223 protein-coding genes, 1 tRNA gene and 2 pseudogenes (2 of these 226 cut by a window edge) are annotated in these 227,881 nt (G+C 56.9%); 106 read left to right on the forward strand and 120 right to left on the reverse strand.

Going from position 1 to position 227,881, the window contains the following annotated elements; translation table 11 throughout:
- Positions 1–1,957, reverse strand: the 5' portion of a protein-coding gene (locus PHA01_RS16920) for a primosomal protein N' (RefSeq protein ID WP_271897519.1). It extends 227 nt beyond the left edge of the window; the window shows 1,957 of its 2,184 coding nt (coding positions 1–1,957); it begins with the start codon at positions 1,955–1,957; the stop codon falls past the left edge of the window.
- A gap of 90 nt (positions 1,958–2,047) precedes the next feature.
- On the opposite strand from PHA01_RS16920, the gene fsa reads away from it, so the two are divergent.
- Positions 2,048–2,701: a fructose-6-phosphate aldolase gene (gene fsa / locus PHA01_RS16925; protein ID WP_112532174.1), complete on the forward strand. Its 654-nt coding sequence runs from the start codon at positions 2,048–2,050 to the stop codon at positions 2,699–2,701.
- A gap of 54 nt (positions 2,702–2,755) precedes the next feature.
- Here fsa and PHA01_RS16930 read toward each other — a convergent pair whose 3' ends face one another.
- The 7 genes from PHA01_RS16930 to leuS form a co-directional block, all read right to left on the reverse strand.
- Positions 2,756–3,550: an ATP-binding cassette domain-containing protein gene (locus PHA01_RS16930; protein WP_271897522.1), complete on the reverse strand. Its 795-nt coding sequence runs from the start codon at positions 3,548–3,550 to the stop codon at positions 2,756–2,758.
- A gap of 9 nt (positions 3,551–3,559) precedes the next feature.
- On the reverse strand, positions 3,560–4,339 hold the full coding sequence (locus tag PHA01_RS16935) for an ABC transporter permease subunit (protein WP_271897524.1): 780 nt from the start codon (positions 4,337–4,339) through the stop codon (positions 3,560–3,562).
- The gene (gene ssuD, locus PHA01_RS16940; RefSeq protein WP_271897526.1) at positions 4,336–5,499 is read right to left on the reverse strand and encodes an FMNH2-dependent alkanesulfonate monooxygenase; all 1,164 of its coding nucleotides are present in this window, start codon (positions 5,497–5,499) and stop codon (positions 4,336–4,338) included. The genes PHA01_RS16935 and ssuD overlap by 4 nt, the downstream gene beginning before the upstream one ends.
- A 20-nt stretch (positions 5,500–5,519) precedes the next feature.
- On the reverse strand, positions 5,520–6,476 hold the full coding sequence (locus PHA01_RS16945) for an aliphatic sulfonate ABC transporter substrate-binding protein (RefSeq protein WP_271897528.1): 957 nt from the start codon (positions 6,474–6,476) through the stop codon (positions 5,520–5,522).
- 174 nt (positions 6,477–6,650) lie between these two features.
- Positions 6,651–7,784 carry an AAA family ATPase gene (locus tag PHA01_RS16950; RefSeq protein WP_271897530.1) on the reverse strand — a complete coding sequence of 378 codons (1,134 nt, stop codon included), beginning with the start codon at positions 7,782–7,784 and terminating at the stop codon, positions 6,651–6,653.
- A 23-nt stretch (positions 7,785–7,807) separates the two neighbouring features.
- Positions 7,808–8,287, reverse strand: a complete 480-nt coding sequence (gene lptE / locus PHA01_RS16955) for an LPS assembly lipoprotein LptE (protein ID WP_271897532.1) — start codon at positions 8,285–8,287, stop codon at positions 7,808–7,810.
- An 85-nt stretch (positions 8,288–8,372) separates the two neighbouring features.
- Complete coding sequence (leuS, locus tag PHA01_RS16960; RefSeq protein WP_271897534.1) at positions 8,373–10,991, reverse strand: leucine--tRNA ligase; 2,619 nt, start codon at positions 10,989–10,991, stop codon at positions 8,373–8,375.
- Between the two features lie 132 nt (positions 10,992–11,123).
- On the opposite strand from leuS, the gene PHA01_RS16965 reads away from it, so the two are divergent.
- Entirely contained in the window at positions 11,124–11,786 is a 663-nt protein-coding gene (locus tag PHA01_RS16965; protein ID WP_271897536.1) for a YggS family pyridoxal phosphate-dependent enzyme, read from the forward strand.
- Positions 11,787–11,789: 3 nt separating this feature from the next.
- Here PHA01_RS16965 and PHA01_RS16970 read toward each other — a convergent pair whose 3' ends face one another.
- On the reverse strand, positions 11,790–12,326 hold the full coding sequence (locus PHA01_RS16970; protein WP_271897538.1) for a YcbK family protein: 537 nt from the start codon (positions 12,324–12,326) through the stop codon (positions 11,790–11,792).
- 293 nt (positions 12,327–12,619) lie between these two features.
- Here PHA01_RS16970 and acs point away from each other — a divergent pair, with 293 nt between their 5' ends.
- Positions 12,620–14,572 (forward strand): acetate--CoA ligase, encoded by a 1,953-nt coding sequence (acs, locus tag PHA01_RS16975; RefSeq protein ID WP_271897541.1) that lies wholly within the window; start codon positions 12,620–12,622, stop codon positions 14,570–14,572.
- Between the two features lie 147 nt (positions 14,573–14,719).
- On the opposite strand, the gene PHA01_RS16980 is transcribed toward acs, so the two are convergent.
- From PHA01_RS16980 to PHA01_RS16990, 3 genes are all read right to left on the reverse strand, one after another.
- Positions 14,720–15,985: an SAM-dependent methyltransferase gene (locus tag PHA01_RS16980; RefSeq protein WP_271897543.1), complete on the reverse strand. Its 1,266-nt coding sequence runs from the start codon at positions 15,983–15,985 to the stop codon at positions 14,720–14,722.
- Positions 15,986–16,338: 353 nt separating this feature from the next.
- Positions 16,339–16,626 (reverse strand): addiction module antidote protein, encoded by a 288-nt coding sequence (locus PHA01_RS16985; RefSeq protein WP_271897545.1) that lies wholly within the window; start codon positions 16,624–16,626, stop codon positions 16,339–16,341.
- Entirely contained in the window at positions 16,619–16,924 is a 306-nt protein-coding gene (locus tag PHA01_RS16990; protein WP_271897546.1) for a type II toxin-antitoxin system RelE/ParE family toxin, read from the reverse strand. Before PHA01_RS16990 ends, PHA01_RS16985 begins: the two co-directional genes overlap by 8 nt.
- A gap of 193 nt (positions 16,925–17,117) precedes the next feature.
- Here PHA01_RS16990 and PHA01_RS16995 point away from each other — a divergent pair, with 193 nt between their 5' ends.
- Complete coding sequence (locus PHA01_RS16995; RefSeq protein ID WP_271897548.1) at positions 17,118–18,512, forward strand: MATE family efflux transporter; 1,395 nt, start codon at positions 17,118–17,120, stop codon at positions 18,510–18,512.
- A 97-nt stretch (positions 18,513–18,609) separates the two neighbouring features.
- On the opposite strand, the gene PHA01_RS17000 is transcribed toward PHA01_RS16995, so the two are convergent.
- On the reverse strand, positions 18,610–18,861 hold the full coding sequence (locus tag PHA01_RS17000) for a DUF1674 domain-containing protein (protein WP_271897550.1): 252 nt from the start codon (positions 18,859–18,861) through the stop codon (positions 18,610–18,612).
- 113 nt (positions 18,862–18,974) lie between these two features.
- On the opposite strand from PHA01_RS17000, the gene htpX reads away from it, so the two are divergent.
- The 6 genes from htpX (at position 18,975) to purH (ending at position 27,394) form a co-directional block, all read left to right on the forward strand.
- Entirely contained in the window at positions 18,975–19,946 is a 972-nt protein-coding gene (htpX, locus tag PHA01_RS17005; protein ID WP_271897552.1) for a zinc metalloprotease HtpX, read from the forward strand.
- Positions 19,943–21,340 carry an RsmB/NOP family class I SAM-dependent RNA methyltransferase gene (locus PHA01_RS17010; protein ID WP_271897554.1) on the forward strand — a complete coding sequence of 466 codons (1,398 nt, stop codon included), beginning with the start codon at positions 19,943–19,945 and terminating at the stop codon, positions 21,338–21,340. The genes htpX and PHA01_RS17010 overlap by 4 nt, the downstream gene beginning before the upstream one ends.
- Positions 21,341–21,401: 61 nt before the next feature.
- Positions 21,402–23,111, forward strand: coding sequence for a heparinase II/III family protein (locus tag PHA01_RS17015; RefSeq protein ID WP_271897557.1), 1,710 nt, complete (start codon positions 21,402–21,404; stop codon positions 23,109–23,111).
- Between the two features lie 135 nt (positions 23,112–23,246).
- Positions 23,247–24,299, forward strand: coding sequence for an aldo/keto reductase (locus tag PHA01_RS17020; RefSeq protein WP_271897559.1), 1,053 nt, complete (start codon positions 23,247–23,249; stop codon positions 24,297–24,299).
- A 42-nt stretch (positions 24,300–24,341) separates the two neighbouring features.
- Entirely contained in the window at positions 24,342–25,568 is a 1,227-nt protein-coding gene (locus PHA01_RS17025; RefSeq protein WP_271897561.1) for an MFS transporter, read from the forward strand.
- 209 nt (positions 25,569–25,777) lie between these two features.
- Positions 25,778–27,394 (forward strand): bifunctional phosphoribosylaminoimidazolecarboxamide formyltransferase/IMP cyclohydrolase, encoded by a 1,617-nt coding sequence (gene purH / locus PHA01_RS17030; protein ID WP_271897563.1) that lies wholly within the window; start codon positions 25,778–25,780, stop codon positions 27,392–27,394.
- Here the strand turns inward: purH and PHA01_RS17035 are convergent.
- The 5 genes from PHA01_RS17035 to PHA01_RS17055 all read right to left on the reverse strand — a co-directional run bounded on the left by PHA01_RS17035 (position 27,384) and on the right by PHA01_RS17055 (position 35,789).
- Positions 27,384–28,742, reverse strand: a complete 1,359-nt coding sequence (locus PHA01_RS17035) for an MFS transporter (RefSeq protein ID WP_271897565.1) — start codon at positions 28,740–28,742, stop codon at positions 27,384–27,386. The two genes, purH and PHA01_RS17035, sit on opposite strands and share 11 nt — an antisense overlap.
- Before the next feature lie 32 nt (positions 28,743–28,774).
- Complete coding sequence (locus PHA01_RS17040) at positions 28,775–33,562, reverse strand: NAD-glutamate dehydrogenase (protein ID WP_271897567.1); 4,788 nt, start codon at positions 33,560–33,562, stop codon at positions 28,775–28,777.
- A 109-nt stretch (positions 33,563–33,671) separates the two neighbouring features.
- The gene (locus PHA01_RS17045; protein WP_271897569.1) at positions 33,672–34,310 is read right to left on the reverse strand and encodes a TPM domain-containing protein; all 639 of its coding nucleotides are present in this window, start codon (positions 34,308–34,310) and stop codon (positions 33,672–33,674) included.
- Between the two features lie 3 nt (positions 34,311–34,313).
- Positions 34,314–35,165, reverse strand: coding sequence for a TPM domain-containing protein (locus tag PHA01_RS17050; RefSeq protein WP_271897571.1), 852 nt, complete (start codon positions 35,163–35,165; stop codon positions 34,314–34,316).
- A 9-nt stretch (positions 35,166–35,174) separates the two neighbouring features.
- Positions 35,175–35,789, reverse strand: a complete 615-nt coding sequence (locus PHA01_RS17055) for a LemA family protein (RefSeq protein ID WP_183661828.1) — start codon at positions 35,787–35,789, stop codon at positions 35,175–35,177.
- A 127-nt stretch (positions 35,790–35,916) separates the two neighbouring features.
- Between PHA01_RS17055 and PHA01_RS17060 the strand changes: the two genes are divergently transcribed.
- The 4 genes from PHA01_RS17060 to PHA01_RS17075 are packed head-to-tail and all read left to right on the forward strand — an operon-like array spanning position 35,917 to position 38,235.
- On the forward strand, positions 35,917–36,165 hold the full coding sequence (locus tag PHA01_RS17060) for a hypothetical protein (protein WP_271897574.1): 249 nt from the start codon (positions 35,917–35,919) through the stop codon (positions 36,163–36,165).
- A 40-nt stretch (positions 36,166–36,205) separates the two neighbouring features.
- Positions 36,206–37,090, forward strand: coding sequence for a pyridoxal kinase PdxY (pdxY, locus tag PHA01_RS17065; RefSeq protein ID WP_271897576.1), 885 nt, complete (start codon positions 36,206–36,208; stop codon positions 37,088–37,090).
- A gap of 48 nt (positions 37,091–37,138) precedes the next feature.
- Positions 37,139–37,810: a carbonic anhydrase gene (locus PHA01_RS17070; protein ID WP_112525178.1), complete on the forward strand. Its 672-nt coding sequence runs from the start codon at positions 37,139–37,141 to the stop codon at positions 37,808–37,810.
- A gap of 14 nt (positions 37,811–37,824) precedes the next feature.
- A complete protein-coding gene (locus PHA01_RS17075; RefSeq protein WP_271897579.1) occupies positions 37,825–38,235 on the forward strand; it encodes a nuclear transport factor 2-like protein in 411 nt (136 codons plus the stop codon).
- Positions 38,236–38,286: 51 nt separating this feature from the next.
- Here the strand turns inward: PHA01_RS17075 and PHA01_RS17080 are convergent, their stop codons facing one another.
- Entirely contained in the window at positions 38,287–39,108 is an 822-nt protein-coding gene (locus tag PHA01_RS17080) for a lytic murein transglycosylase (protein ID WP_271897582.1), read from the reverse strand.
- A 343-nt stretch (positions 39,109–39,451) separates the two neighbouring features.
- On the opposite strand from PHA01_RS17080, the gene PHA01_RS17085 reads away from it, so the two are divergent.
- From PHA01_RS17085 to PHA01_RS17110, 6 genes are all read left to right on the forward strand, one after another.
- Complete coding sequence (locus PHA01_RS17085) at positions 39,452–39,727, forward strand: BrnT family toxin (RefSeq protein ID WP_271897584.1); 276 nt, start codon at positions 39,452–39,454, stop codon at positions 39,725–39,727.
- Positions 39,702–40,058, forward strand: coding sequence for a BrnA antitoxin family protein (locus PHA01_RS17090; RefSeq protein ID WP_271897585.1), 357 nt, complete (start codon positions 39,702–39,704; stop codon positions 40,056–40,058). Before PHA01_RS17085 ends, PHA01_RS17090 begins: the two co-directional genes overlap by 26 nt.
- A 381-nt stretch (positions 40,059–40,439) precedes the next feature.
- Complete coding sequence (gene ffh / locus PHA01_RS17095; protein WP_271897587.1) at positions 40,440–42,020, forward strand: signal recognition particle protein; 1,581 nt, start codon at positions 40,440–40,442, stop codon at positions 42,018–42,020.
- Positions 42,021–42,022: 2 nt separating this feature from the next.
- Positions 42,023–42,328, forward strand: a complete 306-nt coding sequence (locus tag PHA01_RS17100) for a chorismate mutase (RefSeq protein ID WP_112525166.1) — start codon at positions 42,023–42,025, stop codon at positions 42,326–42,328.
- Positions 42,329–42,351: 23 nt separating this feature from the next.
- Entirely contained in the window at positions 42,352–42,813 is a 462-nt protein-coding gene (rpsP, locus tag PHA01_RS17105; RefSeq protein ID WP_271897590.1) for a 30S ribosomal protein S16, read from the forward strand.
- 201 nt (positions 42,814–43,014) lie between these two features.
- Positions 43,015–44,592, forward strand: coding sequence for an alkaline phosphatase D family protein (locus PHA01_RS17110; protein ID WP_271897592.1), 1,578 nt, complete (start codon positions 43,015–43,017; stop codon positions 44,590–44,592).
- A gap of 119 nt (positions 44,593–44,711) precedes the next feature.
- On the opposite strand, the gene PHA01_RS17115 is transcribed toward PHA01_RS17110, so the two are convergent.
- The gene (locus PHA01_RS17115) at positions 44,712–45,317 is read right to left on the reverse strand and encodes a TetR/AcrR family transcriptional regulator (protein WP_271897594.1); all 606 of its coding nucleotides are present in this window, start codon (positions 45,315–45,317) and stop codon (positions 44,712–44,714) included.
- 99 nt (positions 45,318–45,416) lie between these two features.
- On the opposite strand from PHA01_RS17115, the gene PHA01_RS17120 reads away from it, so the two are divergent.
- Positions 45,417–46,157, forward strand: coding sequence for a 3-oxoacyl-ACP reductase family protein (locus PHA01_RS17120; protein WP_271897816.1), 741 nt, complete (start codon positions 45,417–45,419; stop codon positions 46,155–46,157).
- 24 nt (positions 46,158–46,181) lie between these two features.
- On the opposite strand, the gene PHA01_RS17125 is transcribed toward PHA01_RS17120, so the two are convergent.
- A complete protein-coding gene (locus tag PHA01_RS17125; RefSeq protein WP_334312033.1) occupies positions 46,182–46,535 on the reverse strand; it encodes a DUF983 domain-containing protein in 354 nt (117 codons plus the stop codon).
- 236 nt (positions 46,536–46,771) lie between these two features.
- Here PHA01_RS17125 and PHA01_RS17130 point away from each other — a divergent pair, with 236 nt between their 5' ends.
- Complete coding sequence (locus PHA01_RS17130; RefSeq protein WP_271897598.1) at positions 46,772–48,151, forward strand: aminotransferase-like domain-containing protein; 1,380 nt, start codon at positions 46,772–46,774, stop codon at positions 48,149–48,151.
- Positions 48,152–48,211: 60 nt separating this feature from the next.
- On the opposite strand, the gene PHA01_RS17135 is transcribed toward PHA01_RS17130, so the two are convergent.
- Both PHA01_RS17135 and PHA01_RS17140 read right to left on the reverse strand, forming a co-directional pair.
- Positions 48,212–48,778, reverse strand: coding sequence for a methylated-DNA--[protein]-cysteine S-methyltransferase (locus PHA01_RS17135; protein ID WP_271897817.1), 567 nt, complete (start codon positions 48,776–48,778; stop codon positions 48,212–48,214).
- A 59-nt stretch (positions 48,779–48,837) separates the two neighbouring features.
- On the reverse strand, positions 48,838–49,605 hold the full coding sequence (locus tag PHA01_RS17140; protein WP_271897600.1) for a DeoR/GlpR family DNA-binding transcription regulator: 768 nt from the start codon (positions 49,603–49,605) through the stop codon (positions 48,838–48,840).
- Positions 49,606–49,927: 322 nt separating this feature from the next.
- Here PHA01_RS17140 and PHA01_RS17145 point away from each other — a divergent pair, with 322 nt between their 5' ends.
- The 6 genes from PHA01_RS17145 to ppa all read left to right on the forward strand — a co-directional run bounded on the left by PHA01_RS17145 (position 49,928) and on the right by ppa (position 58,345).
- Complete coding sequence (locus PHA01_RS17145) at positions 49,928–50,839, forward strand: choline/ethanolamine kinase family protein (protein WP_271897602.1); 912 nt, start codon at positions 49,928–49,930, stop codon at positions 50,837–50,839.
- Complete coding sequence (locus PHA01_RS17150) at positions 50,836–53,277, forward strand: GcvT family protein (RefSeq protein WP_271897604.1); 2,442 nt, start codon at positions 50,836–50,838, stop codon at positions 53,275–53,277. Before PHA01_RS17145 ends, PHA01_RS17150 begins: the two co-directional genes overlap by 4 nt.
- Positions 53,278–53,658: 381 nt before the next feature.
- Positions 53,659–55,044: a magnesium transporter gene (gene mgtE, locus PHA01_RS17155; RefSeq protein ID WP_271897606.1), complete on the forward strand. Its 1,386-nt coding sequence runs from the start codon at positions 53,659–53,661 to the stop codon at positions 55,042–55,044.
- 138 nt (positions 55,045–55,182) lie between these two features.
- Complete coding sequence (typA, locus tag PHA01_RS17160) at positions 55,183–57,012, forward strand: translational GTPase TypA (RefSeq protein ID WP_112525232.1); 1,830 nt, start codon at positions 55,183–55,185, stop codon at positions 57,010–57,012.
- A gap of 120 nt (positions 57,013–57,132) precedes the next feature.
- On the forward strand, positions 57,133–57,639 hold the full coding sequence (locus PHA01_RS17165) for a GNAT family N-acetyltransferase (protein ID WP_271897609.1): 507 nt from the start codon (positions 57,133–57,135) through the stop codon (positions 57,637–57,639).
- A gap of 169 nt (positions 57,640–57,808) precedes the next feature.
- Positions 57,809–58,345, forward strand: a complete 537-nt coding sequence (gene ppa, locus PHA01_RS17170; protein WP_112525138.1) for an inorganic diphosphatase — start codon at positions 57,809–57,811, stop codon at positions 58,343–58,345.
- Positions 58,346–58,349: 4 nt separating this feature from the next.
- On the opposite strand, the gene PHA01_RS17175 is transcribed toward ppa, so the two are convergent.
- Together PHA01_RS17175 and PHA01_RS17180 are read right to left on the reverse strand one after the other, a co-directional pair.
- Positions 58,350–58,652: a DUF167 family protein gene (locus PHA01_RS17175; RefSeq protein ID WP_271897818.1), complete on the reverse strand. Its 303-nt coding sequence runs from the start codon at positions 58,650–58,652 to the stop codon at positions 58,350–58,352.
- 10 nt (positions 58,653–58,662) lie between these two features.
- Positions 58,663–58,953: a YggT family protein gene (locus tag PHA01_RS17180; RefSeq protein WP_112525134.1), complete on the reverse strand. Its 291-nt coding sequence runs from the start codon at positions 58,951–58,953 to the stop codon at positions 58,663–58,665.
- A 259-nt stretch (positions 58,954–59,212) separates the two neighbouring features.
- On the opposite strand from PHA01_RS17180, the gene aqpZ reads away from it, so the two are divergent.
- The gene (aqpZ, locus tag PHA01_RS17185; RefSeq protein WP_271897612.1) at positions 59,213–59,935 is read left to right on the forward strand and encodes an aquaporin Z; all 723 of its coding nucleotides are present in this window, start codon (positions 59,213–59,215) and stop codon (positions 59,933–59,935) included.
- A gap of 126 nt (positions 59,936–60,061) precedes the next feature.
- Positions 60,062–61,303, forward strand: a complete 1,242-nt coding sequence (locus PHA01_RS17190; protein WP_271897614.1) for an MFS transporter — start codon at positions 60,062–60,064, stop codon at positions 61,301–61,303.
- 5 nt (positions 61,304–61,308) lie between these two features.
- Here the strand turns inward: PHA01_RS17190 and PHA01_RS17195 are convergent, their stop codons facing one another.
- The 6 genes from PHA01_RS17195 to hemC form a co-directional block, all read right to left on the reverse strand.
- Positions 61,309–62,043, reverse strand: a complete 735-nt coding sequence (locus PHA01_RS17195) for a glutamine amidotransferase (protein WP_271897617.1) — start codon at positions 62,041–62,043, stop codon at positions 61,309–61,311.
- Positions 62,044–62,052: 9 nt separating this feature from the next.
- Positions 62,053–62,529: a tellurite resistance TerB family protein gene (locus PHA01_RS17200; RefSeq protein ID WP_112525128.1), complete on the reverse strand. Its 477-nt coding sequence runs from the start codon at positions 62,527–62,529 to the stop codon at positions 62,053–62,055.
- A 117-nt stretch (positions 62,530–62,646) separates the two neighbouring features.
- The gene (locus PHA01_RS17205) at positions 62,647–64,326 is read right to left on the reverse strand and encodes a heme biosynthesis protein HemY (protein WP_271897619.1); all 1,680 of its coding nucleotides are present in this window, start codon (positions 64,324–64,326) and stop codon (positions 62,647–62,649) included.
- Positions 64,327–64,336: 10 nt separating this feature from the next.
- On the reverse strand, positions 64,337–65,641 hold the full coding sequence (locus PHA01_RS17210) for a COG4223 family protein (protein ID WP_271897621.1): 1,305 nt from the start codon (positions 65,639–65,641) through the stop codon (positions 64,337–64,339).
- 110 nt (positions 65,642–65,751) lie between these two features.
- Positions 65,752–66,429 (reverse strand): uroporphyrinogen-III synthase, encoded by a 678-nt coding sequence (locus tag PHA01_RS17215; protein WP_271897624.1) that lies wholly within the window; start codon positions 66,427–66,429, stop codon positions 65,752–65,754.
- A gap of 58 nt (positions 66,430–66,487) precedes the next feature.
- Entirely contained in the window at positions 66,488–67,417 is a 930-nt protein-coding gene (gene hemC / locus PHA01_RS17220; RefSeq protein WP_271897626.1) for a hydroxymethylbilane synthase, read from the reverse strand.
- Positions 67,418–67,511: 94 nt separating this feature from the next.
- Here hemC and tsaD point away from each other — a divergent pair, with 94 nt between their 5' ends.
- The 5 genes from tsaD to PHA01_RS17245 are packed head-to-tail and all read left to right on the forward strand — an operon-like array spanning position 67,512 to position 70,998.
- Positions 67,512–68,591, forward strand: coding sequence for a tRNA (adenosine(37)-N6)-threonylcarbamoyltransferase complex transferase subunit TsaD (gene tsaD, locus PHA01_RS17225; RefSeq protein WP_271897628.1), 1,080 nt, complete (start codon positions 67,512–67,514; stop codon positions 68,589–68,591).
- A complete protein-coding gene (locus PHA01_RS17230) occupies positions 68,588–69,574 on the forward strand; it encodes an NAD(P)H-dependent glycerol-3-phosphate dehydrogenase (protein ID WP_271897630.1) in 987 nt (328 codons plus the stop codon). Before tsaD ends, PHA01_RS17230 begins: the two co-directional genes overlap by 4 nt.
- Positions 69,575–69,589: 15 nt before the next feature.
- Positions 69,590–69,880, forward strand: coding sequence for a YciI-like protein (locus tag PHA01_RS17235; RefSeq protein ID WP_271897632.1), 291 nt, complete (start codon positions 69,590–69,592; stop codon positions 69,878–69,880).
- Between the two features lie 8 nt (positions 69,881–69,888).
- Entirely contained in the window at positions 69,889–70,317 is a 429-nt protein-coding gene (locus PHA01_RS17240; RefSeq protein ID WP_271897634.1) for an EVE domain-containing protein, read from the forward strand.
- Positions 70,318–70,326: 9 nt separating this feature from the next.
- Positions 70,327–70,998: a class I SAM-dependent methyltransferase gene (locus tag PHA01_RS17245; protein ID WP_271897637.1), complete on the forward strand. Its 672-nt coding sequence runs from the start codon at positions 70,327–70,329 to the stop codon at positions 70,996–70,998.
- Here the strand turns inward: PHA01_RS17245 and PHA01_RS17250 are convergent.
- Complete coding sequence (locus tag PHA01_RS17250) at positions 70,995–71,528, reverse strand: L,D-transpeptidase family protein (RefSeq protein ID WP_271897639.1); 534 nt, start codon at positions 71,526–71,528, stop codon at positions 70,995–70,997. The genes PHA01_RS17245 and PHA01_RS17250 overlap by 4 nt on opposite strands.
- A 129-nt stretch (positions 71,529–71,657) precedes the next feature.
- Here PHA01_RS17250 and PHA01_RS17255 point away from each other — a divergent pair, with 129 nt between their 5' ends.
- Both PHA01_RS17255 and PHA01_RS17260 read left to right on the forward strand, forming a co-directional pair.
- Complete coding sequence (locus tag PHA01_RS17255; RefSeq protein ID WP_112525106.1) at positions 71,658–72,341, forward strand: response regulator transcription factor; 684 nt, start codon at positions 71,658–71,660, stop codon at positions 72,339–72,341.
- Between the two features lie 130 nt (positions 72,342–72,471).
- Positions 72,472–72,930, forward strand: a complete 459-nt coding sequence (locus PHA01_RS17260) for a cyclic nucleotide-binding domain-containing protein (RefSeq protein WP_271897640.1) — start codon at positions 72,472–72,474, stop codon at positions 72,928–72,930.
- 132 nt (positions 72,931–73,062) lie between these two features.
- On the opposite strand, the gene PHA01_RS17265 is transcribed toward PHA01_RS17260, so the two are convergent.
- The 5 genes from PHA01_RS17265 to PHA01_RS17285 all read right to left on the reverse strand — a co-directional run bounded on the left by PHA01_RS17265 (position 73,063) and on the right by PHA01_RS17285 (position 78,927).
- Entirely contained in the window at positions 73,063–73,869 is an 807-nt protein-coding gene (locus PHA01_RS17265; protein ID WP_271897641.1) for an exodeoxyribonuclease III, read from the reverse strand.
- A gap of 100 nt (positions 73,870–73,969) precedes the next feature.
- A complete protein-coding gene (locus PHA01_RS17270; RefSeq protein ID WP_271897642.1) occupies positions 73,970–74,644 on the reverse strand; it encodes an outer membrane lipoprotein carrier protein LolA in 675 nt (224 codons plus the stop codon).
- 358 nt (positions 74,645–75,002) lie between these two features.
- Positions 75,003–77,627, reverse strand: coding sequence for a DNA translocase FtsK (locus PHA01_RS17275; protein ID WP_271897643.1), 2,625 nt, complete (start codon positions 77,625–77,627; stop codon positions 75,003–75,005).
- Between the two features lie 175 nt (positions 77,628–77,802).
- Positions 77,803–78,186, reverse strand: a complete 384-nt coding sequence (locus PHA01_RS17280) for a hypothetical protein (RefSeq protein WP_271897644.1) — start codon at positions 78,184–78,186, stop codon at positions 77,803–77,805.
- A gap of 198 nt (positions 78,187–78,384) precedes the next feature.
- Positions 78,385–78,927, reverse strand: a complete 543-nt coding sequence (locus tag PHA01_RS17285; protein WP_271897645.1) for a TetR/AcrR family transcriptional regulator — start codon at positions 78,925–78,927, stop codon at positions 78,385–78,387.
- Positions 78,928–79,031: 104 nt separating this feature from the next.
- On the opposite strand from PHA01_RS17285, the gene PHA01_RS17290 reads away from it, so the two are divergent.
- Positions 79,032–79,832, forward strand: a complete 801-nt coding sequence (locus PHA01_RS17290) for an SDR family NAD(P)-dependent oxidoreductase (protein ID WP_271897646.1) — start codon at positions 79,032–79,034, stop codon at positions 79,830–79,832.
- A 79-nt stretch (positions 79,833–79,911) separates the two neighbouring features.
- Here the strand turns inward: PHA01_RS17290 and PHA01_RS17295 are convergent, their stop codons facing one another.
- The 3 genes from PHA01_RS17295 to tesB form a co-directional block, all read right to left on the reverse strand.
- Positions 79,912–81,336 carry an ammonium transporter gene (locus PHA01_RS17295; RefSeq protein WP_271897647.1) on the reverse strand — a complete coding sequence of 475 codons (1,425 nt, stop codon included), beginning with the start codon at positions 81,334–81,336 and terminating at the stop codon, positions 79,912–79,914.
- Between the two features lie 26 nt (positions 81,337–81,362).
- Complete coding sequence (locus tag PHA01_RS17300; RefSeq protein ID WP_100000921.1) at positions 81,363–81,701, reverse strand: P-II family nitrogen regulator; 339 nt, start codon at positions 81,699–81,701, stop codon at positions 81,363–81,365.
- 257 nt (positions 81,702–81,958) lie between these two features.
- A complete protein-coding gene (gene tesB / locus PHA01_RS17305; protein WP_271897648.1) occupies positions 81,959–82,828 on the reverse strand; it encodes an acyl-CoA thioesterase II in 870 nt (289 codons plus the stop codon).
- 90 nt (positions 82,829–82,918) lie between these two features.
- Between tesB and PHA01_RS17310 the strand changes: the two genes are divergently transcribed.
- Positions 82,919–84,157: a ubiquinone biosynthesis hydroxylase gene (locus tag PHA01_RS17310; RefSeq protein ID WP_271897649.1), complete on the forward strand. Its 1,239-nt coding sequence runs from the start codon at positions 82,919–82,921 to the stop codon at positions 84,155–84,157.
- An 18-nt stretch (positions 84,158–84,175) separates the two neighbouring features.
- Here the strand turns inward: PHA01_RS17310 and PHA01_RS17315 are convergent, their stop codons facing one another.
- From PHA01_RS17315 to PHA01_RS17330, 4 genes are all read right to left on the reverse strand, one after another.
- Positions 84,176–84,625 (reverse strand): PIN-like domain-containing protein, encoded by a 450-nt coding sequence (locus tag PHA01_RS17315; protein ID WP_271897650.1) that lies wholly within the window; start codon positions 84,623–84,625, stop codon positions 84,176–84,178.
- Positions 84,591–85,283, reverse strand: a complete 693-nt coding sequence (locus tag PHA01_RS17320; protein ID WP_271897651.1) for a hypothetical protein — start codon at positions 85,281–85,283, stop codon at positions 84,591–84,593. The genes PHA01_RS17315 and PHA01_RS17320 overlap by 35 nt, the downstream gene beginning before the upstream one ends.
- 120 nt (positions 85,284–85,403) lie before the next feature.
- On the reverse strand, positions 85,404–86,444 hold the full coding sequence (locus PHA01_RS17325) for an aldo/keto reductase (protein WP_271897652.1): 1,041 nt from the start codon (positions 86,442–86,444) through the stop codon (positions 85,404–85,406).
- Between the two features lie 28 nt (positions 86,445–86,472).
- A complete protein-coding gene (locus tag PHA01_RS17330; protein WP_271897653.1) occupies positions 86,473–86,997 on the reverse strand; it encodes a hypothetical protein in 525 nt (174 codons plus the stop codon).
- Positions 86,998–87,179: 182 nt separating this feature from the next.
- On the opposite strand from PHA01_RS17330, the gene PHA01_RS17335 reads away from it, so the two are divergent.
- On the forward strand, positions 87,180–87,608 hold the full coding sequence (locus tag PHA01_RS17335; protein ID WP_271897654.1) for an OsmC family protein: 429 nt from the start codon (positions 87,180–87,182) through the stop codon (positions 87,606–87,608).
- Between the two features lie 225 nt (positions 87,609–87,833).
- Here the strand turns inward: PHA01_RS17335 and PHA01_RS17340 are convergent, their stop codons facing one another.
- The 5 genes from PHA01_RS17340 to PHA01_RS17360 form a co-directional block, all read right to left on the reverse strand.
- The gene (locus PHA01_RS17340; protein WP_271897655.1) at positions 87,834–88,613 is read right to left on the reverse strand and encodes a succinate dehydrogenase iron-sulfur subunit; all 780 of its coding nucleotides are present in this window, start codon (positions 88,611–88,613) and stop codon (positions 87,834–87,836) included.
- A gap of 75 nt (positions 88,614–88,688) precedes the next feature.
- Positions 88,689–90,509 carry a succinate dehydrogenase flavoprotein subunit gene (sdhA, locus tag PHA01_RS17345; protein ID WP_271897656.1) on the reverse strand — a complete coding sequence of 607 codons (1,821 nt, stop codon included), beginning with the start codon at positions 90,507–90,509 and terminating at the stop codon, positions 88,689–88,691.
- Positions 90,510–90,517: 8 nt separating this feature from the next.
- Positions 90,518–90,901 carry a succinate dehydrogenase, hydrophobic membrane anchor protein gene (gene sdhD, locus PHA01_RS17350; protein ID WP_271897657.1) on the reverse strand — a complete coding sequence of 128 codons (384 nt, stop codon included), beginning with the start codon at positions 90,899–90,901 and terminating at the stop codon, positions 90,518–90,520.
- 10 nt (positions 90,902–90,911) lie between these two features.
- Entirely contained in the window at positions 90,912–91,310 is a 399-nt protein-coding gene (gene sdhC, locus PHA01_RS17355) for a succinate dehydrogenase, cytochrome b556 subunit (protein ID WP_262294896.1), read from the reverse strand.
- A gap of 360 nt (positions 91,311–91,670) precedes the next feature.
- Complete coding sequence (locus tag PHA01_RS17360; RefSeq protein WP_271897658.1) at positions 91,671–92,144, reverse strand: GNAT family N-acetyltransferase; 474 nt, start codon at positions 92,142–92,144, stop codon at positions 91,671–91,673.
- Positions 92,145–92,331: 187 nt separating this feature from the next.
- Here PHA01_RS17360 and PHA01_RS17365 point away from each other — a divergent pair, with 187 nt between their 5' ends.
- From PHA01_RS17365 to queF, 5 genes are all read left to right on the forward strand, one after another.
- Complete coding sequence (locus PHA01_RS17365; protein WP_271897659.1) at positions 92,332–92,745, forward strand: hypothetical protein; 414 nt, start codon at positions 92,332–92,334, stop codon at positions 92,743–92,745.
- 81 nt (positions 92,746–92,826) lie between these two features.
- Entirely contained in the window at positions 92,827–93,537 is a 711-nt protein-coding gene (gene queC, locus PHA01_RS17370) for a 7-cyano-7-deazaguanine synthase QueC (RefSeq protein ID WP_271897660.1), read from the forward strand.
- The gene (gene queE / locus PHA01_RS17375; RefSeq protein ID WP_271897661.1) at positions 93,534–94,187 is read left to right on the forward strand and encodes a 7-carboxy-7-deazaguanine synthase; all 654 of its coding nucleotides are present in this window, start codon (positions 93,534–93,536) and stop codon (positions 94,185–94,187) included. The genes queC and queE overlap by 4 nt, the downstream gene beginning before the upstream one ends.
- 106 nt (positions 94,188–94,293) lie before the next feature.
- Entirely contained in the window at positions 94,294–94,680 is a 387-nt protein-coding gene (locus PHA01_RS17380) for a 6-pyruvoyl trahydropterin synthase family protein (RefSeq protein ID WP_271897662.1), read from the forward strand.
- On the forward strand, positions 94,677–95,135 hold the full coding sequence (gene queF / locus PHA01_RS17385) for a preQ(1) synthase (protein WP_224507392.1): 459 nt from the start codon (positions 94,677–94,679) through the stop codon (positions 95,133–95,135). Before PHA01_RS17380 ends, queF begins: the two co-directional genes overlap by 4 nt.
- Before the next feature lie 192 nt (positions 95,136–95,327).
- On the opposite strand, the gene leuC is transcribed toward queF, so the two are convergent.
- The 6 genes from leuC to rimM form a co-directional block, all read right to left on the reverse strand.
- Positions 95,328–96,737 (reverse strand): 3-isopropylmalate dehydratase large subunit, encoded by a 1,410-nt coding sequence (gene leuC / locus PHA01_RS17390; RefSeq protein ID WP_271897663.1) that lies wholly within the window; start codon positions 96,735–96,737, stop codon positions 95,328–95,330.
- 117 nt (positions 96,738–96,854) lie between these two features.
- Positions 96,855–97,598 carry an amino acid ABC transporter permease gene (locus PHA01_RS17395; RefSeq protein WP_271897819.1) on the reverse strand — a complete coding sequence of 248 codons (744 nt, stop codon included), beginning with the start codon at positions 97,596–97,598 and terminating at the stop codon, positions 96,855–96,857.
- A gap of 80 nt (positions 97,599–97,678) precedes the next feature.
- The gene (locus PHA01_RS17400) at positions 97,679–98,473 is read right to left on the reverse strand and encodes a transporter substrate-binding domain-containing protein (protein WP_271897664.1); all 795 of its coding nucleotides are present in this window, start codon (positions 98,471–98,473) and stop codon (positions 97,679–97,681) included.
- Between the two features lie 173 nt (positions 98,474–98,646).
- Positions 98,647–99,099, reverse strand: a complete 453-nt coding sequence (rplS, locus tag PHA01_RS17405) for a 50S ribosomal protein L19 (protein WP_112525226.1) — start codon at positions 99,097–99,099, stop codon at positions 98,647–98,649.
- A 199-nt stretch (positions 99,100–99,298) separates the two neighbouring features.
- The gene (trmD, locus tag PHA01_RS17410; RefSeq protein WP_271897665.1) at positions 99,299–100,009 is read right to left on the reverse strand and encodes a tRNA (guanosine(37)-N1)-methyltransferase TrmD; all 711 of its coding nucleotides are present in this window, start codon (positions 100,007–100,009) and stop codon (positions 99,299–99,301) included.
- Positions 100,006–100,587, reverse strand: a complete 582-nt coding sequence (gene rimM, locus PHA01_RS17415) for a ribosome maturation factor RimM (protein ID WP_112525052.1) — start codon at positions 100,585–100,587, stop codon at positions 100,006–100,008. Before rimM ends, trmD begins: the two co-directional genes overlap by 4 nt.
- 124 nt (positions 100,588–100,711) lie before the next feature.
- On the opposite strand from rimM, the gene PHA01_RS17420 reads away from it, so the two are divergent.
- The 3 genes from PHA01_RS17420 (at position 100,712) to PHA01_RS17430 (ending at position 103,557) form a co-directional block, all read left to right on the forward strand.
- The gene (locus tag PHA01_RS17420) at positions 100,712–101,668 is read left to right on the forward strand and encodes a tyrosine recombinase XerC (protein WP_271897666.1); all 957 of its coding nucleotides are present in this window, start codon (positions 100,712–100,714) and stop codon (positions 101,666–101,668) included.
- 329 nt (positions 101,669–101,997) lie between these two features.
- Positions 101,998–103,065: a TraB/GumN family protein gene (locus PHA01_RS17425; protein ID WP_271897667.1), complete on the forward strand. Its 1,068-nt coding sequence runs from the start codon at positions 101,998–102,000 to the stop codon at positions 103,063–103,065.
- Positions 103,066–103,215: 150 nt separating this feature from the next.
- The gene (locus tag PHA01_RS17430; protein WP_271897668.1) at positions 103,216–103,557 is read left to right on the forward strand and encodes a hypothetical protein; all 342 of its coding nucleotides are present in this window, start codon (positions 103,216–103,218) and stop codon (positions 103,555–103,557) included.
- 68 nt (positions 103,558–103,625) lie between these two features.
- On the opposite strand, the gene lpdA is transcribed toward PHA01_RS17430, so the two are convergent.
- The 9 genes from lpdA to PHA01_RS17475 all read right to left on the reverse strand — a co-directional run bounded on the left by lpdA (position 103,626) and on the right by PHA01_RS17475 (position 115,351).
- Entirely contained in the window at positions 103,626–105,086 is a 1,461-nt protein-coding gene (gene lpdA / locus PHA01_RS17435; protein WP_271897669.1) for a dihydrolipoyl dehydrogenase, read from the reverse strand.
- A complete protein-coding gene (locus PHA01_RS17440) occupies positions 105,068–105,595 on the reverse strand; it encodes a hypothetical protein (RefSeq protein WP_271897670.1) in 528 nt (175 codons plus the stop codon). The genes lpdA and PHA01_RS17440 overlap by 19 nt, the downstream gene beginning before the upstream one ends.
- 83 nt (positions 105,596–105,678) lie before the next feature.
- Complete coding sequence (odhB, locus tag PHA01_RS17445) at positions 105,679–106,974, reverse strand: 2-oxoglutarate dehydrogenase complex dihydrolipoyllysine-residue succinyltransferase (protein ID WP_271897671.1); 1,296 nt, start codon at positions 106,972–106,974, stop codon at positions 105,679–105,681.
- 34 nt (positions 106,975–107,008) lie between these two features.
- Positions 107,009–110,029 (reverse strand): 2-oxoglutarate dehydrogenase E1 component, encoded by a 3,021-nt coding sequence (locus tag PHA01_RS17450; RefSeq protein WP_271897672.1) that lies wholly within the window; start codon positions 110,027–110,029, stop codon positions 107,009–107,011.
- Between the two features lie 88 nt (positions 110,030–110,117).
- A complete protein-coding gene (gene sucD / locus PHA01_RS17455; RefSeq protein WP_114429646.1) occupies positions 110,118–111,032 on the reverse strand; it encodes a succinate--CoA ligase subunit alpha in 915 nt (304 codons plus the stop codon).
- A 3-nt stretch (positions 111,033–111,035) separates the two neighbouring features.
- A complete protein-coding gene (gene sucC, locus PHA01_RS17460) occupies positions 111,036–112,232 on the reverse strand; it encodes an ADP-forming succinate--CoA ligase subunit beta (RefSeq protein ID WP_271897673.1) in 1,197 nt (398 codons plus the stop codon).
- A gap of 69 nt (positions 112,233–112,301) precedes the next feature.
- Positions 112,302–113,264 carry a malate dehydrogenase gene (gene mdh, locus PHA01_RS17465; RefSeq protein WP_112525031.1) on the reverse strand — a complete coding sequence of 321 codons (963 nt, stop codon included), beginning with the start codon at positions 113,262–113,264 and terminating at the stop codon, positions 112,302–112,304.
- 301 nt (positions 113,265–113,565) lie between these two features.
- Complete coding sequence (gene zapE / locus PHA01_RS17470; protein ID WP_271897674.1) at positions 113,566–114,756, reverse strand: cell division protein ZapE; 1,191 nt, start codon at positions 114,754–114,756, stop codon at positions 113,566–113,568.
- 58 nt (positions 114,757–114,814) lie between these two features.
- On the reverse strand, positions 114,815–115,351 hold the full coding sequence (locus tag PHA01_RS17475; protein WP_271897675.1) for a protease inhibitor Inh/omp19 family protein: 537 nt from the start codon (positions 115,349–115,351) through the stop codon (positions 114,815–114,817).
- 385 nt (positions 115,352–115,736) lie between these two features.
- Between PHA01_RS17475 and dapF the strand changes: the two genes are divergently transcribed.
- From dapF to PHA01_RS17500, 5 genes are all read left to right on the forward strand, one after another.
- Positions 115,737–116,630, forward strand: a complete 894-nt coding sequence (gene dapF, locus PHA01_RS17480) for a diaminopimelate epimerase (RefSeq protein ID WP_271897676.1) — start codon at positions 115,737–115,739, stop codon at positions 116,628–116,630.
- Positions 116,630–117,913 (forward strand): tRNA (N(6)-L-threonylcarbamoyladenosine(37)-C(2))-methylthiotransferase MtaB, encoded by a 1,284-nt coding sequence (gene mtaB, locus PHA01_RS17485; RefSeq protein ID WP_271897677.1) that lies wholly within the window; start codon positions 116,630–116,632, stop codon positions 117,911–117,913. The genes dapF and mtaB overlap by 1 nt, the downstream gene beginning before the upstream one ends.
- A 23-nt stretch (positions 117,914–117,936) precedes the next feature.
- Entirely contained in the window at positions 117,937–119,358 is a 1,422-nt protein-coding gene (gene ftsY, locus PHA01_RS17490; protein WP_271897678.1) for a signal recognition particle-docking protein FtsY, read from the forward strand.
- Positions 119,358–120,038: a septation protein A gene (locus PHA01_RS17495; RefSeq protein WP_271897820.1), complete on the forward strand. Its 681-nt coding sequence runs from the start codon at positions 119,358–119,360 to the stop codon at positions 120,036–120,038. Before ftsY ends, PHA01_RS17495 begins: the two co-directional genes overlap by 1 nt.
- Positions 120,039–120,158: 120 nt before the next feature.
- Positions 120,159–120,584, forward strand: a complete 426-nt coding sequence (locus PHA01_RS17500; protein ID WP_271897679.1) for a hypothetical protein — start codon at positions 120,159–120,161, stop codon at positions 120,582–120,584.
- Positions 120,585–120,589: 5 nt separating this feature from the next.
- Here the strand turns inward: PHA01_RS17500 and PHA01_RS17505 are convergent, their stop codons facing one another.
- The 5 genes from PHA01_RS17505 to ccmA are packed head-to-tail and all read right to left on the reverse strand — an operon-like array spanning position 120,590 to position 123,444.
- Complete coding sequence (locus PHA01_RS17505) at positions 120,590–121,189, reverse strand: DsbE family thiol:disulfide interchange protein (protein ID WP_271897680.1); 600 nt, start codon at positions 121,187–121,189, stop codon at positions 120,590–120,592.
- Complete coding sequence (gene ccmD / locus PHA01_RS17510) at positions 121,186–121,359, reverse strand: heme exporter protein CcmD (protein ID WP_271897681.1); 174 nt, start codon at positions 121,357–121,359, stop codon at positions 121,186–121,188. Before ccmD ends, PHA01_RS17505 begins: the two co-directional genes overlap by 4 nt.
- On the reverse strand, positions 121,356–122,126 hold the full coding sequence (locus PHA01_RS17515; protein ID WP_271897682.1) for a heme ABC transporter permease: 771 nt from the start codon (positions 122,124–122,126) through the stop codon (positions 121,356–121,358). The genes ccmD and PHA01_RS17515 overlap by 4 nt, the downstream gene beginning before the upstream one ends.
- 44 nt (positions 122,127–122,170) lie before the next feature.
- On the reverse strand, positions 122,171–122,836 hold the full coding sequence (ccmB, locus tag PHA01_RS17520; protein WP_271897683.1) for a heme exporter protein CcmB: 666 nt from the start codon (positions 122,834–122,836) through the stop codon (positions 122,171–122,173).
- Complete coding sequence (ccmA, locus tag PHA01_RS17525) at positions 122,836–123,444, reverse strand: heme ABC exporter ATP-binding protein CcmA (RefSeq protein ID WP_271897684.1); 609 nt, start codon at positions 123,442–123,444, stop codon at positions 122,836–122,838. The genes ccmB and ccmA overlap by 1 nt, the downstream gene beginning before the upstream one ends.
- 288 nt (positions 123,445–123,732) lie before the next feature.
- Here ccmA and acnA point away from each other — a divergent pair, with 288 nt between their 5' ends.
- From acnA to PHA01_RS17540, 3 genes and pseudogenes are all read left to right on the forward strand, one after another.
- The gene (gene acnA / locus PHA01_RS17530; protein ID WP_271897685.1) at positions 123,733–126,420 is read left to right on the forward strand and encodes an aconitate hydratase AcnA; all 2,688 of its coding nucleotides are present in this window, start codon (positions 123,733–123,735) and stop codon (positions 126,418–126,420) included.
- A 186-nt stretch (positions 126,421–126,606) separates the two neighbouring features.
- Positions 126,607–127,380 (forward strand): DUF1223 domain-containing protein, encoded by a 774-nt coding sequence (locus PHA01_RS17535; protein WP_246410964.1) that lies wholly within the window; start codon positions 126,607–126,609, stop codon positions 127,378–127,380.
- A 488-nt stretch (positions 127,381–127,868) separates the two neighbouring features.
- Positions 127,869–128,156: pseudogene (locus tag PHA01_RS17540) on the forward strand (DUF2794 domain-containing protein); the annotation flags it as partial.
- A gap of 3 nt (positions 128,157–128,159) precedes the next feature.
- On the opposite strand, the gene PHA01_RS17545 reads toward PHA01_RS17540, so the two are convergent.
- The 4 genes from PHA01_RS17545 to PHA01_RS17560 all read right to left on the reverse strand — a co-directional run bounded on the left by PHA01_RS17545 (position 128,160) and on the right by PHA01_RS17560 (position 133,106).
- Complete coding sequence (locus PHA01_RS17545) at positions 128,160–128,708, reverse strand: GNAT family N-acetyltransferase (RefSeq protein ID WP_271897687.1); 549 nt, start codon at positions 128,706–128,708, stop codon at positions 128,160–128,162.
- A 162-nt stretch (positions 128,709–128,870) separates the two neighbouring features.
- Positions 128,871–129,647 (reverse strand): Bax inhibitor-1/YccA family protein, encoded by a 777-nt coding sequence (locus PHA01_RS17550; protein WP_271897688.1) that lies wholly within the window; start codon positions 129,645–129,647, stop codon positions 128,871–128,873.
- 190 nt (positions 129,648–129,837) lie between these two features.
- Complete coding sequence (locus tag PHA01_RS17555; RefSeq protein ID WP_271897689.1) at positions 129,838–132,405, reverse strand: ABC transporter permease; 2,568 nt, start codon at positions 132,403–132,405, stop codon at positions 129,838–129,840.
- Positions 132,402–133,106 (reverse strand): ABC transporter ATP-binding protein, encoded by a 705-nt coding sequence (locus tag PHA01_RS17560; protein WP_271897690.1) that lies wholly within the window; start codon positions 133,104–133,106, stop codon positions 132,402–132,404. Before PHA01_RS17560 ends, PHA01_RS17555 begins: the two co-directional genes overlap by 4 nt.
- 68 nt (positions 133,107–133,174) lie before the next feature.
- Here PHA01_RS17560 and PHA01_RS17565 point away from each other — a divergent pair, with 68 nt between their 5' ends.
- A complete protein-coding gene (locus PHA01_RS17565; RefSeq protein ID WP_271897691.1) occupies positions 133,175–133,834 on the forward strand; it encodes an arylesterase in 660 nt (219 codons plus the stop codon).
- 163 nt (positions 133,835–133,997) lie between these two features.
- Positions 133,998–134,594 (forward strand): RNA 2',3'-cyclic phosphodiesterase, encoded by a 597-nt coding sequence (thpR, locus tag PHA01_RS17570; protein ID WP_224507452.1) that lies wholly within the window; start codon positions 133,998–134,000, stop codon positions 134,592–134,594.
- Here thpR and PHA01_RS17575 read toward each other — a convergent pair.
- Positions 134,543–135,016, reverse strand: a complete 474-nt coding sequence (locus tag PHA01_RS17575; RefSeq protein WP_271897692.1) for a low molecular weight protein-tyrosine-phosphatase — start codon at positions 135,014–135,016, stop codon at positions 134,543–134,545. The two genes, thpR and PHA01_RS17575, sit on opposite strands and share 52 nt — an antisense overlap.
- Before the next feature lie 119 nt (positions 135,017–135,135).
- Here PHA01_RS17575 and PHA01_RS17580 point away from each other — a divergent pair, with 119 nt between their 5' ends.
- The 4 genes from PHA01_RS17580 (at position 135,136) to PHA01_RS17595 (ending at position 138,071) form a co-directional block, all read left to right on the forward strand.
- Positions 135,136–135,528 (forward strand): YkvA family protein, encoded by a 393-nt coding sequence (locus tag PHA01_RS17580; protein WP_224507457.1) that lies wholly within the window; start codon positions 135,136–135,138, stop codon positions 135,526–135,528.
- 254 nt (positions 135,529–135,782) lie between these two features.
- Positions 135,783–136,286 (forward strand): invasion associated locus B family protein, encoded by a 504-nt coding sequence (locus tag PHA01_RS17585; RefSeq protein ID WP_114429668.1) that lies wholly within the window; start codon positions 135,783–135,785, stop codon positions 136,284–136,286.
- Positions 136,287–136,407: 121 nt separating this feature from the next.
- Positions 136,408–137,646: a dual-specificity RNA methyltransferase RlmN gene (gene rlmN, locus PHA01_RS17590; RefSeq protein ID WP_271897693.1), complete on the forward strand. Its 1,239-nt coding sequence runs from the start codon at positions 136,408–136,410 to the stop codon at positions 137,644–137,646.
- Positions 137,643–138,071 carry a hypothetical protein gene (locus PHA01_RS17595; RefSeq protein WP_271897694.1) on the forward strand — a complete coding sequence of 143 codons (429 nt, stop codon included), beginning with the start codon at positions 137,643–137,645 and terminating at the stop codon, positions 138,069–138,071. The genes rlmN and PHA01_RS17595 overlap by 4 nt, the downstream gene beginning before the upstream one ends.
- An 8-nt stretch (positions 138,072–138,079) precedes the next feature.
- On the opposite strand, the gene PHA01_RS17600 is transcribed toward PHA01_RS17595, so the two are convergent.
- Positions 138,080–138,721, reverse strand: a complete 642-nt coding sequence (locus tag PHA01_RS17600; RefSeq protein ID WP_209998885.1) for a LysE family translocator — start codon at positions 138,719–138,721, stop codon at positions 138,080–138,082.
- A gap of 249 nt (positions 138,722–138,970) precedes the next feature.
- Here PHA01_RS17600 and PHA01_RS17605 point away from each other — a divergent pair, with 249 nt between their 5' ends.
- Entirely contained in the window at positions 138,971–140,194 is a 1,224-nt protein-coding gene (locus PHA01_RS17605) for an argininosuccinate synthase (RefSeq protein ID WP_271897695.1), read from the forward strand.
- A 151-nt stretch (positions 140,195–140,345) separates the two neighbouring features.
- Positions 140,346–142,394: a M3 family metallopeptidase gene (locus tag PHA01_RS17610; RefSeq protein WP_271897696.1), complete on the forward strand. Its 2,049-nt coding sequence runs from the start codon at positions 140,346–140,348 to the stop codon at positions 142,392–142,394.
- 18 nt (positions 142,395–142,412) lie between these two features.
- On the opposite strand, the gene PHA01_RS17615 is transcribed toward PHA01_RS17610, so the two are convergent.
- A complete protein-coding gene (locus PHA01_RS17615; protein ID WP_271897697.1) occupies positions 142,413–143,234 on the reverse strand; it encodes an alpha/beta fold hydrolase in 822 nt (273 codons plus the stop codon).
- Positions 143,235–143,416: 182 nt separating this feature from the next.
- A complete protein-coding gene (locus PHA01_RS17620; protein ID WP_271897698.1) occupies positions 143,417–143,839 on the reverse strand; it encodes an organic hydroperoxide resistance protein in 423 nt (140 codons plus the stop codon).
- 148 nt (positions 143,840–143,987) lie between these two features.
- On the opposite strand from PHA01_RS17620, the gene PHA01_RS17625 reads away from it, so the two are divergent.
- Positions 143,988–144,458, forward strand: a complete 471-nt coding sequence (locus PHA01_RS17625) for a MarR family winged helix-turn-helix transcriptional regulator (RefSeq protein WP_271897699.1) — start codon at positions 143,988–143,990, stop codon at positions 144,456–144,458.
- A gap of 48 nt (positions 144,459–144,506) precedes the next feature.
- On the opposite strand, the gene PHA01_RS17630 is transcribed toward PHA01_RS17625, so the two are convergent.
- Together PHA01_RS17630 and PHA01_RS17635 are read right to left on the reverse strand one after the other, a co-directional pair.
- Positions 144,507–145,541, reverse strand: a complete 1,035-nt coding sequence (locus PHA01_RS17630; protein WP_271897700.1) for an aspartate-semialdehyde dehydrogenase — start codon at positions 145,539–145,541, stop codon at positions 144,507–144,509.
- A 101-nt stretch (positions 145,542–145,642) separates the two neighbouring features.
- A complete protein-coding gene (locus PHA01_RS17635; protein WP_271897701.1) occupies positions 145,643–145,774 on the reverse strand; it encodes a hypothetical protein in 132 nt (43 codons plus the stop codon).
- A gap of 336 nt (positions 145,775–146,110) precedes the next feature.
- On the opposite strand from PHA01_RS17635, the gene PHA01_RS17640 reads away from it, so the two are divergent.
- A complete protein-coding gene (locus PHA01_RS17640) occupies positions 146,111–147,997 on the forward strand; it encodes an MFS transporter (protein WP_271897702.1) in 1,887 nt (628 codons plus the stop codon).
- 64 nt (positions 147,998–148,061) lie between these two features.
- Here the strand turns inward: PHA01_RS17640 and leuB are convergent, their stop codons facing one another.
- Both leuB and leuD read right to left on the reverse strand, forming a co-directional pair.
- Positions 148,062–149,174, reverse strand: coding sequence for a 3-isopropylmalate dehydrogenase (leuB, locus tag PHA01_RS17645; protein WP_271897703.1), 1,113 nt, complete (start codon positions 149,172–149,174; stop codon positions 148,062–148,064).
- A gap of 67 nt (positions 149,175–149,241) precedes the next feature.
- A complete protein-coding gene (gene leuD / locus PHA01_RS17650; RefSeq protein WP_112524963.1) occupies positions 149,242–149,847 on the reverse strand; it encodes a 3-isopropylmalate dehydratase small subunit in 606 nt (201 codons plus the stop codon).
- Positions 149,848–150,005: 158 nt separating this feature from the next.
- On the opposite strand from leuD, the gene PHA01_RS17655 reads away from it, so the two are divergent.
- Positions 150,006–150,878, forward strand: a complete 873-nt coding sequence (locus PHA01_RS17655; RefSeq protein WP_271897704.1) for an HpcH/HpaI aldolase/citrate lyase family protein — start codon at positions 150,006–150,008, stop codon at positions 150,876–150,878.
- 47 nt (positions 150,879–150,925) lie between these two features.
- Positions 150,926–151,132, forward strand: coding sequence for a DUF1737 domain-containing protein (locus PHA01_RS17660; RefSeq protein ID WP_112524959.1), 207 nt, complete (start codon positions 150,926–150,928; stop codon positions 151,130–151,132).
- Between the two features lie 8 nt (positions 151,133–151,140).
- On the opposite strand, the gene PHA01_RS17665 is transcribed toward PHA01_RS17660, so the two are convergent.
- The 6 genes from PHA01_RS17665 to PHA01_RS17690 form a co-directional block, all read right to left on the reverse strand.
- Positions 151,141–151,563, reverse strand: coding sequence for a metallopeptidase family protein (locus PHA01_RS17665; protein WP_224507714.1), 423 nt, complete (start codon positions 151,561–151,563; stop codon positions 151,141–151,143).
- A 72-nt stretch (positions 151,564–151,635) separates the two neighbouring features.
- Positions 151,636–152,214 carry a TetR/AcrR family transcriptional regulator gene (locus PHA01_RS17670; protein WP_271897705.1) on the reverse strand — a complete coding sequence of 193 codons (579 nt, stop codon included), beginning with the start codon at positions 152,212–152,214 and terminating at the stop codon, positions 151,636–151,638.
- Positions 152,215–152,290: 76 nt separating this feature from the next.
- The gene (locus PHA01_RS17675) at positions 152,291–152,485 is read right to left on the reverse strand and encodes a Trm112 family protein (RefSeq protein ID WP_112524953.1); all 195 of its coding nucleotides are present in this window, start codon (positions 152,483–152,485) and stop codon (positions 152,291–152,293) included.
- 18 nt (positions 152,486–152,503) lie between these two features.
- Positions 152,504–153,166 (reverse strand): LON peptidase substrate-binding domain-containing protein, encoded by a 663-nt coding sequence (locus tag PHA01_RS17680; protein ID WP_271897706.1) that lies wholly within the window; start codon positions 153,164–153,166, stop codon positions 152,504–152,506.
- A gap of 53 nt (positions 153,167–153,219) precedes the next feature.
- Positions 153,220–154,200, reverse strand: coding sequence for a thioredoxin (trxA, locus tag PHA01_RS17685; RefSeq protein ID WP_271897707.1), 981 nt, complete (start codon positions 154,198–154,200; stop codon positions 153,220–153,222).
- A gap of 70 nt (positions 154,201–154,270) precedes the next feature.
- Positions 154,271–154,780, reverse strand: a complete 510-nt coding sequence (locus PHA01_RS17690; protein WP_271897708.1) for a prolyl-tRNA synthetase associated domain-containing protein — start codon at positions 154,778–154,780, stop codon at positions 154,271–154,273.
- A 201-nt stretch (positions 154,781–154,981) separates the two neighbouring features.
- On the opposite strand from PHA01_RS17690, the gene PHA01_RS17695 reads away from it, so the two are divergent.
- Together PHA01_RS17695 and holA are read left to right on the forward strand one after the other, a co-directional pair.
- Positions 154,982–155,056, forward strand: a tRNA-Gly gene (locus PHA01_RS17695).
- A 123-nt stretch (positions 155,057–155,179) separates the two neighbouring features.
- Positions 155,180–156,229 carry a DNA polymerase III subunit delta gene (gene holA / locus PHA01_RS17700; RefSeq protein WP_271897709.1) on the forward strand — a complete coding sequence of 350 codons (1,050 nt, stop codon included), beginning with the start codon at positions 155,180–155,182 and terminating at the stop codon, positions 156,227–156,229.
- A gap of 9 nt (positions 156,230–156,238) precedes the next feature.
- Here the strand turns inward: holA and PHA01_RS17705 are convergent, their stop codons facing one another.
- From PHA01_RS17705 to mnmE, 5 genes are all read right to left on the reverse strand, one after another.
- On the reverse strand, positions 156,239–157,147 hold the full coding sequence (locus tag PHA01_RS17705) for a ParB/RepB/Spo0J family partition protein (RefSeq protein ID WP_271897710.1): 909 nt from the start codon (positions 157,145–157,147) through the stop codon (positions 156,239–156,241).
- A 42-nt stretch (positions 157,148–157,189) separates the two neighbouring features.
- The gene (locus PHA01_RS17710; RefSeq protein ID WP_271897712.1) at positions 157,190–157,984 is read right to left on the reverse strand and encodes a ParA family protein; all 795 of its coding nucleotides are present in this window, start codon (positions 157,982–157,984) and stop codon (positions 157,190–157,192) included.
- 54 nt (positions 157,985–158,038) lie between these two features.
- Positions 158,039–158,623 (reverse strand): 16S rRNA (guanine(527)-N(7))-methyltransferase RsmG, encoded by a 585-nt coding sequence (gene rsmG / locus PHA01_RS17715; protein ID WP_271897821.1) that lies wholly within the window; start codon positions 158,621–158,623, stop codon positions 158,039–158,041.
- A 56-nt stretch (positions 158,624–158,679) separates the two neighbouring features.
- On the reverse strand, positions 158,680–160,545 hold the full coding sequence (mnmG, locus tag PHA01_RS17720) for a tRNA uridine-5-carboxymethylaminomethyl(34) synthesis enzyme MnmG (RefSeq protein WP_271897713.1): 1,866 nt from the start codon (positions 160,543–160,545) through the stop codon (positions 158,680–158,682).
- Positions 160,546–161,301: 756 nt separating this feature from the next.
- Positions 161,302–162,639, reverse strand: a complete 1,338-nt coding sequence (gene mnmE / locus PHA01_RS17725) for a tRNA uridine-5-carboxymethylaminomethyl(34) synthesis GTPase MnmE (protein WP_271897714.1) — start codon at positions 162,637–162,639, stop codon at positions 161,302–161,304.
- 73 nt (positions 162,640–162,712) lie between these two features.
- Here mnmE and PHA01_RS17730 point away from each other — a divergent pair.
- Positions 162,713–164,720, forward strand: a pseudogene (locus PHA01_RS17730) (thioredoxin domain-containing protein).
- A gap of 3 nt (positions 164,721–164,723) precedes the next feature.
- On the opposite strand, the gene rho reads toward PHA01_RS17730, so the two are convergent.
- The 3 genes from rho to hemE form a co-directional block, all read right to left on the reverse strand.
- A complete protein-coding gene (rho, locus tag PHA01_RS17735; RefSeq protein WP_106714794.1) occupies positions 164,724–165,989 on the reverse strand; it encodes a transcription termination factor Rho in 1,266 nt (421 codons plus the stop codon).
- A 197-nt stretch (positions 165,990–166,186) separates the two neighbouring features.
- The gene (hemJ, locus tag PHA01_RS17740) at positions 166,187–166,726 is read right to left on the reverse strand and encodes a protoporphyrinogen oxidase HemJ (protein ID WP_271897716.1); all 540 of its coding nucleotides are present in this window, start codon (positions 166,724–166,726) and stop codon (positions 166,187–166,189) included.
- Between the two features lie 21 nt (positions 166,727–166,747).
- The gene (gene hemE, locus PHA01_RS17745; protein ID WP_271897822.1) at positions 166,748–167,779 is read right to left on the reverse strand and encodes a uroporphyrinogen decarboxylase; all 1,032 of its coding nucleotides are present in this window, start codon (positions 167,777–167,779) and stop codon (positions 166,748–166,750) included.
- A 410-nt stretch (positions 167,780–168,189) separates the two neighbouring features.
- On the opposite strand from hemE, the gene PHA01_RS17750 reads away from it, so the two are divergent.
- From PHA01_RS17750 to dnaQ, 5 genes are all read left to right on the forward strand, one after another.
- Positions 168,190–169,011, forward strand: coding sequence for a pyruvate, water dikinase regulatory protein (locus PHA01_RS17750; RefSeq protein WP_262294832.1), 822 nt, complete (start codon positions 168,190–168,192; stop codon positions 169,009–169,011).
- Between the two features lie 28 nt (positions 169,012–169,039).
- Positions 169,040–169,633, forward strand: coding sequence for a Maf-like protein (locus PHA01_RS17755; protein WP_271897717.1), 594 nt, complete (start codon positions 169,040–169,042; stop codon positions 169,631–169,633).
- On the forward strand, positions 169,626–170,483 hold the full coding sequence (locus PHA01_RS17760; protein ID WP_271897718.1) for a shikimate dehydrogenase: 858 nt from the start codon (positions 169,626–169,628) through the stop codon (positions 170,481–170,483). The genes PHA01_RS17755 and PHA01_RS17760 overlap by 8 nt, the downstream gene beginning before the upstream one ends.
- Positions 170,480–171,061, forward strand: a complete 582-nt coding sequence (coaE, locus tag PHA01_RS17765; RefSeq protein ID WP_271897719.1) for a dephospho-CoA kinase — start codon at positions 170,480–170,482, stop codon at positions 171,059–171,061. The genes PHA01_RS17760 and coaE overlap by 4 nt, the downstream gene beginning before the upstream one ends.
- 69 nt (positions 171,062–171,130) lie before the next feature.
- The gene (gene dnaQ / locus PHA01_RS17770; protein WP_271897720.1) at positions 171,131–171,841 is read left to right on the forward strand and encodes a DNA polymerase III subunit epsilon; all 711 of its coding nucleotides are present in this window, start codon (positions 171,131–171,133) and stop codon (positions 171,839–171,841) included.
- 50 nt (positions 171,842–171,891) lie between these two features.
- Here the strand turns inward: dnaQ and secB are convergent, their stop codons facing one another.
- Together secB and PHA01_RS17780 are read right to left on the reverse strand one after the other, a co-directional pair.
- The gene (gene secB / locus PHA01_RS17775) at positions 171,892–172,398 is read right to left on the reverse strand and encodes a protein-export chaperone SecB (protein ID WP_209998845.1); all 507 of its coding nucleotides are present in this window, start codon (positions 172,396–172,398) and stop codon (positions 171,892–171,894) included.
- A gap of 128 nt (positions 172,399–172,526) precedes the next feature.
- Positions 172,527–173,009 carry an FxsA family protein gene (locus PHA01_RS17780; protein WP_271897721.1) on the reverse strand — a complete coding sequence of 161 codons (483 nt, stop codon included), beginning with the start codon at positions 173,007–173,009 and terminating at the stop codon, positions 172,527–172,529.
- Between the two features lie 178 nt (positions 173,010–173,187).
- On the opposite strand from PHA01_RS17780, the gene PHA01_RS17785 reads away from it, so the two are divergent.
- From PHA01_RS17785 to PHA01_RS17800, 4 genes are read left to right on the forward strand one after another with little or no spacing between them, the layout of a single operon-like run.
- A complete protein-coding gene (locus PHA01_RS17785; protein WP_112525212.1) occupies positions 173,188–173,883 on the forward strand; it encodes a Tim44/TimA family putative adaptor protein in 696 nt (231 codons plus the stop codon).
- Positions 173,884–173,885: 2 nt separating this feature from the next.
- On the forward strand, positions 173,886–174,986 hold the full coding sequence (gene mltA / locus PHA01_RS17790) for a murein transglycosylase A (protein ID WP_271897722.1): 1,101 nt from the start codon (positions 173,886–173,888) through the stop codon (positions 174,984–174,986).
- On the forward strand, positions 174,983–175,537 hold the full coding sequence (locus PHA01_RS17795; protein WP_271897723.1) for a Smr/MutS family protein: 555 nt from the start codon (positions 174,983–174,985) through the stop codon (positions 175,535–175,537). Before mltA ends, PHA01_RS17795 begins: the two co-directional genes overlap by 4 nt.
- Positions 175,534–175,905, forward strand: coding sequence for a helix-turn-helix domain-containing protein (locus PHA01_RS17800; RefSeq protein WP_271897724.1), 372 nt, complete (start codon positions 175,534–175,536; stop codon positions 175,903–175,905). The genes PHA01_RS17795 and PHA01_RS17800 overlap by 4 nt, the downstream gene beginning before the upstream one ends.
- Here the strand turns inward: PHA01_RS17800 and PHA01_RS17805 are convergent.
- The 5 genes from PHA01_RS17805 to hslV form a co-directional block, all read right to left on the reverse strand.
- Positions 175,902–176,870 carry a DUF1402 family protein gene (locus PHA01_RS17805; RefSeq protein ID WP_271897823.1) on the reverse strand — a complete coding sequence of 323 codons (969 nt, stop codon included), beginning with the start codon at positions 176,868–176,870 and terminating at the stop codon, positions 175,902–175,904. The genes PHA01_RS17800 and PHA01_RS17805 overlap by 4 nt on opposite strands.
- 86 nt (positions 176,871–176,956) lie before the next feature.
- Positions 176,957–177,376 (reverse strand): lysozyme inhibitor LprI family protein, encoded by a 420-nt coding sequence (locus PHA01_RS17810; protein ID WP_271897725.1) that lies wholly within the window; start codon positions 177,374–177,376, stop codon positions 176,957–176,959.
- Between the two features lie 106 nt (positions 177,377–177,482).
- A complete protein-coding gene (gene hslU, locus PHA01_RS17815; RefSeq protein WP_112524889.1) occupies positions 177,483–178,790 on the reverse strand; it encodes an ATP-dependent protease ATPase subunit HslU in 1,308 nt (435 codons plus the stop codon).
- On the reverse strand, positions 178,787–179,344 hold the full coding sequence (locus PHA01_RS17820; protein ID WP_271897726.1) for a GNAT family N-acetyltransferase: 558 nt from the start codon (positions 179,342–179,344) through the stop codon (positions 178,787–178,789). Before PHA01_RS17820 ends, hslU begins: the two co-directional genes overlap by 4 nt.
- Complete coding sequence (hslV, locus tag PHA01_RS17825) at positions 179,334–179,888, reverse strand: ATP-dependent protease subunit HslV (RefSeq protein ID WP_271897727.1); 555 nt, start codon at positions 179,886–179,888, stop codon at positions 179,334–179,336. The genes PHA01_RS17820 and hslV overlap by 11 nt, the downstream gene beginning before the upstream one ends.
- Positions 179,889–180,104: 216 nt before the next feature.
- On the opposite strand from hslV, the gene hisB reads away from it, so the two are divergent.
- From hisB to coaA, 7 genes are read left to right on the forward strand one after another with little or no spacing between them, the layout of a single operon-like run.
- Entirely contained in the window at positions 180,105–180,713 is a 609-nt protein-coding gene (hisB, locus tag PHA01_RS17830) for an imidazoleglycerol-phosphate dehydratase HisB (RefSeq protein ID WP_271897728.1), read from the forward strand.
- 3 nt (positions 180,714–180,716) lie between these two features.
- The gene (locus tag PHA01_RS17835; protein ID WP_271897729.1) at positions 180,717–181,199 is read left to right on the forward strand and encodes a DUF2628 domain-containing protein; all 483 of its coding nucleotides are present in this window, start codon (positions 180,717–180,719) and stop codon (positions 181,197–181,199) included.
- A 2-nt stretch (positions 181,200–181,201) separates the two neighbouring features.
- Entirely contained in the window at positions 181,202–181,852 is a 651-nt protein-coding gene (gene hisH / locus PHA01_RS17840) for an imidazole glycerol phosphate synthase subunit HisH (RefSeq protein WP_271897730.1), read from the forward strand.
- Positions 181,849–182,592, forward strand: coding sequence for a 1-(5-phosphoribosyl)-5-[(5-phosphoribosylamino)methylideneamino]imidazole-4-carboxamide isomerase (gene hisA, locus PHA01_RS17845; protein ID WP_271897731.1), 744 nt, complete (start codon positions 181,849–181,851; stop codon positions 182,590–182,592). Before hisH ends, hisA begins: the two co-directional genes overlap by 4 nt.
- Positions 182,589–183,374, forward strand: coding sequence for an imidazole glycerol phosphate synthase subunit HisF (gene hisF, locus PHA01_RS17850; RefSeq protein ID WP_271897732.1), 786 nt, complete (start codon positions 182,589–182,591; stop codon positions 183,372–183,374). Before hisA ends, hisF begins: the two co-directional genes overlap by 4 nt.
- Before the next feature lie 16 nt (positions 183,375–183,390).
- Positions 183,391–183,714, forward strand: a complete 324-nt coding sequence (locus tag PHA01_RS17855) for a phosphoribosyl-ATP diphosphatase (protein ID WP_271897733.1) — start codon at positions 183,391–183,393, stop codon at positions 183,712–183,714.
- Between the two features lie 2 nt (positions 183,715–183,716).
- Positions 183,717–184,718, forward strand: a complete 1,002-nt coding sequence (gene coaA, locus PHA01_RS17860; protein WP_181872395.1) for a type I pantothenate kinase — start codon at positions 183,717–183,719, stop codon at positions 184,716–184,718.
- On the opposite strand, the gene PHA01_RS17865 is transcribed toward coaA, so the two are convergent.
- The 4 genes from PHA01_RS17865 to PHA01_RS17880 all read right to left on the reverse strand — a co-directional run bounded on the left by PHA01_RS17865 (position 184,705) and on the right by PHA01_RS17880 (position 188,128).
- Positions 184,705–185,319 (reverse strand): alpha-ketoglutarate-dependent dioxygenase AlkB family protein, encoded by a 615-nt coding sequence (locus PHA01_RS17865; RefSeq protein ID WP_271897824.1) that lies wholly within the window; start codon positions 185,317–185,319, stop codon positions 184,705–184,707. The genes coaA and PHA01_RS17865 overlap by 14 nt on opposite strands.
- A 67-nt stretch (positions 185,320–185,386) precedes the next feature.
- Positions 185,387–185,845: a peptidoglycan-binding protein LysM gene (lysM, locus tag PHA01_RS17870; RefSeq protein WP_271897734.1), complete on the reverse strand. Its 459-nt coding sequence runs from the start codon at positions 185,843–185,845 to the stop codon at positions 185,387–185,389.
- Between the two features lie 116 nt (positions 185,846–185,961).
- Positions 185,962–186,399, reverse strand: coding sequence for an alternative ribosome rescue aminoacyl-tRNA hydrolase ArfB (arfB, locus tag PHA01_RS17875; RefSeq protein WP_271897735.1), 438 nt, complete (start codon positions 186,397–186,399; stop codon positions 185,962–185,964).
- Positions 186,400–186,514: 115 nt separating this feature from the next.
- Complete coding sequence (locus tag PHA01_RS17880; RefSeq protein ID WP_271897736.1) at positions 186,515–188,128, reverse strand: phosphoenolpyruvate carboxykinase; 1,614 nt, start codon at positions 188,126–188,128, stop codon at positions 186,515–186,517.
- Positions 188,129–188,435: 307 nt separating this feature from the next.
- On the opposite strand from PHA01_RS17880, the gene PHA01_RS17885 reads away from it, so the two are divergent.
- The 12 genes from PHA01_RS17885 (at position 188,436) to trxA (PHA01_RS17940) (ending at position 206,150) form a co-directional block, all read left to right on the forward strand.
- Positions 188,436–189,155, forward strand: a complete 720-nt coding sequence (locus tag PHA01_RS17885) for a response regulator transcription factor (protein WP_162701788.1) — start codon at positions 188,436–188,438, stop codon at positions 189,153–189,155.
- Between the two features lie 144 nt (positions 189,156–189,299).
- Positions 189,300–191,087 carry a sensor histidine kinase gene (locus PHA01_RS17890; protein WP_271897737.1) on the forward strand — a complete coding sequence of 596 codons (1,788 nt, stop codon included), beginning with the start codon at positions 189,300–189,302 and terminating at the stop codon, positions 191,085–191,087.
- Positions 191,087–191,545: an AAA family ATPase gene (locus PHA01_RS17895; protein ID WP_271897738.1), complete on the forward strand. Its 459-nt coding sequence runs from the start codon at positions 191,087–191,089 to the stop codon at positions 191,543–191,545. The genes PHA01_RS17890 and PHA01_RS17895 overlap by 1 nt, the downstream gene beginning before the upstream one ends.
- Positions 191,546–191,729: 184 nt before the next feature.
- Positions 191,730–192,131, forward strand: coding sequence for a PTS sugar transporter subunit IIA (locus tag PHA01_RS17900; protein ID WP_112524863.1), 402 nt, complete (start codon positions 191,730–191,732; stop codon positions 192,129–192,131).
- 24 nt (positions 192,132–192,155) lie between these two features.
- A complete protein-coding gene (locus PHA01_RS17905; protein ID WP_112524861.1) occupies positions 192,156–192,470 on the forward strand; it encodes an HPr family phosphocarrier protein in 315 nt (104 codons plus the stop codon).
- Positions 192,471–192,623: 153 nt separating this feature from the next.
- Positions 192,624–194,024 carry an adenosylhomocysteinase gene (gene ahcY / locus PHA01_RS17910; protein WP_271897825.1) on the forward strand — a complete coding sequence of 467 codons (1,401 nt, stop codon included), beginning with the start codon at positions 192,624–192,626 and terminating at the stop codon, positions 194,022–194,024.
- A 321-nt stretch (positions 194,025–194,345) separates the two neighbouring features.
- Entirely contained in the window at positions 194,346–196,763 is a 2,418-nt protein-coding gene (locus PHA01_RS17915; protein ID WP_271897739.1) for a sensor histidine kinase, read from the forward strand.
- Positions 196,764–196,770: 7 nt separating this feature from the next.
- Positions 196,771–198,279, forward strand: coding sequence for a tRNA (adenosine(37)-N6)-threonylcarbamoyltransferase complex ATPase subunit type 1 TsaE (gene tsaE / locus PHA01_RS17920; protein WP_271897740.1), 1,509 nt, complete (start codon positions 196,771–196,773; stop codon positions 198,277–198,279).
- A 3-nt stretch (positions 198,280–198,282) separates the two neighbouring features.
- Positions 198,283–199,008: a nucleotidyltransferase family protein gene (locus PHA01_RS17925; RefSeq protein ID WP_271897741.1), complete on the forward strand. Its 726-nt coding sequence runs from the start codon at positions 198,283–198,285 to the stop codon at positions 199,006–199,008.
- Complete coding sequence (gene addB, locus PHA01_RS17930) at positions 199,001–202,141, forward strand: double-strand break repair protein AddB (protein ID WP_271897742.1); 3,141 nt, start codon at positions 199,001–199,003, stop codon at positions 202,139–202,141. Before PHA01_RS17925 ends, addB begins: the two co-directional genes overlap by 8 nt.
- A complete protein-coding gene (addA, locus tag PHA01_RS17935; protein ID WP_271897743.1) occupies positions 202,138–205,635 on the forward strand; it encodes a double-strand break repair helicase AddA in 3,498 nt (1,165 codons plus the stop codon). Before addB ends, addA begins: the two co-directional genes overlap by 4 nt.
- A 191-nt stretch (positions 205,636–205,826) precedes the next feature.
- Positions 205,827–206,150: a thioredoxin gene (trxA, locus tag PHA01_RS17940; RefSeq protein WP_112524851.1), complete on the forward strand. Its 324-nt coding sequence runs from the start codon at positions 205,827–205,829 to the stop codon at positions 206,148–206,150.
- A gap of 129 nt (positions 206,151–206,279) precedes the next feature.
- On the opposite strand, the gene PHA01_RS17945 is transcribed toward trxA (PHA01_RS17940), so the two are convergent.
- From PHA01_RS17945 to PHA01_RS17990, 10 genes are all read right to left on the reverse strand, one after another.
- The gene (locus tag PHA01_RS17945) at positions 206,280–207,608 is read right to left on the reverse strand and encodes a bifunctional folylpolyglutamate synthase/dihydrofolate synthase (protein WP_271897744.1); all 1,329 of its coding nucleotides are present in this window, start codon (positions 207,606–207,608) and stop codon (positions 206,280–206,282) included.
- A 30-nt stretch (positions 207,609–207,638) separates the two neighbouring features.
- On the reverse strand, positions 207,639–208,559 hold the full coding sequence (gene accD / locus PHA01_RS17950; protein WP_271897745.1) for an acetyl-CoA carboxylase, carboxyltransferase subunit beta: 921 nt from the start codon (positions 208,557–208,559) through the stop codon (positions 207,639–207,641).
- A 41-nt stretch (positions 208,560–208,600) separates the two neighbouring features.
- Positions 208,601–209,440: a tryptophan synthase subunit alpha gene (trpA, locus tag PHA01_RS17955; RefSeq protein WP_271897746.1), complete on the reverse strand. Its 840-nt coding sequence runs from the start codon at positions 209,438–209,440 to the stop codon at positions 208,601–208,603.
- Positions 209,441–209,442: 2 nt separating this feature from the next.
- Positions 209,443–210,693: a tryptophan synthase subunit beta gene (gene trpB, locus PHA01_RS17960; protein ID WP_224507568.1), complete on the reverse strand. Its 1,251-nt coding sequence runs from the start codon at positions 210,691–210,693 to the stop codon at positions 209,443–209,445.
- 56 nt (positions 210,694–210,749) lie between these two features.
- On the reverse strand, positions 210,750–211,409 hold the full coding sequence (locus PHA01_RS17965) for a phosphoribosylanthranilate isomerase (RefSeq protein ID WP_271897747.1): 660 nt from the start codon (positions 211,407–211,409) through the stop codon (positions 210,750–210,752).
- Between the two features lie 59 nt (positions 211,410–211,468).
- The gene (locus PHA01_RS17970; protein ID WP_271897748.1) at positions 211,469–212,110 is read right to left on the reverse strand and encodes a YdcF family protein; all 642 of its coding nucleotides are present in this window, start codon (positions 212,108–212,110) and stop codon (positions 211,469–211,471) included.
- Positions 212,110–212,868 (reverse strand): M48 family metallopeptidase, encoded by a 759-nt coding sequence (locus PHA01_RS17975; RefSeq protein WP_271897749.1) that lies wholly within the window; start codon positions 212,866–212,868, stop codon positions 212,110–212,112. The genes PHA01_RS17970 and PHA01_RS17975 overlap by 1 nt, the downstream gene beginning before the upstream one ends.
- A gap of 104 nt (positions 212,869–212,972) precedes the next feature.
- The gene (locus PHA01_RS17980; protein ID WP_271897750.1) at positions 212,973–213,425 is read right to left on the reverse strand and encodes a DUF2852 domain-containing protein; all 453 of its coding nucleotides are present in this window, start codon (positions 213,423–213,425) and stop codon (positions 212,973–212,975) included.
- 107 nt (positions 213,426–213,532) lie between these two features.
- A complete protein-coding gene (locus PHA01_RS17985) occupies positions 213,533–214,687 on the reverse strand; it encodes a benzoate/H(+) symporter BenE family transporter (RefSeq protein ID WP_271897751.1) in 1,155 nt (384 codons plus the stop codon).
- A gap of 13 nt (positions 214,688–214,700) precedes the next feature.
- On the reverse strand, positions 214,701–215,492 hold the full coding sequence (locus PHA01_RS17990) for an alpha/beta hydrolase (protein ID WP_271897752.1): 792 nt from the start codon (positions 215,490–215,492) through the stop codon (positions 214,701–214,703).
- Positions 215,493–215,705: 213 nt separating this feature from the next.
- Here PHA01_RS17990 and infC point away from each other — a divergent pair, with 213 nt between their 5' ends.
- The 6 genes from infC to pheT all read left to right on the forward strand — a co-directional run bounded on the left by infC (position 215,706) and on the right by pheT (position 221,479).
- The gene (gene infC / locus PHA01_RS17995; RefSeq protein ID WP_112524829.1) at positions 215,706–216,242 is read left to right on the forward strand and encodes a translation initiation factor IF-3; all 537 of its coding nucleotides are present in this window, start codon (positions 215,706–215,708) and stop codon (positions 216,240–216,242) included.
- A gap of 80 nt (positions 216,243–216,322) precedes the next feature.
- The gene (locus PHA01_RS18000; protein ID WP_271897826.1) at positions 216,323–216,940 is read left to right on the forward strand and encodes a methyltransferase family protein; all 618 of its coding nucleotides are present in this window, start codon (positions 216,323–216,325) and stop codon (positions 216,938–216,940) included.
- 193 nt (positions 216,941–217,133) lie between these two features.
- Complete coding sequence (gene rpmI / locus PHA01_RS18005) at positions 217,134–217,334, forward strand: 50S ribosomal protein L35 (RefSeq protein WP_106713409.1); 201 nt, start codon at positions 217,134–217,136, stop codon at positions 217,332–217,334.
- A gap of 39 nt (positions 217,335–217,373) precedes the next feature.
- Positions 217,374–217,775, forward strand: coding sequence for a 50S ribosomal protein L20 (gene rplT, locus PHA01_RS18010; RefSeq protein WP_271897753.1), 402 nt, complete (start codon positions 217,374–217,376; stop codon positions 217,773–217,775).
- Between the two features lie 154 nt (positions 217,776–217,929).
- Positions 217,930–219,012 carry a phenylalanine--tRNA ligase subunit alpha gene (gene pheS, locus PHA01_RS18015; RefSeq protein ID WP_271897754.1) on the forward strand — a complete coding sequence of 361 codons (1,083 nt, stop codon included), beginning with the start codon at positions 217,930–217,932 and terminating at the stop codon, positions 219,010–219,012.
- A 52-nt stretch (positions 219,013–219,064) separates the two neighbouring features.
- Positions 219,065–221,479 (forward strand): phenylalanine--tRNA ligase subunit beta, encoded by a 2,415-nt coding sequence (pheT, locus tag PHA01_RS18020; RefSeq protein WP_271897755.1) that lies wholly within the window; start codon positions 219,065–219,067, stop codon positions 221,477–221,479.
- A 148-nt stretch (positions 221,480–221,627) separates the two neighbouring features.
- Here the strand turns inward: pheT and PHA01_RS18025 are convergent, their stop codons facing one another.
- From PHA01_RS18025 to PHA01_RS18035, 3 genes are read right to left on the reverse strand one after another with little or no spacing between them, the layout of a single operon-like run.
- Positions 221,628–222,632, reverse strand: coding sequence for a rhamnose ABC transporter substrate-binding protein (locus PHA01_RS18025; protein WP_271897756.1), 1,005 nt, complete (start codon positions 222,630–222,632; stop codon positions 221,628–221,630).
- A 57-nt stretch (positions 222,633–222,689) separates the two neighbouring features.
- On the reverse strand, positions 222,690–223,679 hold the full coding sequence (locus PHA01_RS18030) for an ABC transporter permease (protein ID WP_271897757.1): 990 nt from the start codon (positions 223,677–223,679) through the stop codon (positions 222,690–222,692).
- A gap of 5 nt (positions 223,680–223,684) precedes the next feature.
- Complete coding sequence (locus PHA01_RS18035) at positions 223,685–226,222, reverse strand: ATP-binding cassette domain-containing protein (RefSeq protein WP_271897758.1); 2,538 nt, start codon at positions 226,220–226,222, stop codon at positions 223,685–223,687.
- Positions 226,223–226,456: 234 nt separating this feature from the next.
- Between PHA01_RS18035 and PHA01_RS18040 the strand changes: the two genes are divergently transcribed.
- The gene (locus PHA01_RS18040) at positions 226,457–227,710 is read left to right on the forward strand and encodes an ROK family transcriptional regulator (RefSeq protein WP_271897759.1); all 1,254 of its coding nucleotides are present in this window, start codon (positions 226,457–226,459) and stop codon (positions 227,708–227,710) included.
- Here the strand turns inward: PHA01_RS18040 and PHA01_RS18045 are convergent.
- Positions 227,697–227,881: the 3' end of an aspartyl/asparaginyl beta-hydroxylase domain-containing protein gene (locus PHA01_RS18045; RefSeq protein ID WP_271897760.1), read on the reverse strand. It continues 628 nt past the right edge of the window; 185 of the gene's 813 nt are visible here — the last part of the coding sequence; the start codon falls outside the window, past its right edge — the gene reads right to left on this strand; its stop codon occupies positions 227,697–227,699. The two genes, PHA01_RS18040 and PHA01_RS18045, sit on opposite strands and share 14 nt — an antisense overlap.

Here is a 227,881-nt window from a genome sequence, read left to right on the forward strand (position 1 = left end):
CATGATTTTCTGCCTCTGGCCGAGTTGCTGCAGAGACAATCAATGCTGCCAGGCGGCCGAACGGCGGCAGCCCGGAGCGTTCTCGCTCCTCTATCTCGCGCTCATAAAAGGCCTGTGCATCGCCGGAAACGATAGCGCGCATGACGGGATGTTCCGGTTGATAGGTCTGCAACAGTCCGAGGCTCTTTTTGCCAGTGCGTCCCGCCCGCCCCGTTACCTGGTTGAGCAACTGAAACGTGCGTTCGGCAGCGCGCGGATCGCCATTGGCAAGCCCGAGATCCGCATCTACAACCCCGACGAGCGTCATGTTAGGGAAATTATGCCCCTTGGCGACGAGCTGCGTACCGATGATGATATCCGCCTCTCCGCGCGCGATGGCATCGAGTTCCAGCCGCAGACGCTTCACACCCATGAGGTCGGACGACAGGACGATGATGCGCGCATCGGGAAATGTCTTCTCCGTTTCCTCGGCGATGCGCTCGACACCCGGGCCGCAAGCGACCAGATGGTCGAGCGTGCCACAGGATGGACAGGCCTCGGGCCTGGCCTCGCGGTGCCCGCATTGATGACAGACGAGCTGACCACGAAAACGATGCTCCACGAGCCAGCTTGAACAGTCCGGGCACTGAAACCGATGACCGCATACCCGGCATAGAGTCAGCGGCGCATAGCCACGCCGATTGAGAAACAGCAGCGATTGCTCTTTGCGTTGTAAAGTCTGGTTGATGGCCTCAACCAGCGCTGGTGAAAGGAAGCCACCCGGTCGCGGCGGTGATTTGCGCATGTCGATCGATTTGAGATCGGGCATCGCCGCTTCCGCATAGCGGCCCGGCAGGCGAACGCGTGTATAGCGTCCTTGGCTGGCATTCACCTGGCTTTCGATCGATGGCGTTGCCGACGCCAGGACCACTGGAAAATTGCCGATGTGCCCGCGCACCACGGCCATGTCGCGCGCATTGTAAAAAACGCGATCTTCCTGCTTGTAGGCCGGATCATGCTCTTCATCGACAATGATCAATCCCAGATCCTTGAACGGCAAGAACAATGCCGAGCGCGCGCCTGCGACGACTCTGACCTGCCCCTCCATCACTTGCCGCCACACCCGCTCACGCGATCTTGGTGCAAGGTCCGAATGCCACTCCGCAGGTTTCGAACCGAACCGATCGTGGAACCGATCGAGAAATTGCTGAGTCAGCGCAATCTCCGGCAGCAGGATCAACACCTGTTTGCCTCGTTCGATAGCTTTGGCCACCGCCTCGAAATAGACTTCGGTCTTGCCCGAACCTGTGACGCCATCAAGCAAGGATACCGAAAAGCCATTCGTCGATACCGCTTCGACCAATTGATCTGCAGCTTGCGTTTGATCGGGAGACAAGGCTGCTTTCGCGTAATCCGGATCGGGAGCAGCTACGATTGGCCGCGCCGGGATCATCACCTGTTCGAATACACCCTGGGCGGCGAGACCATCGATGACACTCGCTGACACGCCGGCCGCATGAGCAAGTCCGGTTCGGGTCCACGCCATTCCGTCTTCCGCAAGTTCCAATACGCGGGCACGGGCGCCCGTCATCCTGTCGGGCTCGCGGCCCGAGAATCGCAGACCCGGAACCGGCGGCTCCGGGTCGAAGGCCGCAGGCACCCGCAATACCATCCGCGCCACCATGCCAGGCGGCGATATCGTATAATCAGCAGCCCAGCGCATGAACCGCATCATGCCATCGTCGACTGGAGGACAGTCAAAGAGTTCTGAAATCGGCCGCAGCTTTTTCGCATCGATCGAGTCTGTCGAGCCCTCCGTAACAATGCCCGCGACCTCGCGCGGTCCTAGTGGCACCCGAACGATTGAACCGGCCTGTACCTCCATGCCATCCGGCACGGCATAGCTATAGGGTCGCTCGGCCGGCATCGGCACAAGCACGGGAACAATTTTTTGCGGGATGAACGAATCCTGGCTCATATGGGCGTGACCTTGCCGCGGCTTTGGGCTAAAGAAAAGCCACTTTCCGGGAGAAATATCCCATCTATCATTTTTGGAAGGACTGCTCCGATGAAATTCTTTGCTGATACCGCCGATGTAAAGGAAATCCGCGAACTCAACGATCTTGGATTGCTTGATGGCGTGACAACCAACCCTTCATTGATTCTCAAATCCGGCGGCAGCATCTTCGAGGTCACCAAGGAAATCTGCAGCATCGTCAAGGGACCTGTTTCGGCCGAAGTGACCGCGGTGGAATATGAGCAGATGATGAAAGAGGCGGCGGTACTTGCCAAGATCGCCGACAATATCTGCATCAAGGTACCGCTTACTCTTGACGGCCTGAGGGCCTGCAAGGCGCTTCGCTCCGACGGACACCTCGTCAATGTCACACTTTGCTTCTCCGCCAATCAGGCGCTGCTGGCCGCTAAAGCGGGCGCAACATTCATCTCGCCTTTCATCGGCCGCATCGACGACATCGGCATCAATGGCCTCGAGTTGATTTCCGAAATTCGCACGATCTACGACAATTACGACTATCCAACGGAAATCCTTGCGGCCTCGATCCGTACCGTAAACCATGTGAAGGAAGCCGCACTCATCGGCGCGGACGTCGTAACCGCACCGCCAGCAACGCTGAAGGCGCTCGTCAAGCATCCGCTGACCGACAAGGGTCTCGAGACTTTCCTCGCTGACTGGGCAAAGACCGGCCAGAAGATCGCCTGATCTGAGTATTACTATCTGAATTCAACACCCGCTGACATCGTCGGCGGGTGTTTCTTATCGATTATACAACTGATCCAATATCTGCCGTTCAAAAAACGCTAGTTCGGGCGAAGCATGACGGCGCGGGCGTTCTACCGGGATCGCCAGGTCGAGTGCAATGCGTCCGCTATCGATGACGACGACCCTGTCGGCAAGCGAAACGGCCTCGGCGACATCATGTGTCACCAGAACCGCGGTGAATTTCTTCGCCAGCCAAATTCGTTCCAGCAGTTGTTGCATCTCGATCCGCGTCAGCGCATCCAATGCGCCCAGCGGCTCGTCGAGTGCCAATATGGATGGGTGCCCCACCAGCGCCCGCGCAAGTGCAACGCGCTGCCGCTGCCCGCCTGAAAGCACGGACGGCCACTCGCCGCCACGATCCGCCAGACCGACTTCAGCCAGAATCTCCAGGCTTTTCTTGCGCGCAGTCTCGCCTTTCTCGATACCCGTCAGCCCTACACCGACATTGGCGGCAACCCGCGCCCAAGGCAGGAGTCGCGGCTCCTGAAACATGATGCGGGTACGTTTCTGATCATCCTCTAGGACGCCTGTAACAATCTCGCCAGACGTCGGCTTGTCGAGTCCGGCTAGCAATCGCAATAGGGTACTCTTGCCGCAGCCGCTCTTGCCGATAACCGCAACGAATTGTCCCTCGTAGACATCAAGGTTGATGCCTTGCAGCACGGCCTTGCCGCCAAACTGCTTGGCAACATTGCGAAACGAGAACGAGACCTTGCCTTGGGGTGCCGGCGTATAGGCTGGCGCCGTCGTGGAGTAGGATTTGCGGGCTGTTACGGTCGCTGCGGTCATCTTGGTTCCTCAAACAGTCTGGAAGGCAGGGTGCCATTGCAGTGATATCCGCTCGAGAAACCGCGCCAGCGAATCTGCCAGCTTGCCAAGGAGCGCATAGATCAAAATCGATAGAACAACGACGTCGATCAGTAGGAATTCGCGCGCCTGCATCGCCATGTAGCCAAGACCCGAGGACGCGGAAATCGTTTCGGCGACGATCAATGTCAGCCACATGATACCAAGCGCATAGCGCAACCCGACAAAGATCGAGGGCAGCGCACCCGGCAGGATCACACGCACGAACAGCTGTGTGCGTGACATGCCATAGATGCGCCCCATCTCCACCAGCTGCGGATCGACACCCTGAATGCCAAGCAGTGTATTGACGTAGATTGGAAAGAACACGCCGAGCGCAACGAGAAACAGTTTCGCTTCCTCGTCTATCCCGAACCACAGGATTACCAGCGGGATCAGCGCGAGATGTGGAATGTTCCGGATCATCTGCAGCGTCGTGTCGGTTAGTTCGCGGCTAAGCGCCGATAGTCCATTGGCAAGGCCAAGCGCGAAACCGATGCTACCGCCGACAAGAAAGCCGCTGAGAGCGCGCAATGTCGAAATGCGGATGTTCTCGATGAGTTCACCCGACAGGAGCAATTTCCAGAACGCCTCTCCGACAGCGGACGGTGCTGGCAAGACGTTGGCCGGTATAAGCCCGGCTCGCGACGCGCCTTCCCATCCCGCAAGCAGCAAGGCAGGCAAAAGCCAGCCCAGCGTGCTGCGACCGATAGAACGGAGCGCCCTGCTCATGAGGCGGCCTGCAGGCGCTTGTCGCCATAAAAGCCAACGCCAAACTCGTTCTCGATCGAACGACGCGGGGCACGCGCTTTTGCGCCAAGACCAAGTTCCGGAAACAGAAGTTCCGCAACACGGTAGGCTTCTTCCAGATGCGGATAGCCCGAACCGATCACGGTATCGATGCCAACCGCCTGATATTCGCGAATCCGCGCCGCGATGCTTTGCGGCGATCCGACAAGGGCGGTACCTGCACCGCCACGTACGAGGCCAACGCCCGCCCAAAGGTTGGGACCGACAACGAGTTTGTCGCGGCGTCCGCCATGCAGTTCCGCCATGCGGCGCTGTCCGACAGAATCCATTTCCTTGAGGAACCGCGCCTGTGCGACTTCAATCTGCTCATCGGTGATCCTGCTGACCAGCCGGTCCGCCGCCGCCCAGGCTTCATCTTCAGTTTCGCGAACGATGAAATGCAGGCGAATGCCAAAGCGCAGCTTGCGGCCTTTGCGAGCCGCCTTTGCGCGGGCACGCTCGATCTTTTCGGCTACCTGCGCCACCGGCTCGCCCCACGTCAGGTACATGTCGACCTGTTCCGCCGCAAGATCCTGTCCCGCATCGGATGAACCACCGAAATAGAGCGGCGCGCGTTCCTGTACCGGCAGGAGGTCAAGCCTGCCCCCTTCTACCCGATAATGTTTGCCGTCAAAGTCGACCGTTTTGCCGGAGACAAGATCGCGCCAGATCTTCAGGAATTCCGCAGCCTGTTCATAGCGCTGGTCATGAGGCAGGAAGACGCCGTCGCCTGCAAGTTCCTTGGGATTGCCGCCAACGACCACGTTCAGCAGCAGGCGCCCGTTGCTCAGGCGGTCAAGTGCTGCCGTCTGCCGCGCAGCGAAAACCGGCGACGTCACACCCGGGCGCAGTGCCACCAAAAACTTCAACCGCTCCGTATGTGCGGCGAGCCCCGCTGCTGTGATCCAGGAATCTTCGCAACTCTGCCCCGTTGGAAGTAACACACCCGGGAAACCCAGCCGATCGACCGCCTGCGCGATCTCACGGAGATAGTCGTGCTCCGGCGGCCGTTGCTGTCGCTCCGAACCAAGATAACTGCCATCGCCGTGTGTCGGGATGAACCAGAAGAAATCAAGCGGGGTGTTATTTACTGGCTGCGTCATATCGCGACTCCGGTCCATAGTCAGTTGGTTGGGGCCGCCCAAACGGCATCGGAAACCTTGATGGCATTGGGGATGAGCTTAAGCTTGAAGAAACGGTCTGCGGTTTCCTGCTGATGCGCAATTATTGCCGGTGTAATCGGTTCGACGCTGAAAACAGAGCGGTTCGCGGCAAGGGTCTGCGCGTCGAGAGGCACGCCGGTCACTTCGTGCAGGGCTTCGGCCACCTTGTCCTTGTTGGCGTTGGCCCAATCGGCCGCGACCTTCAGCGCGCCGATTGTCTCCGTCACGACTTCCGGATGTGCCTTGGCAAAATCGCGATTGGCAATGAGATAGGTGTTGACGTTGAGAACATCGCTTGTGCGGACTAAAATGCGCGGATTGTAGCGCGTCTCGGCAATAGCGAAGAATGGATCCCAGATTGCCCAGGCATCGATTTTATCGCTGGCAAACGCCGCGGCGGCATCGGCCGGACTCAGGAAAACCGGCGTGATCTCATCGTAGCCCACCTTGGCTTTCGCCAATGCCGCGATGAGAAGATTGTGCGCGCTTGTTCCTTTGCCAACGCCCACTTTCTTGCCCTTGAGGTCGGCAAGCGACTGGATGGACGAACCGGGCTTGACGATGATGGCCTCGCCTTTGCCATTGGGCGCAAGAGCAGCGGCATAGGCAATCGCGGAACCTGCGGATTGTCCGAAAATCGGCGGCGCATCGCCGACCCAGCCGACATCGACGCTGCCGACATTCAGAGCTTCGACGAGCGGTGGACCTGCGGTGAACTCAACCCATTTAACCGCAATACCCTTCGGCTCAAGTGCTTTTTCGATCACCTGCTGCTGGCGGGCGATTACAGGCAGACCTGTTTTCTGATACCCGATTTTCAGCTCTTTTAGAGGCTCAGCGGCCTGGGCGAATGTGGTGGCAAATACAGCCGCAGCCAAAAGGGCCGCACCAAATGCTTTACGTGTCAATCTGGACATTGGTCCCTCTTGGATGCGGGCTTTATTGACAAAAAGCCTTCCCGCCCGACCGGGAATTGATCCAATGCTAGTTAACTCGACCAATCTAATAGAGAAAAGAAATTCTGTAGAATGTGGCGCGATGGGATTAGTTTTCTGGTAAGTTCGAGAGAGCGCGCAAAGGCGAGAGCATTATCATAATAGATCGTCATCGCCGAAATGGCCGTCTAGCCTCAATCCCTCGATGGATGTTGCGCCGTCCTGGCGGACTACGGTCATGGCACGCACACCGGTCCGGGCAGAAATTTCATCCGCCAGCGCGCGCGAATGGGTGACAATCCACAACTGCGTGCGCTCCGCCGCCTGGCTGATCATGTCGGCAAGAGCCGGCAGCATCGACGGATGCAGGCTGGTCTCCGGCTCATTCAGCGCAATCAGCCGCGGCAGCCGATAAGAAAGAAGCGCACCCGCGAGCGCCAGAAACCGTATCTGGCCATCCGACAGTTCTTCCGGACGAAACAGGCGCTGTGGAAATTCGGGAAGGCGCAGACCGAAAGTTGCCGTCTCCCCCGGAACCGGCACATCGAGGGTGGCATCTCCTAGCGCTTCGGCGATGCAGCGATCGAGATCAACCGTATCTTCTCGGATATGCACCAGTGTCGCAAAGACCGCAGCAAGATTGCCGCCGTCTTCGTCCAGCATGGGGGCGGTGATCGCCAACGTCGGCCGTCGAACGGGTGAATCGCGGTCGGTGCGAAAGCCGTGATAGAAACGCCAACCAAGTAGCGTGGCACGCAGATCGCCGATCTCGGGGTACCGCCCCGAGCTACCGAGAATCGCCAGCCCCGTCTCGGAATCGAGAAGTTTGACTGGGTGCTCGACGCGCCTGCCAGAATCATCCCTTGCAAACACCGCCGGTCCCTTGCGGCCCATCATCTCGACAGGTCTGCGGCCACTGTCGATGCTCAGCGTTTCTTCCTTAATCTGCGGCTCGAAGGCAAAACCCGCGGCTGCGGGCGGACGCAAACCGATCTCGACGGTATAATCCCCCCGAGTAGTCGTTCCTTCATCTTCAAACGAAGCGTTGAAAGCTATCCGTACCGGACCGGTTCTGCGTCTCCCGGTCCACAGGGCGGACTGCATGCCACCTTCGCGCGCAATCTCGTAAGAAAGCGTCCCTTCCGCCGAAGCCTTGACCAGTTGCATTGCCCGATAGAGATTGGATTTGCCGACGCCGTTCTCGCCGACAAACAGTGCGAGCGGACCGATATCGAGCCGTATCGAACGCAACGACCGATAGCCAGTCGCGGAAAGCGAAGTCAGGCGCACTATCTACACCTCGACGTTTGTATCTAAATTTTGGATAGATCCTGCGCGACAGTGAGATTGAGCGACTCGGCGAGCTCCCGCGCCGCACGATTGTTCGCGTCGCGCTGTGCCCTGAGTACGGCATAACGCTGCCTTGGCGCGTCGTAGTCCGCAGTGACTATGCGTGTTCCGGTACCAACAACCTTTCCATCGGAGAGGCGCGTCAAGGTATAGGAGCCCGTCATGCGCATCGAACCAGCTGTTGGCTGGCCGGATTTGTCATTCGTTGCATTCTGCACGAGCAGCAACGACAGGTCTCTGGAATAAACGCTCAGCGTCAGCGAATAGGCTGGGCTAGCCGGTTCTCCTGCACCGCCGGCAAACAGGAAAATCAGGTTGTTGCGCACTTCCTGTGTCACACGGTCGCCGGGCTGGTTGATCGAGATGCTGGCAAGCTTCGAGCGTATATTGTCGTTGACGCTTCCAGTCACTGTGGGGCTGGGCGTCGAATATAGCGGCCTCACTTGGCATCCTCCGGCAATGAGGGCCATTCCAAGAACGCAGACCGATAACAACAGACGCCCGGAACGCGATCCCGGTTGAAAACGATCAGGCAACGACATTGATGATCCTCTGCGGTACGATAATGACTTTCTTTGGCGGATTACCATTCAACGCGGCCCTGACGAAATCAAGCGCGAGGGCGGCTTTTTCGACCGCCAATTGATCCGCATCTCGGGCAATTGTCAAATCACCACGCTTCTTGCCGTTGATCTGCACCGGCAGGGTCACATCGTTCTCGACGATCAGCGCCTCATCATAGGTTGGCCATGGCTGATGCGCGATAAGATCCTTGCCATTCAGCGCTTTCCAGCATTCTTCAGCCAGATGCGGCATCATCGGTCCGACCATCGCCAGCAGCATATTGGTTGCTTCGCGGCAGGCCGCGATCAACTGCGTGTCCGCCTCGCCTGCAGCGATTTTCTGCAGGGGACCCGACAAAATATTCACCAGTTCGTACAGCCGGGCGACCGCCTTGTTGAAGGCGAGCTTTTCGATATCCTCGCCGACAGCCTTCACTGTCTTGTGCGCGGCCTTTGAAACCTGCAGCGCTTCGCCCTCGGAGGCGGTCGCCGGCTCGGCAGTCTTCAGCACGTCTGCGGCTTCGGAGATCAACCGCCACACGCGCTGCACGAAGCGGTGCGCACCTTCGGCGCCTGCCTCCGTCCAGATCACATCACGCTCGGGCGGCGAATCCGACAGCATGAACCAGCGCGCGGTATCGGCACCATAAGAAGCGATAATATCGTCCGGATCGACCACATTCTTTTTGGACTTCGACATCTTTTCGATAGAGCCGATCTCGATCTCTTCTCCGGTCTCGATCAGGATCGCGCGGCGCTTGCCGTCACTCTCTTCCACCTTGACCTCCGCTGGCATAACCCAGCCATCCTTGCCCTTGTAGGTCTCGTGCACGACCATGCCTTGGGTAAACAGGCCCTTGAACGGCTCGCTGATATCCAGATGGCCCGCGACCTTCATTGCCCGCGTGAAAAACCGCGAATAGAGCAGATGCAGGATCGCATGCTCGATGCCGCCAATATATTGATCGACCGGCAGCCAGTGATTGGCGATCTTCGGATCGGTGGGTTCATTCTCCCAAGGCGCCGTGAATCGCGCAAAGTACCAGGACGAATCGACGAACGTGTCCATGGTGTCGGTTTCACGGCGCGCGGCCTTGCCGCACTGCGGACAGTTCACATGTCGCCAGGTCGGGTGACGATCAAGTGGATTGCCGGGGCGGTCGAATTCGACATCGTCCGGCAGCTTGACTGGCAGATCGGCCTTCGGCACAGGAACGACACCACAATCGTCACAATGGATCATCGGGATCGGGCAGCCCCAATAGCGCTGGCGCGAAATACCCCAGTCGCGCAGACGGAAGTTGACCTTCCGCTCACCTTGTGGCCGATTGCCGATGGTCTGCTTTTCCAGTCGGTTCGCCACATCATCGAAGGCCGCAGCAGGCGTCAGTCCGTCAAGGAATTGCGAATTTATCATCACCCCGTCATCGACATAGGCCGTTTCAGTGATCTGGAACGTTGCCGCATCCGCGTCCTTCGGCATGACCACGGGGACTACGGGCAAGCCATATTTGTTGGCAAAGTCCAAATCGCGCTGATCGCCCGACGGGCAGCCGAAGATTGCTCCCGTGCCGTAGTCCATCAAGACAAAATTTGCGACGTAAACCGGCAGCTTCCAGTTCGGATCGAACGGATGCGCCACGCGCAGGCCGGTGTCGAAGCCTTTCTTCTCGGCCGTCTCCAGTGCAACAACGGACGTGCCGGCGTGGCGGCATTCCTCGTTGAACTTCGCCAGCGCCTCATTGGTTTCCGCGGCCTTTTTCGCCAGCGGATGGTCTGCCGCGATCGCGATAAACGACGCACCGAACAGCGTATCCGGACGTGTCGTATAAACCTCGATCTCGCTTTCTTCCCCGGTGTGCGAATTATCATCCAGCGCCCAGCGGATCAGCATGCCTTCCGACTTGCCGATCCAGTTGCGTTGCATTAGCCGCACCTTGTCGGGCCATTGGTCGAGATCGTCCAGCGCGCTCAGCAATTCCTCATTGAAATCGGTGATCTTGAAGAACCACTGAGTCAATTCACGCTGTTCGACCAGCGCGCCGGAGCGCCAGCCGCGGCCATCGATCACCTGTTCATTGGCAAGAACGGTCATGTCCTCCGGATCCCAGTTGACCTTGGAGGATTTGCGCGTCACCAGCCCCTTTTCGACGAAGTCGAGGAACAGCATCTGCTGGCGATGATAATATTCGACATCGCAGGTTGCGAACTCGCGCGACCAGTCGAGTGACAGCCCCATGGATTTGAGCTGGCTGCGCATGGTTTCGATGTTCTGATAGGTCCAGGTCTTCGGGTGAACCTTGTTCTGCATCGCAGCGTTTTCCGCCGGCATGCCGAAGGCGTCCCAGCCCATCGGGTGCAGTACATTGAATCCCTTGGCGCGCTTGTAGCGCGCAACGACATCGCCCATCGCATAATTGCGCACATGGCCCATATGAATGCGGCCCGAAGGATAGGGGAACATCTCGAGCACGTAATACGGGTCACGCGGATCATCATTCGGCGTTTCGAAAAGTTTGGCGTCGTCCCAAACCTTCTGCCAATGCTTTTCGGCTACACGGGGATTGTATCGTTCGGTTGCCATGAACGGGATTCTCTTGCAAAGGATATTGGTTGCGGGACCTTCACCATGGATTGGTGAGACCGTCAACCATTTGAAGCTGAAGGAACCCGCGAAAACCGGGCTCGTGTATCATAAATAGGACTCAACTGCGCCATGCCCAATGCCGTTGAACAACTTTTTGCCGTTCAAAGCGAAATTCGCAAAGCCGAAGCCGAGGCCAACCGTTCAGAAGGTTCGGTGACATTGGTAGCGGTTTCCAAGACTTTTGACGGCGACGCGATTCGCCCGGTTATCGAAGCCGGGCAGCGCGTTTTCGGTGAAAATCGCGTGCAGGAGGCTCAAACGAAATGGCCGTACCTGCGTACCGAATTCCCCGATATCGAATTGCACCTGATCGGCCCGCTGCAGTCCAACAAAACGCAGGAAGCTGTCGCTCTTTTTGATGTGATCGAAACTGTCGATCGCGAGAAGATCGCCTCGACTCTGGCCGTGGAAATGAAGAAGCAGAACCGCTTTCCGAAGCTCTTCGTTCAAGTCAATACCGGCTCGGAACCCCAAAAAACGGGCATCGAACCCAAGGAAGCATTGGCTTTCATCACGCGCTGCCGTGCCGTGCATGGCCTCATGATCGAGGGCCTGATGTGCATCCCGCCAGCCGATGAGAACCCTGGACCGCATTTTGCCCTTTTGCGCAAAATTGCGGCCGATGCCGGCGTGGAGAAGCTTTCCATGGGCATGTCGGGCGATTACCGGATTGCCATAGGTTTCGGCGCGACCTCGGTGCGCGTCGGCTCGGCGATTTTCGGCGCTCGCTAGGTCCTACCAGCTACGGCGCGGCCCGGTATCGATGTGATAATAGCCCGCCGGATAGCGCTTCAGCCCACCCACGTCTTTCGTGGAAGAAAGAAAATTGACCAATCCGGACGCGCCGCCATGCACGCGGAAGTCCACCGCCTGACAGTTAAGGTGATAGGACTGATCACGTCCGCCAACACTACGATTGCGTGATCGCGAACGAACGGTGGAGTTGACAGTAATCGGACCATATTTGGCCGATACGCGGTTGAGCACATTCCTTAAACGTTCCGGGACACACTTCGACGGGGCCTTGTAATCGATATAGGCCTTGCCGCGAGGCATGGCGGCGAGCACCAGAGGGCTTATTTTGTCGAAGACGGAATCTTTCAACAGATGCGCGTGCTCATCGCCGAACAGATGAGCGCCGATCCGCTCTTGAGGATTCGACGGCTCAGGCAACGTTCCGGCATCCGCGGGGATTGCCAGTACGAGCACCATCAGAAAAAGCACCGTGAATTTCGCGCGGAACACAACGCTGCGCAAGGGTTGAATTATCATTCTTGGATCCTTGGTGTGGCGCAGGCTTTATGATTGTGCGGCGCGCCTCATTTGTCCTCCCAAGTCAAGGCAGCGACCGATCAAGCCGAAATGTGTTCAAAATGGACCGCGTTCCATGACAAAATGTAACGGTATATTACAACGCCCGGTTGTAGACGGCGGCGCAACACCTCCACGATCAGTCATTTGAGATATTTACGCCATGATTTGCATGATGCTATGGAAAGCACTTCGCCCCTCGCTCGAGGGGCCAGCGGGTGGAGGCCCGTCATCTCAGGTTCTGGAGGAAATTGATGTCCGAGAAGGTTTATCCCGTGCTGGCAAGCGCGAAGAAAGACGCGCTCATCGACGATGATACCTATCAGAACTGGTACAAGCAGAGCATTAAGGATCCCGAGAAGTTCTGGGCCAAGCATGGAAAGCGCATCGATTGGTTCAAACCTTTTACCAAGGTGAAAAACACCTCGTTCCAAGGAAAGGTCGCGATCAAATGGTTCGAGGATGGCATCACCAACGTTTCCTACAACTGCATCGATCGCCATTTGAAAAAGCGTGGCGATCAGGTTGCCATTATCTGGGAAGGCGACAATCCCTATCTCGACAAGAAGATCACCTATAACGAGCTTTATGAGCAGGTATGCCGTCTCGCCAACGTGTTGAAGAAGCACGGGGTCAAGAAAGGCGACCGCGTCACCATCTATATGCCGATGATCCCCGAAGCCACCTATGCGATGCTGGCGTGCACACGCATCGGCGCCGTTCATTCCGTGGTTTTCGGCGGCTTCTCTCCCGACGCACTCGCAGGCCGCATCGTCGACTGCGAATCCACCTTCGTCATCACCTCGGATGAAGGTATGCGGGGTGGCAAGCCTATCCCGCTCAAGGATAACACCGACAAGGCGATCGATATCGCTGCCAGGCAGCATGTCAGGGTAAAGAACGTGCTCGTTGTACGCCGCACAGGCGGCAAGACAGGCTGGGCGCCGGGCCGGGATCTCTGGTACCACGAGGAAACGCAGGGCGTGAAGCCGGAGTGCAAGCCGGAGAGGATGAAGGCGGAAGATCCGCTGTTCATCCTCTACACTTCAGGGTCGACGGGGAAACCAAAGGGCGTCCTCCACACCACCGGCGGCTATCTGGTCTATGCGGCGATGACGCATCAATACGTCTTCGATTACCATGAGGGCGATATTTACTGGTGCACCGCGGACGTCGGCTGGGTCACTGGCCACTCCTACATCGTTTATGGACCGCTCGCCAATGGCGCGACCACGCTGATGTTTGAGGGCGTCCCCAACTATCCGTCGGTTTCGCGCTTCTGGGAAGTTATCGACAAGCACAAGGTCAACATTTTCTACACCGCCCCGACCGCCATTCGCGCGCTTATGAGCGCCGGTAACGACCCTGTCGCGAAGACCTCGCGCAAGTCGCTGCGCATCCTTGGCTCCGTTGGCGAGCCGATCAATCCGGAAGCCTGGGAATGGTATTATCAGGTCGTCGGCGAAAAACGCTCGCCCATCGTCGATACATGGTGGCAGACCGAGACCGGCGGCATCCTCATCACCCCGTTGCCCGGCGCAACCGCCCTGAAGCCCGGCTCTGCCACACGGCCTTTCTTCGGGGTGCAGCCGCAGCTGGTCGACAATGAGGGCAATGTGCTTGAAGGCGCCGCCGACGGCAATCTCTGCATCACCGATTCATGGCCCGGCCAGATGCGTACGGTCTATGGCGATCACAAGCGTTTCATCGAGACCTATTTTTCCACCTACAAAGGCAAGTACTTTACCGGCGATGGCTGCCGCCGCGACAAGGACGGCTATTACTGGATCACCGGACGCGTCGATGACGTGCTCAATGTCTCCGGTCATCGCATGGGTACGGCAGAAGTGGAATCCGCGCTTGTCTCGCACGATACGGTCTCGGAAGCCGCCGTCGTTGGTTACCCGCACGACCTGAAGGGCCAAGGCATTTATTGCTATGTCACGCTGATGGCCGGCCTTGAGGGCACTGATGCGCTGCGCAAGGATCTCGTTGCACATGTGCGCAAGGAAATCGGACCGATTGCTTCGCCCGACAAGATACAGTTCGCGCCGGGTCTGCCCAAGACCCGCTCGGGCAAGATCATGCGCCGCATCCTGCGCAAGATCGCCGAGGACGACTTCGGCGCGCTCGGCGATACATCGACCCTCGCCGATCCAGTTGTGGTCGACGATCTGATCGCCAACAGGCAAAACAAGAAGGGCTGATCTATCCTTCTTTCATAAAACACTACCTGTAGATTCAGCCTGATGAGTCAGCTGGTGTGGTTTTTCGAGAACCGGAGCGGAGTGGACCTGTTTGTCCATGAGCACCGGAACGCAGAAAAACTGCATCAGATGGCCATCAGGGTGGATTTACCGATAGAGATCAGCCCGCGTCTGCGGCACGGCCGATAGCCCCCGTTTGCGCTTGGATGCCAGCGTCTGGTTGATCTGCACGGTGCCGCGTTCGAAGGCCAGCGCGCAACCGGTCAGATAGAGCAGCCACAGCCGTGCCTTGGGCGCGCCGACTTCGGCGATCGCTTCGTCAAATCGAGCGTGCAACCGGTCCGCCCACATCCGGCAGGTCTTGCCGTAATGCTCGCGGAGATTCTCGACGTCATGCACTTCGAAGCCGTGGCCCTCGAGATTTTCCACCGTCATGCCGAGGTGATCCAGCTCGCCGCCTGGGAAAATATACTTCACCAACGCCAGGTGCTCGGCGCTTTTGCGTCCGAAGGTCTTCTTGTTGCGTTTCATGCGCCGCGTGATCGCATGATGCAGATAAAGCCCGCCCGGTCGCAGCAGGCGGCGCACGCTGGAATAATAGGTATCGTAGTGTGCTATGCCTACCGCTTCGAACATGCCGATTGACGATATCTTGTCGAACTGACCCTCGAGGTGTTCGTAGGATTTGACGTGGATGGTTATCTTGTCTTCGAGGCCTTCAGCCTTGATCCGCTCCCGGGCCAGCGCCGTCTGCGCCTCGGACAGTGAGACGCCCGTTCCGGTCACGCCATAATGCTTCGCCGCATAGATCAACATCGCGCCCCAGCCGCAGCCGATGTCCAGCAGGCGGTCGCCTGGCTGCAAGCGCAGCTTGCGGCAGATCAGCTCCAGTTTGTCCGCCTGCGCCTGATCGATCGTATTGGCCCAATCCGTGAAATAGGCGCAAGTGTAGACCATGCGCTCATCGAGAAAGAGCTGATAGAAAGCGTTCGACACGTCGTAATGATGGGTGATGGCTTCCTTGTTGGATCCGCTGACGTAGGGGTCCTTGCCGCCCAGGCCGGAATTGCTGGCCTTGCCTCGACCGACCAGCAGCGAAGGGACATCTTTCAGCAATTGCCATTTCGGCAGGCTGTTGAGCTTCTGCTTGAATTTTCCCTTGGGACCGCGCTCGACGAGGTCGAAAAGCGTGCCATTCTTCACATCGATTTGTCCGGAAACCCACAACTCGACGATCGAACCGATATTGGGCTTCAAGGCAAGCTGGCGCACAACCATAGGATCGTTTATCGCAAGAATTGGGCCATCGGTTTCGCCAATTCTGGTGCCATCCCATAATTCGACTGCAAATTGCGGCTCGAGTACATCGATTACCGTGCGGATAATCCGCGCCGCTCTATCTTCAGCTGCCATCCTGCACCCCTAAACACCGCGCTGCCGCTGATCGGGCACCGGGTGCTTCGTGAAAAACATTTTCTTGGCTTATGGCCGCAAACCGCCATTTGCAAGCCATCAGAAAGTCTCGACAAATTTTTCTCTTGAAACGCGGGCAAAGACACCCCATTCTTGTTTTGTGTTCAACGAATGTAAAGGAGGTGATCCGATGTCTCGTGATTTCGAAAACTGCCACAAGGCGTCTGATGCTTTCCATCGGGGATCGTCTCTCCGTTGAATAAGCGCCCTGGCTTAGTCCAGGGAAGAAGGCCAAACGACAGCTTTGTGCCAGACGGAATTGCGGGGCCACCCTTCGGGGTGGCCCTTTCCGTTTATGCCGCGCGCTTGCCGGTAATTTGAAACCCGATCGCCTTCATGACAGCCATTGTCGTTTCGAGAGTGGGATTCCCGTTTTCGCTTAGGGAACGATAGAGCTGCTCTCGAGCCAAACCCGTTTTTCGAGCGATCTTAGTCATACCCTTCGCTCTTGCCACTACACCCAATGCCCGCGCAATATATGCTGCATCCCCGGCTTCGAAGGCATCGGTGAGAAATATTTCTATCGCCTCGTCGGATTTCAGCGCGTCGGCAGGATCGTAGTCATATAATTTCTCAGTCATCGTGTTCCATCCAATCCTTCGCCAGTTGCTTGGCCTCGCGAATATCGCGATCCTGCGTGCTCTTGTTTCCACCACAGAGCAAAATCACAATCTCTTGCCCGCGCTGCTTGAAATAGATGCGATACCCGGGTCCGTAGTGAATACGCAGCTCGCTAATACCATCCCCTACTGACACTACGTCGCCGGGCAAACCATTCTCCAGACGAAAAAGCCGGGCCGCGATAGCGGCTCTCGCCCTTTGGTCCTTCAGATTTCGTTCCCATCTTCGGTAAGTAGCTGTTTGAGTGAGCTTTATCATAAAAATGTATTTTATAAATCACATTTCGTCAATTGAATTCCGAATGGTATATGACGGTCAAAACATGTGACACCAACGCCAGATTGCACAGGGCAGCTCTTTGCTCTTCGCAAAATTGATGATACCAAGATTTGCCTGAAAACGGTGCATTCTGCCTAATCCTAAGGCAAAATCCCTCTGAAAGTTTTAAACAATGTCGGCTGCTATAGTCCAAGACGCGTCAAAGCGTGCATGGCGTGATGAAATCGTTGCGATGCTCTCACTGAGCTGGCCGATGATTCTCACCAATCTTGCGCAGACGGCGATGACAGCGACCGATGTCATGATGATGGGCTGGGTCGGAGCAAGTACGCTGGCGGCCGGTGCGCTGGGCACCAATCTCTACTATGTTCCGATGATTTTTGGCCTCGGCCTGATGACGGCAACCTCGCCGATGATGGCGCGCGAACTCGGACGCAACAAATTCACCGTCCGTGAAATACGCCGCACGGTACGTCAGGGCCTGTGGATCGCAGTCACCATTTCGATTCCGATTTGGCTCATATTGTGGAACACCAAAGCGATCCTGATCGCCATGGGGCAGGATCATGCGCTCGCTGCCGAGGCTGGCAATTATGTGCGTGCGCTGCAATGGGCGGTGCTGCCCTTCTATTGCTATATCGTGGTGCGTTCTTTCATAGCTGCTCTGGAACGCCCGGGGTGGGCGCTGGTCATTGCTCTTTTTGCCGTCGCCTTCAATGCGCTGGCGAACTGGCTGCTGATCTTCGGTCATTTTGGCTTTCCGAGGCTGGGCATCGTCGGGTCTGGCATCGCAACGTCGCTTTCTTCAGCATTGATGTTCGCCGGCTTCGTCATTGTCATTTCTTTAGACAAGCAATTCCGTCGCTATCGCCTGTTCGGACGCTTCTGGCGTGCGGACTGGCCGCGTTATCGCGAACTGTTGCGTCTCGGGCTGCCAATTGCCGCGATCCTGAGCTTTGAGGTAACGATCTTCAATGCCGCCGCCTTTCTGATGGGATTGATCGGCGCCGATTCGCTCGCTGCGCATGCCATCGCCATCCAGATCGCCTCGATTGCCTTCATGGTACCGATGGGCTTCGGGCAAGCGGCGACTGTCCGTGTCGGTCGGGCCTACGGCGCACAGGATCGTGACGGCATAAAGCGCGCCGGCTGGGTTGCGTTCACGGCAGGCACAGGCTTCATGGTCCTCACCGCGCTGCTGATGTTGTTGGCACCTCACGCTTTGATAAGTGCTTTCATCGACGTCAACGACCCTGCCAACGCCAAGGTGATTTCGCTCGCTGTCTCATTTCTCGCCTTTGCCGCGTTGTTCCAGATATTCGATGGTGGCCAAGCCGTCGCGAGCGGCATGTTGCGCGGCCTGCACGATACCACCATACCGATGATCTATGCAGCTATCGCCTATTGGGGTGTCGGCCTGCCACTGTCTGTCGGCCTCGGCTTCTGGCTCGGCTTGGAAGGCGCAGGCATCTGGCTTGGGCTGTTGTGCGGTCTCGCAACGGCCGCTGTTCTGCTGATCAGCCGCTGGCTGCGGCGTGAAAAACTTGGCATCGAGATTATCCGCTAGAGCAATTCCAGGAAAAATAGAAACCGGATTTCCGTCCGGAATTGCGTAAAAACAAAGAGCTGGAGCAACTCGGTAATTCGAAGAAAAACGAATTGCTCTAGAAATCGATCGTCCGCCCCTTGATTTCCCAATCACCGAAGCGCGCAGGATCCTTGCCGCCGCGCCCGCCGATTTCGTGCGGCTGATCGGCCTTTTCCTTCTGGGCCTTGCGGCGTGCTTCCGCCTCCTTCAGCGCCCGCTGCGCGGCTGGTGGCAGTTGCTCGAATGTCGGACGCGGCCGGCTATCGTCATTATCCGCGTGCGGCGTCACTGTCGTATGGTCGTCGTTCATAACGCTGATACTCGTCATTGAAGCTTGCTGTATAAAACACCATCATATAGCGGAAGACGACCAATAAAAGGAATGAACTTGATAGATTTGTCTAGAGCCTCGTGCGGCTCTTATGCGGGAGGACTGATGCCATGAATGTGATGCGCACCGGAATGCTGCTTGCCTTTATGACCGCCCTGTTCATGGGCGTCGGTTTTCTCATTGGCGGAACCGGCGGCATGATGATCGCCCTTGTCATTGCCGCTGGCATGAATCTGTTCAGCTACTGGAACTCCGACAAGATGGTGCTGAACATGCACCACGCGGTCGAGGTCGATGAGGCGAACGCACCGGAATATTACGCCATCGTTCGCGATCTGGCCGCAAATGCGAATCTGCCCATGCCGAAAGTCTTTCTCATCCAGAACGATCAGCCCAATGCCTTTGCGACAGGGCGCAATCCGCAGAACGCCGCCGTTGCCGCCAGTACGGGCCTGTTGCAGCGGCTTTCGCCCCAGGAAGTTGCCGCCGTCATGGCCCATGAACTCGCCCATGTCGAACACCGCGATACACTGACGATGACAGTGACCGCCACCCTTGCCGGCGCTATTTCCATGCTCGGCAACTTCGCGATGTTTTTCGGCGGCGGCAGCCGCGAAAACAACAATCCACTTGGCTTCATCGGCGTTCTCATCGCCATGATCGTCGCGCCATTTGCCGCCATGATCGTGCAGATGGCAATCAGCCGCACCCGCGAATATGCCGCCGACCGGCGCGGTGCGCAGATCTGCGGCAATCCGCTGTGGCTGGCATCGGCTCTCGACAAGATCGCCCGCGGCGCAAAGCAGATCGTCAACGAGGATGCCGAACGCAACCCCGCCTCCGCTCCGCTTTTCATCATCAATCCGTTGAGCGGCCAGGGCGTCGACAATCTGTTCTCCACCCATCCGAGCACTGAAAACCGCATCGCCGCGCTTGAAGCGATGGCGAACGAGTTCAGCCAGGCGCGCGCCGCCTCTCGGCCTGCCCGCGCACCGCAGGCCCCGATAGACGACGAACCGTTGGATGACCGACCGTCCCCGTGGGGCCGCGATGGCGGCGGCCGTAAAGGCCCTTGGGCATGAGCGCGGAGCCCGGTACCAGACGACCAGCCAAACGGCCTTTAGGCAAAAAACCGGCAGATTACATCGATGCGGAAGACCGTCCTGGTCTCGCAGCGCGTCAGGTGGCAACGCGCCTGCTTGGCGCCGTCATCGAGAAGCACACGTCGCTCGATGGCCTGACCGACAACAGTAACGGCCACCCGCAATATATGGCGCTCGACGACCGCGATCGCTCGCTGGTCCGCGCCATCCTCGGCGCCGCACTGCGCAATCGCGGCACCATCGAAGCCGCCATCGGCCAGTTGATCGACCGGCCATTGCCGGAAAACGCCGTTGCGCTGCGCCACCTTCTGGCAGTAGCCGCTGCGCAGATCCTTTATCTCGACCTGCCCGATCGGGCCGCCGTCGACCTTGCGGTCACCGCCGCCAATAATGATCCGCGCAATCGCCGCTTCGCCTCGATGGTCAACGCTGTCCTTCGCCGGCTGTCGCGCGAAAAGGAAACCTTCAAGGGCGACGTCTATCTGAACGCCAGCAATGTTCCGGCCTGGTTCGAGAACAGCCTGATGGCCGCTTACGGCAAGGACAAGACCAAAGCCATTCTCGACATTCAGAGCAAGGAACCACCGATCGACCTGACCGTGAAAGGCGATCCGCAGATGTGGGCGGAAAAGCTCGGCGGCATCGCATTGCCAACGGGTTCCGTGCGTCTTGGCACTGTCGAAGGTGCGCTGACGTCTCTTCCGGGGTTTGCGGAAGGCGAATGGTGGGTGCAAGACACCGCTGCAAGCCTGCCGGCAAAGCTCTTCGGGGACATCGAGGGCAAGCGCGTCGCCGATCTTTGCGCAGCGCCGGGCGGCAAGACTGCTCAGCTTGCACTGGCGGGCGCCAATGTCACGGCACTCGACCTTTCGGCCAACCGGCTGAAGCGCCTGCGCTCCAATCTCGAACGCCTCAAGCTTTCCGCCGAGACGGTTGAAGCCAATCTTTCCGCCTACCAGCCAGCCGAGCTATTCGATGCGATCCTGCTCGATGCGCCGTGTTCTTCGACAGGCACTGTGCGGCGGCACCCGGACGTGCCGTGGACCAAGACGCCCGAAGACGTAGTGAAGCTGGCACAACTCCAGGCGAAACTCCTTGATCATGCCGTCACCATCGTCCGCCCCGGTGGCATTGTGGTCTTTTCCAATTGCTCGCTCGATCCACTTGAAGGCGAGAAAGTCGCCAATGATTTGCTTGCAAAGAACCCGGGCATAGAGCTCCTGCCGGTGACCAAGGATGAGGTCTTTGGCCTCGTCGAGCTGATCACCAGGGAAGGCTTCGTTCGCTCCACACCGGCCGATCTTGCCCATGAAAATCCCGCGCTTTCCGGCATGGACGGCTTTTTCGCAGCCCGTTTCAAACGGAAATACTAAAGTTTTAACGGTTTGTGCTCCATAATCGGCGTTTGTCGAGGCGATTCGAAGCAATAATAATATGGTCGCGCTGAGCGAAACACCGCAATTGTGGGGACTGGCAACAGCGCAACTTTGGCGCCGTTTCCGCAGGCGTGTGCGAATGGGGCCGCTCTATCGCTGGCGGTTCACAGGTTTTACGCCCGAACGCGTTCTCATTGCCCCGCAAGATCTTCGCCCTGCAGATCCGCAGCTGGCGGAAGAGTTCTACCATGGCCGTTTCGCCCTTGCCGGCAGGGTCGTCGAGACGGGCGGGCGCTCGCCGTTCCTGATCGAACCACCCAATGCCGCGTGGCAGGCAGCCCTGCATAATTTTGGCTGGCTACGCCATCTCCGCGCCGCGGGCACAGATCTTGCCACGGCCAACGCACGGGCGCTGCTCGGCGACTGGATCACCACCCACGGCCGGTCGATTTCAGGACCTGCCTGGCTACCTGAAGTCACCGCCCAGCGTATCATCGCCTGGCTGCAGCATTCGAGCCTCATCCTCGCCGGCACAGATCTTCGCTCGTATCGCCAGTTTATGCGCTCGCTTGCCATGCAGGTGCGTTATTTGCGAACCATGGCCGCCGTCATGGATGATGGCGAGGAGAAGCTGCGCGCGCGCATTGCTCTCGCGCTCGCTGTATTGGCCCTGCCCGTAACATCCAGTACCAGCCGGTCGGCCCGGCGGAACCTCGAATTCGAACTCGTACGGCAGATCCTGCCGGATGGCGGCCACATCTCGCGCAACCCGTTGACGATCCTTGAACTGCTTGCCGACCTTCTGCCCTTGCGCCAGACCTATGCCAGTGGCCAGGAAGCGCCCCCCAAGGCATTGATCGAAGCCATCGAACGCATGCTGCCCGCGCTGCGATTCTTTCGTCATCACGATGGCAGTCTTGCCTTGTTCAACGGTGTCGGCGCGACCATGCCGGAACGGGTAATCGCGGTGCTGCGCCATGACGATATTGGCGGCCTGCCACTGACCCATGCGCCGCATTCGGGCTATGAACGGCTATCCATGGATTCCACGACGATCATCGCCGATACAGGTCTCGCACCGCCTGTGACCGCCTCCCGCGATGCCCATGCCGGCTGCCTTTCCTTCGAGATGTCCTCCGGGCGCAATCGCTATATCGTCAATGCCGGCGTCGATCGCTACGGCCCGCCGGAATTTCGCCCCTTGGCGCGTTCCACCGCCGCCCATTCCACAGCCACAATCAACGACACGTCCTCCTGCCGGTTCAGCTCCACGTCGGGACTGTCGACGATGATCGGTACGCCGATTATCGCTGGTCCGACGAAGGTCAATATTGAGCGGATCGAACGCGAAGGCGCCGTCGGATTCGTCGCCAATCACAATGGTTATGTCCGGCCCTTTGGCATCTATCACGAACGCCAGATTGTCCTTTCGCACAATGGCAGCGTCATCGAGGGCATAGACAGTTTCTTTGCTTCCGGGCGTAATCCACTCCGTGACACGGGTGCAGAGGATGTTGTCATCCGTTTCCACCTGCACCCATCTGTGAACGTCACAGTCGATGAGCATGGTCTCATCATCCTGCAAGTCGAGAACGATGACATCTGGATGTTTTCGGCGACGGTCCAGCCCTTTGTCGAGGATTCGCTGTTCTTCGCCGGGTTCCGGGGCCCGGTCAAAACCCGCCAGATCACGCTTTCGGTTAATGCCGCCCAGCGCCCGGAAGTCGAATGGCAGTTCACTCGCACGACCCTCGGGATTTACGGATAACATTCCGCCCGATCACCAATCTGTGTCTAAGCTTCGGGGGCGACATCCGGCCTTATGGCTTGTATAGAGTTGCATCGTTGCGCTCGCTCGCCGGGCTTGCACCTCTGTCATCATTAGTCACCAGGAGTCTTCACCATGGAGTATCGTCAACTTGGCCGCTCCGGCCTCAAAGTATCCGCGCTTAGCCTCGGCACGATGACCTTTGGTGGCAAAGGCAATTTCGCCAAGACCGGTGACACGGACCTGGAAGGCGCCAAGCGCCAGATTGGCATGGCTCTCGATGCCGGGATCAATCTTATCGACACGGCTGACATTTATTCGACCGGTGCTTCCGAGGAGATCGTCGGACAGGCTCTCAAGGGCAAACGCGACAGCGTCCTCGTCGCCACCAAGGCCAGGTTCCGCATGGGCGAGGAAATCAACGACGCCGGCCTGTCGCGCTACCATTTGATCCGCGCTGCAGAGGCCACCCTGAAACGCCTTGGCACCGATCACATCGACCTCTACCAGTTGCATCAGTGGGACGGCTTGACGCCGCTCGACGAAACGCTGGAAGCGCTCGATACGCTCGTGCGCTCCGGCAAGGTGCGTTACGTCGGCGTTTCGAATTTCTCAGGATGGCAGCTGATGAAGGCCATGGGCGTTGCGGCACTGGAAAAGTTCATCGCGCCTGTCAGCCAGCAGATCCACTACAGCCTGGAGGCGCGGGAAGCCGAATATGAACTGATTCCTGCGACCCTCGACCAGGGCCTCGGAGTCCTGGTGTGGAGCCCCTTGGCTGGCGGACTCCTGTCCGGTAAATACCGCCGCAACAAGGCAACGCCGGAAGGTACGCGCCAGCTTGCCAATTGGGGCGAGCCGCCGATCCGGGATGAGGAGCGGCTTTACGACATCATTGAAGTTCTGGCCGGCATTGCAGAAATGCGCAATATTTCTGCGGCACAGATTGCGCTTTCCTGGCTGCTCGGGCGCAAGGGCGTGACGTCGATCATCGTCGGCGCTCGCACGGACGCCCAGCTTGCGGATAATCTCAAGGCTGCCGATGTGATTCTGAGCGCCGAAGAACGTGCAAGTCTGGATAAGGTCAGCCAGTTGCCGCTGATTTATCCCTACTGGCACCAGGCCCGGACCGCTTCCGACCGGCTTTCTGCCGCGGACCTTTCCCTTATCCAACCTCATCTGAAATAACGAAAAGCCGGGGGTGGGAGGACCGCCGGCAGCGAGAACCTGATGGCCTATTCCCGAGATACCGTACTACCACAACCGGAAGCTGCCGAGATCGCAGCCGAAATGCCGGGACTTTCCCCGGCATTGACCTTTTTGTTCGCGTTCGCCTGCGGAGCGATGGTCGGTAATATCTACTATGCGCAAGCGCTTATCGGTCTCATCAGCACCGACCTCGATATGCATGGCGGCATGGCCGGTTTTATCGTTACAGTAACGCAACTCGGCTATGGTGCGGGGCTGCTGTTCCTGGTTTCATTGGCCGATCTGGTCGAAAATCGTCGCCTGGTTCTTTTGACGCTCGCCGGGACGGCACTTGGTCTCGCCGGAGCAGCTCTGTCCGGCTCGGCAATGACCTTTCTCTTGTCCTCTTTCACCATTGGCTTCTTCGCCTGTGGTGCGCAGGTTCTCGTGCCGTTCGCTTCTCACCTGGTTCCCGCCGCCTCACGCGGCCGCACCATTGGCAATGTCATGGCGGGTCTCTTGACCGGCATCATGCTAGCGCGACCGCTGGCAAATCTGGTCGCTTCCGAGTTCGGATGGCGGGCGATCTTCTGGATTTCGGCAGCGGCAATGCTCGCCGTACTTGTACTCTTGCGTGCCGCACTGCCACAACGCCAGCCGCATGGCAGCATGCGCTATGGCGCAATCCTCAAATCGATGTGGCATCTGCTTGTCACCACGCCGGCTCTGCAGCGCCGCGCTTTTTATCAGGGCATCATCTTCGCCAGTTTCAATCTGTTCTGGACTGGCATCCCGCTGCTTTTGACCGACATTTTTGGCTACAGCCAACGCCAGATCGCCCTGTTCGCCCTGGCGGGTGCAGCCGGCGCGCTCGCCGCGCCCGTCGCTGGTCGTCTCGCAGACCGTGGCTATACAAGACAGGGCACTGCCACCGCCATGATCACGCTTACGATCTGGTTTTTGATTGCGGGCTGGGCCGGAACTGCCATCTCCATCACCGCGCTCGTCCTTGCGGCGATCTTCATCGACAGCGCCGTTCAAACCAACCAGATACTTAGCCAGCGCATCATCTTCTCGCTCAATGATCAAGCACGCGGCCGCCTCAATGCGATCTATATGACCATTGTTTTCCTGCTTGGTTCGGCAGGGTCGGCGCTTGCCGCCGCTACCTATTACTATGGTGGCTGGTGGGTTACTTCGCTGGCGGGGGCCATGATGGGTGTTGCGGTCCTGTTGGCGTTCGCCACAGAACCACGCTCCCGGTCGTGAATCGCCGCAGGGCGCTCAAAAAAGTAGGATTTCCTGCCTCCCTGTGCTAGGGCCCGTTGAGATTCAGGTCAGGGCGAGGCGAAAATGGTGGTTTCCGAGCACCGGAGCGCAGCGTACATTATGGTACGTGAGCACCGGAGCGCAGAAAAACGCCATTTGCAGGCCGCCATGGCGTGAATCTTCCAGTCAAAGTTTGAGGACGTACACCCATGGCCGTCGCCGCCAAATCCTTTCCTGCTCCGAACCTTCATCCCGTCAAGCGGGCCCTTCTTTCCGTTTCGGACAAGGCGGGCCTTACCGCGCTGGCTCATGCGCTGCACCGCCACGGTGTTGAAATCCTCTCCACCGGCGGTACCTCGAAGACGATAGCCGCCGAGGGCATTCCGGTCCGCGACGTCGCCGACATCACCGGCTTTCCGGAAATCATGGATGGCCGCGTCAAGACCTTGCATCCGAAAGTGCATGGTGGGCTGTTGGCCGTGCGCGACGATCCGGAACATGCGGCAGCGATGCAGGCGCATGATATCGGCGCCATCGATCTCGTCGTCATCAACCTCTATCCATTTGAAGAAGTCCGTCATTCCGGCGCCGATTATGCGAATATCGTCGAGAATATCGACATTGGCGGTCCCGCCATGATCCGCGCAGCAGCCAAGAACCACGCCTATGTCGGTGTCGTTACCGAGACCGGCGACTACGACATGGTCATCGCCATGCTCGACAAGCATGAGGGCTCATTGCCCTATTCGTTCCGCCAGAGCCTTGCCGCCAAGGCTTATGCCCGCACCGCTACCTATGACGCAGCTATTTCCGGCTGGTTCGCCGAAGCCCTGATGACGGAAACGCCATCACGCCGCGCTATCGGTGGCCATCTGCATTCGGTCATGCGCTACGGGGAAAATCCGCACCAGTCGGCTGGTTTCTATCTCACCGGTGAGAAGCGTCCAGGCGTCGCCACGGCTACGCAGCTGCAGGGCAAGCAACTTTCCTACAACAACATCAACGACACGGACGCCGCCTTCGAGCTCGTCGCTGAATTCGACCCGGCGCGCACATCCGCCGTCGCCATCATCAAGCACGCCAATCCTTGCGGCGTCGCCGAAGGCGCGACCTTGAAGGAAGCCTATCTGAAGGCGCTCGCCTGCGACCCGGTATCGGCTTTCGGCGGCATTGTCGCACTCAACAAGACGCTCGACGCCGAAGCCGCGACGGAAATCGTCAAGACCTTCACCGAAGTCATCATCGCGCCCGATGCGACACCGGAAGCGCAGGCGATCGTTGCCGCCAAGAAGAACCTGCGGCTGCTGGTCACCGGCGGCCTGCCCGATCCGCGCGCCGGTGGCATCAGCGCCAAGACGGTTGCCGGAGGAATCCTCGTCCAGTCGCGCGATAGCGGCGTTGTCGACGATCTCGAATTGGAGGTCGTCACCAAGCGCGCTCCAACCGAAGCGGAAATGTCCGATCTCAAGCTTGCCTTCCGCATCGCCAAGCACGTGAAATCCAATGCCATCGTCTACGTCAAGGATGGTGCAGCTGTTGGCATCGGTGCCGGGCAGATGAGCCGGGTCGACAGCGCTCGCATCGCGGCGCGCAAGGCCGAGGACGCCGCCGAAGCAGCAGGAAGCGCGACGCCGTTGACCAAGGGCTCCGTGGTCGCCTCCGACGCATTCTTCCCCTTCGCCGACGGCCTGCTGTCAGCTGTCGCCGCCGGCGCCACCGCCGTGATCCAGCCGGGCGGGTCGATGCGCGATGACGAAGTGATTGCCGCCGCCGACGAGCATGGTATCGCCATGGTCTTCACCGGCATGCGCCATTTCAGGCACTGATTTTTGCAGCCGGATAGGGTGTCCTCAAGAGGATCGCCAGTCCGGCCAGCAAGAAGAATATGATCATCGCCATGCCAAGGCGTGGCGATCCGCTGAGCGCTGTCACCGTTGCCACCAGGAAAGGCGCAAGGAAGCTCGTCGCCCGTCCGGACAGCGCGTAGATGCCGAAATAGCGCCCCGCCTCATCGGACGAAATGCTGCGCGCCATGTAGGAACGCGACGAAGCCTGCACCGGTCCGAACGCAATGCCGATGAGCAGTCCGAAGCCGATATAGGCTTTTTCCGCAGGTGTACCGAACAGACCTCCACTATCGGCACCCGGCAATTGGACAAGACCAAACAGCGTATAGCCCGGGCCGGTCGAGACGATGCCGATCGTCGCAATGGTCAGCAAGACTAGCGAGATCACCACCACGACTTTCGACCCCAGCATGGTGTCGAGCTTGCTGGCGGCAAGACAGCCAAAAATGGCGACCACGTTCAGTATGATGCCGAAAATCCCGATTTCCGCCGTGGCCCAGCCGAACATCGTCGCCGCGAAGGCGCCGCCCAGCGCAATCAACGCATTCACGCCGTCCTGATAGATCATGCGGCCGACGAGAAAACGGAAAAGCCCTGGCCGCTGCCGTACCTCGCTCAAGGTAGACTTGAGTTCGGCAAGTCCGACCCGCACTGCTGGACCAGCTGCCAGGCCTCTCGCACCATCCGGCGTGAACAGGAACATCGGCAGGATGAAGACGAAATACCATAGCGCCGACAATGGCGCCGTTGCGCGATCACCCTCGCCCGTCGCCGGATCGAGCCCGAAGATCGGCGCAAGGCCGAGCATGGTCTTGCCGGTTTGCGGCGACGCGGCCATGAATGCCACGACGAAGATCAACACGATCATGCCGCCGAGATAACCGAGACCCCAAGCCATGTTGGATATCCGACCGATATCCTTTGGTGCCACCAGCCGCGGCATCATCGAATCGTTGAAGACGATGGAAAACTCCGCCGCTATCGACGCCAGCGAAAAGAACATCAACGGGACAATCAGGCCTGAGCCCGGCGCCGCAAACCACAGCATGATCAGCGAGAATATCTTGATGACGGCGAAAAAGCCGATCCAGGGCTTGCGACGTCCGGTCTGGTCGGCGATCGATCCGAGCACTGGCGAGAGCACGGCGATGAACAGCCCTGAAACGGCAATGCCATAACCCCACGCCGCTTGCCCCACGGCCGGATCGCTCGCCATGCGCGAAACGAAATACGGTCCGAAGATAAATGTCGTGACGACCGTGAAGAATGGCTGCGCCGCCCAGTCGAAGAGCATCCACCCCCAGATGCCCCTTCTCGATGCAGCCATTACGCTATCCCTTGCCCATCAAGCCCAACTGCCTATGACAGATCGGAAAGCAATCCGGCGGCCACCGCAAGCCGGGAGACGGTCAAATCGCCCGTTTCCACAATATTCGCCATGCGCTGCCGCACTTCGTCGACACGTGCACCCCGGCTCGCCAACCAGTCCTTTGCGGGATCGGCCTGCTTGCCATATTTGCTAAGCGCCGCCACCGCGATACCGCGCCGCGCCTGACTGATCAGGTCGGTGGCACGGGCAAGCGCCAGTCCGTCATAATAATCGGCAATGGAAACGCCCCGCGCCGCGTCCTCGATACGCCCGATGCGGAATGCTTCGGATATGTCGAAATAGGCTCGCGCAGCGCTGGCAATGTCGATTTTGGCTTGCTGGGCGACGGCGGCGATATCCGGGATGATCGGTGCTATCTCCAGCCGTGCCAACTGCGCCGCAAGTGCTGGAGGCGCACCGAGAGCAGCGTTGCTGGCGGTATCTTCGCGGATGAGGCCGATCATCGATGCAGGCAGAAGCTTGTCGAGACGCGGCTGCAGCGCATCGCGGGCCGTCTTGATCTCCGCGATCGCGGCGCCGAGGCCAACTGCGCCGGTGTGGTTACGCAGCACCCAGGCTGTCGTCCAGTTCAGCATCTGGGCGACGTTGGCATAGAAACCGTTTTGGGTTCCACCTGGTACTGCATTATCCAGCGCGTCGATCCCTGCGAACACCTCATCCAGCTCAAAGCCGTCTCGCACGATCACGTAGGCGCGAACGATCTCCGGGCCTGATTGGCCGGTAAGGTCCGCCAGACGGCTCACGAAAGTCGGCCCGCCGCGATTGATGACATCATTGGCAAGCTGCGTCGCGATGATTTCCCGGCGCAGGCGATGCGTGCGGATTTCGTCGCCGAAGCCCTCCTTCATCTGACGCGGGAAATAGTCCATCAATTCGCGTTCAAGATAGGGGTCGTCAGGTAAATCGCTTGCCAGGAGCTGGTCCAGCAGGACGATCTTGGAATAGGCAAGGAGCACGCCGAGTTCAGCCCGCGTCAATGGAATGCCTTCGACCTGCCGCTCTGCCATCGCCTTGTCATCGGGCAGCGTCTCCACCTTGCGGTTAAGGAGTTTTCTTGTCTCGAGATCGTTGATGAAGCGTGCCTGATAGGCAAGGTCGGCGAGGCCGCGCCGCTGTGCCAGCGATAGCGCCAGTGTCTGCAGGTAGTTGTTGCGCAGCACCAGATCACCGACTTCTTCGGTCATCGATTCAAGCAGCTTGTTGCGCTTGTCACGTTGCAATTTGCCAGCGCGCATGGCCTGTGCCAGGGCGATCTTGATATTGACCTCGACGTCGGACGTGTTGACGCCGGCCGAATTGTCGATCGCATCGGAATTGCAGCGCCCGCCGAGCAGGCCGAACTCGATGCGCGCCTTCTGTGTGACGCCAAGATTGGCGCCTTCGCCGATGACTTTCGCCCGGACATCGCTGCCGGTGATGCGGATGGCATCATTGGCGCGGTCACCCGCTTCCGCGTCGCTCTCCAGCGACGAGCGGACATAGGTGCCGATACCGCCGAACCACAGGAGGTCGACAGGCGCTTTCAGGATCGCTGTCATGATCTCGTACGGCGTTGCCGTGGTCTTGGCGAGGCCGATGGCCTTTGCGGCTTCCTTCGACAGGGTAATCGACTTTTGCGAGCGCGAGAAAACACCGCCGCCTGCCGAAATCTTGCTCTTGTCGAAATCCTGCCAGCTGGAGCGCGGCAGATTGAACAGCCGCTGGCGTTCCTTCAACGTCGCTTTCGAATCCGGCTCCGGATCGATAAAAATATCGCGGTGGTCGAAGGCTGCGATCAGCTTCGTTTGCGGCGAAAGCAGCATGCCATTGCCGAAGACGTCGCCCGACATATCGCCGACGCCAACAACAGTGAATGGCATTTTCTGGATGTCGGTGCCGATCTCGCGGAAATGGCGCTTCACCGCTTCCCACGCGCCACGAGCGGTAATGCCCATCTTCTTGTGATCGTAGCCCGCGGAACCACCCGAAGCGAAGGCATCGTCCAGCCAGAAATCATGTGCCTGGCTGATCGCATTGGCTGTGTCGGAAAACGTCGCCGTGCCCTTGTCGGCAGCGACAACGAAATAAGGATCGTCGCCATCGAGGCGGATCACGTTTTGCGGCGGGACAACCGTCTCGCCGTCCAGATTGTCGGTTACCGAAAGCAGCGTCGCGATGAAGGTGATATAGGCCGCGCGGCCCGCCTCGAAGATGGCGTTGCGATCAGTGCCGGTCGGAAGGCGTTTCGGGAAGAAACCACCCTTGGCGCCAACGGGAACGATGACTGCGTTCTTCACCTGCTGCGCCTTCACCAGACCCAGCACTTCCGTGCGGTAGTCCTGTGCACGGTCCGACCAGCGCAAGCCGCCACGTGCGACTGGACCAAAGCGCAGATGCACACCCTCGACCTCTGGCCCATAGACGAAAATTTCGCGGTAAGGCCGCGGCTCCGGCAGCTCATCAAGGGATCGCGGATCGAGCTTGAAGGCGAGCGTCACACGTTCGCCGCCGCCTTCTTCCGGGGCAAAGGCGTTGGTGCGCAGGGTCGACTCGATGAGATTGAGGAAACGGCGCAGGATTCGGTCATCATCTAGGCTCGGAACGCCCTGCAGTGCTTCCTCGATAGACGAGCGTAGCGTCGTCTGTTTGCGTTGCGACTGCGCACCGGCCTTCGCAGGATTGAGCCGCTGATCGAACAGATCGAATATCTGTCTGGCGATCGCCGGATAGCGGTTAAGCGTCGCCGCGATGAAATCCTGCGAATAGGGAATGCCTGCCTGCTGAAGATAACGGCCATAAGCGCGCAGGATGATGATTTGCCGTGCGGTCAACTGCCCGGTAAGGGCAAGCGCGTTATAGCCGTCATTGTCCGACGCACCGTTCCAGATGGAGCGGAACACGTCTTCGAAAAGAGCGCCATCATCGGCGAGGTCGATCCCCGAATCCGAGGCGCTTGTGAGCTCCATGTCATGCACAAAAAGCGGGCTGCCGTCGGCGGCAGGCAGCTGGAATGTCTGCTCGCTGATGACGCGAAAGCCCATATTCTCCAGCAAGGGGACACGTCGTGAGAGGGCAACCGCCGAACCGTAATGATAGATCTTCAACGAAGCGGCATTGGGGCCGTCGGTGCGATGCCGATAGAAATCGACATGGAGCGGATTGTTGCGTGTGAGGCCGGCAATGCGACTGGCATCGACCAGCGCCTCGTCGGGCGAAAAGTTTTCGCGATAGGAGTCCGGAAAGGCCGCAGCAAGAGCGGTGAATTCGGCGGTTCCGCGACGATCTCCGACCTCGGCAACAGCATCTTCCCAGGTCCGGACGATGGAGCGGACGGTTTCTTCCAGCGCCTCACGTTTGACCTTGGGAAACTGGTCCTCGGCATGGCCGATGATAAAATGCACGCGGGCAAGACCGCCCTCGGGAAACGCCGGATAGTAAGCCGACACATGCCCCTCGTACACTCTGGCAAGGTGCGAGCCAATCTTCTCGCGCACTATTGAGTCATAACGCTCGCGCGGCACGAAGACGATGATCGAAGCGAAACGGCCGAAAGGGTCGATCCGCGGCAGGACACGCACGCGCGGCCGCTCGCCAAGCGCCAATATGATCTCGGCATAACGGGTCAGCGTCTTGACGTCGATCTGGAAAAGATCGTCGCGCGGGTAACCCTCGAGTACCTTGATGAGTTGCTTTCCGGAATGATCTTCAAGATTGAATCCAAGCCGGTGGATCACAGCCTCGGTTTTCGAGCGCAGATAAGGGATCTTGAGCACGGAACGCGTGTAGGCGCCGGACGTGAACAACCCGACGAAACGCAATTCGCCCGTAACCCTGCCCTCGGCATCGAACGTTTTCACGCCGATGTAATCCATATAGCCGCGACGATGCACCAGCGATTTTGTATTGGCCTTGGTGACGATCAGAGGCTCGGGACCGGTGAGAAAGGCGATGATCTGCGGGGTTGTCGTCACACCCTGGTTGCCGCGCTTCAAGACACGCACATCGGGATCGCTCAATATGCCAAGACCGCGCTTGCCGGAGCGCTCGAGCTCACCTTGACTGTCGTCGCCCTGATAGTCGTACTCACGCACGCCGAGAAAGGTGAAGTTGTTGTCACGCAACCATTCGAGGAACTCTGCAGCTTCTTCCGCCGCAGCTTTTTTCATCGGCGTTTTGCCGGTTTTGTAGGCTTCGATCGCTTCGCCTAGACGCGCAACCATGGCTCCGCGATCACTGACGGCTTCGCGCACCTGCTTCAGCACAAGCTCCAGCGCCGCGGTCATGATCTCACGCGATGGCTCATCGAGCGCGGGAACATGAATTTGCATGACGCTGACCCGCGCCACTTCTTTGCCCGGCTTGTCCGGACCCGCAGTGCCCAGAACGCTGTTCGTGTTTCTGTCGATATCCATCACCGGATGCAACACGAGATAAACCGCCGTAACGCGCTCACTGATTTCGCCAAGCACCGAGTCGAGCAGGAAGGGCATGTTGTCGTTGATTAGGGTGATCACCGTCACAGGACGGCCATCGCGGGAGACGATGTGGCCTTCGCTGACATCGATGACGGGCCGTCCCGACTTGAATTGCGCCAGCGCATTCTCCGCAAGCTTCGCCGAGGCGGTCAGCGCACCCGCATCGTAGTCGGCAAGGTCTTCTTCCGGTGCCCGCGCAAACAGCAGGTCTTCAAACAACCCCGCTTGTGGCTTCTCTTTCGGGGCTTTTGGTGGTTTTGACTTCGTGGCGACCTTTACGTCCGCTTTATTTTTGGAAGCCATCAAATATTTCCCCCTGGATTATGTATTTGGCGCGATCATAGCCTTTCAAAAGGCTTTTTCGAGCCTAAACTGCACGGTCGCGGTGAAAATCGTGTGACACGCAAGAATGTTACAATTCGACCAAATGATCATCTAGCTCATTGACGTCATCGAGCCCTCTGGGGAAATGTTCTTCCAACAGTTGGCCCGCTTTTCCGATGGCTTTTAAAAAACCATCGGCCAATTCATCCCTGTCTGCATGTTCAGTCAGGATAGCGACAATCCCGTTCCATTCATCCTGATGGACTTTCGCATTGATGCCCGCATCCGCAACCACCTCTGCGTATCGCTCTGCTAGCGAGACGAAAAGGAGGACACCGGTACGTTGCGTGGTGAGATGGACATTTCGTGCGAGAAACTGCTGGATCGCATTGAGATGCGCCCGCTTGTAGCGGATGCGTCGCGGCACCAGCCACATGGTCATGCCGGGCAAGAGCCAGAGGACCAGCACTGCGGCAAGAAAAGCCGCAAGGATAGCGAGACCAAAGACCGGCAGGGGCAAGGTGAACCAGTACCAGTGCGCTGCCACCGCTACCACGACGGCGGCGAAAAGTATGCCGCAAGCCGCGGTAAATCCTGCCACGTAGAAATAGCTGTCGCTACGCCGCGCGAGCACCGCATAGATTTCGCCGCTTGTGCGGCTTTCGGCTGCACGTATCGCCTCGGCAATGCGGGCGTGATCGGATTCATTCATGGACCCTGAACTCATGGCCTACCAACTCCCCGATGCGCCGCCGCCGCCGGACGAACCACCGCCCCCGGAAAAGCCGCCGCCCCCGCCACCCGAAGACCAGCCACCCCCGCCGGATGACCAACCGCCACCGCCCGAGGACCATCCGCCACCGCCGCGACCGCCTCTCGAGCCAATGTCAAAGATCATGCCCAGCCACTCATAGCGGCCAGGCGCGATCTTGCGCCCGAAGGACGTAACGACGGCTGGAAGTATGATCCCGCTGAAGAACATGAACAGAAAGATCATGACGAAGATGAGCATTACCCAATCGACGTCGGAGGTTGGTTCCTGGACATTGCGTTTGGCGCGCGCCTCGAGTTCAGCGGCATCACCGGAAAGGACGGCGAGAATGCCATCGACACCTTTCGAGATTCCACCCGAATAATCCCCCGAGCGAAACCCCGGTATGACGGCATTTTCGATGATGAGCTTGGACAGAAGGTCGGTCAGCGTGCCTTCGAGGCCATAACCGACCTCGATGCGCACCTTGCGGTCATTTGGTGCGACGACGAGAAGAACGCCATTGTTTTCCTGTTTTTGTCCGAGCGCCCAGGAGCGGTAGAGCCGGTTGGAATAGGGCTCGATTTCCTCGCCATCGAGGCTCGGCACCGTCACCACAACCACCTGATCGGAGGATTTCGCTTCGAACGCCGCCAATTTCTGGGTTATCTGCTCGCGTGTTGCCGCATCGATGACGTTCGCGTCATCGACCACACGACCTGTCAGAGCAGGGAGTTCTGCGGCAAATGCGCTGACTGACAGCAATGCCAGCAGCGCGACAGCCAATAGTAAGCGATTCAACCCAACCGCATTCTGGCGCAATGCGCTCATGTCTGGAGCCTAGAACTTGACCTGAGGCGTTTGCTTGGCTGAGTCTTCGATGTTGAAGGTCTGGTAGGGTTCATTCCCCGTGTACCAGATCCACTTCCAGATCATGGTCGGCATTGTCCTCAGCGAGGTGTTATAGACCCGCACCGACTCGATATAATCCCGGCGCGATACGGCGATGCGGTTTTCCGTACCTTCTAACTGCGATTGCAGTGCGAGGAAGTTCTGGTTGGATTTGAGGTCAGGGTAGTTTTCCACGACAGCCATCAGCCGCGACAGTGCCCCGGTCAGCTGTGCCTGATTCTCCTGAAACACCTTCATCGCATTGGGATCGGTGAGGGTTTCCGGCGTCACCTGAATGGAGGTCGCCTTGGCCCGCGCCTCAACCACGGATGTCAGCACGTCCTTTTCCTGTGCGGCATAGCCTTTGACAGTCTCGACGAGGTTCGGAATGAGATCGGCCCTTCGCTGATACTGGTTCAACACCTCGCTCCATGCGGCCTTGGCCTTTTCCTCATTGGTCGGAATCGTGTTGAAGCCGCAGGCAGAAAGCAGCGGTACGAGAAGAAACAGGGCAATGATAGAAAGGGCGCGGCGCGGCGCCGGCAAGCAAGTCGCATGTTGCATTGGAATCCTCTCCCCGAGTACAGATTCACCGCTCCAGAACGAAGCAGCACAAACCTAGCCATTTTTTTCTGCAAAAGGAACAGCCAAAGCGCTATGCTAAACCATTGAACGCAAACAAGGTGTCTTCATGCCTGAACACGATGGAAAGCATCAGTCCGATGCGGAATCCAGACGCATAATCGAACGGATCGACCGCGAATCCGCTTCCGGAGGCATATCTATCGTAGAACGGACGAAGGGCCACTTTTCTGCCGGCGATGCGGATCCGGCCGACCCCATAGAAGTCTGGGGCTCACGCATCGGCAGGTTTCTGGGATTGCTTGTCTTGATCGCCATGATTATCTGGGTGATCAGTTCTATAGTCGGCAAGGGTTGAGTCGCGCTCGCTCGCCCGAATTCTCGCACGAGTATTTCCAATGACCAGTTCCGTTGCTCCTTCATCCAATGCTGTCATCGTCATTTCCAGCCATGTCGTGCGGGGTTCGGTCGGCAATCGTGCCGCCGTATTCGCACTTGAAACGCTCGGCCATCCTGTATGGGCGGTGCCAACCGTCATCTTGCCGTGGCATCCCGGTCATGGACCGGCCAAGCGCATCGTGCCGGAACCGCAGCAATTCGACGACCTGATTGCCGATCTGGAGCGCGCTCCCTGGCTTGGTGAAGTCAGGGGCATCATGAGCGGTTACCTCGGCAATGCCGCGCAGGCCGCCAGTGTCGCCCGTCTGGTAGAGACCATAAAAACCCGCAACAAGGGCGTGCTTTACCTCTGCGATCCTGTCATCGGCGATGAAAAGGGGCTCTACGTTCCGGAGGCGACGGCAAATGCCATCCGCGACGAGTTGATGCCGCTCGCCGATGTTTCAACGCCGAACCGCTTCGAGCTTGCATGGCTGACCGGCGCGGAATTGCCCGACAACAAGGCGATCATGCAAGCGGCATTGCATGCAGGCCCCGGTACAATGCTTGTGACCTCCGCGCACCCTATGATTGCTGGCAGCACCGGCAATCTCCTGGTGACGCACTCTCTGGCGCTGCTCGCCGAACATCGCCTCGTCGTCGGCCCAACCAATGGCCTTGGCGACCTCACGTCTGCACTGTTCCTTGCACGCATGCTTGCCGGTCTTGATCTCGAACAGGCGCTGCAACGCACCACAGCCTCGGTTTTCGAGATCATGGCCCGCTCTGCCAAGCGCGGCGCCGATGAACTGATGCTCGAAGCCGACGCATCCAGCCTGTCCACCCCTATGGCGATGACTCAGATGCGGCGATTGGTTCATCCAAGCAAGGGCATCAGGGCATAGCACATTAGACCAATTGATCTTGTCCCGGTTCAGGATTAGAGGAAAAGAATGACCTTGCTTCCCGAGAAACTTCTCACCGGCTATCGCAACTTCATGGCGCATCGCTATGCCAACGAGACGATGCGCTACAAGCAGCTTGCGGATCAGGGCCAGACGCCCGAAACACTGGTCATCGCCTGCTGCGACTCCCGCTCCGCGCCCGAGATCATCTTCGATACGGCACCTGGCGAGATTTTCGTTCTGCGCAACGTCGCCAACCTCGTACCGCCCTATGCGCCGGACGGCGAATATCACTCTACCTCCGCAGCCCTCGAATTTGCGGTGCAGAGCCTGAAGGTCAAGAATATCGTCGTCCTCGGTCACGGCCGCTGTGGCGGCATCAAGGCGGCGCTCGACACGACGAGTGAGCCGTTGTCCCCCGGCGACTTCATCGGCAAGTGGATGAGCCTCGTCGGCCCCGCAGCCGAAGCGGTTTCCGCCAATGAGCTGATGACTCCATTCGAGCGCCAGACTGCGCTGGAGCGCATATCCATTCGATATTCGCTGAAAAACCTTCGCAGCTTTCCCTGTGTCGATATCCTTGAAAAGAAAGGCCGCCTCACCTTGCATGGCGCCTGGTTCGACATTTCGACCGGTGAACTGTGGATCATGAATCCGGAAACCGGTGACTTCCTTCGCCCCGACCCCGAAGAGGTCGGCGAAGCCACCGCGCTGGAATAGAGGGAGACAAGAGAATGGCGCGATTGATATTCATGATCGCCGTCATTCTTCTAACGATGCTTCCTGCGACGGCTGACGATGCGCACAACGCCATCATCGAAAGCTGGTATTCCGCGCTTGGTACCGCCGACCGCGCGGTTTTCGACAGAATTCTGGCCGAAGACGCAACCGTCATTCTCGAAGACATCGATACGATCCAGACCAAGGGCGAATTTCTGGCCAGCCTCGATGAATGGAAGAGCGCTGTGCGAGGCGCCAGGGTGCGCCATCGCATCGGCGGCGTCGAAGGCGATACAACGACCGTTTTCGTCTGCTATCAATTCCCGGCGAACACCACCTATACGCGCGAGATCTTCAACTTTCGCCGCGGCAGGATCATAGAGAGCGCCCAGAGTTCACTCGGCGAGGCCTGCGAAGGCTTCTAAACAACAAGGCCGGCACAACGTACCGGCCTTGAATACCCATTGGCGAACCGATTATTCGCCGTCGATCTTCGCGCCGATAATGGCAATCGCCTGCTGATAGACGGTGGCAGCATTCCAGCCTGCAATGGCGCCGTAGTTGGCTTGCCCGGGTTGATAGCCGCCACCTGCGCGCCAGCCATGTCCGACCAGAAAATTCGCTGTCGATGCCAGCGCGTCGGCCTTGGAGCGGACCATGTCGATGCGGCCATTGCCGTCGCCGTCCGCGCCGTAGCGAAGAACATTGAGCGGAAGGAACTGCGTCTGACCAATCTCGCCGTGCATGGCGCCAACCGCATTGGGCGCAAGCGTGCCATTGTCGACAAGCTTCAATGCAGCATTGAGTTGCTCGCGGAAATACTCCGTACGACGGCAGTCATAGGCAAGGGTCGCGACCGCTGAAAGCGTATGTTGGTTGCCCATGTAACTGCCGAAACCGGTCTCCATGCCCCAGATGGCGATCAACGGGCCAGCAGGAACACCGTAGCGCTGCTCGATCCGGTTAAACAACGCGGCATTCTGTGCTTTTTGCGCGCGTCCCCGCGAAATGATCGTCTGGGCGCCGCGAACCTGCATGAACTTGTCGAGTGAATATTTGAAACTCTTCTGGTTGCGGTCGGCATTGATCGTCTTGGTAGCATATTTGACGTTGCCCAGGGCGTTGATGCCTCTGCTGCCGATACCTTGCGCCCCGGCTTGCTGCTGGTAGGCCTGGACCCACGCCTCGAATCCGGCGGAATTGTTGCCGCATTGAGCTGCAGCCTGCGCCGCACCTGCCGTCATAAGAAGCGCTGTCGCTACAGCCGCAAAAAATCTGCCTTTGGCAACGAATGCCATGAAAATCTCCTCGAAGGTTGAATCGTCGTGCTCCTATCTGCCATTTTTCTATCGTGCTGTCATCTGCAAGAATCGAGCTATATGGGGTGAAACAGCACTCATTCTCGGCGTTTCACGCTTGCTATGAGCCTGCCCAGGCGACAAATCGCATTTGTGGCCGGCCAATTTCACGACCCCCACCAATACAATCTAGGGTTGTTACTCACCAATTGTGCCACCACACTTGCCCTTGAACTAATTGATGAGACTTTTTGACAGCGTTCCGCTGGAGGCCTTTCACGGTTTCAGCTACGCTTTCACTACATTTTTGTATATACAATAATTATTGACCAAAGCGATTTTCATGGATAGATTTGAATGGGACGACGAAAAGGCCAAAGCAAACTTGCGCAAGCATGGCGTGGCTTTTGAAACAGCTCACGATTTTCAGTTTTCGACCGCAGTAGAGTGGCTTGATGATTGGTCAGGTTATGGCGAAGAACGCATCAAGGCCACGGGTTTTATAGGGAATAAATTGCATGTTCTCGTTTATACCCAACGAGGCAATGCTATCCGCGTCATTTCGCTGAGAATGACTATAAGGGAGGACATCGATGAATATGTCAAAGCACAGGGATAAAATTTGGACACGCGAAGAAGCGATTGCTCTGGCAAAAGCGCATCGGGATTCCTTGACTGACGAAGAAGACGCGGCCCTTACTAAAGCCGCCATGGATGATCCCGACACAATCCTGGCCGGCGTTTTGACAAAGCGCCGCCCCGGTCGTCCGGTTGCCGATACGCCAAAAATCCCGGTCTCCATCCGTCTCAGCCCGGATGTCCTCGATCATTATCGCTCAAGCGGGCGTGGCTGGCAGGGTCGCATCGACGAGGCATTGCGCAAGTCCATGCAACTCGAGACCCAGGATGAACGACCCGACGCTGTGACAAGCCGGAAAAAGCGCGCCTGACCCCGCACGTCTTGACTCCACGCGGCATTTCCTGTTTAAGCCGCCCAACAATCCGCGACGAGCTTTGAAACTCCGAGCAGCCGACCGGGGCCCCGCAAGGGCCTAGACGATCCCGGAGGTCAACACCCGACAGCGCGATGCGCCCTCGGGTGTCATTTTGCTTTGAGCTCTTTGCCCTGGCGCGGTTGGTACTTATCTTTTGGGAACGGGTCTCTGAAAGGATAAGAGTCGGTTTGGAAAGTCGCTGCGGCGAGACATATGGCGTGGTTTTCGAGAACCGGAGCGCAGCGTACTTAAAGGTACGTGAGCACCGGAAGCACAGAAAACTGCGTCAGATAACCGCCGCAGTAGAGTTTACAACAGACTCTGAAGGAAAACTGGATGTTTGAAAGTTTACAGGAACGACTTGGTTCGATTTTGAACGGCCTCACAGGCCGTGGCGCGCTGTCGGATGCCGATGTCGCGGCGGCCTTGCGCGAAGTGCGCCGCGCCCTGATCGAAGCTGACGTCGCGCTCGATGTCGTCCGTTCGTTTACCGACAAGGTTCGTGCCAAGGCAGTTGGCGCTGATATCGTCAAGAGCATCAAGCCCGGCCAGATGGTCGTCAAGATCGTCCATGACGAGCTGATCGACATGCTCGGCGCCGAGGGCGTCACCATTGACCTGAACGCGCCGGCTCCGGTCGTCATCATGATGGTCGGCCTGCAGGGTTCCGGTAAAACCACGACCACCGGCAAGATCGGCAAGCGCCTCACCGAGCGGTCGAGGAAGAAGGTGCTTCTCGCCTCTCTCGATACGCGCCGCCCCGCCGCGCAGGAACAGTTGCGCCAGCTCGGCGTACAGACCGGCGTCGACACGCTGCCTATCATTGCCGGCCAGACACCCGTCGAGATCGCAGCGCGCGCCGTTCAGGCGGCCAAGCTCGGCGGCCATGATGTTGTCATTCTCGACACAGCGGGCCGTACCCATATCGATGAGCCATTGATGATCGAAATGGCCGACATCAAGAAAAAGGCCAATCCGCATGAAATCCTGCTGGTTGCCGATGCGCTGACCGGCCAGGACGCCGTCAATCTTGCGCGATCCTTCGATGAGCGCGTCGGCATCACCGGTCTCGTTCTTACCCGGATGGATGGCGACGGCCGCGGTGGCGCCGCCCTTTCCATGCGCGCCGTCACCGGCAAGCCGATCAAGCTGATCGCCACCGGTGAAAAGATGGATGCGCTGGAGGAATTCTATCCGCGGCGCATCGCCGATCGCATTCTCGGCATGGGCGACATTGTTTCGCTGGTCGAAAAAGCTGCTGAAAACATCGACGCGGAAAAAGCTGCGGCGATGGCCAAGAAGATGCAGTCCGGCAAGTTCGATCTCAACGATCTCGCTGACCAGATCGGACAGATGCAGAAGATGGGCGGCATGGGCGGCATCATGGGAATGATGCCCGGCATGGGCAAGATGAAGGATCAGATGGCTGCGGCCGGTCTCGATGATTCCATCTTCAAGCGCCAGCTCGCGATCATTTCGTCAATGACCAAGGCGGAGCGCGGCAATCCCGATCTGCTCAAGCACTCGCGCAAGCAGCGTATCGCCAAGGGTTCCGGCACCAATGCCGCCGACATCAACAAGCTTCTCAAAATGCACCGCCAGATGGCGGACATGATGAAGGCGATGGGCGGCAAGGGCAAAGGCGGCATGATGAAACAGATGATGGGCGGCCTTGGCGCGAAAATGGGTCTCGGTGGGCTAGGCGGCATGGGGGGCATGCCCGACCTGTCCAAGATGGATCCGAAGCAGCTTGAAGCCCTGCAGAAACAGGCGGAAGCCGCTGGTTTCGGCAAGGGTGGCGGCTTGCCTGGTGGGCTTGGTGGTCTTCCGGGCGGATTAGGTGGCTTGGGCGGCGGCATGCCGCGTCTGCCTGGCCTTGGTGGCGGTCTTCCAGGGCTGCCGAAAAAGAAAGGGTGAATATGTCGTCCTCCTCGCTCCCCAAGGAACTACTTCAATTGCGCGCTTCCATCGACAATATCGATGCAGCGTTGATCCACATGCTCGCCGAACGTTTCCGCTGCACCAAGGCAGTGGGCGTTTTGAAGGCGAAGAATGGCCTCGCACCCGCTGACCCGGGCCGTGAAAAACTACAGGTCGAACGTCTGCGCTCACTGGCGCTGGATTCAGATCTGGACCCCGATTTTGCCGAGAAGTTCCTGAACTTCATCGTCAAGGAAGTGATCAGGCATCACGAAACAACAGCCGCCAAGGAAAACGGCGCCTAACCCAACTACCAAGGAGAATACCAATGTCACTGAAAATCCGTCTGGCCCGTGCAGGGTCGAAGAAGCGCCCTTATTACCACGTCGTCATTGCTGACGTGCGTTCGCCGCGCGATGGCCGTTTCATCGAAAACGTCGGCTCATGGAATCCGATGCTTCCCAAGGATGGCGAGCGGGTCAAGCTCGATGCCGACCGCATCAATTACTGGATCGGTCACGGCGCACAGCCAACAGACCGCGTTCTTCGCTTCCTTGATCAGGCCGGTATCGCCAAGCGCGACACCCGCAGCAATCCTGAAAAGGCATTGCCGGGCAAGAAGGCACAGGAACGCGTTGCCATGGCCAAGCAGGCTGAAGAAGATGCAAAGGCCAAGGTCATTGCTGATGCGGAAGCTGCTGCCGCCGCCGCTGAGGCTGAAAAGGCTGCCGCCGCTGAAGCTGCTGCTGCCCCTGCCGAAGAAGCTCCGGCTGAAGAAACTGCCAGCTGATCATCAGCTTCTGCTGTTGACGACGAAACGGGTGGCTTTTGCCGCCCGTTTTTGTTTTTGAGCAAACTTCACAGAACTGCAAAAAAACTGAAACGTTCTCCGCGCAAAGAAGACGCAGCCAGCCACTTTGAAATGGCGCACAATCCTCCCCAGGCCTTTGCGGTTTTGGGGGCATGCGTCAGCCAGCCCGGAGAGAACACTATGAGCAGATCGGCTTCGTTCACGCGTCGCAACTTCCTCGCTTCATCGGGAGCCGTTGCACTGACCGCAGCGTCAGGTCTTGCCCTCCCGTCCTATTCACGCGCGAATGCGCGACCGGTTTTTACGCATGGCGTTCAGTCGGGCGACGTCGACGCGACGACGGGCATGATCTGGACGCGAACCGACAGGCCAGCGCGGGTCAATATCGAAGTTTCCACCACCGAGAGCTTTGCCAACGCCTATTCGTTACCGCCGCTCAATGCCTTCCCGGACAGCGACCTTGCGGTAAAGCAATTGCTCACCGATCTCGTCTCGGATCAGGATATTTTCTACCGCCTGACTGCAGTTGATCTCAGCGACCTCAATGCCGTCTCGGAACCGATTGTGGGCCATTTCAAAACCGCCCCGACAGCCAAGCGCAATATCCGTTTTGCCTGGTCAGGCGATACGGTGGGTCAAGGCTGGGGTATCGACGAGACCGGCATGAAGACCTACGCGACTATCGCCAGCCACACCCCCGATTTCTTCCTGCACTCGGGCGATACGATCTATGCCGACGGTCCTCTTGTGGAAGAGACGACTTTGAAGGACGGGAGCAAGTGGAAGAACCGCATCATCACCGATGAAAAGCGCAAGGTGGCAGAAACGCTGAACGAGTATCGCGGTCAGTGGAAATACAACATGCTCGACGATCACGTCCGCGCCCTGAATGCAATCTGCCCGACTTTCCTCCAGTGGGACGACCACGAAGTGCTCAACAACTGGTCTTCCTCCAAGGAACTGACCGCCGACGATCGCTACACTGAAAAGTCCATTGCGCTCCTGTCGGCCCGGGCCGCGCGGGCCTTTCACGAAATGACCCCGATCCGCTATACGCCTGCTGAACCCGGACGCGTCTATCGCAAGATCGCCTATGGCCCGCTGCTTGACGTCTTCTTCCTCGACTTGCGTTCCTATCGCGGCCCGAATGGTCCGGATATGGAAGATACGATCACGCCGGAATCGTCCATTCTTGGCGCCAACCAGGTGCGCTGGCTGAAGCGCGAACTGTTGAATTCCCGTGCGACCTGGAAGGTCATCGCGGCGGACATGCCGCTCGGTCTGGTTGTGTGGGATAACGCCAAGGACAAAAAGGGCGCGGAAGCCGTCGCCAATGGCGATAATGGCGCGGCGAAAGGCCGCGAGCTCGAGATTGCCGATCTGCTGCGCTTCATCAAATCTGCCGGTATCCGCAATACCGTCTGGTTCACGGCAGATGTGCACTACACGGCAGCGCACTATTACAATCCGGACAAGGCGCAGTTCCAGGACTTCGAGCCGTTTTGGGAATTCGTCTCGGGCCCCATTCATGCCGGCACTTTCGGTCCCAATGATCTCGACCATACCTTCGGGCCGGAACTCAAATTCATCAAGGCGCCAACGCCCGAGCAAGGACAGAACCTGCCACCCTCGGCCGGGCTGCAATTCTTCGGTCTCGTCGATATCGATGCGGCAAGCGAACAGATGACCGTAAGGCTGATGGACCGCGACGATGCCGAACTTTACAAAATAACGCTCGATCCCGTTCGTTCGATCTGATGCGAGTTTGCATATGCCTTCAGCCTGATGAGGCAGCTGGTGTGATTTTCGAGACCCGGAGCGCAGTGGACATTTGGTCCATGAGCACCGGAAGCGCAGAAAATCGCATCAGATGTCCATCAGGGTGAAGTCAACCCGACCCAGGCCGCCATGGCAGCATCGGCGGTCTTCTTCAATTGCTCGAGTGTGGCGCCATCACGCGCGGTGATCGACATGCCGTGTTGTACAGTCGCGTAGAATTCCGCCACCTGCTGGATATCGACAGTTTCGGAAAGTTCGCCTTCGCGCACGGCACGCTCCAGCCGTTGGCGCAACTGTGTCACGTTATCGAGGCGCCGCTCCTTCAGTAGCGATGACGGCGTTCCGGGACTCTCGTCACCGTGCAGTGCGCCCATCACCACCATGCATCCATGCGGCTGGCCAGGATCGGTATGGGAGATGGCTGTCTGCATGAGAAAATCGGCGACGCCCTCCTTTGCAGTCGCCGCAGTCGGTAATGAATGTTTGATGCGCTGGCCGATCTTGTTCGTGTATAGCTCGACCGCCTCCCGGAACAACTCCGCCTTGCTGCCGAATGCGGCATAGAGACTGGGCGCATTGATGTGCATAGCCTGCGTCAGATCCGCCATGGACGCGCTGTCATAGCCCTTCTGCCAGAAAACCCGCATGGCGCATTCCAGCGCCGTATCGCGGTCGAATGCACGCGGGCGACCCTTCGGAGACATCGCAAATCCCTTTCTGTATCGACTAATACATAAATCACTTGACGCCGCTCCGCAATGGTGACACTGCAATATGTATCAATCACTACAAAAGGAAATATGATGTCACGTCTTGAAAACAAGGTTGCCTTCATCACCGGCGGAAGCCGCGGCATGGGTGCTGCGATTGCGCTGAAACTGGCACAGGATGGTGCAGATATCGCCATTACCTACACGAGTGCCGCTTCGAAGGCTGAGGAGACCATCAAGGCAATCGAGAAGCTGGGCCGCCGCGCCATCGCGTTTCAGGCGGACAATCTCGATGCAGCCGCCATCGAGGCCGCAGTCAACGAAACCCACGCCAAATTTGGCAGGCTGGATATTCTCGTCAACAACGCCGGCGTCTACTCGATGGACACCGTCGATGCATTGACGCTCGAGGAGTTCGACCGCGTCATGTCCATCCATGTCCGCGCAAGCTTCGTCGCCGCGAAGGCAGCAGCATCGCTGATGGGCACGGGCGGGCGTATCATCAACATCGGCAGCAATCTTGCCGAGATCGTGCCTTTCCCCGGCCTCATCGCCTATTCAACCAGCAAGGCCGCCCTTATAGGCCTGACCAAGGCGCTGGCACGTGATCTTGGCCCGAGGGAAATCACAGCCAACATTGTCCACCCCGGCTCGACCGATACGGACATGAATCCCGCCAATGGCGATCACGCCGATGGCCAGCGCGCCCGTATGGCGATTCCAAAATTTGGCAAGGCAAGCGATATCGCCGGTCTCGTAGCATTCCTGGCCGGAGACGAAGGGCGTTTCATCACCGGCGCATCGCTCACCATCGATGGTGGCGCCAACGCCTGATCGATATTGCGCAAGGGCAATCCCTCAGATATCGCCCTTGCGCACAAGCTTGCCTTCTTCCGCCTTGTGGAAATATTGCGAGCAGACCAGCCAGCCCTTCAGCGGTCGCAGAAGCATCAGGCTACCAAACAACGTTAACGGCAGCGTCGTGATCAGGTGCACCCAGATCGGCACTTCATACGTCGTCTGCAGCCACAGTGCGAAGACCAGGGCGGGCACCGCAACGATCGTCATGGCGAAAAACGCCGGGCCGTCCGCAGGATCGGCGAAGGAATAGTCCAGCTCGCAAACCTCGCAGGACGGCGCCAGTTTGAGAAAGCCATCGAACAGATGCCCCTGCTGGCATCGCGGGCAGCGCCCCAGGATCCCGGTTTTCATCGGGTTTTCAGTAGGATGATAGTGAACAACGTGAGCCATGGTCTTGCCTTTCGACCCGATTGTACGTGTATGGCCTTAGATATCGATATCCATACAATTGATGCTTTATTGCCGGACATATACCCCTTGCAAGGAGAAAATGGAAGAAACATTTACCATATAGCGGCAATTTGACTTGCCATAATCCCGTTCTGTCTGTAATTGTATGGATACATTCCCATACAATGAGTCGTCACATGGCCCTCTGGAAGCCTCGCATCGCCGCCACGTCGAGATATAAACATCAAGGTATCGTCGATGCCTTGAATGCCGATATCGCCGCCCGCCTACTGATCTCCGGTGATACGCTGCCGCCGCAGCGGGAAATCGCACGCCAGCTTGGCGTCGATCTTACCACAGTTACGCGCGCGTTGAACGAGGCACGCCGTCTCGATCTGATCGAGGCCAGAACCGGTTCGGGTACATTCGTGAAACAGCAGCCTGTAGCACCGAGGGTGGCAACTCCGGCAGCCGAACTCGACCTCAGCATGAATATCCCGCCGCAACCGGCCGCGGCCCGTTTGCCGGAGCGGATCGCCGAAGGCATCGGAGCATTGCTGGCCGGACCCTCCAGCCGGTTTCTTTCCTATCAGGAGATTACCGGCACCGAAGCCGCACGGCATGCCGCCGCGCAATGGCTGATGCCGCGTTTTGGCCATGCGCCCTCGCCCGACAATATTCTGGTTGCCGGCGGTGCACAAAGTGCGCTCTTCGCCATTTGCAGCCTCGTAGCCGCCAATGGCGCCATTTGCGCCGGTGCCCATACCTATCCAGGGCTCAAATCCGTCGCCGCAACCCTCGGTATCGCGGTTCATGCGCTTGCCATGGATCAATTCGGCATACTGCCTCAGGCGTTCGAAGAATGCTGCCGGGATCATGCACCGAAGGCGCTCTACGTCGTTCCCTCCATCGATAATCCGACCACGGCCACCATGCCGCTGAAACGCCGGCACGAGATCGTCGAAATCGCCCGCCGCTACAGGGTCGCGATTATCGAGGACGATCCCTATGCGGAGCTTCTGGACGAGCCACAGCCGGCTCTTGCGTCCCTGGCGCCGGAGATCACCTGGCACATCGCAACATTGTCGAAATGCGCAACGCCTGCCCTGCGTGTCGCCTTTGTGGCCTGTCCTTCAGCGCTGGATGTGTTGAAGCTCACATCTTCCCTGCGCGCCAGCAATCCGGGTGCATCGCCGCTCCTGGCCGCCCTGACGACCAGCTGGATCGAGAGCGGCACGCTCAAGCAGATCGCCCTCGCCATACGGGAAGAAAGCCGCACGCGGCAATCACTTGCCGCGGTCATTCTCAAGGATTGGCAATACGCCGCCGAGCCTACAGGCCACCATCTTTGGCTTACCCTGCCCGAACATTGGAAAGCCGCCGAGTTCGCCGCACTTGCCCGCCGTTCCGCGCTTGGCATCGTGGCCGCACCCGCCTTCAGCGTAGGAACCTCGTCCGACGAGGCGGTCCGCGTCTCGCTTGGCGCCGCACCGGATCGTCCGCATCTCGAACAGGGATTGCTGCTGTTGAACCGGTTGCTGCATGAGCCGCAGTTCAGCACAGGGTTGATTGTATAGAGCAAATTCCAGGAAAAGTGGGAGGCGGCTTTCCGTCCGGAATTGCGCAAAACCAAAGAGCTAAAGAAAGCTTCCCTGCGCAGTGATCGGATGGAACGCGGGCCGCCTGGCCATGCCGGCGAATATCCGGTGTTCAAGGTCGAGCAGGAAGCGCTTGCGCCGCTGCCCGCCGCCATAACCGGTCAGCGAGCCATCCGCACCAATCACGCGGTGGCACGGTACGACGATTGCAACCCTGTTTTGCCCATTGGCCGCACCCACGGCACGGCTTGAACCCGGCTTGCCCAGATCCCGTGCGATGCCGCCATATGTGCGTGTTTCCCCATAAGGGATAGTCTGCAGTGTCGACCATATCTGCCGCTGAAATGCCATGCCCGGCAGCACAAGCGGTGTTTCGAACCCGGTGAGCTTGCCGGCAAAATAATCGGCGAGCTCTGCCTCGATCTGCTCAAGCACGGCATTGCGGCCAGGTTCTATGGAATAACCATAGCGTTTTTCGAGTTCCTCGACCTCCGCCGGCAAGGCCGGCCGGTCGTCAAACTCCAGCAATGACAATCCTTCATCGCCCGCCATCGCAATCATCGGGCCGAGAGGCGTCTGAATGGACTTCCGCAGCAAGATCTTCATCACGTAAATCTCCGATTCACGCGTGATTCTATCATGCTAGAGTGCGCCGCCCACCCGATTCATGCTTTCCCGTCGACAATGTTCACAATTGTACCCGCAGCGTGCAGCGCCTGCATGATGTCGGTCGGCGGTTCCTGGTCGGTCACCAGTTCACCGAACCCGCCAAACCCACAGACCTGAACCAGGCCTCGCTTGCCGAATTTCGCCGCGTCTGTGATGGCGATCGAGCGTGTGCCGCGCGACAATACCGTGCGGGCAAATTCCGCCTCTTCCAGGTCGTAGTCTGTAAGCCCGCCGACCGCATCCATCGCGCCAACGGAAATAACAGAATGGGCGACGCTGAAACGGTTGACATATTCGATGGCCGAGACCCCGAAGGCCGCTCCGCTATCCCGGCGCAACTCGCCGCCCGCCATGAAAACCCTGTTGCCATTCACGGTCGCCAACGTTCGGGCAATATCGGATGAATTGGTTACGACCGTCAGGTTGCGGTGCTGCAGCAACTCGCGGGCGAGAAAACTCGTGGTCGTACCGGTGTCCAGCATGATGGATTCGCCGTCCTGGATAGTCCGCGCCACCCATTGCGCAATCATGCGCTTGGCCGGGGCGTTTTCGCGCATGCGTATCTCGAAAGGCGCTTCACCCAGATGCTGCGGCAGGCCGATGGCACCATGGATTTTGACGATTATGCCCTCATCGGTCATAGGCTTTACGTCGCGCCGGATCGTTTCCAGGGATACGCCAAGTTTTTGCGCCAGATCGGCGATCGAAATAGTTCCCTCCTCCTGTAGCAGCCGTTTTATTTCGCCGTGTCGTTTGGAATTCATGCCCGAAACCTTAGCTAGGAGTAGATTAGCCACAAGACTACCACACGATTCCCACAAATTCGTCGTCAAAGCCACAAATCACCACAATAACCTGTTGACATAGGTGATATAAAGGCGGAAAGTCACATTGTTAGATAAATACGTGGTTCGACAGGCTCATCATGAGGGGGAGTATCCCTGCAAATAATCAAAAAGCAGTTATGGGGATGCGAAACAGAAGTCTTTGCCACAGACGGATTCCTGTTCTTGGAGAGCCCACAACCCTCCCTCAACAGATCAACGCCGTCATGGTGAGTCTGTCGAACCACGCATTTGTCAGCCGATGACAGTACCTTCTGCAATCTCTTCTACAATTAAAGAACGCATTGCCGCTCTGCCGCTCTGGCAGGGCGATATTCATGTTGCTCTTTTGAAGGGCGGCATCAGCAACGAGAGCTATGTCGTCAAGGATGACAATCGCAAATATGTCGTGCGCTTCGGCAAGGACTATCCATTTCACCACGTGTTCCGCGACCGCGAGGCGATGACGTCCGAGGCGGCGCATCGCGCCGGTTTCGCCCCCGAACTGTTCCATGCGGGCGACGGCGTCATGGTTACCGCATTCCTCGGCGCACACACCTATTCCGCAAGCGATGTTCGCGCCAATATTTCACGCGTGGCGCAGATGATCCGGCAATTCCATATGACAATGCCCGAACATATTCGTGGGCCCGGTTTCATGTTCTGGGTCTTCCACGTCATCCGTGATTATGCCCGCACGCTGCAGGCCGGGACGAGCCGCATGGTACCGCACCTTGCTAGCTATCTCGCCATCGCCGCGGAAATGGAAGCGGTGCAACGGCCGCTGCCGATCATCTTCAGCCACAACGATCTCTTGCCTGCCAATATACTCGATGATGGCAATCGCCTCTGGCTGATCGATTTCGAGTATGCCGGTTTTTCGACTTCGATGTTCGATCTTGCCGGCCTTGCCTCCAATGCGGGATTAAGCGAAGACGAATCCGAAGCCTTGCTTGCCGCCTATTTTCAAGGCGCGCCCGACCGCGAACTCAAGCGCGCCCATGACGCCATGCAATGCGCCTCGCTGCTACGCGAAGCCATGTGGAGCATGGTTTCCGAGCTCTATCTCGATGCACCGGGCGTTGACTACGTCGCCTATACTACCGAGAATTTATCCAAGCTTGATCAGGCGCTCGATCACTACAGAAGCATATACGGAAAGACGGCCCCATGACCCTCCCCTCCCATGCCCAGATCGTCGTCATTGGCGGCGGGATTATCGGCTGCTCGACGGCCTATCATCTTGCCAAGGATCACAAGGCGGACGTGGTATTGCTGGAGATGGGGCAGTTGACCTCCGGCTCGACATGGCACGCGGCGGGGTTGGTCGGGCAACTGCGTTCCTCCGCCTCGATTACCCGCGTGCTCAAATATTCCGTCGATCTTTACAAACGGCTCGATGAGGAAACCGGCCTTGCGACTGGCTGGAAAATGACCGGCTGCTTGCGCCTGGCCACCAATCAGGACCGCTGGACCGAGTTCCGCCGCCTCGCAACCACTGCGGGAAGTTTTGGCATGGAAATGCACCTCCTTTCCCCGCAGGAGGTCAAGGCCATGTTCCCGCTGATGCGTGTCGATGATCTCATTGGCGCGAGCTGGTTGCCAACCGACGGGCAGGCCAGCCCTTCTGACATCACCCAATCACTGGCGCGCGGCGCCCGCATGCATGGCGCAAAACTGATCGAGAACATACGCGTCACCGGCTTCGAGATGAATGGCGACCGGATCGTCAAGGTCAAGACCGACCAGGGCGACATTGCCTGCGAAAAAGTCGTCAATTGCGCCGGCCAATGGGCGCGGCAGGTCGGTGAGATGGCTGGCATCAATGTGCCGCTGCAGCCGGTCAAGCATCAATATATCATCACCGAAAAGATCGACGGGCTTTCATCCAATGCACCGACGATCCGGGATCCGGACCGCCGTACTTACTTCAAGGAAGAAGTCGGCGGTTTGGTCATGGGCGGCTACGAGCCCAATCCGCAAAGCTGGATGACCGGCGATGTGCCGAACGACTGGCAATTCCGCCTGTTCGATGATGATTTCGATCATTTCGAGCAGCATATGCTCGCTGCGATCGAACGTATCCCCGCGCTCGAAACCGTTGGCGTCAAGCAGATGATCAACGGCGCGGAGAGCTTCACGCCGGACGGCAATTTCATCCTCGGCGTCGCACCGGAATGTTCCAACATGTTCGTCGGGGCCGGCTTCAACGCGTTTGGCATCGCCTCCGGCGGCGGCGCGGGCTGGGTGCTGGCACAATGGGCCATCGATGGAGAAGCGCCGCTCGACCTCTGGACCGTCGATATCAGGCGCTTCTCCAATCTCCACCGCAACCGCGACTGGGTCCGCGACCGCACGCTGGAAGCCTATGGCAAACACTACACGATCGGCTTTCCGCACGAGGAATATGTGTCCGGGCGCCCCGCCATCGTCTCGCCGCTCTATGAGCGCTTGCAGAAGCATCGCGCCGTGTTCGGCTCCAAGCTCGGCTGGGAGCGTCCCAACTGGTTTGCGCCGGAAGGGATGCCCGCGGAAGACGTCTATTCCATGGGCCGCCAGAACTGGTTCGATGCCGTCGGAGAAGAACACCGGCACGTGCGCGACAAGGTTGGCATTTTCGACCAGTCTTCCTTTGCCAAGTTCGAACTGACCGGCAGGGGCGCCGCAAAGGCCCTCGACACCATCTGCGCCAATGATGTGTCGAAACCTTCAGGCCGCCTGACCTATACGCAGCTCCTGCATACGCGCGGAGGCATCGAGTGCGACCTGACCGTTGCGCGGCTGTCCGACGACCGCTTCTACATTGTCACCGGCACCGGCTTTCGCACTCATGACTTCGCCTGGATCCGGGATCACATCGGCAAGGACCTGGATGTGAAACTCACCGACGTAACCGAGGACTTCGGAACCCTGTCGCTGATGGGCCCCAAGGCACGCGACGTGCTAGCCGGGGTCACCAACACAGATGTCAGCAACGGTGCTTTTCCCTTCGGCCATGTTCGCGAGATCGAGATCGCCGGTACTTCGGTTAGGGCGCTGCGCGTCACCTATGTCGGAGAACTCGGCTGGGAGTTGCATGTGCCAATAGCTGCAACCGGAGCAGTCTTCGATGCCCTGATGCGAGCCGGCAAGGAATTCGACATCAGGCCGGTCGGCTATCGCGCGCTGGAATCCCTGCGTCTCGAAAAGGGCTACCGTGCCTGGGGTTCCGACATCACCCCGAATGACTCACCTTTCGAGGCTGGGCTCGGCTGGGCGGTGAAACTGCGCAAGGATACCGAATTCGTTGGACGGCAGGCGAGCGAGGCCATCCATGCCGCTCCGCTCAAAAAACGCCTCGCAACGTTCGCAGTCGTGGACAAGGACGTCGTACTGCTCGGCCGCGAGACCATCCTGCGCAATGGCGAGCCGGTCGGCTATCTCACCAGCGGCGGCTATGGCTACACGGTCGATCGTCCGATCGGTCTGGGCTATGTGCGCAACGCCGATGGCATCAGCGATGCTTTCCTCAACGAGGGCAAATACGAGCTCATCGTCGCCAATGATCGTTACGCTGCTGAAGTCCATCTGGAGCCACTGTATGACCCCGAAAATGCGCGGGTGAAGGGCTAGAGCCTTCCCACACGGAAAACTCGCAGTCACCTGCGTTTTTGGCGCAAGATGAGTCGAATCCTGCGCAAGAATTGGCAAGACCCACACAACAATCATCGATTCCGGCGCAAATTTATCAATCGGAGAGCGAGATTTAGTTGCACGAAGTTGTGTTTTTCGCAGCAAATCAAAAGACTTGACTTTGGCCTTCGACAGGACCAAATGCACATCGTGCGGACCTGTGTCCACAAGTCTGTATATCTTCAACCGGAGTTAAATCTCTCATGCCCAGCGACGACAGTAGTAGTCGATTGTTTGCGCCGTCAACGGCGATCGTGGCCTGATCTGAGATCAGCTCGCCTCGATCCCCTGTGACGGCGGATCGACAGAAAGGCGAGCTAAATGAACGATCTTCGCTTTCCCACAGGTGCGGACAATGCCGAGCTGGCACCCGTACTGACCCTCGCAGAACAGCTTGCAACCATGCATGCTGCGGATGCGATCGAGCTTCTCAATGAGCTCGAACTATCTGAATCCATTGAGATTCTTGCCGACATGCCGCACGAGCACGCCGTCCTGATCCTGGATCAGCCGGAGTTGCATGACGCGGCCGGCATAGTAAGGGGATTGCCGGCCGAGACCGCACGGCAACTTCTCGACGCAATGTCGATCGACCGTGTCACCGACATCTTTCATGAGTTCGATACGGAGACCCGGGCCCGGCTTGTCGTCGGCCTCGGGCCCGAAACGACGGGCGCATTGCGCAAGCTCCTGCGTTATCCGCCACACACGGCGGGTAGCCTGATGACGACCGAATTCGTCAGCGTGCCCTCCAACTGGACCGTCGCGCAAACGCTGCAGCACATTCGCGAAGTGGAGCGGTCGAGAGAGACCATCTATGCCATCTATGTCACTGATCCGGCAACAAAAAATCTGTTGCGAGTCGTAACCCTGCGCCGCCTGATCACCAGCGAACCGGACGCTTCGATCATGAGTGTTGGCCGCGACGTTGCCCCTGTGACTGTTGCCCCGCTGACCGATCAGGAAGATGTGGCACGGCTCTTCCGCAAGCATGATCTGCTTGCGGTCCCCGTCGTAAATGATGGCGCTCAGATCATCGGTATCGTCACTGTCGATGACGTGATCGACGCCATGACGCAGGAGATGACCGAGGATACTCTGAAGTTCGGCGGCATGGAGGCTTTGAACAAGCCCTACATGCAAATCGGTTTCGTTCAGATGCTGCGCAAACGCGCCGGTTGGCTCGGCGTGCTGTTCTTAAGCGAAATGCTGACCGCCAGCGCCATGCAGCATTTTGAAGGGGAATTGGAGAAAGCAGTCGTTTTGACCCTTTTTATCCCGCTTATCATGAGTTCCGGCGGCAATTCCGGCTCTCAAGCCACGTCTTTGCTCATCCGCGCCCTGGCCTTGCAGGAATTGCGGTTGAAGGATTGGTGGCGGGTCGCATTGCGCGAAATCCCGACAGGCCTCGTGCTCGGCTCGTTCCTCGGGCTGATTGGCGTGGTTCGGATTTCGACCTGGCAAATGTTGGGTCTCTATGACTATGGCCAGCACTGGCCCCTCGTCGCCGCAACCGTCGGTACAGCGCTGGTCGGAATTGTGACATTCGGCTCGTTGGCCGGGTCGATGCTGCCATTCGCCATGCAGAAACTCGGCTTTGATCCTGCGAGCGCTTCAGCGCCGTTCGTGGCCACGCTTGTTGATGTAACCGGATTGGTGATTTACTTCAGTATTGCCTTGGTTATCCTGTCCGGAACATTGCTTTAAAGCGTTTGGTCTGCATGGCAGCCATGCAGACCAAAACGCTTTGCCCCCTTTCGCATTTGCGAAAAAACATGTATGGAGCGCGCAAATGTAAAGCGGCGCAGCTCAGATGGCGTCCACAATCCTCCAAAAGAGAACCTTATGAAACTGCGCAACATCGCGATCATCGCACACGTTGACCATGGCAAAACCACGCTCGTTGACGAACTTTTGAAACAGTCGGGCAATTTCCGCGACAATCAGCGGGTCGGCGAAAGGATGATGGATTCCAATGACATAGAGCGCGAGCGGGGGATCACCATCCTTGCCAAGGCGACCTCGGTCATCTGGAAAGATACACGTATCAACATTGTCGATACCCCGGGCCACGCTGATTTCGGCGGCGAAGTCGAACGTATCCTCAGCATGGTGGACGGCGCTATCGTCCTGGTTGATGCTGCTGAAGGGCCCATGCCGCAGACGAAGTTCGTCGTTGGCAAGGCTTTGAAAGTTGGCCTTCGTCCAATCGTCGCGATCAACAAGATCGATCGTCCCGACGCCCGCCACGAAGAAGTCGTGAACGAAGTTTTCGACCTCTTCGCCGCTCTTGATGCTACGGACGAACAGCTTGATTTTCCGATCCTTTACGGCTCCGGCCGTAACGGCTGGATGGCGACGAGCCCGGAAGGTCCGAAGGATCAGGGTCTGGCAGCGCTGTTTGACATGGTTCTCGACCATGTCCCGGCGCCCACTGTCGGTGAAGGTCCATTCAAGATGATCGGCACCATCCTTGAAGCCGACCCATTCCTTGGCCGCATCATCACCGGCCGCATTCATTCTGGTACCGTCAAGTCGAACCAGCAGGTCAAAGTCTTGCATGGCGATGGCACCCAGCTTGAGACGGGCCGTATCTCGAAGATCCTGGCGTTCCGCGGTCTTGAACGCCAGCCGATCGAAGAAGCACACGCCGGTGACATCGTCGCTATCGCAGGCCTGCAGAAAGGCACCGTCGCCGACACGTTCTGCGCGCTCGAAGTGACCGAAGCCCTGCATGCACAGCCGATCGATCCCCCGACTGTTACCATGTCCTTTATTGTCAACGACAGTCCGCTGGCTGGCACCGAGGGCGACAAGGTTACGAGTCGCGTCATTCGCGACCGCCTGATGAAGGAAGCTGAGGGCAATGTTGCGCTGAAGGTCGAGGAATCCGACGACAAGGATTCGTTCTTCGTTTCGGGTCGCGGCGAATTGCAGCTCGCGGTTCTCATTGAAAACATGCGCCGCGAGGGTTTTGAACTTAGCATATCGCGCCCTCGCGTCGTTTTGAAAAGAGACGACTCCGGCACTTTGCTTGAGCCCATCGAAGAAGTGCTGATTGACGTCGACGAGGAATATTCCGGCACCGTGGTCCAGAAGATGTCCGAACGTAAGGCTGAAATGGTCGAGCTTCGTCCATCCGGTGGTAATCGCGTTCGCATGGTATTCTATGCGCCGACACGCGGACTCATCGGCTACCAGTCGGAGCTTTTGACCGATACACGCGGCACCGCGATCATGAATCGCCTTTTCCGTGCCTACGAGCCTTTCAAGGGTGAAATCGCCGGCCGTACCAATGGCGTTTTGATCTCCAACGATCAGGGAGAGTCCGTAGCTTTCGCCATGTGGAACCTTGAAGATCGCGGCGCAATGATTATCGAGGCTGGCATAAAGGTCTATGCCGGCATGATCATCGGCATCCATTCGCGCGACAATGATCTTGAAGTGAACATCCTCAAGGGCAAAAAGCTGACCAATATTCGTGCCGCAGGCAAGGATGAAGCTGTCAAGTTGACCCCGCCGATCCGCATGACACTGGAACGTGCTCTTGCCTGGATTCAGGACGACGAGCTGATGGAAGTAACTCCGAAGTCAATTCGTCTGCGCAAGCTTTACCTCGATCCAAACGAACGCAAACGTTTCGAAAAGAGCAGCAAGACTGCAGGCGCTGCCTAACCATAGATGTTCTGCGTGAAAAAAAGCGGCGATCTTCGCCGCTTTTTTGTTTTCGTGCATACCCAAACGCTTTTTTGGATGTTGCGAACTCGCGCGTTGCGGGTCTATGGTTAAAGGACCATGAACACCCATGTGATCGAGATAAGACGGGCGCATATGGCCGATGCGGTGGCGATTTCAGCCATTCATCTGGCTGCCTGGCAGGGCGCCTACGCAGGTATCATACCCCACCGCGCGCTCAACAATATGTTGGAGCGTCGCGGCGCCAATTGGTGGGCAAAGGCAATCCAGCGCTCGACACAGATCCTCGTGGCCGATGTCGGCGGTATCGTTGCCGGTTACGCGACGCTTGGGCCAAACCGCGCCCGCCAGTTGCAGCAACAAGGTGAAATTTACGAACTCTACGTCAGGCCGGAATATCAGGGTTTCGGTCTGGGTACCCGCCTCCTGGGTGCCGCTCGCCGCAGTCTCGGCGATCAAGGCCTGAAGGGTCTGGTGATCTGGGCGCTCGAGGACAATGACCTTGCGATTTCATTCTATCAGAGCGCCGGTGGCCGCGATGTCGCCGAGGGTGTCGAGTGTTTCGATGGCAAGACCCTCAAGAAGGTCGCTTTTGTCTGGAATTGATGCTGGTTTAGGCCAGAGTCTTCCTTCGCAGCTCAAATCCCGAGTTGTGTTTTGCCATTCGCGCTCAATAAGCCTATCAATCGTTTTCCTTACGTAGGGGCGACGGCATTGTTGCGCCGCGGTATAAAAATCAGTACAGGACTTCCATACTCATAAGGACTCTGAAAATATGCGCATCGATGCCATTGCTGTCGGCAACAACCCCCCTGAAGATGTAAACGTTATCATCGAGGTCCCGGTCGGCGGTCAACCGATCAAATACGAGCTTGATAAGGATTCGGGCGCGTTGTTCGTCGACCGCTTCCTGCATACGCCCATGACCTATCCGGGCAATTACGGTTTCGTGCCGCATACGTTGTCGGATGATGGAGACCCCATCGATGTATTGATCTGCAACACGCGCGCGCTGATGCCTACGAGTGTGATCAATGTTCGTCCAATTGGTGTGCTCGTCATGGAAGACAATAAGGGGCAGGACGAAAAGATCATTGCCGTTCCTTCACCTCACCTGACGTTACGGTACGAGAAGGTGCACAATTACACCGATCTTCCCGACATCACGCTCAAACAGATCCAGCATTTCTTCGAGCACTACAAGGATCTGGAACCCGGCAAATGGGTTAAGATTGGGGATTGGGGCGATGAAGATGCCGCCCGCCAACTCATCACCGAAGCGATCGAACGCCACAACGCCAAAAAGGCCTGATCGATCAATCTTCGGGCGGTTCGAGAACGGTAAGTCTTAAAGCCAGTTCGTCAGGATCGCCCGAAATTCTTACCTGCTTCAGCCGCGACGTTGCTCCTGCAGCAATGGTTACATCTCGCGCCGCAATACCCAGCAACTTTACCAGCGCTGCATTGGCCTTGCCGTGTTCAGGAACCGCACGCACCCGTGCTTTCAGATGAAAGCGCCCGTCGTCAGTCTCTTCCACACCTTCAATAGCGTCCTTTACCGATTTCGGCGTCAGCCGCACAAAGAGAGTGACCCCGTTACACTCCGCGCGGAATACGATGGTGTTCTAGTCAAACCAGAATCGGGGCGATCGTGGTCCAGAGAAACTGGCGAATGAAGAATATGATCAACAAAAGTACGATCGGAGAAATATCGATACCCCCGAGGTCAGGAAGAAAGCGACGAATGGGTCGCAATGCGGGTTCGGTGACGCGATAGAGAAAATCTCCTATCGAAGCAACGAAGCGATTGCTCGAATTGATGACGTTGAAGGCATAGAGCCATGAGAAGATCGCACTGGCAATGAGAATCCAGGTGTAAATGTCGAGAGCCAGATCGATGGTGCGGATAAGGGCGAGCATACAGGTCTCCTAAGATTTCCACGACATGTAGCGATTGGCTGGCCCGCGAGCAAGAGGTTGCGATCACCGACAAAATGGAGCACAGCCCCTCCAAGTATTATTGTGGCAGTATTCATGGCCCGTCTATTCAGGGCGTCAAATGCGCCTAAGGTATTACGAGGACTTGATCTTGACCGATATTGTTGAATTTAAAAAACCGGAATAAATTTGCGTCGTGATTCGGGCTATCCCGGCCCGCTTTTCATCCAAGGGGGTTTCCATGCTCAATAAACTGTCGGCCGAGTTCTTCGGCACATTCTGGCTTGTCCTCGGCGGTTGCGGCAGTGCCGTTATTGCCGCTGCATTTCCCGATGTCGGTATTGGTTTGCTTGGTGTTGCCTTTGCGTTTGGTCTTACGGTTCTAACCATGGCCTATGCGGTCGGCGGAATTTCCGGCGGCCATTTCAATCCCGCTGTTTCGCTCGGCCTCGCCGTTGCAGGACGCTTCGACTTCAAGGATCTCATTCCCTACTGGATCGCACAAGTTGTTGGCGCGATTGTTGCAGCTGCCGTCCTTTACCTGATTGCATCCGGTAAGGCCGACTTCACCGCTGGCGGCTTCGCTTCCAACGGTTATGGTGACCTTTCGCCCGGCAAGTACGGCCTGGTCGCCGCGCTTGTCACAGAAATCGTGTTCACTGCCTTCTTCATCATGATCATTCTTGGTGCGACCTCGGCTTCCGTTCCGGCTGGGTTTGCACCAATCCCTATTGGTCTCGGCCTGACGCTTATCCATCTAGTTTCGATTCCGGTGACAAATACCTCCGTCAATCCGGCTCGTTCTACCGGCGTCGCCCTTTTCGCAGAAACCGCCGCGCTTGGCCAACTCTGGCTGTTCTGGGTCGCCCCGCTCATTGGTGCGGTACTCGGTGCAATTATCTGGAAATCCTTGCTCAGCAAAGATTCAGACGCTTCCGTCACTGCAGTTGTAAACGCGGCTTGAACCAAAATGGGCCGGTTCGAGCCGGCCCATTTGCTTTCCCTCTCATAATATTTCTGATTTTCCTTATCCCCATTCTCCCTAAACTGGTTTAGAAGAAAGCTCCCGATTCCGGAGCCTTTCAACGAAATGACCATCTCCGAAACGAATGCTGCGCATGATCGATATGCCGCGTTTCGCCATTCGTCCTTTACCCGCTATTGGCTGGCACGCTTCTTTGGTTCATTTGCCATCCAGATCATTAGCGTCTCCGTCGGCTGGCAAATCTATGATCTGACGCGCGACCCCTTCTATCTGGGCATTGTTGGACTTGTACAATTCGCGCCATCGCTTCTGCTCGTGCTCATTACCGGTGCAGCTTCCGACCGGTTCGGGCGACGACTGATTATGGGACTTTCATTGTGCGTCGAGGTGATTTGCGCCGTTCTGCTGCTGCTATTGACGATAAACCACCTGTTTACGCCGGCATTGGTTTTCATCATCCTCGCGGGATTTGGTATTGGCAGAGCCTTCCTCGGACCTGCATCCTCATCGTTGGTCGTTAATCTTGTGCCGGCGGAGACGTTTTCCAACGCCGTGTCGTGGAATTCCTCGGCCTGGCAAATTGCAACGATCGTCGGACCGGTCGCCGGGGGCCTGCTCTATGGTGTTTCTCCTGTCGCAGCCTACAGCGTCGCCAGTGCAATGCTTGTCATCGCAACTCTAAGCACTTTCTCTATCGCCAAACCTGCCCAGCATACCCTGCACGAAACAAGATCGCTGCAAACTCTACTGGCCGGCTTCCACTACATCTGGAAGGAAAAGGTTGTTCTTGGCGCGATTTCGCTTGATCTGTTTGCTGTGCTGCTCGGTGGAGCCGTGGCACTTCTGCCGGTTTATGCGCGCGATATCTTGCAGCTCGGCCCGTGGGGCTTGGGCATGCTGAGGGCAGCACCGGGTATAGGTGCCATTGTGACGGCGGTCTGGTTGACCGGGCATCCCATTCGCGATCATGCTGGAATGATCATGTTTGCATTCGTAGCGCTCTTCGGACTGCTTACGGTAATGTTTGGTATTTCCGATATTGCCTGGTTGTCGATCGTAGTGCTTGCCTTGATGGGTGCAGCCGACATGATCAGCGTCTATATCCGCGAGACGCTGTTGCAATTGTGGACGCCGGATCATGTGCGAGGCAGGGTCAATGCCGTCAACATGGTTTTTGTTGGCGCATCCAATGAATTGGGCGAATTCCGTGCTGGCGTCATGGCTTCACTGATCGGTACCGTGCCCGCCGTTGTTTTTGGTGGCCTTGGAACGGTGGCGGTTGCCGGCCTTTGGGCCTATTGGTTCCCGCAATTGCGCAAAGCGCGGAATTTGCAGGGCAGGACCTAATCAGCTCAAGCCGATACAGGTACCCCAAAAATCGTCGCAAGGAAGCGGTGCAACCAGGCCCTGAGCACTGCATCATAGATCATCCGGCCGTCCAGATGGTCGCGGCCTTGCTGCGCGCCGCAGAGGGTAAACCTTTCCGCGCCACGTACAACCCAACGATGCATCATGGCCCGTGTCAGTTCCGCATGGAACTGAACGCCCCAGGCATTCTTGCCATACCGGAACGCCTGGTTGGGGTAGGAGCTGCCCGTCGCCAGCAGGGTTGCAGTCTGTGGCAATTCAAAACCTTCGCGATGGAAATGATAAACCATCGACGGCCAGTCCATCAGAGCGCGACCGGCTTCCGTCGGTTCGAGCGGATACCAGCCGATTTCGACAAGGCCGTCGGGATGAGGCCCAACACGACCGCCCAAATGATTGGCAAGCATCTGCGCGCCCAGACAAATGCCGAGAAAGGGCTTGTCTTCTGCGAGTGGTATGGCCAGCCAATCGGTTTCTGCGCGTACAAAGTCTTCCGAATCATTGGCGCTCATCGGACCGCCAAAAATGACAGCTCCTGCATGGTCTTCCAGCGTTTCGGGCAACGTATCTCCAAGGGGAGGACGGCGAATGTCGAGGGCAAACCCTGCTTCGACCAACAAATGGCCGACGCGGCCGGGACTGGAACGCTCCTGGTGTAGCACCGTCAGGATCTTGGGACGATGCGACTGTCCGCTTTCCATCCATCCAGTTTGGTACATTCGCTCGGCCTATTCCTCTTGCACCGTCTGTTTTGCGCGAACCGCCGCCTGTCGTTTCATGGTCACCCGGTCGCGTGTCGATACGCCGATCAGTTCCGCGACACGCCAGACGACATTATCTTCCAGCTCATGCGCGCTGCCATCTGCGAAGACGACATCCCACATCAGCTCAATGAATCTGATGCGAGCCTCTTCGTCAAGATTGCGCTTGATGATGCTGGTGAAACTGTAAAGGTCGACTGCTTCCTGATCCGCCTGTTCACCTTCGTCAAGCAATCGCTTCAGCGCCTCGCCCTTCAGGCCATAGGCCTCGGAAATCAGCTGTGAAACGCGTTTGCGTTCCACCTTGCCGCGGTCACCGTCTGCATCCATCACATGGAACAGCAAGGCGGCTGCCGCAAGACGCGGATCTTTCTTTGAAAAATGCTCCTTGCTGTTGTCACCCGACGGCAAGGATTTGAAAAACGTCACAAGACTATCGAGCATAAAGGGAAATCTTTCGCGTCTATCCAGATGGTACTCATCCACCCATATCGCTGTTTATACGCCTAAACCACTGTACATCTTGCCGCAAAGACGGCCGCAGCCATCACGTTTCAATGATTAGAAAAGCCGGAACTTCTTGTTTCGCTCCGCTCCATCCTTAGGCCGCACGCCCGGGTCATCCGGCACAGGAAAAACGAACTCCTCATCCTTTTCCTTGGATTTCAGTGGCTTTTCCGGAAATGCAGGTAAAACGGAAGCTATTCTCTCGGGATTGACCGTTTCTGTGGACTTAGCGACCGGCCGTTCCGTAGGCTTTTCCGGTGGCTCAAGTTGCACGATTTCGGCTTCCACGACATCCGCATGGCCATGATCTTCCTTGGAAGCTGGCTTTTCTGCTTCCAGAACGACCGCCCTGGCCGACACGAGCGGCTTCACTTCTTCGCGAGGCCGCGTTGGTTCTGTTGCCAAAGCCCTGTCGAAATCATCGCCGGAATCGATGACCGGACCAAGCTGTTCAACAGGAACCTTCCATTCGAAGGCGTCGACCCTGCCAGTCACCGGAGATGCCGGCGCCCAGCGTTCCGAAACGTAGCCATCGGCTGTCCAGGCGGGATCGCGTGGCGCTTTGACAGCACGCGACAGCCATTGCCGGACGCGGCCTTGATCGCCGGTTTGCGCTTCTTCTATATCGGCAAGCAGAAGATATGCACTCTCTCGCGGTGCACTGCGGAGTACCGCTTCCGCTGCTTCCCTAGCCTCCCTTAACTCACCTGCAGCCAGCGCGGCTTGGGCGATGGCCAAGCTCGATTCAGGGTGGTGCGGATAGAGCGACGCCAGATGACGGGCGCGCTTGAGGCGATCCAATACCGAATCGCCAAGCCGCGCGTGCACATACGTTTCGGCAACTTCCGGATGAGGTAGCTTCTTCCAGCTATATTCCAAGACTTTCGATCCTTTGCGCAAGTCGCCTTGGCTGAATAACGTTTTTGCGGCGATGATCGCAGCTGGTATGAGATCAGGTGCCATTTTGTTGGCCTCTATGGCGGTCGATTTGGCACTCGCGGGGTCACTTTCGAAGGTTTCGATTGCCTTGGCCGTCAAGAGCACCGCGCGCTCGCGCTTAGCCTTCTCCTTGTCGACCTGCTTGGTCGCTTTCTGCTTTTCGAGCAGCAAGAGCGCTCCATCCCAATCACCATGCGTTGTTTTCTGGCCAAGAGCCGCCGACGCTGCCCATTCGACATTCGGGGCCAGCAAAGCGGCTTCTTCAGCGTAGTGCCTTGAAGCATCGCGTGCGCCAAGGCGCTGCGCTTCAAGGTAAAGCCCCCGCAACCCGAGGAGCTTCGTTTCCGGATCTTCGAGCATGGCTTCGAATTTGGCCCGCGCATCCTCGGGACGCCCTTCGAGCATGGCGGATTGGGCGTCAAGCAGTTTGATCAGCGGCTCCTGATCGACGTTCAGCAGTTTTTCAGCCTGTTTGATCATTCTGCGTGCGGTCTCGCCGTCACCAGCACCTGCTGCGATCAGTCCGGTCGACAGCGATTGGTAGCCCCGATCGCGTTTGCGCGCGCGGAAATGACGGCGCAGCGCGTAAGGCGATGTGACGAGGCTTTTGACAATCCACCACGTCAGCATGACTGCGGCGACAATCGCGACGATCGCAGAAGCTGCCACCATCAGCGTGACTTTGTACTGCATGCCGGCAAGCGTAACGACGAGATCGCCAGGCCGATCTGCAAGCCATGCGAAACCGACGCCGAGCAACAGAACGACAAGAAGGAAGAACAGAATACGAATCATGATCTTGCTCCTAATTAGCCGCTGCTGGGGACTTGATGCCGGTCAGCGCATCAGACAAGGCCTTCGACACGACGTCCCCGGCCTTTTGCCGGGCCTTCATCGCATTGGCGAAATCCATGGAAAGAGCCTTGGCATTCTCCGGCAGCTTCTCCCATTCGGCAATGGCAGCACCAAGATCGCCTGCGTTCAAATGCGCTTCGATCCGTGCCGTGATTGCATCGACACCCTCGCCCTCCACCATCCCGACTGGACGCGCCTGCACCAAGCTACTCGCGCTTGCCCACAAGCGATCGACCACCCCGGCGTTCGGATCGACTGTATGAGCGCTTGCAATGATTTTGGGAGCGACATCAGCGAATTGGCTGACCAGCACGTTGAGCGTCGGAATGCCTTTCGCAGCAAACTCCCGGAGGCTCTCGACCTCTCCTGCTGCTGGCGCAACCGCGACGTAAGTATCCAGTTCGGCCGCGAACGGTTCGCCGCGATCGATAGCGGCTTTCATGCCCGTTGCTGCCATGGCAAGTGCCATATTGGCCTGCGCCGAGGGGTCGTTGACTTTCGCCTCCAGCGCATTCAACCGCTCAGTAGCCCCCGCGGCGACTCCGCCAGCCTGCTCCGCCTGTTGCTGACTGCTGTTCAGCCGGGTCTCCAGAGCAGCAAGACGCGTATCAATGCCACTGGTATCGACGACTGGGCCGGAACCAGCATTTTTCTGAATATCCGCAATGCTTTGCTTGATTGCGACAAGCTCCGCGGAAAGACCAGTGACCTGGCTTGCAGCCTGTTTGGCGTTCTCTACAGCGCCGTTAAGCGCTACTTGCGCACCTTCATCCAGCGTCTGAGCCGCTGGTCGCGCATTTCGTAATTCAGCTACCTGCTGCTCGAGTGCTGAAGTATCCGCCTTTGGCGATGGCAGGACACCTGCCCATTGCAGGGCCGCGGCACCGACAAGAGCGACAATGCCGCCAATGACTCCGGACACAATGCGACCCAATGGGTCATTTGGCTTTGATCCAGAGGATGACACCGTTGGTCGCGAAGCGGTCGATTGAGAATTCGTTCGCCCGAATGACTGCCCGGTCTCCGAAAAGCCTGAACTCGGTGGCGCATCTCCGCGCGGCTCAACGCTCGGCGTTTCCTTTGACTTTTCCGCCGCATTTGCCTTCGCGTTGGCGGTTGGGTCGAAGCCGACGGGTTCGGGTTGGGGTACGCCAGCTGCGCTGGACGCAGTCTTGTTGACCGCCGATGGCGCCAGTTCGATTGTCACGGGTTTGCGGGCAGACTTCGAATGACGCGGAACGGATGATTTGGCCATGGACAGACTTTCCTGAACTTAGAGCGAGATCCGATCATATGGAATCTCGCTCTCAGACTTCTCGTGACCCGAAGTTAGCAAGGAAGTTGCGGTTGCGAAACCACACGCTTTCATTGCGGTAAGCGGGGAGAAACCTGTGCCTGCTGCAGAAGGTCGAAGAGAGCATCCTCATCCGGCCTGTGTGCGACATGGATTAAGACCTTGTTCACTCCAGCCAGAGCGTTTGCAACACGAGGAGAGAGGCAGAAAATCGATGTGTTATCAAAATGATGGGCGATTTCCATCTGGCTTGTCAGACGCAAGAACTCTTCAGCGCCCCAACGAGAATACAGGAGGCAATGATCGATCTTACCCTTGCCGAAAAATTCTACCAGAAACTCAGTCGTATAACTGACTAAAACAGTATCGTAGGTCATCACTGGCTTAAAATGCATACCTAGTGTACGGAGAGCATGCTCAAAATCCGGCGCGCGAACGCGCCCTGTCATATAAAGAACGCAGGCGCCGGCGCATAACTCCTCACCTATGGTCTGAGCAAGCGACGCACCATCCCTGTCTCCCGTTGTCACCGTTTCAAACCCGCGGGCGCGCGCCGCAGCTGCGGTCGCTTCCCCTACAACGAAACAGGGCAATGAAAGGAACGTTTGCAACATCTTGTCCGGTGCCTGCCGCAATGCATTCGCACTTGTCACCGCAACCGCGTCGAATTTTCCCCTGGGCGTTTTTACCGGAAGCTGAACAATCTCGGTCAGGGGCAAAACCAAAGGCAGGAAGCCATCGCCAAGCAAACGTTCGGCAGTTTTGGTCGCGCCCGGCCGAGGCCGTGTGACCAAAACGGTTCTCATGTCAGAACCAATCCGTGAAGAAGTGTGGTCCGGCGAGTTTACGCACCCGCAGCGCGGCATCGTGGCCGATCTGGACAGCGTCAGAGAGTGCACCTTCACCTGTGACCTCGTGTACCTCGCTGCCATCTGGCAAGAGTATCATGCCATGGAATCGCAGGCTCCCTCCCGATACCGTCGCCAGAGCGGCGATTGGCGTACGGCAGGAACCATCGAGCGAACCGAGGAACGCGCGTTCGCATGCCAGCGCCGTTGAGGTCGGCAGGTGGTTGAGCGGCGCTAACAGCGTATCGACGCGATCATCCCCAATGCGGCTCTCTACCGTGATTGCGCCTTGTCCAGGGGCTGGTGGAAAAGCTTTTGCATCCATAAGCTCGGTAACAACATGTCCAAGGCCGAGACGTTTCAAACCAGCATAAGCAAGGAATGTTGCATCCACCTCGCCGTCCGCGAGCTTACGCAGCCGCGTCTCGACATTCCCGCGAAAAGTTATGACTTTGAGATCGGGGCGTGCACGCTGGATCAGCGCCTGCCGCCGCAACGATGCGGAGCCCACTACCGCCCCTTTCGGCAGATCCATGAAGGATTTTACCTCGCGGCCAATAAAGGCGTCACGAGGATCTTCCCGTTCGAGGAAGACCGACAGATGCAGGCCTTGTGGCAGAACGGTTGGCATATCCTTTGATGAGTGCACGGCGAGATCGAGGCGCCCGTCGGCAAGCTGTTCCTCGATTTCGAGCGTGAACAAGCCTTTTCCGCCAACTTCAGCCAAGGGTCGATCCTGTATCCGGTCACCGCTGGTGGAAATGGCCACGATTTCGATGTCTTCTTCGCGAAGTCCGTGGGCCTTTATCAGAAGGTCACGCGTCTCATGGGCTTGTGCGAGCGCCAGTGCACTCCCACGTGTACCAATCTTGAGCGTTTTTGTTTCCATTGGCGGCTGTCCGTGTTACGCGAATTCGAGTTGAGCGTTCTACTAACGACCTTTTGGCAGGTCGACAATACGGCGAAGGATATCAGGTTTACCGATGCGGGTACTAGGTATTGAGACAAGCTGTGACGAAACGGCGGCGGCGGTAGTCGAGCGCGACGACCAAGGCCACGGGCGCATTCTTTCGAACGTCGTCCTGAGCCAGATCGACGAACACGCGCCCTATGGCGGCGTGGTGCCGGAAATTGCTGCGCGCGCCCATGTCGAAGTACTGGATCGGTTGATTGGCCAGGCGTTGCACGAAGCTCAGATGAGTCTGGATGATGTCGATGCTGTGGCTGCCACCGCCGGTCCGGGCTTGATCGGCGGATTGATTGTCGGTTTGATGACCGGAAAGGCGATAGCGATGGCCGGTCAGAAGCCTTTTTACGCCATCAATCATCTTGAGGGCCATGCGCTGACCCCGCGCCTGACCGATCGCATTGATTTTCCTTATTTGCTGCTGCTCGTCTCCGGCGGCCACACGCAGATGGTTCTGGTCAAAGGTCTCGGCGACTATGAGCGGCTAGGCACAACCATAGACGATGCCCTCGGTGAAGCATTCGACAAGACCGCCAAACTACTCGGCCTGCCCTACCCGGGAGGGCCGGAAGTGGAGAAGGCGGCTCTGCTCGGCGATCCCAGCCGATTCGCCCTGCCGCGTCCGTTGAAAGGCGAGGAGAGGCTGGATTTCTCCTTTTCAGGTTTAAAAACAGCGGTGCGGCAACTGGCGACAACGTTGGAGCCATTGTCACAAACCGACGTCAATGATATTTGCGCCGCCTTTCAGACCGCCGTCGCCGACACACTAGACGACCGGGTTTCGCTCTCGCTGCAACGGTTTCGCGCGAGTTTCCCGGACGTCGAGAAACCGGTATTGGTTGTTGCCGGTGGTGTTGCCGCTAACAAGGTTCTGCGCGACGGTCTGCAGCGTTTATGCTCGGATAATGGCTTCCGCTTCATCGCGCCACCCATGGCCCTTTGCACGGACAACGCCGCAATGATTGCGTGGGCAGGTGCCGAACGGGCTGGTCTCACACCTGCCGATTCGCTCGATATTGCCCCGCGCTCGCGCTGGCCGTTGGACATGCATTCAACGCCTTTGATCGGCGCTGGCCGGCGCGGAGCCAAGGCATGAGCCACAAGCCTTCGATTGCCGTGGTTGGAGGAGGTGCCTGGGGTACTGCGCTTGGTACCATGGCCGCCCGTAACGGCAATGCAGTCCGACTGTATGCCAGGAGCGCCACAACCGCCGATTCCATCAACAAGGCGCATCGCAACGAGACTTATCTGCCGGGAATTGATCTGCATCCAGCACTAACGGCAAGTACCGACGCTCGGGAAGTTCTGGCTGGAGTTGACCTGATCCTTTGCGTCATTCCGGCGCAAGCGCTTTCCAATGCCATACAGGAATTGAAAGACCTCATTCCAATCGCCGCACCGTTGGTGATTTGCGCCAAGGGCATAGAGCGACACAGTGGCCAGCTGATGTCCGAACTGGTTGCCAAGATTATGCCTGACCAGGCTCTTGGAGCCCTTTCCGGGCCAAGTTTTGCAACCGATGTGGCAAAGGGATTGCCGACCGCGGTAACAGTCGCCGCTCGTAGTCAGGCGCTTGCCGACCGCATCGCCCTGGTGCTGTCCGGACCAACTTTCCGCTGTTATTCGACCGATGATTTGATCGGTGTGGAAATCGGCGGCGCACTCAAGAATGTGCTCGCCATTGCCGCCGGGGCCGCCATAGGCCGCGGTTTTGGTGCCAGCGCCCAAGCGGCACTTGTCACCCGCGGGTTTGTCGAATTGCGGCGGATCGGCGAGGCTATGGGCGCAAGGCCGGAGACGATCATGGGTCTTTCGGGACTTGGTGATCTCATGCTTACTTGCTCTACGCCGCAATCACGCAATTATTCATACGGGCTTGCGCTCGGACGTGGGGAAGACTTGATTGGCCGACCGTTGGCCGAGGGCGTGGCAACGGCTGCCATCGCCGCGGAACTTGCCGCCCGCAACAATATCGAAGCGCCTATTATTGCGACTGTAGCCCAAATACTCGACCGCCACATCACCATCGACGAGGCCATGGAGGCGCTACTGGCGCGGCCGCTAAAGAACGAGAGTTAAACCGGGAGACAATGAATGCTCTATGCCCTTCTGTGCAACGACAAGCCTGATCATCTGCAATTGCGCCTCGACACACGCGCGGCTCATCTCGACTATTTGAACAGCCTAGGTGATGGCCTGAAATTTGCCGGGCCGTTCCTTGGCGATGACGCCAAGCCAAACGGCAGCCTGGTGGTCGTCGACGCGATTGACCTTGCTGCAGCAAAGGAAATTGCAGTGAATGATCCCTATGCCAAGGCTGGGCTTTTCGCCTCGGTCGACATCCGCCCGTGGAACTGGGCAATCAAGAATCCTGACAACAAATAGGTGCTATCATGGCATTTTGGCTATTCAAATCAGAACCTGATTCATGGTCGTGGGACAACCAGAAAGCCGCCGGGTCCAAGGGCACAGAGTGGACCGGTGTGCGCAACTATCAGGCACGCAACAATATGCGTGCCATGAAAATCGGTGATAAAGGTTTCTTCTATCATTCCAATGAAGGTCTGGACGTCGTCGGTATCGTCGAGGTTTGTGCCCTTGCGCATCATGATTCGAGCACCGAAGATCAGCGCTGGGAATGCGTCGACATCCGCGCGGTCAAGGATGTGCCTAATCCCGTGACATTGAAGGACGTCAAGGCTAATCCGAAACTGGAAAAGATGGCGCTGGTTACGTCCATGCGGCTATCGGTGCAGCCAGTGCAACCGGACGAATGGAAAGAGGTTTGTCGTATGGGCGGACTGGTTCCAGCACCGGAATGAATTCGTCCCGTGGTTGAGCCCGCTCTCGATCCTGAAAGCGATCGCTATCGCCGGTTCGTTCTGGCGAATACCATTCTGCAATCGCCCCCGCACGTGCCGGAGATCAAGCTCTATCTCGCCGATGAAGCGCATGACCTCTGGCACCGTACTGAAGACGAACTGACAACGATTGGCCTGCCGCCACCATTCTGGGCGTTTGCCTGGGCGGGCGGACAAGGGGTGGCGCGCTACGTGCTCGACCATCCCGCAATGGTTGCAAACGCCGTTGTCCTCGATTTCGCCTCGGGCTCCGGTCTGGTCGGTATTGCTGCGGCTCAGGCCGGAGCAAAGCATGTCATCTCTTGCGACATCGACCCGTTCGCGCGCCCAGCTATCGCTCTGAACGCTGAAGCAAATCATGCGACAGTCGAGATTCGAGTCGATGATCTGATTGGCAGCGACGACGGTTGGGATGTCGTTCTGGCCGGTGACGTTTTTTATGACAAGCCATTGGCCGACAGACTCGTACCTTGGTTCGCCGGACTGGCTGCCCGCGGTGTGGACATCATCGTTGGCGATCCCGGCCGCTCCTATTTTCCCAAGAATCTACTGGATTCATTGGCAGTTTACTCGGTACCGGTGACAAGGATTCTCGAAGACGCCGACGTAAAGCAGACGACAGTTTGGCGTTTCAAGCGCTAACGCAGCACGCGAACGACGGTCTGGTTTGAAAGATACGGCAAGAGCCGGTTCATATCGGCCCGACTCAAGGCAATGCAGCCTTCCGTCGGTGTATAGCCCGGTCTTGCCAGATGAAAGAAGATCGCACTTCCCTTGGCGCGATGCCGCGGCCTGATGTTCCAATCCATGACGATGCAAATGTCGTATAGATCATCCTTGCGCCACATGGTTTCGTGGCTGGCGCCATAGGGAATGCGCACCTTCCGGTTGTAATTGCGGTCATCACTGACCTCGCACCAACCATCGTAGCGGCGGAGCGCCCTCAGTAGCAGGGCCCGCGTTCCCCTCACTTTCTTGTCAGGACGCTTGAAGCCGTAGAGCAACCGCATGCGGGTAAGCGGCGTTCCACCGTCACCTTCGCGCTTGAAGGCCGTGATTCCGCCTTTGCCCAGCGCACAGCGCAGGATCATATTGCCCGCGATCAACTGCCCTTGACTCGTATGGCCAGGTCTTGGACGAACATCGATCAATTTCAAGGACCTGCGACTCATGCTTGCCTCATAAAAAGCATTTTTTTGTCAGACTGATGCGCCGCATAACCAATATCAAGTCGATCCCCTTTCTTTCCTGTACTATTCGACTTAAATTCCAATGACTTCTTTCCATCTGCGGGAGATCCGATGACAGCGCGTACCATTCTTATCGTCGATGACGATGCAGACTTGCGAGCCATCCTGGTTGAACAACTGAGCCTCTATGAAGAATTCCAGATCATCGAGGAAGACAATGCAACCAAAGCCGTTCAGACGGCAAGAAACGGCGTCGTCGATCTCCTGATCATGGATGTCGGGCTGCCGGACATGGATGGGCGCGAGGCAATCAAGCTTTTGCGCAAGGGCGGCTTCAAGGCTCCGGTCATCATGCTGACCGGGCACGATACCGATTCGGACACCATTCTTGGCCTCGAATCGGGCGCAAACGACTATGTGACCAAGCCGTTTCGCTTCGCTGTCCTGTTGGCGCGCATTCGGGCACAACTGCGCCAGCATGAACAGAGCGAGGACGCGACTTTCATTGTCGGGCCCTATACGTTCAAGCCCGGGCAAAAGATGCTGATCGACGCCAAAGGCAGCAAGATACGGCTGACCGAGAAAGAGGTCGCAATAATCAAATATCTTTACCGTGCCGGCGGCAAGGTCATCACAAGGGATATCTTGCTTGAAGAGGTGTGGGGATACAACTCTGGGGTGACGACACACACGCTGGAGACGCATGTGTATCGGTTGCGGCAGAAAATAGAACATGATCCATCCAATTCGACCATACTTGTCACGGAAAGCGGGGGATACAAGCTCATTCCTTGATGCCAATTGCTACGCCATACCTCTTTTTTGAGGCATAAAGGACGCAGCACACGAATGATTTGCGCGTAATCCTGAAGATGGTTTTTTGGGGTTATGCGCGACGCCAATCTAGGTATATGTCTGTTATTGCATGGCAATTGAAGATGATATTCGCATTCTGGAGACGGTGGGGCTGTTCGAGACGTTTACGCGCGACCAGTTGCGCCTGCTCGCCTTCGGCACCGAACGTCTTGTCTTGCGCGAAGGCCGCGAACTCTACCGTGAAGGACAAGCGGCAGATTGTGCCTATGTCATTGATCGCGGTGACATTTCCCTGTTCCGTGAAGGGCCGTCAGGTCGCATAATCCTGAAAACGGTGGGGCCAGGTGCCGTCCTCGGCGAGATGGCAATCATCGCCCAGACCAAGCGCCTGACGAGCGCCATGGCCGAATCCGAGACCGAGGTCATCCGGCTCAATCGCTCGCTTTTCCGGCGAATTCTCGAAGAATATCCAGAAATCGCCGCAGCTTTGCATGACCAGATATCGGCAGACCTCAGCGAAATGATCGAGGCCATTACCAGGTACGAACACCTGTTCAATGAGCGCTGACTAAACCGGCCACAACCAAATTTCCCGCGCAGATTGAAATTCTTGCATCAGATTCGAGGATTCTTGCACAGGATTCGGGGAAGTTCATGCAGGATTCGCAGATTCTTACGTACTTCTTTTTCCCGATCAATCTCAGTCCAGATTAAAACGTGCAATGACCGGAACATGGTCCGACGGGCGCTCCCATCCGCGTGCCTCGCGAAGGATCGTGATGTCGGTCAGATCGGTTTCAAGGTCCGGCGAGCCCCATATGTGATCCAGCCGCCGTCCGCGATCGGCCGCAGCCCAATCGGCGGCGCGATAGCTCCACCACGTATAGATCTTCTCGCTCGGCGGGATGTGGTGCCGCATCAGATCGCTCCAGCCGCCATCCTTCCGCAGCTTTTCCAGACCTTCCGTTTCGACCGGCGTATGACTGACAACCTTCAAAAGCTGTTTGTGCGACCAGACATCGGTTTCGAGCGGGGCAATGTTGAGATCGCCGACCAGCAGAGACGCATGGCCATCGCCGTGAACGGCATTCATCGCGCGCATCTCGTCGATGAACCCGAGCTTGTGCCTGAACTTCGCATTGATCTCCGGATCCGGCTCATCGCCTCCGGCCGGAACGTAGAAATTGTGGATACGCAGCCGCTTCGATCCGGCATTGACGACCGTGCTCAAATGCCGACAATCGGCGATATCGCAAAACCCGACACGCGCGGGTTCGGTCAGGGGGCGGCGCGATAGCGTGGCGACACCATGATAGCCTTTCTGGCCGCTGATCTCGATATGCTCATACCCGGCCGTATGAAATGCCTCACGCGGAAAGAGCTCATCCGGGCATTTTGTTTCCTGCAGGCACAGCACGTCGGGTTGATAGTCGCGCAGGAATTGCAGGACCAGCGGCAAGCGCAGGCGCACCGAATTGATGTTCCAGGTGGCAACGGAAAAGGGCATGACGACTCGCAAGGTGGATGGGTGGCACTGTCTGTAGTGCGTGGTTCATCCGGTCATGCCAAAAGATTTGGCAAACCGCAAGGCCAGGGTCATGACCTGACTACCGCTTCATTGCGATGCGGGTGTAGTCGATCTTGAACATATCATCGGCAAAGCGCACGCCGGTCCGCACATCGGTGATCATCACCGTTGTATCGAGACCTTGGGCATCGGTGATGGTCCACTGACGCAGGTCGGAGGTTTTCGGATCGAACATCATGGAAATGGTCGAGTTGCCGAAGATCGACTTGTCGCCAAGCACGATCGTCGTCATGTCCGGCTCCTGCTTCACCGATTTGACTGACTTGGTGGACAGATCGATCTGATCGCTCAGGAGCAGCTTCAGCGGGGTTTTCGACAGCGGATAGAGATCCCAGGTGTCGAGCTTGCGATTGTTGATCACCACGGATTTGCCGTCGGAGATAACGCGAATGGGCGACGGCTTGTTGTAGTTGAAGCGGATTTTACCGGGACGCTCGATATAGAACGTGCCCCCGGTCTGATCTCCACGCGGGCCGAACTGCACAAAACTGCCCGTCAGCGTTTTAACGCTGGAGAACTTGTTGGCTATGTCCTGCGCTGCGCTAATGCCGGCGGGTGCGGCTTGTGCCAAGGCCGGGGTCGGCAGCACTATATTCGCAGCCCCAAACAGGAGACCCATGCCGACGATGGAAGCAACCGCAGAGCTCTTTGCCACTGAGCCAAGGGCGCGAAACGGTGCTTTTGTCAGTATCATGATCATATCTCCTGTCGTCTCTCTTCGTACGAAGCCAGTTGGGCTGCACTATGGCCAATAAACGGCAGGATATCGTTTCTTGTTCCCTTGCGCCGTTACGTAACCTGAGCTTGAATCGTTATGTAATGCGCCGCTGCCTATTGTTCCATAACGGCTACAAAATCGTTACGTTACTCGTTCAAGTATCAACGTTTCCGCTTCTTACCCTCCCCCTTGTGGGGAGGGAGGCTGCGCAGCAGCAGGGAGGGGTTTTCGATTCATCTCGCCTGTATCGTCAGTACACATTTTCGGCCATAAACACCCCTCCCCGTCGCTTCGCTCCGTCCCTCCCCACAAGGGGGAGGGTAAGAACTCGCGCCTAGAACTCATCGTCCTCTGTCGGCACAAGAATCTCGCGTTTGCCCGCGTGATTGGCAGGGCCGACAAGCCCTTCCTGTTCCATGCGCTCGATGATCGAAGCGGCGCGGTTGTACCCAATGCCGAGCCGGCGCTGGATATAGCTCGTTGACGCCTTCTTATCGCGAAGCACGACGGCAACAGCCTGATCATAGGGATCGTCCGAATCTTCGAGATTGGACGTTCCCGCTGGGCCGCCACCTTCGTCCTCGTCGTCTTCCTCTGTAATGGAATCAAGATATTCCGGAACGCCCTGCAGTTTCAGATGCTGGACGATCTTCTCCACTTCGTCGTCGCCAACAAATGGTCCATGCACGCGCTGGATGCGGCCGCCGCCGGCCATATAGAGCATGTCGCCCATGCCGAGCAGCTGCTCGCCGCCCTGCTCGCCAAGGATGGTTCGCGAATCGATCTTCGATGTAACCTGGAACGAGATACGTGTCGGGAAATTCGCCTTGATCGTGCCGGTGATGACATCGACCGACGGACGCTGTGTCGCCATGATCACGTGGATACCGGCAGCGCGCGCCATCTGTGCCAGCCGCTGCACCGCGCCTTCAATATCCTTCCCCGCAACCATCATCAGGTCGGCCATTTCGTCGATGATGACGACAATGTAGGGCATCGGCTTCAGATCGAGCTCTTCAGTCTCGTAGACGGCTTCGCCCGTCGCGCGATCGAAGCCGGTCTGTACCGTCCGGGCAATACGCTCACCCTTCTTGTGGGCCTGCTCGACCCGCTGATTGAAGCCGTCAATATTGCGCACGCCGACTTTCGACATCTTGCGGTAGCGGTCTTCCATCTCCTTGACCGTCCACTTCAGCGCGACGACGGCCTTTTTCGGATCGGTGACGACGGGCGTCAGCAGATGCGGAATGCCATCATAGATCGACAGTTCCAGCATCTTCGGGTCGATCATGATCAGGCGGCACTGCTCCGGCGTCATCCGGTAGAGCAAGGAGAGGATCATGGTATTGATCGCAACGGACTTGCCCGAGCCCGTCGTTCCGGCAACAAGAAGATGAGGCATTTTCGCAAGATCGGCGATAACCGCCTCGCCGTTAATGGTCTTGCCGAGCGCGAGCGCCAACTTGGTCTTTGTCTGTTCAAAGTCACGGCTTGCCAGAAGTTCGCGCAGATAGACCATCTCGCGCGTCTGGTTCGGGAGCTCGATACCGATGGCATTGCGGCCAGGCACCACGGCAACACGCGCGGCAATCGCGCTCATGGACCGGGCGATATCGTCGGCGAGGGTGATGACCCGCGACGATTTGATACCCGGCGCCGGTTCGAGTTCGTAAAGCGTCACCACCGGACCCGGACGCACATGGATGATTTCACCGCGCACCCCAAAATCCTCAAGCACGCCTTCCAATAGTCGCGCATTCTGTTCCAAAGCCTCTTTGGAAAGGCCCGGATTGCGCACGACGTTCTTCGGTTCGCTCAGGAAATGCAGCGACGGCATCTCGTACTCGTCGGATGCAATCAACGACGCCTGTGCCTCGCGCTGAACGCGCGCGCCGGCCCGCGGTGCAGGTGCCGGTGTATCGATGCGCGCGGCAACTGGCCTGTTCGGAATTGCCGTCGGTCTTGCCGGGGCTGATTGCAGGGCCCAATCGTCGACGTCCTCGTCGTCACTGAAGGCAACCGGATCGAAGCGGCCGTCAAACTCATCATTGCCGATATCTATGGAAGGCGCCTCAACGGGTGGTGCTTCGTCGTAGAAGCCAGGGTCGCGCCGTCCATCGGTCTGGCCGTTTTTCGGACGCGAAACTGCAACGTCAGGGAAATCGCGGTCATGACGCGTGGCGATACTGCGTGCACTGTTATAGAGCCCGGCGCCACGACCTGAGACCCGGCGGAACAGGGCCTTCATGCTCAGGAACCAATGGGTCAAGGCGCCGAGCGCGAGCAGGCCTCCACCTTCGCGATCGTCGTCATCATCCTCGTCGTCGTAGTCATCGTCCGCAGCGACGTGGCGCGCGGACTTCTTGGTGACCACAGGTTCGCTGTCACGGTAGGTGATGCCGCTGGCAAAGCCAAAAATCCAAAGGGTCGGGATGGCAAGAATGGCAACCATGATCATGGCCAGACCACCACGGGGGAACGTGCCGATAAAGATGCCGGGTATCTTGAGCACCATATCACCAAAGACACCGCCAAGACCGATAGGCATCGGCCAGCTTTCAGGTATGGCAAAGCAGCCGGCGATCGCCGCCGCCAGAAGCGACGCGCAAAGCCAGGCAACGGCCCGGCGCGTTATACGGTCGACGCCGCGCCCGGTGAGAAAGAGCCCGCCCCAGAAAAGCGCAGGCATCAGCGCCACGACCATGGAAAGACCGAAAAACTGCATGCCGAGATCGGCGAAAACCGCACCGGGATAACCGAGTGCATTGCGGGTCGGATTCGACGTGGCGTGACTGAAGCTTGGATCGAGCACGTTCCACGTAGCGAGGCTGCCAATGGCAAAGGCAACGAAGCCGATAAGCCCCAGCCCCCACAGGATATGAATCTGCCTGCGGAACAGGGTAGATAACCCGGTTCGCTGATCATCAATGGCATAGGAGGAAGGGTATCCCTGACGCATGAAATCCGGCCCCGCGTGAACGCATACAGAGCGGCTTCAACCAGCCGCAAGTTCGAGAGTTGATTCTGACGTTACGGTGCGGATGGTTAAGGGGCCATTAACCATGGAAAGGCAGTCGAGGTATTTACGGAAAACGAAATTGAAATGTTGTAGCGGCTACGTGACTTCGTGATCGTCAGGGATGTGCTTCTTGATCTACGTCTAACAGTCGCTTGGCGAGATTCTCAGCGAATTCGGCTCCAGAAGAAAATACGATCCAGCCGATTGCCCCCACAATGTCGAACAAAGATATGACATACCTGTCGCCATAACTGACACCCGCCATGAGCCCGGGTGTGCGAGCGATGTGGCGATCGTATATCTTCCAAACTTTTCGAGCTGTTCTACTCTTCACAACAATGAGAAATGCCTTCGGCGTTTTATGGTACCAAGGCAGTGGCTTTTGCCGAATTGCCAGTAATCCAACCAAGGCCTTCCTTAGCGATTGTCGAAGCAGTGGGGACAACTCGGAACAAATTTGAAACGCAAGTTTGTCTTGTTCTTCAGCGGTTAGCGTCATGTTACCTCTCCGTCGAACAATACTCACGATCCATAAAGGAATGCTTGCATTGTTCGGGAGCTGAGAGTTCCCGCAAATCACAGGCGTCGCTGCTGACAATGTTGCCGCTGGTGAGCCATGTCCAAACAAAAAAGGGCCCGGAAAACCGGGCCCTTCTGCTTCTTTTCAAGATTGTTCTATCAGCTGTGATACGCGGCTTCACTTCGGGCTAATCCACTCACGCGTCTGCGCCAGCAGTTCATCAGACAAATTCGGGTCATCGCTCATCCGGGCCAAGATAACTGCACCCACCATCGCCGCCCAACTCCCAATGGCAGCCCGACGTTTGTTTTCTGCAGTTGCCCCAGGAGCTGAGCGGCTCAAGCGCTCGATGTGCTCTCGCAAGCCTGCTGTCATCGCTGCGCGGGCCTCTGGCGATTGATGGATGGTTTGGCCGGCCAGCCCCGCCGTTGCACATCCGCCCGCGATATCATCTCGGTGACTTTCCGAGAGGTACGTCGTCGCGTACCGCGTCAGATCGAGGTCCTCCGGTATCCCGGCTGAAACAATGTGGGCCAGGGTTTGAACGATCAGGTCATCTTTCGAATTGAAATGCCCATAAAAAGCGCCGTGGGTGAGAGACGCCGCCTTCATGACATCCGCCACTGTCACCGCCTCGAACCCTTTGGCCCTGAAAAGCCTGCCAGCTGCCTCCAGGATCCTTCGCCGGTTGTCGGCCACTTGCTCGCGGCTGATTTTCATTTTTGTCCTCGATTTCGTCTCTTGACATTAATCATGATAGCGATCATGAATACGCTAAACATGATGATGATCATGATTAGTATTCGAAACTCAAGGAAAAATCAATGAACGCCAAATCCACCGTCCTTATTACCGGAGCCTCCACGGGCATTGGTGCTGTTTATGCCGACCGTTTTGCCAAGCGAGGACATGACCTCGTATTGGTTGCTCGAGACCTGGCTCGATTGGAAGCGCTCAGCGAGCGCCTGCGCCGTGAAACCGGAGTGAATGTCGATGTCCTCCAAGCGGATCTCACCGACGAGGTTGAGCTCGCTCGGGTGGAGTCCCGGGTGCGTGACGATGCGCGCATTGGCGTACTGATCAACAACGCAGGCGCTACAGCAGCTGGCGGCTTCGCTGATCAGACACCGGATGATGCGGCCAAGCTCATCAGCCTCAACACCACTGCACTGACCCGACTGATCAGTGCTGTTACGCCACGCTTCATCGAAGCCGGGGCAGGCTCGATTATCAATATCGCCTCGGTCGTTGGATTGGCTCCTGAGTTTGGTATGACAGTCTATGGGGCAACAAAGGCATTTGTGCTGTTCCTCAGCCAGGGACTTCAGCTCGAACTTGGCCCAAAGGGCGTGTATGTCCAGGTGGTGTTGCCAGCGGCGACGCGAACGGAAATCTGGGAGCGTTCCGGCAGGGATGTAGATGCGCTGCCGGCTGTAATGGAAGTAGGCGAACTGGTCGACGCGGCGCTAGTGGGTTTCGATCGCCGCGAGTCCGTGACTATTCCGCCGCTTCCGGATGCCGATCAATGGACAGCTTTCGATGCAGCTCGACAGTCAATGCTTCCGAATTACGCGCAGGTCCACGCCGCCGAGCGTTATCAGCCCGAAAAAGCGCTGGCAGTTTAAGGCTGCGGCCAGGACGCCATGCGCAAAAAGAAAGGGCCCGGAAAACCGGGCCCTTCTGCTTCTTTTCAAGGTAGTCCTATCAGCTGTGATACGCGGCTTCACCGTGCGAGGTGAGGTCGAGGCCTTCACGCTCTGATTCGGGCGATGCTCGCAGGCCGACGATCAGATCGACGATCTTGTAGAGGATCGCGCTGCCGATACCTGACCAGAGCAGCGTCACGATGACACCCTTGAACTGCGCCCAGACCTGTGTCGCCGTACCTGCATAGCTGGCGGCGAAATCGGCAGTCGAATAATCGACAATACCAGCGCCACCGAGTGCCGGATTGACGAGGATGCCGGTGCCAAGAGCACCAATGATGCCACCGACGCAATGGATACCGAAAACATCGAGACTGTCATCATAATCGAACGTGTTCTTCACCACTGCGACGAAGAAGTAGCAGACGACGGTGACGACCGCACCGAGCACGATGGCTCCCATCGGACCGACGAAACCGGCAGCCGGGGTAACGGCAACCAGGCCGGCGACGGCACCGGATACGGCACCGAGCATCGAAGCCTTACCACGCAGGAAGGATTCGAGGATGATCCACATCACTGCGGCAGCGGCTGTCGCGACGAAGGTGTTGATCATGGCAAGGCCCGCATAGGCATTGGCTTCGAGATTGGAACCGGCATTGAAGCCGAACCAGCCAACCCACAGCAATGACGCACCGATCATGGTCATCGTCATGGAGTGCGGTGCCATGATGTCTTTCTTGTAGCCTGTACGCTTGCCGATCATCAGAGCGCCGACGAGACCTGCAATGCCTGCATTGATGTGAACGACGGTACCACCGGCGAAGTCGATTGCGCCGAAGCCGAAGATCAGGCCCGACGGATCGGAATAGGCACTTGGACCACCCCAGAACCAGACCATGTGAGCGATCGGGAAGTAGACGAAGGTAACCCAGAGGATGACGAACAGGATAACCGCGGAGAACTTCACGCGTTCAGCGAACGCACCGACGATGAGCGCCGGCGTGATGCAGGCGAAGGTCATCTGGAAGACGACATAGACCAGCTCGGGGATGGCGACGCCTTTCGTAAAGGTTTCGGACATCGTCGTCACGTCGACGCCGTGCAAGAAGGCCTTGGACAGGCCGCCGACGAACGAATTACCGGGTGTGAAAGCCAGGCTGTAGCCGTAGAACACCCAGATCAGCATCACCACAGCGGTGATGGTGAAGACCTGCATGAGAACCGAGAGCATGTTCTTCGAGCGGACAAGGCCGCCATAGAAAAGCGCGAGTCCGGGGATGGTCATCAACAGCACAAGCACTGTCGAGATCATCATCCAGGTGGTGTCTCCCTTGTCGACCGTGAAGGCTGGCGCTGCGGCGGCGGGAGCTGCTGGCGCGGCCTCCTGAGCGAATGCGGCCAGCGTACCTATAGCGACCAGTGCCAGCGACCCTAGAAGGGTGCTGCGCGCCGCAGATGTCAGACTGGTTGGAATTTTCATTATTGTCTCCTTGAACCCCAAATAAATCACAGCGCGTCGGTGTCGGTTTCGCCCGTGCGGATACGGACGGCCTGCTCGATGCTGAGAACGAATATCTTTCCGTCACCGATCTGACCGGTCTTGGCAGCCGTGGTGATGGCTTCAACGGCGGTGTCGACGAGCTCGGATGCGACTGCGACTTCCACCTTCAGCTTCGGAAGGAAGCTGACGGCATATTCCGCCCCGCGATAAATTTCGGTGTGCCCTTTCTGGCGGCCATAACCTTTCACCTCGGTGACGGTCAGGCCCTGGATGCCGACAGCGGTGAGTGCTTCGCGCACTTCGTCCAGCTTGAACGGCTTGATGATGGCCATCACAATTTTCATTGAATATACCCCTGCGCTTTGCGCGGCGCCTTTCAGGTGGAATTACTCGAAAGGCTTCACATCCGCGTTGAACCCATCGCCTAAAGCCGCTTGTGGCAATCGGTGACTGCTAAGGAGTATTCAAGTTCTGTGCCAGACTCGAAATATAACGCCAAGTTATTGATTACAAATGGATATTTTTAACGATTAACGGCATGTCCGCGTGACGCTAAGCAACATGCCTAAAATTTAAGCAAACTCAAAGGGCTTTGAAAACGTCACGCCTCGGAATGCACACGAATTAGGCCTTCCTGTGCTGTCGAGGCAATCAATGCGCCATCACGGCTATAGATTGCACCACGATTAAAGCCACGCGCACCGGATGTACTGGGGCTGTCTGCCGTATAAAGCAGCCAGTTGTCGAAACGGCATGGCCGATGAAACCACATGGCGTGGTCGAGGCTGGCGACCTGCAGGTCACGATCGAAAATCGATCTTCCATGCGCATAAAGCGAGGTATCGAGCAGCGTCATGTCCGACAGATAGGCCAGCACCGCCGCCTGCACGGCGCGATCATCCGGCACGGGACCTGTGGTCTTGATCCAGACGTTCTGCTCGGGCGGCAGCTTCTCGCGCGAAAAATAGTGGGCGAGCGACAAGGGCTTCATCTCGATGGGCCGGTCTTGTTCCCAGTACTTGCGGATTGCGGCCGGCGCATTCTGCAGATATTGCTCCTTCAGGTCGCGGTCGCTGATGAGATTTTCCGGTTCGGTGACATCGAACGGTTTGGGCTTTTGATGTTCGAGCCCCTCCTCCTCGATCTGGAAGGAGGCCTCCAGCGAAAAGATCGCGTGGCCATGCTGGATGCCGACTACCCGCCGGGTGGTGAAGCTCGAACCATCGCGAATGCGATCGACCTCGTAAATGATCGGCACTTTCGGATCGCCGGCGCGCATGAAATAGCCGTGCAGCGAATGCACATGACGCAGAGGATCGACGGTACGCTGCGCTGCTACCAATGCCTGGCCGATCACCTGGCCGCCGAAGACGCGTTGCCAGCCGGACTGCGGGCTGCGACCTCGAAACAGGTTGTGTTCAAGAGTTTCAAGGTCGAGTATGGACAAAAGCTCATTCATGGCGTCAGACATGATCGAAGTCTCCCGTTCGCGCGTCCAACGCTTGCAACAGGAACAGCAGCACAAGTCAAGCGCCGCATAATTGCAACCCGGAGGCAAACCATGGTTGAACGAAGCTCCCCGCAACAAAGCAGTGATATCACCATCGCCGGCGCAGGCTATGTCGGCCTCGCGACAGCGGTCGCGCTGAAATCATCGGCGCCGCACCGTGCCGTCACGGTTATCGACGCGGCGCCCGCCGGCGTCTGGCGTAACGATACGCGCGCCTCGGCTATCGCCGCCGCCGCAAGCCGCATGCTGGACCGCCTCGGATGCTGGGAGGCGATCCTGCCGGAAGCGCAACCCATCACCGAGATGATCGTTACCGATTCGCGCACGTCCGATCCCGTACGGCCCGTGTTCCTGACCTTCAACGGCGAAGTCGAGCCGGGCGAGCCGTTCGCGCACATGGTGGAGAACCGCGTCCTCAACGCATCGTTGCGCAAGAAGGCAGATGAACTTGGCGTGACCTTCATCGAAGGCGCGCCGGTAAACGGTTTCGAACATGGCGAGGCACATCTGGCGGTCCGTTATTCCGACGACAAGAGCTTGCGCACCCGGCTGCTGATCGCGGCCGACGGCGTCAAATCCCGCCTGCGCGAGATGGCCGGCATCAAGGTGGTGAACTGGGAGTACGGCCAGTCGGGTATCGTCTGCACCGTCACCCATGAGCGCCCGCATCATGGCCGGGCCGAGGAACATTTCTTGCCGGCAGGGCCCTTTGCGGTACTGCCGCTCAAAGGAAACCGTTCATCGCTGGTCTGGACAGAACGGACAGCAGATGCAGAGCGCCTGATCCACGAGGATGATTTCGTTTTTGAAGCCGAGCTCGAACAACGCTTTGGCTTGAAACTCGGTGAAGTCCACGTGGAAGGCGCGCGTAAAGCCTTTCCGCTCGGTCTTACTCTCGCTCGGGATTTCGTCAAGCCGCGCTTCGCGCTGGTGGGCGACGCAGCGCATGGTATCCACCCGATTGCCGGGCAAGGTCTCAATCTCGGCTTCAAGGATGCGGCGGCGCTCGCGGAAACCATCGTCGATGCCGATCGGCTCGGGCTCGACATCGGTTCGGTCGCGGTGCTCGAGCGCTACCAGACCTGGCGGCGCTTCGACACGGTGCAGATGGGCGTCACCACGGACGTTTTGAACCGGCTGTTTTCCAACGACAACGTACCTGTCAGAGCGCTACGCGATTTCGGTCTCGGCCTTGTCGAACGGATGCCGCGGCTCAAGGGATTCTTCATCCGCCAGGCCGCGGGACTATCGACGACAGCGCCGAAACTGCTGCAGGGCCAGCCAATTTAGAATGACCTTCGCCTATTACTAAACAGGAAATTGTCTGAGTTTCGTCATTCTACCAATAGGAATTTCGTGCATCGACGGAGCAGCCAGAAGACTCGTAATCTTAAGAATTTCGGGCCAACGCCAGACTATGGTAGCGGCGACTTGATTCAGTGCGGTTTTTTGATAACCGGGCGCTAAGATAAAGCCGTGCAAACCAGCCGAACGCAAGGCCGCACGCTCAGCTGGATTCTTGAGCATCCTCGCATCACCAGAGATGAATATCCATTTCTCCGGCGCTTTACGAAGATGTTCAATCCAGTCCAAATCGGCAGAGTGGCGACCTCTTGGGAGGCCAGGAACGTTTTTTAGATGGAAGGCGGCGTCGCCGCAATGCTTAATGAAGCCATGACGTGTCGATGCCAAATTGGAGACGTGCAGTTGTCGAACAGCACGTTCACGCTGCAGCCCGTTGCTCCATTGAGTTTTCAAACTCAATCGACCGGCGAATTGAGGCCTCGCTCACTTCATAGGCTAACGCTGCACCTACGATGCCTTCTTGGATTCCAACAGTGGCCAACACGGCAGTTGGGACACTTGAAGCAGCGTCGATCGGCTGACCAAACGAACGCAAGGGATCGACAACTACATTGAGTCTGCGGCCACCAGGCCACCACAATAATGGATTGCCGTCAGGACCAAACTCGACCGTCTTGAGGATCGGTTCAATGATACCCTTGAATTCATATTGCTGCCGGAAGAGATTCAACAAGCGCTCCCGTTGCTGCCCATCTTCGTCGGTTTCAATTATGTTAAGAAAGATTTCCCGGCCATCTGTGCGAAACCTATCCGTCGACAACGGGCGATCTTGTCCTATGATTTCACGGGCGGCGGCGATTGTGGCGCGAACTCTGATCGAGGAAACGCCGGCGCGAATGAACGCGTCGGCGACCCTTACTTCCATGAGATCACGAAAGCCGAGAAAGACACGCTCATCGCCCAAACTGACTTCAGGCGTCCACAAGGGTTCGTACATCTTGCCTTGGATGTTGTGGCCGTGAAGCCACCGCGATATCTTTGAAGGCCGGACGTGCAAAAGCCTTCCTGCTTCGGCAGGTGTGTAGACTCCAACGCCAATCAAATCGCTCATCCAGGCAGTTCTCCTTGCCAATATAGATTCAGCTTGTGTGTTCAGTGTCAATACGACGCTTCGATAATCGTGCTCCTCCGCAAATGCATAGCAAATTAGCGAATCTCTGCATCGACCGATCTAGAGCGGCCGCGGATATTTGCGGTAGATCGCGTTTATCTCCTTGAGAAGTTCCGGTGGCAGCGTGATCTGGCTTGCCCAGATATCGGTCTTCAGCTGTTCCATCGATGTTGCGCCGATGATAACAGAGGTCATGAACGGCCGCGACAGGGCGAAAGCGATCGCCATCTGCGCCACATCGAGATTGTGCTTGCGGGCGAGTTCAATATAGGCGCGAACCGCAGGCGCGGAGTGTTCATTGTTGCGCCACAGACCGCCTGGCTGAATCGAGCCACGTGTGCCCGCTGGCATCTTCCCATCGAGATATTTGCCGGTCAGCACACCGGAAGCCAGCGACGAATAGGCGAGAAGGCCGACATCCTCGTGGTGGCTGAGTTCAGCCAGATCAAGATCGAAGACGCGCTGGATAAGGCTGTATTCATTCTGCACCGAGGCAACGCGGGGCAGATCATGACCCTCGGAAAGCTTGAGCCATTGACCAATGCCCCAGGCGGTTTCGTTGGAAAGGCCGATGTGGCGGATCTTGCCTTCCCTGACCATATCGCCAAGCCCGTGCAGGGTCTCTTCGATCTGCCCCACGACCTGCGACTTGTCCTGGTTTTGCGGCGCATACTGCCATGCGGTACCGAAATGATAATGACCGCGGGCGGCATAGTGGACCTGATAGAGATCGATATAGTCGGTCTGCAGACGCTTCAAACTGCCTTCCACCGCTTCACGCGCGGTCTGGCGATCCGGTGGGGTTCCATTGCGGATCCAGCTATTGCCGCCGCCGGAAATCTTCGACGCCAATACAAACTTGTCGCGCTTGCCGGTCTTCTTGAACCACGTGCCGATATAACTTTCGGTTTTGCCGTAGGTGTCCGCGCTCGACGGAATTGCATAGACTTCCGCCGTATCCATGAAATTGATACCCGCGTCCAACGCATAGTCGATCTGGCTGTGTGCATCGGCTTCGGTGTTCTGTACGCCCCAGGTCATGGTGCCGAGGCAAATTTCAGTGACGTCGATATCGGTCCTGCCGAGTTTCTTCAGTTTCACGGGATTTTCCTGTTTTGATCTTGGTTGATCAGTCGACTTGGAGGCCAAGCCTCTGCTTTAGCTTTCTGACGCGCTGGCCGTAATGATGGGAGACAGGGACGGCAGCAGCGGCCTCCCCTACCATATCAATCAATTCGCACTTTTCCAGTTCGTTAAGCTGCTGGCGAAGAAACGGAGAGGTTTTTTCGATGACAGTTGCGGTATCGCCGACCTGGCTGAAAGCCCATTTCGCGTAGATCATCGCTTCGTCCGCCTTTTTGGGGCTGCTGATATCAAGGATCACACGCCTTACGGCATCGAAATGACCATCCGTAATCAGAGTATCTTCGGCGATGATCGCAAGGATCAATGTCGCTGCGGCAAGAACGGGGTCCTCAATCGCAGTCAGCGGCGAATGCTCAGCCTGCAGGCGTATTTTCCTGCGCCTGAAATATCCACGCACACGCCCGGCGCTGTCGATAACGTCGCCCGCTGCCTCTCCCAATACCTTCAACCTGTACCACCAGAAGAGGCCGCCGCCGAGGAGCCCGAGAACTGCCAGAATAATATGCATGATTAAAATCCCTCCATGAAAAACTCCAGTTTAGAGGGAGGGAAATCGATCCGTAAATTAGGCGATGGAATAATACGGTGCCATGGATATGATACGGAACCATGCTAGCACGGAACCGTTATCGCCAAGCCTGATCACGGCGCACCACACGTCTTGCAACAACTTCAACGAGGGAGATAGAAATGGACAGACAAGCAACAGCAATCTGGAAAGGCGCGCTGAAGGATGGTCAAGGCACGCTCGACACCCAAAGCGGCGCACTGAAAGGTCTTCCCTACAATTTCAAGGCCCGTTTCGAGGACGAAAGCGGCAAATCCGGCACCAATCCTGAGGAATTGCTTGGCGCTGCCCATGCGGGCTGCTTTGCCATGCAGCTTTCACACTTCCTTGCGGAGAACGGCACCCCGGCGGAAAAGCTCGAGGCCAAGGCGGTCGTGACGCTTGACCCGGCCAAGGGCGCGATCACCAAGAGCGCACTGACCCTGGTCGGCAATGTTCCGGGGATCGACGCCGCGACTTTCAGCGAGCTTGCCAACAAAGCCAAGGCCAACTGCCCGGTGTCAAAGGCGCTGGGCGCAATTGAACTTACGCTGGATGCGAAGTTGGCTTGATTAATTTATAATCGGCTGCAGTAAAACGGGCGCTGAGGCGCCCGTTTTTAATTCGGATTGCATCGCTGCTATGCGTGGTTCGACAAGCTCACCATGAGGGAGTTGGGTGTATTGCAGAGAGTCAAGTTCTGGCGTGCTGGCGATAATCATCGCCGCTTGCAGCACAACAACTTCCCTCATGGTGAGCTTGTCGAACCACGCACAGCAGCGATGCAGGTAGTCAAATCAAACCCGCCGCCCCACCATCATCTTCTTGATTTCAGCGATTGCCTTGGCGGGGTTGAGGCCCTTGGGGCAAGCCTGCGCGCAGTTCATGATCGTATGGCAGCGATAGAGCCGGAACGGATCTTCCAGATTGTCCAGACGTTCGCCCGTTGCTTCGTCGCGGCTGTCGATCAGCCAGCGATAGGCCTGCAGGAGAACAGCCGGACCGAGATAGCGATCGCCATTCCACCAGTAGCTCGGGCATGAGGTCGAGCAGCAGGCGCACAGGATGCACTCGTAAAGCCCATCCAGCTTGGCGCGGTCCTCGTGGCTCTGCAGCCATTCCTTGGCCGGCTCAGGTGAGACCGTCTTCAGCCACGGCTCGATCGAACGATGCTGCGCGTAGAAATTGGAGAGGTCCGGCACCAGATCCTTCACGACAGGTAGATGCGGCAGCGGATAGATCTTCACAGCGCCCTTGATCTCGTCCATGCCCTTGGTGCAGGCGAGCGTATTGGTGCCATCGATGTTCATGGCGCAGGAGCCGCAGATGCCCTCACGGCACGACCGGCGCAATGTCAGTGTCGGATCGATCTTGTTCTTGATCCACAACAGACCGTCGAGAACCATCGGGCCGCAATCGTCGAGATCGACATAGTAGGTATCGATACGCGGGTTTTCGCCGTCATCCGGCGACCAGCGGTAAATCCGGTACTCGCGCAGATTGTTTGCGCCCTGCGGACGATCCCAGGTCTTGCCGGGACGCATCTGCGAGTTCTTGGGAAGTGCAAGTTCAACCATGATATTCTGGTCTCTCTATTTGTTCTTTCGCAATCCCGGATGGAAAACCGGTACCCACTTTTCCTGGGATTGCTTTTAGTACACACGCGCTTTCGGCGCGATCTTGGCGAGGCTGATGCCGCCATCCTCTTCCTTGAGCAACGGCTCGAGGTGAACAGGACGATAACCCAGCGTGACCTTGCCATCCGGCGCCAGCCAGGCAAGGCTGTGCTTGCGCCAGTTGACATCATCGCGATTGGGGAAATCCTCATGCGCATGGGCGCCGCGGCTTTCCTTGCGCGCTTCGGCGGCAACGACCGTGGTGATGGCATTGGCCATGAGGTTTTCGAGTTCAAGCGTTTCCATGAGATCGGAATTCCAGATCATCGAGCGATCGGTGACCTTCACATCCGGCAGTTCGCTCCAGATCTGCTCCATGCGGCCCACACCTGACTTCAGCGATTCCGAGGTGCGGAACACTGCCGCATCCTCCTGCATGGTCTTCTGCATCTTTTCGCGCAACTCAGAGGTCGGAATGCCGCCATTGGCATGGCGCAGGCGGTCGAAGCGATCCATGATCTTCGTGACCGAAGCCTCATTGATATCGGGGATCTTGGCGTTGCGGTCGATTACCTGTCCGGCGCGGATCGCAGCCGCGCGACCGAAAACCACAAGATCGATCAGCGAATTGGAGCCAAGACGATTGGCGCCATGCACCGAGGCACAGCCCGCTTCGCCTACCGCCATCAGACCGGGCTGGATGCGGTCCGGATCTTCTGCAGTCGGATTGAGCGCTTCACCCCAATAATTGGTCGGGATGCCGCCCATATTGTAGTGAACCGTCGGAATGACCGGGATCGGCTCCTTGGTGAGATCGACGCCGGCAAAAATCTTCGCCGATTCCGAAATGCCGGGCAGGCGCTCATGCAGGACGGCCGGATCGAGGTGATCCAGATGCAGGAAGATGTGATCCTTGTTCTTGCCGACGCCGCGCCCTTCGCGAATCTCCAGCGTCATGCAGCGTGAAACCACGTCGCGCGACGCCAGATCCTTGGCGGAAGGTGCATAACGCTCCATGAAGCGCTCGCCTTCGGAATTGACGAGGTAACCGCCCTCGCCGCGCGCACCTTCCGTGATCAGACAGCCAGCACCATAGATGCCGGTTGGGTGGAACTGCACGAACTCCATATCCTGCAAGGGCAAACCCGTGCGCGCAACCATGCCGCCGCCATCACCGGTGCATGTATGCGCCGACGTTGCGGAGAAATAGGAGCGACCGTAGCCGCCCGTTGCCATAACCACCATCTTGGCGGCAAAGCGATGGATCGTGCCGTCGTCGAGGTTCCAGGCGACAACGCCGGTGATCGTACCCTCTTCATCCTGGATGAGATCGAGTGCGAAATACTCGATGAAGAACTGTGCATTGTGGCGCAAGCTCTGGCCATAGAGCGTGTGCAGGATGGCGTGGCCGGTACGGTCTGCGGCGGCGCAGGTGCGCTGCACGGGCGGACCATCGCCATAATTCATCATGTGACCGCCGAAGGGGCGCTGGTAGATCTTGCCCTCTTCGGTGCGCGAGAACGGCACACCGTAGTGTTCGAGCTCGTAGACGGCGGCCGGCGCTTCCCGCACCAGATATTCCATGGCGTCCGTATCGCCGAGCCAGTCCGAACCCTTGACCGTGTCATACATGTGCCACTGCCAGGAGTCGGCACCCATATTGCTGAGCGACGCGGCGATACCGCCCTGCGCCGCAACCGTATGCGAACGGGTGGGGAAAACCTTGGTGATACAGGCCGTCTTCAGGCCCTGCTCCGCCATGCCAAGCGTGGCGCGCAGGCCGGCGCCACCTGCGCCGACGACGACCACGTCGAATTTATGGTCGACGAACTTATAGGCTTTATCTGTTGGTGCCATAGTAGAGTTTAAACTCCAAAGCTCAGCTTGAGGATCGCAAAGATGCAGACGATACCGACGCCAAGGGCGAAGAACGTATTGAGCATCAAAAGCACGACCTTCGTGCCTTCACCGTGTACATAATCTTCAATGATGACCTGCATGCCGAGGCGCATGTGATAGAGACCGGAGACCAGCACCATCAACAGCACAATGGCAGTCAGCGGGTGGGACAGGGCGGCCTTTGTCTCGACATAGCCTGCGCCATGCAGGGACAGGATCAGCCCGATGAAAAACAGGATCAGCGGAATATTCGACAACGCAGTCAGGCGCTGACGCCAGAAATGTTCCGTGCCTTCTTTCGCAGAACCAAGTCCGCGAACTTTTTTAAGCGGCGTGCGCATATCGCTCATATCCGCCTCCTCAAGCTATCGTGAATGCGACGATCCAGACCAGGATCGTCAATGCGACGGAAAGAACGAGCGAACCCCAGGCCATCTTCGTGGTCGTGTCCTTCTCGAGGCCGCGGCCGGTATCCCAGATCAGATGACGTATGCCCCCGATCATGTGATGAATAAGCGCCCAGGTGTAACCGAGCAGAACCAGGAGGCCGATCCATGAACCATAGACCATGTTGACGATATCGAACTGCCGCTCGCTTGTCGCGGTTGCGATCAGCCACCAGGCGACCAGCAGCGTGCCGACATAGAGCGCCGAGCCGGTGATGCGGTGGACGATCGACATGACCATGGTTGGAATTGGTTTGTAGATTTGCAAATGCGGCGACAGGGGCCGGTTTGCATGTAGATTTGTCTTGCTCATAGCGTCCCCGAGGGTAGCGCCACATCTGGTTAGACGGGCAGGGCCGAAAGGCTGGATAAAGGCAATTTAGAGGGGTTTTAATCCGGTTTTTGCACTGCGTCAAAGCCCCATTCCGCACCCTCATGCGGCGAATTGGCTTGAATAGCAAGTCAATAAGGTTTTTGCTTAAAATTCAATCGTTTAAAGCGGTAAAAACGCCTGTTTCGGCGGTCAAATCTGGCGCGCGTGCCCTGCAAAAATAAATCGCCCGAGTCTCGATTAGCGAGGTTCAAGACAGGCATTTATACGATAGTCGAACACGACGGGGCGGGTCGTTTGCAGGATATTCATTGTGCGTCAGCAATCCGGAGTTGATCCGGATTATTGATTTCCGAAGCGGATGATGAAACTGGTCCAGTCGGCGGGCGCCGCAACCTGTTCATAGAGCTTGCGGCCGTCTTCCGGCACACGCGGCGCGTTGAGCGAGAGCTTGGTCCAGCCGCGTTCTTCCGCCTTGTCGGCGAGCACGTCGATCAGAGCCTTGGCGATACCCTTGCCGCGATGATCATGGTGCACATAGATATGATCGACCTGACCGGCCCGCATGCCGGACACGGGCTCCGGCAGGTCGTAGAAAATGACGAAGCCGACAAGAATACCATCGAGCCGGGCACCCGCGATTTCCGCCGTGCGGTCCCGCAACAGGTTCTCGGCGTAATAATCGTCCGGACGGCGCGGTGCGCCCCGCTTCAGGGCCTGGGCATAACTGGCGAGGAGAGGCGCGAATTCATGGGCATGGCTGAGATGCAGCAAGGAAATGTCGATGGCGTGCTCGTCCGCGCTTTTCTTGATCATGGTCGCATCCGTCCCTTTGTGACTGCCTGAGCAGGTGTTCTTATACATCGGAGGATTGGTTGATTGCAGCCAGCGCGTCAACCTGCAGCGGGGATGAAAATCGATTTGATTAGGTTTTGAGCGGATGACAATTGTTAATAAAAGGTTAATCTGGCTGTAGAACAGTTCGACGTTAAGGGAATGTGTCATGCTGGCTAAGAAAACTGCCTCCTCCAAGTGGCCGGTGCTCGCTTTGGCGGCGCTCTCGATCGGTTCGACTGCTCCGGCTTTTGCGGAAAACAGAATCAACGCCAGCAACTCCTATGGGGATGAGTACGGCAACATCGTCTATTACGAAACGGGCGGGTCGAAGATCATCTTCGTCGGCGGCGCGGCGACGAAATCGGATGTGATCGGCAAACAGATCCGGCGTGAGGTCCCCGTATACCGGCGTGGTGGAAAGCAACCGGCGATCATCTCTCCGCCAGCCGACCCGATGGTGATCGGTGTAATTCCGCCGCCCAACACAAGCTGTGACAGCCCGATCATGGTCAAGGGTCTCGGCTACCAGTACGGCATCGATCGCAACTCGACGATCATCCTTGCCCATCCCGGCTGCTGAACAACGATCCACTGCTGCGATTTGATTTGCCTCGCTAGCGAGCGCCCTGTAAAGGGTGCCGCTTTCAAGAGGTAACAAGATATGGCTCGCAGCTCCGACGGCGCACTCGTTCTGTTTTCCGGCGGGCAGGATTCGGCCACGTGCCTCGCTTGGGCACTATCGCGCTTCGACCACGTTGAAACGGTTGGTTTCGACTACGGCCAGCGCCACCGAATCGAGCTCGAAGTGCGCGGGCAATTCCGCAGTGCCCTTGCCGGGAAGTTTCCGCAATGGGCTGCGCGGCTTGGCGACGACCATATGCTGGACGCAAGCATTGTCAGCCAACTTGGATCGACAGCCATGACCCAGGATATCGCGATCGAGATGGCGGAAAACGGCTTGCCGAATACGTTTGTGCCCGGGCGCAATCTGCTGTTCTTCGCACTCGCCGGTGCGCTGGCCTATCGCCGCGGCCTGCGGGTAATCGTGGGCGGCATGTGCGAAACCGACTATTCCGGGTACCCCGATTGCCGCGATGACACATTGAAAGCCCAGCAGGTAGCGCTGTCGCTTGGACTTGACCAACGCATAACCATCGAAACGCCCTTGATGTGGCTCGACAAGGCCGAGACCTTTACCCTTGCACGTGCCCTCGGCGGCGAAACATTGCTGGATCTGGTCGTCGAGCATACCCATACCTGCTATCTCGGCGATCGCTCGCAACGGCATGCGTGGGGCTATGGCTGTAACAGCTGTCCGGCCTGCGAACTGCGTGCGAACGGTTGGCGGAAGTTCAAGGCGGAGGCCGCATGACTTACGCCGTCAAGGAAATCTACCTGACCTTGCAGGGTGAAGGCAATCATACGGGCCGCGCTGCCGTGTTCATGCGTTTTGCCGGCTGTAACTTATGGTCGGGCCTCGAGCGCGATCGCGAAGAAGCGGTCTGCAAGTTCTGCGATACGGATTTCATCGGCGTGAATGGTCCGGGCGGCGGCAAGTTCAAGACTGCCAACGCTCTGGCGGACGCGGTGGCAGCAGCCTGGCCACAGAATACTGGCGGCAAACCTTATGTCATCTGCACTGGCGGTGAACCGCTGCTTCAACTCGACACTCCGCTGATCGACGCCTTTCATGCGCGCGGTTTCGAAGTGGGTATCGAGACCAATGGCACCATCGCGGCGCCGGCGGAAATTGACTGGATCTGCGTCTCGCCCAAGGCGGCCGCACCGCTTGTTCAGACCAGCGGCAACGAGCTCAAACTGGTCTATCCGCAGAAAGAAGCCGAGACACATCCTTCACGTTTCGAGCAGCTCTCCTTCGAGCATTTCTATTTGCAGCCTCTTGACGTCATCGGTGATCCGGCGCAAACCGCCGCGCATGTGGCATCTGCAGCGGCCTATTGCCTCGCCCATCCGCTTTGGCGGCTGAGCACGCAGACACATAAACTGATCGGCTTGCCCTGAGGGTAAGCTCTTTGTTTACCGCAGCTCCGGACGCAAAAGCGTAGAAACTTTTGCTGGAATTGCTTTTGCGGGCGCCTGTATTGCGCCAATGCGAACGAGGACAACCATGAGAATCTTCAACGAATTCACGTTTGAAGCGGCACATCATTTGCCGCACATCTTTCCCGATGGACACGTTAATACGCGTCTGCACGGGCACAGCTTTCGCGTTCGTGTGACGCTGGAAGGAAAACCAGATCTGAGGACCGGCCTTATCTCCGATCTTGGCGTTGTAAAAAGGGCGTTCGACAGCGCACTCGAGAAACTCGATCATCGCTATCTCAACGAGATCGAAGGGCTTGAAACACCAACGCTTGAAAACATCGCGATGTGGCTGTGGCGGCACTTTGCATTGTCCCTGCCCGGCTTGGCGCAGGTCGGCGTGTACAGGGACACTTGCGGCGAGGGCTGCGAATATCAGGGCGAATTCGAGATGGAAAGGAAAGCAGCATGAGTCACTATGCAGAACAGGCGACGATGCTCGGCAAGGATGTGAAAATCCCGCAGCATCCGGATGAGGCGATCCTCGATGCAGTCCCAAACCCGCAAGCGGGAACGCTTTTCCTGGCACGCTTCGCCTGCCCGGAATTCACCTCGCTATGTCCGGTTACCGGCCAGCCGGATTTCGGCCATCTGGTCATCGACTATGCGCCGGATCAGACGCTGGTGGAGTCCAAATCGCTGAAGCTGTTTCTCGGCAGTTTCCGCAACCACGGGGCTTTTCACGAAGACTGCACGGTCGGAATCGGCAAGCGCATCGTCGAAGCGGTCAAGCCGCTGTGGCTGCGCATCGGCGGGTATTGGTATCCACGCGGCGGTATTCCGATAGACGTGTTCTGGCAGACGGGTCCGGTACCGGAAGGCCTGTGGCTGCCGGATCAGGGTGTCCCGGCCTATCGGGGGCGGTGAAATCGTCACTGCAGGATAAAGTGAGAGCGTCGTCGCCCTTGCCCCTCCCCTTGTGGGGAGGGAGGCTGCGTAGCAGCAAGGAGGGGACCCTTTAGAGGCTCACCCTTTTGATTCAGAGTTTTGAAGAAAGACCCCTCCCCGGACCTGCGGTCCGTCCCTCCCCGCAAGGGGGAGGGCTAGGGCAGAGCTAGCTTATTTCCACTCTCTTATATCAACAAAATGTCCGGCAATTGCCGCGGCTGCTGCCATGGCAGGCGAAACAAGATGCGTGCGGCCCTTGAAGCCCTGACGGCCCTCGAAGTTACGGTTCGATGTCGAAGCGCAACGCTCGCCGGGTTTCAGACGATCATCGTTCATCGCAAGGCACATGGAGCAGCCCGGCTCGCGCCAGTCAAAACCCGCAGCCTTGAAAATCTTGTCGAGCCCTTCGGCTTCCGCCTGTTCCTTGACGAGTCCCGACCCGGGCACGATCATCGCATCGACGGTAGCAGCAACCGTGCGGCCCTCGACGACCTTGGCGACAGCGCGAAGATCTTCGATGCGGCCATTGGTGCAAGAGCCGATGAACACACGATCAAGCTTGATATCCGTCATCGGTGTGCCGGGCTTGAGACCCATATAGTCGAGCGCGCGCCATTTCGATGAGCGCTTGGTCTCATCCGGAATCTCGTCCGGGTTCGGCACGGCGCCTGTGATGGCAATGACGTCTTCCGGCGACGAACCCCAGGAAACAATAGGCGGTAGATCGGCTGCATTCAGAACGACGACCTTGTCGAAATGCGCACCCTCATCGCTCTGGAGGGTTTTCCAGTATTCGACCGCCTGTTCGAACGCTGCTCCCTTTGGGGCGCGCGGCTTGTCCTTGACGTAGGCGAAAGTCGTCTCGTCCGGTGCGATCAGGCCCGCGCGGGCGCCACCTTCGATCGACATATTGCAGATGGTCATGCGACCTTCCATCGACAGCGCACGAATGGCTTCGCCGGCATATTCGATGACATAGCCGGTGCCGCCCGCAGTACCGATTTCACCGATGATGGCAAGGATGATGTCCTTGGCGGTCACACCAGCCGGCAGCACGCCATCGACACGCACCAGCATGTTCTTGGCTTTCGACTGGATCAGCGTCTGAGTTGCGAGAACGTGTTCGACTTCCGATGTGCCGATACCATGCGCCAAGGCGCCGAAAGCGCCATGGGTGGAGGTGTGGCTGTCACCACAGACGATCGTCATGCCCGGCAGGGTAAAACCCTGCTCCGGCCCGATGATGTGGACGATACCCTGACGGATATCCTTCTCCGAATAGTATTCGACACCGAAATCCAGCGCATTCTTGGCAAGGGCTTCGACCTGGATACGGCTTTCATTGTTTTCGATACGCTTGGTCCGGTCCGGCGAGGTCGGTATGTTGTGATCGACGACGGCGAGTGTCTTTTCTGGATGGCGAACCTTGCGGCCGGTCAGTCGAAGACCTTCAAAAGCCTGCGGGCTGGTCACTTCGTGGACAAGATGGCGATCGATATAGAGAAGGCACGTGCCGTCCTCCTGACTATCGACCAGGTGGTCATCCCATATCTTGTCATAAAGTGTGCGTGGCGCAGACATTGCGATATCCTCAGGCTTTCCAATTATTTCGTGGACATATGCACTCGAGGTCCAGTTACGTCAAGAAACAAGCGAAAAAAGTAATAATCCGGCGACAAAGCGCCGCTGCTTTCTGGATTATCGGCGATTAAGACGACGTTCCAGCCAGCGCAGCCCGAGTGACAAGCTGATTGTCAGAACGAGATATATATAGGCAACGACGGAGTAGGTTTCAAAGAAGCGAAAAGAACCCGAGGCATAGACCTTGCCCATCTGGGTTACATCGACGACGCCGAGCACCGAGACAAGCGACGAATCCTTAACCATGGAGATAAAATCATTGCCGTAGGGCGGCAGGATGGTGCGGATCGCCTGCGGCATGACGATCAGCCGAAACCGTTGAAACCGCTTGAGACCCAACGCTTTCGCGGCTTCGATCTGCCCCTTGTCGACGGCCTGAATGCCCGCCCGGAAAATCTCGGCGAGAAAGGCGGCATAGGCCAGCATCAACGCGATGATCGCGCGCCAGAGCAGCGAGAAATCGCGAACTTGCAATGGATCCACAAGCCCTGCCGACTGCAGCGGCTGCGTCATGAAATTGCACAGCCAGACTGCAGCTGGAGCGCCAACAAAGGCGATATAGAACAGCAGCACAAGCAAGGGGATACCGCGAACAATCTCGACATAAAACCGCGCGATCTGCCTGACGGCGACATGTTCGGAAAGGCTCATCACCGCAAGGAGAAGGCCGAAGGCCGACGCGAGAAAGAAGGCCAGCAGCGAAACCCAGACCGTAATCCAGATACCCTGCGAGACCGTCGTGAAGACTTGCCCGTAGATTGGGCTGATGAGAATGGCGATGCCGAGCGCAAGGGCAATCATCACCGCAACAAGCAACCACCACGGGAAATCATTCTTCGCGGTAGGTCCCCTGTTCTTCGTGTTGTCGGGCACTGTCGGGATTACTGCCCGAGTTTGTAGTCGAGCAACCACTTCTTGTTGAGCGCATCGAACGTGCCATCAGCTTTCAGCGCAGCGATGGCTGCATTGACTGGCGCGACGAGGTCCGACCCCTTCGGGAAGATGAAACCGAAATCCTCGGCGCCGAGCGGCCCGCCTATCAGCTTCAAGGCACCACCGGACGCATCGACATAGCCCTTGCCGGCAGTGCTGTCAGTAAGAACAAGATCGACATCGCCGGTCTTCAGCGCCTGGATTGTCGCGCCGAACGTCTCGAAAAGTTTGATTCGCGGGTTCTGCTCATTGCCGTCCAACACATTGTAGACGGCCACGTAGAAATTGCTGGTGCCGGGCTGCGCACCGACGAGTGTATCCTTGGCGTCGGCGAAGCTTTTCGGATCGGCAAAGCGGCTCTCGTCACCGCGCACCAGCATGAACTGTTCCGACCGCATATAGGGTTCTGAGAAATCCACCTTCTGCTTGCGTTCGTCATTGATGGTGATGCCGGTCATGCCGATCTGGTACTGATTGTCCGCAACGGCCTGGATCATCGCGTCCCAGCTGGTGTTGAGATATTCGACTTTGAAGTTGAGGCGTTTGGCGATCTCGTTCATCGCATCGTACTCCCAGCCGACGGCTTTGCCGGTCTTCGGATCGACGAATTGCAGGGGCGGATAGGCATTTTCCGTTACAACCGCAACCTTCCTGCCGCCAAGATCGGGCAGCTCCGCGGCCAAGACAGAAAACGGCGTCAGTGCAAGTACTAGCCCTGCCAAAAGAGCGGATCGCAAGTTCATCTCAAACCCCTGTCACGTGTTTGCGTCGGCAACAAATTTCACCTTGTCACCGACGCGTCAATCCCCGCAAGCACGTCTGTTCCTTCTGCGTTCGCGCAGGCAGATGTATTTTGCGCCGCAAACAAAAAAGGCGGCCCGAAGACCGCCTTTTTTCAAAATGATAGGGACCGCGCTTATTCAGCGGCAGGTGCCTTGGCAACAGTTGCTTCCGAGACCGTCTCGGCTGCACCAGTTGCAGGAACAGTTGTCTTGTTCTTGCGGTTGTCTTTCTTCTCGACGATGCGGGCCGCCTTACCGGTGAGGCCACGCAGATAGTAAAGCTTGGCACGACGTACCTTACCGCGACGAACAATGTCGACGCCTTCAACCAGCGGAGAAATAACCGGGAATACGCGCTCGACGCCTTCGCCGTAGGAAATCTTGCGAACCGTGAAGTTCTCGTTGATGCCGGCGCCGTTGCGGGCGATGCAAACGCCTTCATAGGCCTGAACGCGGGTACGGGTACCTTCCGTCACGCGGACGTTTACACGAACGGTGTCGCCTGGGCGGAAATCCGGGAGCACGCGCTTGGCTTCGATTTTTGCTCTCTGTTCGAGATCGAGCTGACGAATAATATCGACGGTCATCGTCTTCATCCTTTGTTTTTCAAACAGTCAGAGCGCTCGACACTTGAAACACAGCAACTTGGCCACATTCCTATGCCTCCGACGAAGCAGGAGCGAATTCACCATTCATTGATTAATGGACCGGGTATTTCCCGAGTTGGCGGGCTGATACACCATAAAACCCGGTTTGTCACGTACACGAGCGATTCTTTTTGCTTGGCTATTTCTTTAATGACGCTCTATGCGCCTGCCAAAGATCCGGTCGGCGCTCCTTCGTCAACCGTTCCGCTTCTGAACGCCGCCACTTATCGATAGCGCAGTGGTTGCCGGAGAGGAGCACATCCGGAATGCGTCGCCCTTCCCATTCCTGCGGCTTGGTATAGTGCGGATGTTCGAGAAACCCGGTCTCGAAACTCTCGGTTTCGCCGGACATGACATTGCCCATCACACCTGGCAGGAGCCTGACGATCGCATCGAGCATGACGATTGCCGCAGTCTCGCCGCCGGAAAGTATGTAGTCGCCAATCGAGATTTCTTCGAAATCCCGGGCGTCGATCAGCCGTTCGTCCACGCCCTCGAAACGTCCGCAGAGCATGATCGCGCCCGGCCCCGCGGCGAGTTCCCGTACACGGGCCTGGGTCAAGGGTTTGCCGCGCGGGCTCATGTAAAGTTTCGGACGCCCGTCAGCCACATGATCGACCGCGCGGGCAAGAACATCCGCCTTCATGACCATGCCAGCGCCACCGCCAGCTGGCGTGTCATCGACCATGCGATGCTTGTCGGTGGTGAAATCGCGGATCTGCACCGTTTCCAGTGACCATGCCCCGTCCACAAGCGCTTTTCCGGCAAGCGACACCCCAAGCGGTCCCGGAAACATTTCCGGGTAAAGCGTCAGCACAGTGGCGCGAAAACCGCCTTCAACCGTGGTCATGGCTGCTTTTTCCCGCCATCCTCACCGCCGAGTTGCCGGCGGCGTTCCTCATCTTCGTTCTCGTCGGGAATGAGACCGGCGGCGGCGGGATCGATAATGATATGACCGGCCTTGATATCCACATGCGGCACCGCGAGCATCGTGAACGGGATCAGCATCGGGCGCTTTCCCGGTATGGTCAGCTCGAGCAGATCGCCACCGCCGAAATCGAACATCGCCGATACCTTGCCATGCTTGTTGCCTTCGGCATCGATCGCGTCGAGCCCGATCAAGTCGGAGTGGTAATATTCGTCCTCATCCAGATCCTGCGGCAGTTGCGAGCGATCTATGAACAAAGTCGTACCATTTAGCGCCTCGGCCATATTCCGGTCGTTCACCCCGCGAAAGCGCACGACGACCACCGTCTTCGCCGGACGTATATCAAGCACCTCGAAAGGCCTGCCGGTCACGTCATAAAGCGGTCCGTAATCCGCCAGCGCCATTGGATCGCCAGTGAAGGTTTTCACCCTGAGCTCCCCGCGCGTGCCATGCGCCGCGCCGATCACCGCCAACTGTACCGGGTCGTTCAACTTCGCCATCAGTTTCTTCCACCTTTACGCGTTCAGCCACGAATTAGAGCAAATAGCCAATAAATCCAAGGCGAAACGACTCTGTAAGAAGTCATGTGGCATTGTCCCGGCATATTAGCCGAGGAGCGATGCCATGGGCGTTCAACCACAAACCGAGCAGTTCCTTGTTTCCGCTCGACCGGATCTGATCGACGCTCGTGCGAATTGGCTGAAATCGCTGAAGAATACACGGCGGCTGGCCGCCAACACATTGGAAGCCTATGAACGCGACACGCGCCAGTTCTTCCAGTTTCTTACCGGACATCTTGGCGAGCCTCCTGCACTCAAGGACGTAGCGACACTGCGGATCGCAGATCTGCGCTCATTTCTGGCGCGACGGCGTAATGACGGCGCTGGTGCGCGTACCCTCGGCCGCGGGCTTGCCGGGATACGTTCATTTCTACGCTTCCTCGAAAAGCAGGGCATGGCCAACGCTGCTGCTTCGATCGCCATGCGGGCACCGCGCCAGCCGAAATCACTGCCCAAGCCGCTGACGATGGTGGACGCACGGCGTGTCGTCGAGAAGGGCGAACAGCTGAACGAAGAGCCATGGATTGCCGCGCGCAATGCTGCGGTTCTGACCCTGCTTTACGGCTGCGGATTGCGCATTTCCGAGGCGCTCGGCCTCGACGGCAGCGCGCTGACCGATCCGGATGCGCGCTCGATCCTGATTACCGGCAAGGGCGGCAAGACCCGCATGGTGCCATTGCTACCCATCGTGCATCGGGCTGTTGCCGAGTATCGTGCGCTCTGTCCCTACGATCTCGAAGAGGGCAAGCCGCTGTTTCGTGGCGCGCGTGGCGGCGAACTGCACTCTGCCATCATCCAGCGTGACATGCAGAAGATGCGCGGCGCGCTCGGCCTGCCGGATACGGCGACACCGCACGCCTTGCGCCATTCCTTTGCCACGCATCTGCTGGGACGCGGCGGCGATCTGCGCACGATCCAGGAGTTGCTGGGTCACGCCAGCCTTTCGACGACGCAGGTCTATACCGGCGTCGATACGGAGCGATTGATGGAAATTTACGCCAAAGCGCATCCCCGCGCCTGAATACGGACAATTTACCGGCGGAGATTGGGATCAGGACCCATTAATATGATCGAAATGGCGCATGAAACGGCAAGAAGATGCGAGGAGAGATGCGAAGGGCGGGGTCTTTCCCTCGGCCGAGCAGCTCGACACTGCAGCTTGCAGCCGTTTCGGCGTCCGGAAGATAGGGTCCATTTGCCCGGCAACGTCGTCGCAAAGGCTCGACAATGGATAGACATTGCCATTGCCTTTGCTCCTCGTATCCGAACAAATGGCCTCCTACCATTTCGATTAGATCAATGGGTCCTGACCCCGCGCTTTCTCCGCAGGCTTACGGATAGATACCAGGCATGAACGACACCGATAATCTCACTTCGCTTGATCATGTCGCAGACAGGCTGTTGCGGCTGTGCCTGATATTGAGCTGGCTGCTATTGGCTTCGCTCTTTGCTGTGGCTTTCAGCGTGACACGCGCCAGGGCCGAAGAGGTCTCGTGCGGCGGCCATGATCTGATCGCGGAAATGGCAAGGACCGATCCGGCAAGACTTGATGCTTTGCGTAAGGAAGCCGCGGCGACCGTCAACGGCAACGGCTTGCTGTGGAAGATCGAGAAGGCCGGAACACGACCCTCCTATCTCTATGGCACGATGCATCTGACCGATCCGCGCGTTCTCAAGCTTTCCGATGCGGCGGAGACCGCCTATCGTGGGGCCGATACCGTCGTGATTGAAACAGATGAAGTTCTCGACCCGAAGGCTCCAATGAAGGTCATGGCCGAAACGCCGGAACTGATGATGTTCATGGACGGCAATACGCTGGACAAGGTCATCCCCCAAGACAAGCTCGAGTCGGTGAACGCTGCACTTTCGGAACGGGGTATTTCGCTCGCCGCCGTCAATCGCATGCAGCCCTGGATGCTGACCAGCATGCTCGCCATGCCGGCATGCGAATTCGCTCGCAAAAAGGAAGGTGCAGCCTTTCTCGATATCAAGCTGGCTGAAGACGCCAAGGCACAGGGCAAGCAGATTGCCGGGCTCGAGACAATCAAGGATCAACTTGGCGCCATGGCGTCGCTGCCAACACGGTTTCACATCGACGGATTGATCGAGACGCTGACGCTGGGGTCGAAACTGCCGGATGTCTTCGAAACGATGACCGTACTTTATACGCAAGGCGATATCGGCATGATCTTCCCCTTGATGCGCTCGGTATCTCCCGACGGCACCGAAAGCGGCCAGAATTATGCGGAATTCGAGGAAAAGATGGTCAATGCGCGCAACCGGACCATGGCGGAGCGTGCCGTGCCGATCATCGACAAGGGCAATGCTTTCATAGCAGTCGGGGCACTGCACCTGCCCGGCGAGCAAGGTCTCGTTTCACTGCTGAAAAGCAGGGGTTATACAATCGCTGCGGAGTGATAGTTCTGGCAAGTATTGATGAGGTTGTACCTGCCTTTATCAGGCAAGGGAAAAAACATCGTAGGTGCGCCACCGGGGCAATTTCGGAACTTTCCTAGCCAGTAATCGTTGTGTTTCCGGAATGTACTGAAAAGTCATGGAGGACACGAAATGACATACGATCCAAACCTACAGCAGCGGCCGGTGACTACTGATCCGCTGGATCCGACACGTCCCAATTCTACGGTCGTGACGAACAAGAGCGGGGGGAGCGGTTTCCTTATAGCTGGTATCATCATCGCTGCCTTGGTCATTGGCGGCTATTACTTCCTCAACCGCAGCGACGTTGGCATGAGCCCGACCGCTCCAACACCGCCTGCTGCGACCGACACGACGACACCGGCACCGGCTACACCTGAGCCGCCGGCAGCAACTGCACCGACAGCTCCGGCTCCTGCCGAACCTGCTCCGGCACCAGCTACGCCGGCTCCGGCTCCTGCACCCGCTCAATAATTAGCGGGGAGCATACAAAAAAAAGGCCCGGATATCCGGGCCTTTTCTATATATTTTTTCAAAGATCATTACATGTGGATTGGTTTGAAGAAAGTTGCCAGAGCAGCTTCACGCACAGCTTCCGACATGGTCGGATGAGCGTGTGTCGTGCGTGCCAGATCCTCTGAAGAACCGCCGAATTCCATCAGCACAGTTGCCTCGTGGATCATTTCACCTGCGCCATAACCCAAAATATGAACACCGAGCACCCGGTCGCTCGCCTTGTCCGCCAGAATTTTCACAAAACCGTCGGTGTGCAGCATGGCACGGGCACGGCCATTGGCGGTAAACGGAAATTTGCCGGCTTTGTATTCGATACCGGCCGCCTTCAGCTCTTCTTCCGTCTTGCCGACAGATGCCACTTCCGGCTGCGTGTAGACCACGCTCGGAATTGCGTCGTAGTTGACGTGACCCACCTGCCCCGCAAGGATCTCAGCAACGGCAATGCCCTCATCCTCCGCCTTGTGCGCCAGCATCGCCCCCTCGACGACATCGCCAATGGCATAGATCCCCGGGACATTCGTCTGCCAATGATCATTGATAGCGACACGTCCGCGATCATCGACCGCAACGCCGGCGTCCTTCAGGCCCACACCGTCCGTATATGGTTTGCGGCCCGTCGAGACGAGCACTACATCAGCGTCGATGGTTAGCGCTTCGCCGCCCTTGACCGGCTCGAACGTGATCTTTGCGCCTTTCCCGGATTTTTCGACGCCGGTCACCTTGGCACCCATCTTGAACTCGATGCCCTGCTTTTCCAGCATGCGCTGGAATTGGCGCGAGACTTCGCCGTCCATCGGTCCGAGAATCTTGTCCAGATATTCGACGACGGTGACCTTCGATCCGAGGCGCGCCCAAACCGAGCCAAGCTCAAGTCCGATGACGCCGCCACCAACCACAATGAGACGCTCCGGCACTTTTTCAAGTTCCAGCGCGCCAGTCGACGATATGATTACCTTCTCGTCGAATTCGACATTGACGCCGGGAATACCGGCGACATCCGAACCGGTGGCGATGACAATATTCTTCGTTTCGATCTCCTGAACCGTGCCGTCTTCGGCGGTCACGGAAACCTTGCCGGCTGCCAAAATCTTGCCCGTGCCCATGAACGTGTCGATTTTGTTCTTCTTGAACAGGAACGCGACGCCATTGACGTTGGCCTCGACCGTTGCATCCTTATGGGCAAGCATCGCAGGAAGGTTGAGCTTTGGCGTGCCGACATCGACACCCAAAGTAGCATGGGAATGACCCGCCTCATGGAACACTTCCGAGGCGTGCAGCAGTGCCTTTGACGGGATGCAACCGATATTGAGGCAGGTTCCGCCGAAAGTAGCGCGCTTCTCGATCACCGCGGTCTTGAGGCCAAGCTGCGCGGCCTTGATCGCGCATACGTAGCCACCCGGACCTGTTCCGATGACAACGACATCATATGCCATGATTGTTTCCTTCTCTTGCGACGTTGCCCAGCAAATTACTGTTCGGGCACGCATTCCTTAAAGCGGAAGACTTCCCAGGGAAAAGTCTCGATGGGTTTTTCAAGTTTGAAGTTAAAGCTGCTCATGGAGCTGGAAAAATCCGGCAGGAGCAGAGCCTGCGCAGCCGGCTCCTTGGCTTGCGGCAGGAGGTCGGCGTCGGCTCCCTCCTTCAAGGCATAGATGACGCCACGCCAAACGGTACATGCCTGCAGTTCGTCGCCGGTGACATCGCCGGTCGGGCATTTGTACATGATGATGCCATTGGGCCTTGCAATACCCTCATTCCACATGACCACGCCATCGAGTTTCAGATCGCTGTCGTTCATCTCGATTGAGAATTCATTCGATGTCATGACAGGCTGATCTTCCGGAACATGCTTGAACCTCAGCGTATAAGCATCATCCCTGTCGGTGTAGATCGCACGATCCTGCGTACAGGCGGCAGAGGCAGGAGCAGCAAACAGAGCCGACCCCAAGAGAGCAGCCAGAATAAGTGCAGGACGGGAATGAACGTTCGAATCCATCAATATTCTAACTCTCGGGTGTGGACACGACTGCGCCGACTAACCTCCCTTAACGGGAGCAAAAGCCAGCACCGTCGCATTTACTAAAGATCAAGAACGAGACGCTCCGGATCCTCCAGGCTTTCCTTGACGCGAACGAGGAAGGTCACTGCTTCCTTGCCATCGACGATGCGATGATCGTAGCTCAGCGCCAGATACATCATCGGACGAATGACAATCTGTCCGCCAACCACCACCGGCCGATCCTGGATCTTGTGCATGCCGAGAATACCCGACTGGGGCGCATTGAGGATGGGGGAGGACATCAGGGAGCCATAGACGCCGCCATTGGAAATGGTGAACGTACCGCCCTGCATGTCAGCCATCGACAGCGCACCGTCGCGTGCAGCCTTGCCGAGGCGGCCGATTTCCTTTTCGATCTCGGCGATCGACATCTGGTCGGCATTGCGCACGACCGGAACGACAAGGCCCCGATCCGTGCCGACAGCAACGCCGACATGAGCGAAGTTCTTGTAGATGATATCGTTGCCGTCGATTTCCGCGTTGACCGAAGGTACTTCTTTCAGCGCATGCGTTACGGCCTTGGTGAAAAAGCCCATGAAGCCGAGCTTGACGCCATGCTTCTTCTCGAAGATTTCCTTGTAGCGATTGCGCAAATCCATGACAGCCGACATGTCCACCTCATTATAGGTGGTGAGCATGGCGGCCGTGTTCTGCGCGTCCTTCAACCGGCGCGCAATCGTCTGACGCAGGCGCGTCATCTTCACCCGCTCTTCGCGCGATGCGTCGTCGGCGGACGAAGCGGGGCGAGCAGCAACAGGCTTTGGTGCTTCTGTTGTTGCGGGCTGGGCGGTGATGCCTTTGGCAACGGCATCGAGCACGTCCCCTTTTAGCACCTGTCCGCGCTTGCCGGACCCTTCGACCTGAGAGAGGGAAACACCTTTCTCGGCGAGGATCTTGGATGCAGCAGGGGAAGCCGGCATCTCGCTTGGTTTACGTTCGGTAATGGCCGGCTCACCGGCAACTTCGGCGGTCTTTGCTTCTGCTTCCTTGGTCGAAGAAGCAGCAGCACTGCCCGAGGCCTGCGCGGTGGCTTCCGGCTTTGCCTCCGCCTTCTTGGCGGGAGCAGCTGCAGCGCCATCGCCCGAACCGATCATACCGAGCAGAGCACCGACCTCGACCGTATCGCCCTCCTTCGCAGTGATTTCAGCGAGCGAGCCGGCAGAAGATGCCGGTACCTCGATCGTCACCTTGTCGGTTTCGAGTTCGACCAAGGGCTCATCAACGGCAATCGCATCGCCGACATTTTTGAACCATTTGCCAATTGTCGCTTCGGAAACGGATTCGCCCAGCGTTGGGACGCGGATTTCGGTGGCCATGTTCTCGTTCTTCCGTTGATCGTCTACTGTTCAATTATGAACCCAAAGCATCTTCAAGGAATGCTTCAAGCTGTGCAAGGTGTTTGGACATCAGGCCCGTTGCCGTCGAAGCTGCCGCAGGACGTCCGGTGTAACGGACGCGCTGATGCTTGGCATCGATATGCGCGAGAACCCATTCCAGATAGGGATCGATAAAGGCCCAGGCGCCCATGTTCTTGGGCTCTTCCTGACACCAGACCATTTCCGCATTGCGGAAGCGGGAGAGTTCGGTGATCAGGGCCTTTGCCGGGAATGGATAAAGCTGCTCGACACGCAGGAGGTAGACATCGTCGATGCCGCGCTTTTCGCGCTCCTCGTAAAGGTCGTAGTAGACCTTGCCGGAGCACAACACCACGCGGCGGATCTTCGAGTCCTTCTGCAGCTTGATAGGCTGATCCTTGAGGAGTTGCGCATCATCCCACAGCAAACGGTGGAACGATGAATCGCCCGTGAAATCCCCAATCGAAGAGACGGCACGCTTGTGACGCAGCAGGGATTTCGGTGTCATCAGGATAAGCGGCTTGCGGAAATCGCGTTTCATCTGACGGCGCAGGATATGGAAGTAATTAGCCGGCGTCGTACAATTCGCGACCTGCATATTGTCTTCTGCACAAAGCTGCAGATAACGCTCGAGCCGGGCCGAAGAATGTTCCGGCCCCTGGCCTTCATAACCATGCGGCAGAAGGCAGACGAGACCCGACATACGCAGCCATTTGCGCTCGCCCGACGAGATAAACTGGTCGAAGATGACCTGCGCACCGTTGGCAAAATCGCCGAACTGTGCTTCCCACAGGGTCAGCGCTCGCGGATCGGACAGCGAATAACCATATTCGAAGCCGAGCACAGCCTCTTCCGAAAGCATCGAATTGATGACTTCGTAGATAGCCTGGCCCTTCTGCAGGTTGTTGAGTGGGATGTAGCGCTTTTCGGTGTCCTGATCATAAAGCACCGAATGACGCTGGCTAAACGTACCGCGCTCGACATCCTGGCCAGACAGGCGCACCGGATGGCCTTCCGTGACCAGCGAACCGAATGCCAAGGCTTCGGCAGTGGCCCAATCGAAGCCTTCGCCGGTCTCGATCATTTTGGCGCGGTTATCCTGGAAACGTTGGATCGTCCTGTGCACGTTGAGGCCAGGGGGAACTTCGGCGAGCTTCCTGCCGATTTCCTTCAGGGTCTTCACCGGCAGGCCGGTCTTGCCACGCCGCTGTTCATCGGCATTGTCGGCAGTCCGCAGACCACTCCACGCACCGTCGAGCCAGTCCGCCTTATTCGGCTTGTAATGCTGGCCGGCTTCGAATTCCTGTTCGAGATTTTCGCGCCATGCGGCCCGCATTTTTTCGAGGTCAGCGTCGGTGATGAGCCCTTCGTCGATCAGCTTCTGCGAATAGACCTGGACCGTCGTCTTCTGACTGCGGATCGTCTTGTACATGATCGGCTGCGTGAATGCAGGCTCATCGCCTTCATTGTGACCGAAACGGCGATAGCAGAACATGTCGATGACGACTGGCTTATGGAACGTCATGCGATATTCGGTGGCAATCTTGGCCACATAAACAACGGCTTCCGGATCGTCACCATTGACGTGGAAAATCGGCGCTTCAATCATTTTCGCCACATCAGAGGGATAGGGCGAGGAACGCGAGAAGCGCGGATTGGTGGTGAAACCGATCTGGTTGTTGATGATGAAATGTACGGTGCCGGCGACGCGGTGGCCGCGCAGACCTGACAGGCCGAGACATTCGGCGACAACGCCCTGACCGGCGAACGCCGCATCGCCATGCAGAAGCAGCGGCATGATCTTGGCACGCTCCGAAAGCGGCACAATCTCATCGCGATCACGCCCGACAATAAGATCCTGCTTGGCGCGCGCCTTGCCCATGACGACCGGATTGACGATCTCCAGGTGCGAGGGATTGGCCGTCAGCGACAGGTGGACCTTGTTGCCGTCGAACTCACGATCCGACGACGCACCAAGGTGGTACTTCACGTCACCGGAACCTTCAACGTCATCCGGTGTATAGGAGCCGCCCTTGAACTCATGGAAAATCGCGCGGTGCGGTTTGCGCATGAATTGGCTGAGGACGTTGAGCCGGCCGCGATGCGCCATGCCTAGAACGATTTCCTTCAGGCCCATGGATCCGCCGCGCTTGACGATCTGCTCAAGCGCCGGGATGAGCGACTCTGCACCATCGAGGCCGAAACGCTTGGTACCCTTGTACTTGACGTCGATAAACTGCTCGAAACCTTCCGCCTCGATCAGCTTCGACAGGATGGCCTTCTTGCCTTCCGCCGTAAAGGCGACGCCCTTGTCCGGACCCTCGATGCGCTCCTGAATCCAGGCTTTTTCCACCGGATCGGAAATATGCATGAACTCGACGCCGATGGTCGAACAATAGGTGCGCTGCAGGATGTCGAGCATCTGCGGGATCGTCGCATATTCGAGACCCAGCACATTGTCGATGAAGATCTTGCGGTCGTAGTCGGCCGGCGAGAAACCATAGCTCTCGGGCGACAGCTCGTTATAATCTTCCTTGACTTCGGCAAGGCCGAGCGGGTCAAGTTTGGCATGCAGATGACCACGCATGCGATAGGCGCGGATCATCATGATGGCGCGCACGGAATCGCGGGCAGCATGGATGATATCCGAATCTGAGGCTGGCACCTGAACGGCAACGGCCGCGCCATTGGTTGCTGCTGCGCCGTTGGCACTCTTGGCCTTCAACTTGTCGGTGATGTGCTTTTCGACTTCGCCCCAATTGCCGTCGAGCGCTGAAACGAGCTCGCCATTGCTCGCAATCGGCCAGTTCGGCTTCTCCCAGGAAGCGCCCTTGGCATTGGCGATAACGTCAGCCTTGCTGTCGTTGAGATTGGCGAAGAATTCCTGCCATTCGGCATCCACCGATGCCGGATCCTGCTCGTAACGCGCGTGCAATTCCTCGATATAATTGGCGTTGCCGCCATAGAGAAATGAGGTGAGAGCGAAAAGATCGTTGGCCTGTTCTTGACGTGCCATGTTCGTGACCGGAGCCCTGCTCCGTCTCCTTTTCTGGTGGTTGACCGGGGCGACTACCGTCCCGATCCATTCTCGCTAAGTTAATGTCTCAGCCCTTGAGGACTTCGACCAATGTCTTGCCAAGCTGCGCTGGCGAAGGCGAAACGCGGATACCTGCGGCTTCCATCGCTGCGATCTTGTCTTCCGCGCCGCCCTTGCCGCCGGAGATGACAGCGCCGGCATGGCCCATCGTACGTCCGGGAGGAGCCGTACGCCCGGCGATGAAACCAGCCATGGGCTTCTTGCGGCCACGCTTTGCTTCGTCGGCAATGAACTGCGCTGCATCTTCTTCAGCCGAGCCGCCGATCTCACCGATCATGATGATCGATTTGGTCGCTTCGTCGGCAAGGAACATTTCCAGGACGTCGATGAACTCGGTACCCTTTACAGGATCGCCGCCGATACCGACTGCAGTCGTCTGGCCGAGGCCCTCGTTCGTCGTCTGAAACACTGCTTCATAGGTAAGTGTTCCGGAGCGCGATACAACACCCACAGAGCCCTTCTTGAAGATGTTACCCGGCATAATGCCGATCTTGCATTCTTCCGGTGTCAGAACACCAGGGCAGTTCGGGCCGATCAGACGCGAGGTGGAACGGTCGAGGCGCGCCTTGACCCGAACCATGTCCATGACAGGAATACCTTCGGTGATGCAGATGATCAGAGGAATCTCTGCCTCGATGGCTTCCAGGATTGCTTCTGCTGCGCCTGCAGGCGGAACGTAGATGACCGACGCGTTGGCGCCTGTACGATCCTTGCCTTCCGCAACCGTAGCGAAAATCGGCAGCTGCGCGCTCGAACCGGTCGGCAGATTGCCTTCCCAGGTTTCTCCGCCCTTTTTCGGATGGATGCCGCCGACCATCTGGGTACCGTAATAGGCCAAAGCCTGCTCGGTGTGGAATGTGCCGGTCTTGCCGGTGAGGCCCTGAACGAGAACCTTGGTGTCTTTGTTAACCAGAATAGACATGCCTTAGTTCCCCTTCACAGCTGCGACGATTTTCTGCGCCGCATCATCGAGATCGTCCGCAGAGACGACATTCAGGCCGCTTTCATTGATGATTTTCTTGCCGAGTTCGGCATTGGTACCTTCGAGGCGAACGACGAGCGGGACCTTGAGACCGACTTCCTTGACCGCAGCGATCACACCTTCGGCAATGATATCGCATTTCATGATACCGCCGAAGATGTTGATCAGAATGCCTTTGACCGCGGGATCGGCCGTAATGATCTTGAACGCAGCCGTGACCTTCTCCTTGCTGGCGCCGCCACCAACATCGAGGAAGTTCGCTGGCTCAGCACCATACAGCTTGATGATGTCCATCGTTGCCATAGCGAGACCGGCGCCATTGACCATGCAACCGATATTGCCATCGAGGGCCACATAGGCGAGGTCATATTTCGAAGCCTCGATCTCCTTGGCGTCCTCTTCGGTTGTATCGCGGAGTTCGACAACGTCGGGATGGCGGAACAGCGCGTTGCCGTCGAAGGACACCTTGGCATCGAGAACACGCAAACGGCCGTCTTTCATGACGATCAGCGGATTGACCTCGAGCAAGCTCATGTCCTTCTCGGTGAAGGCCTTGTAGAGAATCGGGAAGAGCGTCTCGCCGTCGGAGCGGGCTTCACCCGCGAGGCCATAGGCTTCATTGATCTTGGCGGTATCTTCTGCAGTCACGCCTTTCTCCGGATCAATCGAAACGGTGATGATCTTTTCCGGCGTGTCGTGTGCGACGCCTTCAATATCCATGCCACCTTCAGTAGAGACGACGAAAGCCGGCCGCCCGGTGGCGCGATCGATCAAGATCGACAGATAGAGCTCGCGCTCGATGTCGGCGCCGTCTTCGATGTAAAGGCGGTTCACCTGCTTGCCGGCAGGACCGGTCTGCTTGGTGACCAAGGTATTGCCCAGCATTTCCTTCGCGTTGGCAACAACCTCCTCGACCGATCTGGAAAGGCGTACGCCGCCCTTCGCATCCGGTCCGAGTTCCTTGAACTTGCCCTTGCCACGCCCGCCCGCATGAATCTGGCTCTTTACCACATAAAGCGGACCGGGCAGCGTCTTAGCCCATTCTTCCGCCTGTTCGACGGAGTAGACGGCGACGCCATTGGCGATTGGGGCACCGAACGAGTGCAACAGACGCTTGGCCTGATATTCGTGAATATTCATATGATATTTCCTCTACGAATAATCCGCACACTTAGGTGCGGATCGTTTCAGAATTGTTTCAGGCCCGAGTTATTTCAGGTTCGGAGCAATGTTGATGCAGGCCTCGCACAGGCCCGCAACAGAAGCCACCGAAGCCTCGAATTGTTTTTGTTCGGTCTTGTTGAGATCGATTTCGATGACGCGCTCGACACCGCCGGCGCCGATGATGACCGGGACGCCGACATACATGTCCTTGACGCCGTATTGACCGGAAAGATGCGCTGCGACAGGAAGAACGCGCTTCTTGTCCTTGAGGAAAGCTTCGGCCATCTGAATCGCCGACGAGGCCGGCGCGTAGAATGCAGAACCCGTCTTCAGCAAGCCGACGATTTCGGCACCGCCATCGCGGGTACGCTGGATGATCTGGTCGAGTTTCTCCTGGCTGGTCCAACCCATCTTGACGAGATCCGGAAGCGGGATACCCGCAACGGTCGAATAGCGTGCAAGCGGCACCATGCTGTCGCCGTGACCGCCGAGAACGAAGGCGGTGACATCCTCAACGGAGACTTTGAACTCGTCGGCAAGGAAATAACGGAAGCGTGCGCTGTCAAGAATGCCGGCCATGCCGACAACCATGTTCTTTGGCAGGCCAGAGAACTTCTGCAATGCCCAAACCATGGCATCCAGCGGATTGGTGATGCAGATCACGAAAGCGCCGGGGGCGTACTTCTTGATGCCCGCGCCAACCTGCTCCATGACCTTGAGGTTGATGCCGAGAAGATCATCGCGGCTCATGCCTGGCTTGCGTGGCACTCCGGCGGTGACGATCACCACATCCGCCCCTTCGATTGCCGAATAGTCATTAGCGCCGACGAGACTGGCGTCAAAATCGTCAACTGGCGACGACTGGGCGATGTCCAGTCCCTTGCCCTGCGGTATGCCTTCTGCGATGTCGAAAAGCACGATGTCACCGAGCTCCTTGAGCCCGATCAAATGTGCAAGCGTTCCACCGATCATGCCTGAACCGATGAGGGCGATTTTATTACGTGCCATGCTGATTACTTCCTTGATCTGAAGTCGTGACGGACGCCAAAGGACACTTCGCAATGTTCGGGCAGCCCACGGGCAAACCTTCTACCACACGTCCTCGCGCTGGGACGTTCGAATATTCCTCTTTCAAAAATAACTCAACACAAAATTTTCACCCCAATAAATTCAATCGGTTAGAATTGATGGGATTTACGTAAACGTCAACAAAGTTCGCCCCACAAAAGTTGAACCGCGCCATTTTTAGCATGGAGAACATATCAAAATGATGAAAGAAAGGCGAGTTGGATCACACGCAATTGATGGCTTAAACTTCTGCGGACCGTGGGGGCTCGGCTGACTCGGAACGTGTGCCCGCTTCAGCCAAATAATCCTCACTTTGCATCTCGAACAACCGCGACGCCGTACGATCAAATTCAAAGGCCTCGGTGCCTGACTTTGCCACGTAAAGCTGATCCGGTGAGGCTGCCGCAGAGATCACCACGTGAACATGGTGATCATAAAGAATATCGATCAGGATGATGAATCGCTTGGCTTCATTGCGTCTCGGCTGGTCGAGCACCGGCACAGCATCGATAAAGATTGTCTGATAGCGCTTGATGATCGCGGTATAGTCTGCCGCCCCGAGTGGCTTCGAGCAGAGATCGGCAAAACTAAAGCGCGCGACGTGCCGTGCGGCCTGCGGAATGATAACCGTACGGCCTTTGACTTTGACGCTGTCTTGCGTGATGGTCGCGCCAGCGGTCGCGGCGTGCCAGGCGTCATCCATCAGCCGGCTCGTCTCATCGCTCAGCGGCGAAAGAAAAACTGGCATGCGATTCAGCTTCTCCAGGCGATAATCCGTGCGGGCATCGAGGTTTATGACGTCCACGTGGGTTTTCAGAAGATCGACGAAGGGCAGGAAAAGCTGGCGGTTGAGACCGTCGCGATAAAGGTTATCGGGCGCGACATTCGACGTAGCGACGAGCACCACGCCACGCTCGAAGAGCGCGCGAAACAGGCGCGACAAGATCATCGCATCAGCGATATCGGTTACCGTGAATTCGTCGAAACACAGAACCCATGCCTGCTCCGCCAATGCATCGGCGACTGGCGGGATAGGATCTTCCTGTTTCGTCTCGCCTTTTTTGAGAGCCTGACGGTGCGCGTTGATGCGTTCATGCACATCCGCCATGAAATCGATGAAATGCGCCCGACGTTTGCGTTTGACCGGTACCAGTTGGTGGAACATGTCCATCAACATGGTCTTGCCCCGACCGACTTCGCCATGGATGTACAGACCCTTGACGATTTCGTGCCGCGGCGCCTTTCGGCTGAAGAGCCAGCCGAGCGCACTGGATTTTGTTGCAAGCCGCTTCGTCGCCACGTCGTGGATCAAACGATCAAATCGACTGGCAAGACGCTGTTGCGATGGATCGGCATCCAAATCTCCTGCGTGCACAAGCGCATCGTAGCGCTCACGCACGGAGGGAAATACTTTCAAATTATCGTGCGACATGCGAAATGCAGTCTCCGGGTGCGCCCGCGGCGCACTCAAATTTTAGGTCGTAAGATAACTAACGTGACAGACTAACGTTCTGTCCGCCCGAAGTCTGGCCGTCGAACTTCGATTGGCCGGAAGAGTAGAGTTTTGCCACTGTACCGCCCGCTGCATCATAAAGCGTAAGTTGCTTGCCGCTCACAGCCCAGGAAGAGAGGTTGGCAAGTTCGCCAGGGCAGCGCAAAGGACCCGCACGGTAGCCTTGGCCGAACTTGGTCTGCGGCGTCGCGATCTTGCAGCTCTGCCCACCCATCGAAGCATTCCAGACGCCGGCGACACTGCTGGCAGTAAGGTCAGGAGCATTTTCAGGTGGCAGCGAAGCGACCTGCGTATTGCCCTGCGGCGCCGGAGCTGCATTACCCGTCGTCGGTGCAGTCGGAAACTGATTGGCGCCGCCCGGTGGCGGCAGCTGGCTCTGACTTACCGAGCCTGAGGGTGCTGGCTGCAATGGTGCAGGTGCGGTAGAGACAGGATCCATTCGTGAACTCTGGCATCCCGCCAGCGCCATGCCAACAACGGCGACGGCCAGCAAATTGACTTTCAAAGTCCCCATAACTTCAGTTCTCCATCTGCGCATTTGAACTCAAAATGCGAATCTATTCGGCGTTCTTTAACCACCAATACAATGGCGATACTGGCGAAATTTCAACCCACGCCCCAGAAAAACCGATGTTTTTCTGACCGAACCGGGCATCAGGACCATCAAAAAATAATGGAACTGACAATATCGCCACACCTACCAAACCTGCCTACGATCAGCCGAGACCGGCAGCATTAACCAATTCAATCATTTCAAGGTGAATAAAGTCTTATGCATTGCAGCAAACCATGATCGCTGCCACGCAGCATTGATGCGCGCTGGCACTGGCATTTCTTCCCCTTTTCCGCCATATAAGCCCTCTATCGACAGATGATGGCAATTATAGGCTGGCGAAGGCATGGCGGCATACGCGCAATTTGCGAAGATGAACGGGCTTGGTAACGAAATTATCGTTGCCGATATGCGCGGGCGTGCGGACCGTATTGCGGCTGCGGCGGCCGTCGCGCTCGACCGGGATCCGGCGACCAAGTTCGACCAGATCATGGCCATTCACGCACCGAAAACTGGCGGTACGGAAGCCTATATCGAGATCATCAATTCCGACGGCAGCGAAGCACAGGCCTGTGGCAACGGCATGCGCTGCGTGGTGCAGGCGCTGAGCTCCGAAACTGGCAAGCGTGAATTCACTTTCGAGACGATCGCCGGAATCCTGACCGCGCACGAGCATCCAGACGGGCAGATCTCCGTCGACATGGGCAAGCCGCGCTTCGATTGGCAGGACATTCCCCTCGCGGAACCGTTTCACGACACGCGTAGGATCGAATTGCAAATTGGACCGATCGATGCGCCGGTCTTGCATTCGCCATCGGTCGCCAACATGGGCAATCCGCATGCGATCTTCTGGGTTGACCAGGATGTGTGGACCTACGATCTCGATCGGTTCGGGCCTCTCCTCGAAAACCATCCGATCTTCCCGGAACGCGCCAATATCTCCATCGCGCACGTGACCAGCCGCAACGCCATTACCCTGCGTACGTGGGAACGCGGTGCCGGTTTGACCAAGGCTTGCGGTTCTGCCGCCTGCGCCGCTGGTGTTTCTGCCGCACGCACCGGCCGTACCGAAAGAATTGTAACGGTCACCGTGCCGGGCGGACCGCTGTTGATCGAATGGCTTGAAAACGATCATGTGATTATGACCGGGCCTGCGGAATGGGAGTTTTCCGGATCTCTGGACCCCGCGACCGGAGCCTGGCACCGCGACGAGGTCAAATCCTCGCAGGGAGCGGCGTGATGGCTGTCGATGTCGTCACTTTCGGTTGCCGGCTCAATACCTACGAGTCGGAGGTAATGAAGCGCGAGGCTGATGCGGCCGGACTTGGTACGCTGGAAGCCGGTGCGATAATTTTCAATACCTGCGCGGTTACCAGCGAAGCTGTGCGCCAGGCCCGGCAAGCCATCCGCAAGGCACGCCGGGATAATCCGCAAGCGCGCATTATCGTTACCGGTTGCGCCGCTCAAACAGGCGCAGATGAATTTGCCGCAATGGATGAAGTCGATCTCGTTCTCGGCAACGAGGAGAAGCTGAAATCCAACTCCTATCGCATGCTGCCGGATTTCGGCGTCAACCAGTTTGAAAAGGTGCGTGTCAACGACATCATGGAGGTGCGCGAGACCGCCTCGCACATGGTCGACGCCATCGAAGGACGTGCTCGTGCTTTTGTTCAGGTGCAGAACGGCTGCGATCACCGCTGCACATTTTGCATTATCCCCTACGGCCGGGGTAACTCCCGCTCGGTACCGATGGGCGGTGTTGTCGAACAGGTCAAGCGGCTCGTCGGCAATGGTTATAACGAAGTGGTGCTGACCGGCGTCGACATGACCAGCTATGGACCGGATCTTCCGGGAAACTTGCGGCTGGGCAAGCTGGTGAAGGCCGTACTGAAGGAAGTGCCGGACTTGCAGCGGCTGCGCCTTTCCTCCATCGACTCGATCGAAGCCGACGAAGACCTGATGGAAGCGCTGGCGACTGAAAAACGTATGATGCCGCATCTGCATCTATCGTTGCAGTCGGGCGACAACATGATCCTGAAACGCATGAAGCGCCGCCATCTGCGTGAAGATTCAATCGCGTTTTGCGAGAATGTCAGGAAGATCCGCCCGGATATCGTTTTTGGTGCGGATATTATCGCCGGTTTCCCGACCGAGACCGACGAGATGTTCGAAAATTCCATCCGGATCGTTGAGGAGTGCGGCTTGACGCATCTGCACGTTTTTCCGTTCAGCCCGCGTGAAGGAACGCCCGCTGCGCGCATGCCGCAGCTTGATCGTCATGTCGTCAAGGCCCGCGCGGCAAGGCTGCGGGCTGCGGGCGATACGGCCTATCGCCGCCACTTGCAGAGTCTCGTCGGCACGGCGCAGAAAGTTCTCGTCGAACGTGAAGGCCTCGGCCGGACGGAGGGTTTCACTCTCGTTGGTGTTGACGGCGGAACACCCGGCCATATCATCGAGCGCACGATCAACGGCCATGACAGTGACAAGCTGTTGGCTAATGATAGTGGCCGCCGCGCCGCATAATCTTAATCAGCAAAGCAGTTTTCATGGCTCTGGGTTTCATCAAGAAGATATTCTCCTTCGGCAAGAAGGAGGTCGAAGAGGTTCCGATTGAGAAGCCCTCAGGCGAGCTCGATCAGCTACCGACGGCTGAGCAGCTCTATGAGGATACAACGGCACAAGAAGCATTGAATGTGCCTGCGGAAACTATTCCTGCTGAAGCAGAACCAGTTGTTGAGGAACAGACGGTCGCCTTCGAAGAGACGGCGGCAGAACCTGAGTTAGTTCAAGACATCGAACCTGTCATTGTCGAACAGACCGCGATTGAACCCTTGCCAGTCGATGAACTCATCGAAGCCACGGATGAGATTGAATCGCCAATGGGCGAGGTAGCGATCGAGCCGGTACCGATCCCCGCCCCCGAAGCTCCATTCGCCGAGGTCGCGGAGACGCCGGAGCCCGTCGTTGTACCCAAGCCCTCAAAAGTAACGGTTAGCAAAACGGTCGAGGAAAAGCAGGTCGAAGTACCGATTGTGGCAGAACCGGCGGTACGTCTTTCCTGGTTCGAGCGTCTGCGCAAAGGGCTGTTCCGTTCCTCCCAGCAACTCGGCGATTCCATTGGCAGCATCTTCACCCGGCGCAAGCTGGACGAAGATACGTTGCAGGATCTGGAAGATGTGCTGATCCAGGCAGATCTCGGTATGGAGACCGCCATCCGCATCACTGGGGCCTTGAGCGCGACGCGCTACGGCAAGGATATCAGCACGGAGGAAGTCCGCGCAATCATGGCAGCGGAAATCGAGAAGGTGCTCGGCCCGGTGGCGAGGCCGCTGGAGCTCGATCTCTCGCACAAGCCACACGTGATCCTCGTTGTAGGGGTCAATGGCACAGGCAAGACCACGACGATTGGCAAGCTTGCCGCCAAGCTTACGGCGGGCGGCCTTAACGTCATGCTCGCCGCAGGCGACACATTCAGGGCGGCCGCCATTGAACAGCTGCACATCTGGGGCAAGCGCACCGGCGCACCGGTCGTCTCCTCCAAGCTTGGCGCCGATGCGGCGGGCCTCGCCTTCGATGCGTGGAAACAGGCGAAAGAAGCCGGAAGCGACGTTCTGATCATCGACACAGCCGGCCGTCTGCAGAACCGGGCGGAACTGATGGACGAACTTGCGAAGATCGTTCGCGTGCTTGGCAAAAATGATCCGGAAGCGCCGCATACGGTGTTGCAGACGCTTGATGCGACGACAGGGCAGAATGCCCTCAATCAGGTCGAGATTTTCAAGAACATCGCCGGCGTCAATGGTCTCGTGATGACAAAGCTAGACGGCACAGCACGCGGTGGCATTCTTGTCGCCATCTCTGCAAAACACAAATTGCCGGTCTATTTCATTGGGGTCGGCGAGCAGGTCGAAGACCTTGAACCCTTCGCCGCAAGCGATTTTGCCAAAGCCATCGCAGGAGTTGCATGATGGAACAGCCCATATTCGAACGCGATCCATCTGATCCGGCAGCTAGAACCGATCCGGCGCGCAAGGAGATCAATCCGCTGCTCAAGCTGGTTCTGGAACTCGGCCCGCTGATGGTGTTCTTTTTCGCCAATGCGCGCGGCGAATGGTTGATCGAACGCTTTCCCGCGCTCTCCAATATTGGCGAGCCGATTTTCATCGCCACCGCCCTGTTCATGGCGGCAACGGCGGTTGCACTTGCGGCTTCCTGGATTCTGGTGCGCAGCCTGCCGATCATGCCGCTGATCTCCGGCATCGTCGTGCTGATCTTCGGTGCGCTGACGCTATGGCTCCACAATGAAACCTTCATCAAGATGAAGCCGACCATCGTCAATGCATTGTTTGGGGTCATCCTGCTCGGCGGACTCTATTTCGGCAAATCCCTCCTCGGCTATGTTTTTGACAGTGCCTTCAAGCTGAATGCCGAGGGCTGGCGAAAGCTGACCATGCGCTGGGGGATCTTCTTCATTTTCCTCGCAGTACTGAATGAAGTTGTGTGGCGCAGCTTCTCGACCGATTTCTGGGTAGCGTTCAAGGTTTGGGGCACCATGCCGATCACGCTGCTCTTCACCTTTGCGCAGATGCCGCTCGTGATGAAATATTCTATCGAGCCTGCAGCCGAGAAAGCGTCGAGCAAAGACTAGTAAGACCGCCACAATCCGGCTGAAAAGGGTCATAATTTCCGCGTGATCACGACGAAATCCCGCCGTGATCCACGCTCAAGAATTGCGTTACCGGCAACGAATTCTCAGAAAGTGTGACCCATGAAGACGGCTCTCATCGTAATGACCCTGATGGGTTGCGACTGCGATGCGAAAATCTGCGAATATATAAAAACAGCAGATGCCGGCTGGACCAGTATCGAACGATGCAGAGCGGACCAGGAGAACCAGATTCGTCAGAACACGAAGGTCGACTATCCGTTGATCACCGCGACATGTACCGTGAAATCTGCTCCTGAATCAGTGGTCGCCGGCAGGTCTTTTACGGTTCCTGAGCCCGCAGCGGACCGGCCAATAGAAACGCTTGCACTTGGCACGCCTATCGCTACGCCGGTCACGGTCGCAACGAAAACGAAATTCGGCTATCGGATGATCACCGTTCCGCTTACCCACGCCTATGACAGCACGGCGACGGCCGCAACAAGAGCCGCGGGCTGGGTACGGCGCTATGCCATGCTGGAAAACTGAAAGGCCTAATTCGCCTTTAGCGCTGCCTCGATGGCAGGCATAAGGTCGTCGCGGATCGAGTCTTCCGTCAAAGGTCCGACATGCTTGTAGGCGACGACGCCATCCTTGCCGACCAGGAAGGTTTCCGGCACGCCATAAACGCCCCACTCGATTGCGGCTCGGCCGTTCATGTCGGCTCCAATGGCGGCGTAGGGATTGCCGAGTTCGTCGAGGAAGCCAACGACGTTCTCGTTTTTATCCTTGTAGTTCAGCCCGGTGAGCCGAAACCGCTTGTCTTCACCCAATTGCATGAGCAGCGGGTGTTCGACACGGCAGGGCACACACCAGGAACCAAAAACATTGACGAGCGTGACCTGTCCCTTGAAGGCTGCCGGATCGAGCCCAGGAACCGGCTGGCCATCGTTTTGCAAGCCGCTCACGGCAGGCAGCGACACGTTGGGAGCGGGTTTGCCAATCAGCGCCGACGGAATGACCGATTCATCGCGGCCCGACGCAAGCTGGAATGCGAAAACAGCGGCTAGGGCGGCAAACAGGATAAGTGGCAGAAAGACAAAGAACAGGCTGCGCTTTCGTGGAGCCTTTTCGACTTGCTCCTGCCCCGTCACGATGCGTTATCCATCTTCGTCTCGGATCTGCGCCGTACCCCGCGTGATTCCAGCTCCTGCAGCGCCTGACGCTGGCTGCGTTGATCGATGAAAATCCATCCGATCAAGGCAGCAAGGACAATGATGGCAGCGCCATAGGAGGCAAGCACGAAACCGGTATGGCCCATCATGACACTGTCCCCCGGTCGGCGCTGCGGGCAGCAACGCGGCGCATCGCCGTGACGCGGCGACGCCAGATTTCGTTGCGCATCGCCATCATGTGCAACGTAAAAAATAGCAGGGTGAAACCGATTGCCATGACCAGCAACGGCTTAAGATAAGACGGGTCGAGGGTTGAGCCACCCATGCGGAGCACTGACGCAGGCTGATGCAGCGTGTTCCACCAATCGACCGAAAACTTGATGATCGGAATATTGATGAAGCCGACAAGAGTGAGGATAGCCGTGGCCTTTGCCGATTTTGCCGGATCATCCATGGCGCGGGTTAGCGCGATGATCCCGAGGTACATCAGAAACAGGACAAAAACCGAGGTGAGTCGTGCATCCCAGACCCACCACGTGCCCCACATCGGCTTACCCCAAAGCGAGCCGGTGATCAGCGCCAAGGCAGTGAAGACAGCCCCGATCGGCGCAGCAGCCTTGGCGGAAACATCGGCCAGCGGGTGGCGCCATACCAGTGTTCCGAGCGCCGCAATGCTCATGATCGTGTAACACATCATCGAGAGCCAGGCGAAAGGCACGTGGATGAACATGATCTTGACAGTCGAGCCTTGCTGGTAATCGTCGGGCGCGTTCATCGACATCCAGAAGCCGATGGCCAGCACAAGCGCGGTAAGGCCGCCCAGCCACGGCAGAATGCCGCCTGCCAGGCTCAAAAACCGCGTAGGGTTAGCCAGGTCGATCCATCGTCCGGTCTTGGATACTGCGTCACTCATCACATACTCTTAGCTTTCTGATGCCCGTTTCGCAATTCATCACGCCGTCAATCGGCTGAAGACTTCAACGCTGCGGCGGCGGCTATCGGTCCCAGCACTGCAAAAAACAGCGTAATCGCAGCAAGAATAAGGAACGGTGCCAGAAACGGTGCCGGATCTTCAACTGCGCCATAGGACGCAGACACGCCGAAAATCAGCACCGGTATCGTCAGCGGCAGGATGATCACAGAAACCAGAAGACCGCCGCGGGGCAACGAAACCGCCACCGCAGCGCCCACAGCACCGATCAGCGTTATCGCCGGCGTGCCAACCAGAAGGGTCAAGGCGGTTGCACCAATGGCCGCAGGTTCCATGTTCATGAAAAGCCCAAGCAGCGGCGAGGCAATGACCAATGGCAAGACGCTTACTGTCCAATGCGCCAGACATTTGACGAGGATTGTAAGGGGAAGCATGTGCCGGTCCGACGCCATGATCAAGAGATCGAGCGAGCCATCATCACGATCCGCCTGAAACAGGCGGTCTAGGCCAAGCAAGGTCGCAAGCAGCGCTCCGATCCACAACATGGCCGCACCGATGCGGGAAAGCAGCTTCAGATCGGGGCCCACGCCAAAGGGAACGACGGCAATTACAGCCAGAAAGAACAGGATGCCAACCAATGCACCGCCACCAGCGCGCAGGCCCAGTCGAACGTCGCGAAGGAACAATGCGCCCATTATGCGGCTCCTCCCAGGGCCAATTCCTTCGATCCCTCGAGCCCCAGCGGCAAATGGGTCGCTGCAACTATAATTCCGCCGCCTGTCAGGTGTCCGCGCATAAGTCCGGCGAATTGCGTCTCAGATGCTTTGTCGAGCCCGGCGGTTGGCTCATCCAGAAGCCACACCGGCCGATCGCTGACAAGAAGCCGGGCGATGCTCACGCGGCGTTTTTGTCCGGTCGAAAGATAGCCGAAAGGCAGGTGACCAATTTCACCTAGACTGACGCATTCGAGTGCTTCCTCAATCGAACATTGACCGCGTCCGTGGAACGATTGCCAAAAATGCAGGTTTTCATCGACGCTTAGGACCGACTTCATGGCATTGAGGTGGCCAAGATAATGAGCGGCCGCGGCGAGCCCCTCAAACGCGGCCGGCGCACCCTCGAGCCGAAGCATTCCTTCCACTTGGGAAAGCAGACCTGCGATAATTCGAAGCAGGGTCGATTTACCTGAACCATTGGGCCCGGTCACTATAAGAGCTTCACCGGAGGAAACAGCAAAGTGAAGACCGGAAAACAACAGTTCTCCTCCCCGTTCACCACCCAAATTCTCGGCGATTAACCGCATGACCGATCCGCTTTTTGGCACTTGTGAAACGCCACGTGATTATTTCGACGCAGCACACAATTTAGACTAATTCCGGTCTGGCACAGATCAGCGAAAAACTCTATATAGCTCACAACCATGCCAGCGGTCGGCATGGAAACCATTTTGGCCGATCTCGATACGGGTTCTGTTTGAATCTGTTGCGGGACGGACAGCGGAAATGACTGCACCCGCACCTTAGCGCGTCCTTGAAACGCGGCAAAGGCGTTCGTCCCGGGTTTAGGCCTCAGCATAAGGACGAACGCAACAATGTCTCAGATTGACAGCTTCAAATGTCGGAAGACCCTCACCGTGGGGGACAAGGAATACGTCTATTATAGTTTGACAGAAGCCGAAAAGAACGGCCTGGAAGGCATCTCCCAGCTTCCATTCTCGATGAAAGTTCTTCTCGAAAATCTGCTTCGTTTTGAAGACAATCGCTCGGTCTTCAAGAAAGACATCGAAGCCGTCGCAGCATGGCTCGTCGACCGCGGCAATGCCGGCGCGGAAATCGCCTATCGTCCAGCCCGCGTCCTGATGCAGGACTTTACCGGGGTTCCAGCAGTCGTGGATCTTGCAGCGATGCGCGACGCCATGGTGAACCTCGGTGGCGATCCGGAAAAGATCAATCCGCTTGTTCCGGTTGACCTCGTCATCGATCACTCTGTTATCGTCGATGAGTTCGGCAATCCCCAGGCATTCAAGCGCAATGTCGATCTTGAATATGAACGCAACGGGGAGCGTTATCGCTTCCTGAAATGGGGTCAGCAGGCGTTCAAGAACTTCCGCGTCGTTCCGCCCGGCACCGGCATCTGCCATCAGGTCAATCTCGAATATCTCGCGCAAGGCGTCTGGACCAAGGAAGAGGATGGCGTGACCGTCGCATATCCCGATACTTGCGTCGGCACCGACTCGCACACGACCATGGTCAATGGCCTCGGCGTACTCGGCTGGGGCGTTGGCGGTATCGAGGCTGAAGCATCCATGCTCGGCCAGCCCGTTTCGATGCTTCTGCCGGAAGTCATCGGCTTCCGCCTGACCGGCAAGGTCAAGGAAGGCGTGACAGCGACCGACCTCGTCCTCACTGTTGTGCAGATGCTGCGCAAGAAGGGCGTTGTAGGCAAGTTCGTCGAATTCTTCGGACCTGGCCTCGAGAGCATGACGCTTGCGGACCGTGCAACCATTGGCAACATGGGCCCGGAATACGGCGCGACCTGCGGCTTTTTCCCGATCGACCGCGAAACCATCAATTACATGCACATGTCCGGACGCGACGAAGACCGCCTCGCTCTTGTCGAGGCCTATTCGAAAGCGCAGGGCATGTGGCGCGAGCCAAACTCTGCTGATCCGGTATTCACCGACACGCTGGAACTCGAACTTGGAACCGTGGTGCCGTCCATGGCTGGGCCGAAGCGCCCGGAAGGCCGTATCGCGCTTGAAGGCATTGCGTCCGGCTTCCATGAATCGCTGCAAAAGGAATACAAGAAGACCACGCAGCTCGACGCCCGCTATCCTGTCGAAGGCGAGGACTACGATCTTGGTCATGGCGATGTCGCCATTGCCGCTATCACCTCCTGCACCAACACCTCGAATCCGAGCGTGTTGATTGCAGCAGGTCTTCTTGCCCGCAACGCGGTCGCCAAGGGCCTGAAGTCGAAGCCCTGGGTCAAGACATCGCTTGCTCCGGGCTCGCAGGTCGTTGCCGCCTATCTCGAAAGCGCCGGTTTGCAAACATCGCTCGACGCGCTTGGCTTCAACCTCGTCGGTTTCGGCTGCACGACCTGCATCGGCAATTCTGGTCCGCTGCTGACGCCGATTTCCAAGACCATCAACGACAAGGGTCTGATCGCGGCGTCGGTACTTTCCGGCAATCGTAACTTCGAAGGCCGTGTATCGCCCGACGTTCAGGCAAACTATTTGGCCTCACCGCCTCTCGTCGTTGCCTACGCGATCGCCGGTACAGTTAAACTCGACCTGACCACCGAACCGCTTGGCGAAGATCAGAACGGCAATCCGGTTTTCCTCAAGGATATCTGGCCGTCTTCACACGAGATTCAGGAGTTCATCACCAAGAACGTCACCCGCAAACTGTTTTCAGCCAAATACGCGGATGTGTTCAAGGGCGACGAAAACTGGCAGGCGGTGAAGGTTCCGGCAGGTCAGACCTATGCCTGGGACGATCAGTCGACCTATGTGCAGAACCCGCCTTACTTTGTCGGCATGGGCAAGACACCGGGCAAGGTCAACGACATCAAGGGTGCGCGCATTCTTGGTCTGTTTGGCGACAAGATCACCACCGACCATATTTCTCCGGCCGGTTCGATCAAAGCGGCCTCTCCTGCCGGACAGTATCTGACCGAGCATGGCGTCGCTCCGCTGGACTTCAACCAGTACGGCACGCGCCGCGGCAACCATGAAGTGATGATGCGCGGCACCTTCGCCAATATCCGCATCCGCAATCACATGCTCGGCGAAAACGGCCGTGAAGGGGGCTACACGATCCATTATCCGACCAAGGAGGAGATGCCGATCTACGATGCTGCCATGCAATATCGTAGCGAGAATGTTCCTCTGGTGGTCTTTGCCGGTGTCGAATATGGCAACGGCTCATCGCGTGACTGGGCGGCAAAGGGAACCAGCCTTCTTGGTGTTCGTGCGGTGATCGCCCAGTCCTTCGAGCGTATCCACCGCTCGAACCTGGTTGGCATGGGCATAGTGCCGTTCGTTCTCGAAGACGGCACGAGCTGGCAATCGCTGGAGCTCAAGGGCGATGAAATTGTCTCGATTGAAGGTCTGGCGACGATCCAGCCACGCCAGAAGACATTTGCCACGGTGACTTACGCCGATGGCAGCGTCAAACAGGTGCCGCTGATCTGCCGTATCGATACGATCGACGAACTCGAATATTTGAAGAACGGTGGTATCTTGCAATACGTTCTGCGTGATCTTGCTGCCTGATTGCTCAAAAATATTGTGAAACGAATGGTCGCCGGGAAACCGGCGGCCTTCGATTTAAGGGCAAGACGAAACGTGATCGAATTCACCTCAAAGTGACTTCCTGTTGAAACGATCGGCTCCTATCAATCTTGTGACAATTGAACTGACAAATAAGAACTAAGAAAACCCGGGAAGAAAATAGCTACCTTGTCCCTGCGCACCCTATCCAGACGCATTGTAATCGGCGCACCGTTCGTAGCGGCAGTGGCTTATGTGCTGCCTGTCTGTGCGGAGGAGTCTGGCGGGAAACCAGAGGGTGTCGTCGAGCTCTATACCTCTCAAGGCTGCGGTTCATGCCCCCCTGCGGATGCGGTGCTGAAGTCGCTTGCGACGGAAGGAAAGGTTGTCGCGCTGGCCTTCCACGTGGATTATTGGGACTACCGCGGCTGGACGGACAGCCTTGCTGTACCCGAAAACACCGACCGTCAGAATGCCTATCGTACCGCTCTGGGATTGAACGGTATTTATACGCCGCAGGTGATCCTCAATGGCCGTGAGCATATGAACGGTCAGGATGGCCAGAAAATTCGCAGGCGTATCGCAGAAACGCGCAACACGCCGACTGGACTCACCATCCCCGTTTCCATCGAAAAGACCGCACGGGACCGGCTATTGATCGACATAGGTTCCGGTCCATCCGCGACCAACCCGGTTCGGGTTCTGCTGGCCTATTTCAATCGTGAGAGCATCATCGCCATTCCCGATGGAGAGAATGTCGGACGCAAGGTCAGTTACGCCAATAGTGTGCGCGCGATGGAGACGGTTGGCATGTGGGATGGAGCGGCGCAGAAGATCGAAATCCCGCTAAGCGAGATCGCCAGCAAGAAAGCGTCCGGTTGCGCGGTGCTGCTGCAGGAGATGCTGGGTGAGGGCAAGCCAGGTCCCATTATCGGCGCCTCGATTATGGCCGCGAAACCTTAGCGCATCGGGCGGTAAGACACGCTCTACCCACATAGAAAAACAGGCCGGATAAATCCGGCCTGAGTATTGGGGCATGTTGCTAGGGAGACTGTCGGCTCAACTCGGGCAACCCGTTGGGCGGGGGGCTTGGGGTATCGAGCTGCTTCAAGAACGAACCGGTCTCGGACAACATGCAATTGATGTTGGGTGTCGAATCCGGCGGCATTGCGAACAGATAATGGCGAGAATGTGTCAGCCCATCACCATTCGATTCACAGCGTATTGCTTTGTGAGAAAGCCACCAAAACAGTTCGTAAGCCAGCGATATTGAACTGCTGTCATCACTCCGGGCTTGTAAATTGATGCGGATCAGGCCACCTTTATGTCATCCACGTGACACAACAGTTCTCAAAGGCGGTTGATTGATGGACAGCAATGCAGGTGGCGACGAATCGCAACAGCAGGCTAAACTTATCTCCCTTACCCGTAACAACGATTTGCCCGTAACCTTCAACCGGCGCGAACTCGATCAGATCCTGCGAATATATGGTTTCATGGTGTCAGCCGGTGAATGGCGGGACTACGCCATCGATCATTTGATGGACCGGGCAGTTTTCTCGGTCTTCCGGCGAACCAGTGAAGTACCAATGTTCCGGATAGAGAAAAATCCAAGGCTCGCACGCAAGCAAGGCGCCTACAGCGTCATTGCCGCCAGTGGCCTCATTCTCAAGCGCGGCCAGGAACTCGATCGGGTACTCAGGATCTTCGACAAGAGCCTGAGCGTCGTACGGAGTTAGCGCCTAGGATTTCAGCGGGGGCTCGCCGGGCAAGGTTTCCGAGCCGCCGTTCATGTCCAGCTGCATCAGCACGGTGTCGAGCCAACGACCATGCTTGAAGCCCGATGCCCTGATCGTTCCCGAATGTTTGAAGCCAGAGCTCAAATGCAAACGTACCGATGCTGATGCATCATGGCCATCGCCGATGACTGCGATGAACTGGCGGAAGCCGAGATGGGTGCAATCCTTGATCAGCTGTTGTAGCAGGACCTTGCCAAGCCCCTTCCCCTTTGCCTCCGGTGCAATGTAAATCGAATCCTCGACTGACCACCAATAAGCCGGACGCGTCCGGAAGTAGCTGGCGTAGGCATAGCCGATCACTGCCCCATCGAGTTCCGCTACTACGTAAGGAAATCCGTCCGCGGTGATTGCGTGGAACCGGCGGGTCATCTCTTCCATATCGGGTGGATCGATTTCGTAAGTCGCCGTTCCGTGCAAGACAGCGTCGCGATAGATTTCGGTTATGGCCGGAAGGTCGGCGGGACGAGCTGAACGGATATGAATCTGGGACATGGCGTTTCGCAATGAATTGATATGATCTTGCACGCTTCATGCACTTCTTTGCTTGGAATTTGAAGGGGAGCGTTGTGAAAATTGTCACCGCATCACCGGTGGCAGGAAAATGAAAAGGGCAGCGTTTCCGCTGCCCTTATCTTCAATTCAAGTTCGCAAGAGTTAGTTGCGGTTACCGAGGAACTGCAGAAGGAACATGAACATGTTGATGAAGTCGAGATAAAGTCGGAGTGCACCCATGATTGCCTTGCGGCCATAGGTGTCTGAGCTGTCGCCTTCGTAGTACATTTCCTTGATATTCTGTGTGTCATAGGCGGTCAGGCCGGCGAAGACCAAAACACCGATAGCGGAGATTGCGAACTGCAACGCGCTCGACTGCAGGAAGATATTGATCAGCGAGGCAAGAATGATGCCGATCAGACCCATGAACAGGAATGAGCCCATCGCAGTGAGGTCACGCTTCGTCGTGTATCCATAGAGCGACAGGGCGCCGAAGGATGCCGCGGTGATGAAGAATGTCTGAACGATGCTTCCGGTCGTAAACACCAGGAAGATCGAGGACAGCGAGATACCCACAAGCGCGGCATAGACCCAGAACGTCGTCTGGGCAGCGGCAACGCTCATCTTCTCGATGCGGAAACTCAAAAAGAACACTGCGGCAAGCGGTGCGAGCATCACAACCCAGCGCAGGGGCGAGCCATAGATGGCAACGCCAAGATTTGTCAGCATCTTGCCATTCGGCAACTGCGCTGCGGCAAGCGACGCATCATTGGTGGTTGCGAGATAAACAACTGCAAGGGCGGCAAAACCGGTCACTGCAAGACCGATACCCATAAGGTTATACACCTTCAGCATGTAGCTGCGTAGACCTTGATCGATCCCCGCGTCCACACGCACTCCGGCCGATGTACGGGCCTGGATGTTGCGATAGTCAGCCATGGTTTTCCTCATTTGCTTCGTCCCGTCGGGTGTCGGGGGAATCCCGGGCGCCGCTGGCGGGACCCCAGCATGCCTTGCAAAGAATTATGGTGATTTAAACGCGTCATAACAAGACCTGATTTGCTCAAGATCGTGTGTTGCAGTCCCAAATTGCCCTGAATCCGCGCAATATTACATCGTTTTAATGAATTCAAAGGTTTCGCAAGATCGGTGCCGCCTTCTGGCCAAGTATTCGCCATGTGCCAGCGAGTCCGAAACCGATCGTCAGGACCAAAGCGATAATTACAGTCATCATGGCTACTTCCGGCTGGAAGGAGGCGGGCAATGTCATGACGCGCACAATCACATACCAGGCAGCCACACCACCGGCGAGCAACGCAAAAATAGCGGTCGATAGGCCGAGCAGCATATATTCAAGCGTGAAGGCCTTTATCAGCGTGCGTCTGGTCGCTCCAAGCGTTTTCAACACGACCGCATCATGGACACGCGCGCGATTTCCTGCCGCCAAAGCACCGCCAAGCACCAGAATCGATGCGATGAGTGCCACTGACGCTGCCGCGCGAATAGCAACGGCCAATTGTCCGACCAGCTCATTTGCGATGGTGATCGCATCCTTGACCCGAACGGTCGTCACCGCCGGAAAGCCGCGGGTCACATCGCGCATGACGGTGGCTTCTTGCTGGGAGGTGGCTGCGGGGTCGGTTAGGGTCGCCAGCCATGCATGCGGCGCGCCCGTGAAGGTGTTCGGCGAAAACACCATCACGAAGTTGATGGCAAGGGATTCCCACTGGAGTTGTCGAAAATTGGCGATCCGCGCGGTGATGTTGCGACCAAGCACATTGACCGTCACGGTGTCACCAATCTTCAAGCCAAGATTGCCAGCCTCTTCGGCAGAGAAGGAGACGAGCGGTTCACCGGAGTAGTCAGCCGGCCACCACGAACCTTGTGTCAGCGTCGAGTTTTCCGGCACGGTCTTGGCGTAGGTGATACCGCGGTCGCCGCGCAATACCCACGCGCCCTCGGGTGGAATGGTCAATTTGGTGATATCGGTCCCATTGAACGCGACGATACGCCCGCGCAGCATCGGTGCGCTGACGATCTTGCCATTCGGCGCCGCATTTTGCAGGAGACTGGTGAACTGATCGACCTGCTTGCTCTGAATATCGACAAAGAAAAAATTCGGTGCCCGCTCGGGCAGGTTACCCGCCAGTTGCTGACGCAAACTACCGTCGATAAGTGCAAGCGTAACGAGAAGGGTCAGTCCCAGACCCAGAGACAGGACTACGGAGGGAGTAAGGGCACCCGGCCGGTGAATATTACCAAAAGCAAGTCGCAGCGCTGTCGATCGCACGCGCGGAGCCCGTCGCGCTAGCCATTGAACCAAGCCCGAAACAGCACGCAACACGACGAACGAGAATGCAACCGCGCCAACAAAGACCATGGCGATTCGCCGGTCATAGGCAACGATCACGGCCAGCAAACAAAGGATGCCGATTAGGACAACCGCTGCCACCACGTAGACCAGCTTAGGCCAGCCGCGCTGCTCAAACCCCTGTTCGCGGAAGAGTGCCGTCGCTGGAACGTCTCTAGCGCGCCCCAAGGGCAATATGGCGAACGCGAGTGTTGTCAAAAGACCAAACAGAGCGGCCCAGAGCAATGCGCCAGGATAGAAGCCACCTTTGGAGGCGATGGGCAGAACGCTTTGCAACGCATAACCAGCGGCATATGGAATAAGGGCCGCAACGACTAGGCCGATGAGAATACCGGCCAGCGCTATGATGACGATCTGTATCAGATAGACCGCGATAACGAACCAACCTGGGGCTCCAAGCGACTTGAATGTGGCAATGACGCCGCGCTTTGCGTCGAGATAAGATCTCACTGCATTGGCTACGCCAACCCCGCCAACGATCAGGGAGGTCAGCCCGACCAAGGTCAGGAATTGCGAGAACCGTTCGATATTGGCGCTGAGCGACGGCGCCGCATTGTTGCGGCCACGTATTGTCCATCCAGCTTGTGGAAATTGTTTCTGCGCTTCGTCACGTATGGCTGTGATTGCAGCGTCTGTCGCCCCGGCTGGTAGTGCGATCTTATAGCTATGATCGACAAGGCTTCCCGGCTGGATAAGCCCGGCGGCACCGAGCCCTGCAAGTGAAACCATGAATCGAGGTGCGAACCCAAAGCCGTCGGAAAGCAGATCCGGTTCATTGGTGATGACAGAGCGCAACTCGAACGTTGCAGTTCCAAGGAGAACCCGGTCGCCGAGCTTCAGATTAAGTCGGTCGAGAAATATCTGGGCAACGGCGGCTCCAAAGGCACCATCCCTTTCTGCGAACAGCGCCCGATGGTCAAGTGCGGGTGTCGTCTCCAGCGCTCCAAAGAGCGGATACGCGTTGTCCACCGCCTTCACTTCCACCAGCGATTGATCAGACCCATCGGCAAGCCTTGCCATCGACCGCATGTTGGCGCTGACAGCAACGCGGCCCTTGCTGTCGAGAAAGGCCCGCTCGTCAGGGTTGACTTCACGCTGGTTGAGCTGAAGACGGATATCTCCGCCGAGGATGCTCTGGCCTTGCGTGGAGATACCCGCCGTAACAGAGTTTGCGACCGAGTTGACACCGCCAATGGCCGCCACACCAAGCGCAATACAGGCGAGAAAGATATAGAACCCTGACAGACCACCGCGCATTTCGCGCAGGGCGAAACGCAACGCCAGTTTCAGGGATGGTGAAGCGCGGGCCGGAGATATCTCACTCATGCGCTTTTCGCCAACTCCGGGGCATGCTCATCCGCTTCGATCAGGCCGGAGCGGACCCGGATTTCCCTGTCGCAACGCGCGGCAAGTGTCGCGTCATGGGTGACAAGGACCAGTGTGACGCCGAGTTCCTTCTGCTTGTCAAACAGAAGATCGGCTATCTGCCGACCTGTCGCCGTGTCGAGATTACCTGTTGGTTCGTCGGCAATAAGGATCTTCGGCGACGGTGCTAGCGCGCGGGCTATCGCGACACGCTGCTGCTCGCCGCCTGAGAGTTCACCTGGGTAATGCGTGATGCGATCGGCAAGGCCGACTGCCGCAAGCACATTTTCTGCAATGCTGAAGGCATCCGGATTTCCTGCGAGTTCGAGCGGCACGGCAACATTTTCGAGCGCTGTCATGTTCGGGATGAGATGAAATGATTGGAATACAATGCCGATATTGCGGCCGCGGAACGCCGCGATCTGATCTTCGCTCATGCTTTCGAGTTTCTCGCCGGCAATCTGGACGGAACCGGAATCCACATGCTCAAGTCCAGCGAGAACCATCAGCAGGGTTGATTTGCCCGAGCCGGACGGGCCGACAATACCAACTGACTGCCCATAATTGATATTTAGAGAAATGCCTTTCAACACATGCACCGAGGAAGCACCGCTGCCAAGTGTCAACTCAATGTGATCAAGCGCAATAACGGATTTAGTCACGAAGCACTTCCTTTGCGGTATGGTCAGCACCAGATTGATTGCAGCTGGTCTGATATGGGTACCCAAGAATGAGATTCAAACCATTGTTACAGTTCTTAGTTTTATCTGGTCTAGTTGCCTTGCCGTCTTTGGCCCTGGCCAATCAAAATGCCGTGTCTGACCGCCCGTTGGCGGTCGTCGGTTTCGGCGACAGCCTGATGTCCGGTTTCCAACTGCCGATCCAGGATTCGTTCACCGCCCAGTTGGAAAAAGCGCTGAAGGATAAGGGCGTCAACGTGACGATCACCAATGCGGGCGTCGCGGGCGAAACGACCACGGACGGCGTCTCCAGGCTGGATTGGTCGGTGCCCGAAGGTACCGATTTGGTGATTCTCGAGTTTGGCGCCAATGACGCGCTTCGAGGCATCGACCCGGCTATCAGCGAGAAAAACCTCTCCGATATTCTTGAGAAACTGAAGCAGCGCAACGTTCAGGTCATTCTCGCCGGCATGCTGGCACCTCCCAATATGGGCAATGACTATGCGCAGAAGTTCAACGCGATCTTTCCCCGCCTGGCGGAAAAATATGATGTGCCGCTCTATCCCTTCTTCCTGGATGGCGTGGCGACAGTGAAATCATTGCAACTCGCGGATGGCGAACATCCGAACACCGAGGGTGTTGCCAAGATGGTTGAAGGTTTTCTGCCACTCATGGAAAAGACCATAAGCCAGCGCACCGCATCACAATAGGTGTTCTACGCGCTGTTGCCAGCTGTGCGGCAACCTGTTCTGCCCCCTTTTGGATGAGCCGTGTCTAATTTGTCGCGCCGGAGGATAATCTGAACTTATGTCTTGCTCGCGAGTTCATTCGATGATTCTCTAAAGTTACAACTCGATTCGGGGAGGATGCCTTATGCCGCGTCTCTTTACTGCCCTCGAAATCCCGAGGGACGCCGCTCTCTCACTGTCGCTCTTGCGCGGTGGTCTGCCAGGTGCCCGATGGATTGATGTCGAAAACTATCACATCACGTTACGCTTTATCGGAGATGTCGAAGGCCATATCGCCGACGAGGTCGCCAATGCGCTCGACCGCATAAGGCGGCCGGAATTTACGCTGCAACTTTCTGGCGTGAACGCTTTCGGCTCAAAGAAGCCACATAGTCTGGTCGCAGGTGTGTCTCCTTCGCCGGACATTCAAGCGCTGCACGCCGAAATCGAGCGCATCTGCCAGCGCCTTATGCTGCCGGCCGATCAACGCAAATTTACCCCGCATGTGACGCTGGCACGGCTGCGCAATGTCCGTAATGAAGAAGTCGCGCACTATCTCTCCTCACGCGGAAACTTCTCCACAGCACCGTTTACGATCGGGCGTTTCGTGCTGATGTCCTCGCGCGATTCCATCGGTGGCGGACCTTACATTGTCGAGGAAGCCTGGCCACTCGAAGCCCCGCGTTCTTTCTACCCGAACCGTGCGGAGAGACCTTTGGAGGCCGCCAGGATCATTCGGTAGACGCGTTCGAAATCGACATTCGTGCCGTAATACGGATCCGGGATCTGTGTGGCGTCTCCAAGCGCGAGTTCATAGAACATTCCGACTTCCGCTGTGGCAAGGCTAGGTCGGCGCGCTTTGATGGTCGCGACATTCTCCCGGTCCATGCCGATGATCAGGTCAAACCTGGTGAAATCGTCCGCGGTGAGCTGGCGGCACCTTTGGGCTGAAATGTCGATGTCGTGTCGGCTGGCGACGGCAATGGAACGTTCGTCCGGCAATTCTCCCGTGTGATAGCCATTGGTACCGGCGGACTCTATGAGGACACCATTCCCTTTCCCCTCTGCCACCAGCACCGATCGGAATACACCCTCGGCCAGGGGAGAGCGGCAGATATTACCGAGACAAACGAACAGAACGGAATGGAGTGGCTGTGATGTCATGCAAGCACTCTGGTTTGGACGAGGACGCGCTAACGAATTCCGCAACAATTTCACCGAAACTCTTGCAGCACGCCGCCGTTCTTCCCATGTTGTCACGGAATGGTTTTGAAGGAAAAGGGATGAACGACGCAAAGATTGGCGAAATTCTGGAACCCGGAAGTGAGGATCAGCAGCGCTCCCGCGAGGAACGAGTTCGTGCGCGCTTCTGGAAAACGGCACGCAAGGCGGCGAAATCCATTCCATTTCTGGATGAAGTCGTTGCCGGTTATTTTTGTGCGCTCGATCCTGCGACGCCGACGAAAGTGCGCGGCATTCTTCTTGGTTCGCTTGCCTATTTCGTATTGCCCCTCGACTTCATTCCGGACTTCCTCTTCGGTCTCGGCTTCACCGACGACGTCGCCGTCCTGATGGCAGCATTGACCGCCATTCGCAGTCACATCACACCCGCGCATCGGGCGGCCGCACAAACGGCGATCGAAAACCTCGACCGCGATCCTTCGCCGGCCAATTGATTTCGATTCATCACAAGGATGTGAAACTGCGAAACGTCAAAGTCTCGCCGCTTTTGTTTGGCTGGAGTTCACTGGTGGGACGTTAACGAGGATGCGATATTCGTAGCTCTGAAAATTTGCTCTATCTTCACCGTTTGGTAACCCAGATTAAGTCAAATTAAGGGAAGCGAACTGGACAATGCGGCATCCGGAAATCTTCCGGGCCATTGCCGGTTCGCTAGTTATGAAATACGCGAGAAAAACTGGTAGGTAAAATGTTTGGAAAATCAATCGTAGCGATCTCTGTGCTCATGTTTGGGCTGACGGGAACAGCTCTTGCCCAGACCCCAAGTCAGATCAGCCAGTACAACGCGTGGGGCGCTTACAGCTACCAGCAGGGCAATGGTAAAGTCTGCTACGTCCTTTCTGTTCCGATCGACAAGCAGCCTGCCAAGATCGATCATGGCGATAACTTCTTCATGGTGAGCCAGAAGCCAGGTCAGAACGTCAGTTATGAGCCGCAGTTCAAGGCCGGTTACGATCTGCAAGCAAATTCGAAGGTCGTTGTGAAGATCGACGAGCGCTCTTTCTCCATGTTTACGAGTGGCAGTCATGGCTGGATGGAAAACGCCGCCGAAGAACCGCAACTCGTCGCTGCGTTGCGCGCGGGACATCAGATGTCAATTAACGCTGTCTCGAAACGTGGTACGAAGACGAGTTATGCGTATTCGCTGAAGGGTGTTTCGGCTGCTCTGAAGGCCATCGCGACCTGCAAGTAACAATTCGAACAGATGTCGTCATAAGGGCCGAGCACTGTTTCGGCCCTTTTGCATGTGGAGGTGACGCGCGGGCTGGAACGTGGTATGAGCCCCGCTTCCGATTAGAACGATAGAAAACTCCATGTCCGTATCGCTAGACCTGACACATCCTGTTGCCCGGGACAAATCCCGTGATGCCATACGAACCGCGATGGTTGAAAAGCCATCGTTGATTGGCTTGTCGCGAGCAGAAATTGGCGAGGTGTTGGTTGCCATCGGTGTCCCGGAACGTCAGATAAAGATGCGCGTCGCGCAGCTCTGGCATTGGCTCTACGTGCGAGGCGTTTCCGATTTCGCCGATATGCTGAACATTTCCAGGGACATGCGTGAATTGCTGGATCAGCATTTCAATATTGCGCGCCCGGAGATCGTCGAGGAACAGATCTCCAATGACGGCACACGCAAGTGGCTGTTCCGCTTTCCGCCACGCGGGGCCGGACGTCCCGTCGAGATCGAAACGGTTTATATTCCGGAAGAAGGCCGCGGTACCCTGTGTATTTCCAGCCAGGTCGGTTGCACCCTCACCTGCTCCTTCTGCCACACGGGCACCCAGAAGCTCGTCCGCAATCTGACCGCTGAAGAGATTCTGGCTCAGTTGCTGATCGCCCGGGACCGCCTCGGGGATTTCCCTGATCGCAATACGCCGGACGGTGCCATTGTACCGGCTGAGGGCCGCAAGGTTTCCAACATCGTGATGATGGGAATGGGCGAGCCGCTTTATAATTTCGAAAACGTCAAGAAGGCTCTGCTGATCGCCTCCGATGGTGATGGCCTGTCGTTGTCCAAGCGCCGGATCACATTGTCGACTTCAGGCGTCGTGCCGGAAATTTATCGCGCAGGCGAAGAGATTGGCGTCATGCTGGCAATCTCGTTGCATGCGGTTAACGACGATCTGCGCGACATGCTCGTGCCTATTAACAAGAAATACCCGCTGAAGAAATTGCTCGATGCTTGCCGGGCTTATCCGAGCCTCTCCAATTCGAAGCGCATCACCTTTGAATATGTCATGCTCAAGGGCGTCAATGACTCGCTCGACGATGCCAAACAGCTTGTAAAACTGCTCAGGGGAATCCCGGCGAAGATCAATCTGATCCCGTTCAATCCCTGGCCGGGTGTGAACTATCAGTGTTCCGACTGGGAACAGATCGAGAAGTTCGCCGATTACGTTAACAATGCCGGCTACGCCTCGCCGATACGCACCCCGCGCGGACGTGATATTCTGGCGGCCTGCGGTCAGTTGAAATCAGAATCGGAACGCATGAAGAAGACGGACCGTCTGGCGTTCGAGGCGGCCATGATCGCCGGGCACGGCGAAGATTGAGCCGGATCCTGGCCTACTTGCTACGTTTTGCCCTGATCACGTTTGGCTTCGTATGCGCGATTTTCGCCGCATCGCTGTTCCTTAACCTGCTGCTGCTTGGCAGTTCTGAGCTGATCGGCTCTGAGGGTCCATTTCTCTATCTGACCGTTCCGGCTTTTGCGGCGGCGATTGGCTACAGCATCTTCTTTCCGGCGGCGATTCTTATTCTTTATGCCGAGCTGACCGCTTGGCGCGATTGGCTATTCTATGCGCTCGGCGGCGCTGGCATTGCCGTCGTCATCATTGTCTGGAAATGGCGACCGCAAGCGGAAGACACAAGCACGTTCGCTGCAATCCTCGCCACCGGTGTTGTCGGTGGTTTTGTATACTGGCTGATTTCAGGACGCAGTGCAGGCGTGATCGCCAAGCTTCCGAAAGACCTATAGCTGGAGCGCTACTTCGCTTGCGCCATCAAGATCTTTGCCGCGAACGCGGAAAAAACGCCCGCGAAAAGCCAATCTGTGATCCGAGTGACGGTCGGGTTTTTCTTGAGCAGTTTGGAAAACTTGTCCGCCGCGATAATCATCGGCGCGACCACAGGCAGGGCGAGCGGGATAAACAGCACACCTAGAAAAAACAACTTTCCGGGTGCGTGAGGATCCGAGGCCGAGACGAACTGCGGCAGGAAGGTCATGAAAAACAGGATGATTTTCGGATTGAGCAGATTGATTCCGAAGCCAGTCAGCCAGTTTTGAAACAATGTATGCGATTGGCCGACCTGCTTTTCTGGCGAGAACGCTGAACCATGACGGATTGCCTGATAGGCAAGCCATACCAGGTATCCCGCGCCGACAATCTTGAGCGCAAGAAACGCGCTCGGTGATGCAACAATCAACGCCGAAAGGCCGATAGCCACCATCGTAGTGTGCACCACAATGCCGCTGCTTGCACCCGCCAGACAGGCAAAACCCGCGGCCTTGCCTTCCGACAAAGCGCGGCCCACGAAAAGCGTCATGTCAGGCCCGGGGGTGATTGAAAGAACAAAGGTCGCAACAGCAAATTGCAGGATAATCGACCATTCAGGAATGAAGTTCATTTACAAGCTCCGCAACGAATTTGACGGAAGCTAACGCGACTATCGGATTTTAACCACCCGCTTTCGACGCCTGCCGCCTGTTTTATGCGATGCATTTTTCGAATGTTGTTCTCGAACGGCTGTCTTCTCCGGTTCCCCAGCGACACGAGACCTGCACGGGGGAGCTGTCGGTCTCCGATACCAGCCTTGCCAACAGCACCGCACCTGCTAAAAGACCTGCAAGAAATGGCCGATATGCAGGAAAACAGAATGAACAAGTGGAAAGACGTCAAGAAGGTCGTGCTCGCCTATTCGGGCGGGCTCGACACATCCATCATCCTGAAGTGGCTGCAGACGGAACTCGGCGCTGAAGTCGTCACCTTCACCGCGGATCTTGGCCAGGGCGAGGAACTCGAGCCGGCTCGAAAAAAAGCCGAAATGCTCGGCATCAAGGAGATTTATATCGAGGACGTCCGCGAGGAATTCGTTCGCGATTTCGTCTTTCCGATGTTCCGCGCCAATGCCGTCTACGAAGGCGTCTATCTGCTCGGCACTTCGATTGCCCGCCCGCTGATTTCAAAGCATCTCGTCGAGATCGCAGCCCGTACGGGCGCTGACGCAATTGCCCACGGCGCGACCGGCAAGGGCAACGATCAGGTCCGCTTCGAGCTTTCCGCCTATGCGCTCAATCCGGATATCAGGGTGATCGCCCCCTGGCGTGACTGGACCTTCAAATCGCGCACGGATCTTCTGGAGTTTGCGCGCGAACATCAGATTCCGATCGCCAAGGACAAGCTTGGCGAGGCCCCGTTCTCCGTGGACGCAAACCTTTTGCACTCTTCGTCGGAAGGCAAGGTGCTTGAAGATCCGTGGGTAGAGGCTCCAGAGTATGTCCACCAGCGCACGATCTCGCCGATGGAAGCGCCCGATAAAGTAACGGAAATCGAAATCGCTTTCGAAAAGGGCGATGCAGTTGCCATCGACGGCAAGCCGCTCTCCCCTGCAACATTGTTAAAAGCGCTCAATGACCTTGGCCGCGACAATGGTATCGGCCGTCTTGATCTCGTCGAAAACCGTTTCGTCGGCATGAAGTCACGCGGTGTTTATGAGACGCCCGGGGGCACAATACTTCTTGCCGCACACCGCGCAATGGAATCGATTACGCTCGATCGCGGCGCGGCCCATCTCAAAGATGAATTCATGCCGCGCTATGCCGAGCTAATCTACAACGGCTTCTGGTTCTCGCCGGAGCGGGAAATGCTGCAGGCCATGATCGACAAAAGCCAGGACGATGTAGAAGGCTCCGTTCGTTTGAAGCTATACAAGGGCAACGTCATGGTTTCCGGCCGGAAATCGAAGAAGTCGCTCTACTCGGACGCTCTCGTAACTTTCGAGGACGACCGCGGCGCTTATGACCAGAAGGACGCCGCTGGATTTATCCGCCTCAACGCGTTGCGGCTGCGCACGCTTGCCGCCCGCAAGCGCAACAGCTGATATTTCCGAACACGAAACGAAGCGGGGCCCTGCCCCGCTTTTTGTTTTCAACGATGCTGCTACTTTCTTGACGACGCGGCTTGTGGCTGCACCGTCTCCGTCTTAGATGTTAGAACCTTGTTGTTCTTCCCACCTGACGGAGCGCGCGCCGATGTCCTCAACGAAACCGTCCATAAACGCAGCACTGACAGAGTGGACAGGGGCCCTTGGGCTGCCCGACTTTACCGCTTTCAAGGATGACGACTTCGCCGCTGCCTTTGACGCCGCCCTTGCGGCCGACCTCGCCGATATCGAGGCCGTGGTTAATCAGCACGACGTCCCGACGATTGAGAACACGCTGAAAGCCTTGCAACTTTCCGGCAAGGACCTGGATCGTATCTCCGCAATCTTCTGGCTGCGGGCCGGTGCCCATACCAATGAAACGATCCAGGCGCTTGAACGGGTCATCGCACCGAAGATGTCACGCCATTCTTCCTCGATCATGATGAACCCGTTGCTTTTCTCGCGTATCGATTCGCTTTACGAGCAGCGCGATCTGCTCGGCCTCGATCCCGAAACAGATCGTGTGCTTGAAAAAACCTGGAAAGGTTTTGTGCGCAGCGGCGCGCGGCTCGATGAACAAGGCAAGGCACGGCTTGCCGACATCAATGAAAGGTTGGCGAGCCTTGGCGCACAATTCGGGCAGAATGTGCAAAAAGACGAAGCGGACTGGGCACTGTTCATCACGGACGAGACGGAACTAGCCGGTTTGCCAGATTTTGTGCGTGATGCGATGCGCGGCGCCGCCGAAGAACGTGACCGACCCGATGCGTGGGCCGTCACACTATCCCGCTCCATTATCGAACCGTTCCTGTCCTTCTCCGAGAACCGCCCCCTGCGCGAAAAGTCGTTCCGTGCCTGGGCAGCCCGGGGCGAAAATGGCGGCGAAACGGACAATACAAACATCGTTGCCGAAATGGTGAAGCTGCGTGCGGAAAAAGCCATTCTGCTCGGCTATAAAAGCTTCGCAGCTTACAAGCTCGATGACACGATGGCCAAAACGCCCAAAGCGGTTATGGACTTGCTGGAGCCAGTCTGGGACAAAGCCAAGGCGCGCGCCGCCGAAGAAGAGACCGATCTGCAGCGACTTATTACCGGCGAAGGCCGCAATCACAAAGTCGAACCCTGGGACTGGCGCTACTATGCCGAGAAACTGCGCAACGAACGTTTCGCTTTCGACGAGGCCGAACTGAAACCTTACCTGCAACTGGAGAAGGTCATTGAGGCCTGCTTCGACGTCGCGACACGTCTGTTCGGAATTACGTTCGAGGAGAAACAGGGCATTCCGACCTGGCACCCCGATGTCCGCGTCTGGGAAGTTTTCAATGCGGATGGCAGCCAACGCGGTCTTTTCCTTGGCGACTACTTCAATCGCCAATCGAAGCGGTCTGGCGCATGGATGAGTGCGCTACAGTCGCAGGACAAACTCGATGGTGAACATAAGCCAATCATCTACAACGTCATGAATTTCGCCAAGCCGCCCAAGGGTGAGCCTGCTCTGCTATCGCTTGATGGTGCGAAAACGCTGTTTCATGAGTTTGGCCATGCGCTGCACGGACTTTTGTCTGACGTCACCTGGCCAGCCGTTTCCGGCACATCCGTATCGCGTGACTTTGTCGAATTGCCATCTCAACTCTACGAGCACTGGCTGACCGTGCCGGCCATTCTAGAGAAATATGCGATTCATTACCGCACCGGCGAAGCGATGCCGAAGGCCTTGCTCGACAAGGTGCTCGCGGCCAATACATTCAATGCGGGGTTCACCACCGTGGAATTCACCTCGTCTGCGCTGGTTGACATGGCGTTTCATGCGGACGGTACCCCGCCCGTCGATCCGATCAAATTCGAGGCCGATACATTGAGGCAACTGGAGATGCCCGACGCCATTATCATGCGCCATCGCACCCCACACTTCACGCACGTTTTTTCCGGGGATGGTTATTCGGCCGGCTATTATTCTTACATGTGGTCGGAGGTACTGGATGCAGATGCGTTCAAGGCATTCGAGGAGACCGGCGATGTGTTCAACAGTGATCTCGCTGCGAAGCTGAGACAACATATCTACTCAGCGGGTGGAAGCCGTGATCCGGAAGATCTCTATAAGGCGTTTCGCGGCAAGATGCCCACGCCCGATGCCATGATCGAAAAGCGTGGGCTTTGATTTGACGCAAGGTTCAGATCAGGCCTTGGCGAAATCCAGAAGGTCCTTGTTGAGCTGATTCTTGTGCGTCGTCGCAAGACCGTGAGGCGCACCTGGATAGACCTTCAGGGTAGCGTCCTTCACGATCTTCACAGCCTTGCGTGCCGCATCGTCGATCGGCACGATCTGGTCGTCATCGCCATGGATGAACAAGGTCGGAATGTCGAACTTCTTCAGATCTTCCGTAAGGTCGGTCTCGGAAAATGCTTTGATGCAGAAGTAGGAGGCGGGCATCCCCGCCATCATACCTTGCAGCCAGAAGAAATCTCTGACGCCTTCGGAAATTTTCGCGCCAGTACGGTTATAGCCATAGAACGGTAGCGACAGGTCTGTGAAGAACTGCGACCGGTCAGCGAGGACCCCATCGCGCAGACCATTGAAGACGTCTATAGGCAAGCCTTCGGGATTGGCCTCGGTTTTCAGCATCAACGGGGGAATGGCCCCGACAAGCACTGCTTTGGCAACACGTTTTGTGCCATGCCGTCCGATATAACGGGCAACTTCACCGCCGCCCGTCGAATGGCCGATCATGATTGCATCCTTCAGATCGAGCTTTTCAAACAGTTCCGCCAGATCATCCGCATAGGTATCCAGATCATTGCCATTCCAGGGCTGGCTGGAGCGTCCATGACCGCGGCGGTCATGCGCAATGACGCGGTAGCCATTTGAGGCGAGGAAGAACATCTGATCTTCCCAGGCATCCGAAGAGAGCGGCCAGCCATGGCTGAAAACCACCGGCTGTCCCTTGCCCCAGTCCTTATAGTAGATTTCGGCACCGTCTTTTGTGGTGATCGTAGGCATGGCTATATCCTTTCGCTGGTTGGTTTGATTTCCGGTTGCACGGCATCTGGGCAGCTAACCCACCGCTCGTTGCAGCAACATCACATGCTGATGGTCGGAAAGGGAGCGGGGACGTCGTATGTAGCGGGATATCGCTCTCGGTGTAACTTCCTCTGATAACCCTAGTACGACAACCCCGGGTGTCAATTAATCGATATACGTACGTTGAGGTTGCTGCGCGTGGCTTCCGAATAAGGGCAAACAACGTGCGCGGCATCGACGAGTTCCCGAGCCTGTCCAGCTTCCACGCCCGGCAGGGTGACGGCAAGCGCAACATCAAGCCCAAAGCCCTTGCCGTCATCGCGCGGACCAATGCCAACTGTTGCAGTGACAGTGCTCTCCTCGGATAGCTTCACTTTCTTCTGGCCGGCCACGTATTTGATTGCGCTGAGAAAGCAGGCAGAATAGCCGGCTCCAAACAGCTGTTCCGGATTGGTGCCATCACCACCATTGCCGCCGAGTTCCTTTGGCGTTGAAAGTGTAATTTGCAAGCGGCCATCTTCACTTGCCGCACGGCCCTCACGGCCACCGGTTGCTGTCGCCTTCGTAGTGTAGAGAATGCTCATAGCTTGTTCCTTAGGTTGGTTGTTCGGCACGTATTAACTTGCATACAATTAAATTGTGCGCAATGGGTATTTTGAGTGACGAAAAATTTAATGATGCGCAATTCAATTGCTTTTGCTATCTTGCAATGCCCTAGAAGGACGATGAACAATGAACGCAACATCAGGAAATGCACCGGACTCGCTCCTCAAACTGGAAAACTTCCTGTGCTTCGCCATCTATTCGACCGCCAACGCTGTGACTCGTGCCTACCAGCCGCGCCTGGCGGCACTCGGCCTGACCTACCCGCAATATCTTGTGATGGTGGTGCTCTGGGAGCGGGAAAACCAGACGGTTAAATCGATCGGCGACAAGCTCAGTCTCGATTCAGGCACGCTAACGCCGCTTCTAAAACGTCTGGAAAGCGCGGGCTTGATCACACGCCGCCGCGATACTGTGGATGAGCGTCAGGTTCTGATCGGACTTACGGATGAAGGCCGCGCCATGCGAAAAAGCGCAGAGGCCATACCCATTGCAATCGGACGGGCATTTGGCTGCACCCTGGGCGAGGCAAAAGACTTGCGCGCCGAATTACTGACCGTGCGCGATAATCTCATCGCCAGTATCGACGATGCCAAATAAAAAGGGCGCAGTTTTCCGCGCCCTTCTGTAGTTCACTAGGCCAGATAGTCAGGCCGCGATCTTTTTCGGCTGAATGAGGCCGCGCGCAACCAGAAGCTCGGCGATCTGGATCGCATTAAGCGCCGCACCCTTGCGCAGGTTATCGGAAACGATCCAGATAGAGAGACCGTTTTCGACCGTGATATCTTCGCGGATACGTGAAATATAAGTCGCATCTTCGCCGGCGGCCTCGTAAGGCGTGATGTAGCCGCCATCTTCGTGGCGATCAACAACCAGGCATCCGGGCGCATCGCTCAGGATCTCGCGGGCTTCCTCGGCGCTCATGGGGCTTTCGAATTCGATATTTACCGCTTCCGAGTGACCGATGAATACCGGTACGCGGACGCAGGTCGCCGTGAGCTTGATCTTCGGATCGAGCATCTTCTTGGTCTCGGCGACCATCTTCCACTCTTCCTTGGTCGAGCCATCTTCCATGAAGACGTCGATGTGCGGAATGACATTGAAGGCAATGCGCTTGGTAAACTTCTTGGCTTCCACCGGATCGGCGACAAATACCGCGCGCGACTGCTGAAACAGTTCGTCCATGCCGTCCTTGCCGGCGCCCGACACGGATTGATAGGTCGCGATCACCAGGCGCTTGATCCTGGCCTTGTCATGCAACGGCTTCAGTGCGACCACGAGCTGCGCCGTCGAGCAGTTCGGATTGGCGATGATATTCTTCTTGGTGAAGCCGACAATTGCATCGGGATTAACTTCCGGGACGATCAGCGGTACGTTTGAATCGTAGCGCCACGCGGAAGAGTTATCGATGACAACGCAACCCTGCGCGCCGATCTTCGGTGACCATTCCTTCGAGATATTACCGCCTGCAGACATCAGGCAGATGTCTGTATCGGAAAAATCGTAATTATCGAGGTTTTTGACCTTGAGCGTCCGGTCGCCAAAGGACACCTCGGTTCCCTGTGAACGGCGCGAGGCGAGCGCCACGACTTCGCTGACCGGAAAGCCACGCTCCTCCAGTATTGTAAGCATTTCGCGGCCCACATTGCCTGTGGCACCAACAACCGCAACCTTGAAACTCATCTGTAATATCTCCTGTCCCTCTCTGCTGTATAAACCCGCTGGCCACTGCGGGTCTTCTCCCCCGGGCCGGACCCGGGAGGGGGCGAGCAGGCCAAGGGAAATCAGACCGTTTTGGTGGTCGTTTTCGCAGTCTGTTTGGCCGAAATTTCAAGGGCAAGAGCGCGCGCGTCAATTTCTCCGGCAAGCTTGCCGGAACCGTTCGTCGAAAACAGCGCTGTTGATTCGTCACCCATGCGGGCATCTCCTTGTCCGCCTGTGCTTGTACGCGGTTTCGGTAAAGAGTCAATTGTCTCGGCAAATGACAAGAATATGTCATGTTACGCACAATTTTCGCCAATTGACGTAAGATGCGGGCTTTGCTTTGATCAATATATGGTGAACACTTCATCCGTATATCGGGTGCGTGACCTTTGGGGGGAAGAATTCCGGGGGACATTCACCGGCGCGTGGTCAACAGCGGCGCAATAGGCTCCGCCGATGACCAAGCGTAGTGTCGACAGTCGAGAACATGGCAAAGGGGTTACCGGTCATGTTCTTGGCTCAACTGCTGTTTTCTGGGAGGAAATGAGATGGCAACCACTTCTGTGGCCGACACTTCTAGTCGGGGTATGACGAGAGAGGAAAAGAAGGTTATCTTCGCTTCTTCGCTCGGAACGGTTTTTGAATGGTACGATTTTTACCTTTATGGCTCTCTGGCCGCTTTTATCGGCGCAGCCTTTTTCAGCGAGTATCCGGAAGCCACACGCAACATCTTTGCGCTGCTTGCCTTCGCGGCGGGCTTCCTGGTTAGACCTTTTGGTGCACTGGTCTTTGGCCGTATCGGCGATCTGGTTGGCCGCAAATATACATTCCTCGTCACCATCATGATCATGGGCCTGTCGACCTTCCTTGTAGGTATTCTTCCAGGTTCGGGAAGCTGGGGCATCGCCGCGCCGATTATCCTGATCGCCCTGCGCATGCTGCAGGGCCTTGCGCTCGGCGGCGAATATGGCGGTGCCGCGACGTATGTCGCCGAACACGCGCCCGACAACAGGCGGGGCTATTACACGTCCTGGATCCAGACCACGGCAACGCTTGGCCTTTTCCTTTCCCTGATCGTTATTCTGGTCATCCAGAACTGGCTCGGTAAGGACGCATTTGCTGCTTGGGGCTGGCGTATTCCGTTCATCCTTTCCTTCGTTCTTCTAGGGATTTCGGTGTGGATTCGACTGTCCTTGAGTGAGTCACCCGCCTTCCAGCGCATGAAGGACGAAGGCAAAGGTTCAAAGGCTCCACTATCCGAGGCTTTCGGTCAGTGGAAGAATGCCAAGATTGCGCTCCTGGCCCTATTTGGCCTTACCGCCGGTCAAGCCGTTGTATGGTACACAGGACAGTTCTACGCGCTGTTCTTCCTGCAGAACGTGCTGAAGGTCGACGGGCAGGCGGTTAACATCATGATCGCCATCGCCCTTCTGCTTGGCACCGGCTTCTTCGTGTTCTTCGGCTGGCTGTCGGACAAGATTGGCCGCAAGCCGATCATCATGGCTGGATTGGCGCTTGCTATCCTCACCTACTTCCCGCTGTTCAAGGCGCTGACCTGGGCGGCAAATCCCGCACTTGCCGCTGCACAGCAGAACGTTCGTGCGACCGTGACCGCCGCGCCTGGCGATTGCAAGTTCCAGTTCAACCCTACTGGCACCGCAAAGTTCACCACTTCCTGCGATATCGCGACATCGTTCCTCACCCGGAACTCGGTGCCATACGATGTCGTGGCAACCGCTGCACCTGGTACAGCGGCCACGGTGAAGATCGGTGAGGAGACAGTGGAGTCTTACGACGCTGTCGCAGCCGGGGCTGATGCAAAGGCCAAGGAAACCGCTTTCGCCAAGAGCGTGAACATCGCACTCCAGGACGGCGGCTATCCCCTCGTCCGCGACCCGGTGAAGGTCGTCGACTCAAAGCTGGATGCTCTCGTCGCAGCCAATCCGAAGCTAGCGCTCGATGCGGCTGCTATCCGCGCTGGCGCAAAGACCACGGTTCCGGTCGATCAGGCTATCAAGGATAAGCTGATCACCGCGGAAGAGGCGGCTGGAGCCACTGAAGTTGCGGTGTACACGGTTCCTGGCGCTGGTGCGTTCAAGATGGTGGCTGATCCGGCTGCCGTCAATTGGACCAAGGTCATCGCGATCCTCTTCGTGCTCGTGATCTATGTGACGATGGTCTACGGCCCGATCGCAGCGATCCTTGTCGAGATGTTCCCGACGCGCATCCGTTATACGGGCATGTCCTTGCCCTACCATATCGGTAACGGCTGGTTTGGCGGGTTGCTTCCCGCGACCGTCTTCGCAATGAGCGCATTCAAAGGCGATATCTACTATGGCCTCTGGTACCCGATCATTGTTGCGGCAATGACCCTTATTATCGGGCTCTTGTTCGTACGTGAAACGAAAGGCACCGATCTTCACGACGTGAAGTAATCAGACAGACAAAAAGCCCGGCGCAAGCGATCGCGCCGGGCTTTTGTTTGTCCGGAATTGCGGTTCAGGCAGCGAGTGCCTTGAACTTGGCGAGAATTGCATCACCCATTTCGACAGTCCCGATTTTGGTCTTTCCTTCCGACATTATATCCCCAGTGCGAAGGCCATCCTCGAGCACGCCGGCTACGGCCGTCTCCAACCTGTCAGCTTCGGCGATCATATTGAACGAGTACCGCAGACACATTGCGAACGACGCGATCATGGCGATCGGGTTGGCTGCGCCTGTGCCGGCAATGTCCGGCGCCGAGCCGTGCACCGGCTCATAAAGCGCTTTGCGCTTGCCAGTCTTGGCGTCGGGCGCACCGAGTGAAGCCGACGGCAGCATGCCGAGCGAGCCAGTGAGCATTGCGGCAATATCGGAGAGCATGTCGCCGAACAGATTGTCGGTGACGATGACGTCGAACTGCTTGGGCCAGCGAACGAGCTGCATGCCGCCGGCATCGGCCAGCATATGTTCGAGGTTCACATCTGAATATTTCGCCTTGTGAGTAGCCGTAACCACTTCGTTCCACAAAACACCCGACTTCATGACGTTGCGCTTTTCCATCGACGTCACCTTGTTACCGCGCGTGCGCGCCAGCTCAAAGGCAACGCCAGAGATGCGCTCGATCTCATAGGTGTCATAGACCTGTGTATCGATGCCGCGCTTCTGGCCGTTGCCAAGGTCGCGAATTTCCTTGGGTTCGCCGAAATAGACGCCGCCGGTCAGTTCGCGGACGATCAGTATGTCGAGACCTTCGACGATTTCCTTTTTCAAGGACGATGAATCGGCAAGCGCCGGATAGCAGATCGCCGGCCGCAGATTGGCAAAGAGCTCCATGTCCTTCCGCAGACGTAGAAGACCCGCCTCGGGGCGCACATCATAGGGGACGCTGTCCCATTTTGGTCCGCCGACGGCGCCAAACAGGACCGCATCGGCGGCCAGGGCTTTTGCCATATCGGCCTCGGAGATCGCCTTGCCGTGCGCATCGTAGGCACAGCCGCCAACGAGCCCCTCCTCCAGCGAGAAGTCACTCTTCAATTCCGCATTCATATAGGCAATGATCTTGCGGACTTCGGCCATTGCCTCGGGGCCGATACCATCCCCCGGAAGGAGGAGAAGCTTTTTTGCTGCCATTGTAGAACCTCACATAAGACGCAGAAAAAAGCCCGGAAAACCGGGCTTTCAGATTAGGAGACTGGTTTCAGGCCCAAGGATGCTTCTCGGCATTGGCCGCTTCGAAATTGTCGATCTTCGTCGCCTTTTCCATGGTCAGGCCGATATCGTCGAGACCATTGAGCATGCAGTAGCGGCGGAACTCATCAAGTTCGAACGTGATCGTGCCGCCATCCGGGCCCTTGATCGTCATTTCTTCGAGATCGATGGAAATTGTCGCATTTGCACCGCGCTGCGCGTCATCCATCAGCTTGTCGAGATCTTCCTGGCTGACCCGGATCGGTAAAATGCCGTTCTTGAAGCAGTTGTTGTAAAAAATGTCGGCAAAACTGGTCGAAATCACACAGCGGATGCCAAAATCCAGAAGTGCCCACGGCGCATGTTCACGGCTTGAGCCGCAACCGAAATTATCGCCCGCGACGAGAATCTGCGCCTTGCGATAGGCCGGTTTGTTAAGAACAAAATCGGGGTTTTCCGAACCATCCTCATTATAACGCATTTCAGCAAAAAGACCGGTACCAAGACCCGTGCGCTTGATCGTCTTCAGGTAGTCCTTCGGGATGATCATGTCGGTGTCGACGTTGATAATTGGCAGCGGAGCTGCGACGCCAGTGAGCTTGGTGAACTTGTCCATGATATCTGCCTGTAGATATTGGGTAATGACTTTGCGTTTCGCTTTACACCAGCTTTACCTCGAATCAAAGCTTTTCGCCTGTGGCACTTTGAGCCGAAGTCCCTCAATCCCTTGTGATTGCCCTTGTCTTGACTGTCTGATCAAGGCAAAACAGGGGAATGATCCGAACTTTCCGCCCTCGCCGGTCTGTGCTGTACGTTCCCGCATCGAACAACCGGGCACTGGCCAAAGCGGCATCGCTTGATGCCGACGCGATCATCTTCGATCTGGAGGATGCCGTAGCCCCAGACGACAAGGAGGACGCGCGCGAGGCATTGCGGGAATATTTCCTTGCTCCTCCCAAAAGCAAAGCCGAACGCATTGTCCGCGTCAATGGTCTTGCGAGTGAATGGGGCGCCGAGGATTTGCTTGCTGCTCGGGCCTGCAGACCTGACGCTATACTCCTCCCCAAGGTGGAGACTCCGCAGGATATCACCGGCGTTGCCGAAATTCTCGAAGAGACCGATGCTTCCGAGGGTATTCGTCTCTGGGCGATGATCGAAACGCCGCGTGGGATCCTCAACGCCGATGAAATCGCCGAGCTTGGATTGCGATCAACGGCGCGGCTCGACTGTTTTGTTATCGGGACCAACGATATTTCGAAGGAAACCGGCACGAAAGGGCGCGGCGCTCTAGTGCCATGGCTCATGCAAGTTCTGTTGTGTGCCAAAGCTGGCAAGCTTGATATCATCGACGGCGTATACAATGATTTCTCCGACCTCGACGGGTTTGCGACCGAATGCACTGAGGCCGTGCAGATGGGTTTCGACGGAAAGTCCCTGATTCATCCATCACAGATTGAAACAGCCAATACGTCCTTCCTTCCCGACGCGACTTCAGTCACAGAGGCCCGGTTGATTGTTGAGGCATTCTCCAATCGGGAGAACCTTGATAAGGGTGTCACTTCACTGAATGGCAGGATGGTGGAACGCCTGCACCTCGAAATGGCAAAAAAGCTACTGGAAAAATTCGACATTATCGGCGAAAAATGAAATCGGCATTGGCTGATCTTGGCGTAGATTAGGGAAAAGAACCTCACATGAAATTGTACCGGATTTTAACTGGTCCCGATGATGCAAGCTTCTGTCACAAGGTGACTGCAGCCATAAACAAGGGCTGGCACATTTATGGTTCGCCTACCTATGCGTTCAATTCGGCGACAGGCGTGATGCAATGCGGTCAAGCTGTTGTCAAGGATATCGATGGCGTCGACTACGAACCAGGGATCAAGTTAAGCGATTACTAGAGCAAACACTATTCTACGCTTGCCTCTATGCGCTCCATATCCTCATCCGACAGACCGAAATGATGGCCGATTTCGTGGATGAGAATGTGAGTCACGATGTCGCCAAGCGCTTCCTCATATTCTGCCCAGTAGTCCAGAACGGCACGGCGGTAGATGGTGATCCGGTTGGGCTGCTCGCCAGTTTGCAGGGAAAACCGCTCCCCGATACCAGTCCCTTCAAAAAGGCCAAGCAAATCGAAGGGCGATTCGAGTCCCATATCCTCGATAATCTGATCGTCGGGAAATTCGGATACCTGAATTGTAATGTCGCCGCATAGCGCACGGAACGTTTCAGGTAGATGTGCATAAGCCTCGATCGCCAATGATTCGATCTCGCCCAGCGATGGTGACAGGCGGTTGGTCCAGTCGGCGGTTTGATTACTTCTGGCCATCATGACTCCTGGAGAGCTTTTCTGGCTTCATATAGGGCCTTTACCCCACAGATGCGAGTGGCGTTATCGTGGTCAGGAGCGAGGCGGCCCTGCGACCAACAATCGTTCCATCCGCCGGAAACTTTCGACCAGAACAGCCGGATCGTTCAAACCATGGGCAAGCATGATTCCACCTTGCCATTCCGCCACCGCATTGCGCGCTATGCCCAAGGCGCTCGAAGGGCGAATACCTGAACGGCCGAGCTCCCTCCCTATGAAACCAATGAGCAAACTGAACGTCTCGGCGGCCCGCCCCGCAGCTTCAGGCGATTCATGTCTGAAGTCCCGAATTCCCAGAGCAATCGGACATCCATGCGCCACCCGACTTTTGAGTGAGTGAGCAAGTTTCTCGATAAGGAGCTTTAAACGTGTACGCGGATTCTGGTCGGCGTCTGTGATTTCCTCCAACATACCTTCAGTCTCGGTCACGAAGATATCGGCGACACCAAGCGCCAGTTCGGCCTTGCTCTTGAAGTAATAGTAGATATTCCCAAGTGGCACGCCAGAATCCGTTGCTATATCAGCCAGACTAGTCGTCGCATAACCCTGCCGCCAGAATAATCCAGCGGCCGTAGCAATCAGAATTTCGCGTTTGTCATTGCGCTTTGTCATATTCGCAAGCCAGTCAGTTGCACAACTGACTAAGATTATGCCGCAAACGATCCTGTATGAAAAGCCTTGGTGGAACTCAGTCCTCGATTGGGCGCGCTTCCGATGGCAGCATGATCGGAATACCGTCTCTCACCGGATAGGCCAAATGTGCTGATTTGGAAATCAGTTCTGACCGTTTCTGATCGTAAACGAGCGGGCCTTTGGTCAAAGGGCAGACCAACAGCTCAAGCAACTTGCGATCGATCACTGTTTCGCGTTTCTCTTCAGTCATGCCTCTTCCCTGAGTATCTCACTGGAGGCTGCCTTCATAATCGTCCTGATCCTTGGCGAGCGCAATCTCAGTAATAGCAATCAACGTTTCGGCTCGCGTCTTTAAATCCGCGGCCTCCAGGAGCGCCTGTTTTTCCGCAGCACCAAAGGGCGACATCATCGCCAGCGCGTTGACCAGCGTCTCATTGCCTGCCCGCGAGATGCCGTCCCAATCAGCTTCAAGGCCGTTGGCGTCGAGATAAGCACGAAATACACGCAGCAATGCGAGCCTGTCTACTTCTGAATCATCCGGTTCGTCGAGATCGGCACGGAGTGGCGCGATCTTGCATTGGCGAAACGGAGTGCGCGTAGAGAGTTCCTTGATGACCCGGAATCGGCATATGCCCTGAAGCGTTATCAGCAAACGGCCATCGCCGGTTTCAGCGAAAGACGTGATCCGGCCGAGGCAGCCAACCTCACACAGTTCGCCGCCATCCCCATTATCCTGATCGAAACGCGGTTGGATCATGCCGATTATTCGCTTGCCGCTGAGCGCGGCGTCCACCATAGCTAGATAGCGCAGTTCGAAAATGTTGAGCGGCAGCTGCCCGCCAGGAAGCAGCAGCGCACCCGAGAGGGGAAAGATCGGCACGTTTTCAGGAATATCATTCAACGTCCGATAACGAACATTTCCAGCTTGCATTGCCTACTCCGGCCCGAAAAAATCGTGGTCTCGGCTATTGTGCCTGATTTCTCTCAAGAGAACAGCAGGGAAGATAATTTGCGACGTGCAGTGACCGAAGCTTCATCCGCCGCTCCCCAGGCGTCAAAAAACTGCAACAGCTGTTTGCGGGCGCCATCGTCGTTCCATGCGCGATCAGCCTTCATGATTGCAAGAAGCTGATCGGCGGCTTCGTGGCGCTGGCCTTTGGCATTCAGAATCATCGCAAGGTCGAAACGTGCCCTGTAATCCTTGGGGTTTTCCTGCACCCGCGCCTCCAACGCCACCGGATCGCCAAGTTTTGCCACCTGCTCAGCCAATGCAATCTTGGCCTCGGCGGCACGGACACCCGCATCGTCTTTGTTGACGGCAGGCACTTGCTCCAAGGTGGCTTTGGCCTTTTCAAGATCACCGAGCTCGATTAAACAATTGGCTAGGCCTGCAAGTGCCGCCACATGGTCTGGTACTTCGCCAAGGACGGCAGAATAAACTTGGGCTGCCTGTTCGACATCACCGGCTTCTACAGCATGAGCCGCTGCGTCGAGTGCTGACTGGATCGCCGCATCCCTGCCCCCATCGGGTGACGCAATACGATCAATGAATTCTGTCACCTTCGATTCCGGGAGCGCTCCCATGAAACCGTCCAGCGGTTTGCCGTCAGCGAAGGCGATGACAGCGGGAATCGACTGGATTCCAAGCTGACCGGCGATAGCCGGATGGTCGTCGATATTCATCTTGACGAGCTTGACTCGTCCGCCAGCTGCGCGAACTGCCTTTTCGAGAACAGGCGTGAGCTGCTTGCACGGTCCGCACCATGGTGCCCAAAAATCCACAAGAACCGGCTGGTTTTTCGATTCGGCAATCACATCTTTGGAGAATGCCGCCGTGGTCGTTTCCTTGATGAGGTCGCTGGCGCTAGGCGCAGCTCCGTTTGGTGATGGCGTTCCATAGGACACAGTCTGGGCGCCGGCGGCTGCACCATAGCCGCTGCCGAACGGGTTATCTGTTTTGCTCATGAAATTCTCCCGTCATCTGCCGCTCCATTCAACCACAACCTCTTGTAATCGCCAACTCATGTAACGGCTATCAGTTTGGGGTTGCCACATCGATTTTCAAGATGAGAGGTTCATGTCCGGTCATCTTGAGGAACGTCAGCAGGTCTTCACGCCGGATCGATGTCGTGGCCTCATTCGTCAAAGGATGCGCATTGATAATGTCATGCTGCATGAGCTTTTTGTCCAGCACCACACGGACGTGGCGCTGCGTGTCATTGATCAACCCGAACACACTGACGGCTCCGGGTGTCAGACCAAGATACTCCAGCAGTTTTTCCGGCTTGCCAAACGATACACGGCTCGAAGCGCCGATCTTGCCATGAATTGTCTTGAGATCGACCTCAGCGTCCTCGTCCACCGTCACGAGAAAGTAATTGTCTTTCTTGTCCTTGAGAAAGAGATTTTTGGTGTGAGCGCCGGATACCTGCCCACGCAGGTTCTGTGCCTCGGCTACCGTAAACACAGCGGCATGACGAATCGTCGACACCTCGATGCCCATGTCGCCGAGATATTGCATCAACTCATCAAATGTCTTGCCCATGACGGCCTTTTCGCTGGTCTTTCGCGTAGTAGCTGTGTGTTCTCGTAATGGTTCAGAGGCTCTTCCTCAAGCGGAAAGCCGCATCCGACAAATGTTCATGACCGATTTCCATCATATCTCGCAGAAGGCGAAATTTCCTTGTTGCAATTAGCCAGCGCTTAGGCCATATAGGCCCCGCTTCGCAAGACTTAACTGGCATATGCGGGAGTAGCTCAGGGGTAGAGCACAACCTTGCCAAGGTTGGGGTCGAGGGTTCGAATCCCTTCTCCCGCTCCAGTTGTCCGAAGTTCAAAAGGCCCGGTTTCACCGGGCCTTTTTGCTGTTTGGATGCATAACAGTCGACGCTCGCGGACCACGTTGCAATTGCAATCCTGGCTGAAATGGGTAAACCGATGGGCCATGGCACAAAAGAAAGCGCACGAAGTCGACTCTTTCCTGAAACGGCTGGATCGCGCCTACCCGATCGTTCTGCTTTACGGACCGGACAAGGGCCTTGTGAGCGAGCGAGCCGACCTGTTCATCAAGCTCACCGGCCTCGCGAAAGACGACCCCTTTGCAATCATTCGACTTGATGCGGACGATATCAATGCCGAGCCAGGCAGGCTTTCTGACGAGGCAAACACGATTTCCATGTTTGGTGGCGAGCGTTTGATCTGGGTGCGCAGCGCGGCAGGCCAGAAAGGATTGGCAGACGCCCTTGGGTTTCTTGCCAAAAACCCGCCCACTGACACGTTTATCCTGGTCGAGGCCGGGGACCTGAAGAAAGGTGCGGGCTTGCGTGGCATCGTCGAGCAGAGCTCCAGCGCTATGGCCCTTCCCTGCTATAGCGATGATGCACGTGGGATCGATGGCACTATTGACGATGTTCTCACGAAGAACCGGCTGCAGATCGCGCTGGATGCCCGCAATCTTCTCAAGGAAAGCCTTGGTGGTGATCGTCTCGCCACACGAGCCGAGCTCGACAAAATCTGCCTTTACGCATACGGCAAAGAGCGCATCTCTATTGACGATGTGCGCGAGATCATCGGGGACGTCAGCGCCGTCTCCTATGAGACAATTGTCGATGCGATAATGGTTGGCAACATCATCGATTTCACTCACGCATTTGATCGCGTCATCGGGACCGGTTCATCAAGTTTTCTTGTCCTCAGCGCTGCAATCCGCCAGTTTCAGTCGTTACAAACGTTACGTTACGGCATGGAAAACGAAGGAAAAAATGCGAGTCTCGCCGTTACGGCTGCTAGACCTCCGATTTTCTTTGCACGGAAAAAACTTGTAGAAACTGCTCTTCGGTATTGGACGACGCAATCATGCGCGCGTGCTCTCGAGCGGTTGCAACGAACGGTCCTTGAGAGCCGGCGCAACGCAGCGCTGGCCGTCCCGATCATCCGGCAATCCATGATTGCCCTCGCGGCCGAGGCAGCGCGTGGAGCGCGCAACAGCCGTTGAAAAATTTCATCAGGCAAGACCGCCCCACTTCGCACGATTTTGAAGGCGCTGGCAGATCTCATCAAGCTGCTCCAGCGTCGTATAATGGATGCGGACATCGCCACCATTGTTCACGTGATTGACCGATACGCGCATTCCCATGACATCTGAAAGCAGCTTCTCCAAGGCCTTGGTATCCGCGTCCTTTCCCTCCCCGGCCTCGGCTTTCGGCTTGACAGCTGACGGCTTGCCACCATCCTGCGCAAGCGCTTCAGCCTGGCGTACTGATAAGCCACCCTTGATGATTTTTTCCGCAAGCCCAGCTGGATCTTCCGTAGTGATGAGGGTGCGGGCATGACCAGCCGACAACGAACCATTTGTAATCATGTCGCGCACTGAGTCAGGTAGTTTGAGCAGCCGCAGCGTATTGGCAACGTGACTACGGCTCTTGCCGATCACCTGTGCCAGGTCGGCTTGGGTATACTCGTGATCATCGATAAGCTGTTGATATCCCATACCTTCTTCGATGGGATTGAGGTCGGCGCGCTGCACGTTTTCGATGATTGCGAGTTCAAGCGCGACGCGATCATCAACTTCGCGGATAATGACCGGGACTGTCGCAAGCCCGGCGCGCTGGGCCGCGCGCCAGCGGCGTTCACCCGCAATCAATTCGTAATGGCCAGCGGAATCCTTTGCCGGACGAACAACCACGGGTTGGACGATGCCATGCTCCCGAATCGACTGTGTCAGGTCTTCGAGATCGCCTTCTGTAAATTGGCGGCGTGGATTGCGCGGATTTCGTGTTATGAACTCGATAGGGATTTGGCGGTCCAGATTCCCCACAGACTGTGGGCTCGCTTCATCAGGCACACGGTCCATCTCGCCTATCAGGGCTGCCAGACCGCGGCCCAAACGTTTTTTCGACAGGTCTTCATTCATTGCAATAGGGCTCTCATAAATGTTTCGTATACGAATTGATCACTACGCTGCACGCAAATGGCGCTCTCTCTGAATAACTTCGGATGCGAGCTGCAGATAAGCCTGGCTGCCCGCACATTTCAGATCATATAAAATCGCCGGGATTCCGTAGGATGGCGCCTCGGAAACCCGAACATTGCGCGGTATAACTGTCCGGTACACCTTATCGCCCATAAAGGATCGTACATCATCGACGACCTGTGTAGCGAGATTGTTACGCCCATCGAACATAGTCAGTACGATTCCCTGGATCGTCAGATTCGGATTGAGCGCCGTCCTGACCTGATTAACCGTCTCCAGAAGCTGACTTAATCCTTCAAGCGCGAAGAACTCGCACTGCAATGGAACCAGCACCGAATCGGCTGCAGCCATCGCATTCATGGTCAATAGATTGAGCGACGGAGGGCAGTCGATCAAGATGTAAGTGAAGGGAGACGCCTTCACACCGCCACGAAACGCCTTGCGGAGCCGCGTAGCGCGGTCAGACGCGTTCGAGATCTCCATTTCGACGCCAAGAAGATCCAGCGTGGATGGAATTAGCGACAAATTTGGCACCGCCGTCGGAACAGCGGCCTCCTCGACGGAAGCGGCCTGCATCAGGACATCGTAGGACGATATCGTTCGATTCTTTCGATCGATCCCAAGACCGGTGCTCGCATTGCCTTGGGGGTCAAGATCGACAATCAGAACCGTCTCGCCAATAGCCGCCAGTGCCGTGGCCAGATTGATCGCGGTTGTGGTTTTACCCACTCCGCCCTTTTGATTGGCTATAGTAATGATGCGAGTCTGGCTGTTCATCGCTTGGCTTCCTGAGCAAAACGTTGATCGGGGCCGATCAAGCGAATGCAAATTCTATACGTTCGTGCCGTTCCGTCTCAAATTGCTGATTTGCAGGACTACAGAATCTTTGTCGACGGCACTTTCACGTTCTACCAGATCAAACGACCACGCGTCACGGCTTTCCTCGATTTCCCTGCGGTAATCCCGTCCTTTTTGAAAAAGCGCGGCTGCACCCCGGGTCAACCAAGGCTCCGCAAGCGTAAATAAGCTGGTCAACGAGGCAAGAGCGCGGGCAGTTACGATATCCGGAGGAGCTATTTTGTTCCATGCAGCATCGATTCGCATAGCATGGACGGTCCCTGGGGCTGAGAATTGCCCAATCGCGGTGCGCAAAAAAGCAGCCTTCTTGCCGTTGCTTTCGACCAGATCGATACTGCTCGCCGGTCTTTGTTTCAGAAGAATTGCCAGTATAATACCTGGAAACCCACCGCCGGAGCCAAGATCCAGCCACTTCAGGGCATTTGGTGCCATGTCGAAAAGTTGAGCACTATCGACAATATGCCGTTCCCAGAGCTGATCGAGTGTTGAGGGCGACGCCAGATTAATTGCCGTTGACCACTTACGGAAGAGCTCTTCAAAGCCATTAAGATTATCCATTGTTTCACGTGAAACAGTGGATACAACCTCTTTCAGGCGTCTTTCACGGGCAGAACTCACGCCACATCACGCCTGGCAGTCCGGCGTATCTGGGTGATGATGAGCGCCACTGCTGCGGGAGTCATGCCATCAATACGCTGCGCTTCCGCAATTGATCGCGGCTGCCGCTGCTTCAACTTTTGCTTTAGCTCATTTGACAGGCCAGGTGTCGTGGAAAAATCAATCGACTGCGGAATTAGCAAGGATTCTTCGCGCTCCATGGCGGCTACGTCGGCTTTCTGTCGGTCAAGATAGACCGCGTATTGTGCTTCGATGGCCAGCGCATCAGCAATGCGACCATCGATCTCGCTTAGCTCCGGCCAAATTTGCTGGAGACGCACGAAATCGATATCCGGAAACGCCAACAGGTCATAGGCCGAACGCCGGATACCATCCTGGTTCAAATGGAGATCCGCCCGCGCTGCCGCGTTGGGGGTAATCGTTAGACCTTTTGTAAGTGCGCGCGCTGCATCAAGATCACGCGCCCGGTCAGCAAAGCGTTCCTTGCGGGTCGCGCCAAGAATGCCAAGTCGTTCAGCCATCGGAGTCAAGCGTTCATCAGCATTGTCAGCCCGAAGCGACAACCGGAATTCCGCCCGGGATGTAAACATGCGGTATGGTTCGCTCACGCCGCGGGACGTAAGATCGTCCACCATGACGCCAATATACGCCTCCGTCCGTTGAATAATGACAGGGTCGGAGCCGGCAGCGAGACGAGCAGCATTGAGACCCGCAAGCAGACCTTGTGCAGCGGCTTCCTCATAACCTGTGGTTCCGTTGATCTGGCCCGCCATGAATAGGCCCGAAATACGGCGCGTTTGCAAGGCGCGATCGAGTTCGCGCGGATCTACAAAATCATACTCGATGGCGTAGCCAGGCTGCAACATAATAGCCTGCTCCAGACCCGGTATCGTTTTCAAGAGATCGAGCTGGACCTCCTCCGGCAGCGAGGTCGAGATGCCGTTGGGATACACCGTGTCGTCGTCGAGGCCTTCCGGCTCAAGAAATATCTGGTGTCCATCACGATCGCCAAACTTTACAATCTTATCTTCGACGGACGGACAGTAACGCGGCCCGATACCTTCGATGGAACCGGAATACATGGCCGATCGATGCAAGTTCGCCCGAATAATTGCATGTGTTTCCGGCGTCGTTCGCGTAATCCCACAATCTATCTGTGGGTTTCGGATGGAATCCGTCATCAGTGAAAACGGCAAGGGGTCCGCATCGGCGGACTGCACATCCAGGTTCTGCCAATCGATCGAACGCCCGTCAAGCCGTGGCGGCGTACCAGTCTTCAGGCGCCCGAGCGCGAACTCATGCTTCGTCAAAGTGTCCGAGAGGCCGAGGGCAGGGGCTTCGCCGATACGTCCAGCAGGGATCTGCTTTTCCCCAATATGAATGAGACCACGCAGAAATGTTCCCGTTGTTAGAACCACTGACGCGCAGGATAGCACACGCCCATCCATCAATTGGACTCCCACAACCCTGCCATTCTTAATAGCGAGGTCACTGGCACCGCCCTCAACGACAGTTAGATCGCTTTGCTCGGCAATTGCCTGTTGCATGGCTACCCGATAGAGCTTGCGATCCGCCTGGGTGCGCGGACCGCGCACGGCAGCGCCCTTTCGCCTATTGAGCAGGCGAAACTGAATGCCGCCAGCGTCGGCCACACGGCCCATGAGCCCATCAAGTGCATCGATCTCGCGGACGAGATGACCCTTGCCCAATCCCCCGATTGCCGGATTGCACGACATGACTCCGATGGTGTCAGCACGATGGGTGATCAGCGCCGTCCTGGCGCCAGAGCGTGCGGAAGCTGCCGCTGCCTCACAGCCGGCGTGACCACCACCAATAATGATGACATCAAAAGCGTTTTCCACGTGCCAGAACTTTCAAAGATTCGAATCGTGCCTTGATGGGCAAAACCGCGCTGTGAGTCAAGTACAAGCGAGTATGACATGTTTCACGTGAAACAATTTGGCGTTATCACGATTCGCGCCAGTCCTCACCACGCCCTCATCTTGAGTCTGGCCATTGTTTGCATGCTGGGAAGACGGGCGGTCGTCGAAGCGCGTCTTTGTAGAATTAAAATGCGATCCGAAGACCGCCCGTCCGGCGTCTTTTGATCCCGTCCGTTCCGCTTGGGAGGCCTCGACTTTGAGTGAATTGCTTCGCCCACTGCCGAAAGCCCCTTTCGAAGTGCTCGTCCAGCACACGCCAGTCGTAGTACCGGCAGGGGAACCCTTGGACAGAACTTTCCCGGACAGCGGGTCCGTTACCCGCCATCGGAGGCGCCGATCCTCTCCCCACTTCGAACGGCTCCGGAAGCAGTTCCCGTGGAGAGGACGGGGATAGAATAAGTGAGGTTTGGAGGTGTTGGATAAATGGCCACGATTATTTTGATCCGCAAGTTTGATCGGAGCGCCTTCAAGGCAGCAGATCTGCCGGATGGGAATGCCGCCGTGCGTGGTTCGACAAGCTCACCATGAGGGAAATGGGTTGATTGCAGCAATAAACAGTCTTCGGAATCGTCTACCAGCGCTGACCCTAACGTGGAGGCCGGGGCTTTAGACGCATTGCCGACGCCTTAACCCATCGGAAACTTTATCCCTGCCTCGGAGTATGTTTCACGTGAATCATTTGCCGATACAAAATTGCGAGAAGACAACATCCAAGATATCCTCGACATCAACATCGCCGGTAATCCGGCCCAGCGAATGCGATGCGCGACGCAAATATTCAGCCCGAACCTCCAGAGGCGCCGTCTCTTCACGAATGGCAGCACCGATCTCCCTGTCGGTTTCCACCAGGAGTTCCATGTGCCGGCGGCGCGTGGGCAACGGGTCCGAGAGATTACCAGCAGCAAGCTCTGCCCGTTTAGAGAGCGCCTCCAACAAATCATCCAGTCCTTCCCCTGTTCGGGTGGAGATGACTAGATCATACTTGGCAGCCGCCGAAGAAGGCAGCACGAGATCACATTTCGTGCCAAGACGGAGTGTTACGTTATCTGCAACATCGTCCAACGCAGGCGCAACCGGGTTCGATAGATCGGTTAAGGTAATTACCAAATCCGCCACGGACGCTTGTTCTCGAGCGCGGTCGATCCCTATTCTCTCGACCTTGCCCTCCGTTTCGCGCAAGCCAGCCGTATCAGTAACCAGCACAGGAAGTCCGTTCAGATCGAGCTTTATCTCGATCAGATCCCGCGTTGTACCAGGCTCGTCGGACACGATGGCAACGTCGCGACCCGCCAGCGCATTGAGAAGGCTGGATTTGCCCGCATTCGGCGCCCCGACGATAACCACGCGAAAACCGTCCCGGACCGTCGCACCGCGTTTTCCGTCTGCAACATGCTTGTCCATGCGGTCCGCCAAATCGCGCATCGACCTCCAGACTTGATCGGAGACGGATCCTGGGACATCCGATTCGTCGGCAAAATCGAGCTCGGCTTCGATTAAAGCTCGCGCGCGTATCAGTTCAGTGCGCCACGACGCATAGAGAGTGGCTTGGGTTCCCGAAGAAATCTGTAGCGCAAGCCTGCGTTGGCCGTCGGTCTCCGCCGCTATCAAGTCGGCAAGGCCCTCGGCAACTGTCAGATCAAATTTGCCATTGGCAAAAGCCCGGCGGGTAAACTCTCCCGCCTCGGCCAACCGGCAGCCTTCAAATTTGTACAACGCGGTAATCATAGCGTCCACAACGGCCTTGCCTCCGTGAAGATGGAGCTCAGCGCAATCCTCGCCAGTAAAGCTCGCCGGCGCTGGAAAGAACAGTACCAGTCCACGATCAATGGGACTGTTGTCTGAATCCCTGAAGGATCGCAAGGCGGCAATCCTCGGCTCGGGAAGGCCTCCGGATATCGTTTCGATCACGAATCGAGTCTGTGGTCCGGAGATGCGCATGACAGCAACGCCAGAGGGAAGCCTGCCGCTGGAGAGGGCGAAAATCGTTTCGCCAAAAACATGGTTCTGTTTCATTTCATTCAATCCGCGCCTACACTGGGCCTTGATAGACTGTCGTGTTGCATTCGAAAAGGGTGTTGCAGTTTCGATGTTTGAGAAAGCCAATCTGCTCGGCTACGAGTCCAGCCCCTATCTCCGCCAGCATGCGGCAAACCCTGTCCACTGGCGGCCCTGGGGCAAGCGCGCTTTGGACGAGGCTCGCGAAACCGGAAAGCCCATTCTGTTATCCGTCGGCTACGCTGCCTGCCATTGGTGCCATGTCATGGCGCATGAGTGTTTCGAAGACGCTGAAGTCGCTGCACTGATGAACGATCTGTACGTCAATGTGAAGGTGGATCGCGAAGAGCGGCCTGACATCGATCAAATATATATGGCCGCTCTCGGAGCTATGGGCCAACAGGGCGGCTGGCCGCTGACGATGTTCCTGACGCCGGAGGCAAAGCCCTTCTGGGGAGGAACGTATTTCCCAAAGCATTCCAAGTATGGCAGGCCGGGCTTCCTTGACGTGCTACCTTCGATCAACTCAGCCTGGCTTCAGGATCGGACGCGCGTCGAGCAAAATGTCCGTCTGATTACCAACCACGTGAGCGGGCGGCTTAACGCCCAAGCAGAGTCCACCCCGATTGATAAAGATCTGTTCGATCAATTTGCCGCCGATGTCTACAGCTTGATCGATCTATCAAAGGGAGGCCTGTCTGGTGCCCCCAAATTTCCAAACGCTCCCTTCATGGACACCTTGTGGCTATCCTTGCTCCGAAATGGCGACATAGCACATCGGGATGCATTTCTAACCAGTCTGAAAACAATGCTTCAAGGCGGGATTTACGATCATCTGGGCGGCGGACTATCGCGCTATTCGGTCGATGATAATTGGCTGGTGCCGCACTTCGAAAAGATGCTCTACGACAATGCGCAGCTCATACGCCACGCCACATACGCATATGGCCGGACCCAAGATGAATTGTTGCGTAACCGAATCGAAGAAACGGTCGGGTGGCTGCAGCGCGAAATGCTTATAGACGGACGCTTTGCATCCAGTCTTGACGCTGACAGCGAAGGGGAGGAGGGTCGCTTCTACGTCTGGGAGGCTGCCCAAATCCCTGATGAACCAGAACTCCAGACTTTCCGCCAAGTCTATGACGTGCACGAGGAGGGGAACTGGGAGGGAAAGACGATCCTCAATCGCCTCCACGCTCTCGACAGCCTCGATGCCGACGTTGAACGACAACTGGCCGGCGCAAGGCAGAGGCTCTTTTCCATACGGGAGAACCGTGTTCGCCCCGGACGGGATGATAAAGCATTAACCGATTGGAAACGGTCTGATGATCCGCGCGCTTGCGGAGGCTGCACGCGCATTCGATCGACCGGATTGGTTGCAACTAGGCGCAACAGCTTATCGTTCCATATCCGAATCGACTGTGGATGGGCGGCTTCCACATTCGGTCCTCGGTGAGTCGCGACTGTTTCCAGGGCTATCATCAGACTATGCCGCGATGATCAACGCCGCTCTGTCGCTCTATCAGGCGACGCAGGAAAAGCCATATATCAAGGATGCGGAGCATTGGCTGACAATGCTGGATAAATGGCATAAGACCGAGGACGGTAATTATGCCCTTAGCGCCTCTGACAGTGCGGATGTTATCATTCGCGTGCGCGGCGATCAGGATGAGGCGATACCCAGCGCGACCAGCCAGGTCATAGAAGCAATGACGCGCCTGGCGACGATAACCGGGGATGAGGAACTTCGGCAAAATGCGGAAAACATTGCTGAGAATGCGCTGGGCCGGGTGCTTCAACAGCGTTACGGACAGGCTGGGGTTTTCAACAGCGCCAGCCTTCTGCTTGAGCCGTTGAAACTGGTTATCGTTGCGCCGGAGTTAGATCATCCCCTTATGAAACTGGCGGCTCACACACCTGACCCACGCCGTACCGACATATGGATTGCGTTTCGCAAAGGCGAAAAGATGAAACTCGTTCCAGGCGCCGGCGAGGTCACAATAAACAAACCCGCAGCCTATTTGTGCCGCGGGTTCGTCTGTCTTGCACCAGTGGAGACAACCGAAGAGCTTCAAGCACTGCTTCGGCCAAATCCTTAACCGTTACGTATTCATCGAATCGAAGAATTCACCATTGGTCTTGGTCTGCTTGAGCTTGTCGATAAGGAACTCGATGGCATCTGTCGTGCCCATGGGAGCGAGAATACGGCGCAGAACGAAAATCTTCTGCAGATCCTGGCGTGGCACGAGAAGGTCTTCCTTACGCGTCCCGGATTTCAGAATATCCATAGACGGGAAGATACGCTTGTCGGCGACCTTGCGGTCGAGCACGATTTCGGAATTGCCGGTACCCTTGAACTCTTCGAAGATGACTTCATCCATACGGCTGCCCGTATCGATCAGCGCTGTTGCGATAATCGTCAGCGAACCGCCTTCTTCGATATTGCGCGCAGCACCAAAGAAACGCTTTGGCCGCTGCAGGGCATTGGCATCGACACCACCGGTCAATACCTTACCGGACGACGGCACCACGGTATTGTAGGCCCGGCCAAGCCGGGTAATGGAATCGAGCAGAATGACAACATCGCGGCCATGTTCGACAAGACGCTTTGCCTTCTCGATAACCATCTCCGCGACCTGTACGTGGCGTGACGCGGGCTCATCGAAAGTAGACGACACGACTTCGCCCTTCACCGAGCGTTGCATGTCGGTCACTTCTTCCGGACGTTCGTCGATCAGAAGCACGATAAGATAGCATTCCGGATGATTGGCAGTGATCGAATGCGCAATATTCTGCAAGAGGACGGTTTTACCCGTGCGGGGCGGCGCAACAATCAGTCCGCGCTGGCCTTTGCCAAGTGGCGCGACCAGATCGATGACGCGAGCGGAAAGATCCTTGGTAGTAGGATTCTCCAGTTCCATCTTGAAGCGCTCATTTGGATAGAGCGGCGTCAGATTGTCAAAATGGATCTTGTGGCGGATTTTTTCCGGATCTTCGAAGTTGATGGTATTGACCTTGAGAAGGGCGAAATAACGCTCACCTTCCTTCGGTCCGCGGATAGGGCCTTCCACCGTATCGCCTGTCTTCAGCGAAAAACGCCGGATCTGCGATGGTGAAATGTAGATGTCATCGGGGCCCGGCAGATAATTGGCATTGGCGGAGCGCATGAAGCCGAAGCCATCCTGCAAAATCTCGACCACGCCTTCGCCGATGATTTCTACCTCCTGCGAGGCCAGTTTTTTCAAGATCGCAAACATCAATTCCTGTTTGCGCATGACGCTGGCGTTTTCAACTTCAAGCGATTCGGCAAAGGCGAGAAGGTCAACCGCGGTCTTGTTCTTGAGTTCTTGTAGTTTCATTTCCTGCATGTGTGCGGAACTCTTAATTCTATTGGTGTGAAATGGGAAAGGGAAATGACGATGCCTGAATGCAGTGCCACTAAAAATGGCCGAAGATTGCTGTGGCGGTATTTCCGGAGAGGAGGCCCTTGTCTAGCCAATCATGGCCATAAGGGCAAGAGATTTCATCAGTGGTATTGATCACTGACTAAAATTTTTATTATCAATCAAAATGGCTTTATGATGACCATGATCACAATAATGACCATCAGCACGGTCGGTACCTCATTCATCATACGCCAGAAGCGAACCGTCTTCACGTTTCGATCCTCTGCAAATAGCCGTACCGCCTGGGAAAAATACCCATGCACGCCCGAAAGAATGAGAACAGATAGAAACTTGACGTGAAACCACCCATCCATGTAAGCGGCCGATTGCCAGGCAAGCCACAGCCCCGCGAGCCAGGTCACACCCATGGCGGGATCGATGATCGCCTTCAACAGGCGATTTTCCATCACCTTGAAGGTTTCGGATTGGACTGAACCCAGTTCGGCAGCGCAGTGATAAACAAACAATCGCGGCAAATAGAGCATGCCAGCCATCCACGAGATAACGGCTATGACATGGATCGCTTTAACCCATGGATAGGCACCGCTAGGATATAGGAAAACCAGCGTGATGACACAAAGCGCCACAGCCGCAGCGATCAACCGCGGCAGAACTGGAATTTTCTTCGATTCCGTATTGGTCAATTTGATATCGCCCATATTGCCTGCTTCCCTTGAGAATCAGGTCCGGATAGTTGCCTGACGTACGCGGTTTACCATCTGCTCGACATGAGACACCGGCGCATCCGGTGTAATGCCATGACCCAGATTGAAAATCAGTGGTCCCTGACCCAACGCATCCAGAATAGCATCGATACCCTCATCCAGAGCCCGACCACCGGCAACGACGCGCAAGGGATCGAGATTACCCTGAACGGCCCCACCACCCTGCAATGAAGAGGCCATGGAAAGCGGCACCGACCAATCCAGTCCGAGTGCGGTGACACCGGTACGTTCCCGATAGTTCACATAAAGCCCACCCGCACCTTTGGGGAAACCGATGATCGGAACATCCGGATGGACTTCGCGAACCTTTTTAACGATTGCCGCAACAGGCGCCACGCAAAACTGCTCGAAACAGGCTTCATCGAGAACACCAGACCAAGAATCGAAAATCTGCACCGCATCGGCACCCGCATCGATCTGACGGATGAGGTATTCAGCGGACACATCCGCGAGCTCGTCCAACAGCTTTTGGAATGCTTCCGGGTTGCGATAGGCAAAAAGCCGAGCGGGAGCCTGATCCGGTGTGCCGTGTCCGGCAATCATATAGGTCGCCACCGTCCAGGGCGCCCCACAGAAGCCAAGCAAGGTTGTTTCCGTAGGGAGTTGCTGCCGTAACAGCCGCACCGTCTCGTAGACTGGCTCCAGGCGATCGGCAGCACCTTTCGATTCCAGCCAGAATATCCCGTCCTTGTCGATCGGGGTCATCAGGGGCCCACGTCCTTCCTCAAAGCGAAGATCGCGGCCGAGCGCGTGCGGGACAACCAGAATATCAGAAAACAGGATCGCCGCATCGAAACCAAAACGGCGAATAGGCTGCATGGTTACTTCGACAGCCAGATCTGGCGAATAGCACAGGTCGAGAAAGCTGCCTGCGTTCTTTCGCACTTCTCGATACTCGGGAAGATAGCGCCCCGCTTGGCGCATCATCCAGATTGGTGGAGGAAAGACAGTCTCGCCTCCAAGGACTTTCATCACTTTGCGAACCATCATTGGTCACTCCGGTCTATCTTACAAAAAAGAAATTTAGATCTATTTGGATTTTCTGATTCTTAGAGTCTGTTTGTAATGGGAATTACCACATTGCCAGAATTTTCCCACAACGAACAATTCCGGGTCAAATCCAGAATAACTACACCCAAGTTTCCAAGGGTAGTGGTAAAAACCAAGATAGGTCAATGATATCAATAATTTAACTTAGTATCAATTGTGGATAGTCCTGTGAAAGCCATGGGAAAACAGACGAAAAGTCGCAATAGTCCACAGAATTGCAAACGGTCGGAAGAAATTCCCACAGGTAGGCTCGCTGTGGATGACTTGCCAACAATTCACATGGCTGCCATCAGTTGTGGACGCGCTGGCACTTTGTCCCCAGTCATCAACAAGACATGGAATTTTCTGTGACGAAACCGATAAACTACTTTCATCTTCATATGATCTCTGATGCGACGGGAGAGACTCTCATCGCAGCCGGTCGTGCCGCCGCGGCACAATATGCCCATGCGCGGGCGATTGAGCATGTCTATCCACTGATAAGGACCGAAAAGCAGATCAAAAGAGTGCTGGAAGGCATAGATGCCGAGCCGGGTATCGTCCTTTACACGATCGTCGATCAGCGGCTTGCTGCCATGATCGACGACACTTGCGCGGCAATCGGTGTTCCGTGCGTCTCCGTTCTCGAGCCGGTCCTCACGTTGTTCCAATCCTATCTGGGTGCTCCGGCGGGGCGGCGCGTCGGCGCCCAGCACGTTCTCAATGCAGAATACTTCCAACGGATTGACGCGCTCAATTTCACAATGGAGCACGATGATGGCCAGCTTCCCCCGGATATCGAGGAAGCGGATGTCATTCTGATCGGCATTTCGCGCACGTCGAAAACGCCAACCAGTATCTACCTCGCCAATCGCGGTATCAAAACCGTCAATGTTCCCATCGTTATCGGGGTGCCTATACCAGACGTTCTTGTGAAATCCGAACGGCCACTAATTGTCGGACTGGTCGCCTCAGCAGAACGTATTTCACAGGTACGTCAGCACCGTGTTCTGGGCGCGGCACTCAGCTTCGACGCCGATCATTATCTCGATCGTGCCAATATTATAGAAGAACTCACCTATGCACGGCAGATTTGCCACCGGCATAACTGGCCGATGATCGATGTTTCTCGCCGTTCGATTGAAGAAACCGCGGCGGCGGTTCTTGCCCTGCGTTCGCAGGGACGGTAACGCATCGCTGGTCAAGGGAGAACCAAACATGGATATCATTCTCGCCTCCAAAAGCCCTTTCCGTGCCACATTGTTGAAAAACGCTGGTATTGCTTTCACCGTTCAGTCAGCTGACATCGATGAGCGTGCTGTGGAGGCGCCCTTATATGATAGCGGCGCAACGCCAGACGATGTCGCTCAGATTCTGGCGGAGGCAAAAGCTCTGGATGTCAGTGAGCGCAACCCTTCCGTACTAGTGATCGGTTCCGATCAGACCCTTTCCCTGGGCGATGAGATAGTGCACAAGGCGGAAGACATGGAGGCTGCGCGCCGGCAGTTACTGAAACTGTCTGGAAAAACGCATCACCTCAACAGCGCGGTCGTTCTCGCCAAGGATGGCCAGACATTGTGGCGGCACGTGTCGGTCGCGCGCATGACTTTGCGCGATCTTGATCCGGGCTTCATTGGTAGATACCTGTCGCGCGTTGGAACTATCGCTTTGCAAAGTGTCGGCGCCTACCAAATCGAGGGCGAAGGCGTTCAGCTGTTCGAAAAGGTCGATGGCGACTATTTCACCATAGTGGGTTTACCGCTTTTACCGTTGCTCGCCGAGTTACGCCGTGAGGGCGCGATAGATGGCTGATCATCCAAAGGCATTTGTGACGGGATTCCCTATCCGCCACTCGCGTTCGCCGTTGATCCACGGCTATTGGCTAAAGAAGTATGGCCTGGAAGGCTCGTATCAGGCCATCGAGATTGCGCCGGAAGGCTTTACTGATTTTGTCCGGAGCCTGCAGAACAATGGTTACACCGGCGGCAACGTTACAATACCGCACAAGGAGACGGCTTTTGCGTTGTGCAAAAAACGCGACAGTGCCGCAGAAGATATCGGCGCTGTCAACACGCTGTGGTTTGAGGATGGGGAGTTGTGGGGTGGTAATACCGATGCCTATGGTTTCCTCGCCAATCTGGATGCCCTCGGCCCGGGCTGGGACAATGGCGATAAAGCGCTGGTTCTCGGCGCCGGCGGCGCCAGTCGTGCAGTCGTTTATGCGCTGAAGCAGCGAGGATTTAATGATATCCGCATAGTTAATCGCACGGTGGACCGAGCGCAGGCCCTTGCGGATCGCTTTGGGCACGGGGTTAGCGCGCACGGATGGCGGGCAATTCCCGAGTTGCTGCAAGACGCCACATTCATTGTCAACACGACGTCACTGGGCATGGAAGGCGAGGATGATCTGACCATTGATCTTTCGTCCGCAAATGCAAATCCCTTGTTGACCGACATTGTCTATGTTCCGCTGGAAACACCGCTGCTGAAGGCCGCGCGGGCGCATGGGCTGAGAACCGTGGACGGTCTTGGCATGTTGTTGCACCAGGCTGTTCCCGGTTTCAAACATTGGTTTGGTGCCACACCGGAAGTCACACCGGAACTGCGTGCAATCATTCTCGCCGATATGGACAGATCAAACCATAGTGGGCAATCCAGATGATCGTGCTTGGCCTGACGGGTTCAATCGGCATGGGCAAGTCAACATCCGCTCAAATGTTCATTGACGAAGGAATACCGGTTTACTCGGCCGATGAGACTGTGCATCGGCTTTATTCTGGTGCGGCCGCTGCATTGATCGAAGCGGCGTTTCCTGGAACGACCGAAGACGGCAAGGTGGATCGCACGAAACTTTCCGCCGCGGTCATGGGAAATCCCGTGGCCCTGAAAAAGCTCGAAGCGATTGTCCATCCGCTTGTTCGGGCCGAGGAAAACCGATTTCGAGATGACGCGCGCGCCAGCGGTGCGAAACTGATTGTCGTCGATATTCCTCTGCTCTTCGAAACAGGCGCTGAAGACCGGGTTGACAAGATACTCGTCGTTACCGCGCCTGAAGAAGTGCAACGAAAACGGGTTCTCGAACGTCCCGGCATGACGGCCGACAAGCTGGACGCCATTCTGGCACGCCAGACTCCGGATGCGGAAAAGCGCGCCCGCGCCGATTTCATCATCGACACACGCCGTAATTTTGTCGTCACCCGAGATGAAATTCGCAGGATTATCAGTGTGCTCACAGTATAGAGGGGAAACATCCAGTCCCCACTTGCCCGCATTGGCCAATTCGTGGAACTTGGGCAAAGGGGTGATTCCATGCGCGAAATCATATTTGATACAGAAACAACCGGCCTCGACCGGCTTGATGACCGGGTCATAGAGATCGGTGGCGTTGAGCTTATCAACCGGTTCCCTACCGGACGGACATTCCACGTCTACATCAATCCCGAAGGGAAGGTCATCCATCCTGATGCGCTGGCCGTGCACGGTATCAGCAATGACAAGCTGGCCGATAAGCCGCTTTTCGCCGGGATACTCCATGACTTTCTCGATTTTATCGATGGGGCGAAATTGATTGCCCACAATGCGACATTCGATATGGGCTTCATAAATGCGGAGCTCAACCGGCTCGGCCATCCGCCAATCCACAATGACCGCGTCGTGGATACACTGGCGCTGGCGCGGCGAAAACATCCGATGGGGCCGAATTCGCTCGACGCCCTCTGCAGGCGCTATGGTATCGACAACAGCCACCGCACGATGCACGGCGCTCTGCTGGATTCGCAGCTCCTGGCCGAAGTCTATATTGAGCTTATCGGCGGCAAACAGGCTGCACTTGGCCTTACGATTGCCGAACAGGCAGACAATCGGCAGCCTGGCGATGTTTCCGGAACAATTATCATTTCCCGCCGACCAATACCGCTTCAACCTCGTTTGACCGAGGCTGAGAAAATGGCCCACGCGCACCTGGTTGAAAAGATTGGCGACAAGGCCATCTGGAACGAACGCATAGCTTCTGCTGCTTGAATAAAAAACCCGGGCGAGACCCGGGTTTTTCAACTTTAGTTAGCCTTGGCTCAGCTGACTTGCGCCTTGGCCTGCTCTTCGGCCATGCGCTGCTGGAACATTTGCGCGAAATCGATCGGGTCGATCATCAGCGGGGGGAACCCGCCATTGCGTGTGGCTTCTGCAATGATCTGGCGGGCGAACGGGAACAGCAGGCGCGGGCATTCGATGAACAGCAGCGGCAGGAGGTGTTCCTGCGGGAAACCGACAAGCCTGAAAACACCGCCATAGACGAGTTCGGCATTGAAAAGGACATCCTTGCCTTCGCTCGCCTTTGCTGACAGCGTGAGAACGACATCAAAATCGTTTTCGGCGATCGGATTGGCATTGACGTTGACATTGATGCTGATACCGGGTGCATTTTCGCGCGGACGGAGCGACAAAGGAGCGCCGGGGCTTTCGAAAGAAAGGTCCTTTACATACTGCGCCAGAATATTCAGCGTCTGCTGTTGAGCGGAACCGTTGCCATTTGTCGCTTCATTGCCGTTCTCGGCCTTTTCATCAGGCTTTTGAGCCATTGTCTGGAAACCTTCTTCTGTTACGTCCGCTTTGCACGGTCATCGAATGAATGCAGGGTCGCTAGCATGTGTGTTTCAACGAGGCAAGGCTTTCGCACTAGTCTCATAGTTCAATGGCACGCCGAATTCTACTGTTTGGGGTTCCACGGCGAGTCCGGATCTGGCTTGCTCGAGTAATCTTCCGGATCGAGCTCGATGACCCGGTCCTTGATGCGCGATGTGTCGGGGCGGCCACGACGGTGCTGGCCAGAATCGACAACGACCACACGATCACTGATGCAACGCCAGCCAAAGTCACGAACGGCGGGGATGAAAAGCAGCAGGCCTATTATGTCGGTGATGAATCCAGGTATGATCAGCAGCAACGCCGCGAAGACCAGCATGACACCATGCACCAGTTCGCGTTTTGGTGTGCGGCCAGCGGCTGTTTCTTCGCGGATTTTCTGGATGAGGCCGAGGCCTTGAAAGCGTAGCAGGAATACGCCGACAAAAATCGACAGGATTATCAGACCGAGTGTCGCTAGAACACCGATCTTGCTGCCGACTACAATGAAACCGGCGATTTCAAGAAATGGCAAAGCCAGAACGAAAAGGGGCACAAGAGATCGCAAACTAATTTACCTTTCAAAGGACATATCCGGATATTATCCATAGCCGGTGTCAATTTCATGCCTATATAGGATAGCGTGAAGAGTATTTGTATGATTGCACTTGGCAATCTATATGTTTTTGGTATTTCGACGGAAGATTGAAAGCCGTAAACGAACATTAGGACGAATGGCAGGCGACATGGAATATCTGGACTTCGGAACGATTTTCTTTTTCGTGGCAGCAGTGGTGATTTTCCTGCAGCTGCGCAAGGTCCTTGGTCGCCGCACTGGCAGTGAACGCCCGCCATTCAACCCCTATACACGTACCGCCGATGCCGATGACAAGGCCAAGTCTGGCGACAATGTCGTTTCGTTGCCACGACGCGGCGACGTGAAGGAAAACAGCTTCGAAAAGATCGATGCCATTTCCAAGCCGGGTACGCCATTGAATGACGGCCTGCGCGCCATCCAGGACGCAGATCCTGCATTCGAGCCTGCGAAGTTCCTCGAAGGTTCGAAAATGGCCTATGAGATGATCGTCATGTCGTTTGCCGATGGTGACCGCAAGACGCTGAAGACGCTTCTGTCGCGCGAAGTCTTCGATGGTTTTGTTTCTGCCATTACCGATCGCGAAGCGCGGGGCGAGAAAGTGCAGTCATCATTCGTCGGGATCAACAAGGCGGAAATCATCGGCGCGGAAATGAAGGGCACTGAGTCCCATGTTACGGTGCGCATCACCAGCGAACTTATTTCGGCAACGCTCGACAAGGATGGCGTCGTGATCGATGGTGACAAGGAAGCGGTTGCAGAGGTCAAGGATGTCTGGACCTTTGCGCGCGATACGCGGTCGAAAGACCCGAACTGGAAGCTGGTCGCGACTGAAGCCGAAGACTAAACATGTTGTCATCCCTCTTCAAACCGGTGGATTTCGCTGACTGCCCCGGTTGGCGGGATGACCAGCACCTCGAAGCGTTTCGCGCTTTCGTTCGGTCGGCAGAACGGGTCCAGGAAAAGCCCTACAAATCCGGATCGCTCGGGATCAGTTTCGAAGCCCTTGCACCGATCTTTGCTGATTCACGTGAAACAATCGTCGAATCCGACGGCGAAGCAAGGATCTTCTTCGAGAAATGGTTCCGCCCGGCGCTCATAGACAATACCGAAGCAGTCAATGGTTTTGTGACCGGCTTCTACGAACCGGAAGTGGTTGCCTCGCCGGTTCGCACAGCGAGGTTTACCGTTCCATTCCTGCGCCGTCCCGCGGATTTGGTCGATATCGACGACAACAACCGGCCTGAGGGCTTTGATCCTTATTTTGCCTTTGCGTGGCAAACTCCGGCGGGGCTCGTCGAATATTTCGACCGGCCAGCCATCGAAAGCGGGGCGCTCGAGGGACGAGGACTGGAGATCGCTTATGTGGAAAGCCAGATCGATGCTTTTTTCATCCACGTGCAGGGCGCTGCACGGTTAAAGATGACCGACGGTCGCTTGCACCGCATCACCTATGCGGCAAAGACCGGACATCGGTTCACCGGCATTGGCAAGATCCTGCTCGAAAGCGGTGAAGTCGCGCCGGAAAGAATGTCTATGCAATCCATCCGTAGCTGGCTTGCCGATCACCCGGACAAAGCTCAGGCACTGATGTGGAACAACCGCTCTTACATCTTCTTTCGCGAAGCCGACGTTGACGATGCAACGATGGGGCCAATCGCTGCTGCGAAAGTCCCCCTGACGGGCGGCCGGTCGCTTGCAGTCGACCGGCTCCTGCACACATTTGGCACGCCGTTCTATATTCATGCACCGGATTTAAAGGCTTTTGGTGGGGAACGCTTTGCGAGGCTGATGATCGCGCAGGACACAGGCTCGGCCATCGTCGGTTCGGCACGTGGCGATCTCTTTGCCGGTTCTGGCGATGTGGCGGGCGAAATCGCTGGGGGTATCCGCCATAAGGCGGATTTCTATGCGCTGGTTCCCCGTGTCCTTCTGGCAGCAGACCGATGAAGAAGAAGTCAGCAAAGGACGAATTCGCCACTTTGGAGGACCGGATCCTCTGGGAAACGGTGGCCAAGACTACCCGCCCGCTCAAGGGCAAGGAGAAGCCCATTTTTCTGATCGATGAAAAGAAAGAGCCGGTTTCGATGCATCCATCTGCACCGGAAAATCCGAGGCCGCTCGCCGCAGTGGCGGAGGCGAAGCCGGCGCCGGCACATCGCCTTCATCCAATCGATCGGCCAACACACAAGAAGATCGCCAAGGGTCGGGTTGTCATAGAAGCGAGGATCGATCTGCACGGCCTGACCCAAAGCGAGGCCTATGGCTTGCTTCTCGGGTTCCTGCAACGCGCCCATCTGCGCAAGCTTCGGCATGTTCTTGTCATCACCGGAAAGGGCTCATCCATGGGCAGCGATGGCGTGCTACGTCAAGCGGTTCCCATGTGGTTCATGACGCCGTCGTTTCGCATCCTGGTCAATGGCTATGAAGATGCTGCTCGCAATCATGGCGGCACAGGTGCGATCTATGTTCGTATGCGCCGTCAGCTGGAGGCACTGTGACGCCTTTTGGTGCAAAATTGCGCGATCTGCGCTCGGAACGCGGCATCTCGCAAAAGGATATGGCCAAGTCGATCGGAGTATCGGCTGCCTACCTGTCAGCTCTCGAACACGGTCGGCGCGGTCAGCCAACATGGGACAAGCTGCAGCGCATTATCCAGTATTTCAATATTATCTGGGACGAGGCCGAGGAACTGCAGCGGCTGGCGATGATCTCGGACCCGCGCATCGTCATCGACACCGGGGGGCTTTCACCCGCCGCAACGGAACTTGCCAACGTTCTTGCCACAAAGATCGGCGATATCGACGAAAAAACGGCCCGTCTCTTGATCCGGACAATGGAAGCAGTGCCGGAAAAGCGAAAACGCTAGAAAAGTGCCCTCAGCTGGTTGATTTTGTCGTTGACCAGCCAGCCATAATAATTTTCTTCCGGCAGCTGCGGCTGTTCGCCATTGGCCATGCGCGCTGCATTAGACTCGGCTAGCGCCCGTGCTCGGCTGTCGGCGCCACCCGTATTGTAAAGTGTCGCCGTAATACCCGGATTTTTGGAAATGTCGAAGTCGGCAACGCGGCGGTAGACATCGATCGAGTGTTTTAACGTTGCCGCCATGTAGGGCAGCGTCAGATCCGGATCCATAATGGTCTTGTAAACATCTGCAGCGTGGTCGGCATCAAGCCTTGGCAGGCCTGAATAGCGGTTGACCATGTCGGTCATCTGCAGCGCAATCAAGGGGCTCAGTTGCCCAAGGCCAAAACTTTGCCCTGCGTAGAATGGTTGGAAGAATACGGCACTGAAGCGATTGTTGGGGAAACGCTTGCCGCCAACAGATTTGCCACGGAAATCCGCTTCCCAGACATTTTCGCGACATGTCCAAAGGCGCAAACTATCTTTGAATTGTACACAAGAAGAAAATTGCGGACGTCTGACGAAGTCGCCAATTGTTTCGCCCTGGTAATCGAAACTCAGCCCTTGCTGTACGTAGGAAATAGCCTTGACGTAATAGGTCTGGAGCCGGTCATAGGCATCGACATTATAGGTATGCTCGCCAACAAGTGCGCCAACGATATGAACCGGATCAATACCATAAGTGCGCGCAACGCTAGCGATCTTCGATCGCAGTTTGGAGTCGGTTTTCAGCAGGTTGTAGATTTTCTGATATTTTGCCTCATAAGTGGTGTTCAACTCGCGCGTCCGCTTGGCGGATGCGGCTGGAACACCCGGCTGGGTCGCGTTGCGGTTGCCTTCGGGAACAACGGTCACAGCCTCGGCCGGTTGCAAAGTGACCAGCAACAGCGAAAGACAGCTTGTCGCGAAAAGGATCAGGTGGCGGTTCATCATCGGTCCAGAAATTGATTGGACGCTCCGAATAGCGCCTTGCACCCTCGAAAGCCAGAAAAACCTCTACTATTGGGGTCAGATCGTTAGTGTGCCGGTACGGGACAGCTTAGGTCACCTTCCTCACATTTGAGATAGGACTTGAAATCATCGATCCGTTTGCTCGTGAGGCCGTCGAGGCAAATGGATTGAATCATGGGATAGACGCTGCCTTGGGCACTCGCGGACGTTGAGAAGTTGCACTCGGCATCACGAAACGCAACCCAGGCTTTCTGCGCTGTTACGAGCAGCTTCGTCGTTGCCGCATCGTCCTTCAAACGCGTCGTGATCTGCTTGTAAAGCCCGTTCAATTCGTCATCGGACTTCTTGTAAGCCTTGCCGTAGCATTCGTTGAGGTCCGCCTGACTACTGCTGGCGGTATCGCAAGGCTCAGCTGCACTGGCGCCCGTTGCTCCGGAATGAACAATCACCACAGTCAGTAGAAGGAAGATGGGCAAAAGGCGCATGGGAGTACTCCGATTGGTGCGATTCGACCCATTAAACGAGAAATCCAGGCAATTGTCAGTGCCTGGACTCTGTACTGGTTAATCCCCGGCCTCAACGGCTGATGCTCTACAGTATGAACCGAGAGAGATCCGCATTCTTGGCGAGGTCTCCGACAGTCTCCCGTACATATTTGGCGTCTATCGTGTGTTCGGCGCCCGATTTGTCAGGTGCGTTGAACGAAATGTCATCGAGCACCCGCTCCATGACCGTTTGCAGACGACGTGCACCGATGTTCTCGACAGTCGAGTTCAGATCGACTGCGATATCGGCCAAAGCGTCGATGGCGTCATCGGTGATATTGAGCGTGACCTCTTCGGTCGCCATCAACGCGATATATTGCTTGAGCAGACTGGCTTCCGGCTCGGTCAGAATGCGGCGCATGTCATCGCGGGTCAGAGCGCTAAGCTCCACCCGGATCGGCAGACGGCCCTGCAGCTCCGGCAGTAGGTCAGAGGGCTTCGAAACATGGAACGCACCAGATGCGATAAACAGGATATGGTCTGTCTTGATCGGACCGTACTTGGTGGCAACGGTCGTCCCTTCCACCAATGGCAGCAAGTCCCGTTGCACGCCTTCGCGTGAAACACCGGCACCCATGCCGCCATCGCGTGCGGCAATCTTATCGATCTCGTCGAGGAATACGATGCCGTCATCCTCGGCAGACCGCAAGGCTTCCTGGGTGATCTGATCTTGATCGAGGAGCTTGTCGGATTCGTCATTGATCAGGACACCGTACGACTCCTTGACCGTCGTCTTCACCGTCTTTGTGCGACCGCCCATCGCTTTGCCCAGCATGTCGCTGAGGTTGAGCACGCCGATGTTTGCGCCGGGCATGCCCGGCAGTTCGAAATTCGGCATGCCTGAACCGGTGTCCGCAACCTCGACCTCAATCTCCTTGTCGTCGATCAGACCGTCGCGCAGTTTCTTGCGAAAGCTGTCGCGTGTTGCCGGGCTTGCGGTCTTGCCCACCAATGCATCGAGAACGCGTTCTTCTGCATTGACATGCGCCTTGGCCTTCACATCCTCGCGCTTCTTTTCGCGCACGAGACCGATGGCGACTTCGACGAGATCGCGAATGATTTGTTCGACATCGCGGCCGACATAGCCAACCTCGGTAAATTTGGTTGCTTCCACCTTGATGAAGGGTGCACCGGCAAGCTTGGCGAGGCGGCGGGATATTTCCGTCTTGCCGACGCCGGTTGGTCCAATCATCAGAATATTCTTCGGCATCACCTCTTCGCGCATCTGGCCTTCCAGCTGCTGACGGCGCCAGCGGTTACGCAGGGCGATAGCGACGGCACGTTTGGCGTCGTTCTGGCCAATAATATAGCGGTCGAGTTCGGAGACGATCTCGCGAGGGGAAAATGTTGTCATTGTAATCTCGTTTCCTGCCCGTCGTCGGGCGATTGTTCAAACACGAGGTCAGGGTTGTCTCGTGCCATCATGAGGGCTGGACCGTAAATGGATGTCCGGGTATCGAAAGCGACGAAGCCCGCCTTTTCGTATGCCTTGATTGCCTGGCTGTTGGCGGGGTCAGGATCGACGATGACGCGAGGCACGCCTTCTTCGAAGAGCAGCGACACGAACTCATCAAGCAGATGCGGACCGTGGCCCTGACCGATCAGATCCGGTTCGCCGATGAACTGGTCGAGCCCGAGCGTCCCGGTCGGTTGATCCTGGTAAGGGTGATCATCCTCCAGGTGTGGATCGTAGGTCTGCAGATAGCCAATCGCTTCATCGCCGAGCATGATGATGAACGGCTCCACGGACACGCTGTCCATGTGTTCCGCGATCGATGCCATCTCTACGTCGGCATCTTCATTCCACCATTTCGCCACATGCGGCTCCGCCAGCCATTCCGAAATCATGTTCAAATGGCGGGGTTCCACCGGAATGAAGCGGTACCGGAAGGTTGGCTCATTCGGCATCGAGGCTCTCAAGTGTGACGCTCGAATTCGTATAGATGCAAATGTCGGCGGCGATCTGCATGGCACGGCGGGCGATCTCTTCGGCGCTCAAATCCGTATCGGCAAGAGCGCGTGCAGCGGCAAGCGCATAATTGCCGCCGGAGCCGATGGCCATGACGCCGTGTTCGGGTTCAAGCACGTCGCCAGTGCCGGTCAGCGCAAGCGTGACCGATTTGTCGGCGACAAGCATCATGGCCTCAAGCCGGCGCAGATAGCGATCGGTGCGCCAGTCCTTGGCGAGTTCGACACAGGCGCGCGTCAATTGATCCGGATATTGCTCGAGCTTGCTTTCCAGCCGCTCAAGCAGGGTGAATGCATCGGCGGTGGCACCGGCGAATCCGGCGATGACATTGCCTTTGCCAAGTCGGCGTACCTTGCGCGCGTTGCCTTTCATGACCGTATTGCCAAGGCTGACCTGCCCGTCGCCGGCAATGACGACCTTGCCATCCTTGCGGACAGTGACAATCGTGGTTCCATAGATGGTTGAGGGATTGTGTTCTTGCATTCGATTCTCCTTCAAGCAAATTCGATTATGCCCCAAATGGCAGCAGATCGAACCCCTTCTGTTCCATTTATGTATGACGCGCTCGCAGAATTGCAAATGCTGCTCAGGTCAGGACCTCGGTCTGCGCCATCAAAGCATTTGGAGATTCGCCATTCGTGTTTTAGAAGGCCTCATTTGGAACGGCTTTCTACAGAACTCCTGTGGCGGGAAACAGTAATGACAAGCGTCAACACACGCACCGCGAAGATCGAGCGAAGCACCAAGGAAACCAGCATTGCCGTATCGGTCAATCTGGATGGCACCGGGGCATTCGATATTTCTACTGGAGTCGGCTTCTTCGACCATATGCTGGAGCAGCTCTCCCGTCACTCCCTGATAGACATGGACGTCAAGGCCAGGGGTGACCTGCATATCGATGATCACCACACCGTTGAAGATACGGGTATCGCCATCGGCCAGGCTATTGCCAAGGCGCTGGGTGATCGCCGCGGCATCACCCGTTACGCCTCGCTGGATCTCGCCATGGATGAAACGCTGACTCGCGCTGCCCTCGATATCTCGGGCCGCCCGTTTCTCGTATGGCAAGTTGAGTTCTCCGCGGCAAAAATCGGCACTTTCGATACGGAACTTGTCCGGGAGTTCTTCCAGGCGCTGGCGCAGAATGCCGGAATAACATTGCATGTCTCGAACCTTTATGGCGCCAACAATCACCATATCGCCGAGACCTGCTTCAAGGCGGTCGCCCGCACTTTACGGCACGCCATGGAAACCGATCCACGGCAGAAGGATGCCATTCCATCCACCAAGGGTACTTTGAAAGGCTGAAACATGGCCAGTTTCATTGTGTTGGCACCTGAGCTGGACGGCCAGCGTGACGATGACAAAACCGTCTTCGTCAGGGACGGCTTTGCCTTGCTTGCCTTTATCCTGACTGTTCCCTGGCTGCTGGTGCAGCGGCTATGGTTTGAAGCTGCAGTCGTTTTTGGATCGATGGTCGTGATTTCTGGAGTGGGCACCTATACTGGCCACGAAGACATGGCCGGGTTTATCACGGCGCTACTTTCGCTCCTCGTCGGCTTTGAAGGTAATAACTGGCGCATCACGGCCCTCGAACGTCGCGGCTTCAGCGAGCTCGGTGTTGTCGATGCGCGCAATGCGGACGATGCCGAAACGGCCTGGTTCCTTGGCGAAAACTTCGTTTCATTGCCTGAAGTATCTGTCAGCGTCGCCCCGGTACCTTCTCTGCAAGTCAGTCACAAGCCGGTGCTCAGCGGCATGGTCGGTCTCGTCAGCCACCGCGGAGAAAACTGAGCATGCGCGTCGCCATCATCGATTATGGGTCGGGCAATCTCCGCTCGGCAACAAAGGCATTCGAGCGCGCCGCGCGGGAAAGTGGCGTCGATGCGTGCATCGACCTGACAGCCGACGCTGACCGGGTCCGTACGGCCGATCGCATCGTCCTCCCTGGCGTTGGCGCCTATGCCGATTGCCGCCGTGGGCTCCATGCGGTCAACGGCATGGTCGAGGCCATCCATGAAGTAGCCGTGGAAAAAGCGCGGCCGTTTCTCGGGATTTGCGTGGGCATGCAGCTTATGTCGTCGCGCGGGCTGGAAAAGACCATTTCGACCGGTTTTGACTGGATCAAGGGCGACGTTCGCGAGATGGTGCCATCAGACCCGGCGTTGAAAATTCCGCAGATCGGCTGGAACACGATCCGGCTTACCCGTCCGCATCCATTGTTCGACGGAATTAAGACCGGGCCGCAAGGTCTTCATGCCTATTTTGTCCATTCCTACTTTCTCGATGCCGAGATGGAAAATGATGTCGTCGCCGTCACCGACTACGGCGGGCCGGTTACCGCTGCCGTAGCCAATGACAACATGGCGGGGACACAGTTTCATCCAGAAAAGAGTCAGGCGCTGGGCCTCGCTCTCATCGCCAATTTCTTAAGGTGGAATCCGTGATCCTTTTCCCGGCAATCGATTTGAAAGACGGCCAGTGCGTGCGGCTGAAGCTTGGCGACATGGATCAGGCGACCGTCTACAACACTGACCCCGCTGCTCAGGCCAAAGCCTTTGAAGATCAAGGGTTTGAGTGGCTGCATGTGGTTGATCTTAACGGCGCTTTTGCCGGCCAATCGATCAACGGCGCTGCTGTCGAAGCGATCCTGAAGGCGACGAAAAATCCTGTACAGCTTGGCGGTGGCATCCGCACACTCGATCATATCGAAAGTTGGCTGACGAAAGGCCTGTCGCGGGTCATTCTCGGCACCGTTGCCGTGCGCGATCCGGCGTTGGTGATCGAGGCCTGCAAACGTTTTCCAAGCAAGGTCGCCGTCGGCATCGATGCCAAAGGTGGCAAGGTTGCCGTTGAAGGCTGGGCCGAGGCGTCTACATTGGGTGTGGTCGAGCTGGCGAAGAGGTTCGAGGGCGCCGGTGTCGCAGCGATCATCTACACGGATATCGACCGTGACGGCGTGCTTACGGGCATCAATTGGGAATCGACACTGCAACTTGCCGAAGCTATCTCGATCCCGGTCATCGCTTCCGGCGGCCTTGCGTCCATCGCCGATGTCGTTCGCATGACCATGCCCGACGCACAAAAGCTCGAAGGCGCGATTTCTGGCCGCGCGCTCTATGACGGGCGTATCGATCCCGCGGAAGCATTAAAGGTGCTTCGCGATGCAAGGGAGCGCGCTGCATGACCCTTAAAGCCCGCGTCATACCCTGCCTCGACGTCAAGGATGGACGCGTCGTCAAAGGCGTAAACTTCGTCGATCTCATCGATGCCGGTGACCCAGTCGAGGCGGCGAAGGCCTACGACGCTGCGGGGGCAGATGAACTCTGCTTTCTCGACATCACGGCTTCTTCCGACAATCGCGAGACAATCTTCGATGTAGTAGCTCGTACCGCCGAGCAATGCTTCATGCCGCTGACAGTCGGCGGGGGCGTGCGCACGGTTGGCGACATCCGCAAGCTCTTGCTGGCGGGTGCCGACAAGGTATCGATTAACACCGCTGCCGTGGACAATCCTGACTTTATTGCCGAGGCCGCCGACAAGTTCGGCAATCAATGCATCGTCGTCGCCATCGATGCCAAGAAGGTATCCCGCGAGGACGAGGCCGATCGCTGGGAAATCTTTACCCATGGTGGAAGGCGGGCGACAGGCATCGATGCCGTCGCGTTTGCACGGACGGTCGTTGATCTTGGTGCGGGCGAAATTCTGCTGACCTCGATGGATCGGGATGGCTCGAAGATCGGCTACGACATTCCCGTCACGCGGGCGATTGCCGATGCGGTTCGTGTCCCGGTTATCGCTTCCGGCGGTGTCGGCAATCTCGACCACATGGTTGAAGGCATTCTCGAAGGCCACGCTTCGGCAGTGCTGGCCGCTTCCATTTTTCACTTTGGCACCTATACGATCGCGCAAGCGAAAGCCTATATGGCAGCGGCGGGTATCCCGATGCGCCTAGACCCTGTCGGCTGACTGGAGATCTAATCTTATGAGTTCATTCACCCTTGCTGATCTCGAGCGCATTATCGCAGAGCGCGCAGCCACCGCTGACACTAAATCCTATACGGCCAGCCTTTATGCCAAGGGTATTGGCAAGGCCAGCCAGAAGCTGGGAGAGGAAGCGATTGAAACAGTCATTGCCGCCGTCTCCAGGGACAGGCAGGGTGTTATTTCGGAAAGTGCAGATTTGCTCTATCATCTTGTCGTCGTTCTCGGGATATCCGGCATAAAACTCGGAGAAGTGCTGGAAGAGTTGGAGCGGAGAACGGCGCAGACCGGACTTGAAGAAAAAGCGGCGCGAGGACATGACTGATCATGTTTAAAGCTCCGGCTCTTGAACGGCAGACGGGAGAGGATGTCGTGGATCAGTTGGCACCCAGCGAGTTTTCACCTTATCGGTTTTACAGTGCCGAGAGATGGGCTGAGTTTCGCGCCGATACGCCATTGACGCTAACCTATGATGAGGTCAAGCGGCTGCGCTCTCTCGGCGATCCGATCGATCTCGATGAGGTGAGCAGAATTTACCTATCGCTGTCGCGGCTGTTGTCGGCGCATGTCGAGGCGAGCCAACTGTTATTCTATCAGCGCCGCCAATTCCTCAATACCGGAGACGCCTTCAAGACACCGTTCATTATCGGTATTGCGGGCTCGGTAGCCGTTGGCAAATCTACCACTGCGCGCGTTCTGAAAGAACTGCTCGCCCGTTGGCCATCGAGCCCTAAGGTCGATCTGGTTACCACGGACGGCTTTCTTTATCCGAACGAGGTCCTTCGAGCCAAAGGTTTGATGGAGCGCAAAGGTTTTCCCGAGAGCTACGATGTCGGCATGGTGTTGCGGTTCCTCTCGCAGATCAAGGCCGGCCAGCGCAACGTCAACGCGCCGCTTTATTCGCACCTGACCTATGATGTGCTGCCGGGTCGCTATCAGACCGTCGATGCCCCGGACATCCTGATTTTCGAAGGGATCAATGTGCTTCAGGTCCGTGATCTGCCCGAAGACGGCAAAATGGTGCCATTCGTGTCGGATTTCTTCGACTTTTCGATCTATATCGACGCCGATGAAGAGCAGATACACAAATGGTACATCAGCCGCTTCATGCGCTTGCGGGAGACAGCGTTCAAGGATCCGAGCTCGTTCTTCCATCGCTATTCGACGATTTCGGATGATTCCGCGCTGGCCATCGGCGAAAGCCTTTGGGCAAACATCAATCTGAAGAATCTGCGGGAGAATATTCTGCCCACACGGCCGCGCGCTGATCTCATTCTACGCAAGGGCGACAATCATCTGGTCGAGGAAGTAGCGCTCAGGAAGCTGTGACCCTTCTCAGCGTCAGGTTTATGCGGCCCGTACTTTTCAACAGCGTCGAAGTGCCGGGATAAATGCGATCGACGCCGTGAAACGCCATACGGCCTTCCCCGCCAAGCACGATTACGTCGCCGCTGGATAGCTTAATCGACTGCGTCTTGTCATTGCGGTTCGTGCCGCCAAAGCGGAACAGGCACGCATCTCCGAGCGAGACTGAAACAACCGGCGCGTTCAGATTTTGCTCATCGCGATCCTGATGCAAGCCCATTTTCGCTGTGTCGGAATAGAAATTGACGAGGCAAGCCTCCGGAAGAAGCGGGAAATCGCCGACTTCCCGCCAGAGTTCGAGCAAACGCTGCGGGATAGAAGGCCAAGGTTTTCGCGTCTCAGGGTGGACTGCCTGATAACGATAGCCGCCTTCCTTGTCCGTAACCCACCCGAGCACACCGCAATTCGTCATGCGGACGCTCATTTCCTTGCCGGTTTTCGGCATGGCAGGAACGTAAAGCGGTGCTTCAATGACGACAGCCCGTATGTCCTCTACCAGCGCAGCCTGTTCGGCCGGATCAAAATGTTCAGGGAAGTAGCGAATGCCGGGCGCCAGCAAAAGCATCATCTATCCAACTATCTAAATCAAAGGCCCGGCCGCAATAGGGAGCCGGGCCTTTGGCAAGTGCAGGTCAGCCGAGTTCGGGAATCCTCAGCACCTGACCTGGATAAATCTTGTCGGGGTGAGTAAGCATCGGCTTGTTGGCCTCGAAGATGAGAGTATTCTTCGCGCCCTTGCCCTTGCCATACTGCGACTCGGCGATCTTCCACAAATTGTCGCCCTTCTTTACGGTGTAGAACACCGGTTCCTTGGCGACGGAGCCGGTGGTGACTTCATCGACCTTCAACCCTTCGGTCTCGACCTTGGAGATGCCAAGTGAATTTCCAACGGCGATAATCGCCTTTTCGAGGATTTCCTGATTGGTGACATTGCCCTTCAGAACTGCTTTGTCGCCTTCAACCACCACCTGGACATTCTCGGTACCAAGCTTGTGGGAATCGAGCTCTTTCTTCAGCGCATCGGCACTTGGCTCGTCGTCGCCGATGCCGATTTTCTTGCCTACGGATTTAACGAAATCAAATAGTCCCATGTCTGGCTCCTGTTGATTGTTCAAACCGAAATAGTGTTGTGGCATTACGTGAAGCAGTTGAAAAGCCAAGATTAATACCTGCGGTTAATATTCGTTTCTATTAACAGGTCCTGACTCTAATCTCCCTTCACCTTGCCGCGCATCTTTTTGACATCGGCGCGTCCTGATTTCTCCTTGAGACGGCGCTCGATCGATCCCTTCGTTGGCCTGGTTTTCTTGCGCGGTGGCGGTGGCGGCTCTGCGGCCTTCGCAATCAGTGCAATCATGCGCTCGCGAGCGTCCTGCCTGTTGCGCTCCTGCGTGCGAAAACGGTTGGCCTCGATAAGCACATCGCCGTCTTTGGTCGCTCTTTGGCCCGCAAGTTTGATGAGGCGCGAAAAAACATCGTCTGGTAAACCTGCACGTGCCGCCAAGAATCGCAGTTGTACAGCCGTCGAGACTTTGTTGACATTTTGTCCGCCGGGGCCGGCAGAGCGAATGAAGCTTTCCTCCAGATCGTCCTCGTCGATCCAGATTCTATTGCTTATTCTGATCCGGCTGCGGCTCTCTTCCATAGGAAGATTGGTAGCCTAATCTTCGATTCGCGGAAAGCGCCACTCAGTGCCGCAAAAAATGCAAGAAAACCTCCGCTGGACACCAGCGGGGGTTTGAGTTGAAAAAATGAGGCGATTATTCCGCAGCGACCGGCGTATGCGGAGCTGCCGCCCTGACGTCACCGTCAACGTGGCCCTCGAACTTGCCAAAGTTGCGAATAAACATATCAACCAGCTTTGTTGCCTGGGCATCATAGCCAGGCTTATCCGCCCAGGTCGAGCGGGGATCGAGGATCGCATCATCTACCCCTGGCACCGCAACAGGGACTGCGAAACCGAAATTCGGGTCCGTCCGGAACTGCGCGTTCTTTAGCGAACCGTCGAGCGCCGCTGCAAGTAGCGCCCGCGTTACCTTGATGGGCATGCGCTTGCCTATGCCATGAGCACCACCGGTCCAGCCTGTGTTTACCAGCCAGCAATCAACGTTGTGATCGGCGATTAGCTGCCGCAGCAGATTGCCATATTCCGACGGATGACGCGGCATGAAAGGCGAACCGAAACACGTCGAGAACGTTGCCTCGGGTTCGGTCACACCGCGCTCCGTACCGGCGACTTTTGCGGTGTAGCCGGAGAGGAAGTGATACATCGCCTGTGCCGGCGTAAGTTTGGCGATGGGCGGCATGACGCCGAAAGCATCCGCGGTCAACATGATGATGTTCTTCGGATGGCTTGCCTTGCCCGTCTTCGATGCATTCGGGATGAAGTCGAGAGGATATGCGCAGCGCGTATTTTCCGTCAGTGAACCATCGTTGAAATCCGGCTCCCGGTTTTCATCGAGAACGACATTTTCAAGCACAGTGCCGAAACGCTGGGTCGTCGCGTAGATTTCGGGTTCCGCCTCAGCGGAAAGGCGAATGGTCTTGGCGTAGCAACCGCCTTCGAAATTGAAAACACCGTGCTGGCCCCAGCCATGCTCATCATCGCCGATCAGTGTACGGCTAGGATCAGCGGAGAGCGTGGTCTTGCCCGTACCCGATAGACCGAAAAAGACGGCAGTATCGCCGTCCGGGCCCTCATTGGCCGAACAATGCATCGGCATGACGCCCTTGGCGGGGAGAATATAGTTGAGCGCCGTGAAGACGGACTTTTTCATCTCACCGGCATAGGCCGAGCCTCCAATCAGCACGATCATGCGATTGAGATCGACAGCGATTACCGTTTCCGAGCGCGTGCCATGCCTTGCGGGATCGGCGCGGAAGGACGGAAGGTCGATGATCGTCATCTGCGGCACGAAATCAGGCAGGGCGGCACGATCCGGGCGGATCAGCAAATTGCGGATGAACAGTGAATGCCAGGCAAATTCAGTGACGACGCGCGTGTTGAGTCTGTACTCTTCATCGGCGCCGCCGATGAGATCCTGGACAAACAGTTCCTTGCCCTTTGCCTGCTCAATAAAATCTGCATAGAGCAGCTCAAATGCCTCAGGTGACATTGGCGCGTTATTGTCCCACCAGACGTGAGCGTCGGTTGACGTGTCGCGCACGACGAATTTGTCCTTTGGCGAGCGCCCGGTATGTTGGCCGGTACGAGCAACAAGCGCACCTTGCGCCGTCAGCTCCGCTTCGCCTCTGCGCAAGGTCTCCTCGTAGAGTTCCGCGGCTCCCAAATTATAATAGACCGCCGAAACATCCTTCAAGCCTGAGGTGCCGAGCGCGATCGTCGCGTTGTGAATACCGGTCTCTCTAGTCATGTGTCCGCCATTGTTTAAGAATGCGTTGAGGGGTCAAGTTAACACGTGCTGCTTCCTGCATCTTCCAGCATGAATGCGGCTACCCATGCTCAAAAGCAGAAATACTGAATAGTATCAAATGTTTAATCGATTTAAAGAATTTAAATTTTTTTAAATCGTTTTAGATAACGGAAATTTTGGCCATCCTTCCGTAAGCGTAAAAGCAGGTGAATCCTGCAGGGATGACACGACTAGCGATCTGTGCCACATTTTGTACCTAATTTGTCCGGCACAAGCACAGTTGTTTTGATGACATGAAAGGCAGGGCATGAGGGAAGTACCCGCAATGCAGACTATTGCGCTCGTCGACGACGATCGCAACATTCTGACATCCGTATCGATCGCGCTTGAATCGGAGGGCTATCGTGTCGAAACCTATACAGACGGTGCCTCTGCACTCGATGGTTTGATGGCCCGTCCGCCGAATCTCGCCATTTTCGACATCAAGATGCCGCGCATGGATGGGATGGAACTTCTGCGTCGTCTGCGACAGAAGTCCGACTTGCCGGTCATTTTCCTGACCTCCAAAGACGATGAAATTGACGAATTGTTCGGGCTCAAGATGGGTGCCGATGACTTCATCACCAAGCCGTTTTCGCAGCGCCTCCTTGTCGAGCGGGTAAAGGCGGTCCTGCGCCGTGTCGCGGCGAGGGAAAGCGCAGCAAAGCCCGGCAGCCCCCAGACGAAATCGCTTGAGCGCGGCCAGCTTGTCATGGACCAAGAGCGTCACACTTGCACGTGGATGGGTGAACCGGTGACGTTGACCGTGACCGAATTTCTGATCCTTCACTCGCTGGCCCAGCGCCCAGGCGTCGTCAAAAGCCGTGATGCGTTGATGGATGCAGCCTATGACGAGCAGGTTTATGTGGACGATCGCACCATCGACAGTCACATCAAGCGCCTGCGCAAGAAGTTCAAGGTCGTCGACGATGATTTCGACATGATCGAGACGCTTTACGGCGTTGGCTATCGCTTCCGCGAAACCTGATCACCAGACTGGTTCCTCTCAAGGGGACTTCAGTGCGAAAACGTACCTGCGCTTTCAAAGCTACGTGATCCGCTGTAAAACAAGGTTGTCTCGTCGCTGCATGAATGCGATGAGCCAACCGAATCATGATGTTCTGAGGCAAAGATGGTAGCCGAACTGCAAGGCGGCAATATCACGCGCAAAAGCGCCGTTATGCGCCGCAAGCGTTCGCTGGCTTTGCGCCGTTTTTTTCGTCCGCTGAACCGCGTCTTTGGCAACTATCTGTTCTCAAGCCTGACCAGGCGCATTCTTTTTCTCAATCTGGCCGGTCTTGCTGTGCTTCTGTCCGGCATCATGTACCTCAATCAGTTCCGCGACGGATTGATCGATGCTCGCGTTGAGAGCCTGATGACGCAGGGCGAGATCATCGCTGGTGCCATAGCGTCATCGGCAACGGTCGATACGAATTCCATTGCCATCGATCCTGAGAAGTTGCTGGAATTGCAGGCTGGTCAGAGCATTACGCCGTCACCCGACGTTCTGGACAATCTCGATTTCCCCATCAATCCGGAGCGCGTGGCGCCAGTTCTGCGCAGGCTCATTTCACCCACGCGTACGCGTGCTCGCATCTATGACCGGGATTCCAATCTCCTGCTGGATTCCCGCCATCTTTATTCGCGCGGCCAGGTTTTGCGGTATGAACTTCCGCCGATCGATGGCGAGGAGCCGAGTTTTTTCGAACGCCTGACGAATCGGATGACACGGCTTTTGCGCCGTAGCGACCTACCGGTTTATCAGGAACAGCCTGGTGGCAATGGATCCTCTTATCCCGAAATCATGAAGGCGCTGACCGGTTCGCCGGCAACCGTTGTTCGTATGACCGAAAAAGGAGAGCAGATCGTCTCGGTCGCAGTGCCGATCCAGCGGTTTCGTGCCGTGCTCGGCGTGCTGCTTCTTTCCACCGAAGGCGGTGACATCGACAAGATCGTTCAAGGCGAACGTTATGCGATCATCCGCGTATTTACGGTTGCCGCGCTGGTCATGGCTATTTTGTCGCTCTTCTTAGCGTCGACAATTGCCAATCCGCTTCGGCGTCTCGCTGCCGCTGCCGATCGCGTCCGGCACGGGGTGAAGAATCGCGAGGAAATACCGGATTTTTCCGAGCGGCAAGACGAAATCGGCCACCTTTCGACATCGATCCGCGACATGACCAACGCTCTTTATGCCCGCATCGAATCGATTGAGAGTTTTGCCGCCGACGTGAGTCACGAACTCAAAAATCCACTAACTTCGTTGCGAAGCGCCGTAGAGACGTTGCCGCTTGCCAGAAACGAAGAGTCGAAGAAACGGCTCATGGATGTGATACAACATGATGTGCGCCGCCTCGATCGCCTGATCACCGATATCTCTGACGCCTCGCGACTGGACGCTGAATTGGCTCGCGAGGATTCCGAGCACGTCGATCTCAAATATCTGTTGGGCAACCTCGTGACGGCCGCGCGCGAGGTCCGGCGAAACAAGAAGGACACCCGTATCGAATTGGTAGTCGGTAAGTTGCCGAACAACAGGAAGGGTTTCTTTGTCGCCGGCCATGATCTGCGGCTCGGCCAGGTCGTCTCCAATCTGATCGAAAATGCGCGGTCGTTCGTTCCCGTCGAGGACGGCGTTATCACGGTGACGCTGGAGCATATGGGTGACCGCATCAGAATTACCGTCGAGGACAACGGGCCAGGTATCCGGGTAGAACAGATCGACCGGATTTTCGAACGGTTTTATACGGATCGGCCGTCCGGAGAGGCCTTCGGCCAGAACTCGGGGCTGGGATTATCCATCAGCCGTCAGATAATCGAGGCCCACGGTGGCACGTTGAATGCCGAGAACATCATCGACCCTAAAGACCCCGGCAATTATCTCGGTGCGAAGTTCATCGCCATTATTCCAGTCGAGGTGTGATGGTTGTCGAGCCGGACGGGCATGTGCACGCGACTGCGGTCCTCGTCGGAGATCGCGGCATCCTGATTTCGGGCCCCTCAGGATCGGGAAAATCATCGATTGCCAATGAACTGATGCGTCGAGCGGCTGGCAGAGGCGCATTTGCCGCTCTGATTTGCGATGATCAGTGTCTTTTGCAAGCCATGTCCGGCCGCTTGATTTGCGCGGCGCCTGCCTCGTTGCGGGGCGGGCTGGAGGTACGTGGCTCAGGCTTGCATACGCTTGATTTTGAGACTTACGGGGTGGTCCATCTTGCCGTTGAACTTGCCAAGCCCGAGCAAGCCATTCGATTTGCGAGTGACGCCAGGATCGTGCTCGAAGGCGTCGCCATCCCACATCTAATTCTCCCTGAACGGGAGGTGGAAGCCGCTTGCCGGGCCGTGGAGGCAAGGCTTTTCCAGGCGTTTTGGAAGAAATAGGCTAACTGATTCAAATGGTTGCAATGCTGCACTGCGATAAAATGACTGACTGTCTTGCTTAGGCCATTTTTCCGCTTGCCTTCACGATTCGTCCTGCCAAAATGCGACACCTGCCAAACGGGGCATTCAATGCGCAGTAAAAAGCCCAAACCCAAGGGGCTGGCGCGACAGGAGCAGTTTCAGAATGATCGGACTCGTGCTTGTGACGCACGGAAGACTGGCTGAAGAATTTCATCATGCCGTGGAGCATGTGGTCGGCCAGCAGGAATATTTGGAAACCGTCTCGATCGGTGCGGATGACGATATGGAGCAGCGGCGGCGTGACATTGTCGATGCTGTTGCCCGTGCCGACAACGGTTCGGGCGTTATTATCCTGACAGATATGTTTGGTGGTACGCCTTCAAACCTGGCCATCTCGGTGATGGAATCGGGACGGATCGAAGTCATTGCCGGGGTTAATTTGCCAATGCTCATCAAGCTATCCAGTGTGCGCGTCACCAACGACATGGCAGCTGCATTACGCGAAGGTCAGGATGCCGGACGGAAGTATATCAATGTGGCCAGTCAGGTGCTGACAGCCAAATAGGGCTTATGCTCAAAGAGGAAATAGATGCGCCTGACTGCCGAAACAACCGGTACGTTTGACCCGGATAACGCACTTGTCGAGGAATTCGAGATCGTCAACCGGCGTGGTCTACACGCACGCGCGTCTGCCAAGTTCGTCCAACTCGTCGATGGCTACGACGTGCATGTCCGCGTCGAAAAGGATGGAATGACCGTCGGTGGCACTTCGATCATGGGTCTGATGATGCTTGCTGCGTCTCCTGGCTGCTGCATCAAGGTCAGCGCCTCCGGTGTACAGGCGCGCGAACTGATGAAGGCGCTGGGCACGCTCATTGCCGACAAGTTCGGCGAAGAAGCCTGATTGATGCAACTCCCATTGTCGAATCATATGCACGCATAAGGATTTCTTTATATCCCATTGTGCGGCGGGGTCTAATCTGCTAGTCAACGTCATCTCCGGTCGCCCGATCAGATAGTGCGCGGCCAAATGAAAACGAAGACGGAGCTGAACGAGATGGCCGACACACAGGATTACATCGTCAAGGACCTTGAGCTGGCCGCATGGGGCCGCAAGGAAATGGATATCGCCGAAACAGAAATGCCGGGCCTGATGGCCAGCCGCGAAGAATTCGGCAAGACACAGCCGCTTAAGGGCGCGCGCATCACCGGGTCGCTCCACATGACGATCCAGACAGCGGTCTTGATCGAGACGTTGCAGGCGCTTGGCGCGAAAGTTCGCTGGGCCTCGTGCAATATCTTCTCCACACAGGATCACGCCGCCGCAGCGATTGCTGCAACCGGAACGCCGGTTTTTGCCGTCAAAGGCGAGTCACTCGAAGAGTACTGGACCTATACGGACAAGATTTTCCAGTGGCCGGATGGTCAGCCTTCCAACATGATCCTCGACGATGGTGGCGATGCCACGATGTACATTCTTATCGGAGCACGTGCCGAGGCTGGCGAAGATGTTTTGTCGAAGCCGGAGAGCGAGGAAGAGGAAATCCTCTTCGCACAGATCAAAAAGCGCATGAAAGAAACGCCTGGCTTCTTCACCAAGCAGCGCGATGCCATCAAGGGTGTCACTGAAGAGACCACGACCGGCGTTAATCGCCTGTATCAGCTGCAGAAGAAGGGCTTGTTGCCTTTCCCTGCAATCAACGTCAATGACAGCGTGACCAAGTCGAAATTCGACAACAAGTATGGCTGCAAGGAATCGCTGGTTGACGGTATCCGCCGCGCTACCGACGTAATGATGGCTGGCAAGGTCGCTGTCGTCTGCGGTTACGGCGATGTGGGCAAAGGTTCGGCCCAGTCGCTGCTTGGTGCCGGTGCCCGCGTCAAGGTGACGGAAGTCGATCCGATCTGTGCGTTGCAGGCCGCTATGGATGGTTTCGAGGTTGTGACGCTCGAAGATGCGGCCCCGACTGCCGACATCATCATCACGACGACGGGCAACAAGGACGTCATCACCATCGAGCACATGCGCGCGATGAAGGACATGGTTATCGTCGGCAATATTGGTCACTTCGATAACGAGATTCAGGTCGTTGCCCTGCGCAATCTCAAGTGGAACAACATCAAGCCGCAGGTCGACATGATTTCGTTCCCGGATGGCAAGCGGCTGTTGCTTCTATCGGAAGGCCGCCTCCTCAACCTCGGCAATGCTACGGGCCATCCAAGCTTCGTCATGTCCGCCTCGTTCACCAATCAGGTTTTGGCTCAGATCGAGCTTTATAGCCGCGGCGAGCAGTACAAGAACGAAGTCTATGTCCTGCCGAAGCACCTCGACGAAAAGGTCGCCCGCTTGCATCTGGACAAGCTTGGCGCAAAATTGTCGGTGCTTTCGGAAGAACAGGCTGCCTATATTGGTGTGACGCCGAAGGGTCCTTTCAAGTCTGACCACTACAGATATTGATCTGATTGGTATATACCCACAAGATATAGAAACCGGAGGATTGACAAATCCTCCGGTTTTCTTTTTTGCGCCTAGTTCTTCCCGTCGATTCGCTCAAGGTTTATTGTAGTGATTCGGGATGACGGTGTTCCAGGTGGGCCGCTTGCTTAAAAAAGCAGGCGGAAGGGAATAACCGGTATTCGTCAGGATGGGGCAGCGACGGTTGATATGAAAATTGGGACAAGTGATGTTCGCAGTAAAGATGCAGCACACGGACCGGTGCTGAACAGACTGCGGAGGATCCTGGCTAAAGGCACAAGTTCAGCCCTGCCAGTCCTGTTGATGTCTTCCCCATCGGCTCGTGCACAGGACGCGCTCGGAAAAATCACGACACCCTTTGGCGTAGAGGTCGGTACGTTCGAAGTCGTGCAGTTCGCTATTTTCCTCGGCGCTATGGGTGCAGCGCTGCTTTCCGCTGGCTGGCTAATTCGCGAGCGCAGTCGTATTGCCCAAGAAAATCGCCAGCTGCGGGACAAGGTTGCGGACCTCAACGTAACGGTCCAGCGCAATGAGGCTCTGCTTAATCTCAAGGATCAGCGTGTGATCGTGTGGGAAGGCGCTTCGAGTACGCCCAATCTCATCGGCACCCTTCCTCCGGAGATTGGCGTACCAGAGGGCCGCGCGCTATTTTTGGCCTTCGGACGATGGCTGCGTGTCGATTCCGTTACGCTGCTTGATCGTTCCATCTCGGCTTTGCGCGAAAAAGCACGTCCATTCGACATTGCGGTTGAAACCTCGAAGGGCGCACCGCTGGAAGTTCAGGGCCGCACCTCTGGCGGTTATGCAATAGTGCGTTTCATCAATCTCGGTGAGACACGGGTCGCGCAGGCGCTCCTGAAGTCTGAAAATTATCAGCTTAATGAGGCGGTCACCACACTACGCGGCTTGCTGGAATCGATCGATATGCCGTCCTGGAGCCGTGATGGGGATGGCCGTCTCAACTGGGTGAACATGGCCTATGCCAAGGCTGTTGATGTTCGCGATCCACAGATTGCGATTCGGGACGGTCGCGAATTGTTCGGCGCACAGGCGCGAGAAAAGATCGAACGCGACAAGGTAGCAAACAGGCGCTTTCAGGATCAGCTTTCGACAGTGGTTGGTGGCGATCGTCATGTCTTCCGGGTCACCGATGTAGCCAGTAGTGCGGGCTCGGCCGGCCTCGCTACCGACGTCAGCGAAGTCGAACTGATCCGCGAAGAGTTCAAGCGAACGGTTCTCAATCATTCGGATACACTCGACCAGCTGAATACTGCCGTCGCGATGTTCGACGCCAATCGCAAGCTGCAGTTCCACAACCAGGCGTTTGCCAAGCTCTGGGGACTGGACACGGCATTCCTCGAGAGTAGCCCTGACAATGCGATGCTGCTCGATCGCTTCCGTAGTGATGGAATCCTGCCGGAACAGCAAGATTGGCGCCGATGGAAGGAAACGGTCTTGTCGGCCTATCATTCGGTCGAGTCGCAGGAGCATATCTGGTATCTGACCGATGGGCGCACGCTGCGTGTCATCGTCAATCCGCAGCCGAAGGGCGGGGTGACCTGGGTCTTCGAAAACCTTACAGAGAAGCTCGAGCTGCAAAGCCGTTACAACACATTGATCAAGGTGCAGGGTCAGACGCTGGACCATCTGGCGGAAGGCGTCGCCGTTTTCGGTTCAGACGGGAAGATACGTCTATCGAATCCTGCTTTCGCTTCCCTCTGGTCGCTGAAGCGCGAGCAAATCTCTGAAGGTATGCACATTTCCGCCATTCGCCGGTTGTGCGAGCCGGTCTCGGATGCTGCGCATTGGGAAAACTTTGTCACCACCGTGACTGGTTTTGACGACGAGCGACTGTCCCTCTCGGGACATCTCGAACTCAGCTCAGGCAAAATTCTCTACTATGCGACGGCGCCGCTGCCAAACGGTCAGACCATGCTGACCTTCGTTGATGTGACGGACTCGGTGCAAGTGGAGCGGGCGCTGAAGGAAAAGAACGAGGCACTTGAGCGGACGGATGAGTTGAAGAACGATTTCGTCCAGCATGTCTCTTATGAGCTGCGATCGCCTTTAACCAATATCATCGGCTTTACCGAGCTTCTGCAGACGCCGATGACGGGGCCGCTCAATGACCGTCAACGCGATTATCTCGATCACATCGGCACGTCCTCTTCGGTGCTGCTGACGATTGTCAACGACATTCTCGATCTCGCTACTGTGGACGCCGGCATCATGGAGCTCGATATCAGCGATGTGTCGGTCACCGATGCTATCGCCACTGCATCCGAGAAGGTAGCGGAACGATTCAGGGAGCATAATATCCTGCTCGACATCCGCATCGCACCAGGAACGGGTTCGTTTCGTGCCGATGCCAGCCGGGTCAAGCAGGTTCTATCCAATCTTCTCAGCAATGCTGCCAACTACGCGCCTGAAGGCAGCACGGTGACGCTCGCATGCTGGCGCGATCAGGCTGAAATGGTATTCAGCGTCAAGGACAATGGCCCAGGCATGCCGGATTATGTTCTCGACAGCATCTTCAAGCGCTTCCAGCCCTATCCCAATGGCGGCCGCAAGCGTGGAGCCGGCCTCGGACTCTCCATAGTCAAGGGTTTTGTTGAATTGCATGGCGGTACGGTCGATATCGATAGCGGTGCCGGCAAGGGCACGCTGGTTACCTGCCGGTTCCCGGTGGAGGCGCGCACATTCAGCATCGCTGCCGAATAAACTCTCCATGACATCAATCATCATTCAACTTGCAACACCCGAGGATACGACAAGGCTTGGCCAGGATCTGGCACTGGCGTTGCGCAGGGGGGATCTCGTCACATTGTCCGGAGATCTCGGCGCCGGCAAGTCGACGCTCGCACGGGGACTGATACGTACCATCGCCGATGACAATCTTTATGAAGTGCCGAGCCCGACCTTCACCATCGTGCAGTCTTATCCGGAGTTGCGCCTGCCAATAAGTCATGTCGATCTTTTTCGCCTGACTTCCGCCGATGAGGTGGATGAGCTCGGTCTTGATGAAGCCCTGGAGGATGGCATCGTCGTGGTAGAGTGGCCGGAACGGGCGGGGGACGCATTATCAGCGTTCAGCTTGAAGGTGACGCTTGTGAATGACGGCGACGGCCGGAAGGCATTGATCGAGGGCGAACCGGCTGCATTGGCGCGGCTGCAACGCTCCCTGACAATTCGCGAGTTTCTCGCCAAAGAAGGATTCGTCACGGTTGAGCGGCGCTACCTCCTTGGCGATGCTTCAGCCCGTGGTTATGAAACCATTCCGATGGGCAAGGGGATTCCGTTTATCCTGATGAATTCGCCCTACAATCCAGGTGGTCCGGTGCTTCGCGACGGCAAGACCTATATGCAAATCGCGCACCTTTCCCAATCCGTGACTGCGTTTGCCGCACTTGACAGGCTGCTCGCCTCGCGCGGCTTCACGGTGCCGAAAATCGCCGCACAGGACTTGGAGAACGGTTTTCTGATCCTCGAAAATCTCGGCAGCGAAGGCCTACTGGGTACTGAAGGGGCGCCAATCCTCGAACGTTATGAAGCGACGGTTCGTTTGCTGGCAACTCTGCACCAGCAATCCTGGCCAAAGGACATCGATTTAGGCGAAGGCATTTCCCATCGCATCCACGATTTCGATCGCGATGCTATGATGATTGAGGTCGAGCTTCTGTCCGATTGGTATGTGCCGCGGATAAGTGGAGCAGCGCTCGGACCCGCCCAAAAGGCGGAATTTGTGGCCGCATGGGATAAAGTATTCAGCCAACTAATTAATACGGAGAAAAGCCTTCTCCTGCGCGATGTTCACTCACCCAACATCCTATGGCGCGAAAACAAAACGGGTATCAATCGTGTGGGGCTTATTGATTTTCAGGACGCCATGATTGGACCGTCAGCCTATGACGTGGCGTCATTGATCTTCGATGCGCGCGTGACGATTGCCCCGGACATACAGGACCATTTGCTTGGCGCCTATATCGACGAACGGCGCTCGGCTGATCCCGGTTTCGACGAAACTTTGTTTCGCAAGGCGTTCGCTATCATGGCGGCACAGCGCAACGCCAAGATACTCGGCATTTTCGTTCGGCTCGACGAGCGCGACGGCAAGTCTTTCTATCTGAAGCATCTGCCGCGTATCCGGTCCTATCTTAATCGGGTTATTGTTCATCCCGCACTGGCGCCGGTCAAGCAATGGTGCGAAAAGGCAGGAATACTTTCTTCGGAGATTTGATTGATGGCAGGTCCGCATACGGCAATGGTCTTGGCAGCCGGTCTTGGCAGGCGCATGGCTCCAATTACCGATACGATGCCGAAACCACTGGTAAAAGTAGCCGGCAAACCATTAATTGATTGGGGACTCGAGGCGCTTGAAAATGTGGGCGTCGAGCGAGCTATCGTTAACGTCCACTATCTTGCCGATCAGGTTGATGCACATCTGGCGCAACGCAGGACACCCGCGATTATCGTCTCGGACGAGCGCGATGAACTGCTCGATTCCGCCGGCGGTATCATCAATGCTCTCCCGAAGATCGGATCCGATCCTTTCTATGTGGTCAACGCCGACACTTTTTGGGTGGATGGACCGAAGCCCAATCTTGTCCTGTTGGCTGAAGGATGGGATGATGCGCGCATGGATATTCTGCTGATGATTGCAGCAAAGGATCAGGCCACCGGCTATGATGGGCGCGGCGATTTCGACATGGACAACGACGGTCGCCTGCGCCGCCTCGGAATCGGCGAAACGTCGCCCAATATTTATGCCGGTGCAGCCATTATCCATCCGCGAATTTTCACAGGCGCCGTGGCGGGCAAGGCCTCGCTCAATCGCTATTTTGATGCGGCGATCGCCACGGACCGGCTTTATGGTCGGCGGATGGAGGGCATGTGGCTGACGGTCGGAACACCTGATGCGATTGGCGAGGCGGAAGCCGCCATCGCCAGACAGACGGTCAATGGTTGAGCACGGACATTCGCGCATATTCTCCATAGCACCGGGCATTCCGTTTCTGCCCGCTCTTGTTGATGCGTTGCGATCGGGCATACTTGTGCCCGGATATCCTGCGGATCCGTCGGATCCCATGGCGCTCGCACAGGCTATGATCTACGTGCCGACACGCCGCGCTGCACGCACTCTGCGCTCTTTGCTGGTCGAAACGAGCCCCGCCAAATCTGCTATCCTCCCCATCATCAGGCCCCTCGGTGATGTGGACGAGGATGCGGCAATGTTCGATATGGGATCGGATGCATTTTTCGATCTCCTGCCACCAATAGGCTCGACAGAACGCTTGCTGCTGCTCGCGCGGCTGGTGAGGCCTTGGCGCGAACGTCTGCCCAACCACGTCCGGGCACTTTTCGGCAACGAAGAGATCGCGATCCCGGCTACGACCGCCGATGCGATCTGGCTGGCGCGCGATCTTGCAAGCTTGATGGACCAGGTTGAGACCGAAGCGATGGGATGGTCGTCGCTATCCAACATTGTGTCGGAGGATCTGCCGAACTGGTGGCAGGTAACTCTGGATTTTTTGGGGATAGTCACCAGTCTTTGGCCCGACGTTCTTGCCAGCCGGCATCGATCCAATCCTGCCGCACATCGCAATCGGCTGATAGAACTCGAAGCCGAGCGTCTGTTGCGCAGCCCGCCCGCCGGGCCGGTTATTGCCGCCGGTTCCACGGGTTCCATACCCGCCACCGCACAGCTGCTCGCCGCCATCGCTCGCCTGCCACAAGGTGCTCTGGTCCTGCCCGGCGTCGATCGTGACATGGACGCGGCAAGTTGGGAACTTCTGGCCAATACCATCGATAGCCCATCGATCTTCGGTCACCCACAATATGGTTTGAGAAAGCTCTTGAGCCAGCTCGGCGTTCTGCGTCGGGACGTCATTCAGCTGGGAGACGCCGTAGCGCCAAAACGTGCGCGCGAGGCTTTGCTGGCCGAGGCGATGCGCCCCGCAGACACGAGTGAAGCCTGGGCCGATATCGACCGTGGCGATGGCAGGTTCTTGGCTGCCATCGCGCCTAGTGCGCTGGTGGAGGCGGCGAATGAACGGGAAGAAGCTCTCGCGGTCGCTGTCGCCTTGCGTGATGCGATTAACCAGCCAGGCAAGACGGCAGCCTTGATCACTGCGGATCGCGAACTTGCGCGCCGTGTCTCGACCGAGCTCGCACGCTTCAATATCACAGCCGATGATTCCGGCGGTCATGCCCTGCGCGAAACGCAGCCAGCCACACTGATGCGGCTAGCACTGGAAACAGTCTTCAATCCGGGCGATCCGGTCGCACTGCTCGCGCTTCTCAAACATCCATTGACCCGGCTCGGTCTAGAACGTTCCGCTGTTAGGCAAGCTGCGGAAACCATTGAACTCGTGTCGCTTCGAGGGGGCACGGGTCGGGCTACATTGTCTGGCCTGCGTTCCTTCTTCGAAAAACGCCTTTCGGACGCAAGCACAACGCCATTTGAACCCGGGTGGCTCCGGCAGATTACCGTTGCGCAGATCGAGGCTGCCCGCTCGGCCTGCGAAGCGCTCTCGCAATGCATGCAACCGCTGGCGGTCTTTGCTCCCAGAGAAGCCCCGGTGGAGATCGCGGAGATTATCCACGCCACTGTCGCCAGTCTGGAAAATCTGGCACGGGACGACCAAGGCGATATTGCGGCGCTCTATTCCGGCGCTGCTGGCGAACAGTTCGCAGCCTTCCTGCGCAATTTGATATCGGCAGATGCAGGACTGGAGTTCATGCCTTCCGAATGGCCGTCGATGATCGAGGCGCTGGTCGCCGGAGAGGTCGTGAAGCCTAAGGCCGGTGCGCATCCCCGCCTCTTTATCTGGGGGGCACTGGAAGCCCGTTTGCAGACGGTCGATACGGTCGTCATCGGCGGTCTGAACGAAGGGACGTGGCCGGGAAAAACCCGCAATGATCCCTTCATGTCGCGGCCAATGAAATCGATCGTCAATCTTGAACCTCCAGAACGGCGCACCGGCCTTGCAGCGCATGATTTCCAGATGGCGATGGGAATGGACCGCGTCATTCTCACGCGGGCGCAGCGCGCCGCCAACGCTCCGACGGTCGCGTCGCGCTGGTTACAACGCCTCGAAACAGTTCTTGGCAAAACTGCAACTACTGAATTGCGCGTGCAAGGTGCAAAATACCTGAACTGGGCGCGGGAGATCGATACTGCACCAGACGAAGATTTCGTCAAGCGGCCCGAACCCAAGCCGCCTTTAGGCGCGCGGCCAAAGCACTTCTCCGTCACAGAAATTGAGACGCTCAGGCGCGATCCCTACGCGATCTTTGCCCGGCGCATCCTGCGCCTGCGCCCTATCGAACCGCTGATCCGCGATCCCGACGTCGCAGAGCGCGGCTCTCTGTTCCACGATATCCTGGCAAATTTCACTGCAGAGGGCGTCGATCCGCAGAACGCCGATGCATCCGCACGTCTGCTGGAAATCGGACGGCGCTTTTTCGATGAAGTGGCCTTGCCGGAAGAAATCGATGCGGTGTGGTGGCCGCGATTTCAATCGTTGGTTCCGGAATACCTCCAATGGGAACGGCAACGGGCCCACCTTATAACGGCACGTCATCCAGAAATTGCTTCAAGAAAGATTCCCGTTGAAACGACCGGCGTGACGCTCTCTGGCCGTGCTGACCGCGTCGATCTACGGAGCGACGGTTTGGCCGAGATTATCGACTACAAGACCGGTTCGACACCATCCAAGCGCCAGGCGCATGTGCTTTTGTCCCCGCAGCTTGCACTCGAGGCAGCACTACTGGCGCGCGGAGCCTTCCACGAAGTTGGCGCGCGCGATGCTGCAGATCTGCTCTATGTGCGGCTCCGTCCCAACGGCAAGGTTGATCCGGAATCGATCCTGAAGATTGGTAGCGGCTCCAATAGCAGCGAAAAGTCAGGTCCGGAGCTTGGCGAGCTTTCGTGGCATCGCCTGACCGAGTTGCTCACCGCTTATCGCGACCCGCACAAAGGCTACCTTTCGCGGGCACTGCCATTCAAGGAAAGCGATTTGACCGGGGACTACGATCATCTCGCACGTGTGCTGGAATGGTCGGCGGGCGGCGCTGACGATAGCGGTGACGGCGAATGAAGGCGCCGCGCAACATCCCGATAGAAACGATTGCCAATCAAAACAAGGCAGCCGATCCGAAGGATTCCGTCTGGGTTTCGGCCAACGCCGGGTCAGGGAAGACGCATGTACTGACGGAACGCGTCATTCGCCTGCTGCTAGACGGAACCGATCCCTCCAAGATTCTTTGCTTGACGTACACCAAGGCAGCAGCAGCGGTCATGCAGAACCGCGTTTTTGCGCGATTGTCCGATTGGGCAACATTGGATGAAGGTGCATTGGCCCAGACCATCGAGAAGATCGATGGCAATCGCCCCGGGCCGAAACGGCTGGCACAAGCGCGACGCCTGTTTGCACGGGCGCTGGAAACGCCGGGCGGGCTCAAGATTCAGACCATCCACGCTTTTTGTGAAGCGATCCTCCATCAATTCCCGCTCGAGGCTAATATTGCTGGCCATTTTGAGTTGATGGATGACATGATGCAGGTCGCGCTGGTCGGCGAAGCGCGTCGCCAACTTTTGCAAGCCGCGCGCCTTGACCATAACGCGGAGCTTGCTGCTGCTTTTGCCGATGTGCTCGATGCCGCGGGAGAGTTTGGTCTGCAGCAACTGCTCGATGAAGCAGTAAACAAACGGCACGATCTGACACAATTTATCGGTGAAGTCGGTTATGATGATCTGCGCCGCCAGGCTTTTTATTCGCACTTCGGTTTCCAAGGCGACGAGACCGAAGGCAGCATTCTGTCAACGCTTTGGCCGGTGGACGAATTCGATCACTCAAGGTTGTCCGGCATTCTGCAGATACAAAAGAGTGCAACGCGGGCGCAAGAATTTGCGTTGATTCTGCTTCACGCGAAGTTCAACGAACAAGTCGACCAACGCGAGGAAGCGCTGCGAGCGGCGTTCCTGAAAGCGACGGGTGATCCCAAAAGCGGTTCCTATATCGCAACCAAGGGGGTAACGGACCGTTATCCGGATTTTATCGATCGTTACGATCAAGCGGCACAACGCGTATTCCGGGGTTTGGACCGTCTTAAACAATGGCGCGTGCTTCGCCTTACCCTTTCCGCGTTGGTTCTGATTGACGATCTGATCGGCCGCTATCAGCAGATGAAAAAGACGCATGGTCTGCTCGATTTCGACGATCTGATTGTGCGTACAGTGAGATTGCTGTCGCGTCAGGATGCTGGACCATGGGTACAATACAAGCTCGATAAAGGTATCGATCACATTCTGGTCGATGAGGCGCAGGATACGAGCCCCAATCAATGGCGTGTCATCCGTCTGCTCAGCGCGGAATTTTTTGCCGGCAAATCCGCCCGCGACATCCGGCGCACGCTGTTTGCCGTCGGTGACGAAAAGCAATCCATTTATTCGTTTCAGGGCGCTATTCCTGAGGATTTTGCCAAGCATGGCAGGGAGACCGAAAGAAACACCAGGCAATCTGAATTGAGTTTTGAGCGTGTCAATCTCAACTTCTCGTTTCGCTCGGCCCCCGATGTTTTGTCTGCCGTCGATAAAGTTTTTGCGCGGCCCGAGGCCAATCGTGGCTTCGGACGGGAACACGGCCCGACTGTCCATACGCCCATTCGCGATCATGACCCCGGCGAGGTTCAGATATGGGATATGATCACGCCAGAAAGCGCTCCGCAGGAAGACGATTGGCGCAAGCCCGTGGATAGCCTGCCTGCTCCACCTGTCCGGCTCGCTGAGCAGATCGCCGAGACGATAGATAGCTGGCTAAAGAATGGTGAGATAATTGAGGGGCAGGGCCGGCGTCTCGAAGCGCGAGACATCATGGTACTGGTGCGCAAGCGCGATCAGTTCATGCCAGCTTTGTCGCGTGAGCTGAAGAGGCGGCACGTCCCGGTCGCCGGCGCTGACAGGTTGAAGCTCACGGACCACATTGCCATCAAGGATCTGGTGGCGCTTGGCCGGTTCATGCTGCTGCCATCCGACGACCTGTCCCTTGCGGCGCTGTTGAAGAGTCCACTGTTCAAGTGGAATGATGAACAACTGTTTGACCTTGCTTATGGCCGGGCAGAACATGAAACACTCTATCAACGGCTGAAGGCGCGTGCTGACGATGATCTGATCGTGAGTGCAACGGCGCAACGATTGCAGAATTGGCGCAATCGGGCCGACACCGTACCAGTGTTCGAGTTCTATGCGGAGATTTTGGGGCCGGGAGGCGCAAGACGGGATCTGTTGGCAAGACTTGGCCATGAAGCCGGCGATGTCATAGATGAGTTTCAAAACTATGCGGTTGCTACGGAAAAGACCGGCCTCCCCGGACTTCAGGCATTCCTCGAAACTCTTGATGCCGCAACCCCCGAGATCAAACGCGAACTCGATCAGAGCCGCAATGAAGTTCGTATCATGACGGTACACGCAGCCAAGGGGCTGGAGGCGGCCGTCGTTTTCCTGGTCGATTCCGGCAGTGCGGCATCGGCTGGCGGTCGAACGCCAAGTTTGCTTTCTTTCAAGCTGCAGGAAAAAGATGGCTGGCAAGGTCCAGGTTTTCTCTTCGTACCTGGCAAGACCTATGCAACCGCCTTTACGGGAGCAATCGTCGATAATCTGAAAATTCGGGCCGAGGAAGAGTATCGCCGGCTTCTTTATGTCGGGATGACGCGCGCCGAAGATCGCTTGATCGTTTGCGGCTATCGCGGACCACGGCAGGCATCGGAAACCTGGCATGGTTTGGTCGAAGCCGCCCTGGGCGAGTTAAGCGAACCATTCCAGCATCCCGTAGAAACTGTGGTCGCCAGGCGTTATCGTGTGACGGAGCGTGCACGCTCGTCGATCGATGAACTGGCCACCCCCTCCGAGGCACGTGCCGAACCATTTCCTGCGGCCTATCGCTCTCCCATGCCGCGAGAAGCCGGCCTGCCAAGACCGCTTGTACCATCCGGCGTCTCGGTCTTGATCGAGCCGGACGACGAAGCGCCCGTGATGACCGGCTCGCCAGTATTGACAAGCGATGGGGGTGATCCATCTTTCGCGATCCGCCGTGGAACGGTCATCCACGCCTTGTTGCAGACCCTGCCGAACTTGTCCGCCGAACAACGGGTCCCAGCTGCGGAGCGCTACCTTTCGCGCGCAGCCTCCGACTGGCCCCGGCAGGAAATCGAAGATGCCTGGCAATCGGTCCTCGGCGTTATAGATGATCCACGCTATGCGCCGGTTTTCGCATCGGGCTCGCTTGCAGAAGTGGCGATCATGGGGACACTGCATCTGCGCGGCAAGGATCACGCTGTTTCGGGCGTGATCGACAGGCTGGCAGCCGATGAAAAGCGTGTGCTAATCGTGGATTACAAGACAAACCGTCCACCCCCGTCCACCCTCGCTAAGGTTCCGGAGGCGTATATCGCGCAGCTCGCCCTTTACCGCCAATTGCTGGAACCGCTTTATCCCGGCAAGACCGTGGAAGCTGCATTGCTCTTCACCGAAGGTCCGCACCTCATCGAGATCCCGGCGGACGCGATGCGCGACGCACTCGGTCGGATGGTGTGAGCAAACGATATGGATTGGAAAATGCAAAACGTGGTAAGGCTGATTATTGATTGCTGCGGGCCGGCAACGAAGCAGGATTGCAGCCTCCACCAGACTGTTTGCACTGAATCGTGACAACACCGAGCTTGACGATTGCGAGCCGACTCACCACATGATGTGCAACACATTCACAAACACACAAGGAAAAGCCCATGGCTACCGTCAAGATCGACACCAGCAATTTCCAGTCCGACGTCATTCAGGCGGGCCAGCCTGTCGTCGTTGATTTTTGGGCGGAATGGTGCGGCCCGTGCAAGATGATCGCCCCTGCTCTTGAAGAGATTGCCTCCGAGATGGAAGGCAAGATCACGATCGCCAAGGTCAACATCGATGAAAATCCGGAACTGGCTGCCCAGTTCGGCGTGCGTTCGATCCCGACTTTGCTGATGTTCAAGGATGGTGAACTTGCTGCCAATCTGGTCGGCGCTGCTCCGAAGAGCAAATTGTCCGACTGGATCAGGAATTCGGCTGCTTGATTGTTCAAGTCATTTGAACGAAAAAAGCCCGGTTTACTGCCGGGCTTTTTGTTGCGCGGAGTTTTCGAGAGCAATTCCAGGAAAAGTGGGAACCGGGTTTCCGTCCGGAATTTGCATAAAAACAGAGCTTTATAGAGGCGGCGTGCCGTTGTCCGAAAGAACGTCGCCAGCCAGATACAGCGACCCGCCTATAAGAATTCGCGGTGCCGGCTCGGATGTATCCCAGCTATGCGCCAGAATCTTCAGAGCATTTTCGACTGAATGTACAGGTTCAGCCGAAAGCCCGGCTTCATTGGCAGCAAGCGCGAGCTCGTCATGCGGAATCCCGGCGCCACTGGAACGTATCGGCACCGTATAAACGTGCCGCGCCATGCCGGTAAAAGCCTGAAAATACCCAACTGGATCCTTGGTATTGATCATGCCGGTGATCAGAAACAGCGGCCGTTGGTTGCGATCTTCCAATGTGGCAATCGCCTCGGCGATCACCAGCCCCGCTCCGGGGTTGTGTCCGCCATCAAGCCAGATTTCCGAGCCCGGGACCGCCATCTCCACCAGCTTGCCCTTGATGAGCCGCTGCATCCGGGCGGGCCACTCGACGTTTGCCATCGCCCGTTCGACGGCCTGCTCCGGCACCTTGAAACCGGCTGTTCTGACCGCCTGGATTGCTGCCGCAGCGTTCGCCAGCTGGTGGCGGCCGAGCAGCGCCGGCAAAGGCAGGTCCATCAGTCCCTTGTTGTCCTGATAGACCATGCGCCCGCGTTCTTCGAAGCTGAGGAAATCCTGGCCATACACTGTAAAGGGGCAATCGCGGCGTTCGGCGGTCTCGATCAGCACCATGCGAACGGCTTCTTCTTCCTGGGCTCCGATGACAACAGGGCAACGCGGCTTGATGATGCCGGCCTTTTCCGCGGCAATCAGCTCCACACGATCACCGAGATAGGGCTGGTGATCGAGCGAAATGGGCATGATGACACTGACGGCCGGCTCGGGAATGACATTGGTGGCATCGAACCGCCCGCCAAGGCCAACTTCGAGGATGACAGCATCCGCCGGGTGCTCAGAGAACAAAACGAAAGTGACGGCGGTTAGGATTTCGAAGACGGTGATTGCCTGTCCGGCATTGGCGTCGGCAACCCGCCTGACCGCATCCGCCAGCACATCGTCCTCGACGATCTTGCCGCCGCCGGGCGCGCCAATCCGATAGCGCTCATGCCAGCGTACGAGATGCGGCGAGGTGTGGACGTGCACCGTGTAGCCCGCGGCTTCAAGGAGCGCCCGCGAGAAAGCGACGGCAGAGCCCTTGCCATTGGTGCCAGCGACGTGGATTACCGGCGGTATCCGCAGCTGCGGATTGCCCAGCGTGTCCAATAGGCGCGTTATACGGCCGAGAGACAGATCGAAGCCCTTGGGGTGGAGCCCGAGGAGCCGGTCGATCTCTTGTTCAGCACGCGATGGCATTGCACAGCCAATTCAAAAAGCAGGTCGGCATCAAGCTTCGGTTTCGACCGGTACCGGCACCACGGCCTGTTCGTTGGGGTGTTCCTCAGCAATTTCCGTGGCCGCTTCACCCATCAGCATTTTCAACAGCCGGGCAATCGTCGCTTTCAATTCCGTACGCGGCACGACCATGTCCACCATCCCATGCGTCTTCAGATATTCGGCGCGTTGAAACCCTTCGGGCAATTTTTCACGGATGGTCTGTTCAATAACGCGCTGTCCGGCAAAGCCGATCAATGCACCGGGTTCGGCGATGTGGATATCACCAAGCATTGCGTAAGAGGCCGAGACGCCGCCTGTCGTCGGGTTCGTGAGGACGACGATATAAGGCAGACCAGCTTCCTTCAGCATTTCGACACCGACCGTCGTACGCGGCAACTGCATCAGGGAAAGAATTCCCTCCTGCATGCGAGCACCGCCGGACGCAGCGAAAAGCACCAGTGGTTTCTTTTGGGCGATCGCGGTTTCGAAACCCTTGATGATCGCCTCACCCGCCGCCATGCCGAGCGAACCGCCCATGAAACTAAAATCATGGATGGTCACGACGATCGGTAGTCCCTCGATCGTGCCAAGCGCGTTGATGATCGCATCATCCTGGCCGGTTTTGATGCGGTGCTCCTTCAGCCGGTCGACGTAGCGCTTTTCATCGCGGAATTTCAATGGATCTGTCGCAACTTTCGGCTGTTCCAGCACTTCAAAGACACCGTCATCGAAAAAGAACTTCAACCGGTCCTTTGCGGGGATACGCATATGATGGCCGGAAGTTGGTACGACCCACTGGTTCTTTTCCAGATCCGTATGGAAAACCATTTCGCCGGATTCAGGATCCTTGATCCAGAGATTCTCCGGCATTTCACGGCGACCAAGCATCGAATTGATCTTGGGCCGGACGTAGTTCGTGATCCAGTTCATGATCGGTCCTGTTCTTCTAGCAAACGGTTGATTTAGGAACTTTACTCGGCCGCCGCAAGACTTGACGCCCGCACACCGCTGGAAAGGCCTTTGACCATCGTGGCAACGGCTTCGGCGGGATCGGCCACCAAGGAACCGTCGGGATTGATCGTGTTAGCAACAGCATTGACGATCGCCGTGCCGACGACAACGCCGTCTGCGGCGGAGCCGATTACCTTGGCCTGCTCAGCGGTCTTGACGCCGAAGCCGACGACGACCGGCAAGTCCGTATGCATCTTGATCCGCTCGACAGCGGCCGCAACCCGGCTCGTATCAGGCAATGCCGATCCGGTAATGCCGTTCATCGATACATAGTACACAAAGCCCGATGTGTTCTGCAGGACCTTCGGCAGACGCTTGTCATCAGTTGTTGGCGTCGCCAGGCGAATGAAATTGATCCCGGCCTTGATCGCAGGAATGCAGAGTTCTTCGTCCATTTCCGGCGGCAGATCGACAATGATCAGGCCGTCGATGCCAGAGGCGACGGCATCCACAAGGAAACGGTCGACGCCGTAGATGTAGATCGGGTTGTAGTATCCCATCAGCACGATCGGGGTGGTATCGTCGGTTTGCCGAAAGCGCGCGGCGAGATCGAGCGTCTTCGTCAGCGACATGCCCTTTTTAAGGGCCCGCAACCCGGCAGCCTGAATGGCAGGTCCGTCCGCCATGGGGTCAGAGAATGGCACACCGAGCTCGATGATATCGGAACCGGCGCCGGGCAGCCCCTTCATGATTTTCAGCGATGTGTCGAAGTCCGGATCGCCGCCCATGAAATAGGTCACGAGTGCCGGACGCCCTTCAGCTCTGAGCGCTGCGAATTTTCTGTCGATACGCGTCGTCATGATCAGATGTCCATCCCTAGAAGCTGCCCGACCGTATGCACATCCTTGTCGCCACGCCCGGAAAGATTGACGATCATGATCTTGTCCTGTGCCATCTTAGGCGCGATTTTCACCGCATGGGCGATGGCATGGGCGGATTCCAGTGCAGGAATGATACCTTCGGTGCGGGTTGTCAGGGTGAACGCTTCGAGAGCTTCATCGTCGAGTATCGGTACGTAGGAAACGCGGCCCGTATCGCGCAACCATGAATGCTCCGGCCCCACGCCCGGGTAGTCGAGACCGGCCGAAACCGAGTGACCGTCGAGGATCTGGCCGTCCTTGTTCTGCAAGAGATAAGTGCGGTTGCCGTGCAAGACGCCAGGACGCCCCGCGCTCATCGAGGCGCAGTGCTCTTCGCCATCCAGCCCACGGCCGCCGGCTTCGATGCCGATGATCTCGACACTCTTGTCGTCAAGGAAGGGATGGAACAGACCAATTGCGTTGGACCCGCCACCAACGGCAGCAATGATGGTGTCCGGCAGGCGACCTTCGCGTTCGAGGATCTGCTCGCGGGCTTCAGTACCGATGACCGACTGGAAATCCCTTACCATCTCCGGATAGGGATGCGGACCAGCGGCGGTGCCGATCAGGTAATAGGTATCCTCGACATTAGAGACCCAGTCGCGCAGGGCCTCGTTCATCGCGTCCTTCAACGTGCCATGGCCAGACGATACCGGCTTGACCTCGGCGCCGAGCAATTTCATGCGAAACACATTCGGCTTCTGCCGCTCGACGTCGGTCGCGCCCATATAGACCACGCAAGGCAGGCCGAAACGGGCGGACACCGTGGCCGACGCGACGCCGTGCTGGCCGGCGCCGGTCTCCGCGATGATGCGGGTCTTTCCCATACGCTTTGCAAGCAGGATCTGGCCAAGGCAATTGTTGATCTTGTGGCTGCCGGTATGGTTCAGATCTTCGCGCTTGAAATAGATCTTTGCGCCGCCGTCGAGGCCCTGATCCTTGGCCAGCTGGCGCACATGTTGTGTCAGGCCTTCTGCGTAGTAGAGCTTGGATGGCCGTCCGGCGTAGTGCGTTGACAGGGCCTGAAGCTCTGCTTTGAACGATGGATCGTTCTTCGCGTCTTCATAGGCCTGCTGCAATTCAAGAATCAGCGGCATCAGGGTCTCGGCAACAAAACGCCCACCGAAAATGCCGAACATGCCCTCCTCGTCAGGGCCTGTCTTGAATGAATTGGGTTCAACCACCGTGTTCACTGCATCACTCCAATCTTGAGGCTCTGTCGCTTTGTTAAAACGACCGCCTCTTATATTCAGGCCGCATCAGCGCTTTTGGCAGCGCGCACAGCCCGGAAAAAATCCTTGATCAGGCCAACATCCTTCACGCCCGGTGCAGACTCGACGCCGGAGGAAATGTCGATGCCTTGTGCATTCGTCGCCCGTAACGCCTCGGCGATATTACTCGCGTTGAGACCACCGGAAAGCATGTAATCGGTAGAGGCGTCAAGCTCACTCAGCACCCGCCAGTCAAAAGAAACACCGTTTCCGCCAGGAAGCTCCGATCCCTTTGGTGGTTTGGCGTCAAAAAGGAAGCGATCGGCCACGCCGATATACGGCTTGATCTGTTCAAGATCGCCGCGTTCGCGCAAGGCAAGTGCCTTCATGACCGGCAAGCCATAACGGGCCTTGATGTCCGCAACCCGGTTAACGCTCTCATCGCCATGCAATTGGAGCATGTCCGGCTGCATCGCAGCAACAATCGTGTCGAGCGTGACGTCATCCGGATCGACAGTCACAGCGACTGCTATCGCGCGCCCCCTGGCAGCCTGACGCAGACGGCCAGCCTCGCGAGGATCGGCATAGCGGGGGCTTTTCGGAAAGAAAATGAAGCCGATATGAGATGCGCCGCCGTCCAGTGCCGCAGCCACTGCTTCGTCGGTTTTCAACCCGCATATCTTGATATCGAGGCTCATAAGCCGCCACTCGCACGAAAATGCGTCAAAGTCGAGGATTTTGCGCATTTGGTCAATGGTTAGAGATGGTGGTGATAGCCTTCTTTAACAAGGAAATCGAACGCATCCGCGACAGATGCAGGGATGGATTGCGCTATCTGGAAGCCTTTGGACGGATAGTCGCGTATTCGCTGCACGTCGCCGACCATTTCGTGGACGAACATTTCAAACGAGTAGGCTTCGATCGGTTGTTCTTCGAAGCGCGTCATTGGTGCAGTGACGAGTGCCGATACTTCGGGCCATTGTGCCCGGACCGTCGCATAGGCGCGGCGCTGGGTCTGGGGCTTGGTGACAATGATGATGCGAGCCACCTGACCCTTCGCCATTGCACGTGAAAAGCGGATGTTCTCCCCGATATTGGTGGCTTGCGGTTCAATCAGGATCGCGTCCGCAGGAACACCCCGTTCCCTGGCACGACTGGCAAACGCGTCAGCTTCACTGCCATCGAACAGATTGTTGGTCCAATTGCCGGATTTGCCGGTAAAGAGAATTTTTTTGGCCATGCGCTGGTGAAACAGCTCGGCGCAACGATCGGCGACGCGCAAGTCGTAGCTGCCGAGACCAATGATCACATCGACCTCAGACAGTTCGTCATAGATGAGATGAAAATTCCACAGCGTTCTTGCCGCCTGCAAAACGGCAGGTGAAAAAGCGCGTTCCATCAGTTGAAATCGATAGCCTGCAAGGCGCTGCCATTGCGTTTCAGCCAGGCTTTGCAGCGCTCTGTGTCGGGGCAAAGCTCGCCGCACAATTTCCAGAATTTCGGACCGTGGTTCATCTCTTTCAAATGGGCCACTTCATGTGCGACGAGATAGTCGATAACCGGTGGTGGCGCCATCATGATGCGCCAGGAAAAAGATAATGTGCCGTCCGATGTGCATGAGCCCCAGCGGCTCTTTGTATCTTTCAGGCGAACAGCCTTTGCGCGCCGCCCAACAGTTGTCGTGTGACGGGCGACGAGCATTTCCAGGTCGCGTCGCGCCTCTCGTTTCAAGAAGTCGCCAACGCGCCGGGCGAGATGCGGACGGTCGCCGTAGACGATCAGCCTTGGCCCCTCCGCTCCGTTTTCCTGCCGCACAGTTCCACGCTTTGCTGGTTCGTGCACGATGAGATGTGGCACGCCGCGTACGGGGATCTTCACACCCGGGCGTACGTTCGGTTGATCGGGCATTTTCGCAATGCGGGTCTCGATCCAGCCTTCGTGACGGACGAGAAATTTTTCGACTTCCCGCGCAGGTATGCCCGGCGGCACGGTCATGCGTAGACCCTTGCCACCCGCATCGATGCGCAGTGTCAACCGCGTCGCTCGCGGATTTTCCATGACCCGCAGCGGCAGGACCCGGCCCGCGACCTCATAACTCCGCTCGGCTTTAAGCGTCGCGGATTGTTTCGGCGGGCTGCGGAACAGGGACAGGATCATAGAACTACTTTAATTGATTCGAGCAAAACCGGTGAGACAAAACAGAGGCGGCGCCACAAGGCGCCGCCATAGTAATCGAATTTCCAGGAACCGACCTTAAGTCCCTATTCCTGGTCGGCGTCATTCACACCTGGAACAGAACCCGAAGGTTTCTTTGGCGCAGCATTCCGCTCGGCCATGAAACGATCGAACTCTTCCCGGTCCTTGGCGCGCCGGAGCTCGCGGGCATAGTCTTCGAATTCGGTTCGCATCTCTTCGAGCTTGCGGCGTTCTTCGTCGAGCCGCTGCAGTTCCTTCTCGCGCCACTCGTCAAAGGCGACATTGCCAGTACCGAATGGGCCGCGGCCGAAATGCTGAGAACGGCGGCTGCGGCGGAACGCACCGCAAACATTATCGGCCGCATTGTTCATTTCGTGCTTGAAACCGCCGAAACGGTTGCCCCAGACAATGTAGGCAAGCATGGCCAAACCGAGAGGCCAGAACAACATGAACCCGATAATCATCAGAGCGATGGTCGCCGGAGACCAGCCTGGACGGATTAAAGCAGAAGTGTTCATCTAAAGCCCTTCCCTATCACAAAAGCCCGGCCCCTATTGGCCGATTGATATCGACATGGGAAAGACTTTGCGGCTTTTCAAGAAACTGTGATTTCAAATGCTCCAAATCATTGAAATACGAAACGTTTCTTTGCGTAGTCGATGGCTATGACGAGAAGTCCAGCCACCAGGGCCCAAAAGGCGGCGCCGATCCCTGCAATGCTAATACCGGAGGCCGTGACGGCAAAGGTAACGATCGCCGCCAGCCGCTCATGTTCGACTTTGAGCGCCAGCGACAGGGCATTGGTAAACGCCCCGATGAGCGCGAGACCCGCGACGAGGGCGATGAGCGGCGCAGGCAATACAGCAAACAGGGCAACCAGCGACGCCCCAAAAATCGCAAAGATCAGATAGGACAGTGCATAGAACGGGCCGGTCAGCCAGCGCTTTTCCGGGTCGGGATGCGCGTCCGGACCGGTGCAGATCGCAGCAGAAATTGCCGCCATGTTGCTTGTGTGAGCGCCGAACGGCGCCGTGATAAGGGAAACCAGACCGGTGACCTGCAGTGCCGCCGCCGTTGGCGGCTCGTAGCCCGCTGCGCGAAGCACGGCAAAGCCCGGCAGGTTCTGCGATGCCATGGTGACCAGATAAAGCGGCAACGCCAGGCCGATCATCGCGCGCATGTCGAAGACCGGCATGATGAGTGTAAGCGTCGAAAGCTCGACACCGGGGACGCTGGCAACACGGCCGCTGACAAAAGCATAAATCACCCCACCGAAAAGGACGGCCAGCACCGCCATGGCCGGGTTGAACAGGCGGATGATGAAGAAGAGCGCGATGAGAGGCAGTACAAAAACCGGGTCTATGGGTATGGTTCTCGCGGCGCCGATCAGGAACGCAAACAGCACACCGGCCAGCATGCCCGACGCTATCGATGCCGGAATCTTGGAGACAAAGGCAGAAACCGGTTTGATCAACCCGGTGAGAATGATCGCTATCGCGGTGACGATGAACGCCCCCACCGCCTGTGGCATGGTAAAGCCTATCGAGCCCCCGATGAGCGCCAGTCCGGGCGTTGACCATGCGGCTATGATCGGCATCTTGTAACGCCAGCTCAGATAGCCTGTCGCGAGGAACATCGCGAGACAGCATGCAGTCACCCAGCTTGCAGTTTCGGCCTGCGTGGCGCCGAGTGCCTGCGCTGCCGCGATGATAAGTGCAAGCGTTCCGCCAAAGCCGACGACAGCAGCGACGACAGCGGAAGCGATCACGGAAAAGCGCATGGAGCCTGGGAACCTATTGGAACGGATGAAGGAGTTTGACTCTTTCAACCATTGAAGACACGGTTCGGGTCAGAAGATCAAGGTCTTGCGGACGCGACAGGCGATGATCGCCGTCGCGCACCAGCGTAATCGTCACATCGTCGACGGGCAGGTGATCCATTAATCGCAGGGCATGGGTATAGGGCACGTCCTTGTCCTCCATACCTTGAAGGATGTGGACAGGACAATCGGTCTGGATGACACCCTTCAAAACCTGGTTGGTCTTGCCGTCTTCGAGCAAAGCCTTGGTATAGATGTAGGGTACGGACGAATAATCGGACGGTTCTTCCATATAACCGCGTTCGGCGATCTGCCGGCGCTGATCATTTGTCAGTTGCGGCTCGACGAGTTCCGAGGTGAAATCCGGCGCCGGTGCAATGAGCACCAGACCTGCGACCCGCCCGCCTTCACCAGTCCTTTGCAATTCCTCGATCATGCGCAAGGCGATCCATCCGCCCATGGACGAGCCGACAAGGATTTGCGGGCCGGAGGAAAACGCGCGAAATACTGCAAGGCTTTGCTCCAGCCACAACGAGATCGTGCCATCGCGGAATTCGCCGCCGGATTCGCCATGGCCCGAATAGTCGTGCCGAAGGAAGGCCGCACCGCGTTCCGCGGCCCACTGATCCAGCCATTGGGCTTTGCTGCCCAGCATGTCCGAGTAATAGCCCCCCAGCCATACAATGCCGGGCGTGCTGCCTTCGCGGCGGCGCAGTGCAATATCGAGGCCGTTGACGGTCAGGAACTGGGGCAGGGGTGCATTCATAAGGGTAACTCCGTGTCGTGATCGGCCTTTTGCCACGGCAAAGTTCATCGTTGAAGTCCGCAACATTGCATAAATCTGAAATAAACCTATGTTTGATTGGCGTGATTTTTCCCAAAAATAATGATATTGGCATGCGCCCGCGCACAGAAGCATTGCGGCCCCGGCCTGACGGTGCTATTTGCGGGTCCGAAATAATTCAAGGAGATTACTGCCATTCGTCGACCCTTTAGAGCCCAGGTGGTCCAGAAAGATGGACCTCGTTCCAACCGCGATATCCGCGTACCTCAGGTACAGCTCATTGATGCCGAAGGTGAAAACCACGGCATAGTCACTATTCAAGCAGCACTGGCGATGGCCGATGAGGCTGGACTCGATCTCGTCGAGATCGTGCCCAATGCCGAGCCGCCGGTCTGCAAGATCGTCGATCTCGGGAAGCTGAAATACCAGGGCCAGAAGAAAGCTGCTGAAGCGCGCAAGAAGCAGAAGACCGTCGAAATCAAAGAGATCAAGATGCGCCCGAATATCGACACGCATGATTATGATGTGAAGATGAAGGCGATCAAGCGTTTCTTCGAAGAGGGCGACAAGGTCAAGGTGACATTGCGGTTCCGTGGCCGTGAAATGGCTCACCAGGAACTCGGCATGCGGCTTCTGGATCGCGTCAAGGAAGATACGGTCGAAATTTCCAAGGTCGAGGCCGAGCCAAAGTTAGAAGGCCGCCAGATGATGATGGTTCTGGCGCCGCGCTGAAGCCAACAAACTTCCATAGAAAAGCCGCCTTCGGGCGGCTTTTCTATATGAATCGAATTCGAAGGGCCATCATGGCGGAACTGAACTCTCTCAAAGACATGTCCCGGTTTCAACATCGCAGACGCATTGCCGTTGCAATCGTCATCGGGCTGATCCTGGTTGCCCTTCTCACCATTCGCTCCGCATGGAGCAATGATCGCGTGCATGAGTATATCGAGGATTTCGGTATCGGCGTGATTGTCCTGACGATTCTTGGACGCATGTGGTGCACGCTCTACATCGGCGGACGCAAAAGCTCGGAGATCGTCCGTCTCGGGCCCTACTCGATGAGCCGCAATCCCCTCTATGTCTTCAGCACGATCGGCGCATTCGGCATCGGCATGATGACCGGCAGTCTGACTGTGTCGCTCGCGCTCGCTGTGATTTGCTACATTGCCTTCCAGTTCGTCATCACGGCCGAAGAGGGTTATCTCGAAAAGGTGTTCGGCGAGACCTACACAAACTATAAGCGGGAAGTGCCGCGCTTCTTCCCCAAATTATCCCTTTACAAAGAAACCGAAGTGCTGACCGTCAAGTCGTCCATGCTTTATAGGACGCTTACAGATGGACTGGTGTTCTTCGTATCCTATCCATTGCTCGAGTTCGTGGAATATCTGCAAGGCGAACACATTTTGCCGGTTCTGTTACGCCTCTACTAGGCTTTTCGCCGGCTCACGCGATTCAACTGTTGCGCTTTTTCTGACTTCTGGTAATAAGCACGCGTTCAAACCGCCCGGCAGGGCATGCCGTGGCGGTTTTGTATGCTTTCAGGCTTTGGTCGGCCTGAAGTCAAAAACGAGAGGCAGTCATTTCGCAGAAATGGCATAGGCCTAAAAAATCAGGAGTAGCAAAATGCCCAAGATGAAGACCAAATCTGCTGCCAAGAAACGGTTCAAGATCACCGGAACTGGCAAAATCAAAGCCGCCGCCGCTGGCAAACGCCATGGCATGATCAAACGTTCGAACAAATTCATTCGTGACGCGCGCGGCACGATGGTTCTTTCCGAGCCAGATGCGAAAATCGTGAAAAAGTTCCTGCCTAACGGTCTCTGATCGGGCAAACGTTATCCATCTCAGTAAGGAGATCATATCATGGCACGTGTAAAACGGGGCGTTACGTCCCACGCCAAGCATAAAAAAGTTCTGAAGCAGGCCGAGGGTTTCCGTGGCCGTCGCAAGAATACCATCAAGACTGCCAAGGCCGCTGTCGATCGTTCGAAGCAGTACGCTTATCGCGACCGCAAGAACAAGAAGCGTACTTTCCGCGCGCTCTGGACCCAGCGTATCAACGCCGCTGTCCGCGAACATGGCCTGACATACAGCCGTTTCATCGACGGTCTGTCGAAGTCGGGTATCGAGGTTGACCGCAAGGTTCTGTCGGATCTCGCGATCCACGAGCCGGAGGCATTCGGCTCGCTCGTGGTTTCTGCCAAGAAGGCGCTTGAATATCTCAAGAATACAACTCCGAACGCTTTTGAAGGCGCTGTTCACTAAGCCAGCGCTCCCAAAGCATTCCGGAAATTTAGATTTGGGAAACCCGCGCTGGCTCGGCTGGCGCGGGTTTTTCGATTTTTCTGCATCGACGAGCAAGAGGCGGTTATTTCGAGAGAAATGACAGGGGTCTCAAGAAACCAACAGGTGAAGAACGATGGACGACCTGGTACAACTGGAAAGCGTGCTTGCCGCGCAGATTGAGTCAGCCAATGACGAAGCGGCCATCGAGGCCGTCCGTATTGCAGCTCTCGGCAAGAAGGGCTCGATCTCGGAAAAGCTGAAGTCGCTCGGGTCCATGTCGCCGGAAGAGCGGCAGTTCCAGGGACCTGCCATCAATGGGTTGAAGAACCGCATTACTGAAGCACTCACCGCGCGCAGAAGTGCGCTCAAGGATGCCGCGATCACCTTGCGTCTTGAAAAGGAAAAGGTGGATGTCACGCTTCCTGTACGCGCCGCGCCGGCAGAGCGGGGGCGTATCCATCCGATCAGCCAGGTCGTCGATGAAATCACTGCGATCTTCGCAGATATGGGCTTCTCCATTGCCGAAGGTCCGGATATCGAGACCGACTACTACAACTTCACCGCGCTCAATTTTCCCGAGGGTCACCCGGCTCGCGAGATGCACGATACTTTTTTCTTCAATCCCGACGAGAACGGCGAGCGGCGGGTGCTGCGTACCCATACGAGCCCGGTACAGATTCGTACGATGGAAAATCAGAAGCCGCCGATCCGCATCGTTATTCCAGGTAAGACCTACCGCATGGATAGCGACGCCACCCATTCGCCCATGTTCCACCAGGTTGAAGGGCTGGTCATCGACAAGTCGGCCAATGTCGCCAACATGAAATGGGTGCTCGAAGAATTCTGCAAGGCGTTCTTCGAAGTGCCGTCGCTGAAGATGCGCTTTCGCCCGTCCTATTTCCCCTTCACCGAGCCATCGCTGGAGGTCGATATCCAATGTGACCGCTCCGGCAAGGAAGTGAAATTCGGTGAAGGCAACGACTGGATGGAAATTCTTGGCTGCGGCATGGTGCATCCGAATGTGTTGCGCGCCGGCGGTCTCGATCCGGATGAGTATCAGGGGTTTGCCTGGGGCATGGGCATCGATCGTATCGCAATGCTGAAATATGGCATGCCGGACCTGCGCGCCTTCTTCGATGCCGATGTGCGTTGGCTCCAGCACTACGGTTTCCGCCCGCTCGACATGCCGACGCTGTTCGGAGGCCTGAGCGCCTAGCGGCGCCTGACCTCAAGTCTCCAAAAGATTAAAATGCGAAACGAGTGAAATCATGAAATTCACACTCTCCTGGCTTAAAGATCATCTCGAGACCGAGGCGTCACTCGAAGAGATCGTCGATTCCCTGACAAGAATCGGTCTGGAAGTCGAGCATCTCGATGACAAGGCGGCGCTCACGCCCTTCGTCATAGCCAAGGTGCTGACAGCTTCCCGCCACCCCGATGCCGACAAGCTCCAGGTTTTGACTGTCGATACGGGCGACGGCAAGCCGCTGCAGGTGGTGTGTGGTGCGCCGAACGCCCGTGCGGGCCTGATCGGGGCGTTCGCGGCTCCAGGTACCTATGTTCCGGGCATCGACCTTACGCTGTCGGTCGGCAAGATTCGCGGCGTCGAAAGCCATGGCATGATGTGCTCCGAACGCGAACTGCAGATGTCGGATGAACACAATGGCATCATCGACTTGCCCGCAGACGCGCCTGTGGGAACCAGCTTCGCTGCCTATGCCGGCCTGGACGACCCGGTCATCGAGATCAACCTGACGCCGAACCGCCCGGATTGCACCAGCGTCTACGGTATTGCCCGCGACTTGGCTGCAGCCGGTCTCGGCAAGCTCAAGCAGCGACCGATCGTGCCTGTCAAAGGCGCAGGGCCGGCGCTGGTGGACGTTCATCTTGAACTAGGCGAAGATACCCATCTTTGCCCCGGCTTCGCTTGGCGTACCGTCAAGGGCGTCAAGAACGGTCACAGCCCGCAATGGCTGCAGCAGCGGTTGATCGCCATCGGCTTACGTCCAATCAATGCGCTCGTCGATATCACCAACTATCTGACCTTCGATCGCGGCCGTCCGTTGCACGTCTTCGATGCCGACAAGGTCAGTGGCAATCTCACCGTGCGCCGCGGCCGGGAAGGCGAGCAGATTCTTGGCCTCAACGGCAAGGAATATACGTTTGGTCCCGACAATGTAGTCATCGCCGATGCTGATGGGGTCGAATCGATTGGCGGTATCATGGGCGGCGAACACTCCGGCTGTGATGAGAACACCACCAATGTCGTGATCGAGTCCGCGCTTTGGGACGCGATGAATATTGCCCGGACAGGCCGGACGCTTGGTATCATCACCGATGCGCGCTACCGTTTCGAACGCGGCGTCGATCCTGAGTTCATGATCCCCGGTCTTGAGCTTGCCACACAACTGGTTCGCGATTTCTGCGGCGGCACGCCATCCGAAGCGAAAGTCATCGGCTACAAGGGCCATACGCCGAAGACAGTCCGGTTCCCCGCATCGGAGGTCAAGCGTCTTACCGGCATCGATGTTCCGGCTGAAACAAGCCTCGATATCCTGTCTCGCCTCGGCTTCAAGCCGCAAGGGAGAGGCGAACTCGTTGATGTGGTGGTCCCGTCATGGCGTCCTGATGTCGACGGCAAGGCGGACCTCGTCGAAGAAGTCATGCGTATTCATGGCGTCGACCAGATCGATCCGGAGCCACTTCTTAGCCATGCAGCTGTCAACGGCAAGATCCTGACCACGTTGCAGATCCGCACGCGCAACGCCCGCCGGGCACTCGCTTCGCGCGGCATGATGGAGGCGGTTACGTGGTCGTTCATTTCGGAGGCTTCAGCGAAAGCATTCGGCGGCGGTCAGAGCGAACTGAAGCTTGCCAATCCGATCGCGGCCGACATGTCCGACATGCGCCCATCGCTGTTGCCGGGCCTGCTTGCTGCCGTTCAGCGCAATGCCGATCGCGGCTTCAACGATCTCGCGCTGTTCGAGGTCTCCGGCACCTATGAGGGCAATACGCCGGAAGCGCAGCGCCGCGTTGCTGCCGGTGTTCGCCGGGGTACGGCGAAGTTCGAAGGCTTTGGCCGTCACTGGTCGGGTAATATTGGGCCAGTTGGCGTATTCGACGCAAAGGCCGACGCGCTTGCCGTGCTCGAAGCGTGCGGCGCTCCGATTGATAAGTTGCAGATCGAAAGCGGCGGTCCCGCCTGGTATCATCCCGGGCGTTCCGGCACGATCAAGCTCGGGCCGAAGGTAATCCTCGGAACCTTCGGCGAGTTCCATCCGAAGACGCTGGAAACCATCGATGTCTCTGGGAGCCTTTGCGGTTTTGAAGTTTTCATCGATGCCATTCCGGAACCAAAGCAGAAGGCGACGCGCACTAAGCCGGCGCTTAACCTTTCGGATTTCCAGACTGTCCGGCGTGACTTTGCGTTTGTGGTCGACAAGGCCGTGGAAGCGGGCGCGATTGTCCGGGCAGCGCTTGCCGGCGACAAGAAGCTGATCACCGGCGTTCAGGTCTTCGACCTGTTCGAAGGTGCATCGCTCGGTGTTGACAAGAAGTCCGTTGCGATAGAGGTGGCCATCCAGCCCGTGGAGCGCACCCTGACCGATGAGGATCTGGAAGCGCTGACAAAACGCATCGTTGAAAGCGTCGGCAAACAGACGGGTGGTGTGCTGCGCGGCTGAGAAATTCTCCATGTGAGGGCGCCGAAGGGGTGGGCAACGCCTACGGCGCCCTTGTTGCGATTTCAGTAAGCGGGCGAAGCTCAAATGCTGAAATCGCAAGAGAGGGGACCGCGATGGCTAGATCCCCTTTTTCCAGAGCTGGGGTACTCTAGAATTTGAACTCGGCAAGATTTGCCGGTGTAACGATCTTCGCCGGGCCGAGGATCAGTTCGCCTCCTGCGCCGATGGTGTATTCGCCCAGCCGGCCGGCGGTAAACTTGTCGCCTTCTTTTCCTTCTATCTTGCATTGCGCCAGCGCCTGCGCTGCCTGATAGGTCAGATATCCAAGGTCAGAAACATTCCACCAGATATCCTGGGCGCTGCCATTCTTGATGTATTTTGAAATCAGCGTTGCCGGCGCAAGCCCCGTCAGCTTCACCTTGCCGGTCAGGCCGGCCTCTTCAAGCGCACGGGCTGCGGCGGGGAGACCGATACCGGCTGGCACGATGATTGCTTTCAAGTCGGGAAATGCCTGAACGAGCGCCAGCGCCTGCTGCTGGTTGACCTGCTCGCTTTCTTCGCCATAGGCAACCTGTGCGAGCTTCAGTTCGGCAAACTTCGGATCGCTCGCCAGCTTGGCCTTAATGAACTCGATCCAGGTGTTCTGGTTTGTCGCGGTTGGCGTCGAAGAAAGGATGGCGAATTCCCCTTTGCCGCCGGTCAGGTCATAGGCGCTCTGCAGCATCATTTCAGCCAGACTGTCACCCTTGGCTTGGTTGACGAAGATCGACCGCGCTCCGGCCGCGACATCCGAATCGTAGGATATGACCCGAACGCCCTGCTTGGCGGCGCGCTTCAGTGCTGGCGCAACCGCATTGGCATCGTTGCCGGAAATAGCGATCACACCGACTTTTTGTGACACCAGGCTATTGATGAATTCGATCTGTGCCTCGGCGGTGCCCTGTGATGGCGCAACCTGAATGAGCGTTCCTCCGATTTCCTTTTGCGCTTCCTCGGCGCCTGTTTTGGCGACCTGAAAATAGGGATCCGTATCGAGCTTGGGCAAAAATCCAACGGTAACGGGCTCCTTGGCGCATTCCTGCGCAAGCGCCGAACCAATCAGCGGCCCACTGGCAAATATGCCAGCCAGCAGAACTTGTTTGAACAATTTCATGGTCTCCTCCTTAGAGCCTGCATTCCGGGAAATTTGATTGAACAATAGGCACCGGATTCACCCATTGCTTTTGCGCTGATGCGGCAATGCGATGAACCAGTCCAACAGAGGCTTCGAATAGTTGCCAAACAGCAGCGAACCGATCAGGAGCAGCCCGATAACCATGCCCTGCGCATCTCCGCCGATCTGGTTCAGTGCCAAGAGGTTGCGTATGACCGAAAGCAGCACAAGCGCCAGAAGAACGCCGGTGAGCTTGCCCTTCCCACCGAATACGCTGACGCCGCCGAGCAGGACGATGGTAATCACGTCGAGTTCCATGCCGAGCGCATTGTTGGCGCGCGCATTGGCAAGCCGGGCGGTGTAGACAATCCCTGCAATCGCACAAATGATCCCCGTCAACACGAAGAGAGCTGCCGTGATCCGCTTCACGGCAATTCCCGAATAGAGCGCAGCAAGTGGATTGCCGCCCAATGCATAGATGCGCTTGCCGGTCGAGGTCTTCTGAAGAACGATAGCGAAGACCGGCGCAAGGATCAGAAATGGCAGAATAGTCTGAGGGATACTGGTTCCTGGCACATTGTCGATGCCGAAATTGACCAGCGAGTCGGGCAGGATATTGATCGATCCAGTGCCGAGCAAAATATACCCGATACCACGATACATCGCCATCGTACCAAGTGTGACCACAAGCGAAGGCAGTCCGAGATAGGCGACGAAATAGCCGTTGAAGGCTCCAAGAATGCCACCGGCAAGCAACGTGAATGGCAATGCCAAGCCGAGTGGCACTGAAGCCTCGATCATCAATCCGAACAGAACACTGGTCAGCGCCAGGATGGAGGCAACCGACAGATCGATCTCGCGGACAATGATCAAGAGTGCCATGGGAAGCACCAGCAGTGCTTTTTCCGAAGCACTCGCCGCCAGTTGCGACAGATTGAAAGCAGAAAAGAAGTTGGGAACGAACACGATGCCGTAGCCGATCACGGCAATTGACGCTGCCAGCAACAACATATCCCAAAATTCCAGCCGTCGAATGAAGTTGGTCATGATGTTTACCTTGCGCGTTGTTGAGCGTGCGCCGCCCGGCGCGTGACGAGCGCATCAATCCCAATTGCAAGCAGGATGACGAGGCCGTAGACGCCTTGCAGCCACAGGGGATCGACCCGCACCAGCGTCAAGCCATTCTTGATCACGAGAAGTGTCATCGCCCCAAGAGCAACGCCCAGAAGAGTTCCTGCACCACCGCGAATGGCCACACCGCCGACGACTGCGGCCGCGATGACAGTCAGCTCGAATCCGCTAGCCACACGAGCATCGACGGTGGCATAACGCGAGGCCCAGAGTGCACCGCAAATGCCGGCAAGCAGCCCGGCAAGCGTGAATGCAAGCATAACGCGCCGCTTTTGCGGAATGCCGATCATATCGGCCCCATCGGGGTTGGAACCCGTTGCGAAAAGCTCCCGTCCAAGCGCCGTGCGCTTAAGCAGAAATGCGGAGAGCACCAGAATTACCAGTGTAATAACAACGATCAGCGGTATGCCGGCAATCTTATAGCCGGTCATATCAAGCCATGCCTGCGGTACCTCGTCGGCACTCACCTGATCGCCGGCAGCCCAGAGGCTGTTGAATCCTCTATAGATCGACAAAGTGCCAAGTGTGGCGACGATCGCAGGAATGCGCCCGAGCGTCACAATGCTCCCATTGACGAGACCGGCAGCAATGCCGACACAACAGGCAACGGCGAGGCCGCCCGCAACACCAAGTTCCGGAAAGGCCGAAAGAGTGCTCGCCGATGCATAGGCGGCAAGACCGATAATGGCTGCAACCGACAGATCGATGTTACGGGTGATCATGACGAGCATCTGGCCAAGCGCCGCCACCATCAACAGCGCCACATCCATTGAGACAGCAGTGATATTTGCGCTGCTGAAAATGCGTGGGTTGACGAGTGCAACAGGAATTACCACTGCCGCCATTGCAGCAACGAGGCCGAATTCGCGATGCTCCAGCATTCGGCTCCAGCCGCTGCGTTGTCCAGCGTCACCAGCATCTGCACCCGTGCGATTCTCTAACTCATGTGTCGCGGCTTTCAGCACGAGCTGCTGTGTTGCCTCTGCCCTGGAAAATTCGGCGGTCTTTTCCCCTTCACGCAGTACGACAATCCGGTCGCTCATCCCAAGCAGTTCCGGTAATTCGGAAGAGATCAGGATAATCGCCATGCCCTGCGTAGCAAGATCCGCAATCATGGCGTGGATTTCGGCCTTGGTGTTGACGTCGATGCCCTGGGTTGGCTCGTCAAGAATCAGGATCGATGGCTTGGTTGCCAGCCATTTCGAGATCACCACTTTCTGCTGATTGCCGCCGGAAAGCTGCTTGATCGGCTGGTCATAGCCCTTGAACCGCAGTTTCATCCGCTTGAGCTCGTCACCGACGATGTCGATGGCGCGTTGCGGACGGTAAATCCCGTTGCGGCTGGCCTTGGTCAGCACCGTCAGTGCAGCATTGTCGAGGATCGCGAAGTCCATGACCAGACTTTGTCCCATGCGGTCTTCGGACACATAGGCGATACCGGCCTCCATGGCATCGCGCGGCGAGCGGAATTCTACCGGCTTTCCGTCGACCAGTATTTGACCGCTGCGGGGCCTGTCGACCCCGAAAATCGCTCGGGCAATTTCCGTGCGTCCGCTGCCGACCAGGCCGCCAATCCCAAGAATTTCGCCTTTGCGGACATGGAGGTCGATTTCGCTATCGGTGCCATCGACGACAAGCTTCCTGAGTTCCAGCGCAACCGGCAAGAGCGAGGCTTCGCGCTGCGGATAGAGCATCGTGATTTCACGCCCGACCATCATATGTATCGCGCGTTCGCGGCTGAGCGAAGATGCCGGCTCGACCCCCACCATCTGTCCGTCACGCAAAACCGCAATGCGATCGGCAATACGAAAGATTTCGTCCATACGGTGGCCGACAAACATCATGGCGACGCCATGCTTGCGCAAATCCTCAACCACTTTGAACAGCCGTTCGACTTCCCGCTGGGACAGGGCTGCCGTTGGCTCGTCCATGATCAAGACCCGGGCTTTCAGGGAAAGCGCGCGGGCAATTTCCACAAGCTGCTGTTCGGAGGTGCGCAACAGACCAAGTTTTGTTGTCGCGGAGGCCTCAAGCCCCACAGTGTCGAGGACGGCCTTGGCTTGGGCATGCATCGCCTCCAGATCGATCAATCCCGCACTGTTTAGCGGCATGTGTCCGAGGAAGATGTTTTCGGCAATCGACAGATCTGGAAATAGGCCGGGATGCTGGTGCATCACGGCAATGCCGGCCTTTTGTGCATCTGCAGGCGACGCGAAAACGACCGATGCGCCGTCGATTTCCACACTCCCATGTGTCGGCTGGTAGACCCCTGCCAGAAGCTTGACGCAGGTGCTTTTCCCGGCGCCGTTTTCCCCGAGCAGCGCCAGCACCTCACCGCGCCGCAAATCGAACGATGTGTCTTTTAGGGCAACCGTGCCGGAAAACGCCTTGACGACTTTGCTTAGGCCTATCGGCGCGGTTGAGTCGCTGTCAGCGGCAACGTTCTGCAGGATGTTCAACAAGCTCCTCCTCCCGGCCGAATACCAGACCGCGCCACATACACCTCTCCCGCGTATATTAAAGCAATTTGCTAAAATAAATCATCCAAAAGGTCAAGTGTAAAATTTGACATTGGCACTCGAAACGGGCAGATTCGACTAAAGGCTCACGAGCTTTGCTGGCGGAGAACGGTGCTCGTTACAGCCACGACAAAAGAACCTATTAATGCCGCGAAACGTCAGAAATGAGAGATAATGGCCGGAAAAGGCAGCAATTCTGTTCAAGTACGGCACTATAATGAACGCGTTGTGCTGGAATCGATCCGCAAACTGAAAGACGCTTCCAAGGCGGATATCGCTCGTTACGCCAACCTGACGCCGGCAGCCATTGCCACGATTGTCGATGGGCTGGAGGCCTCGGGATTTGTAAAGCAAATTGGCAAACGTTTCGGACAGCGGGGTCAACCCTCAATCATGTACCGGCTGGTGCCCGAAAGCGCTTACTCCATTGGAATACGCATCGGGCGGCGGGCATTGGATGCCGTTCTGTTGGATTTTGCCGGCGACATTCGCGCCCAGGAATCGCATGAGTACCGGTTTCCCGTACCTTTGGATGTCAAACGCTTCGGCGATCACGCGGTCGCATCCTTCAAGACATTTCTTGGCGCCGCCGCACAATCAAGGATCGTCGGGGTCGGCATCGCTTCGCCTTATTTCTTCGGCGGATGGGGCGAAGAACTCGGATTTCCGGAGGCGCTGAGTTCCCGCTGGGAGAATGTGGATCTGACCACTTTGTTTTCCATCGCCGCCGCTACGCCCGTCTATATCGAGAATGACGGATCGGCAGCCGGCCTGGCGGAACTTGTCAGCGGCAATGGCTCCCGGTTTGACGATTTCATGCACGTATCGATCGATACGCTCATAGGCGGCGGATTGGTGCAGAAAGGTCAATTGCAGACCGGGCCGAATGGCAATACGGCCGCTCTTGGCCCCTTTCCGGTATCGAGATCCGAGCTCTTTTCAGCAAAGCCATCGGTCAGTCCGTTCGATATCCTGCTGCACCGTGCCTCGGTTTATGTCCTCGTAAATCATCTTCGTGCGAATGGCATCGATGTATTTCGCGTGCGAGAGCTGGACCCGCTGCCCGTTGCCGCCCGCACGCCGCTGCTTGAATGGCAGACCGACTGTGCCGATGCGCTGGCGCAAGCGATCATTGGCATCGTTGCCGTCGTTGATATCGATGCGGTGATCATCGACAGTATTTTGCCGCGCGCCATTCTTCATGATCTTGTTGCCAAGGTGCAGCAGCGGCTTGGCGAGATCATCCCGGTTGGCTTGCTCGCACCGGAAATCATCGCTGGATCGCTCGGCCATCTAGGATCGGCCATCGGCGCTGCCATGCTGCCGATTTACGCTCTTTTCGCCCCGGACAGCAGCGTCCTTGTGAAAAAGGACCAGCCTCGCAAGCCACTGCTCATCGGGAGCAGTCAAGCTCCTACTTCTGGATAACCTTCCAGTTCTTGTAGAAGATCGAGTTGCTGCCCTTGAGAATAACGCCCATGAACGAAACGATGGCGGCAAACAGGCCCGGCAGATAGGACGGGCGCAGGATGTCGACGAACAGGCAATAACGTGTCTGGTCTGTCTGATTGACCGACTGGTGCATCAGCGTGTCATCGA

Origin of the sequence: Candidatus Phyllobacterium onerii (genome assembly GCF_028331445.1) — a bacterium.
Classification (GTDB): Bacteria; Pseudomonadota; Alphaproteobacteria; order Rhizobiales; family Rhizobiaceae; genus Phyllobacterium; species Phyllobacterium onerii.

What these genes read in the sequence shown, in the direction of transcription:
- fsa (WP_112532174.1), top strand. Translation starts at nt 2,048, where the DNA reads ATGAAATTCTTTGCTGATACCGCCGATGTAAAGGAAATCCGCGAACTC.
- PHA01_RS16930 (WP_271897522.1), bottom strand. Translation starts at nt 3,550, where the DNA reads ATGACCGCAGCGACCGTAACAGCCCGCAAATCCTACTCCACGACGGCG.
- PHA01_RS16935 (WP_271897524.1), bottom strand. Translation starts at nt 4,339, where the DNA reads ATGAGCAGGGCGCTCCGTTCTATCGGTCGCAGCACGCTGGGCTGGCTT.
- ssuD (WP_271897526.1), bottom strand. Translation starts at nt 5,499, where the DNA reads ATGACGCAGCCAGTAAATAACACCCCGCTTGATTTCTTCTGGTTCATC.
- PHA01_RS16945 (WP_271897528.1), bottom strand. Translation starts at nt 6,476, where the DNA reads ATGTCCAGATTGACACGTAAAGCATTTGGTGCGGCCCTTTTGGCTGCG.
- leuS (WP_271897534.1), bottom strand. Translation starts at nt 10,991, where the DNA reads ATGGCAACCGAACGATACAATCCCCGTGTAGCCGAAAAGCATTGGCAG.
- PHA01_RS16965 (WP_271897536.1), top strand. Translation starts at nt 11,124, where the DNA reads ATGCCCAATGCCGTTGAACAACTTTTTGCCGTTCAAAGCGAAATTCGC.
- PHA01_RS16970 (WP_271897538.1), bottom strand. Translation starts at nt 12,326, where the DNA reads ATGATAATTCAACCCTTGCGCAGCGTTGTGTTCCGCGCGAAATTCACG.
- acs (WP_271897541.1), top strand. Translation starts at nt 12,620, where the DNA reads ATGTCCGAGAAGGTTTATCCCGTGCTGGCAAGCGCGAAGAAAGACGCG.
- PHA01_RS16980 (WP_271897543.1), bottom strand. Translation starts at nt 15,985, where the DNA reads ATGGCAGCTGAAGATAGAGCGGCGCGGATTATCCGCACGGTAATCGAT.
- PHA01_RS16985 (WP_271897545.1), bottom strand. Translation starts at nt 16,626, where the DNA reads ATGACTGAGAAATTATATGACTACGATCCTGCCGACGCGCTGAAATCC.
- PHA01_RS16990 (WP_271897546.1), bottom strand. Translation starts at nt 16,924, where the DNA reads ATGATAAAGCTCACTCAAACAGCTACTTACCGAAGATGGGAACGAAAT.
- PHA01_RS16995 (WP_271897548.1), top strand. Translation starts at nt 17,118, where the DNA reads ATGTCGGCTGCTATAGTCCAAGACGCGTCAAAGCGTGCATGGCGTGAT.
- PHA01_RS17000 (WP_271897550.1), bottom strand. Translation starts at nt 18,861, where the DNA reads ATGACGAGTATCAGCGTTATGAACGACGACCATACGACAGTGACGCCG.
- htpX (WP_271897552.1), top strand. Translation starts at nt 18,975, where the DNA reads ATGAATGTGATGCGCACCGGAATGCTGCTTGCCTTTATGACCGCCCTG.
- PHA01_RS17010 (WP_271897554.1), top strand. Translation starts at nt 19,943, where the DNA reads ATGAGCGCGGAGCCCGGTACCAGACGACCAGCCAAACGGCCTTTAGGC.
- PHA01_RS17015 (WP_271897557.1), top strand. Translation starts at nt 21,402, where the DNA reads ATGGTCGCGCTGAGCGAAACACCGCAATTGTGGGGACTGGCAACAGCG.
- PHA01_RS17020 (WP_271897559.1), top strand. Translation starts at nt 23,247, where the DNA reads ATGGAGTATCGTCAACTTGGCCGCTCCGGCCTCAAAGTATCCGCGCTT.
- PHA01_RS17025 (WP_271897561.1), top strand. Translation starts at nt 24,342, where the DNA reads ATGGCCTATTCCCGAGATACCGTACTACCACAACCGGAAGCTGCCGAG.
- purH (WP_271897563.1), top strand. Translation starts at nt 25,778, where the DNA reads ATGGCCGTCGCCGCCAAATCCTTTCCTGCTCCGAACCTTCATCCCGTC.
- PHA01_RS17035 (WP_271897565.1), bottom strand. Translation starts at nt 28,742, where the DNA reads ATGGCTGCATCGAGAAGGGGCATCTGGGGGTGGATGCTCTTCGACTGG.
- PHA01_RS17040 (WP_271897567.1), bottom strand. Translation starts at nt 33,562, where the DNA reads ATGGCTTCCAAAAATAAAGCGGACGTAAAGGTCGCCACGAAGTCAAAA.
- PHA01_RS17045 (WP_271897569.1), bottom strand. Translation starts at nt 34,310, where the DNA reads ATGAGTTCAGGGTCCATGAATGAATCCGATCACGCCCGCATTGCCGAG.
- PHA01_RS17050 (WP_271897571.1), bottom strand. Translation starts at nt 35,165, where the DNA reads ATGAGCGCATTGCGCCAGAATGCGGTTGGGTTGAATCGCTTACTATTG.
- PHA01_RS17055 (WP_183661828.1), bottom strand. Translation starts at nt 35,789, where the DNA reads ATGCAACATGCGACTTGCTTGCCGGCGCCGCGCCGCGCCCTTTCTATC.
- PHA01_RS17060 (WP_271897574.1), top strand. Translation starts at nt 35,917, where the DNA reads ATGCCTGAACACGATGGAAAGCATCAGTCCGATGCGGAATCCAGACGC.
- pdxY (WP_271897576.1), top strand. Translation starts at nt 36,206, where the DNA reads ATGACCAGTTCCGTTGCTCCTTCATCCAATGCTGTCATCGTCATTTCC.
- PHA01_RS17070 (WP_112525178.1), top strand. Translation starts at nt 37,139, where the DNA reads ATGACCTTGCTTCCCGAGAAACTTCTCACCGGCTATCGCAACTTCATG.
- PHA01_RS17075 (WP_271897579.1), top strand. Translation starts at nt 37,825, where the DNA reads ATGGCGCGATTGATATTCATGATCGCCGTCATTCTTCTAACGATGCTT.
- PHA01_RS17080 (WP_271897582.1), bottom strand. Translation starts at nt 39,108, where the DNA reads ATGGCATTCGTTGCCAAAGGCAGATTTTTTGCGGCTGTAGCGACAGCG.
- PHA01_RS17085 (WP_271897584.1), top strand. Translation starts at nt 39,452, where the DNA reads ATGGATAGATTTGAATGGGACGACGAAAAGGCCAAAGCAAACTTGCGC.
- PHA01_RS17090 (WP_271897585.1), top strand. Translation starts at nt 39,702, where the DNA reads ATGAATATGTCAAAGCACAGGGATAAAATTTGGACACGCGAAGAAGCG.
- ffh (WP_271897587.1), top strand. Translation starts at nt 40,440, where the DNA reads ATGTTTGAAAGTTTACAGGAACGACTTGGTTCGATTTTGAACGGCCTC.
- PHA01_RS17100 (WP_112525166.1), top strand. Translation starts at nt 42,023, where the DNA reads ATGTCGTCCTCCTCGCTCCCCAAGGAACTACTTCAATTGCGCGCTTCC.
- rpsP (WP_271897590.1), top strand. Translation starts at nt 42,352, where the DNA reads ATGTCACTGAAAATCCGTCTGGCCCGTGCAGGGTCGAAGAAGCGCCCT.
- PHA01_RS17110 (WP_271897592.1), top strand. Translation starts at nt 43,015, where the DNA reads ATGAGCAGATCGGCTTCGTTCACGCGTCGCAACTTCCTCGCTTCATCG.
- PHA01_RS17115 (WP_271897594.1), bottom strand. Translation starts at nt 45,317, where the DNA reads ATGTCTCCGAAGGGTCGCCCGCGTGCATTCGACCGCGATACGGCGCTG.
- PHA01_RS17120 (WP_271897816.1), top strand. Translation starts at nt 45,417, where the DNA reads ATGTCACGTCTTGAAAACAAGGTTGCCTTCATCACCGGCGGAAGCCGC.
- PHA01_RS17125 (WP_334312033.1), bottom strand. Translation starts at nt 46,535, where the DNA reads ATGAAAACCGGGATCCTGGGGCGCTGCCCGCGATGCCAGCAGGGGCAT.
- PHA01_RS17130 (WP_271897598.1), top strand. Translation starts at nt 46,772, where the DNA reads ATGGCCCTCTGGAAGCCTCGCATCGCCGCCACGTCGAGATATAAACAT.
- PHA01_RS17135 (WP_271897817.1), bottom strand. Translation starts at nt 48,778, where the DNA reads ATGAAGATCTTGCTGCGGAAGTCCATTCAGACGCCTCTCGGCCCGATG.
- PHA01_RS17140 (WP_271897600.1), bottom strand. Translation starts at nt 49,605, where the DNA reads ATGAATTCCAAACGACACGGCGAAATAAAACGGCTGCTACAGGAGGAG.
- PHA01_RS17145 (WP_271897602.1), top strand. Translation starts at nt 49,928, where the DNA reads ATGACAGTACCTTCTGCAATCTCTTCTACAATTAAAGAACGCATTGCC.
- PHA01_RS17150 (WP_271897604.1), top strand. Translation starts at nt 50,836, where the DNA reads ATGACCCTCCCCTCCCATGCCCAGATCGTCGTCATTGGCGGCGGGATT.
- mgtE (WP_271897606.1), top strand. Translation starts at nt 53,659, where the DNA reads ATGAACGATCTTCGCTTTCCCACAGGTGCGGACAATGCCGAGCTGGCA.
- typA (WP_112525232.1), top strand. Translation starts at nt 55,183, where the DNA reads ATGAAACTGCGCAACATCGCGATCATCGCACACGTTGACCATGGCAAA.
- PHA01_RS17165 (WP_271897609.1), top strand. Translation starts at nt 57,133, where the DNA reads ATGAACACCCATGTGATCGAGATAAGACGGGCGCATATGGCCGATGCG.
- ppa (WP_112525138.1), top strand. Translation starts at nt 57,809, where the DNA reads ATGCGCATCGATGCCATTGCTGTCGGCAACAACCCCCCTGAAGATGTA.
- PHA01_RS17180 (WP_112525134.1), bottom strand. Translation starts at nt 58,953, where the DNA reads ATGCTCGCCCTTATCCGCACCATCGATCTGGCTCTCGACATTTACACC.
- aqpZ (WP_271897612.1), top strand. Translation starts at nt 59,213, where the DNA reads ATGCTCAATAAACTGTCGGCCGAGTTCTTCGGCACATTCTGGCTTGTC.
- PHA01_RS17190 (WP_271897614.1), top strand. Translation starts at nt 60,062, where the DNA reads ATGACCATCTCCGAAACGAATGCTGCGCATGATCGATATGCCGCGTTT.
- PHA01_RS17195 (WP_271897617.1), bottom strand. Translation starts at nt 62,043, where the DNA reads ATGTACCAAACTGGATGGATGGAAAGCGGACAGTCGCATCGTCCCAAG.
- PHA01_RS17200 (WP_112525128.1), bottom strand. Translation starts at nt 62,529, where the DNA reads ATGCTCGATAGTCTTGTGACGTTTTTCAAATCCTTGCCGTCGGGTGAC.
- PHA01_RS17205 (WP_271897619.1), bottom strand. Translation starts at nt 64,326, where the DNA reads ATGATTCGTATTCTGTTCTTCCTTCTTGTCGTTCTGTTGCTCGGCGTC.
- PHA01_RS17210 (WP_271897621.1), bottom strand. Translation starts at nt 65,641, where the DNA reads ATGGCCAAATCATCCGTTCCGCGTCATTCGAAGTCTGCCCGCAAACCC.
- hemC (WP_271897626.1), bottom strand. Translation starts at nt 67,417, where the DNA reads ATGGAAACAAAAACGCTCAAGATTGGTACACGTGGGAGTGCACTGGCG.
- tsaD (WP_271897628.1), top strand. Translation starts at nt 67,512, where the DNA reads ATGCGGGTACTAGGTATTGAGACAAGCTGTGACGAAACGGCGGCGGCG.
- PHA01_RS17230 (WP_271897630.1), top strand. Translation starts at nt 68,588, where the DNA reads ATGAGCCACAAGCCTTCGATTGCCGTGGTTGGAGGAGGTGCCTGGGGT.
- PHA01_RS17235 (WP_271897632.1), top strand. Translation starts at nt 69,590, where the DNA reads ATGCTCTATGCCCTTCTGTGCAACGACAAGCCTGATCATCTGCAATTG.
- PHA01_RS17240 (WP_271897634.1), top strand. Translation starts at nt 69,889, where the DNA reads ATGGCATTTTGGCTATTCAAATCAGAACCTGATTCATGGTCGTGGGAC.
- PHA01_RS17250 (WP_271897639.1), bottom strand. Translation starts at nt 71,528, where the DNA reads ATGAGTCGCAGGTCCTTGAAATTGATCGATGTTCGTCCAAGACCTGGC.
- PHA01_RS17255 (WP_112525106.1), top strand. Translation starts at nt 71,658, where the DNA reads ATGACAGCGCGTACCATTCTTATCGTCGATGACGATGCAGACTTGCGA.
- PHA01_RS17260 (WP_271897640.1), top strand. Translation starts at nt 72,472, where the DNA reads ATGGCAATTGAAGATGATATTCGCATTCTGGAGACGGTGGGGCTGTTC.
- PHA01_RS17265 (WP_271897641.1), bottom strand. Translation starts at nt 73,869, where the DNA reads ATGCCCTTTTCCGTTGCCACCTGGAACATCAATTCGGTGCGCCTGCGC.
- PHA01_RS17270 (WP_271897642.1), bottom strand. Translation starts at nt 74,644, where the DNA reads ATGATACTGACAAAAGCACCGTTTCGCGCCCTTGGCTCAGTGGCAAAG.
- PHA01_RS17275 (WP_271897643.1), bottom strand. Translation starts at nt 77,627, where the DNA reads ATGCGTCAGGGATACCCTTCCTCCTATGCCATTGATGATCAGCGAACC.
- PHA01_RS17280 (WP_271897644.1), bottom strand. Translation starts at nt 78,186, where the DNA reads ATGACGCTAACCGCTGAAGAACAAGACAAACTTGCGTTTCAAATTTGT.
- PHA01_RS17285 (WP_271897645.1), bottom strand. Translation starts at nt 78,927, where the DNA reads ATGAAAATCAGCCGCGAGCAAGTGGCCGACAACCGGCGAAGGATCCTG.
- PHA01_RS17290 (WP_271897646.1), top strand. Translation starts at nt 79,032, where the DNA reads ATGAACGCCAAATCCACCGTCCTTATTACCGGAGCCTCCACGGGCATT.
- PHA01_RS17295 (WP_271897647.1), bottom strand. Translation starts at nt 81,336, where the DNA reads ATGAAAATTCCAACCAGTCTGACATCTGCGGCGCGCAGCACCCTTCTA.
- PHA01_RS17300 (WP_100000921.1), bottom strand. Translation starts at nt 81,701, where the DNA reads ATGAAAATTGTGATGGCCATCATCAAGCCGTTCAAGCTGGACGAAGTG.
- tesB (WP_271897648.1), bottom strand. Translation starts at nt 82,828, where the DNA reads ATGTCTGACGCCATGAATGAGCTTTTGTCCATACTCGACCTTGAAACT.
- PHA01_RS17310 (WP_271897649.1), top strand. Translation starts at nt 82,919, where the DNA reads ATGGTTGAACGAAGCTCCCCGCAACAAAGCAGTGATATCACCATCGCC.
- PHA01_RS17320 (WP_271897651.1), bottom strand. Translation starts at nt 85,283, where the DNA reads ATGAGCGATTTGATTGGCGTTGGAGTCTACACACCTGCCGAAGCAGGA.
- PHA01_RS17330 (WP_271897653.1), bottom strand. Translation starts at nt 86,997, where the DNA reads ATGCATATTATTCTGGCAGTTCTCGGGCTCCTCGGCGGCGGCCTCTTC.
- PHA01_RS17335 (WP_271897654.1), top strand. Translation starts at nt 87,180, where the DNA reads ATGGACAGACAAGCAACAGCAATCTGGAAAGGCGCGCTGAAGGATGGT.
- PHA01_RS17340 (WP_271897655.1), bottom strand. Translation starts at nt 88,613, where the DNA reads ATGGTTGAACTTGCACTTCCCAAGAACTCGCAGATGCGTCCCGGCAAG.
- sdhA (WP_271897656.1), bottom strand. Translation starts at nt 90,509, where the DNA reads ATGGCACCAACAGATAAAGCCTATAAGTTCGTCGACCATAAATTCGAC.
- sdhD (WP_271897657.1), bottom strand. Translation starts at nt 90,901, where the DNA reads ATGAGCGATATGCGCACGCCGCTTAAAAAAGTTCGCGGACTTGGTTCT.
- sdhC (WP_262294896.1), bottom strand. Translation starts at nt 91,310, where the DNA reads ATGAGCAAGACAAATCTACATGCAAACCGGCCCCTGTCGCCGCATTTG.
- PHA01_RS17360 (WP_271897658.1), bottom strand. Translation starts at nt 92,144, where the DNA reads ATGATCAAGAAAAGCGCGGACGAGCACGCCATCGACATTTCCTTGCTG.
- PHA01_RS17365 (WP_271897659.1), top strand. Translation starts at nt 92,332, where the DNA reads ATGCTGGCTAAGAAAACTGCCTCCTCCAAGTGGCCGGTGCTCGCTTTG.
- queC (WP_271897660.1), top strand. Translation starts at nt 92,827, where the DNA reads ATGGCTCGCAGCTCCGACGGCGCACTCGTTCTGTTTTCCGGCGGGCAG.
- queE (WP_271897661.1), top strand. Translation starts at nt 93,534, where the DNA reads ATGACTTACGCCGTCAAGGAAATCTACCTGACCTTGCAGGGTGAAGGC.
- PHA01_RS17380 (WP_271897662.1), top strand. Translation starts at nt 94,294, where the DNA reads ATGAGAATCTTCAACGAATTCACGTTTGAAGCGGCACATCATTTGCCG.
- queF (WP_224507392.1), top strand. Translation starts at nt 94,677, where the DNA reads ATGAGTCACTATGCAGAACAGGCGACGATGCTCGGCAAGGATGTGAAA.
- leuC (WP_271897663.1), bottom strand. Translation starts at nt 96,737, where the DNA reads ATGTCTGCGCCACGCACACTTTATGACAAGATATGGGATGACCACCTG.
- PHA01_RS17395 (WP_271897819.1), bottom strand. Translation starts at nt 97,598, where the DNA reads ATGATTGCCCTTGCGCTCGGCATCGCCATTCTCATCAGCCCAATCTAC.
- PHA01_RS17400 (WP_271897664.1), bottom strand. Translation starts at nt 98,473, where the DNA reads ATGAACTTGCGATCCGCTCTTTTGGCAGGGCTAGTACTTGCACTGACG.
- rplS (WP_112525226.1), bottom strand. Translation starts at nt 99,099, where the DNA reads ATGACCGTCGATATTATTCGTCAGCTCGATCTCGAACAGAGAGCAAAA.
- trmD (WP_271897665.1), bottom strand. Translation starts at nt 100,009, where the DNA reads ATGACCACGGTTGAAGGCGGTTTTCGCGCCACTGTGCTGACGCTTTAC.
- rimM (WP_112525052.1), bottom strand. Translation starts at nt 100,587, where the DNA reads ATGGCGAAGTTGAACGACCCGGTACAGTTGGCGGTGATCGGCGCGGCG.
- PHA01_RS17420 (WP_271897666.1), top strand. Translation starts at nt 100,712, where the DNA reads ATGGGCGTTCAACCACAAACCGAGCAGTTCCTTGTTTCCGCTCGACCG.
- PHA01_RS17425 (WP_271897667.1), top strand. Translation starts at nt 101,998, where the DNA reads ATGAACGACACCGATAATCTCACTTCGCTTGATCATGTCGCAGACAGG.
- PHA01_RS17430 (WP_271897668.1), top strand. Translation starts at nt 103,216, where the DNA reads ATGACATACGATCCAAACCTACAGCAGCGGCCGGTGACTACTGATCCG.
- lpdA (WP_271897669.1), bottom strand. Translation starts at nt 105,086, where the DNA reads ATGCGTGCCCGAACAGTAATTTGCTGGGCAACGTCGCAAGAGAAGGAA.
- PHA01_RS17440 (WP_271897670.1), bottom strand. Translation starts at nt 105,595, where the DNA reads ATGGATTCGAACGTTCATTCCCGTCCTGCACTTATTCTGGCTGCTCTC.
- odhB (WP_271897671.1), bottom strand. Translation starts at nt 106,974, where the DNA reads ATGGCCACCGAAATCCGCGTCCCAACGCTGGGCGAATCCGTTTCCGAA.
- PHA01_RS17450 (WP_271897672.1), bottom strand. Translation starts at nt 110,029, where the DNA reads ATGGCACGTCAAGAACAGGCCAACGATCTTTTCGCTCTCACCTCATTT.
- sucD (WP_114429646.1), bottom strand. Translation starts at nt 111,032, where the DNA reads ATGTCTATTCTGGTTAACAAAGACACCAAGGTTCTCGTTCAGGGCCTC.
- sucC (WP_271897673.1), bottom strand. Translation starts at nt 112,232, where the DNA reads ATGAATATTCACGAATATCAGGCCAAGCGTCTGTTGCACTCGTTCGGT.
- mdh (WP_112525031.1), bottom strand. Translation starts at nt 113,264, where the DNA reads ATGGCACGTAATAAAATCGCCCTCATCGGTTCAGGCATGATCGGTGGA.
- zapE (WP_271897674.1), bottom strand. Translation starts at nt 114,756, where the DNA reads ATGTCGCACGATAATTTGAAAGTATTTCCCTCCGTGCGTGAGCGCTAC.
- PHA01_RS17475 (WP_271897675.1), bottom strand. Translation starts at nt 115,351, where the DNA reads ATGGGGACTTTGAAAGTCAATTTGCTGGCCGTCGCCGTTGTTGGCATG.
- dapF (WP_271897676.1), top strand. Translation starts at nt 115,737, where the DNA reads ATGGCGGCATACGCGCAATTTGCGAAGATGAACGGGCTTGGTAACGAA.
- mtaB (WP_271897677.1), top strand. Translation starts at nt 116,630, where the DNA reads ATGGCTGTCGATGTCGTCACTTTCGGTTGCCGGCTCAATACCTACGAG.
- ftsY (WP_271897678.1), top strand. Translation starts at nt 117,937, where the DNA reads ATGGCTCTGGGTTTCATCAAGAAGATATTCTCCTTCGGCAAGAAGGAG.
- PHA01_RS17495 (WP_271897820.1), top strand. Translation starts at nt 119,358, where the DNA reads ATGGAACAGCCCATATTCGAACGCGATCCATCTGATCCGGCAGCTAGA.
- PHA01_RS17500 (WP_271897679.1), top strand. Translation starts at nt 120,159, where the DNA reads ATGAAGACGGCTCTCATCGTAATGACCCTGATGGGTTGCGACTGCGAT.
- ccmD (WP_271897681.1), bottom strand. Translation starts at nt 121,359, where the DNA reads ATGATGGGCCATACCGGTTTCGTGCTTGCCTCCTATGGCGCTGCCATC.
- ccmB (WP_271897683.1), bottom strand. Translation starts at nt 122,836, where the DNA reads ATGGGCGCATTGTTCCTTCGCGACGTTCGACTGGGCCTGCGCGCTGGT.
- ccmA (WP_271897684.1), bottom strand. Translation starts at nt 123,444, where the DNA reads ATGCGGTTAATCGCCGAGAATTTGGGTGGTGAACGGGGAGGAGAACTG.
- acnA (WP_271897685.1), top strand. Translation starts at nt 123,733, where the DNA reads ATGTCTCAGATTGACAGCTTCAAATGTCGGAAGACCCTCACCGTGGGG.
- PHA01_RS17545 (WP_271897687.1), bottom strand. Translation starts at nt 128,708, where the DNA reads ATGTCCCAGATTCATATCCGTTCAGCTCGTCCCGCCGACCTTCCGGCC.
- PHA01_RS17550 (WP_271897688.1), bottom strand. Translation starts at nt 129,647, where the DNA reads ATGGCTGACTATCGCAACATCCAGGCCCGTACATCGGCCGGAGTGCGT.
- PHA01_RS17555 (WP_271897689.1), bottom strand. Translation starts at nt 132,405, where the DNA reads ATGAGTGAGATATCTCCGGCCCGCGCTTCACCATCCCTGAAACTGGCG.
- PHA01_RS17565 (WP_271897691.1), top strand. Translation starts at nt 133,175, where the DNA reads ATGAGATTCAAACCATTGTTACAGTTCTTAGTTTTATCTGGTCTAGTT.
- thpR (WP_224507452.1), top strand. Translation starts at nt 133,998, where the DNA reads ATGCCGCGTCTCTTTACTGCCCTCGAAATCCCGAGGGACGCCGCTCTC.
- PHA01_RS17575 (WP_271897692.1), bottom strand. Translation starts at nt 135,016, where the DNA reads ATGACATCACAGCCACTCCATTCCGTTCTGTTCGTTTGTCTCGGTAAT.
- PHA01_RS17580 (WP_224507457.1), top strand. Translation starts at nt 135,136, where the DNA reads ATGAACGACGCAAAGATTGGCGAAATTCTGGAACCCGGAAGTGAGGAT.
- PHA01_RS17585 (WP_114429668.1), top strand. Translation starts at nt 135,783, where the DNA reads ATGTTTGGAAAATCAATCGTAGCGATCTCTGTGCTCATGTTTGGGCTG.
- rlmN (WP_271897693.1), top strand. Translation starts at nt 136,408, where the DNA reads ATGTCCGTATCGCTAGACCTGACACATCCTGTTGCCCGGGACAAATCC.
- PHA01_RS17600 (WP_209998885.1), bottom strand. Translation starts at nt 138,721, where the DNA reads ATGAACTTCATTCCTGAATGGTCGATTATCCTGCAATTTGCTGTTGCG.
- PHA01_RS17605 (WP_271897695.1), top strand. Translation starts at nt 138,971, where the DNA reads ATGAACAAGTGGAAAGACGTCAAGAAGGTCGTGCTCGCCTATTCGGGC.
- PHA01_RS17610 (WP_271897696.1), top strand. Translation starts at nt 140,346, where the DNA reads ATGTCCTCAACGAAACCGTCCATAAACGCAGCACTGACAGAGTGGACA.
- PHA01_RS17615 (WP_271897697.1), bottom strand. Translation starts at nt 143,234, where the DNA reads ATGCCTACGATCACCACAAAAGACGGTGCCGAAATCTACTATAAGGAC.
- PHA01_RS17620 (WP_271897698.1), bottom strand. Translation starts at nt 143,839, where the DNA reads ATGAGCATTCTCTACACTACGAAGGCGACAGCAACCGGTGGCCGTGAG.
- PHA01_RS17625 (WP_271897699.1), top strand. Translation starts at nt 143,988, where the DNA reads ATGAACGCAACATCAGGAAATGCACCGGACTCGCTCCTCAAACTGGAA.
- PHA01_RS17630 (WP_271897700.1), bottom strand. Translation starts at nt 145,541, where the DNA reads ATGAGTTTCAAGGTTGCGGTTGTTGGTGCCACAGGCAATGTGGGCCGC.
- PHA01_RS17635 (WP_271897701.1), bottom strand. Translation starts at nt 145,774, where the DNA reads ATGGGTGACGAATCAACAGCGCTGTTTTCGACGAACGGTTCCGGCAAG.
- PHA01_RS17640 (WP_271897702.1), top strand. Translation starts at nt 146,111, where the DNA reads ATGGCAACCACTTCTGTGGCCGACACTTCTAGTCGGGGTATGACGAGA.
- leuB (WP_271897703.1), bottom strand. Translation starts at nt 149,174, where the DNA reads ATGGCAGCAAAAAAGCTTCTCCTCCTTCCGGGGGATGGTATCGGCCCC.
- leuD (WP_112524963.1), bottom strand. Translation starts at nt 149,847, where the DNA reads ATGGACAAGTTCACCAAGCTCACTGGCGTCGCAGCTCCGCTGCCAATT.
- PHA01_RS17655 (WP_271897704.1), top strand. Translation starts at nt 150,006, where the DNA reads ATGATCCGAACTTTCCGCCCTCGCCGGTCTGTGCTGTACGTTCCCGCA.
- PHA01_RS17660 (WP_112524959.1), top strand. Translation starts at nt 150,926, where the DNA reads ATGAAATTGTACCGGATTTTAACTGGTCCCGATGATGCAAGCTTCTGT.
- PHA01_RS17665 (WP_224507714.1), bottom strand. Translation starts at nt 151,563, where the DNA reads ATGGCCAGAAGTAATCAAACCGCCGACTGGACCAACCGCCTGTCACCA.
- PHA01_RS17670 (WP_271897705.1), bottom strand. Translation starts at nt 152,214, where the DNA reads ATGACAAAGCGCAATGACAAACGCGAAATTCTGATTGCTACGGCCGCT.
- PHA01_RS17675 (WP_112524953.1), bottom strand. Translation starts at nt 152,485, where the DNA reads ATGACTGAAGAGAAACGCGAAACAGTGATCGATCGCAAGTTGCTTGAG.
- PHA01_RS17680 (WP_271897706.1), bottom strand. Translation starts at nt 153,166, where the DNA reads ATGCAAGCTGGAAATGTTCGTTATCGGACGTTGAATGATATTCCTGAA.
- trxA (WP_271897707.1), bottom strand. Translation starts at nt 154,200, where the DNA reads ATGAGCAAAACAGATAACCCGTTCGGCAGCGGCTATGGTGCAGCCGCC.
- PHA01_RS17690 (WP_271897708.1), bottom strand. Translation starts at nt 154,780, where the DNA reads ATGGGCAAGACATTTGATGAGTTGATGCAATATCTCGGCGACATGGGC.
- holA (WP_271897709.1), top strand. Translation starts at nt 155,180, where the DNA reads ATGGCACAAAAGAAAGCGCACGAAGTCGACTCTTTCCTGAAACGGCTG.
- PHA01_RS17705 (WP_271897710.1), bottom strand. Translation starts at nt 157,147, where the DNA reads ATGAATGAAGACCTGTCGAAAAAACGTTTGGGCCGCGGTCTGGCAGCC.
- PHA01_RS17710 (WP_271897712.1), bottom strand. Translation starts at nt 157,984, where the DNA reads ATGAACAGCCAGACTCGCATCATTACTATAGCCAATCAAAAGGGCGGA.
- rsmG (WP_271897821.1), bottom strand. Translation starts at nt 158,623, where the DNA reads ATGGATAATCTTAATGGCTTTGAAGAGCTCTTCCGTAAGTGGTCAACG.
- mnmE (WP_271897714.1), bottom strand. Translation starts at nt 162,639, where the DNA reads ATGAAACAGAACCATGTTTTTGGCGAAACGATTTTCGCCCTCTCCAGC.
- rho (WP_106714794.1), bottom strand. Translation starts at nt 165,989, where the DNA reads ATGCAGGAAATGAAACTACAAGAACTCAAGAACAAGACCGCGGTTGAC.
- hemJ (WP_271897716.1), bottom strand. Translation starts at nt 166,726, where the DNA reads ATGGGCGATATCAAATTGACCAATACGGAATCGAAGAAAATTCCAGTT.
- hemE (WP_271897822.1), bottom strand. Translation starts at nt 167,779, where the DNA reads ATGGTTCGCAAAGTGATGAAAGTCCTTGGAGGCGAGACTGTCTTTCCT.
- PHA01_RS17755 (WP_271897717.1), top strand. Translation starts at nt 169,040, where the DNA reads ATGGATATCATTCTCGCCTCCAAAAGCCCTTTCCGTGCCACATTGTTG.
- PHA01_RS17760 (WP_271897718.1), top strand. Translation starts at nt 169,626, where the DNA reads ATGGCTGATCATCCAAAGGCATTTGTGACGGGATTCCCTATCCGCCAC.
- coaE (WP_271897719.1), top strand. Translation starts at nt 170,480, where the DNA reads ATGATCGTGCTTGGCCTGACGGGTTCAATCGGCATGGGCAAGTCAACA.
- dnaQ (WP_271897720.1), top strand. Translation starts at nt 171,131, where the DNA reads ATGCGCGAAATCATATTTGATACAGAAACAACCGGCCTCGACCGGCTT.
- secB (WP_209998845.1), bottom strand. Translation starts at nt 172,398, where the DNA reads ATGGCTCAAAAGCCTGATGAAAAGGCCGAGAACGGCAATGAAGCGACA.
- PHA01_RS17785 (WP_112525212.1), top strand. Translation starts at nt 173,188, where the DNA reads ATGGAATATCTGGACTTCGGAACGATTTTCTTTTTCGTGGCAGCAGTG.
- mltA (WP_271897722.1), top strand. Translation starts at nt 173,886, where the DNA reads ATGTTGTCATCCCTCTTCAAACCGGTGGATTTCGCTGACTGCCCCGGT.
- PHA01_RS17795 (WP_271897723.1), top strand. Translation starts at nt 174,983, where the DNA reads ATGAAGAAGAAGTCAGCAAAGGACGAATTCGCCACTTTGGAGGACCGG.
- PHA01_RS17805 (WP_271897823.1), bottom strand. Translation starts at nt 176,870, where the DNA reads ATGAACCGCCACCTGATCCTTTTCGCGACAAGCTGTCTTTCGCTGTTG.
- PHA01_RS17810 (WP_271897725.1), bottom strand. Translation starts at nt 177,376, where the DNA reads ATGCGCCTTTTGCCCATCTTCCTTCTACTGACTGTGGTGATTGTTCAT.
- hslU (WP_112524889.1), bottom strand. Translation starts at nt 178,790, where the DNA reads ATGACAACATTTTCCCCTCGCGAGATCGTCTCCGAACTCGACCGCTAT.
- PHA01_RS17820 (WP_271897726.1), bottom strand. Translation starts at nt 179,344, where the DNA reads ATGCCGAATGAGCCAACCTTCCGGTACCGCTTCATTCCGGTGGAACCC.
- hslV (WP_271897727.1), bottom strand. Translation starts at nt 179,888, where the DNA reads ATGCAAGAACACAATCCCTCAACCATCTATGGAACCACGATTGTCACT.
- hisB (WP_271897728.1), top strand. Translation starts at nt 180,105, where the DNA reads ATGACAAGCGTCAACACACGCACCGCGAAGATCGAGCGAAGCACCAAG.
- PHA01_RS17835 (WP_271897729.1), top strand. Translation starts at nt 180,717, where the DNA reads ATGGCCAGTTTCATTGTGTTGGCACCTGAGCTGGACGGCCAGCGTGAC.
- hisH (WP_271897730.1), top strand. Translation starts at nt 181,202, where the DNA reads ATGCGCGTCGCCATCATCGATTATGGGTCGGGCAATCTCCGCTCGGCA.
- hisF (WP_271897732.1), top strand. Translation starts at nt 182,589, where the DNA reads ATGACCCTTAAAGCCCGCGTCATACCCTGCCTCGACGTCAAGGATGGA.
- PHA01_RS17855 (WP_271897733.1), top strand. Translation starts at nt 183,391, where the DNA reads ATGAGTTCATTCACCCTTGCTGATCTCGAGCGCATTATCGCAGAGCGC.
- coaA (WP_181872395.1), top strand. Translation starts at nt 183,717, where the DNA reads ATGTTTAAAGCTCCGGCTCTTGAACGGCAGACGGGAGAGGATGTCGTG.
- PHA01_RS17865 (WP_271897824.1), bottom strand. Translation starts at nt 185,319, where the DNA reads ATGCTTTTGCTGGCGCCCGGCATTCGCTACTTCCCTGAACATTTTGAT.
- lysM (WP_271897734.1), bottom strand. Translation starts at nt 185,845, where the DNA reads ATGGGACTATTTGATTTCGTTAAATCCGTAGGCAAGAAAATCGGCATC.
- arfB (WP_271897735.1), bottom strand. Translation starts at nt 186,399, where the DNA reads ATGGAAGAGAGCCGCAGCCGGATCAGAATAAGCAATAGAATCTGGATC.
- PHA01_RS17880 (WP_271897736.1), bottom strand. Translation starts at nt 188,128, where the DNA reads ATGACTAGAGAGACCGGTATTCACAACGCGACGATCGCGCTCGGCACC.
- PHA01_RS17885 (WP_162701788.1), top strand. Translation starts at nt 188,436, where the DNA reads ATGAGGGAAGTACCCGCAATGCAGACTATTGCGCTCGTCGACGACGAT.
- PHA01_RS17890 (WP_271897737.1), top strand. Translation starts at nt 189,300, where the DNA reads ATGGTAGCCGAACTGCAAGGCGGCAATATCACGCGCAAAAGCGCCGTT.
- PHA01_RS17895 (WP_271897738.1), top strand. Translation starts at nt 191,087, where the DNA reads ATGGTTGTCGAGCCGGACGGGCATGTGCACGCGACTGCGGTCCTCGTC.
- PHA01_RS17900 (WP_112524863.1), top strand. Translation starts at nt 191,730, where the DNA reads ATGATCGGACTCGTGCTTGTGACGCACGGAAGACTGGCTGAAGAATTT.
- PHA01_RS17905 (WP_112524861.1), top strand. Translation starts at nt 192,156, where the DNA reads ATGCGCCTGACTGCCGAAACAACCGGTACGTTTGACCCGGATAACGCA.
- ahcY (WP_271897825.1), top strand. Translation starts at nt 192,624, where the DNA reads ATGGCCGACACACAGGATTACATCGTCAAGGACCTTGAGCTGGCCGCA.
- PHA01_RS17915 (WP_271897739.1), top strand. Translation starts at nt 194,346, where the DNA reads ATGTCTTCCCCATCGGCTCGTGCACAGGACGCGCTCGGAAAAATCACG.
- tsaE (WP_271897740.1), top strand. Translation starts at nt 196,771, where the DNA reads ATGACATCAATCATCATTCAACTTGCAACACCCGAGGATACGACAAGG.
- PHA01_RS17925 (WP_271897741.1), top strand. Translation starts at nt 198,283, where the DNA reads ATGGCAGGTCCGCATACGGCAATGGTCTTGGCAGCCGGTCTTGGCAGG.
- addB (WP_271897742.1), top strand. Translation starts at nt 199,001, where the DNA reads ATGGTTGAGCACGGACATTCGCGCATATTCTCCATAGCACCGGGCATT.
- addA (WP_271897743.1), top strand. Translation starts at nt 202,138, where the DNA reads ATGAAGGCGCCGCGCAACATCCCGATAGAAACGATTGCCAATCAAAAC.
- trxA (WP_112524851.1), top strand. Translation starts at nt 205,827, where the DNA reads ATGGCTACCGTCAAGATCGACACCAGCAATTTCCAGTCCGACGTCATT.
- PHA01_RS17945 (WP_271897744.1), bottom strand. Translation starts at nt 207,608, where the DNA reads ATGCCATCGCGTGCTGAACAAGAGATCGACCGGCTCCTCGGGCTCCAC.
- accD (WP_271897745.1), bottom strand. Translation starts at nt 208,559, where the DNA reads ATGAACTGGATCACGAACTACGTCCGGCCCAAGATCAATTCGATGCTT.
- trpA (WP_271897746.1), bottom strand. Translation starts at nt 209,440, where the DNA reads ATGACGACGCGTATCGACAGAAAATTCGCAGCGCTCAGAGCTGAAGGG.
- PHA01_RS17965 (WP_271897747.1), bottom strand. Translation starts at nt 211,409, where the DNA reads ATGAGCCTCGATATCAAGATATGCGGGTTGAAAACCGACGAAGCAGTG.
- PHA01_RS17970 (WP_271897748.1), bottom strand. Translation starts at nt 212,110, where the DNA reads ATGGAACGCGCTTTTTCACCTGCCGTTTTGCAGGCGGCAAGAACGCTG.
- PHA01_RS17975 (WP_271897749.1), bottom strand. Translation starts at nt 212,868, where the DNA reads ATGATCCTGTCCCTGTTCCGCAGCCCGCCGAAACAATCCGCGACGCTT.
- PHA01_RS17980 (WP_271897750.1), bottom strand. Translation starts at nt 213,425, where the DNA reads ATGAACACTTCTGCTTTAATCCGTCCAGGCTGGTCTCCGGCGACCATC.
- PHA01_RS17985 (WP_271897751.1), bottom strand. Translation starts at nt 214,687, where the DNA reads ATGCGCTTTTCCGTGATCGCTTCCGCTGTCGTCGCTGCTGTCGTCGGC.
- PHA01_RS17990 (WP_271897752.1), bottom strand. Translation starts at nt 215,492, where the DNA reads ATGAATGCACCCCTGCCCCAGTTCCTGACCGTCAACGGCCTCGATATT.
- rpmI (WP_106713409.1), top strand. Translation starts at nt 217,134, where the DNA reads ATGCCCAAGATGAAGACCAAATCTGCTGCCAAGAAACGGTTCAAGATC.
- rplT (WP_271897753.1), top strand. Translation starts at nt 217,374, where the DNA reads ATGGCACGTGTAAAACGGGGCGTTACGTCCCACGCCAAGCATAAAAAA.
- pheS (WP_271897754.1), top strand. Translation starts at nt 217,930, where the DNA reads ATGGACGACCTGGTACAACTGGAAAGCGTGCTTGCCGCGCAGATTGAG.
- pheT (WP_271897755.1), top strand. Translation starts at nt 219,065, where the DNA reads ATGAAATTCACACTCTCCTGGCTTAAAGATCATCTCGAGACCGAGGCG.
- PHA01_RS18025 (WP_271897756.1), bottom strand. Translation starts at nt 222,632, where the DNA reads ATGAAATTGTTCAAACAAGTTCTGCTGGCTGGCATATTTGCCAGTGGG.
- PHA01_RS18030 (WP_271897757.1), bottom strand. Translation starts at nt 223,679, where the DNA reads ATGACCAACTTCATTCGACGGCTGGAATTTTGGGATATGTTGTTGCTG.
- PHA01_RS18040 (WP_271897759.1), top strand. Translation starts at nt 226,457, where the DNA reads ATGGCCGGAAAAGGCAGCAATTCTGTTCAAGTACGGCACTATAATGAA.